Below are 230,686 nucleotides of genomic sequence, written 5' to 3' on the forward strand. Positions count from 1 at the left end.
TTGGGGAACCTGTACAAACTATTTTTCAACTTCTTTCTTTTCTTGACCTTCGTCCTTCTTTGAACTATAGAATGTAAAACCTATTCCGCCTAAAACTATAAGCACCAATACAATGGAACTTGCTAGCGTAATCTGGCTTCCTATCCTTACCACTTCAGGTTCAAACTTGAATTCTATGGTGTGCTCCCCACTTGGAACCTCTATGGCCCTTAGGGTATAATTTACCTTAATATGGTCTTTTAACTTTCCATTTATATAAGCGTTCCATCCGTTTTGGTAATACATTTCGGAAAAAACAGCAAGGCCATCATTAGAATTTTTAGACTTATAAGTTAAGTGATTAGGAGCGTAATCCGTTAAAACTATAGCAGCTGTAGAATCTACCTTAAATTCAAAATTGTTCAAATTTTTAACCTTGGCCACGTTTATGACAGCTTCGGTTCGCGTATCCAATTTATCCAAAGCCTGAATTTCTTCATCTGCAGAATTCACTTTTACTACATGGTTTACAAACCAAGCATTGCCATTGGCATTAGGGTTTACAGCGGGGTAACTTTTACCTTCTTCATCCTGCTGAATTACATACTTTACGTTTAACATGTTCAATACGCCCATGTTGCCTTTATACACGTAAAAGCTGAAAAGGTCTTCCAGTCCGGCTGGTTTTGCCGCATGATACCCACCAATAGATTGATGATAGTAAGATGTACGGGCACCGTTAATACCTTCATTGGGATCATACACCCTATAGATACTCTTATCCTTACTTATTTCCTTGTCCAAAGCAGTTTCAGGAAACGGCTGTGTCATTTTCCTTTTAGAAACAAAATTCTCGGAGTCAACATAGCGTAAACCAACACCAACCAAATCAAAAATAATCAATGCCCCAATTGCAACTATGGCTATGTTCTCTTTAAGTTTTCCTTTAATATAGAACCAAAGTGCCAAGGCCGCCAAAAGGACAAATATCATAGACCGTAAAAGGTCTGAGTTATATACGGCTTTCCGGTCTGCTTGAATCAAAGAAACCAGTTCATCCCCATAATTTCGTTTTAGAAAATCATCACTAGGGCCTTCAAAATCGAAACCAGCTTTAAAGATGAACAATGCAACACTTAAACCCAATACCGTAAAAAATGATATCTTAAGTGCATTCAGCTTTTCGGAAACATCAACCGTAGATTTAAAAAGTTCGCGCAATGCCAGAATAGCTAACACTGGAGCACACAACTCCAAAATGACCTGTATAGAAGAGACTGCCCTAAACTTATCATATAACGGAAAATAATCAATCATGAAGTCCGTCAAAAAGCTAAAATTCTTTCCCCAAGACAGAAACAGAGACATTAGCACGCCTCCAAGAAGCCACCATTTGGCTTTTCCCTTCACTAAAATAAGCCCTAAGATAAACAGGAAAAAGATAATGGCACCAATATAAGCAGGACCTGACGTTCCGGGCTGATCGGCCCAATATAAGGGCAAACCACTAGAAAAATTCAATGCTTGGCTACGAGACACACCTTGATCTATTAAGAAATCATAACTTTTGGAGTTTTCCCCCAGGTTCTCGTTATTTGACCCCCCAAACAAGCGGGGTACAAAAAGGTTCAATGATTCCGTAATACCGTAGCTCCATTGGGTAATATATGACTTCTCCAGCCCTCCCGTATTTTCTTTTGTTGAGCCGTCTGGATTAATGGTTAATTCAGATTTACCACGGGTACTCCAATCCGCATATTCCTTTGTAGCCATTAAACTGGTTGCATTAGCGGCAATACCCAATGTAACCGCAACCAGGAGTAGGCCTACAGAACTAAAATAATGTTTTAGCTTTTCTGTTCGTATGGCATCTACCAAGTAAACTACACCTAAAATTAAAACCAAAAGCATGAAATAATAGGTCATCTGATAATGATTGGCCCTTATCTCCAATGCCATTGAAATTGCAGTTAAAATAAATCCCCAGAGATATTTTTTACGGAACACCAATACAATACCTCCCAAAAGCATGGGCAGATACCCTAAGGCATGGGCTTTTGCATTATGCCCAACACCAAGAATAATGATGAGATAGGTTGAAAAACCAAAGGCCAAGGCACCAACTATGGCCAATCTATAATCTACTTTCAGGCAACAAAGCAAGATATAGAAGCCAATAAAATATAAAAACAAATAATCTGCGGGTCTAGGTAAAAACCGGATTAGATTATCTAATTTCTTAACGTAATCGTGAGGATAATACGCGCCTAACTGATAAGTGGGCATGCCTCCAAAGGCACTATTTGTCCAATAGGGCTCTTCCCCAGTTTTCTTTCTAAAATCGTTCTGCTCCTTGGCCATACCCGTAAACTGAACAATATCTGACTGTTCTATTACCTTGCCTTGAAGCACGGGATGAAAATAGGCCAAAGCGGCAATCACAAAAAAAATAGTAACAAAAAAATGTACGAAGAAGGCCTTCAATCCTTTTTGCATAATGGGATTTATCGGTTGTTTCGGCTAAAATAATGAAGTTATCTCTACTTTCGAATTTGTTTTGAACTTAACTTAAAGGATAGTCGTAAGTTTTAAAAACATAAACGCCGATTGCAAAGCTTTTATAAGTTCAAAAAGTATTCGATTTTAAAGTATAAAAAAAACTAGTGTAGTACAAAGAAGTTTACTCTACTTCCTCAAAATCAATATAATCACCCACCTGATTGTTTGAAGTATTCTTTCTTGATGGTTTCTTATCAATTATAACATCTCCTACCCGTTCCTTTTGATTTTGGCCATTTGTTTGCTGTGCAAATTCACCAAACTTTTCATTAAAATGTTCTTGGGTTTTTCGAGCGGCATACCCGAATATTTTGGGGGCAAACATCTTCACTAAGATCTTAAAAAGATAATAGACCAATAAAATTATTAAGATTGTCTTTAAAAATGCCATACTTTTTTCAAAATGATTATATCAAAAATACGATTCTAACGTTGTAATAACTGTGTAGAAGTGCTAAAATATTATTAAAGTAGTTTTTATGAATCCATATTTCGGATTCCAACACAGAGATAAACCACTGAAAACAAAGGCTTACAAGACGTTTTTGTTTTAAAAATGGTTCTATGCATACGATAGATTTTAGATTTTTCACACAAGAAAGAACAAGCCTGAATTAATTAATCAAGCGGCCCAAAATGAAAAAGTTTCTATTAACTCTCCTTTTTACGCTACCTATGGTAGCCACAGCACAATATACAGATGTAATTAATTCTAACCGCCCAGGTATGTCCGTTAGTGCATACGCAGTTGGTAGAAATGTGTTGCAGTTGGAGGCCGGTATTCTTTACGAACAGCGAGACCATACTCTTTTGGACACAAAAAGTAATATTTGGGGTTCTGATATTTCACTACGGTACGGTCTGTTGTTTGAGCAATTAGAAATAAATTATGAAGGCACGTATGTAAACCAGAACATTACTTATAACAGTTTAAACGTTTCTGAGAATTTAACCGATTTTTCAAGAAATCGGGTTGGTCTTAAGTACTTGATTTATGACCGATATAAAAACCCGGAACGCAATAAACCCAATTTATATAGTTGGAAAGCCAATTATGGTTTTAAATTTAAAAACTTAATTCCCTCTGTTTCCCTCTATGGTGGCGCCACTTTTAATCTAGGCGATAATCCTTTCTACGTTGGTGACCCAACTGTATCTTACCGCGGAATGATTGCAACCCAAAGTAGATTAACTCCTCGATTTGTACTTATAACCAACATTGCATACGATAGAATTACCACGGATTATCCTGAATTAAGTTACCTAGTTTCCATAAGCCATGCTTTTCGCAATCCCAAATGGAGTGCCTTTATAGAGAACCAAGGTATACAGAGCGATCGTTATTCAGATGCCCTTATACGTGGTGGTGTTGCCCACTTACTTACGGATGACCTACAGGTTGATTTTAATTTGGGTGCCAGCTTTAAAAACACACCATCCAGAATATTTATGACCGTTGGCGGGTCTTACCGGTTTGATTTTCACAAAGACAAGCTCATATCAATTGATGAGCAAAGTGCCGGTGAAAATGGCGGCCCTATTAAAAAGAACGCCATGAAGAAGAAGGAAAAAGAGGATCGTAAAAAAAATAAGAAAAGCGGTGGCGCCGAGGATATCGATTTAGGTCCATCTAAGAAACAACTCAAAAAGCTTAAAAAGGAAGAGCGAAAGAAACGCAAAAACAAAGACCGTGATAACGGAGCTATAGATTTTTAAGCCAAGACAACTCATTCATTATTCATAAAATTAAGTTTCATAATTTTATTCTAACCCTATTTATCCCTAATATTGACCTTACAAAAAGAATTGTATGGTCACCCTTAAAGAAGCGATTTCAAAAGCAGAGCTAAAAGAGTTCGTGAAATTTCCATTTTCGCTTTATAAAGGCTCCTCTTATTGGGTACCACCTTTGATTGCCGATGAGATGGCTACTTTTGACAAGGATCAAAACCCAGCTTTTCAAAATGCGAGTTGTTGGTTCTATCTGGCCTATAAAAACAATACGCTTGTAGGAAGGGTCGTAGCTATAATCAACCACCTGGAAGTGAATGATCAAAACGTAAAAAAAATGCGTTTTGGCTGGTTTGATTTTATTGATGACCCAGAAGTTTCGGAAACCCTTCTAAATAAAGTTGCAGAAATTGGAAAAGCGCATAATCTAGAGTTTATGGAAGGTCCTGTTGGCTTTTCTAACTTAGATAAGGTTGGCGTGCTTACGGATGGTTACGATCAACCGGGAAGCATGGTGACCTGGTATAACCACGCCTATTATATTAATCATTACGAACGTTTGGGTTTTGCTAAGGAAAAAGGGTATGTTGAAAACAAGTTCCCAGCCAGTAACGCAGATCCGGCTTTATTTACAAAATTGAACGAACTGGTAAAAAGACGTTACGGCTTACGTGAAATAAACTTTAAAAAAACTAGCGAAGTATTACCATTGGTGGATCAAATGTTTGACCTGTTCAACCAAACCTATTCCAAATTATCCTCATTTGTTCCTATAACCGATGTTCAAAAGGAATATTTCAAGAAAAAATACATAACCTTTATAGACCCGGAGTATATTAAGTTTATTGTAGACAAGAATGACAGCCTAATTGCGTTTGCAATTGTTATGCCCTCGTTCTCCCATGCATTACAAAAAGCTAAGGGAAAATTGTTTCCTTTTGGTTTTTTACACCTTCTTCGTGCGAAAAAATACAATAAAGATGCCGTTTTTTATTTGATAGGTATTCACCCGGATTATCAAAATAAAGGAGTCACGGCCATCATTTTTAATGAATACTACAAAACATTCAACAAGCGAGGTATTCAAATGTGCTATAGAACCCCGGAACTAGAAGATAATATTGCCATCCGCCAAATGTGGAAGCATTTTTCCCCAAAAATTTATAAGCGGCGTGCCACCTACAAAAAGAGTCTATAGCCGCAAAGGGCTACTTCCCTACTCTTCATTCGCTCACTCTAAAAAATAATCGAACTCCCTATAAAAAACAAGAATGCCCCATTTAAAATGAGGCATTTGTTTCATAAAGATTATTTAAGCCGATATTACTCGCCCATAGCCGCAGCAACCGCAGCGGACAATCTTTTATAAGTACCATTCTCCAAACGGTCTCTAATAGCAGAGAATGCATCTAATGTCTCTTCTATATCCTGCATAGTGTGCGTAGCGGTAGGAATCATACGTAAAAGTATCAACCCCTTTGGTATCACTGGATACACTACAATTGAACAGAAGATACCATAATTCTCACGTAAATCCTTTACAAGGGCCATGGCTTCTGGAATACTACCGTTCAAGTACACTGGAGTTACACAAGTATTGGTACTTCCAATATCAAAACCTCTACTCTTAAGTCCGTTTTGAAGTGCGTTTACGTTCTCCCATAACTTGGCCTTAAGCTCTGGCATAGTACGCAACATATCCAATCTTTTTAAGGCACCTTTCACATAAATCATAGGTAATGACTTAGCGAACATTTGTGACCTTAAATTATATTTTAAGTAGTCTATAATCTCTTTATCTGCAGCTAAAAACGCTCCAATACCGGCCATAGACTTTGCAAAGGTTGCAAAATATACATCTATATCCTTTTGTACGCCCTGTTCTTGTCCTGCACCTGCACCAGTGGCACCCAAGGTTCCAAAACCATGTGCATCATCTACAAATAAACGGAACGTATATTTTTCTTTAAGGGCAACTATTTCTTTTAGTTTTCCTTGCTCACCACGCATTCCGAAAACACCTTCGGAAATAACCAATATTCCTCCACCGGTCTGTTCGGCCATTTTTGTGGCGCGCTCTAAGTTTTTCTCTAAACTATCTATATCATTATGCTTAAACGTAAAACGTTTTCCCATATGTAGCCTAACACCATCAATAATACAAGCATGGGCATCTACATCATAAACAATAATATCGTCCTTTGATACAAGGGCATCAATAGCAGAAACCATTCCCTGATAACCAAAGTTCAGCAAATAAGCAGATTCCTTATCAACAAATTCGGCTAATTCTTTTTCTAATTGCTCATGAAAATCAGTATGGCCGCTCATCATTCTTGCTCCCATAGGGTAAGCCGATCCATATTCTGCAGCGGCTTCACCATCTACCTTCTTAACTTCAGGTAGGTTAGCAAGACCCAGATAATCGTTAATACTCCAGGTAATTACCTCTTTTCCCTGAAACTTCATTCGGTTAGAAATTGGCCCTTCCAACTTAGGAAAAACGAAATATCCCTCCGCCTGTGAAGCCCATTTTCCTAATGGCCCCTTGTTCTCAATAATTCTATCAAATAAATCTCGCATTTAGGTGTACTTTGGATTTTAGTGCAAAAGTAAGATTTTAAGAGCAACATTCATAAAATATTATTCCTTAACAAAAAAGCAACAACCTTTACGATTATTGCTTTCCCACTTTTACAAACTTGTAATTTATTCTTTTATGTATTGTACCTTTTGAGTTTCGCTTACTTCATTGGTATCAAAAAAGCCTTGATCCTCCATCCATTGATCACTATATACTTTACTCATATATCTTGAACCGTGATCTGGAAAGATAACAACAACATTATCTTTAGGACCAAATTCTCCTTCTTCGTTCAATTGCTTCAATGCCTGCATAACGGCACCACTGGTATATCCTGCAAAAATACCTTCGGTTCTTGCCAATTCACGAGCTGTGTGAGCACTTTCTGAATCCGTAACTTTAATGAACTTGTCTATTACATCAAAATCCGTTGCTCCAGGTATAAGGTTCTTTCCTAACCCTTCAATTCTGTACGGGTAAATTTCGTTGGAGTCAAACTCTCTTGTTTCGTGGTATTTTTTCAACACAGAACCAAAAGCATCAACACCTATTACCTTAACATTGGGGTTTTGTTCTTTTAAGTATTTGGCAGTTCCGGAAATAGTACCTCCAGTACCACTACATGCAACAAAATGTGTGATTTCACCTCCGGTTTGCTCCCATATTTCAGGCCCGGTACTCTCATAATGGGCATGCATGTTGAGCTCATTAAAGTATTGGTTGATATAAATAGAACCGTTAGTTTCTTTATGCAACCGTTTTGCTACTTCATAATAAGAACGTGGATCGTCTGCACTTACGTGAGCTGGGCAGACATATACCGTAGCTCCCATTGTGCGAAGCATATCAATCTTATCTTTTGATGATTTTGAACTAACCGCCAAAATACACTTATAACCTTTTATAATACTCACCATGGCAATACTAAAACCGGTATTACCAGAAGTTGTTTCTATAATGGTACTTCCTTCGGTTAAAATACCTTTACGTTCAGCTTCCTCTATAATGTGCATTGCGATGCGGTCTTTAGAGGAGTGACCTGGGTTAAAGGATTCTACTTTTGCATAAAAGTTGCCGGTAAAGCTTTCGGTTATTCTATTTAGTTGTACTAGCGGTGTGTTTCCTACAAGTTCTAGGATATTATTGTAAGCCTTAATTTTGTTTTCCATAAAGGATGTCTGGTTTTGGGAACTATTGATAAAAAGATAAGTTTCCACAAAATTACTTGGACAAAATTACTATTTTTTTTGAATATGTCATTTTATCATGCAAAATACCTCAAAAAAATGAAGATTTTCATTCATAAACCATGATTTATTAACGTTTCATTAGCATAATTGCCCTAATCTAGTCAATTCTGAAGTGGTCATAAGGTTCCTTTTTATTCCCTAATTCTATTAGATTCAAAAAATTACCATATATACAGTATGCTTATTTAGCCTTCCCTTCTAAATCCAACAGAAAGGCGTACTCTTTTGCTACTTCTTTTAAGGACTCAAAACGGCCCGAAGCACCTCCGTGACCCGTATCCATATTAATGTCCATCATCAATAGGTTATGATTAGATCTCAATTCCCTTAGTTTGGCCACCCACTTTGCAGGTTCAAAATATTGAACTTGAGAATCATGCAGACCTGTAGTAACCAATAAATTAGGATAGTCCTGCGCTGTAACTTGATCATATGGAGAATATGATTTCATATATTCATAATATGCCTTGTCATTCGGGTTTCCCCATTCATCGTACTCGCCCGTGGTTAAAGGAATGGAATCATCTAACATGGTAGTTACAACATCTACAAACGGTACAGCAGCAATAACCCCGTTATATAATTCCGGAGCCATATTAATGATGGCGCCCATAAGAAGGCCTCCCGCAGAACCACCCATAGCATATAGGTGCTCAGATGAAGTATAGCCTTCTTGTACCAAATGCTTGGAACAATCTACAAAATCTGTAAAAGTATTCTTCTTTTTAAGCAGTTTTCCATCTTCGTACCAAGGTCTCCCCAGGTACTCACCTCCTCTTATATGTGCTATGACATAAACAAAACCTCTATCCAAAAGACTTAGTCTTACCGTTGAAAAATAAGGGTCTATCGTATGACCGTATGAACCATAAGCATATTGCAAAACAGGAGTGTTTTCATTGAGCGGCGTGTCTTTATGATAAACAACGGACATAGGGACTTTTACACCGTCCCGGGCCGTGGCCCAAATACGTTTCTCCTTATAGTTGTCCTTATGAAACTTACCGCCCAAAACTTCTTGTTCCTTCTTAACTTCCTTCTCCTTGGTTCGCATATTAAAATCAATGATGGAGCTAGGAGTTGTCATGGAATTATATCCATAACGAAGAATCTCTGTATCAAAATCCGGATTACGGCCTACACCAGCAGTATAGGTTTCGCTTTCAAAAGGAAGGTAATATGAATTAGCACCGTCCCACCTATTAATTTGCACACGATTAAGGCCATTGGTTCTTTCGGAAATAACGTAATAGTCTTTAAAAATATCAATGTCCTCTAAAAGCACATCATCTCGGTGTGGTATAAATTCTTTCCAACTGTCTGAAGAAGTATTGTTCTCATCGGTCTTCATCAATTTAAAATTGGTTGCACCGTCTTTATTGGTCAACACATAGAAATGATCACCGTAATGCGAAATACCATACTCTACTCCCCGCTCCCTTGGAGAAAACATCTTTAATTCCCCGTCGGGATTGTCCGCTCGTAAAAATTGATATTCAGAAGTTAGGGTACTGTAAGAACCAATGATGATATATTTTTTTGATTTTGACTTGTAGACATACGTTCCAAACGTATCATCCGTTTCATGAAAAACCAACTGATCATCCTCTGCAGATGTACCAAATTTATGCTTTAGAATCTGGTCTGACCGTAAAGTAACTTCATCTTTTTTGGTATAAAAAAGTGTTCTATTGTCATCTGCCCATACTGAGCCTCCTGTAGTATTTTCTATTTTATCCTCATAGATTTCACCCGTTTCCAAGTTTTTGATACTTATAGTGTATTGGCGGCGAGAGACTGTATCCACCCCAAAAGCTGCAAGTTTATTATCAGGGCTAATGGCTATACCACCAATACTGAAGAATTCATGCCCTTTAGCCATTTCATTGCCATTAAACATGATTTCCTCAGGAGCATCAAGAGTTTCTTTTTTACGGGCATAAATGGGATATTCCTTACCAATCTCATATCTAGTAATATACCAATATCCGTTTTGTTTGTAGGGTACCGATGTATCATCTTCTTTAATTCTGGACTTCATCTCATTAAAAAGATCATCCTGAAATTCTTTGGTATGTGCAGTAGAAGCATCATAAAATGCTTTCTCCGCTTCAAGATAAGAGATAACCTCCGGGTTTTCCTTATCGTTCAACCAATAGTAATTATCTACCCTAACATCACCATGCTTTTCTAAATTATGTGGAACCTTCTTTGCTATTGGTGCTTTTACTTCACTCATATGTATTTCTTGACTTTGTGCTAAAGGCACAAATGTAAGGCATAAGACAAGAACGATTTTCTTTTTTTTACATAGCTTCATTAGTAATGGGTTTTCTTACACAATTTAGTAATTTTGTAACCTAATTCAATTTTAAAAATTAAACTTATGTTTGGAGACATGATGGGTATGATGGGGAAACTAAAAGAGACCCAACAAAAGGTAGAGGCCACAAAAAAACGGATGGATACGGTAACCCTTGAAGAAGCTTCTTCCGAAGACCTACTAAAGGTGACCATAACCGCGAACAGAGAAATTAAAAAAATTCAAATTGATGATAGTTTGTTGGAGGACAAAGAGCAATTAGAAGATTTTCTGATTCTTACCCTTAACAAAGCTATTGCAAAAGCAACACAGGTAAACGAGACAGAACTTGCTGCTGTAGCTAAAGAAGGTATGCCCAATATTCCAGGTATGGATTCGTTATTTAAATAATGGCAAGCTATTTGCTTTTATTTTAAAAAATATTGCTCATGAAGTTTTTGCTTTTTCTTTTGCTACCTCTTTTTCTAGTTGGACAGAATGATACTTCCAACACTGTTGATTGGTTGAAAGACTATGACACAGCCATAAAAGTGTCAAAAAAAGAAAACAAAAATGTTTTAGTGTATTTTACCGGAAGTGATTGGTGCCCGCCTTGCAAAATGCTTAAACGCGACTTGTTTGATACAAATGAATTCTCTGAATTATCTAGCAATTATGTGCTATTGTATATAGATATCCCCAGAAATAGGGATTTGTTAAGTGAAAAGCAATGGAACCACAATCAAGAACTTTTTAAAAAGCTAAACAAAAAAGGGGTATTTCCCATGCTTGCCGTAGTAAATGAAAAAGGAAAAATGCTTGATGAATATTCCGGTTATGGTATGACAGGAGAAATTAAATATCACATAGACTTCTTGAAAAAAAACAAATAAAAAAGCCCCATATATGGGGCTTTTAATTTTTAGGGAATTATAGTTTAGTTATTTATCAACCTAAACTCCGTTCTTCTGTTTACGGAATGCTCTCTTGCTGTACAAGAAACTCCATCTTTACATTTGTTCTTAAGTTTAGTCTCACCATATCCGTTAGCTACCAAAAGACTAGAATTAATGCCTTTAGAAATTAAGTATTGAGCTACGGACTTTGCTCTACGTTCCGATAAATCTTGGTTAGAAGAAGCACTACCTTGAGCATCTGTATGAGAAGCCAACTCTACCTTAACTCCAGGGTTTTGAGCCAATACAGGCAGTAATCTTGTATCTATAATGGATTTAGCCTGAGGGGTTAAAGTAGCGCTACCCGAGTTCCAGTTTATAGGAAGTGCCTGATAGGTAACCAACTCACATTTAACCTCTTTCCAAGTGGTAAGCCCACCTTTTTCCTTCAACACCTCTTTTGTATAGGATTTTGTTACCGGTGGTACCATTTCCTCAACAGTATAAGCATCTTTATCCAAGACTGTTCTTGTAATTTCATCATAAACGGCGGGAACAACTTCCTCAACAACTTTAGCCGGAGAAATAAGTACTCTTTTCGTATAAGTAGCACTCTTTTCTGGAATAGCCGTTTTACTAGTACTTGCATCACTGGCAAGCGTTGAAGTCTCTATAGTCTGGAATTCTGCAGGATACCCTTTGTAGCACCAGTATCTACAATCATCCGGGTTTCCAGAATCACAGTCCGGAGCAGATGCTCCCAATTCCCATTGGGCATAGGCAGGTTTCACCTCTATGGTCTGCGAAGCACTTCCAAAACTAGCTGGGATAACATTTAAGGAGTTACCACCTTCTTTAGAAACGTAGGTCACTTTCTCGGTACCCCACTCTTCAGGAATAATTCGTAATTTCTTACTCTCTTCTTTAACTAGGACACGCTCTGTAACGGTTTTATACGTAGCAGGGACAGTTTTTAGAACCTTGTAACCCGGTTTTACGGTAATAGTTACGGTTTCGTTTACATAAACGTCAGGAGTAGTACATCGTACATAACATTTTCCTGGTTCAGGGTTTTCGGGCAGGTCTTGCGCCATACCACATGTAGCCGTAAGCACGGCAATTGAAAAAAGAATTTTCTTCATAATACGGTTAATGTTTAATGTGTTTATTATAGTTGCTTTAAAGTTAAACTTTTAATGTTTTTTTAACAAGCCCTTTCCTGTTAAACATTAAAATGATCGATGAACTACATCATTTTAACCAAAAAACGCACTAAATAACAGCACTAGCATAGAATAGCTCAATTAAAAAAATGATTAAGATTAGACAGTTATTTTTCTATGGAAGAAAGGCTTTCGAGCTTTAAAAATGATGTAACATTTAAATACAACTACACATATAACTGTTCCTGTTATTTTGTATCTTTTACCTAAAAATTACAAAGTGATAGAAATAGTTGCCCTACCAAATTCCGATTTTCAGTTTCACGTCAAATCCAAAAGTGGTTCCATTTTACTCACTAGCAAGGACTTTGATGACAAAACAGCACTAGAAGATACGCTGTCCCGTCTTAACAATCTTGAAATTGCACGTGGCAATTTTGAACGAAAGACTAATCATCAAGGAAAATTTCTATTCAATTTTAAAGATGAAAACGGCAATCTACTTGGTTCAAGCCAGCTATATGACTCCGAAGCAGGAATGGAGAACGGTATAAAAAATTTACGTAACCGCTTAAACGAATTAAGGGAGTTATAAATTTTTCAAAATATTCAAGAAAGCATTGTGCATTGTATCTGTATAATCTAAATGGGTAACTATCCTGAGCTTTCCTTGCCCCATATCAATTATGGACACATCTTTTTCTTTTAGTTTTTCAACAAAAGTATCTCCCGTCATAAACTTTTCATCAATTTCAAAGATGATGATATTAGTCTCAATGGGCTCTACTTGTTTTATATAGGTTAGCTTACTCAACACCTCCCCTATTTCACGCGCTTTTTGATGATCTTCTAACAAACGTTCTATGTGATTGTCCAATGCATAAATTCCCGCAGCCGCCAGAAAACCTGCCTGACGCATGCCTCCTCCAAAGATCTTGCGTACGCGTAGCGCTTGTTGCATTTGTTCTTTACTACCCACGAGAACGGAACCTACGGGGCATCCCAAACCTTTACTTAGGCAAACACTAATAGTATCGAACAAGGTCCCGTACGCTAAGGCGTTTTCCTTTTTTTCTACCAAAGCGTTCCACAAACGTGCACCATCAAGATGATAAGCCAGTTGGTTGGTATTACAAACCTCTTTTATTTTCTTTAACTCCTCAATATCCCAACAAGCACCACCGCCTTTATTGGTTGTATTTTCAACACACACCAAAGAAGTTAACGGACTATGGTAAAAATCCGGTGGGTTTATGGCTCCTTCTACCTGTTTTGCCGTAATCATTCCTCTATCTCCATCTATCAATTTACACGAAACCCCACTGTTAAAACTGACGCCACCGCCTTCATAATTGTAAATATGGGCATATTTATCGCATATTAACTGGTCTCCAGGTTGTGTATGAAGCTTTATTCCTGTCTGATTTGCCATGGTGCCGGAAGGAAAAAAAAGAGCGGCTTCTTTGCCGAACATTCCCGCTACTTTTTCTTCAAGGGCGTTTACCGTTGGGTCTGTTTTAAACACGTCATCTCCCACTTTGGCGCTCATCATAGCATCTAACATTCCTTGGGTGGGCTTGGTTACGGTATCACTAATAAGATTAATATGCATGTAAAATATCTATTGTTAAATTCTAATATTCAGGTTTTTTGAGAAGCGTTAATATCTTTAAGAATAATCTACAATATCTAAGTAAATACCGCAAAAAACACACTTATTTACTCATGTTTAAAATCAAAACACCAAACATTCGCGCCATTTATTACATAAATGATAAAATTACGTTTCGATTATTGTAGTATTCTTTCCACAAAAAAGGATGAAAATAAATAACTTAAGTACAAACAAATATACTATGGTAAACTTAGAAAATCAGATTTTTTCATCCTACCAAAGAAACCCTAATTTATTTGACGAAATCTTTGATGAAAAAGGACACGTTAAGGACGTATATTCTAAACTTTTTAACCTCTATGGAGAGCATTCCATTAACGACTATGTTAATCTAAATGAGAAGGCCAAATCGTCTTTTTTTAACCAAGGAATTACTTTTCAGGTATATGATAAAAAGAAAACTCAGGAAAAAATTTTTCCATTTGATCTTTTCCCAAGAATTATTCCTCCCGAAGAATGGAAAGTAATAGAATCCGGCTCCATACAGAGAAGTAGGGCCTTAAACCTTTTCTTATGGGATATTTACCATGACAAAAAAATTATAAGACAGGGAATCATACCCATGGAACTTATAAGTTCCTCAGCCAACTATCTGGACCAAATGAATCACCTTGATCCTCCCGGTGGCATTTATAACCATATTTCCGGTACCGATGTTATCAAGCATACGGATGGACAGTATTATGTGCTGGAAGACAATATAAGGTGTCCGAGTGGTGTGAGTTATGTAATCTGCAATCGTACCGCTCTTAAAAGGGCTCTTTTTGGAGTGTTCAATCACTATAAAACTTACTCGGTAACCAACTATGCCGAAAATCTATTGGACTTACTTGAGACCGTAAAACCCAAAGGTGTAGACATACCAAATGTAGTTGTTATTACTCCTGGCATGTTCAATTCTGCTTTTTACGAACATTCCTATTTAGCAAAAACAATGGGTGTTGAACTGGTTGAAGGCCGTGACCTTTTTGTTGAAAATGACTTTGTTTACATGAAAACCATTCAAGGTCCACAAAAAGTAGATGTGATATATAGAAGAATCGATGATGCTTTTATTGACCCGTTAGAGTTTAGACCTGATTCATCCTTGGGTGTCCCGGGACTTTTTGCTGCCTACAAAAAAGGCAATGTTACCTTGGCCAACGCTCCAGGAACCGGAGTAGCAGATGATAAAGCGGTTTACACCTATATGCCGGAAATAATTAAATATTACCTTAACGAAGAACCTATACTCAATAATGTACACACCTATCATTGTAGCAGACCCAAAGAACTAAAGTATGTTCTGAACAACATAGAGAACTTGGTTATAAAACCTGTTGACGAAGCGGGTGGATACGGTATATCTATAGGTAACCGATTAAGTAAAAAGGAGGTTGAAGTAGTAAAGGCTCAGATACTGTTGAATCCTAGAAAATATGTGGCTCAACCGATAATGTCTCTTTCGGTACACCCAACTTATATTGATAAAAGCGAATCTTTTGAACAGCGTCATGTAGACCTTAGAACATTTACCGTATTGGGGAAAGATAAGGATTTTGTCTTAAAAGGAGGTTTAACCCGTGTAGCTCTAAAAAGAGGCAATCTGATCGTGAATTCCTCTCAAGGAGGGGGCTCAAAAGACACTTGGGTATTAAAAACTTAATACGCCCATCTCTAAAATCCAATATTCATTTTTTTTACGGAACACTAATATTTAAAAAATGCCTATGCTTGCACGAGTAGCCAATAATCTTTTTTGGATGGGACGTTATATTGAACGTTCGGAACACATTGCCCGATACCTTAGGGTAAATTATTTTTCGTCACTCGATGCTCCTAACCAACTATCACAATCCAGACAATTTGTACTGCGCTCTATGCTAACCATGATCGGAGACCCTGTAGCTAACGAGTCTCAAACCCTTAACGAAGAAGAAGTGCTCTATAAAATTGGTTTGGATCCGGATTACACTTCGTCTATACTAAATAACGTGAGAAGTTCAAGGGAAAATGCCAATAGTGCCCGGGATTTAATATCGACTGAATTGTACGAATCCATTAACAAATTCTACCACTTTATCTCTAACTATGATGCCCAAGCTTATAGCAAGAACGGGCTCCACGATTTTACCCTCACCGTAACCGAGATGTCCGCTATCTTAAGGGGCAAAGTGCGAAGTACGCTCATGCATGATGAAATTTATGCTATTATAATGATGGGGGCCAACATTGAAAGGGCAACCCAGATTATACGTATAATAAACGCCAAACATAATGACGCTCTTAAAGCTCAGGGCAGTTATGGCGATAAATTCAAGAACAGCTTTGAATGGACTACCCTATTAAAGTGTACGGAATCTTATGATATGATGCGCAGGTTTTATAAAAAAACACCAAACAGTATATCTACCTTGGAGTTTCTAATCCTTAACCCAGATTGTCCAAGGTCTATAATGAACAGCCTAAACCAAGTCTGCAAGCACATAAAAATACTAGATTCCAATAAGAAACCTTGCCAAAATTCAACCGCCTTTTTAGTGGGGAAAATAAGGGCGGAATATGAGTTTAAGTGTATTGTTCAGATTGAAAATGACATTCAATCTATAATAGACAGTACTTTAAATAGTCTTTATGAAATTAGTCAGAAAATGGAAGAAGAATTTTTTAGTTACTAAAAAAGCAGACACAATCCGTTTAAAATAAAACATATCCAGAACCAACTTATCCAACTATACCATGCCTTTAGAATACTCTATTATCTACAAAGCAAAAAACACCTATGAAGAAGCGGTGCATGAAGCATATTGGCAATTTTTGATAATCCCCCAGGAAAATGAGTCTCAACAATTTATTGGAGTGGACTTTGCAAACACCATTCAGGCCCACAATGAATACTCCATAAACGGTTATGGCTTTAAGACCATACGGGTACACCCCAAACAAATATTTAATGACATTGGTTTTGAAGCTAACTTTAAATTAATAAAGAAGGAAATCAACCCTTTTGATTTTGAACCGGAACAAGACATAGAAAGGTCCTATAAAAAAATTCAAGAACTAGATTTTAAAGTAGACCATGAGGCCTTTTTAAAAACAACTCATTTTACGAGTATTCCGGAGCAGAAGACACCCCTTTTTCAGTGGAATACAAGTGAATCCATTTTTGATAATATACTTAGGCTTAACGAATATACCTATAGCTATATTCGTTTTAATGCAGATGCCACAGATGTCCACACTACACTTGCCGAAGTTCTAAAAATCCGTCAGGGCGTTTGTCAGGATTTTACACATTTATTCTGTGCATTGGCACGCATGCACGGCATTCCGGCTCGCTATGTTTCAGGATATCTACACCAAGGAAATGGCTATTTTGGAGATTCCCAGATGCATGCTTGGGCAGAAGTCTTCGTACCTTATGTAGGCTGGCTCGGATTTGACCCTACAAACAATATACTGGCCGGCACCAATCATATAAAAGTTGTCCATGGCAAGGATTATAAGGACTGCTCACCTTTAAAAGGCGTGGTATATACCGCAGGAAAGAATGAAACCGTTCATTCCGTACAAGTTACCAGTCAAAATCAGCAATAGCTCTTTTCAACTTATAAAAACCTAAAAGACATATCCATAAGAATAGCTTATTCCTAAACATAAACAATCAACTATTTACTGCAGAATAGATAAAAAAGAGTAGTATTTTTGTTTATAAAACAGAATACAATGACAATTACTACAGACCTATTTAAAGGTCTACAGGATCGCCTTGGTGCGTTAAGGAGGTATCTTTGACGTTGATGCTAAGCTTATAGAAATAGAGAACGAACAGGAGAAAACTTTGGCTCCTGACTTTTGGGACAACCCACAAGAGGCTCAAGCCCACATGAAATTCATACAGTCCAAAAAACAGTGGGTAGACGATTATAATGTTGCCAAAACACTAGTGGACGACTTGGAAATCTTATTGGAATTCCAACAAGAGGGAGAAGATAACGAAGCAGAAGTAACGGCTCAGTACCATAAGGCATTAAGCAAATTGGAGAATCTGGAGTTCAAGAACATGCTTTCCGAAGAAGGAGACGAACTCCCCGCTGTACTGCAAATTACAGCAGGTGCAGGAGGTACGGAAAGTTGTGATTGGGCATCTATGCTTATGCGTATGTATATGATGTGGGCCGAGAAAAACAAGTACAAGGTAAAGGAGCTCAACTATCAAGAAGGAGATGTTGCCGGTATAAAAACCGTAACGTTGGAGATAGATGGCGATTTTGCATTTGGTTGGTTAAAAGGTGAAAATGGTGTTCACAGGTTGGTGCGTATTTCACCGTTTGACAGTAATGCCAAACGCCACACTTCATTTGCATCTGTATATGTATACCCTCTTGTAGATGACAGTATTGAGATTGATGTAAACCCTGCGGATATTACCATTACAACAGCACGGTCCAGTGGAGCGGGTGGTCAGAACGTAAACAAGGTAGAGACGAAGGTACAATTGGTGCATCACCCCACAGGCATCCAAATTTCTTGTTCGGATTCTAGGAGTCAGCATGACAATAGGGCTACGGCAATGAAAATGTTGAAATCCCAACTGTACGAAATTGAGCTTCGGAAGAAAATGGAGGCCCGTCAAGAAATAGAATCCTCTAAAATGAAGATTGAATGGGGTTCTCAAATTCGAAACTATGTTATGCACCCGTACAAATTGATTAAAGATGTACGAACGGCAGAAGAAACAGGAAATATAGATGCCGTTATGGATGGCGATATAGATATGTTTTTAAAAGCCTATCTAATGATGATGGGGCAGAAAGATGAAGATTAGACTTACTGCATAAATTAAAATTTAAAATCAAATAACAAATGATCAAGATATACCACAACCCAAGATGCCAAAAATCCCGAGAAGGATTGAAAGTGTTGGAAAATTCAGGTAAGGAATTTGAAGTTATAAAATATCTAGAAGAAATTCCAACTAAGGAGGAGCTACGTAAGGTCATAGACTGTTTAGGAATAACTCCAGAAATGCTTGTTCGTAAAAACGAGCAAATTTGGAAGGATAACTTTAGAGGTAAGTTGCTTTCAAGCGAAGAAGTTTTGGACGCTATGATTCAGCACCCTAAATTAATTGAACGACCAATTGTAGTAAATGGTGGAAAAGCCGTTATTGGCAGGCCCGTTAATTTAATTGACGATATTATTTAAATTAAGGGTGTTTCTTAACATCCATGTAAAAAGTAAGCATTTCGCTGATTTTCAACGGATTGCTTACTTTTGTTTTATTAAGTTTCCGTCTTCAATAATTTGGTACATTTGTTGCTGTTTCGTTTTAACAAAGCTTTAACCATAATGGGTTAAACCAATCGTAAAAAATACAATCATATAAACTGATATCGTCATGAAAAACAATATCCCATACGTTATTTTATTTTTTGTTCTATTGCTCTCAAGTCCAGAATTAGTGGCCCAATACGGCTACGGTGGCGGAGGTTATGGTTATGGTGGTGGCGGCTATGGTGGGTACGGAAGACAACGTAGTGCCATTCCGCAAGTTCAGGAAACCCCAAAAGAACCAGAACCAAAGACCGCTGAGCAAATTGTGAATGATGAGATGCCCAATATTGCAGCTGTATTGGAACTTAACGAGTTTGAGTCCGCTGTAATGAGTTCTGTGTTAAAAAAGTATCTGCAAAAGCGAATTGAAATGCAGATTTTACAACTTACACCCGAGCAAATGCGCGAGGGAATGGAAAAGATTACAAAGGCACAGGACGAAGAGTTAAAAGCTGGGCTCCCTATTGAAAAGTACGATGCTTTTGTAGAAATGCAGAAGAAAGGGATGCAGAAGACCAAGAAAGAAAAGAAGCGAGAGAAAAAACGAAAGAAGAAAAAATCCAAAGACTGACATGAATAAAACGTTCTTGATTGCCCTGTTACTGTTATCGCTAAACACATTTGCACAACGGCCGCAGCGGCCCCAAAGTCAAGAACAACAACCTATTAAAATTACCGGCACCGTTCTGGATAAGGACAACGGCCTCCCTCTTGAATATGCCACTTTAGTACTTCATAGTGTAAAAGACCCAAAAAAAGTAACCGGTGGAATTACTGATTTAGACGGTAAATTTGAAGTTGAGACCCTACCCGGCAAATACAATATTAGTGTAGAGTACATCTCCTATAAAACCTATAAACTAGCGGAACAGGAACTCACACAATCCACAGATTTAGGCACTATAAAACTCGCACTTGATGTTGCCCAACTAGAAGGTGTAGAAGTTGTTGGTGAGAAAACCACGGTAGAAGTTCGTCTTGACAAAAAAATCTATAACATAGGTAAAGACCTTACCACTAGCGGTGCAACCATAAGCGACGCCCTTAACAATGTACCTTCCGTAAATGTAGATGTAGAAGGGGCTATTAGCTTGCGAGGCAACGAAAATGTTAGAATTCTAATAAACGGAAAACCTTCCGCCTTAGCGGGTTTTGGGTCTACGGATGCCCTAAGGGAATTGCCGGCAGATGCCATTGAAAAGGTTGAGGTAATTACAAGTCCCTCCGCTAGATATGATGCAGAAGGTACGGCAGGTATTTTAAACATTGTTTTGAAGCGAGAAAAAACACTAGGATTTAACGGTTCCGTAAATGTAAATATAGGGTACCCTTCACAAAGTAGTATGTCCATAAATGCTAATTTAAGGACGGATAAATTTAACGTATTTAATACGTTGGGCTATAGATACAATGAATCTCCTGGTCATGCTTTTTATGAAAATTCATACAACAATGGCCAATATGATCAAATTAATGAAAACCGAGATTATACCCGATCGGGCAAGGGTTTCAATAATAATTTTGGCGTTGAATATTTCTTTAACGAAAAGTCATCGCTTACGGGAAGTTTCTTTATGCGTTTTCAAGATGGAGACGATTTAACCGAAAACTATAGCGATTATTTTGAGAATGGACTTTTAACAAGACAGAGCTTTAGGGAAGAAATTGAACTTGAAGACGAAGAAAATTATCAGTTCTCATTAAATTATGTAAATAATATTGATGATGACGGTCAAAAGCTTACCGCAGATTTACAGTATTCCAATGGTGATGAAGTAGAGAATTCTACAATTGATGACAACAATACTTTTCCCAACACCAGTCTTAACACACTTGAAAGCGTCTATCAAAACGAAATTGACGACGAATATTTGGTTCAGGCCGATTATGTACTACCCATGGGAGATGCACAGTTTGAAGTAGGTTACAGAGGTACTTTTGAAAGAGAAATTACAGATTACAAACTAGACTCTTTAGATAGGTCTACCAATCAATTTGTAACCAATGAAGATTTAACCAACAAATTCAATTACCAAGAAAACGTAAATGCCCTGTATACCCAATACGGTAATAAGTTCGGGAAGTTTTCTTTCTTGGCAGGTTTGCGTTTAGAAAACACGCAATTAAAGGGAGAAGTAACTTCGGACTTTGACACATCTGCCATAGAAGATGCCTTAGGCGAGGATATAGATTTAAATTTTGACAAAAACTATCTAGGCCTCTTCCCTACTCTTAACCTTATATTTGAAATTGGTGAGATGGAAAATGTCTCTTTGGGTTATAACAGAAGAATCAATAGGCCCAGAGGGCGTTTTATAAATCCATTTCCTTCTAGATCTAGTAGAGCCAATATTTTTCAAGGAAATCCAGATTTAGACCCAGCCTATTCAAATTCGTTTGATTTAGGTTATTTAAAACGTTGGGACAAGCTTACGCTTACTTCATCTGTATATTACAAACGTGAGACCAATTCATTTGAATACATACAAGAAGCCACAGGACAAACCACAACGGACAGTGTGCGAATCATTAGATCTTTACCCATAAACTTATCTTCTAACGAAAGAATAGGTGCCGAAGCCGGTGTGTTGTACAATCCAAAAAAATGGTTGCGCTTAAACGGTAGTGTCAACTTCTTTCAGTTCTCCAGTGAAGGCGAACATAATGGAACGGATTATGGAACGGATAATACCAGTTGGTTCGCCCGCTTTAGCTCTAAAGTAAGTCTCCCTAAGAAAATAGAATGGCAGACGAATGCTTTTTATATGGGGCCCCGCCAAAATGCACAGACTGAAACAAAGAGTATGCTATCTATAAACTTAGCTTTCAGCAAAGACATTATGAAAGATAAAGGCACGGTATCACTAAACGTAAGTGACCTTTTGAATTCAAGAAAAAGACAATCGTATACCGTTTCCGATGATTTTACCTCTAGAAGCGAGTTTCAGTTTAGACCTAGGTCGATTAACCTCTCCTTTAGGTATAGAATCAACCAGTCTAAAGAACGAGATCGCAAAAATGGCAGAGGCGGAAATGAGAATGGTGGTGGAGAAGATGAAATGGAAGGTTAAAAGAACAGTCTCAATAAAAAATCCCTGCTAATTTAATAGATTAGCAGGGATTTTTTTATTCGATTAGGTGCACAAAAAAGCAGGAAAACGATAATTCGTCTTCCTGCTTTTATATGGTTACCAGCGTTAAACGCTACGTTTTGCTTTCTTTTTATCTCTCCACTCTTTATAGAGTTCCAAGATATTTCCTCCCAACCAATAAGGTACAACAAAGGTCAACAAGAAAATCATTAACCAAAACCCAATGGTCAAAATGGTTAAAAATGCTAAAAATCCAAGGTACTGATCAAATTCCATCTTCTAAATTTTGCTATACAAAGATACTTTAGAAAGAATGAAAATTGCAAATCGAAATCAAAAAAAATAGCATAACTTAAAAAACCTAAAATTTTAAAGTCCCAAAGAGGATATAAAATGGTGAAATAGTACCTTTGTTAACTAACGTAATACTACCATAATGAGCTTTAGAATCGAAAAAGATACCATGGGCCAAGTAGAGGTGCCCAGTGATAAATATTGGGGTGCCCAAACTGAGCGTTCTAGAAATAATTTTAAGATAGGCCCAACGGCATCTATGCCTTTAGATGTGGTCTACGGATTTGCTTATTTAAAAAAAGCTGCCGCTTATGCCAATCATGAACTTGGTGTTCTTGCCGTAGAGAAAAGAGATCTCATCGCCCAAGTTTGTGACGAAATTTTAGAAGGCAAACATGATGACCAATTTCCATTGGTTATTTGGCAAACAGGATCGGGTACACAGAGTAACATGAACGTTAACGAGGTTATCGCCAATCGTGCCCATGAAATTGCCGGAAAGAAGATTGGAGAGGGCGAGAAAACCATTCAGCCTAATGATGACGTAAACAAATCGCAATCTTCCAACGATACCTTTCCTACAGGTATGCATATTGCAGCCTATAAAAAGATAGTTCAGAATACAATTCCGAGTGTTACCCAATTACGGGACACCTTGTATAAAAAATCCAAGGATTTTGCCCAAGTAGTAAAAATTGGTAGAACGCATTTAATGGATGCTACCCCCCTAACCTTGGGGCAAGAGTTTTCAGGTTATGTATCGCAGTTGGATCATGGCTTAAAAGCACTTAAGAATACATTGGATCATTTAAGCGAATTGGCTTTAGGTGGAACTGCTGTAGGAACCGGATTGAATACACCAAACGGCTACGATGTAGTGGTGGCCAAGTATATTGCAGAATTTACGGGACTACCTTTCCGTACTGCGGAAAATAAGTTTGAGGCTCTTGCAGCGCACGATGCTATTGTTGAAAGCCATGGCGCTCTTAAGCAACTAGCGGTTTCCCTTAATAAAATAGCCAATGACGTACGTATGATGGCTTCCGGACCAAGATCTGGTATAGGCGAAATTATTATTCCGGCAAATGAGCCAGGTAGTTCAATTATGCCCGGTAAAGTGAACCCAACGCAATGTGAAGCAATGACTATGGTCTGTGCCCAAGTAATGGGTAACGATGTAGCTATTTCTGTTGGCGGGACACAAGGCCACTATGAACTGAATGTTTTTAAACCTATGATGGCCGCTAACATTCTTCAGTCCGCTGAATTGATCGGAGATGCCTGTGTAAGCTTTGACGTGAACTGTGCGGCCGGTATTGAGCCAAACCATGAGGTAATTAAAGAACTCCTGAACAACTCTCTTATGTTGGTTACTGCCCTGAATACAAAAATTGGGTACTACAAAGCCGCAGAAATTGCAAATACGGCTCACAAAAACGGAACAACATTAAAGGAAGAAGCCGTTAATCTAGGTTATGTTTCTGCCGAAGATTATGACAACTGGGTAAAACCGGCAGATATGGTAGGTAGTCTTAAATAGATCAAAAACACAAATAACTGAATAAAAAAGGGGCAATCTAAAAGATTGCCCCTTTCCATTTATATATAATGGATAGTGTGTATACTTATTATTTTAAAGTGAACTTAGAAGTTCCCAATAATTTTAATCTATCGTCATAAACATTCACCATATAGTTTCCATCTTTGAAATCTCCTGCAGGCTTGCTAATATAATCGCAAACATCTAAAGATTTGTTCTCGTAGTAAAAACCTGTTCCTTTGCTATATGTTACTGAAGCCCCAGAATCATTAGTTTTAGAGTAGCTCTCACCCAAAACGTTACCTTGTGGATCAAGAACCTCTATGAAAAACTCTCTGTCTCCAGCCTGAGCAATAACGTTATCGGCAACTGTAAAACAAATTTTAAACTTATCTGTTCTTTTAGCTCTAGAAGTAGATACCAATTTACCGCTGCTTCGCTCTTTAACGGCATCAACACTAAATTTTGATAAGTTAAGCGCAGAACCTTTCTCTACAACATCTGCCAATTGTGTGTTTTGTACAACCAAAGAATCGTTAAAAACGGTTTGTTTCTCTAATTCAGTATAAGTACTGTCTCTTTGCATTGCAATAAAAGTATTCGACTTTGTAAGTGAATCTACTTGCTTAAGCAATTGCTCTCTCTCCTGCTTTAAAACACTTACTTGTCTTCTGTATTTAGAAAGAGAAGAAATATCAGCTTTCATGTTTTTTACAGAATCAATGTATTTTGCAATGTTATCTCTAGCTGAAACCAACTCTTCGTTGGTTGCGTTGCTTTCTAGAATAGCTTTATCGTATTCAGATTTTAAACTGTTTAAATCCTCAACTACCAATTGCTTTTCTTGAGTAAGAGCGGTTTCATTCTTTTTCTTCTCTTGATAAAGGCTAACTGTGTATATGATGGTTCCCAAAAGCACCACACCTAGCAGTCCCGCCAGTACTTTTAATCCATTGTTGTTTTTTGTTTCAGTCATAATGTTAAGGTTTATTACTAGTAAGAATTATTTGTTTGTATCGCTGTATATACGGTAAGATTTTCTTTTTAGATTTTTTGATGTAAAAAAATCGATTATTAAGACAATGAAAACATTATGATATATTAACTTTAAAGTATAGTTCAATTTTTTTAAAATCACATGTCCGTTAAAATTACATCTTTTAAACCCGCGTACGCCCCCGTATTTAAAGAGCTCAACCAGAATTGGATAGAACAATACTTTTCCATAGAACCTTTGGATATTTCTGTATTGGAAAATTGCCAAGAATATATAATAGATAAAGGCGGATACATCTTTTTTGCTCAAAAGGAAGACAATATAATAGGATGTTTTGCTCTTTTAAAAGTAAACAGTACCACATATGAGTTAGGAAAAATGGCTGTTTCAGCAGAATTTAGAGGCCTCAAAGTGGGTCAGAAATTGTTGTCATTTGCTGTAGATTTTGCCAAGGAACAATCTTGGGAAACCCTTATTCTATATTCAAGCACCAAATTAGAGAACGCCTTACATATTTATAAAAAGTTTGGTTTTAGAGAAGTACCTATGGAAGCACATGTAGCATATGTCCGAAGCAATATAAAAATGCAATTAACCTTATAGCACATTACAATGAAAAAATTATTAATCACACTTATGAGCTTTTTCGCCCTCTGTATAGGATGTAAAGAAAGTAAAAAAGAAACTGTAATTAACAAAGAGAATACACTGGAGGTCAACACTTCTGCAAAAGCGTTTTCAACTGATAATACTAAAGCTTCAGAGGTAAGAATAATTCCTATTGAACATGCAACCGCGGTTTTAGAATGGAAGAATATCACCGTTTACGTAGACCCCGTTGGAGGCCCTGATGCTTTTAAAGCTCAAAAATCACCTGATTTAATATTGATTACAGACATACATGGAGACCACTTTAACCTAGAGACCCTTGAAGCCCTGGGAACGGACAAAGCTAAAATAATAGCACCCCAAGCCGTTGCCGATAAGCTTCCTAAAGTTTTTACCCCTCAAATAGACGTTTTAAATAATGGAGAAAGCAAAGAACGTTACGGAATAACGGTTGAAGCTGTACCTATGTACAATTTACGAGAAGAAGCGCTGAAGTTTCATGAAAAAGGCCGTGGCAACGGGTATATCCTAAACTTTGACAATCAACGTGTTTATTTTTCAGGTGATACAGAAGACATTCCAGAAATGAGAAGTTTAAAAAATATAGACAAAGCTTTTATTTGCATGAACCTGCCATACACTATGACTCCTGAAAGTGCCGCCGATGCTGTATTGGAGTTTAAACCAAAAGAGGTCTACCCTTATCATTACAGGGGGAAACCGAGATGTTAGCGATGTTTCCAAATTTAAAAAATTGGTAAACGTCGGTAATGAAAATATTAAAGTAGTTCAACTGGATTGGTATCCTAATGAGGACTACTAGATGTAACGAAAAAAACATAAAAAAAACTCTTGAAATTATTCTTCAAGAGCTTTTTTTTATTGTTAAAATCGAATTTATTATCGAATCAATTTCTTGTATTTTATTCGCTTAGGAATTAAATCTCCACCTAAACGTTTCTTCTTGTTTTCTTCATAATCCGAGAAAGAACCTTCAAAGAAATACACCTGAGAATCGCCTTCAAAAGCCAAAATGTGCGTACAGATACGATCTAAGAACCAACGGTCGTGAGAAATAACAACAGCACAACCCGCAAAGTTTTCAAGACCTTCTTCCAATGCGCGTAAAGTATTTACATCTAAGTCGTTAGTAGGCTCATCTAAAAGCAATACATTACCTTCTTCTTTTAAGGTCATTGCCAAGTGCAAACGGTTACGTTCACCACCGGAAAGCATGTTTACTTTCTTATTCTGCTCGCTTCCCGAAAAGTTGAACCTGCTTAAATACGCCCGAGAATTTACTTGTCTACCACCCATCATAATAAGCTCTTGCTCATCACTAAAGTTTTGCCAAATAGTTTTCTCCGGGTCTATATTGGAATGACTTTGGTCTACATAGGAAATTTTTGCGGTCTCCCCTACTTCAAAATCACCTTTGTCTGGCTGCTCCTCGCCCATGATCATTCTAAAAATAGTGGTCTTACCAGCTCCGTTCGGGCCAATTACACCAACAATACCTGCCTGTGGAAGTTTAAAGTTCAAATCTTCGTAAAGCAATTTATCATCATATGCCTTACTTACTCCTTTCGCCTCCAATACATTTGTTCCTAAACGTGGTCCGTTTGGAATATAAATTTCAAGTTTCTCGTCAAGCTGTTTTTGATCTTGACTCATTAACTTATCGTAATTCTTTAAACGCGCTTTCTGTTTGGTCTGACGCCCTTTAGCACCTTGACGCACCCAGTCCAGCTCGCGCTCCAATGTCTTTTGTCTTTTGGAGGCCGTTTTGCTTTCATCTGCCAATCGTTTCGATTTTTGATCCAACCAGCTAGAGTAGTTTCCTTTCCAAGGAATACCTTCTCCGCGGTCAAGCTCTAAAATCCATCCTGCAACGTTATCCAAGAAATATCTATCGTGCGTTACGGCAATAACGGTTCCTTTGTATTGGGCCAAGTGGTGTTCCAACCAGTGTACAGATTCGGCATCAAGGTGGTTAGTAGGTTCATCCAATAATAATATTTCAGGCTCTTGAAGAAGTAAACGGCAAAGCGCCACTCGTCTTCGCTCACCCCCTGAAAGCACCCCTATCTTTTTATCCGGATCCGGAGTACGGAGCGCATCCATAGCTATTTCTAGTTTTGTATCCAGTTCCCAAGCATTAGATGCATCAATTTTATCTTGAAGCTCAGCTTGCTTATCCATCAACTTCTGCATCTTGTCCGCATCTTCATAAACTTCAGGAAGACCGAACATGTCGTTTATTTTATTGTACTCATCCAGTATAGCAACCGTCTCACTAACACCTTCCTTTACAATCTCAAGAACGGTTTTATTTTCATCCAACTCCGGCTCTTGCTCCAAGTACCCCACTTTATATCCTGGGGAAAAGACAACATCACCTTGAAAATTTTTATCCACACCCGCTATGATTTTAAGCAAGGTAGACTTACCTGATCCGTTAAGACCAAGAATACCAATCTTAGCTCCGTAAAAAAAGCTTAGATATATGTTTTTAAGAACGGCCGTATTTGCGCTCTTATATGTTTTGGTGACTCCGGACATGGAGAAAATCACCTTCTTATCATCAGACATAAAATAATATTAAGTAATTTATAAAAAGGATATTATACTGTTTATTTAAACTCTTCCTTTAAGTGCGTTGAACACCCAAGCAATAGCAAAAAATCCTATTCCCACGGAGGCAAAGCCCCAACCCGCAACTTCATCGTATCTAAAAGCGCCTAAGGCTATTAGGGCCAGACCCACAAAAATCATTATAAAAGTGGCCCATGCCAGTACGGTATTTTTATTCATTCCCATGGTATATTGGTTTCAATTTTGGTAACTTCAAATATCGTAATTTTTATAGTATTCTAAGGCTCTACACCTTCTTTTTGTTGTTCGAAAGGAAAAATAACTCCCGTTTTCTGTCGTACTTGAAACAAAAGATCTGCTAAATCCTTACTATTTTGATGACTCCACAGTTTACTTTCTAGTTCACCGGATGCCAAACAAGCATGAACTTCTTCAATTTCATAGGTATATCCTTTACCGTGGGTTGGTAGGTCATAGTTAGTCAACTCGCTATCTTTTTCTACCGAATAGCCTTGTGCTTCATGCCATCTTGGGTGCAGAAAAATACTGCCTTCACTCCCCGAAATTTCGGCCTCCATCTCAGATTTAGAGTTTAAACCACTATATAAAATAGCCTGTGCCTCCTCATATTCAAAAATCATTGATGTCTGCATTTCTATTCCCGTTTTAAATAAACGAGAAGATGCCTGAATGTTCTTGGGCATTCCCAAAACTAAATAGGACAGAAAAATAGGATAAATACCTATATCCAATAAAGAACCACCAGCTAAATTTGGGTTCAACAACCTATTTTCAGGATCTCTTCCCAAAGCATAAAATGCAAAGTCTGCATGAATGAACCCTACAGAACCAATTTCACCCTGCTCTACCAATTGTTTTGCTTTTTGAATAGATGGATTAAAACGGCTCCAAAGCGCCTCCATTAAGAAGACTTTATTCTTTTTTGCGGATGCAATCATCCTTGATACTTCTTGGGGGTTAACGCCCATTGGTTTTTCACAGAGCACATGCTTGCCATTTTCCATAGCCTTAATACTTAAATCTTCATGCAATGTATGTGGCGTTGCTATATATACAACATCAACTTCAGCAGACTTAAATAAGGCTTCATAACTATCAAAAGTATGGGGCGCCCCATATTCATCTGCAAACTCTTTTGCTTTGTCCATGCTTCTTGAGGCAACACCAGTAAGTCTTCCTCCAGAAACCAAAGCCAAATCTTTAGCAAAACTATGTGCTATGCTTCCCAAGCCTACAATTCCCCAACGTATTTCCTGTGCCATATGATTTTCGTTTTTTTCAAATGTAAACAATTTTACTCCTTATCTTTAAGCATTGAAATGTCAAGGCAAAAAAATGGATTTAAAATTTAACAAGAACGAAGATCACAATAAATTACTCCTAAGCGACCTGAAAAGAAGGTTGGCCCAAGTAAAATTGGGTGGTGGAAAAGCACGTATTCAAAAGCAGCACGACCAAGGCAAAATGACGGCTCGTGAACGCATAGACTATCTATTGGACGATAATACGGATAGTCTTGAAATAGGTGCTTTTGTAGGCGACGGCATGTACGAAGAACATGGTGGATGCCCCTCCGGAGGCGTTGTTATTAAAATTGGATACGTATCCGGCAAACAATGTATTGTGGTGGCCAATGATGCCACGGTAAAAGCCGGGGCTTGGTTCCCCATTACGGGAAAGAAAAATCTACGTGCGCAAGAAATTGCTATGGAGAACCGCTTACCCATCATCTATTTAGTGGATAGTGCCGGTGTTTATCTTCCTTTGCAGGACGAGATTTTTCCGGACAAGGAACATTTTGGGCGCATTTTTAGAAACAATGCCGTAATGAGTAGCATGGGTATCACACAAATTGCGGCCGTCATGGGCAGTTGTGTGGCCGGCGGGGCCTATCTACCTATTATGAGCGACGAAGCTTTAATTGTGGATAAGACGGGAAGTATTTTCTTGGCCGGAAGCTACCTTGTTAAAGCGGCCATTGGTGAGAGTATAGACAACGAAACCCTTGGTGGCGCCACTACGCATTGTGAAGTTAGTGGGGTGACCGATTACAAAGCCAAAGATGATGCCGATGCACTGAATACCATAAAAAATATTATGGATAAAATTGGTGATTTTGATAAGGCTGGCTATAACAGAAAAGAGGCCGCAAAACCCAAAGACGACCCTGATGATATTTTTGGAATTTTACCAAATTCCAGAACGGACCAGTACGATATGGGCGAGATTATAAAACGTCTGGTTGATAATTCTGAGTTTGAAGAATATAAAGAAGGCTATGGAAAAACCATACTTACGGGATATGCGCGTATAGATGGTTGGGCCGTAGGTATAGTGGCCAACCAGCGTAAAGTAGTCAAGACCAAAAAAGGTGAAATGCAGTTTGGAGGGGTTATTTACTCCGATTCTGCGGATAAGGCCACCCGATTTATTGCCAATTGCAACCAAAAGAAAATTCCCCTTGTATTCTTACAGGATGTTACCGGTTTCATGGTAGGCAGCAAAAGCGAACATGGCGGAATTATAAAGGACGGCGCCAAAATGGTGAATGCCGTTAGTAACTCCGTTGTTCCCAAATTCACTATCGTAATAGGTAATAGCTATGGTGCCGGAAACTATGCTATGTGCGGCAAAGCATATGACCCCAGACTCATTGCCGCCTGGCCAAGTGCCGAATTGGCTGTAATGGGCGGGAATTCCGCGGCTAAAGTACTTTTACAGATTGAAAAGGCTTCTCTTAAGAAAAAGGGTGAAACCATTACCGAAAAGAAAGAAGCAGAACTTTTTAATAAAATAAAAAGCAGGTATGATAATCAAGTTTCTCCCTATTACGCCGCTTCACGTCTTTGGACCGATGCCGTAATAAACCCTCTAGATACCCGTAAATGGATTTCTATGGGAATTGAAGCCGCAAACCATGCTCCAATTGAAAAGGATTTTAATTTAGGCGTTATTCAGGTATAATCTGGTTTCTGGATTACTACAGAAGTTATAAGGCAGCCTTTTTCAAGGTTGCCTTTCTTTTTATTTTTCCGCTAGACGTCTCAACAAAAGCGTCTACCGTAAAAATTTCCTTAGGTGTTTCATATTTTTTAAGCGAACTCAGATTCGCTATTTTTTCTTTAAGTGCGGCTATTTCAGGAATTCCTTCTACGAGCAAAACTAATTTCTGACCAAGCTTTTCATTGGGTACGCCGGCCACAAAAAACCGATTTTCCATAACTGCGGCCAGCTTTGCTTCCACCTGTTCGGGAAATAGTTTTACACCTCCTGAATTAATTACATTATCCAAACGCCCCAACCACTTAAAGGTTTTTTCCGAAGTTAAGTGTACCATATCATTAGTATGTATTGTTTCGTTAGCAACCAATGGCGCATCAATTACCAAACACCCCCTATCATCTGTGGCAATCTTCACATTCGCTAAGGTTGTAAACACATCCAAATCTATATCCGTTTCAACTAATGCCGCTAATAATGGCTTCACCGCAATATGCGTTATAGTTTCGGTCATGCCGTATGTTTCGTAGACGTTTGTTCTTAGTGATGCTTTAAGAAACTCCTCCTTCAACTTATAAGAAACTGGAGCACCGCCTACAATAAGTTTTTTTACCCTATCCAACTCATTAAACGAACCCCCAAACTGCAAGGGAACCATAGCAACAAAATCATACGAAGCCGAAGTTTCCAATAAAGGATTTGACGAAGGAGCAACACAATCTATGGAAAGCCCTAAAACCATGGCCCTTACCAACATCATTTTACCCGCTATAAAACTCACCGGAAGACAAAGGAGAGCCGTATCCCCAGGTTTAAGATTGAAGAAATCTCCTGTGGCAATAGCCGAATTTACCATGTGCCGCTTTTGCAGAACAATAGGCTTTGGGACTCCTGTAGAACCCGAAGTGTGTACGGTTACGGTAGATTCATTATTCAACCAGTCTATGAGAAAATCGCCAATTTCCTTTTCAAAGGCTTTCCCCTCCTTAACAAAACTATAGGCTACTTCTTTTAGCTCTTCCTTAGAATACGAAATTCCGTTTAGCCTAAACTGTTCGTGCAGTTTTTTATAGGTCCGTTCGCTCATCGTTCAGGGCTAAAAATGTTTCTTTAGAGGGTACATCTCCCGTTAAACGCTCTTTCCAATCGGACCAATTGTACTTTTTGGCAAAGACAAAAAGTAAAATAGGATAAATAACAAAAACAGGAACCAATACATCCCAACCCAAAACGGGGTCGGAAACGTCACGATATAAGGAATCAACTTGAAAAGCTGTCCAATCCGCTGTTACCAAAAGTGCCGCAGTAAGATTATTAGCGGCGTGAAACCCTAAAGCCAGTTCCAAACCTTCGTCCATCAAGGTTAAAATTCCAAGAAAAAAACCGGTTCCTATATAGAATACCAAAATACCATACCCCATTTTAGCGACCTCTGGATTAAAAATATGCATGATTCCAAAAAGTAGGGAAGTCACCACAAGGGGCACCCAACGGTTCTTTGCCATAATGCCCAAACCTTGCATCATATATCCCCTCATATAATATTCCTCCATGCTAGTCTGTAAGGGAATCATCAAAACAGAAATAATAGCAAGAATTACAAAGGGAACAAGGTTAAAATTGAACTCATAATCTTCAGGTGAAAGAGCAATATCTACAAATGTAAATGCCGATGAAACTAAAGCCCAGATGGCAAACGCAAAAAACACCCTTTTAAAATCAATTTTCTTTCTAGACGTAGTAAGCTGAGTTATTTTTTGTTTATGTACTATGATTGTATAAGCAAACAGCGCTATGAGTCCAATGACAAATGTCAACAACATAAAGAATAACAATGTATTGGAGCCCAAAACATTGGCCATAGCCCCCATGTCTCCAGAACCTAAAACCGAAAGATTATCTGCCTCTACCAAAAGCGCAATAATCAATGGGGTTCCCCCTATAAATTGCCAAACGAAAAATATGGCAACAAGGCCAAGAATATATCTCCAAGGGTCACTTAAACCTTTATAGGCCTGTGCTATATACATAAATCTTCTATTAAGTTATTCTTCCATTTTTTATTACCGTCATAAAACAACTGTCCGTTTAGGATCATAAGCGGTGATTCTAAATTATTGGTATACAAACTACCGGTTCCCAAACCTTGTGGCATGGAGCTTTTTAAGGTATAAGTCCATTGTGCTATGGCATTCAGCCCAATATTACTTTCCAAAGCGCTGGTAATCCACCAGCCAATGTCCATTTTCTCAGCAAGTTCAATCCATTCCTGGCATCCTCTGAACCCTCCTACCAAACTAGGCTTAAGAATTATGTACTGAGGTTGTATGGTTTGTAGTAATTCTTCCTTTTTCGTTACATCAAAAACCCCTATTAATTCCTCATCAAGAGCAATAGGCAAAGGTGTAGTTGCACATAATTCCCTCATGGCTTTATATTGACCTTGTTTTATGGGCTGCTCTATGGAATGTAATTCGTATTCACTCAAATCTTTAAGTCTTTGGAACGCTTTATCTGCTGAAAACGCTCCGTTGGCATCTACGCGCAATTCAATTTGCGAAGCATCATATTTTTCTCTAATCGACTTTAAAAGAGCTATTTCCGCGTCAAAATCTATAGCCCCTATTTTCATTTTAATACATTTGAAGCCTTCTTCTAGTTTCTGAGCTATTTCCTTATGCATAAACGTTTCTTCGCCCATCCAAATCAGACCGTTAATCTCAATAGATTGTTGTTTTTCTATAAAAGCCGATGGATATAAATGAAAAGGATTGGCTGCCCGAAGTGATAAAAATGCCTGCTCCACGCCAAATTGTATGCTAGGAAATTCCATTAACGCCTCCCACAAAGCCTCTTTACCAAGATGAATATTGTCACAGGTCCATTTTAGCTTTTCTTCATACCCGCTCACATCATCAATGCTGAGCCCTCTTAGAATGCCGCATTCCCCAATTCCCTTTTTGCCATTTTCATCTAGGATAAGAAACCAAGTTTCCTTTTGTGTCAATACGCCTCGTGAAGTACCACTAGGGCGCTTAAAATCTAAAATATACTTTCTGTAGATTGCTTGCATAACCAAATTCAAATTTAGCTATATTTTACCTTTTAATCCTTGTAAAAAGGCAAGCATAAACAATAAAGCGGTTTGATAGAGGTAAGACGTTTTAAACAAGGGAGTTGTGGCACTCCAAGCACTCACAATAAAAATCTAAGAAAAGTTTTTTCTAGCAGAAATTAAACCAATAACGTACACCGTCCTCGGCAGTTTTATCAATATTCAAAGTAGTTTGAAGCTGGTTGGCCAAACGGTTCATTAGTCTTATTCCCATTGAAGAATTGGCTCGCTCATCTGTGTCTTCAGGAAGCCCTATTCCATTATCCGAATATTCAAAATATCCTTCTTTCTCTCCAATTTTACGAATATGAATGTAAATCTTTCCATTTTCGTCGTTCTCGGGAAAGGCGTATTTAAAGGAGTTGGAAACAAGTTCGTTGAGCATTAAACCAAACGGAATAGCACGATCAATATCAAGCTCCACACCTTCGGCATCAACAGTTATATTAATATTGTGACCACCTTTTTTATAAACGGATTGGACACTATTGATAAGACTCTCTATATAACTCTGCATTTCAATAACCGAAAGATCTTCGTTCTGATATAATTTTTGGTGAATCAATGCCATTGCCTTAACCCTACTCTTCCCTTCTTCCAAAGCTTCAATTGCCGCTTTGCTTCTGGTATTCTTGGTCTGCAAGCTCAATAAACTGGAAACCATCTGCAGGTTGTTCTTTACCCTATGGTGAATCTCTTTTAAAAGCGAATCTTTTTCTACCAAAGAGTTTTCTATAATATACTTCTGTTCTGCAATGAGCCGTTGGTTTTTTATACTCTTAAGATACGCATATACCAGTCCCGCAAAGCCTACAAGTGTGAACAATAATGAAATAAGAACTAAATTAATGTTTCTGTCCTTTGCCATCATATCACTACGCGACTTTTCCAAAGCTAATTTTTGCTCTGCCAACATGGTTTGTGACACAGCTAAATCCTGCCCCATAACGGTTGCCAATTGTTGCTTTCTTAATTCGGATTGATTATCTAATATAGAGTCTCTTACGCGTATATTCTTTTTAAGGTAAAGTGCTGCATTTTTGTAATCCTCGGTTTTGTCATAGTACAAGGCCAATAATCTATTCTTGCGCAATAAGTTCTCCGTGGTACTGGTCTCTAGATTGTCACTTAAAAAATCAGTAGCCTTTTCGTAATCTTGAAGCTGTAAGTAACATTCACTTATAGCCAGACTATTTTCGGTTATTTCTGAAGAAAGTTCTTTGCTCTTGTATTTTTTAAGGGTATTAATGGCACTTTCTAAATGTGGTATAGCTTCTTTATATTGCTTTAGCTCAACATGGCACTTTCCAATATTACCCTCTATAATACCTTTTAAAAGATTAGCTTGTTCAACTTCTTCCTCTGATTTTTTTCTGGTAATAAGGTTCATAAAAACATCTATGTAACCTTTTGCCTTTTTATAATGACTTAATGCGGTGGGCGCCGATTCATCTAACCTGAGGTAATTTCCTAAATTGTTGTAATATTCTGCTTGGGCATAGAAGTCATTCTCTTCAATGGTCTTCTTAACATTATCAATATAATGCTCCATTGCCTTTCTGTACATTCCTAAATTGGCATAGATATCGTAAAACGCAACGTTCTCGTTAATACCAAGTTCTCTCTGTTCTTTACGGATTTCAATCTGTTCGGTATACATGGTCAACTGGCCATAGTTGTCGTCCATTATATCCAGCAACTTGGATTTTAGATAAATATCCAATTCCTCTTTTTCTCCGTAAAGTTCTTTTGCAATAGCTAAACTCTTATCGTAGTCTCCTAAATCATAATAGATTCTTGCTTGTATAAGTTTAAAGCGGACAATTTCGTCGGTGTCTTCATCCTTAATTGCAGCATTAAGGTATATGGTAACCTCGTCTAACCAATCGTAAGTAGAGGTTTCTTTGTAAAGGTCCGGAGTATTAAAGAAAAAGGTAAGTTTTTCGCTTGCATTCTCAATATCCATGAACTGCTGAAAAGGATTCTTATCAGTAGCTTCTTCTTTCTGGGCCGATCCTACGGAACAGATAAAGAATATTGCGCAAACAAGGATAGTATTTTTAAAGTAAATGTTGTTCATATATCTAAAGGGAACAAAATCAAAAAAAAGATATTCTGTTCTATTTATACTAGGTTCTTACATTAGCTTATGGCCTCTCGTCTTAACAAACACGAAAACAACATTTTAATCCCCCAAAAGACTTTTCTAAGCTAATCTATTTAATTGGTTATTTAGTCCATTTACTTATAAAATTATGAAAAAGGACTGTAAGAAAATAATCTATTCCAATAACAATTGAAAATAAGTACGCTAGACAGATTCAATACAGCTATTCAGAGTTTTTTTCTTAAAGTAAAAATACCATTAACATACAGAGAAGGGGTCATTATTGTTGTGAAACTAGGCGTAGTTGTTGTGAAACCGCGCTCTTGGAACCTTTTTTCAGAGCGCAATTTTATTCAGTATAAAATAGTATGGCTTACGTTTTCTTACAAATATGCCCTAACTAAAAAGGAACCTAATCTTAGCAGATCAGGCTCCTTTACGAGAACACTATATGAAAATGAAAATTTGTAAATTCTTTTTCTTAAATACACTGGCAAAGTATTGCTTTGATTGCGAAAAAGGAAAATAATGTTGTGAAAGCGCCAAAAGTTGTGGTGAACGTCATTTTATAAAAACAAAAAAGAGGGAACATTAAAAATGTCCCCTCTTTTTATAATTCTAATTTTATTTTCTACGAATTCATTGCGGATATAATGAACTCTTTAAAATCTTTTGAAATAGGTATCAAGGTATCCTTAATCATGATATCCTTTGAATTGATTGCATCAATATGATCTACATTTACGATATACGACTTGTGGGCCCTATAAAACTTGTTCTTAGGCAGTTTTTCTAGGTAATCCTTTAAAGGAGAACGCACCAAGAACTTCTTATCTACCGTGTTTACTTCTAAATACACGTTATCTGCTTTGATAAAGCGAATATCGCTAAACTGAATTCTGTAATAGAGATGTTGCTTCTTTACAAAGATTGAATCCTTTAGCACGGTATTGGACATAGGAACGTCTTCTTGGTTCTCCACTACCGCAGCAGATTTATCCGATCTTGTAAAGTTAGAAAGTGCTATTTCTATAGAAGTATATAAATCTTGCTGTTCAAAAGGTTTTACCAAATAACCGTTTGGTTTAACTGTTTTTGCGTTTTCTACCGTAGCCCTATCCGAGTTAGAGGTTACAAAAATGAAAGGGATATCATAGTTTTCGCGAATATGCTTTCCTAAATCGATTCCTGTTTTATCCGAAGCTAAAATTATGTCAATTAAAACAAGATCAACATGTTGTGTTTTTAAAACTTCTTCGGCTTGTTCATAGACAATAACGTTATCTACAATCTCATACCCTATTTCCTCAAGCATAGATTGCATATCATCTGCGATGATAACATTGTCCTCTACGATTAGAATTCTGATTGGTTGTTCCAAAATGGTTATTATTTAGTAGGTTTATATTCTAAATTTACAAAAAAATATTACAACTGATGTAAATCAGTACTGACAAAAAGAAAGTGCTTAGCGCCAATTTCTTTAACTCAGGATCTATTTGATCATTTCTATCTGTAGCATGCACTCTTTTTAAATGCAAGAAAATAGGTATAAAGGCAATTAAAGGTAAAAAAAATAGCCCACCTTTTAAATTCAAAACTGAAAATGCCAGTATACACAAGAAAGCCGTTATCAATAGTGCGTAATGGTAGATTTTACCTTTCTGAAAACCAATGAACACTATAAGTGTATTTTTATTCGCATTCTTGTCCGATTCATAATCCCTTAAATTGTTGAGATTTAAAACCCCTGCACTCAATAGACCAATTGCTATGGCCGGCAATAGAGACATAGCATACAACTGCTTTGTATACAACACCATTGAACCCATAACGGCCAATAATCCAAAGAAAAGAAAAACAAACAAATCTCCCAGACCCCTGTACCCATAGGCAGAAGCACCAACGGTATATTTTATTGCCGCCCAAATACTTGCCGCTCCCAAAATCAAAAACAAAATGGGATATAACATATCTTCAAAGCCAAAGGCAAAATACACAAGGGCAACCACCAAAATAACATCTATAATTATGCTGAAAATTATGCCCTCTTTCAGTTCTTGCCTGGAAATACTCCCGCTTTGGAGTGCCCGCTTAGGGCCTATTCTTTCATCATTATCGGTTCCCTTTACACCATCACCATAATCATTGGCAAAATTGGAGGTTACCTGAAAACCTATTGTAGTTAGCAATGCCAGCACAAAGACTACCGTATCTTCAAAACCATATAAGTTAGCTAATGCCGTGCCTACTACTATACCTGAGACGGATAGTGGTAACGTTCTTAACCTAGCAGCACTTATCCAAGGATTAATGTTTCCCAAAATTATTCTGCGGATTCAATTTGAATTCGTTTTCCTTCTTTGTAAGATGCTACAAAGGCGTCTTGAAACCCTAAATCTACCAATTGTTCACGGAATTTCTGCGCTTCTTCCAAAGTTTCAAAATTACCTAACGAATATGAGTAAAACGGATTGGTCTTAACGAACATGGTATTGGTTAGCGCTTCCGAAGCCAACGTAATATTGTTATCTACAAACGATTTTATCTGTACGGAATATATTTTCTCCTTTTCCAAAAACTCCTTGGCCAAATAGAATTCCCTTACCAAACTTAATTCCTCGTTCTGTTGCTTTAGGTTGTCTATCCTAGATTTAATTGCGTCCAAACTATCTATTGAAACCAGTAAGTTACTAGGACTTTCAAAATTATTGGAAACATTTCTTCCTGCCGTGAAAGAAAAAACAATCAACGCCCCAATAAGGAATAAGCCCGTTAAACCGGCCAGTAGGTTACGCTGCAACTTCTTTTTTCTTATCTCCTTATTTTTAAACTTGATTTGATCTAGAAGACGTTCATTAATTATCTGCGCCTTGTCTATATCTTTGTGCAACTCTAGTAAGTCGCTTTCTTCTATAAATGGCATATAATTATTTTTTCGAGGTTACACTGTTAAAGTTAACCAAAATACCGAAAGATCGATGAAATGCACTCTCGGAATGTTGCGAAATTACCATATTCTGTGGTATAGCGAATTAATAGCGATGTTAAAAACTTACCGTTCATCGATTAATTCATAGTAACGCATCCAAAAGAACCTCATTTTCAATTAGACAGCGTGTATACCATCGTCCTTAATTTCTATTTTTCGTTCCCTATATAATGTTCCAACCCCTTTTTTAAAGGTTTTTTTACTCATTTGAAGTTCCCGCTTAATAAGTTCTGGATCAGATTTATCGTGAAGTGCCAAATATCCACCATGAGCCATTAACTTTTTATAGATAGCTTCTGCTGCAGGTTCCAGAAGTTTTTCCCCAATGGGCTGCAATGAAATATCTAGTTTATTGTCCGGTCTAATATTTTTGATGTAGCCCTTGGTCCTATCTCCTACGGCTACATGCTTATAGATCTCATTGGAGTACACCAGACCTTTATGTTGATCGTTTATAATAACTTCCCAACCTAAATCCGTTAATCTGGTAAAAAGTAAATCTACCTCTTGCCGTTCACGAACGGTAAGTTTGTCATTGCTTAAAAACTTATCAATTTTATTGGACCCCACCAGACGAAAAGAAACTTCGTCCATATAACAGCGTACTACGTACCACTGCCCTTCTTTCATCTTATCCCTCTGCTCACTAAAGGGCACAAGCAAATGTTTTTCAAGGCCCCAATCCATGAAAGCCCCTATCTTGTTTACTTCCGCAACTTGCAGAAATCCAAACTTGTTTCTTATAACACTAGGAGTCAATGTGGTGGCAATAGGTCTTTCTTCATGGTCCAAATAGCAGAATACCTTTATCATATCACCAATGTCTATTGTCTTTGGCACATACTTATTTGGTAAGAGAATTTCCGTACCAGTGGTACTCCCTAAAAAGAGGCCCACACTAGTATCTCTAAGTACCTCTAACTCATTATAATTTCCCAGTTCGATCATGGTGCAAAAGTAACTTTAAAAATTGGGTAAAAAAAAACCGTCCACTTTAAAAGCGGACGGTCAAAAAAATTATGTTTTCTAGGTCTACTAGTAAACAGAAGCTTTGTTAAAGTGCTTACAAAGCATATAATAAATTACTGCTCTGTGCTTGTTTCTGTTTGAAGAACCATACTTTTCTACAACAGACTTTACAGCCTCCATTAATTTAGGGTCATCTGACATACCTAACTTTTTCATTAGATAGTTTTTCTTAACAGTTTCCAATTCTTTTTCATCAGAACCTGAAACCTTAGAAGCATCGATATTATAGATTGCTGGACCAAGGCCCACAGTCACTTTTGTCAGAAGATCCATGTCAGGAGTTTCTCCAAACTTTTCTTTAATGTCTTCTGCGTACTTTACAATCAAATCGTCTCTTTTACTCATAATAGTTAGTGTTGATAAATGTTAACGGTTTATATTAATTACTCCGAAGATATAAAATCAAAATAACCGAGCAAAATTTTGTTGTTCGAAAATCTTGGCGTTTGGACTTCCATAATTTTTGGTTTGTCCGATAGTTCATAAAAATCTTTGAGCCTGTTATTCAGACTAGTTACCTCATTTACCGCTATATATTCAAACCCAAATTGGCGACTTATAAGTTCTGCATTTTTATCATGGGCAGTTTCAAAGAACGTGGCAAAATTTTCGGTTTCTTCTTGACCTGGTAGGATTCTAAAAATGCCCCCTCCGTTATTATTTATAATTATTATCCTAAAATCAGGCCTAAGGTAGCTGTTCCAAAGACCATTGCTATCGTAGAAAAAACTTATATCGCCAGTAACCAATATCGTAGGGGTTTTACTATAATAAGCAGCACCTACAGCAGTAGATGTACTTCCGTCAATACCACTGGTTCCCCGGTTACAAAAAATCTGCAAAGAAGAGTCTAAATTAAAAAGTTGGGCGTAACGTACCGTTGAACTATTTGCCAATTGCACCTGATAATTTGATGGAATTGATTTTAAAATACTATCAAACGCAAACATATCCGAAAACGGAATCTGATCTATGTACTCCTTTCTTTTTGCCTCGTATTGCACCCTCCTCTTATTCCAGTATTCAAAATACACACTACTTTGCGGTTTTACTAAATCTAAAAAAGCCTTAAAAAAGTGATTGCTATTGGTTTTAAAATGATGTGTTAGGGAAAAAAAAGTATTGAACGCTTTAACTTCATCTACATGCCAATGATGCTCCGGTGTGTATTCCCGCAAAAATGCTTTTATCTTTTTGGAAACTACAAGACCACCAAAGGTTAGCAATATTTGTGGTCGTAAATTTTGGAACAATACTTCCTTTTGGTCGCTTTTTTCAATTGGAGCCACTATACTATCTATACTGGCAAAAAAATTAGGATGGTGAAGGTTGGATGTGGTTTCCGTTAAAACTACCACGGATGGGTCTGTTGCCAATACATCTAAAAATGCTTGCTCTACCACATTTGGTGGATTGACACCAACAAGCACCATCTTTTGTTTCGAAGTATTCCACATATCGGCGTAAGCCTTAAAATCGATAGCAGGACTAACATCCATGCCCGTTTCCGAAACAATTTGAGCCACAACGGAAGGTTTTGTAATCGTATCATAAAGAGGCTCTTCAAAAGGCACATTAATATGCACTGGTAATTTTAATTGAAGCGCTACGTTCAATACACTGTTAAGCTCACTATTATTATATTTTAGGATTTCTTGCTGCGCCAAATCATTGTCTTTTCCGGACAACCACTCAGGCATGTATTTCTTGACCCTATGCACCGCATGAGATACGTCTTGTTTTAAATTGGCCGAATAGCCAATGTGTCTGTCAAAAACATTATCCTGTCTAATGGTCTGGCCATCTCCCACATCTATCTTATAGACCGGGCGATCTGCAGATATGACCACCAAAGGTATTCCGCTATAAAATGCCTCGGCAACGGCTGGATAGTAGTTCAACAATGCACTTCCTGAAGTACATACCACGGCAACGGGCTCGTGTAATTGTTGGGCTATTCCCAATGCAAAAAAGGCGGCACTGCGCTCATCTACAATACTGAAACATTTAAAATAAGGGTCTTCACTAAAATCAATGGTCAAAGGGGCATTTCTTGACCCTGGAGAAATTACAATGTTCTTTATCTGTTTCGCCTTGCAGTGTTGAACTACCAATTGAGCGGAGGGTATGCTAGAGTATCTCATGAACTACAAAAATACAACGGTTTATTTCTTAAACCAATCTTGTTTAAATTACACTACACCCTTTATAACTTTAAGCATGGTTTTGCTCTTGGCTACCGTTTCGCCCCATTCTTTTTCCGGGTTTGAATCTTTGGTTATACCTCCGCCAACATATATATTTACTTTATCCTCATTCATTTGCATACAGCGTAGGTTCACAAAGAGTGTGGTGTTTTTGGAAATGGAACGGTACACGTTATTTTCTGTGTTCCTAGGCCGGTTATTTCTGTTCCTTTCCGTCTTAAAATTTAATTCACCCAAAAAACCGGTATAGAATTCACGATCATAGTTTTCCTCGACTATTATAAATGCTTTTGTTTTCTCCTTAGGCATACCACAAACCGCGGGTGTTGGGTGTAGTGCCTTTATAACCTCTCCAAGATTTTCTTGTTTGGTAGTCCCTGATATTTTAGTGCGAAGATGCAATAGTGAACCCGCCCTGACAGACTCTGTTGGCGTTCGTTCCAAGTCAGTCACTTTACCCTCTAATGCACTAAGAATATACTCCGTAACCAGCTGCTGCTCTTCCAATTCTTTATTGCCCCAATTGGGGTTAGCGTTACCAGCATAACTCTGCGTTCCGGCCAATGACATGGTGGTTAATTTTCTATTACGCATAGTTAACAGAATTTCTGGGGTAGCCCCAAGCCACATGCCTACTTTGGGATGATACCATAGATAACAAAATGCTGTTCTATACTGTGTTAAAAGTGACTTGAACAAAGCCAGGGAAGATGTATTTATTTTTTGTTGCAAGCGCCTTGAAAGCACCACCTTATCAAAATCCCCTTGCGCTACTTTAGCTATTCCCTTTTCAACCAAATTCAAATGAAAGGCTCTTTCCTCAGGATTTACTACTACCTCGCTCAAATCTGGATTTAGCATTTCCTCTCCTTCAAAATTGGCAAGGTGTGACACTTCGTCCAATCGCAACAAAATGGTAGGCGAACTGGAATCAAAAGGAGCAAAAACAAAACCTGTTTCCGTATAATCATTTAAATACTGTACGGCGTCATCCTGTTGGAAAATAGCGGTAATTCTCTTTTCGTTAGGTTTACGGTAAGCTACAAATGGTAATTTTTTCGCCAGGTGAGCGTCAATTTTATCAAAAAAATCCAAAGGCATTAATTTTTCTTAGCTAAAGCAATAGTAGTGAGTTTGCAATAGGAAACCAATTTCCCTTCTTCGTTACTTATCTTAATATCCCAAAGCTGTGTAGTTCTTCCTTTGTGTAAAATGGTCGCTTTTGCATAAACATATCCATCTCGCACACTTTTTACGTGGTTTGCCGAAATTTCTATTCCGCGGATAGCAAATTGTTGTGCATCCAAAAAAATATAGGAAGCCATACTCCCAATACTTTCGGCCAAAGCAACCATAGCTCCCCCGTGCAAAACACCATCCGGTTGGTGCACCCGTGAATTTACTGGCATTTTTCCCACTAAAAAATCCTCACCTACATCTACATATTCTATCTGTAAGGTCTCCATAAGTGTATTCTTAGAAGATTCATTACAAACCTTTAGTATTTTTTCTTTGTAGCCGTCCATATCATCTATTTTTGTCAAAATTAAGCATTACCACTACAATAAAAGCCATTACTTTTATAGAGATTTTATTCTATGGATTATTCTGAAAACACGGTGTCCTACACCACCACAAATAGCTACGCTACCCTAAATTCACTAACAGACCAAACCAAAAACGTTTGGATAGTTCTACATGGTATTGGTTATTTAAGTCGATATTTTTTAAGGTATTTTGACGAATTGCCTCCACAAGAGAACTATATAATTGCCCCGCAAGCACCCTCTAAATATTACCTGAATAACAAATTTAGACATGTAGGCGCTAGTTGGCTTACCAAAGAAGATACGGAGCAAGAAACCCAAAATGTACTGACTTATTTAGATGCTGTTTATAGCGCCTTGTCCATTCCCAAAAGTTGCAATTTAATTGTTCTCGGGTATTCACAAGGTGTTTCTATTGCCACACGATGGGTTGCCAGCAGGAAAATTGCATGTAACCATTTGGTCTTATATGCAGGCGGAATTCCCACGGAACTGGAAGCCTCCAATTTTGATTTCCTAATGAAAAACCAAACGAAAGTCACAACCCTGGTCGGTAATGCCGATGAATATTTGACCGAAGAAAAACAAGCATCTGAAACCAAAAAAATAAACCAGCTATTTAAAGGTGAAGCGGAACAAATCTTCTTTGAAGGTGGTCATGAAGTAAAAAAAGAACTCATCCTAAATCTAATACAATGAACACGAATATTACATTAGAAAACCAATTGCTAAGACTCACTCCGTTAAAGCAGACACATCACGAACTACTTTGGCCCGTTGCCCAACAAGTAGATTTATACCAATACGGTTCAAACGATGTTTCCACAGAAGAAAAGTTGAAAGCATATATCAAAACCGCATTTAACGAAGCACAGCAGAAAAAGTCCATTCCTTTTGCTATTTTTAATAAGACCACTAACGAATGCATAGGAAGCACAAGATTTGGGAATATTGACCAAAAGAACAAAGTGCTCCACATAGGGTGGACATGGATTTCGGTGGATGCTCGCGGTACCGGCTTAAATCATCAAATGAAATTTCTAATGCTAAGTCATGCTTTTGAACAGATGGATTTTGAGAAAGTAGAATTCCGGATTGATGAAAGAAATGTTCGTTCTAGAAAGGCCGTAGAAAAGCTGGGAGCCACTCTAGAGGGTATACTTAGAAAGAATGTCATTACCAAAAATGACTTCAGAAGGAGTTCTTGTTGTTACGGAATCCTAAAAGAAGAATGGAACACTATTAAACTAACAAATTTTAAAGAATTCATATGAATCAAGCTATTGCTCAAGTAACTCTTGTTGTAAAAAATTATGATGAAGCCATGGCCTTCTATACACAAAAATTAGGCTTTAAACTTGTAGATGACATTCAATTAGACGCCAACAAGCGATGGGTTACCGTTTCACCTCCAAGCCTTAACGGACTATCCCTTCTACTTGCCGAAGCCGTAAATGATGAGCAAAAAAAAGCCATCGGGAACCAAAGTGGCGGGCGTGTATTTCTATTTCTCCATACGGACGATTTTTGGCGTGATTACCAGCGTATGAAAGAACAGGGTGTTAAGTTTAACGAAGACCCGCGTGAAGAGCCCTACGGCACTGTGGTAGTCTTTAAAGACCTATATGGAAACCTTTGGGACCTTATCGAAAGAAAATAGCCAAGTATCAATAACTGGTTTCATCCAATTGAACTTTACCCCTAAACGTTCTATAAACAAAAAAGGTATAGCCCAAAACCAACGGACCTCCAATGGCCACCATGGTCAACATAATTTTTAACGATTTAGTTGATGCTGCTGCGTTGTAGATGTCTATGCTATGTTCTGGTGCCAAAGTAGAAAACAATAGCGTTGGATAGAGTTCTATCGCCACGAGAATCAACATAAAACTTATGGTTAACGAAGAGAAGAAAAAAGCCAATTTGTAATTGCGCTTATTGGCTAGTCTGGGTACATTTGCTATACTTAAAAACGTAGCTAAGGGAACGATAAAAAGAAACGGATCACTTCTAAAGGCGTCCGATAAATGGGGGATATAAAGTAAGGTGTAAAGCGTTGTTATCGCAAAGCTTACCATAAAGAAAATCATACCCTTCTTTAGAAGAAATGTAAGCTTGGCAAACAACCTTCCTTCTGTTTTTAAAAGTAAATAAATCGCGCCATGGGCCATAAAAAGTGATAGGGTAGTAATTCCCGTTAAAATGGCATACGGATTTAAAAACTCAAAAAAACCTGCCCCCTGATATTGATAATCGGGGCCTATGGCAATTCCCTGAAGAACGTTACCTAAAACCACACCTAATAAAAAAGCCAAAAGAATACTGGAAACACTATAGCCAATATCCCAAGTTTTACGCCACCATTTCATTTCTTCCTTTCCCCTAAATTCAATTGAAATGGCCCTAAAGATGATGCAGACCAAAAACAACATAAATGGAATATATAGAGAAGAAAAAAGCGTAGCGTACATTACCGGAAAACCAGCAAAAAGGGCTCCTCCTCCAATAACCAACCAAACTTCGTTACCATCCCAAACAGGGCCTACGGCATTTAATGCTATTCTTCTACTTTTTTCCTTTTTAAAAAATAAGTGCCATGCCCCGGCACCAAAATCAAACCCATCAAGAATGGCATAACCGGAAAACAATCCACCTACTACCAAAAACCACCATGTGGGATAATCAAGTCCTAGAAAAGTCTCCATGCTATTTTAATTTCCTGTTACTACTTGGGTAATCTCTTTTGTCAACGGACGGTCATCCTCATCACTATCATCATAAGGGCCATGTTTTATCTTTTTGTTCAACAAATACACGAACAATAAAAATAAAAGCGTGTAGACCAACATAAACAGAATTAGGGAAAACAATACCTGATTTGCCGTAACCGCTTGTGAGAAGGCCTCGGACGTACGTAAAAGTCCATATACTACCCAAGGTTGCCTACCCATTTCTGCCGTAAACCACCCTACCTGATTGGCTATTTGGGGCAAAAGAGCCGTAAATACGAATATCCACAGCAACCATCTTTTTTCAAAAAGTTTACCACGCCACCATAAAAAACATGCGTAAAGGGTCACCAAAATAAGAAACATACCTATGCTCACCATAATATGGTAAAATTGAAACACGGCATTAATTTGCGAAGGCCTATCCTCTTCTGCAAAGGCATTTAATCCTGTAACGGGCGCTTTAATGTCATAATCCAGTAAAAAGGATAGTCCTCCGGGAATTTTTAATCCCGTTACTTTCTGTTCTTCTTTATCTACCCATCCAAAGAGATACATATCTGCCGGTGCCGATGCTTCAAAATGACCTTCCATGGTAGCCAATTTTGCCGGTTGATTTACAGCCACACCATCAGCGGAGCTATGCCCGGTAACCAATTGGCCCAACGAAAATATAGTTGCCACCACAAGTGTCATTTTAAACGCTTTTTTGGAGATATGAACAAATCGTCCTTTTAAAATATAATACGCGTGTACGCTGAGAATCAAAAACGTACCGGCCAGAAACGCACCCAGCCACACGTGAAGAATACGGTCTACACTTGATGGGTTAAAAACCATAGCCCAAAAATCCGTTATTTCCGCCCTAGCTTCAAGCCCTTCTCCCACAATATGATATCCCGCAGGAGTCTGTTGCCAACTGTTGGCCACTACAATCCATATAGCCGAGAACATAGACCCCAAGAACACACCAATGGTAGCCACCAAGTGCACCCAAGGTTTTACCCTGTTCCAACCAAAAAGCAGCACGCCCAGAAATCCACTTTCCAACGCAAATGCAAAAATGCCTTCCGCTGCCAAAGCGCTGCCAAAAATATCGCCAACGTACCTAGAGTAAACCGCCCAATTGGTGCCAAATTCAAACTCCATTACAATACCTGTAACCACACCAATACCAAAGGTGAGCGAGAATATTTTAGTCCAAAATTTGGCAAGAGTATGGTATTCTTTGTTTTTAGTCTTGATATACAGACTCTCAAAGACTACCATAATTAAACCTATACCTATACTTAAAGGCGGATAGATATAATGAAAAGCAATTGTAAAAGCGAATTGAATACGGGAAAGAATCTCTACATCCATTGTGTGTAGTTTTACATTGCAAAGATACAACGCAAACTGCTTTTTAGCCAGTAACAAAGGTTACGTTTTCCGATTCTTTTGTGTTAAAATTGCTTTTTGTGTTTTACACTTTTTAAAACCTTCTGTCCGGAGAAAAAGCATCGATTTCCATAGATGTTTTTTTGTCGTCAATAATCTCAGCAACCAATTTGCCGGTTGCCGGCCCTAAGCTCCACCCCATCATGGCATGCCCAGTAGCCAAGGTTAAATTTGAAAGCTTAGATGACCTTCCTATATAAGGGAGTCCGTCTGGAGAAACTGGACGTAATCCCGTTTTTACGTTCGCTATTTCATTGGCATTGATATCTACCGTAGGATAGTATTTTTTAGCTCCATTTGCGATAGCCATTACTCTTTCATTTCTTACCAAATTATTTAATCCAGAGAACTCCATAGTTCCGGCAAAGCGGGTAAAACCATTCATTGGGGTTACCGCCATTTTAGACTCCATGAGAATAGCAGGAATAGTTATTCCCGTAGGCCTGGCAACGTTTATACTGTACCCTTTTCCTCCTTGTAATGGTATATTCAGGTTTAGTTTTTTAGAAACGTTCCCACTCCATGAACCTGCCGCAATTATCACCTCTTCTGGAGTATAGGTTCCTTTAGACGTTATAACTTCATGAACACGGTTGCTCTTTACCTTCATGTCGGTTACCTCCTCGTTTAAACGTACTTTAACACCAACCTTTTTCAGGTAATCTAACATTTTGGGCATGAATTGGGTAGGTGTTGTGTGTCCATCACATTCATAATGAATGGCACCTTGGGCATCAATTGCAACCTCTGGCTCAAGTCTCGCCAATTGCTTTTGGTCTAACTCCTTAACTTCCAACCCTAAAAAACTGGCTTTGTTCGCTACTTCTTTCTCATGAAGGTAAGCCTCCTTAGTTTTATAGAGCATCAATAGTCCTTTTCGTTCTAATTGAAAATCGCCCAAATCACCGGAGCTTTTTATGTCTTCAAACAATTCCCTACTAATAATATTAATATCCTTAATTACAGGAATTGCCCGCGCTACCTTTTCCTTAGTAGACGATTTATGAAAATACCAAGACCATTTGAAGAACTCCATATCCCAACGAGGTTTCATGTAAAACGGACTAGCCGATTTGAACATCATCTTGATGCCCTTAGCAATCATACCAGGTGATGCCAAAGGAATTATGTGACTGGGGGTAATATATCCCGCATTCACGAAGGAAACTCCCGAGGTTATATCTGATTTCTCTATAATAGTAACTTCGTGCCCTTCTTTCTGCAGAAAATAAGCTGTACTAAGCCCAATTATTCCTCCCCCTATTATGATTATTTTTTTACTCACTTCTGCTTCTAATTTATTAAATAACTTGAAACCCGTGTGCGTATGGGTCATCATCGTCTATGGTAATCGTGTTCTGCCCATACACTCTGGCCCACCCTTGAATACTTGGAACAATAGCTTTCCGGTTGCCAAGGACAGTCTCCTGTTCTACCCTTCCTATAAATTGAGAACCTATAAAACTCTCATGGATAAACTCCTCTCCTACCTTTAATTTTCCTTTGGCATACCATTGCGCCATTCTAGCAGAAGTTCCTGTGCCACAGGGAGACCGATCTATTGCTTTATCCCCATAAAAAACAGCGTTTCTTGCCGTAGCAGCAGGAGAAATAACATCGCCTGTCCACAAAACGTGGCTCACTCCATTAATGGTTTCATCATCTGGGTGGACAAAATTGTTTGGGTATTTTGAATTGATTCGTTCCCGAATCTCATGGCTCAACTGAACTAGCTTGCCTGCGGTAAAATCCTGAATGCCCGAAAAATTTTTCTGAGGGTCTATTATAGCATAAAAATTCCCGCCATAGGAGACATCAAAAACCAATTCGCCTAAAACAGAACTCTTAACCGTTAATTCGGTAGTGGCTAAGTAGGATTTAACGTTGGTCAACTTTACCCAGTCTACCTTCTTTCCTGTTTGTTGATAATCTATCATTACAAGACCTGCGGGTGTTTCCATCCGAATTTTCCCAGGGGTCTTGGGTTGAAGCAAGCCCTCTTCAATACCAATAGTAATGGCCCCAATAGTGCCATGACCGCACATGGGCAAACAACCACTCGTTTCTATAAAAAGAATGCCAAAATCATTTTCAGGATTTTCTGGTTGATAAAAGATGCTACCGCTCATCATGTCATGCCCTCGAGGCTCAAACATAAGCCCTTTGCGAATCCAATCATATTCCTTTAAAAAGTGCTGGCGCTTTTCACTCATGGAAACTCCAACGAGCTTAGGTCCGCCCTCTGCAACCACCCTAACGGGATTTCCACAGGTATGAGCATCTATACACCTAAAAATATGTGTTGCCATAACTCAACAATTATTCTCCTGACGTTGTTGACCCTATTCTATTTTCCTATTGGTATGTTCACTATCCACAATTCTCATGATAGAAAGTGGATTGCTATTCTGCAAGGCCTCCGGCAATTCCTCCTGTGGCCAATTCTGAAAAGAGACCGGTCTTACCCAGCGCTTAATGGCAGACACCCCAACCGATGTAAATCGGCTATCGGTGCTTGCAGGAAATGGTCCGCCATGCTGCATGGAAGGACAAACTTCCACACCCGTTGGAACCCCATTGAATATCAGCCTTCCTACCCTACCTTGCAAGGCGTCTACAGCAGCCCTATAAATTTTCAACTCATCAGCGTTACCAAGTACGGTACCGGTTAATTGTCCTTCCAAACAATCCAAGACATGTTTCAACTCCTTGGCATCGGCACATCTCACTACAATAGAAAATGGACCGAATACTTCTTGATGCAACTTAGGGTTCTTTAAAAAGTTGGCCCCATTAACCGTTAGTACCTTTTGTTGCGCATAATTAGGCGCTACTGAGCTTTTATAATCGGCAACAACATCGGCACCTCCTTGAGAGGAAAGCTCCTTTTTCCCTTTTTCATAATTGCTGTGAATGCTTGGGTGCAACATGCAAGTAGGTTCCAATTTTTCAATTTCCTCTCCCAGTGCATTTGTAAAGACATCTAGAGAAGTGCTTTTTATACCAAGGATCAAACCCGGATTGGTGCAAAACTGACCTGCCCCCAACATTACGGAACCGGCATATTGTCTGGCCCAATCCAATCCCTTCTCACGTAATGCGGAAGGAAGAGCCAAAACAGGATTTATACTGCCCATTTCCGCAAAAACGGGAATAGGTTCTTTACGTTCATTCGCTAATTTATAAAGGGCCGTACCTCCTTTTATACTGCCTGTAAAACCCACACCTTTGATTTTTGGATGAAGTACCAACTGCTGACCGACTTCTATACCGCTACTATTTAAGTTGGAAAAAACGCCATCCGGCATATCCGTGCGTTCCGCGGCCTTTATGATGGCGGAAGAAACCAACTCTCCCGTACCTGCGTGCATAGGGTGACTCTTTACGATTACCGGGCAACCGGAAGCCAGTGCACTCGCTGTATCACCACCTGCGGTTGAAAATGCCAGAGGAAAATTACTGGAACCAAAGACCGCTATTGGCCCTATGGGCAGCAGCATTTTACGTAAGTCTATTTTTGGTAACGGTTTCCTTTCCGGTTGGGCCGTGTCTATAGTTGCCTCTACCCAAGAGCCCTCTTTTAACAACTGGGCAAATGCTTTTAATTGCCCCATGGTACGGCCACGTTCGCCAATAGCCCTTCCTTCTGGAAGACCCGATTCTTTGCAATAGGTTTGGATAAGCTCATCTCCCAATGCTTCTATTTCTTCGGCGATAGCCTCCAAAAATTGAGCCTTTTTAACTCCAGAGAAGTTTTTGTAATTCAGAAAGGCTTCATGAGCTTTCTGCACAGCGGCATCAATCTCTTCCTTTGTAGCCTCATAAAAACTCCATTCCGTCTCCAGATTCAATTTAGGGTTAAAGGTCATATATTTGTTACTTTCATTAGCTGAAAGTTGATTTCCTATGTAGTTTTTTCCTGTAATCATTCTTTTGTTTTAAAGGTCTTACCAATCGCCTTGAAACTACTATATTTGAGTTGAAGCACCAAGAATTTTCACTAAAGACTTTGCTAATAAAAATTATCCCAATCCGCTTAAATCTTCGCCAATTATAAAACTTTCACGAACAAATTCTAGACTGTTCAGTGCTAGACCAACTCTTTGTTTACAGCAGTTATGTTTTTATAATCCGGTAAAACCGGTCTGTTTTTCAATCCGGCATCTATGACCTGTAAGACCCTTTCCCGTTCTTTACCTTGCAAAGGAAGTCTAGGCTTTCTAACAGTCTCCGTACCAATGCCTGTAGCAACTTCGGCCAACTTAATATTCTGAACCAATTGTGGGCTTATATCCAGCTCCAATAAAGGTAAGAACCATCTGTAAATTTCAGTTGCTTCTTTAATATAACCAGCTTTTGCCAATTCATAAATAGCAACAGTTTCTGCAGGAAAGGCACATACCAGACCTGCAACCCAACCATCGGCACCTATAAGAAGACTTTCAAGTGCTAGCGGATCTACACCTGTTAGAATACTAAGGTCTTTGCCAAATGCGTTGCGTAATCTTCCAATATTGATGATATCCCTAGTAGACTCTTTTACAGCGGTAATGTTCTTTAATTCCAATAGTTCTTTGAACATGCTTACCGTTACTTCAATCTTATAGTCAACAGGATTGTTGTAAATCATAATAGGAAGCTCTGTACTTCTTGCTATTTCCTTAAAGTATTCTACAGTTTCGTAATCTGTAGATTTATAGCGCATGGGCGGTAAAATCATCAAACCGTTTGCACCACTCTCCTCGGCATCTTTAACGGCCTGCAGTGCTATTGTTGTAGCTTGTTCCGCAATGGTCATAATAACGGGAATCTTGCCTTCTACAATTTGGATTGTTCCTTTGATAAGTACCTTTTTCTCTTCTGCCGTCAGAGTGCTGGCTTCACCAAGCGACCCTCCCAATACTATACCATGTACACCGGCTTCTACCTGAGCCTCTATATTTTTACCGAACATCTTTAAATCAAGCGCGTCATCTTGATTAAACTTTGTGGTAACTGCTGGCATTACACCTTTCCATTCGAATTTCATTTGCCCATATTTAACATTACAACAGCAAAATTAACAGAAGATTACTCGTGTTAATTAGAGCATTTTATCAGAAATTTATATTATATTATCCAATTATATCACTGAGTGCATATATACTGAATTAAATACGCATAATCACTTTTATGAAAGTTCACCCATTTCAAGTGCCAAAACCCCTGCACCAGAATTTAATAGTTCAGGTGGATCGCGAAATGATATTTTACAATAAACTGCACCAACATGCAGAAATTCAGTTTACACTAATTGTAAAAGGAAAAGGAAAACTTATCATAGGAGATAGTGTACATCCCTTTGAAGATGGAAATTTCTTTGCCATAGGTCCCCATACCCCACATTTGTTCAAAAACGATAAAACCGATGAACTGGCGCATAAAATTTCGCTTTTTTTTACTGAAGAGACTTTTGGCACATCGTTTTTTACATTGCCCGATCTGGAAGAATTGCAACCCCTTTTAGGGTTTATAAATGAGGGGTTTAAAGTTACGGGAAGCGTAACTCCTATAGCCACGACCATGAACCTACTTCCCCAGTTGGACAAACTTGATCGTTTTATTGCGTTTTTTGGCTTATTGAAAAACCTTGCTCACGCCGATAAGAAGCCGTTAACCAATTTTATTTCTTCAAAGAAATTGGGAAGTATGCAAGGCCAACGTATGCAAACCATTTTTGACTACGTAGTAACCCATTTTCAAGATGATATTGATTTAAATACTATTTCAACAAAGGTTCACATGACCCAAAATGCCTTTTGCAAATTCTTTAAACAACACACCAATAAAACGTTTTTTCAATTTTTAATAGAGCTACGAATAGAACACGCTTGCCAATTGTTAAACCGGTATGACAGTGAACTTTCTATTTTAGAAATCTCCGAACAATCAGGTTTCACTTCTATTTCCAATTTTAACAGACAGTTTAAAAAATTGAAAAAAGTAATTCCCTCTAGATATGCCAACCATCAAAAGAAGGGTAACTAGAGTAAATACCTTCTAATTCTGAGTAACCCCAAATTTGTAAGTACAATAAGATGTGTACGTTTCACCCGGATTCAAACGGGTACTAGGAAACTCCGGGTGGTTTGGCGAGTCTGGAAAATGTTGTGTTTCTAAACAGAAAGAACCTCTACGCACATAGGCCTTTCCACTTTTACCCGTATCTGAGCCGTCTAAGAAATTACCTCCGTAAAACTGCACCCCAGGTTCGGATGTATACACCTCTAAAGTACGCCCACTAGTAGGCTCCACAACCCTAGCGGCAAAAGTTAAACCCTCACGATTCTTGGGTACTTCATTAAGGACAAAATTATGGTCGTAACCGTTGCCTAATTTTAACTGCTCAAAGTCCTCTTCTATATCTTTACCTATTGCTTTTGGCTTTCTAAAATCAAAAGGAGTTCCTGCAACATCCTGTAATTCGCCTGTTGGGATCAAACCGCTATCTACCGGTGTAAATTTTTCTGCATTCAATAATACCTCGTGGTCATTAACCGTGCCTTCTCCCTCTCCTTTTAAATTAAAGAATGAGTGGTTTGTTAAATTCAAATATGTAGGCTTATCCGTTTTGGCTTCGTAGCTTATTTGTAACGCATTCTCATCCGTTAAAATATAGTTCACTTTAACGTCAAGATTTCCGGGATAACCTTCTTCCATATCCGGAGAAGTACGACTAAAGCTAATGGAATTATCGGTTTGCTCCTCTACCTTCCAAACTACACTTTCAAAAGCTACCAACCCTCCGTGAAGATGATTCTCATTATTGTTAATGGCCAAATCATACGTTGTACCATCTAAAGTAAATTTTCCCTTTGCTATGCGGTTCCCATATCTTCCAATAACAGCACCGTAGTAGTTCTTTTTTGCTCTATAATCCTCCAAGTTATCAAAACCTAAAACCACATCTTTAAACTCACCGTTCTTATCCGGAACATATAACGAAACCAGACGCTGCCCGTAATTTGTAAAAGTTACCTCCATACCGTTGGAATTGGTAAGAACAAAGAATTTTACGGAATCTCCTTCTATTGTTGTGGTAAAATTGTCTGGATTAATATGCTTCTCATATTTGGTAATCGGTGTTTCTGGAACGGATGCGCTCATTTTTTCTTTTTTAGTTTGGTTACAAGAAAGGTTAATAGTACTGGTCAAGCCACAAGCAATTAACAATTTTACGATTTTCATAGGTATAAAGGTGTTGGATTTTTCAATAAAACCAAAAGCAAGTTAACTAAAAAACCAAAGAATCATCAAACATAATTATTGCTTGGTCAAGAGAACTGTTCTAATTGTTTTCGTTAATTTTGGAAACTTTGAAAGCTAACTCACACAATATGAAAAAACTCATTATTCTTGCTATAGGATTGGCTATGGCCTGCAACTCATCACAAACTACAGTTTCCGAGGGAGATAAGAACACTGTTACTGCACCTACCAATACTCCTGAAACCTTTGCGGAGACCATTACTGAAAGTGAATTAAAAGAACATTTGTACACCTATGCCTCCGATGAATTTGAAGGAAGAGAGACCGGAAAACCGGGGCAAAAGAAGGCTGTTGAATATTTAAAGGCCCAATATGAAAAATTAGGGGTTCCTGCTGCAAAGAAGGATGGGGACTATTTTCAAAATGTACCGCTTGAGGTTAGTAAATTACCAGAGGGAACCCTTTCCGTTGATGGTAAGACATATCCTCTGGGAGAAAACTTCCTTACTTTTTCCAAAGCACAAGGCACGTTTGATAACATTATTTATGTGGGATACGGTATTGATGAAGGCAGCTATTCCGACTATAAAAATATTGATGTAAAAGGAAAAGTAGTTTTGGTTAAATCCGGAGAACCCATTGCTACCAATGGAAACTATGTATTATCCGGAACCTCTGAGAAATCTATATGGAGTAACATGTCCGAGTCTCTAGGGAAGCGCTTGGAACTAGCTACATCTAAAGGCGCCAAGGGCATTCTATATTATGATGAAACCAACTTTACCCGTTTTAAAAGTAGGTTTGAATGGATGAAAAGAAACGATAGTGGCAGAATGGAATTGGCCAAAGATGACATCGATGGCTTTTTTAATTTTCTTATTAACGGCAAATTGGCCAAAGCTATTTTTTCCAATATTCAATCTGATAACAAGCCGCAGAAAATAACCAAAAAACTTGTAGTTGATGTTAAAAGTGAAAACAACGGTATTGAGTCCGAAAACGTAGTGGCTGTAATTAAAGGTTCCGAAAAACCGGATGAATACGTAGTCCTTTCATCTCACCTTGATCATATTGGAGTTTCTCCGGAAGGAGAAATAAATAATGGTGCAGATGATGACGGTTCTGGTACGGTTGCCCTTTTAGAAATTGCACAGGCATTTAAAAAGGCTGTAGACGCAGGGCAAGGACCTAAACGTTCTATAGTCTTTCTACATGTAACCGGTGAGGAGAAAGGGTTGTTGGGCTCTCAATATTACGCAGATATTGATCCAATTTTTCCTTTGGAAAATACGGTTGCCAATCTTAATATAGATATGATAGGGCGAATTGACCCAAAACGTACAGGAGAACGTAACTACATTTACCTAATTGGTTCCGATAAGCTCAGTACGGAACTTCATGAGCTATCCGAGGAAGTCAACAGCAAGTACACCAATATTGAATTGGATTATACGTACAATGATGAAAACGACCCCAATCGTTTTTACTATAGAAGTGACCACTATAACTTTGCCAAAAACAACATTCCTATTATTTTCTATTTTAATGGAACGCACGATGATTACCATAGACCAGGAGATACACCGGATAAGATTAATTATGACCTTCTTGAAAACCGTACGCGTCTAGTCTTTTATACCGCTTGGGAAGTAGCCAACCGTAAAGATCGTGTTACGGTAGATAAGGCTTCAAAATAACCCTCTAAAATTTAGAAAAACCTGTCTTTTACGTCAGGTTTTTTTATACCCCTATTTTAGATAATATATAAAACCAAAAAAGCCCTGTCAAAATTGACAGGGCTTTTTGTTTTGGGGTGGAAGACCGGTTTCGAACCGGCGACCTCTTGAACCACAATCAAGCGCTCTAACCAGCTGAGCTACAACCACCATTTGTAAGCGGTGGCAAAGATACTTTTTTTCATGTAATCTTTCAAAATAAAACTTCTGTTATTTTCTTGAAGCATCACGATATCGTATCAAAGCAACTGATAATGAATACTTAAACCTCAACAAAATCTTTAAAAACATCGACAAAATGCAAGGTAATCAGGTCAAAACACACAATTTTTAGCGTTTCACAACAAATATTAGAGATATCTACATCATGTAGATACATTAGATGAATAATTAATTTTAAAATGTTTTTCGTCAAATCCCATTCTTTGACCTCTTCAAGGCTATCCAAATTATGCATTTTGCTTTTTGGTATACTGGTGTTGTCAACATTAAAGGCAAACTCACAACAAGAGACGAAGGATAGCTTGCACACCCTCATTACGGATTTAAGAAAAACACCCAACTTTTCCAATAAGGATACAACTTACATAAATTTACTGAACGACCTGGCGTACGAACTACGGTACTACAATTCGGATAGTCTTTTGCTACTTTCTAATCTTGCCTTGACCTACAGCAGGTCTTCGCACTATAAAAAAGGAGAAAACTATGCTTTGGTAGAAATAGGCAATTACTATTCAGATAAGGGCAACCATTCCAAAAGTATAAGTTACTTTGAAAATGCCTTGGCCATGAGTAAAAGCCGAAAGGATATAGATTTGACCTTAAGGGCCCAAAACAACCTAGCCTCCCAGTTTAGTTATATTGGAAACTATTCCAAATCATTAATTTATTATTTAGAGGGTATAGACATTGCGAATGAGAACGAAAACAAATTTATGCAGTCCGTACTTAATGAGAACGTAGCTAACCTCTATGCTTCGCAAAAAGACTATACCCAGGCTTTGGAGTTCTACAAAAAAGTAAAGAAGATCAACGAAGATATAGGGAATGAAATTTACTCCGCAGAAACCATGAGTAACATTGCCTCTATTTACGCGGATATGGGTGAATTGGAATACGCCATGTTCAACGCTAACGCAAGTATTGCCATTTTTGAAAAAAACAAAAAAATGGAATGGCTTGCCTATGCCTATGCTATAAAGGGCAAAACCTATTTAAAGGACAATAAACACAAATGGGCGTTATATTGGTATAGGCAGAGTGAAATGCTGCATGAAAAAATTCAGGATCCCCGTGGCAAAATAGAATTACTTAACGGCATGTCACAAGCGTACTTAGGCTTAGAAAAGGATGATATGTCCGAGAAGTATGCGCTAGAGGCCTATGACATTTCCAATTCTATTAAAGATATGGAAGGCTCACAACAATGCGCAAAAACACTTTACAAAATAAATAAGAATAAAGAAAACTTTACAGAAGCTCTTAAATACCACGAAATATTCCAATCGTTGTCAGATACGCTGTCCCGAAACGAAAACAAAAAAAGTTTGACCATGCTCAAAACCAAAATGGAGCATGAAAAGCAAAAGGCCGACCTCATTGAGGAAAACGAGAAGCAATTAGATATGCAAAGGGCTTATGTTAATGTAGCCTTAGGCATACTTTTGATTTTTATTATAGTTACGTTATTGGTGGGTAGAAGTGAAAAAATTCAAAAGAATTTGAACCTGGAGCTTCAGAAGAAAACAGAAGACCTTGAACAAAGTAAACTTGAGCTTCATGAGATAAACGGAACCAAGGATAAGTTATTTTCGATTATAGGACATGACCTACGTGGCCCAATTGCCGCTTTCCAAGGATTACTTAAATTGTTTAAAAACGGAGAAATAGAGCAAAATGAGTTTATGAGCTTTATGCCTAAACTTTCACATGATATAGACCACATATCATTTACGCTTAACAATCTCTTAACCTGGGGGCAAACCCAAATGAACGGGGCCGTAACAAGACCCGAGGTAGTTGCTTTGGAAACCGTAGTAAGAGATAATATTGACCTACTATCCGAAATAGCAAAAAATAAATCCATTCGTCTAGTAAACCATTTGGAACCCAAAACGCTAACATGGTCCGATGGTAATCAAATAGACATTGTTATCCGTAACCTTATTAGTAACGCCCTAAAATTTACACCTGAAAACGGCATGGTTACCATTAACGCTATTGAAAAGAAAAATCAATGGCAAGTTTCTATTCGCGATACCGGTATTGGTATGAACAAAGAAACCATAGACAAAATTTTCTCCCACAACTCTACCCTAACCACCTACGGTACCAACAATGAGAAAGGTACAGGTCTGGGACTATCCCTATGTAAAGAAATGATAGAGAAAAACAACGGAACCATATGGGTAGAAAGTTTATTACGCAAGGGAAGTACCTTTCACTTTACCTTACCAAGGGCCAAGAACAAATATCAAAAAACGGCCTAAATTAGGTCATCTATATTCTTTATAGCCACAAAGCGCTCTGTGGTAAAGCCTTCTGCATACTCTACCCCTACCAGCCTTCCTAAATCCCTAGCCCGGTAATTTACACTATCAATAAAGTTCTTACTGCTTATAGGAGTTTCCGGTTCTTTGCTTTTGGGGTCATGAAATTGCGAGGAATATGCTAAAATAGCATCCGTTTTCTTAGTAATGAATTCAGAGACATCCACGACAAAATCCGGTTCTATGTTCTTCCATTGAATATAATGGTATACTACCTTGGGCCTCCATTGCGTTTGATTTGCTCCATCAACATCCAATTTGGTTTCAATTTTTATTAACCCACTTAAAAAACAAGCATCACTTACCAACTTACTTCCCTTTCCATGGTCTATGTGGCGATCATCAATTGCATTGCACAAAACAATATCCGGTTGGTATTTACGCACCATTTTAATGATTTCTAACTGATGTTCCCTATCGTTTACAAAGAAACCATCTGCAAATCCTAAATTTTCTCGCGCTGATACTCCAAGAATTTTGGCAGCCGCAGCGGCCTCGTTATCTCTAATTTTGGCTGAACCCCGTGTACCAAGTTCCCCACGGGTCAAATCTACGATACCTACTTTTTTGCCGTTTGCTATGGCTTTGGAAATGGTAGCTCCGGCGCCAAGTTCTACATCATCTGGGTGAGCGCCAAAAGCTAATATATCTAATTTCATTATGTATTTTTGAAAGTTATGCTATATAGATTAACTAGTCGTTACTTCTTTGGTCAACCTTACTTTTTTCAATGCTTGTTCTATATCGGCAATGAGGTCTTCCGGTTCTTCTATTCCCACCGAAAAGCGAATTAATCCGTCTAAAATACCCTGCTTTGCCCTTTCTTCTGCACTTAAAAGTGCGTGCGATGTCTTGGTTGGCGAAAGTACTGTACTCTCTACCCCAGCCAAACTCATTGATGGTTTTATAAGCTGTAATTCTTTCTGAAATTGGGCGGCATCATAATCTTCATGCAATTCAAAAGACAACATTCCACCAAAACCGTTCATTTGTGCCTTTGCCAATTCATAATCAGGATGGCTCTTTAACCCTGGGTAATATACTTTGGTGACCGCGTTACTACCCTCTAGATATTCCGCCATACGTTGCGCATTCTCGTTTTGTGCCTTAACACGTAACCCCATGGTTTTTAAACTTCTTTCGAGCAACCAGACGGTATAATCACTAAGGCTTCCACCAAAATTCTTGGCTAGACCAAAGATTTTATTGATGTTTTCTTCCGTTGAAGCTACTGCACCTGCCAAAATATCGGAGTGACCTCCCATATATTTGGTTGCACTATGTATAACGATATCAATACCAAAATCTATAGGATTCTGATTAACAGGACTAGCAAATGTATTATCGATCATGGAAACCAATCCGTGCTTTTTGGCCAGCCTCGCAATGGCATCCATATCGGTTATAGTCAATAGCGGATTTGAAGGTGTTTCAATATAAATCACCTTAGTATTGGACCTAATCTTTTGCTCAAAATCCTCTGGGCGCCAACCTTCGGTGAACGAATATTCTATCCCAAATTTTTCAAACTCCTCTACAATAAGGTTATATGTACCTCCGTACAAAACCTGCTGCAGAACAATATGGTCTCCCGCTCTTAAAAAAGCCATTAACGAAGTGGTGATAGCTGCCATTCCGCTTCCAAAAATAAGCCCCGCTTCAGTATGTTCCAGAGCAGCTATTTTTCTACACAAAGCCTCTTGGTTTGGTGTATTAAAGTATCTAGGGTACCGTTTAACATCTACATCCTCAAAAGCATACGAACTGCTCATATAAAGAGGCGAAACTGCACCTTTAAATTGCTCATCCTTTACTTCGCCTACATGGGTACAAATAGTATTTAACCCTATTTTTTTCTGCTCCATAATTTAAAAAGTTTAGAAAGCTAAAGTTACAAAAAGCCTATTAGACACTCACCTTTTTCCAGTTTCCTTTTTTAAACCAGACCATAGAAATCACGGCCAAAAGCACCTCAGCTGCAGTAATAGCAATAAACACGCCCATAGCGCCTAAATTAAAAGTTATGGCAGCCAAGTAAGCAAACGGCAACTGAAACAACCAAAACGCGATAAGATTGATTTTTGTGGGTGTACCCGTATCCCCAGCTCCGTTAAAAGCTTGGGTTACAACCATTCCGTAAGCATAGAAAATATAGCCAATAGCAATAATTTGTAGACACAGCCCACCGTTTTGGATTACAACCTCATTAGTATTGAACCAACCTACAATATCATAGGCGAAGAATAGGTAAATTAAGGATACCAACCCCATAAAATAGGCATTGTACTTCCCCGTTTTCCAAACCGAAGTTTCGGCTCGTTCCGGCTGCTGGGCGCCCAAGTTCTGCCCTACCAAAGTTGCTGCGGCATTGCTCATACCCCAAGAAGGCATTAAAGTAAAAAGCATAACACGGATAGCAATCGTATAACCTGCCAATACCTCACTACCAAACTCGGACATCATGCGCATTAAAAACACCCAACTAGAAGTACCTATTAGAAATTGGGCTATACCTCCTAAGGAAACCTTGACTAAATTGAGCATTACGCTAAAACGGATGACCATATCCTTGAAGCAAATCTTAATACGGCTCCACCCAAAGAACAAAACCGCTAGTTGAAATAAAACGGCCGTTCCGCGACCTATGTTCGTTGCTATAGCAGCACCTGTTACTCCGTACTCCGGAATGGGTCCCCATCCGAAAATAAAAATAGGATCCAGAATAATATTGAGTCCGTTGGAAAGTACCAAGGCCCACATAGCAACGGAAGCGTCTCCCGCTCCCCTAAAAATTGCGTTGATCAGGAACAAAAGCAAAATGGTAATGTTACCGCCAAGTAAAAGTTGGGTATACCTATACCCTTCGGCAATCAAATCAGGTTCCGCTCCCATTAGCGCTAAAATGTCCTTGGCATATAAAAATCCGAACACGCCAACAAGCAAGGAAACCAAGACACCCAAAGCTATTGCCTGTACGGCCGCTTCTTGGGCTCCTTTTATATCCTTTGCCCCTATACGGCGAGCTACAATGGCCGTTGCCGCCATACTGAGCCCTATAGCAACAGCGTAGACTAACGTTACCACAGATTCCGTAAGACCGATAGTAGCAACGGCATTTACACTTACCTGCGATACATAAGCGATATCTACAATAGCAAAAATGGACTCCATCATCATCTCTAAAATCATGGGGATGGAGAGCATAAAAATGGCTTTCCGGATGCTTCCTGAAGTGAATTCTGTTTCTTTACCGGTTACGGCAACTATAAAGTACTGAAACAGTCTTTTAAAAGTGATTCTATTTAAATGTGGCATTTGAAATGAAATTATGTTGATAAAAGGAAGAGCATGTCAAAACCGAACGAAGAAAGTTCGATTAACCTTAGGCATATAACCTGGTGACATCTATACGGAACATAATTTCTATAACTTCATGATGGTTCAAATATCCAATTAATTTTTTAAATAAAAAAGAAAAAAATAAAACCGCCTCAAACATAACAGGCTCATAATGAACTCCTATCACCTTTGAAGCGGTTAATAATTAAGTGTGTCAGAAAGAATTATTTTGTAAAATAATTAAAACATCCCACCTCAACTTTTTACTCTATTTTAATTCCAACTCCTTGATCTCAACATCAGAAGTACCTCTAATCGCCTCATAATCGGCAATTAATTCTTGAAGTTTTTCCGGGTTTTCTTTAGCAAGGTTTTTCGTCTGACTAATATCTTCTTTCACATTATACAATTGGTATTCACTATCATTACCCAATTCTATATTAACCTGCTTATTTATAGCAGCTCCCTTATATGGTGGTATCATAGCCCAATCTCCTTTTCTAAGGGCCGTTCTAGAACCTGCTTCCAATACCAATTCAGTTCTTGCTTCTTTAGTTTCGCCCAAGAATGCACCTAAAAGGTTCTCACTATCCTCTCCTTTTTTATCGCTTCCCACCAATGCCGCAATAGAAGTAAGTAAATCTACTTGACAAACCAAAGCATCTGATTTGGCAGGAGCAATCTTGCCTTTCCAATATGTGATAAATGGAACACGTGTACCCGCCTCGAACAAACTGTATTTACCACCGCGTAAAGCACCTGCCGGTGTATGTTTACCCAATTTTTCTTCGGAATCATCATAGTACCCATCGTTTACTACAGGGCCATTATCACTAGAGAAAACAATAAGTGTATTTTCCAAAAGACCTTGGTTCTCCAAAGTTTTTATGAATTCGCCTACAACCCAATCCGCTTCAAGAATAACATCGCCACGAGGGCCCATTCCGGATTTTCCAACAAAACGTGGGTGAGGTGTACGCGGTACGTGTGGCTGTTGCAAGGCATAATACAAGAAGAAAGGCTCGTCTTTATGAGCGGTTACATATTCCTGTGCTTTTACCAAAAAGTGATCCGCCATTTCCACATCCTTCCATTTAGCGGCCTCGCCACCTTTCATATATCCAATACGCGGAATACCGTTTACAATACTATTGTTATGGCCGTGGTGCCATTTCATAGTTGTCAACTCCGGATTATCCAATCCTGTAGGTTCACCCTCAAAGTTCTTTTTGTAATCAACTTCTATAGGATCGTTAGGATCAAGACCGTCTACATTTCCGTTATCAATATATACGGTTGGTACCCTGTCTTGTGTTGCCGCAAGAATATAAGAGTAATCAAAACCAACTTCGTTAGGCCCTGGAGATACTCTCTCGTTCCAATTTACATTTCCGTTGCCCAAGCCTAAGTGCCACTTTCCTACAATACCCGTATAATAACCTTTTTCCTTAAGCATTTTAGGAACGGTAAGCTGATCCGTACTAATAATTAAAGGAGCTGTTCCCGGAAGTATCTTGGCGTCCTTATTTCTCCAAGGGTATCTACCAGTAAGGATGGCGTAACGACTTGGTGTACACGTAGCCGAAGTAGCATACCCATTAGTAAATTGAACTCCGCCTTCCGCCAGAGCATCAATATTTGGTGTGTTTAATTCCGTTGCACCGTATGAGCTAAGGTCTCCGTACCCCAAATCATCCATATAGATAAAAACAATATTGGGTTGCTTTGGACTTTCATCTGGAACTGCCGCTTTTTCTTCCTTTGATTTACAGCCGGATAATACCAATAATAAGAGGGCTCCTTGTAAAAAATAATTCCTTAAACTTGTCATGAAACTGTTTTGTATTTATAAATTAATTTACTTTCAAATTTATTCCTTTTTGTTTAGACGGAAATAGACTTTTTAGGATCAATGGTTATTTCTATACCACTTATGGTTTTTTCCTTGCCTCCTTCTCCTATTACCAAAGTGTATTTGCCCTGTTCATATACGGAGGGCGTATAACTATTCTCTTTCATACGCATAGCGTGCACCAATTCTTTGGTGTCCTCTTTGATAATTTTTAGTAACTGGTTGGCCGATTCTGTGTTCAACTTAGGAAGGTACCCTATTGGTCTTCGGCCATCATTATCTGTCTGTTGAATTGTTAATGGCCAGCCCGGGTAGGTATTTTTTTCTGAATCGATATCTAAGTTAGCAAGAAAGCGGATTGCTTCCATTTTTATAGTGCGCTTCTTAGTATCAAAAGTAACCAGCCCATAACCTGAAGCCTTTTTCTGTGCTTTTTGGTAACGGTCATACTCTTCTTCAAAATCATCCGTAGGATTTCCTACTGCATAGATATAATTATCGTTTCCAAATCCGTCACGGTAACAGCCTGTATTAGGAAGACCATGTTCCGGTCTACCGGTAAAAGGTACATTAACCGAATCCGGTTGCCCCCATCTTGGATACCCCGTAGATATAGCAGGTGTACAGAACGTCCACCCTGCATCCCTAGGTTCATCTATACTGTATTGTACCATAAAGGGTAAATGTTGGTCGCCATTAATATGAAAGGCACATGCTTTTCTAATAGTCCTTATTACTTCGTCCCTTTTGGTTTTTGGCCAACCACCGGAATCTAGATCTCCGAACAAAAATTCTTTTGTTGGCCCGTGGTGCGTACCCACATTAGAAAACAGGGTTTGACTAAGTAATACTTTCATGTTCGCACCCTTCCAGTCCGCCACCCAATCATTTAAAAAGTCTAGTTGCCTTTGTCCCATAAAATCCAGGTCCTCCGATTCAAGTTCTCCAGGTTTGGCCGGTGCCGTTAAATGATCTATTCTTCCCTCTCCGGACCTAACCATTTCCGGCCCCGATTTAAAAAGCCGATCACTTACAATAGCAAAGCTTACATTACCATAGACCAAGTGCGTGTACCATGTACTAATGTTAGATTTCATAGGCGCTTTATCAAAAGCATCGGGCATGTGACCACATTGGGTTTTGTTAACCACATTTACAAAATTTGGAGTTTGAACTAAACCACCGTGAGCATCGCGAACTTTTTCCCACTCTTCAAAACCAATACCTTCACCACCTTCTCCCCATAGATTACCTTGGTATACATCATGATCATCTGGAGTACAGATACTTGGTCTATTCCTTAATACATCACCAAAAGCCCAACCGAACATATACCACTTACCCAAATAGTTGAGAATGGCCTTATTCTCCGGTTGTCTCTTTATAGGATAACCACCGTTGCCTTCGTACAACTGATCTCCTGAAAAATATAGCATATCAGGGTTTGACCTATCCAAGTTCTCTACTAAAGGGCGGTATGGGAATCCCATAGCATGCTGGCAGGTTAGCCCCCCAAAAGTTAGAGGTCTATCCAAAGGCTCCTTACGAATAACGCCTTCATACACATGGCGTTCTTTATCCAATGTGTAACGCAAACGATACTTTATATCTTCTCTCGCATCCCAATCATCCACAGAAAAAATAGATGTAAAAGTTACCGGGTCTATTTGCCCTTTTGCTTCTTTTATCCATTTTCCGTTTCTCAAAAATTGAAGTTCTATTTTTTGGGAATCCTTTTCGCCAATTGGCGGAAGTTGTGCGGTTAGTTTTAATTTACCCCTAGAAAGGGTGTACATTGCCCATAAAATGGGGCCAAAACTATTTTCCGCCTTATGTTGCACTTTTGAGCCCGATAATTTTACATCGGCCCACCAAAAAGTGCTTTCCTTTTTTTCACTTCCTTTATTCTCTAAAGCCACTAACCCATTAAGGTTACCCTCTAGCGTATGTCTTAACGTTGCTGTCTTCCCATTTGCATCAGTAGCCAGAAGCGTAAGCTCAGTTTCTTTTTCCTTACTCCGTGCTTCTAACTGTAAAGAGAAGTTCTGAAAACCAAATCCCTCCGGTAGCTTTTCCTTCTGCTTATCAATATAAATTTCCCCTTCTAGATTTATCCCTACGGAAATACCTTTTCCAAAATAACAAGCAGCTTTAACACTATCAGGATCCGTATAGTCTTTTATACCAACCGAAAAGCCAACGCCTCCTTTACCCCCCTTATTCTGTAACAAACCTAAATTACCCGAAAGCATGAAATCTCCCTGATTGCCGTTAAGAATATGAGTTAAAATGTGAAGCCTTGATTGCTTTTCCACACCGGAAAACTCCAATCTGTTGTTTTTTATTTCCCAATCTTCCATGGGCACTGCCCAAAAAGAACTCCCTATCCATACCCTTTGGTTCAGCTTTGTAAAATCAGTTTTAAAACTATCATTTGCCGTATCAAAAGCGGTATTCTCCACAAAATCCTTTGCTAAAATAGGGTTAAAAGGACTTGCCAGCATGGGCACGGCAAGTCCTAGGTTCTGTATAAACTTTCTTCTTTTTATGGTCATCTTAATTACCCAATTTAGGGTTAACATTTACCTCAGACTCTGGAATAGGCCAAACATTGTCTACACCCGACCTAAAGTCTTTTGAAGTAACAAACCATCTGGATTGTGGGTCAATTTTCTTTGATGTTGTTGGATACAATGTGGAGTTTGGAAAAGGAGCTCCCCAAAAATCACCGGTTAAAACTTCGTCACCAATGTCCCATCTAAAAATATCCCAAAGACGTTGACCTTCCAATGCCAATTCAATTCTTCTTTCATTTCTTAATATAGGACGAAGCGCCGCCGGATCAGTTTCCGTTATAGGCGGAAGCCCTACGGACGCACGACCACGCACTTGGTTAATAGTTTCATCCAGTAAAGCCTGTGTTATTGGATTACCCGCCTCAAGTTCTGCTTCTAAATAACTCAATAAAACTTCGGCATATCTTATAATCGGGAGATTACCTCCATAATCCGACCTTAGATTTCCACTGAAAGACTCGTCAAAAAACTTACGTAGTCCGTACCCAGTTCTCGTTGCCTGTTTAGAATAGGTTAACTGATCTAAAGATTCAGTATGATCTGGGTGACAGTCATAAATCTTATCCCCAAAAGTAGAGCCGTCCCAAAGTAGGTTATACCTGAACCTTGGATCTCTATTGGCTCCCATATCATCATAGTCAAATCTAGGGTCATCATAGGATAGTGGTGTACCGTCGTCAAAACCATAAGCATCTGCCAGACTCCCTAAAGGGTTGACAATATGCCAACCAGAAGACACAGCAGGATAAGCATGTTGTGGTAATGCATTACCGGCTTGGCCGCCAAAATATTGTGTGCTGAAAATATTTTCACTGCTGCCTTCATTGGCCGGAGTAAAGAGAGAAGCATAGTCTGGATCTATCACATTCTCACCCATATCGATAATTTCTTTGTACACCTTTGATGCTTCCGCAAAGTTCTTTTCCCCTAGGTACATTCTGCCCAAGAAAGCCAAAGCCGCCTGCTTGTTGGCTCTACCTGCCTCCGTACCGGACAATTCTGCATACGATGGTAAATCTGCAGCGGCGGCCTGCAACTCACTAATTACAAAAGAAACCAATTCTGCTTTTGTTGCTTTATCAACATTGTTTGCCTCATCAGGAGTTAATGTGGTAGTAACTAAAGGAGCACTACCCCAGAACTGGGTAATATAGAAATAGGTGGCCGCCCTTAGAAAACGTACCTCGGCACTCATTCTGTCAATTTTGGATTGATCCATATCAACATTACCCACGTTTTCCAAGAAATCGTTACAAATGGCAATTCGCTTATAAGAACCTTTCCAATATCCATTAATAACATTATTGTTGGGTAAAAGCGTGCCGTTCGTCAAACGGTTTTGAGTAGAGTTATCCCCTCTACGGTCATACGCGTTATCCGTTGCGAACTCCATAAAAACAATTCCGCAATAGGTCCACCAATCAGATGGCACTACCTGAGTTCCGTATTCAATGGCACCGCGGTAAGCACCTGTTAAAGCTATAGTTGCATTAGACTCCGATGTCCAAAAATTATCTTTTGCAAAAGCGTTGCTCGGAAATTGTTCCAGTTCTTTGTCGCAACCTGAAAAAAGTACCACTGCCAAGCCCAAAATAATGAACCGAGCAAAAGATGGAATACGACTTATATATGTGTATATAGTATTTGACATTGTTCTAAAATTTTAAGTTTAAACCAAAGGTGTACGTTGTTAAAATAGGGTAATAACCACCTGATGAATTAATTTCAGGATCCCACCCGTCTCTGTAAGATTTGAAAGTGTGCAAGTTTTCTGCACCCAGATATACTCTTAGGTTGTCTATACCCACCAAATCTGTAACCGATGATGAAAAGTTATAGCCCAATTGTACGTTTTTAACCCTTAGGTACCCGGCATCTATCACCCAAAAATCAGAGGTTGTCGTGTTTGGAGTACCGCTATTGGTAACCACCTCTAGCCTAGGATACTCTGGGTAACGTACCGGATTTTCCGGATTGAACCTACCTTCCATTTGCCATCTTTGAATATTACCCAAATTGAAAAATGCATATCCGGCGTAATTGGTCAACTCTCCTTTTACACCACCAACACCTTGTAAGAACAAAGAGAAATCAAAGTTCTTATAGTTTAAATTGATGTTGGCCCCATACGTATACTTTGGTATACGACTACCTAAATATTTACGATCGTAGGTAGGATCAACCTTTCCATCCGGCACACCATCAGGACCACTAATATCCTTATATCTGAAATCACCAGCTTGCGAACCGGGGTTTACAGCAGTTTGATCTGCCCAACTTGAAACTTCGCCGTCATTAAGAAAAACACCGTCCGTCTCATATCCATAATACATTTGCATAGGAAAACCGATAAAAAGGTCCGATCCGTTACCAACGTAACCATTGGGCTGGTCTACATTACCCAAACCTAATGTAACGACCTCATTTTCTATTACCGAGAAGTTTCCGTTAATGGAATAACTAAAATCACCTTTACTTCCCCTATGTCCTATATCAAATTCCCAACCGGTATTCTTAACCGCACCCGTATTGGTTTCACTAATACCAACTCCTAATACCGAGGATACACTGGAAGATGGTTTAAAAAGAACATCTGTTGTATTTCTTCTAAAATAGGTAGCGTTAAAAGTTAGTTTTCCATCAAAAAACCCTGTTTCAAGACCAATATCAGTAGTTTCTGTAGATTCCCATTTAATATTGGCATCACGATACGTAGAATACGCCGCACCAGTTGAAAGTCCGCCACCCAATGAATAATCACGACCAGATGCTAAAACGGTTTGGTACGGATAGTTACCAATATTCTGGTTTCCTAAAATACCCCAAGAAGCTTTAACCTTTAAATTAGAAAGCCAATCTACTTCCTGTAAGAACGATTCCTGAGATGCTCTCCAACCAAACGCCGCTGCCGGGAAAACTGCGTACTTATTACTTTTAGGAAATCTAGAAGACCCGTCATAACGCAATGTGGCCTCAAAAAGATAGCGCTCATCAAAACTATATTTCAAACGGGAAAAGAAAGATTGCAACGCCCATTCAGCATCAAAACCTGCCGTCTGTTGGTTTTCAGCACTTCCTAGGTCCAATACAGTATAGTCATTGCTCGCAAAATCTTGACGGTATCCGTTGAAAAACGAAAACTCTTCGTTCTCAAAAGAATAACCTCCCAAAAAACTAAAATCATGAACGCCTACTTCTTTGGACCACTCTCCCGTAAATTGAAGAGTTTTATAAAGTTCCTTATTGCTATATTGATTTAAATAGGACTGTCCCAGGTTAATTTGATCATTAAGTCGCTGAGATGCGTAGTACGAGCGCTCTTCATGTAAGGTGAAATTATATCCCCCAATGGCCGAAAACACCAAATTGTCATTAGGTTTATAATCAAGCTTTACATTTATTCCCGCTTTAGTACGTGGGTTTTCCAAATAAGAATCAGAAGCTAACCAAGCAACCGGTGTACCTCCACTCTCTGGGCCAATACCAAAATTACCTTGAGAATCCTGACCCAACTCTATTGCAGGATATCTAACTGCATTGGATACAAGTTGCGTAACGAAACTTCCTGCGTTATTGGTGGCATCACTGGCCCTATCACTTTCACCTTGGTATCCGGAACCCTTGTTACCCGTAACTTGTGGTTCTTCCCTCTTCTCTACAGAGCCGTAAAACCTAGTGCTCAAATCAAACTTACTGCCCAACTTGTTCTGAAGGTTCATTCTAAAATTGTACCGGTTAAAGCTATTTTTTGGTACGATACCATCCTGCTCCAAAATACCTGCAGAAACGTAATACTTGTTCTTTTCATCACCTCCATTTAAGGTTAAGGTATGGGACGTCTGAACACCGTTTTTAGAGAAAAGATCCTCCAGAAATTTTGTATTCGGATAATTATCCGGGTCATCCTGAGCTTTATATTTTGCTATGTCTTCCGCAGAAAAGCTGTTGCTGCCAGAAGCTATGTTGTACATTTCTGCATATTCCCAAGAATTAACAAATTCAGGAAGCTCGGTAGCGGCATTAAACCCAACATAGCTGTTGTAATTGATAGAAAATTTATTCTCGCTACCATTTTTAGTGGTAATAAGGATAACCCCATTAGCAGAACGCGCCCCATAAATAGCTGCTGAAGAAGCGTCTTTTAATACCGAAATGGATTTGATATCATCCGGATTAATGTCGTTCATGCTCCCCGCAATACCATCAATCAAGACCAAAGCATCTGGCGTAGCTCCAAAAGAACCAACACCTCTAACACTAATATTTCCTCCACTCTGCCCTGGCCTACCCGAACGTTGCACTACGGTAACCCCTGGCATTTGACCTGTAATGGCTTGCGATACTTGAGTAACCGGTCTATTTTCAATATCCTTGGAGGATACTTGAGAAACCGAACCAATTACATTTACTTTTTTCTGTGTGCCAAAACCTACTACAACAACCTCGTCCAATCCAGCAGCACTTTCTACTAACTGAACGGTTAATGAAGTTTGCCCGTTAACCGGTATCTCTTTAGTTGCAAAACCTATATAGGAAACCACTAAAATAGCATCGTCAGAGCTTAATTCTAGACTAAAATTTCCGTCAAAATCTGTGGTAACACCATTAGTAGTGCCTTTTTCAACCACATTTGCCCCCGCCAAAGGCACACCGGTTTCATCTGTAATTACCCCGGTTATGGTCTGTTGTTCTTCCTTAATTCTATCAGATAATAGTAATGTATTCTCATTTTTTAACGGTTTTTTATTTTTGAGAACAATCTGATTTTTAACTAAAGTATAGGTTACATCTTCTCCAAATAATACGCCTAACACTTCTTTTATAGGGCGCTTATCTATATTGAGCGTCACTCTTTTAGCAACATTGAGCTGTCCTGTTTTGTAAAAGAATCTAAACTCACTTTGCGTTTCTATTTTTTTAAGTACACTTTCAATAGTCTCATTGTTTGCCTCAATAGAAACCTTCTTGTTTTGCGAATAGGAATTCGCATGAAGGTTGAACAAGGCAAAAGCAAACATTAGAATGGAGATTTTCACTGTTCGGTTCTTGTTAAGAATGTTTTTCAATAGAATGAAAAACAATGGTTTTTTTTCCATATTTTTAAAGGATTTTGATTTGTTATTTCTAGGATTAAAATCACTCTTGATCGGGGAACGTGGCAGCGTTTCCCGATTTTTTTTCTTTAAGTTAAGTCATGGTTATACTGGTTTTTTAATTAATATATAATTGTTGGTTATTTCATAATCGAACTCTGCACTTTCCTTAAAAGTATCAAGCAGGTCCTGTATGGTTTCATTTTCAAAATATCCTCTAAAGCGCACCGCTTCTAACTCCGTATATCCGTTTTCTATACGGACTCCATAACGTCTTTCAATTTTTTTAATAATATCCTTAAAGGATTCGTTATTAAAAGTTAGATCTCCGTTTCGCCAGTTTAAATAATCATGTATATCAACTTCACTTATCACCAAAGCGCCTTCTGTCATTGCTGCCTTCTGACCCGGTTTTAGGAAACTTAAGTCCTCGTTCATTGTCTCCTCGCGTTTATCGCTAATGACCACACTACCTTCTGCGAGTACGGCATACGCTTCTTCATTGGCATAACTGCTAACATTAAAATGGGTTCCTAAAACTTGAACATCCATATCTTTAGCCTCTACCACAAATTTGTGTAATGAATCTTTGGCCACTTCAAAATAAGCCTCTCCTTTTAAGAATACCCTTCTATCCTTTCCTTCAACAAAACTTATGGGATATTTTAAAGAGGTATCTGCATTTAGGTGTACCAAGGTGCCGTCCGACAGCTTTAATTCAAATGTTTTTCCTTTTGGGATAATAATCTCATTATACACCAACTCTTGTGTAGGTTTTCCATGATAAACAATTTGGCCTTTATCTTGTGAAGCCAGAACGTTTCCATCTTCATCCGTAATAGCTTCTCCGGCACCTACTATTATTTTTTTGGATTGATTATTACTTGTTTTTAATACAATTGCGTTGTCCTCTATTCGTAATTCAGGAGATTTATCTTCCTGAATTCTCAAAAAATTAAAAACTAACCCTAGTCCTACCACACCAATAAAAATGGCTGCATACTTTAAAACAGAGCGATTAAAATTGATATTTCTTGTTTTTGTAGGTGACTCGGTTTTCTTAGCTATTTTTTTCCATATTTCTTGTTTTACCTGTCCATCAAACTTAAAGTTTGACATTTGCTCATCCTCACCTTGATAGGATTCTAGGAACCGTTCCAAGAGTTCTTTTTCCTCCTGAGAGCAATTGTTATTTACGTATTTGTTGAAAAGCTTTTTTGCCTTTTTTTCGTTCATCTGGGTCGCAATTAAATAACGATACTACTACTAAGTACCCTAATTAATGCGATGGTACACGTTGAAAGTCAATTATTTTTAAAAATTGACAAAATACAAGTGAAAAAATTGAGGTATTCTCACCTTTAAAGTCGATGAATGATTTTTAAAAATGCGGATAACACACTAATATTCAGGAAGGTTGAAAGGATATTAGATTGGTTAATGCAGAAGAATAAGCGATATAATAACGGCCTCTTCTAATTGAAGGTGATTTCTAAGAAAAGCCAGTGCTTTTGAAATTTGATTTTTTACGGCCTGAACGGATATTTGAAGCTCTTCTGCAATTTCTTTGTTGGATTTGTGATGGTACCGGCTCAATACAAAGATATGACGACACCTTTTGGGCAGTTTGGCAACATGATCACGAATTATTTGATTGAGTTCCGAATATTCAAGTTCCCCCGAAACATTCATGGAAACATCTATAATATTCAACCGTGTTAAATCTTCTGTAGAAAGTTTGTTGTTCCTAAAATGATTAAATATCTGAAACTTTACCGCTTGAAACAGATAGGGTTTTAAAGCAGAAATATTGGTCGTCTTTCTTTTGGCCCAAAGAGAAATAAAAACTTCTTGAATGATATCCTCACAAATGGTCCTCTCTTTTATAATATTGAAAGCATATACAAATAACAACTTTGAATATTTCTCATAAACTGCTTTGAAAGAAGCATTATTGTCTTCTTTCATACCGTTCAATAATTCAATATCTTCTGTTATCATCTTCATTCTACAGCAATCAATATGCTAAATCTATAAAAAATAGACCGAAAATTACAATAACAGTAAAAAGAACACGAGATTTTAGGTGATTATCTCAAAATCTAATGGAAATGTAATCCTATTTCACATAGTTGGCCCTATACCTCCAATAACTTATGGCACCAAGAATTACTGCTCCTAAAGCTATATACCAAACGTAATCTGGAGTAATAGCCGCTGCGCCACTTTGTCCGTAACTATGAAGACCTACTAAATAATAATTTACTCCAAAATAAGTCATCATAATACTTCCAAATGCTATAACACTTAGAAAATTGAATGTCCACCTACTCCTTAAACCAGGAACCAAACGCGTGTGAACCACAAAGGCATATACCATAATAGAAATTAGTGCCCAAGTTTCTTTTGGATCCCAACCCCAATATCTACCCCAACTCTCATTGGCCCATTGTCCACCCAAGAAATTACCTATTGTAAGCATCACAAGACCTACGGTCATAGAAAGTTCATTGATTATTGTCAATTCTTTAATGTTCAGGTCCATTACCGCTTTGTTCTTCTTATTGGTACATATCATAAGTAACAAAGAAACCAAACCAAGAATCATAGCCACCGATAATGGACCATAACTGGCAACAATTACAGCTACATGAACCATAAGCCAATAACTATCCAATACGGGTACCAAGGTTGAAATTGCAGGATCTACCCAATTTAAATGTGCAATAGCAAGTAACATACTTGTAACAAAAGCCGATGCAGCAATGGTCATATCACTCTTTCTGGCAAACAGAAGCCCCATTCCCATGGTTGCCCATGATACATAAAGAATACTTTCGTACGCATTTGTCCAAGGCGCATGGCCGGATATATACCATCGCAATACAAGGCCTGCCGTATGCCATAGGAACAATATAAAAATAGTGCCTTTTAAAGCGTAAACCCCTATACGCCATATAGAACGGTCTTTAAAAATCTGAAACACCAAAACAAAGAACATAATTACACCTACTAAAGCGTAAAGACGATATAGGGAATTGAAAATATCCAGTTTATTATAAATTACCTCCGTATTGATTTTAGATTCCGACGGAAGCACCTCCTTACCATGGTTCTTTTGATTTTGCTTAAAGGCATCCAAAAGCTTATCGGCATTGGTATAATCTCCCGTTTCTTTTGCCTTGCGCAATGTCATGAGGTAGTAAGGCAGCGAATTTTTTATAAAATTGGCATAGAGCGAATCCGAAACCTGATACTGCCCTCCCCTATATTCTATCGCCGAAATCCATTTGTTATTCTCATCGTTCAACAAAGGAAAAATCTTTATGATACGACCACTCAAGGCCTGATCTAAAAGGCTTAACCGAACATTGGCATCCTTAATATCGGTATCAAATTTATTCGGGATATTTGTTGATGTGGCTTTTGCCAAAAAGGGCTCTAGCTTATAATTTCCCTCTTTATCAAAAAAGTCCGTTGCCTTTACAAATTCTTGGCCTTCGGGAATACCTATTACATGACGGATACTATCGTTCTTCCCTTTTTTATCAACGGCCAAAAACTGTGCATTGTACCATGCCGCCGGACTCAACATCATAGATAAGAACACCTGATCGGCATTCATGTCTTTATACACATCCTTTAAACTTAGCTTTCTTAGTAATTCCGAAGAAAACGTGTTTATAGGCTTCATACGACCTCCTTCGTCTTGAATCACAAGTTTTCCAAACTTCTCCGCATGCTCTTCAGAAACAATCGTAGTCTGTAAAAGCGAATCAATTTGAGATTGTGTTGGCGCCATACTAACCCCATGGTCATGGCCATCATCTGCGGTGTGTTCTTGGGCATTGGCACTCAACAACATACCCAAAACAAGAACCGTTGTAAGTTTTGCTTTTTTATTCTTTAATTTTTCCAATGACACGGCCAAATCCTTAAACCGGGTCTTTCCAAAGAACATAATCCCCATTAACCCAATATAAAGCAAGAAATACCCCAAATAGGTAATACCTGTGCCCCATTGATCATGGTTTACCGATAAAATAGTTCCTTTTTCATCCGGGTGAAAACTAGATTGGAAGAACCGGTATCCTTTGTGATCCAAAATATTGTTCATGAAAATCTTATAGTCAAAAGGACGCTCATCTTCAACTGTAACCTTACTCATAAAGGATTTGTACCCTTGCTCGGTTCCCGGATACTTTTCTGCAATAAAATCGTTTAGTTTAATGCTGAACGGAAGTTCATATACTTTGGAGCCATAACTCAAACTAAAATCCAATCCACCTACATTTATTTTATCCGAAAAATTAGAAACCCCTTTACCACCCAGTAATTTTTGCTGTACTGTTTCGCCGTTTACGGTAATGTCTACAATCATAGCATCCATAGTAGCATCCGTTATTTCGTTTTTCGGAACTTTTACTATGCCGTACGAGCCTTTAACTATTGGCTCCGGTATAACAAATTGCATACCTGCGGTTGCATACAAAGAGCGTAACTGTAATTCCTGTATACTATCCTTTACCAACTGTCCTTGAAATTGGTCCGCCATACGCATAAAACTACCTTCAAAAGGCGATTCTATTTCGTAAGCACCATCCTTTTCTAAAATATTAATTGCTCCCTCCGTTCTCTTATTCAAAGAGAAAAGTACGTTGTGTATGCTAGAAACTTGGCCACTTTCCAAAAAGTGCTCATGGCGCTGGCCATCTCCAGCTTCAACAATCTTTAAGTATTCCTTACCATTTTCATCCGGAATCATTCCTTCTTTGGCACCATCTATAAAACCGGCATAGGAAATAGTAAACGGCTGTCCGTTAAAATCTGACTTCCAAGGTAAATTAGACTTGATATCTTGGGCAGTTACGATTAAATCTTCCTGTAAAGTTTTTCTTTTAGCCTCGCCATTAATCTCTCCATCTACGTAAGCTGTCAAGTACGTTTTATCTGAGTAGAACACTTTTTCTGATTGCCCCTCCCTAATGGGCATCATACCCTCATAACTGATATATCTCGTAACGAACGCTCCGATTATGATAAAAATCCATGAAAGGTGAAGCGTTAAAACTGCCCATTTTTCCCATCGTAGAAGACGGTACCTAAACATGTTACCAATAAAATTGATGACAAAAAACACCATAATAGCCTCAAACCACCAAGTATTATAAATCCAGATTCTTGCGGTCTCGGTACTGTACTTACTTTCAATAAAAGTACCTAGCCCCATGGCCACTGCAAACACTATAAAAAGAACGGACATTAAACGTGTGGAGAAAAAGAATTTTTTGAGCATGTTCATGAGCAGCAGCTAAAATGGTTTTCAGCATGCAAAAATACGCCCTTTTTATTATTTAGAGGAAGATAGACGGACCTAAAGTCTTATCAAAACTGTTAATTATAAGTGAAAATTTTAAGAAATTTGATTTAGGAAATCACTCTTTTTCATAAAGCATAAAAGGCTAACCTATTAATTGCAAATAACACAGAAATCTCAGATTTGTATACACACCCTCAACCGTAAAAAAACAACTTCTCGTTTCTTCACTTTTCTACAATCCAAAGTAAACAATACATAAATATATGCTTATTTTCGCTGCATGATCAAGGTTAGTATTTTAGGAACCGGAAATGTTGCCACCCACCTTTTCAGGGCTTTTTCCAACTCTGCAGAGATTGAAATTGTTCAGGTAATAGGTAGAAACAAAGAGGCGCTTCAAGCCTTTGGAACGGAGGAAAAAACCACAACGGATTTCTCTAGATTAAAATTTTCAGACATATATATTGTTGCTTTAAGTGATTCCTACATAAACACTGTTTCACAAGAAATTACAATTAACAACAGTTTAATTGTTCATACCTCTGGAAATACTCCAATGAGTGCGCTCTCAACGCACCAAAGACGAGGCGTGTTTTATCCATTACAGACTTTTAGCAAATCTAATGAGCTGGATTTTAAAAATGTTCCCGTCTGCCTGGAAGCGAACGAAGAAGCCGATTTGGCCTTGTTAAAAAAACTCGCCCATCTGGTTTCGGAAAATGTTTATGAGATAAGTACGGAACAACGCAAAAGCCTTCACCTTGCGGCTGTATTCACAAATAACTTTACAAACTACATGTACCATGTTGGCTCTGAAATCTGCAAAGAGAATAATGTGCCTTTTGAAATATTGAGTCCGCTTATTCAAGAAACAGCGGAAAAAATAAAAAACCTATCTCCTTTTGATGCCCAAACGGGCCCAGCTAGAAGAGGAGACCACAATACCATATCAAATCACTTAGAACAATTAAATAATACCGAGTACAAAGCGGTCTATGAACTGCTCAGCAAATCAATAGAAAAAACATATGGAAAAGAGCTATAAAGAATACCTTAAGAACATAGATACTTTTATTTTTGACGTAGACGGAGTTTTTACGGACAGCACCCTAATCATTACTACCGAAGGAGAAATGCTCCGCAGAATGAGCGTTAAAGACGGTTATGCGGTTAAGACCGCCCTTCAGAAAGGGTATAAAATCTGTATTATCTCAGGAGGAACCAACGAAGGAGTCCGTAAACGATTAAAAGAACTTGGAGTTACGGACATTTATTTAGGCGCGCACCATAAAATGGATGTCCTGGAAGAGTATATGGACAAGCATGGTATTGACCCAAGCACAATGCTTTATATGGGTGATGATATTCCGGATATTCCACCAATGGAAACCGTTGCCCTACCCACTTGCCCTCAGAACGCGGTACCGGAAGTAAAGGCAAGATCTATGTATGTTTCCCACAAAAACGGAGGCGAAGGCTGCGTAAGGGATGTTATAGAGCAAGTCTTAAAAGTAAAAGGGCATTGGATGACTAATTTTAGCGCGGCAAACGATTAATTATGCTCAACCTGAACCACCACACCATCATACTTGCCAGTGGCTCCCCAAGAAGACATCAGTTTTTAAAAGAAATGGGGATTCCGTTTGAGGTCCGATTGAAATCAGTAGATGAAATTTACCCTCCCGAATTAAAAGGAAGCGAGATTAGCGATTATTTGGCAAAATTGAAAGCAGAATGCTTTTGACGGGGCTTTGAAAAAAGAAGAGATTCTGATTACCTCGGACACCGTAGTCTGGCACAATGGTATTTCATTAGCCAAAGCAGCAGATGCCGAAGAAGCCTACGAAATGATAAAAGCGCTATCCGGAGATTGGCACGAGGTCATAACATCGGTTTGTTTTACTACACCCAACAGTCAAAAAGTAGTTAATGAAATTACCCGGGTCAAATTTCGGAATTTATCCGACGAAGAAATCCGTTATTATATTAACACTTACAAACCCTATGACAAAGCCGGTGCATATGGTATTCAAGAATGGATAGGCCTTACCGCAATTGAAGAGATTAAAGGGTCTTACCCTAATGTTGTGGGACTCCCCACCCAGTTGGTATACAAAACGTTAAGCACTATGGTTAAATAGTTCTTTTTGATTAATTTTAATAAAAATTCATCTCATGACAACCGGAACAAGACAAAACCTATCGCTTATAGTCATTGCTGCGCTCTTATCTTTTACCCAATCCTGTAAAGAGGTTGAAAAAGAGACAAATAAAGAGGTAGCCCTAAATACTGAAAAGCCCGTAGAAACATCAAAAAAGGAGCTTTCCAGTGAATTTAAGGAGTATTGGTATGGCGGAGAGGCGGAAATAACATCCTACAAATTAGAACAGGCCCGCTATGGTGAAATCCGAGACGGCGAAGCGGTTTTAATTTATGTAACAGAACCTTTTTTAAAGAAGAAACAAGTAAAAGCGGATGGACATAATCCTGATAACATCCCCGTATTAAAACTCAATTCCACAAAAAAATACCTTACCGGAATTTATCCTTACGCCATCATGAACAGTACTTTTTATCCCGTTCATGACAATGACCACGCCATTAAGGTCTCCTTCTCTGCACAGGAATGGTGCGGACAGGTTTACGCACAACTTAACAACCGGGATAAATTTGATGTAATATCTCATTCATATTTTGAAAGTGAGGCGGACCAAAATTTACAATTAGAGAAAACAACTCTTGAAAACGAGCTTTGGAACAAAATTCGTATCGCACCAAAATCTTTACCAACAGGCGAATTGGAAATAATTCCCTCAATGGAATTTATTAGACTATCTCACAAAGAGTTAAAAGCATATAAGTCAATTGCAAGTTTAAGTGATGACAATGGTCTTTCAACCTATAAAATAACGTATCCGGAATTAGAAAGAACCTTAGAAATAAATTTCACTACTGCCTTTCCGCATAGTATTGAAAGCTGGACGGATACCTTTGTTAGTGGCTTTGGAAAAAACGCTAAATCCATGACCTCTACCGCTACCAAGATAAAAACTTTAAAGACCCCCTATTGGCAACAAAATGGAAATAAGCATCTATCTTTGCGGGATAGTTTAGGTTTATAAATTTATGCAAGAATTTCTTATTTCCAACAAGCACGAAATCATAGCTACAGCTATTACTTTCTGTATCCTTCTAATTCTAAAATTTATAACGGATAAGACCATTCGTAAAATTGGCAGAATTAGTGATATTGTTGAAGCACGGACCCTTTTAATTACAAAATACGCCTCTTTACTCCTTACATTAATTGGGTTTGGGGTCATTTCCTTTATTTGGGGCGTAAATTTCAAAGAAGTTGGCCTTGTGTTTTCTTCGGTGTTTGCGGTAATTGGGGTTGCCTTATTCGCCAGTTGGTCTATTCTGAGCAATATAACCGCAGGTGTAGTTCTGTTTTTTTCATTTCCGTTTAAAATCGGGGACAAGGTTAAAATTCTAGACAAAGATATAGAGTCCGAAGAACCCTTTTTAATAGAGGACATAAGGGCTTTTCATGTAAGCCTAAGAAAATCCAATGGTGAACTTTTGGTATACCCGAACAATTTGATGATGCAAAAAGCGGTAACGCTTATTTACAATTCAGAAGATACCCCAGACGGTAGTGAAGAAGCTTAATCTTAAACATCCTTAATTTATGGGTAAAACCACAAATTTAATTTTGTTAAAGAAGTTTTAAAAACCCCGCTTGCCCCCTTTAAACTTTCTATCTTTGATTTGGTGCCATCTCTGTAAATTGGTGGCTTCACCAAACAAAAACCAACTTTATGCGATATCTTTTGGCAATCTTTGCCGGAACTTTTCTGTCCTTAAACATTACTTATGCACAGAAACCTGTGCAACCGTCCACTTCCGAGATTTACCATTCCCTTGAAAAATTGAATTTCTTGGGTACCGCATTGTACATTGCCGCACACCCGGATGACGAAAACACAAGGCTTATTTCCTACCTGTCCAACCATACCAAAGCCAGGACCGGTTACCTTTCATTAACTAGGGGCGATGGTGGACAAAACCTAATTGGTCCTGAATTGCGTGAGCTTCTTGGAGTTTTACGTACGCAAGAGCTTCTGGCCGCCAGACGCGTAGATGGTGGAGAACAGTTTTTTTCCAGAGCCAATGATTTTGGATACTCAAAACACCCGGACGAAACCCTTGAAATATGGGATAAAGAAGCAGTGCTAGGAGATGTGGTTTGGACCATTAGAAACTTTAGACCAGAATGTAATCATAAATAGGTTTGACCATAGAAGTCCGGGAACTACTCACGGGCACCATACTTCATCTGCAATGTTGAGTTTTGAAGCTTTTGATTTAGCCAATGACAATTCTGCGTACAGTGAGCAATTGAAACTGACTGAAACTTGGCAGCCAAAAAGGCTTTTTTTCAACACATCATGGTGGTTTTACGGCAGCCAAGAAAAGTTTGATAAAGCCGATAAATCCAAAATGGTGAATTTGGATATTGGAACTTATTACCCAGTACTTGGGAAGTCCAACAACGAAATTGCGGCATTGGCCAGCAGCCAGCATTTGTGCCAAGGATTTGGTCGCCTATCACAACGCGGCTCGGAAAATGAATATGTTGAGTTGCTGAAGGGTACAATGCCCAACAACTCCAATGATATTTTTAAAGGAATAGACACCTCTTGGTCTCGCATAACCGGTGGAAAGGCAGTTGGGGAGATTCTTTATGCAGTTGAAAAGAATTTTGATTTTACCAACCCATCCAAACATTTGCACCAATTATTGGAAGCCTACGAGCTGCTCCAAAAAGTTGAAGACAATTACTGGAGGGAATTAAAGTCACAAGAACTAAAGAACATAATTCTGAACATTAGCGGCCTCTATTTAGAAGCTTCCGCCGAAACCTCATTTACAAACCCTGGCGGCAAAATTAAAATTAACGTAGAGGCCGTGAATAGGAGTTCTTCGGATATTACTCTGAATACTATTTCCATTTCTTCAACAAATAAAACTATTCAACCTTCCATCGCACTAAAAAATAACGAGAAGCAAAATTTTGAAATTGATATAGACGTACCAAGTACTACAAATTACACAAGCCCTTATTGGCTAAACGAAAAGGGTAGTTTAGGCATGTACAAGGTAGATGACCAAAGCCTTATTGGTAAGCCCGAAACACCACGCGCATTTCTGGTAAAATTTGAACTTGAATTTAATGGGAAAAGTATAACAATTGAAAAGCCTGTTATCCATCACTATGCTAAGCCAGATAAAGGCGAACTCTTTCAGCCTTTTGAGATACTCCCCGAAGCAACTGCAAGTTTTAGTGATAAAGTTTTGATTTTTGCCGATGGTGAACCCAAAAAAGTGCCCGTTACGATTAAAGCCCATGCCGATAATATAAAGGGAGAGCTTTTGCTTAACCATTCAAAAGGATGGGGCATAGATGCCGAATCAAAGTCTTTTGAGATTGCAAAAAAGGGAGACCAACAAACCTTGGTTTTCACTTTAACCCCACCTGCAACCGAAGATGAGAGCTATATTTCACCCATCATAAAATTAAACGGCAAGGAGGTTACTAAGGAGCTGGCGATTATAGCTTATGACCATATTCCAACCCAGTCCGTTTTACTGCCATCAGAAGCTAAAGTAGTCCGCCTGAACATTAAAAAATCTGGAGAACACATTGGTTATATTGTTGGTGCCGGTGACGAAGTTCCAGAAAGTTTAAGGCAAATTGGTTACATTGTACACACCATTGACCCAAATACTATAGCTAAGGGAACGTTGGACAAGTATGATGCCGTAGTGGTAGGTATTAGAGCATATAATGTACTTGACCAATTAAAGTTTAAACAACGGTATCTTTTTGATTATGTTGAAAACGGAGGTAATCTTGTGGTGCAATACAATACTGCCGGAAGATGGGGAGACCAATTTGAAAACCTTGCTCCCTACCCTATTACCTTGTCTAGAGACCGGGTAACCGATGAAAACTCAGCTGTTGAAATATTGGCTAAAAAACATGCTTTAATAAATTACCCCAATAAAATTAACAAAGATGATTTTAATGGGTGGGTACAAGAACGCGGATTATACTTCCCAAGCAAGTGGTCCAAGGAATTCACCCCTATTTTATCCATGAGCGATAAAGGGGAGTCTGCAAAAAAGGGAAGTCTTTTAATAGCTCCTTACGGAAAAGGGAATTACATTTATACAGGATTGAGCTTTTTTAGAGAGCTACCTGCAGGCGTACCCGGAGCGTACAAGTTGTTCGCCAACATGCTCTCTGTTGAAAAGAATATACAACCTACCAAATTGAATTAGACCATGTTAGACAAGTTCGATTGGAAAAAAGAATACTCGCTAGTACTGATACTGAATATCGTCTATGTGCTAATATTTAGCTACTTAATGACCGCATTTACCTAATATGGGAACATTAGATTGGATTGTTTTATCAAGTACACTCCTATTCATTGTTGCATACGGTGTTTGGAAAACCAAAGGCAGCAAAAGCGTAGAAGACTATGTTGCTGGAGGAAAAGACGCCAAATGGTGGACCATAGGTCTATCCGTTATGGCAACACAAGCCAGTGCCATAACGTTCCTTTCAACGCCGGGACAAGCCTTTCATGACGGCATGGGCTTTGTCCAATTTTATTTTGGGTTGCCATTGGCCATGATTATTATCTGTTTGGTGTTCATTCCCATTTACCACAGGCTAAAAGTATATACTGCCTATGAATTTCTTGAAAATCGTTTTGATTTAAAAACCAGGTCACTAGCCGCCATACTATTTTTAGTGCAAAGAGGCCTTGCGGCAGGTATAACCATTTTTGCGCCATCGATCATCTTATCGGCAGTACTGGGTTGGGACCTTAGGACTCTTAACATTATTATTGGCGTGTTGGTTATCATCTATACCGTATCCGGAGGAACCAAAGCAGTAAGCGTTACGCAAAAGCAGCAGATGTTCATTATTATGACCGGCATGTTCATCACCTTCTTTTTTATATTGGGGTACCTTCCGGCAGATATCAATTTTGGAAAAGCACTTAAAATAGCCGGGGCCAGCAACAAACTGAATATCATAGACTTTAGCTTTGACACCAAAAGCAGGTATACTTTTTGGAGCGGAATAACGGGAGGACTCTTTTTAGCACTCGCCTATTTTGGTACGGACCAAAGCCAGGTACAACGGTATCTTTCCGGAAAATCACTACGTGAAAGTCAATTAGGATTAGTCTTTAACGGATTACTTAAAATACCAATGCAATTCTTCATCCTATTGGTAGGCGTTATGGTATTTGTGTTTTATCAGTATAATCCATCACCTTTAAACTTTAACCCAGCCGCTACCGAAGCAGTTATGAGCTCCGAATATGCAAAGGACTATTCCATTCTACAAGAGGGGCAGGAACGCCTAGAGGCCGAAAAGAAAATGGCGCAGAATAAATTCTCTGCTGCCTTGGAACTTAAAGAGTATAGCGCTGTTGAAGAGGCCAAGCAGGAAATCATTCGATTAAATGTTAAGGACAGTACCAACCGTGCCGCTGCCAGAGCCCTTATAAAAGAAGCGGATGACGTGGTCGAAACCAATGATAAAGATTATGTCTTTATCCATTTTATACTACATAATCTTCCTAGAGGTTTAATAGGGCTACTTTTGGCAGTTATATTATCTGCAGCTATGTCATCCACGGCTTCGGAACTTAACGCCCTAGGTACTATTACAGCCTTAGATTTGTACAAAAGAAATAAAAAAGACCCCTCTACGGACGAGCACTATGTTAAAGCAACAAAATTTTTCACCCTTATCTGGGGAATTATAGCCATTTTTATAGCCAGTATCGCCAACCTGTTCGACAATCTTATTCAATTAGTAAATATTATTGGTTCTGTGTTTTACGGTAATGTTCTAGGTATATTCCTGTTGGCATTTTTCTTTAAGTTCGTAAAAGGTAATGCTGTATTCTTTGCGGCTGTACTTACTCAGTTAATTGTCTTTGTGCTTTTTTACAATCTCATATTCATTCACCCGACCGGGGAGGAAAAGTTAGGATATCTTTGGCTTAACTTTATAGGCGCGGCCATGGTAATCGCTATGGCAATTGCTTTTGAAGGGTTTGACAGGCTATTGAAGAAACCGCTGGCAAGTAAATAATTTATAGAAGTATTCCTACTTTATTTTTTTACATTTTTTCTTCAGTGCGTATAAAATAAAACCCCGGCCTTCCAATGGGAGGACGGGGTTTTTATATAAGAATACAAAGCTTATTTAGCGCTCCACTCTTTAATAGAGTCGGTATTCATTTTAACGTAATCATCATTACCTGCTTCTTTTGCTTTTTCCAAAGACTTTTTAGCAGTTTTGATAGCTCCTTTTTTATCGCCCGATTTTGCTTGGATAAGGGATTGCTGACGCAATTGCCAAAAAGCGGGCTCTTCAGTCATGGACATAGCCTTGTCCATCCATTCAGATGCTTTTTTAATGTCTTTGTCCTCACTTGAAAAATAAACAGCGGCAGCGTAGTAATCATCTGCTTTTGGAGAACCCGCCATAGTTTTTTCAATATCGGCCATTACTTTTGAATCCGTTGGAACTTCAAAAGGAACAGCAACATAAGTTTTCTCCCACATCATTCCCAAATTGGCAGAATTACTTGTCATATCATCTATTGTAATAGTGAACGCCTCAATATCTACAGGTAACGTATAAACTTCTGCGGATGTCTTGGCTACCACTTTGCTATCGTCCCAATTTTTAGGTGTACCACCTCCATCAATATCCGTATAAAAGAAAACTTCCCAAGAACTTGCTCCTGGCTTCGTAAAAATGGAATATGTACCTGCCTTAACATCTTGACCAGCTATTTTTACGTCATCACTAAAACTTACTTTAGTATACGCATTAGCTCCTGTTCTCCATAATTTGCCGTGCGGAACAAGATCTCCAAAAATAGTTCTCCCACGCATAGATGGCCTAGAATACTCTACGGTAACATCTGTTAAACCTACGGTTTGTTGTAGCTTAGAAGCTGGACTAGGTGCTGGTGTGTTTATTTGGGCCTGCATAGTAACAGAAGCAAATACTACACTTGCTAAAAGGATAATTTTTTTCATTTGAATTGATTTTTTAGTTTCCACAAAACTAAATATAAACCATCTTACATATGTTAATGAAATCCTAAATTAGACCGTTTAAAATACTACGAAAGGCTGTGAAACTACTTTACTCTCAAGAAAAAAAGTTAGATAGTAAACCCCTGATTTTAAAGTGGAAGTATCAATACGTGTCTCACTACTTAAATCTTCCTTAAAATGACTAACACGTTTACCTAACGCATCATAAACAACCTTGGACAATACCCTCTCATTCGAGTTTATCTTATATTCTAAGTGCTCAGCACCAAATTGCTTGTACAATATTAAGTCATCCTTATCGGTAGGTTTCAATTCTTCTGAAGGCAAAGGATTGTCAGAACCCATTTCCTCTTCTTCTTCTTCTTCTTCTTCTTCTTCTGCATCGTCTGCATCGTCTGCATCTTCTGCATCTTCTGCATCTTCTAACTCGTCCGTATCTAGTTCTTTTTCAAGTGTAGAAAAACCAAATAACTTGGGCTTAAACAACAAATTCCAATTATCATTTTCAAAACGCTCGGATGTCATCAAATAAGAATTACTATCCAAAGAGGCAATACTTTCAATTTGTGCATTTTCAATACTCATCGGTAGCCTCTCAACAGAATCTTTAAATACCTCAGAAGAAGTTGCTCCTTCAATTTTAAATATAAATGGAGCTAAAATTGAATTGTAACCTACAATTAGCAATGATTTTGACAACGGATTATATTCCGCTCCCGTGACCAAACCATCTACGAAATAGTCATCCAACCGTTTTGCGACATGCTTTCCAGGCTCCGTAGATAGTTGATAAGCAACCGTACCCTTAGATTGCCATTGCTTGGTAAAAATCAAAAGTTGGTTCTCTACTACAACTAAAGCTTCGGCATCCCAGTCACTATTTCCACTATTTTCAAAATTTTCCTGATCCTCATAAGTGAATTCAATCTTATCTGCGACTACATTTTCAGACTTTAAATAATCGGATTTAGAAATACGATATACTGCTAAATCCCTTCTAACTCCATTATTATTCCCAAAATCCCCTATATAAATAAATGTATCATCTTGAGCAATATCTTCCCAATCGTTATTTTCAACATTTGTAATGCTTACGGTACGACTCACCTGAAAAGAAAGCGTATCTATCTCGTAAAGTTCAGGAAGATTACCAGAATCGTTATGAGTTATAAGTCTACCGTCAAAAAAAAGCAATCCTGAACTTTCGGATACCTCTGTAGGCAATTCACCTACTTCTCTTTGGGAATTTTGGGCCGATAGAAATAAACCGGAGAACAGTAAAAGAAAAAACAGCAGTAAGTTTTTCATAGCATAGATACGCCTGTAATGTACAAAATAGATGCTACACTAAAGAACTCTTTAAACTTTCAAAAGAAAATGAAACCCCTAAATAAATTACCAATAGAGACAATTTGTTTATCAATAAAATAAAAATGTTAAACAAAATGTAATTACATTTGTTTTATGAAGTTATACCAGCTACGTTCCAAACAGTCATTTCCCATAAGCGTAAAAGAAGCGTGGGACTTTCTATCAGACCCAGGCAATCTTAAGGTTATTACCCCGCCACATATGGGTTTTGAAATACTCTCAGGTAACGACCGCGCCATGTTTCCGGGACAAATTATTCAATACACCGTTTCCCCTTTTCCTGGATACAAGACTAAATGGGTTACTGAAATCACCCATGTAAAGGAGGGCGAGTACTTTGTAGATCAACAGAGATTTGGTCCTTATGCACTTTGGCATCACAAACATTTCATTAAACCTATTGACGGTGGAGTAGAAATGGAAGATGTAATAGATTATAAAATTCCTTTTGGAATTCTTGGACAAATGGCCCATCCTCATTTGGTTAAAAAACAGTTGAAACAAATTTTTGCTTTCAGGGAGCAAAAATTGATAGAACTATTTGGAAGCCTTAAAAACACTACAAAAGAGCTGCAGTTTAAAACCATTTAAGATTTTTTCCATGAAAAAAAATATACTTTTAATTGGAGGTTCATACGGTATTGGTCTTCAAATAGTAAAGCAACTCGCTGATGAGTATACGGTATATGTTGCCTCTAGAACATCTGACGGACTGAACGGAACTGGTGCCATCCATATTCCTTTTGACGCGAACACTGATGTCTTAGACACTACAATTCTTTCCAAGGAACTGCATGGTTTTGCCTACTGCCCAGGCTCCATCAACTTAAAGCCTTTTAAAATGCTTTCTCTGGAAACTTTTGAAACAGATATGCAGCTGAATTTCTTTAATATGGTTAAAGTAGTTAAAGATATTTTACCTTTAATGGTCTCTGGAGGAGCAATAATTCTGTTCAGCACGGTTGCGGTTGGCTCCGGAATGCCCTATCACACGAGTGTTTCCGCAGCTAAAGGTGCAATTGAAGGTTTTGCTAAATCTATGGCGGCAGAATATGCCCCAAATATTAGGGTAAATGTAATTGCACCATCTTTAGTAAATACGCCTTTAGCTAAACGCTTACTGAGTAACGACAAAAAAATAGAAATGATGTCCCAAAGACATCCTTTAAAACGTATTGGTGAGGTTAGTGATATTGCAAATGCGACGGTATTCTTGTTAAGTGAAAAAAGTTCATGGATTACCGGTCAAGTAATAGGTGTTGACGGAGGAGTGTCAACTTTAAATTTAAGTTAGTTTATGGCAGATAAAATATCGATTTTTTGGTTTAGAAGAGATTTACGTCTAGACGATAATATTGGGTTCCTAGAAGCCCTAAAGGGCAATTATAACGTGTTGCCCATTTTTATTTTTGATTCTGAGATTCTTGAAAACCTTCCAAAAGATGATGCCAGAGTTACTTTTATCTACGAGAACTTGCAGAGAATGCGAGATACGCTTCAAAGTGAAAACCATAGTTCTATAGCAATCTACCACGGTAAGCCTATGGCTATATTCAAGGATTTGCTTAGTCAATATGAAATAAATGCAGTCTACACAAATCATGATTACGAGCCTTATGCCAAAAAAAGAGATGAGAGCATAAAAGAGCTACTCCAAGCGAACGACGTTACTTTTCACACCTTTAAAGATCAGGTTGTTTTTGAAAAGGATGATATTCTTAAAAGTGACGGTGACCCATACATTGTATATACCCCTTACAAAAACAAATGGAAAGAACATTTTAACCCGGACGAACATTTAACCATTCATTACACAAAACAATACCGAGACAACCTTATTCAGAATACGAGACTACCAAATCTCTCTTTAACGGATATGGGTTTTAAAACTTCCTCCTTAAAAGTTCCGGAATATATGGTTACACCAACCCTAATTGATAATTATGAAGATACCAGGAATTACCCAGCCATAGAAAACGGTACATCATTGTTAGGACCACATCTACGGTTCGGAACGGTATCCATCCGAAAAATGATGAAAAAGGCGATTGCCGAAAAAAATGAAGTTTTTTGGAGCGAACTTATTTGGCGTGAGTTTTTTATGCAAATTCTATGGCACTACCCTAGAACCGTAAATGAAGCGTTCAAAAAGAATTATGACCGAATAAGTTGGAGAAATAATGAAGATGAATTTGAAAAATGGAAGGAAGGGAATACCGGATATAAATTGGTTGATGCAGGAATGCGGGAATTAAATGCAACTGGATATATGCATAACCGAGTACGAATGCTCGTCGCCAGCTTTCTTTGCAAACACTTACTTATAGATTGGCGTTGGGGCGAAGCGTATTTTGCCGAAAAGTTGTTGGATTATGAAATGAGCAGCAATGTGGGCAATTGGCAATGGGCAGCGGGAAGTGGTGTTGATGCCGCTCCTTATTTTCGCATTTTTAACCCAATGACTCAGGTTGAAAAGTTTGATAAGGATAAAAAATATATTTCAAAGTGGGTTCCCGAGCACCATACGGAAGACTACGCGCAAAAAATGGTAGATCATAAAGAAGCTCGGGAACGGTGTTTAAAAACGTATAAGGAAGCACTTAACTAAAGCGAAACCTAACGGGAAAGCTGTCTTTCTAATTGACGTTTTTCTTGCATACGATATTTAAGGATGTTCACGTAACGCAGTGCCTCTCCGTTATTATAGTCCGTATAAGATTTAGAGGCCCATTCCATCGCCTTTTCTAAATCACCGTTAATTTCATTTATGATTGCCATATTATAACAAGCCCTACCGGCTATTTTTTCGTCCGGATTATTCACTTCCTTTTCCCAAAGAACGGCCGCTCCATCCCAATCACCTGTCTGGGCACGTCTTTTTGCAATTACAAAATTCTCAGTACCTTTTACAAAGTAATCTCTGGAAACCCTTTTTCTTAAAGGTCTTACATCATAACCATAAGAATTACCGATGTTACTACTACGTTGAATAACAGCTTCTTTTCTTCCAATTACCGCCTCAACCGCTTTCATAGGATTAACACCAGACCCAATAGATGTGATACGATCATTAAAAGTATACTCATCCAATATTAATTTGTTCTGTGGGTCATACACTCGCCATCCATTTTTAATAGCCGTATTAAGTGTAACCTTATGACCCGGCAGCGAAGCTTTTATGCCTAAATCATTTGGTATGGTTACCGTGGTAAGTTCATAATCTACTCGCGTATCCGTATCGTAGAACTCTAATGAAAATAGTACATCTACATCATTAGCATCGCAAATTTCTTGAACCGACTGCCAATCCAAAGCTGCAGGAAAAATGCCTAGCCCTTTTCGTTGAATATCCGTATCATTAATAATAGTAATGGTTTCAAAACGAGTATTGCGTGTAAGCTCATCATAAAGTCCCGTTACAGCAGACTCTGCTCCTTCCCTGTCCAAATTGAGTCCTTCTAAAGAAAGAATCTTATCTATTTTATCTACCACTTTGTTTTCTTCGGAGGGAATACTCCTGTTGATTAGACCAACCCGTGCTGCATTTGAAGGTAAGCTTATACGTGCTGGCTCAGTAGCACCCATTGTTAATTTGTTAGTTGACACGCAACTGGATAATAGCAGTAATATAGCTCCGGCGGAAAGTAGTTGGTTAAGATTTTTCATGGGACAAAAGTTAAATCGTTATCTCTTTTCAAAAAATTAAAAAGTTTAAGTAGGTTCGATATAAACTAAAACGTGCCTTAATTATTGCTTTTAGCCCAGCTATGATCAATAAACTCGACCAACTACATCTTTTTTATCGGTGAATTATAAGAATCACGTTTAAGAGTCTTCACTTAAACCTTCTAAATTATGTATAGACCAGTTACTGGCTCCCATTATTGAAATGCTTTTGTATCTTACACACCCAAAATACAGCGCTAAGCTGTTTTTATATGAATCCCTTACTATTCCAAACCACATGAAAAAAATCTTTTTAGCTCTTATTTGCATTGCCGGCACCACTCTATTGGCTCAAGCACAAACTTTTGATTTTAAAATTGATCATTTTGCGCTAGTCGTTGAAGATTCTGATATTAGTGCAGATTTCTACGCAAACATTCTAAAATTAGAAGAAACGCCACATCCTGATTTAAAACCTGGTTTCAGGTGGTTCACTGTAAGTGGAAATTCTCAGATTCACCTAATCGAAAAGGAATTTGCGCCCTTTGAAAAGAATAAATCCATGCATCTATGTCTTTCCACGCAAGATTTAGATGGAATGATAGCCCATCTTGAAAAAAACAATATCAAATATTGGGATTGGCCCGGTAAAGAAAATGCAGTCACTTTACGTACAGACGGTGTACGCCAAATTTATATTCAGGACCCGGATAAGTATTGGATAGAAATCAATACTGCAAAACATTAAAACGAGAAAGAGGCCTTATGGGCCTCTTCTCTATTTTAGTATATTTTCAACTTTTACTTAATTGAATATCCAGGAGCCAAGACAGCTTTACCTTCTTCCGGGTGACGTTTAAGATATGCGGCCACAAACGGACATAAAGGAGCCATTTTCATACCACCCTCCTCTATAAATTTCAATACTTTTGAGACCAAAGCACTTCCCACACCTTGCCCACCTAAAGACGAAGGCACTTCTGTATGTGTTAAGTACATGATGTTCTGTTTGGAAATCATATATTCCATAAAGGCTATCTCCCCATCAACATCCATCTCAAACCTACCTTTCTCTCCCTTCTTATTTACAAGTGGAATTTTTGAAAAGTCTCTTTTTTCCATAAGAAAGACGCTAGGGGTTCACTAATTTAAACTCTGGTAATTTTAGCACCAATAGCACGTAAACGTGTATCAATATCTTCATACCCACGATCTATCTGTTCAATATTATGAATAGTAGATGTTCCTTTTGCGGATAGGGCTGCTATCAGCAAAGAAACTCCTGCCCTAATATCAGGAGATACCATGGTGGTTGCCTTTAATGTAGATTTAAAGTCGTGCCCAATTACGGTAGCACGGTGTGGGTCACAAAGAATAATCTTAGCACCCATATCAATCAATTTATCCACGAAGAACAAACGGCTTTCAAACATCTTTTGATGAATAAGCACCTCTCCTTTTGCCTGTGTGGCAACTACCAGAATAATACTCAATAAATCCGGTGTTAGACCTGGCCATGGCGCATCTGCAATTGTAAGGATAGAACCATCTATAAAGTTCTGTATCTCGTACCCGTTGGTATGCTTAGGTATGAATATATCGTCGTCCTTTTTTTCAACCGTAATACCCAGTTTTCTAAAAACCGTAGGTATTTGTCCTAAATCGTCCCAACTTACATTTTTGATTGTAAGCTCGCTTTTTGTCATTGCCGCCAATCCGATCCAGCTTCCTATTTCGATCATATCTGGAAGCATTCTATGTTCCGTTCCTCCTAAGGAATCTACGCCTTCAATTTCCAGTAGGTTTGACCCCACACCGGAAATCTTGGCCCCCATCCGGTTCAGCATTTTACACAACTGCTGCAAGTAAGGCTCACAGGCCGCATTATAAATTGTTGTTTTTCCTTCGGCAAGAACAGCTGCCATGAGAATGTTAGCAGTACCTGTTACGGATGCTTCATCCAGCAACATATAGGTGCCTTTAAGTTTTTTGGCCTCAACACCGTAGAAATATTCTTCTTTGTTGTACCTAAACTTGGCGCCCAGTTTTATAAATCCTTCAAAGTGCGTATCCAAACGTCTACGACCAATTTTATCACCGCCTGGCTTAGGAATGTATCCTTTTCCAAAACGTGCCAACAAAGGACCAACTAGCATAATAGACCCTCTAAGACCGCGACCATCTTCTTTAAATTGGTCAGACTGTAGGTAGTCTAGATTTATATCATCTGCTTTAAAGCTATACGATCCTTTTGCTTTTTTCTGGATTTTTACACCCAAATCTTCAAGCAACGCAATCAGCTTATTTACGTCTACAATGTTAGGAATGTTGTTTATGGTAACCGTTTCATCAGTAAGTAGTACGGCACAAAGAATCTGTAAGGCTTCATTTTTAGCGCCTTGTGGCGTAATTTCACCAGAGAGCTGGTGACCGCCTTCAATTTTAAAGGTACCCATGTAAGATTGAGGAGTATTAATATCGCTTTTTACCGCGATTGTTATTGTTTCGTTGGTTGTTTTTCTTTCCTGAATTATTGTTCCTTGGAGTTTTAGCTACACGATTTTTCAAAAACTGTCCGCTATCCGTAAGGTTTTCTCCACTAAGGTCTATTTGTCCGTCACTGAGTTCAAGTAAATGATTAAAAATTGCTTTATCATCAACCGTATCCTTGTTCCAGTTCAGGTAACATTTTTTCATGTGATTGGCAATGGCATATTCCAACCCATCACGCATATCTCCTTTTTCCCATTTTACGGCAACATCTATCATTCTCTTGATATTGTTTCCGTAAAAACGGTATTTTGGAAAATTCTGAGGATACTCCAAAGGCTCAGGGCGCTTTCTAAGTACCTCTTTACTCGTAATAGGAAAAGGCGATTTTACATCCAATTTAAAATCGGACATAATAAACAACTGATCCCATAATTTATGCTGAAAATCAGGCACATCTCTTAAGTGCGGCTGAATATTACCCATAACACTAATAATAGCTTGGGCCACTTTGTTTCTCTCTTCTTCGTCTTCTATAGAAATGGCATGATCTACCATTTTCTGAAAATGACGCCCGTATTCGGGAATGATCAATTTTGACCTTTCCGTGTTATATTCTAGGTTTTCTACTAAATTCAAATTGAAAATTTTTGCTTAAAAAAATTAAGGAAGTGTTCTTATAACGTCTGCAAATTAAGAAAATTATGGTTCAAATACTATTTAAAGGGATATAACCCCTTCAACCTTGCCCACTTCTTTGTATTTCTCTATTACCGCATCCGGGTTTTTCATGTTTACCGTTATGGAAACACTGGTATACTTTCCGTTTTTAGATTCCTTTAATTCTATTACAGCTCCTGTATTATCAAAAATTTTATGAATTTGATCTACTTTTTCAGGAATGGATTGTACTATAAATTTATATAAGTAATTAGAAGGCCAAGTTGTACTCTCTCCTAGTTGCTCTCGTAAGCGCTTATAGAACGCTTCTGGATTTTCTTTGTCCATATAACCATTTTTTACAAAGATAACGGTTCAACCTCAATTTTAATATCATAATGGAATGATTACTTTTGCATGAACAACAATTATCTATTGGATCTTAAAAAAGTAGTTATTACAGGTGGCCCAAGTACGGGCAAAACATCGGTTATAGAGAATCTTGAAAAGAAAGGTTTTCCGTGTGTTCATGAACTCATCCGAAGTATGACTTCGTCTGAAAAAAATGAAGACAAAACCACTAATTTTGAAGTTAACCCCATAGTTTCAGTAAAAGACCCTAAAAAGTTTAACCAAAACCTTTTAGACGGAAGAATAAAGCAATACACTGATGCGGATTCCATAGATGGAGAGGTGGTGTTTTTTGACCGTGGAATTCCAGATGTTCACGCCTACATGAACTGTTTTGGGCAAGAGTATAGCACAGAATTTGAAAAACCTTGTTACACCTACAAATACGATCAGATTTTATTGATGCCGCCTTGGAAGGAAATACATGTGGTGGATAACGAACGTTTTGAATCCTTTGAGGAAGCAGAACGCATTTATGAACATCTCAAAACCACATACGAGCATGTTGGTTACCCTATAACATTAGTACCTATAGGTACAATTGAGAAACGCACCCAATTTATTTTAGAACTGCTAAATCTAAAGTAATGCACAAAGACCCGATATCCATTTTACGGCAATATTGGGGCTTTAATAGTTTTAAAGGTTCCCAGAAAAAAATCATAGATGCCATTATAGACAAACAGGATGTATTGGCCCTACTACCTACCGGTGGAGGAAAATCTGTTTGTTTTCAGGTTCCCGCCATGGCCCAAGAAGGTCTCTGTATTGTAGTTTCGCCTTTAATAGCATTAATTCAAGATCAGGTAGAAAGCCTTAAGAGAAAAGGCATAAAAGCCATTGCCCTAACTGGAGGAATTCCCTTTAATGAGCTTTTGGACCTGTTGGACAATTGCCTATACGGCGGATACAAATTTATCTATCTATCTCCCGAGCGTTTGCAACAAGAGTTGGTTCAAGAGAAAATACGCCAAATGAACGTAAACCTCGTAGCCATAGACGAGGCCCACTGTATTTCTCAATGGGGACACGATTTTAGGCCTGCGTATCTTGAATGCGCCCAACTACGAAAACTGTTGCCACAGACTCCGGTAATAGCACTGACCGCAACCGCTACAGACCGCGTTGCCAATGATATAATAGAAAGTCTCCGCCTTACCGCTCCTACCGTGGTAAAGGATTCTTTTGCCAGAAGCAATATTGCTTTTAAGATTTTATGGGAGCAGGACAAACATTACAGATTGGCACAGTTATGTTCTCAAATAGAGAAAAGCGGAATTGTTTACGTGGGCACCCGAAGAGGCACCGTAGAGCTTTCACAATTTTTAAATTCCAAAGGGTGTAGTGCTACTTTTTTTCATGGGGGAATTCCCAAAAAAGAAAAAGAGAAAAAGTTAAATCTATGGCTAACCAACAAAATACGGATTATGGTAGCCACTAACGCTTTTGGAATGGGAGTTGACAAACCTGATGTTTCCTTGGTAGTCCACTACCAAATACCGGATTGTCTTGAAAACTACTACCAAGAAGCGGGCAGAGCGGGACGTGACGGGCAACCAGCAGAGGCCGTTCTTATTACCAACCCTAATGACGAAGAACAGCTAAAGAATCAGTTTTTAAGTGTGCTTCCGGACACCGCTTTTCTAAAAAAAATCTACAACAAACTCAATAATTTCTTCAGAATAGGATATGGCGAAGGAAGTCATGAAACGTTTCAATTCAATTTTAATGAATTTGTTAGAATCTATAGTTTAAATTCATTTCTAGCCTATAACGGATTAAAAATATTAGACCGAAACTCGGTAATTTCCCTATCGGAATCCTTTTCAAAAAAAACACTGGTTCAGTTTATATCGGACAAGGACACTATTTTTGACTACTTGGATATGCATAAAGGCTCCGCCAATATTATCCAAACCATTTTAAGGACTTACGGTGGTATTTTTGACTTTGAGACCAAAATAGACCCAAGTTTGGTGGCTAAAAAAACAAATACTTCGGAACAACATATTTTTAAAGTTCTGGAACAAATGAAGAAAGACGACATCATAACGTTTGAAGCCCACCAGAGCGATCTGGAAATTACCTTTCTTGTACCTCGCGAAGATGACCTTACTATAAATGTCTTTGCAAAAAAAGTAAAGGAGCAGAACCAAGTGAAAACCGAAAAGGTTTTCCAAATGATAGATTACGTTAAGAATACTGCTATATGTAGGAGCAAGCAGATTTTAGAATACTTTGGAGAAAAAGACACAGCAGACTGCGGTAAGTGCGATGTCTGCTTGTCAAAGGGAATTATACAAAAACCAACTTTTGACCAAGTATCAAAAGAAATTAGCTCGTTGCTATTAGAATCACCATACACTTCAAGAGCAATCATACGTGCCATGACCTATAAAGAACCCATTGTTTTAAGGGCACTACAGCTTATGCTAGAAGATGGGGATATTACAATCAATACCAAAAACGAGTATACACTAAAATAGGTTTTACTTCATTCGAAATAAAAATAGAGAACACAATGAGAGATTTACGCATCGTTTTTATGGGAACCCCAGAGTTCGCCACTACCATTTTAGCCTCACTTGTAGAAAACAACTATAACGTGGTAGGTGTAATAACGGCACCGGACAGACCTGCCGGAAGGGGGCGAAACCTGCAACAATCGCACGTAAAAAAGTACGCTCTAGAAAACAATCTAAAAGTACTCCAGCCTACCAATCTTAAAAATGAAGATTTCTTAAGCGAATTAAAGGCGTTAAATGCCAATCTTCAGGTTGTGGTTGCTTTTCGTATGTTACCCAAAGCCGTATGGGCCATGCCGGAATACGGTACTTTTAACCTGCATGCATCACTTTTGCCGGATTATAGAGGGGCTGCGCCTATAAACTGGGCCATAATGAACGGAGAAAAAGAAACAGGGGTTACCACTTTCTTTATAGACGATAAAATAGATACCGGAGAAATTATCTTGCAAGACCGTACGGATATTGACGAAAATATGTCTGCCGGGGAATTACATGACAAATTGATGGTCATGGGAGCCAACCTTGTTCTAAGGACGGCAGAATCCATTGCCAATGGCCCGGTGACCACTATAGCTCAACCCACTACAAAAGAATTAAAAGAAGCTTTTAAGATACATAAGGATACGTGCGAAATTAATTGGAAGGCTCCTATAAATGATATATATAACCATATAAGAGGATTAAGCCCTTACCCCGGTGCTTGGACCAACTTGATAAATGGGAAAGAAAAGATCTTTGTAAAAATCTATGCCACTGCGAAGGAAAAAACTGACCATCAATTACAAGTAGGAGAAATAGAGGCTACTAAAAAGGAACTCAAAATTGCAGTAGACGGAGGCTATATTAACCTATTGGAAATGCAATTACCAGGTAAGAGAAAAATGAAAGTAACCGATGTTCTAAATGGCCTAAACTTGCAAAAAAATGCTAAAATGGCGTAAAGCCCTAGTATCATTGGGCTGCGAGAAGCGTAAAAAAAGCCCTACTTTATCAACAAACGCCTATAGTTATTAACAAAAACGCCGATTTCCCCCCAATTTACTTGCGTTGGAAGCAAATCCGTATAAATTTGTTTAACATTAAAATACGTTTAACAACAATTAATTAATTAAATTATGAACAAAACAGAATTGATCGATGCAATGGCAGCAGACGCCGGCATCACAAAAGCCGCAGCAAAAAAAGCATTGGAATCTTTCCTAGGAAATGTTGAAGGTTCTCTTAAAGGAGGTAACCGAGTTTCTTTAGTTGGTTTTGGATCTTGGTCAGTATCAAAAAGAAATGCAAGAGAAGGAAGAAACCCATCTACGGGTAAAACCATCAAAATTGCAGCTAAGAACGTTGTTAAGTTCAAAGCAGGATCTGACTTGGCTAACTCAGTAAACTAAGACTTACGAGCCATATTATAAGAAAAGCGTCTACAGTGTAGACGCTTTTTTTTTATTCGTATTTGCTTTTTATAAGAAATGTCTTATTTTAGTTATAACTAGTTCATATAATTATGGTAGATCTGAAACCAAACAAAGGCAAGCTCCTAATTGCCGAACCGACCTTAACCGGAGACGTGTCCTTTAATCGTTCAGTAGTTCTTTTAGCGGAGCATAACGAAGAGGGATCCGTTGGTTTTATCTTAAACAAACCTTTAGAGTACACCATTAGCGAGCTTATAACCGAAATAGAAATTCCGTTTCAAGTATATAACGGTGGCCCTGTTGAACAGGACAATCTCTATTTTATTCATAAAGTCCCGGATTTAATAGCCAATAGCATTGAGATTTCCGATGGTATTTATTGGGGAGGAGATTTTGAGAATACCATTGGCCTAATCAACGAGAAAATTATATCGGAAAATGATATCCGGTTTTTCCTTGGTTACTCAGGTTGGTCTTCATTCCAATTGGACAAAGAGCTACTTTCCAAATCCTGGATTGTTGTAGAAAATGACTATGAAAGCTCCCTGATTCATAAATCTTCCGAAGCATTTTGGAAAGAGAAAATGGTAGAACTGGGCGGTGATTATCTTCTTTGGTCCAATTCTCCTGAAAACCCAAGCTTAAATTAAAGCTGCACCTTAGTCTTAAGAAAGACGTGCCGTTGCATTTAACTTGCCCAAAAGTTCCTTTGCTACTGCATTCCCAAATTCTTTTTTCCTGTACTTGCTAACCGGCTGTACACCCACAATGCTGTTTGTAATGAACAATTCATCCGCCTTTTGCAGTTCAAAAGGAGATATGGAGGCTTCTTGAAATTCGTAACCCTCAATTTTGCTCAAAATATCGATTAGTTTCTTTCTAACAATACCATTAAGGCAACCATCTTTTAACGGAGGAGTTTTTATTACCCCGTTCTTTACAAGAAAAATATTGCCATTTAAAGCTTCTACTACTTGTTTTAAACCGTTCAATAGAAGACAATTTTGGTAATCGTTTTCCTTGGCAAAAACGCTGCCTACCACATTTATAATCTTATTGTTCGTTTTTAAGGTAGATAACATGTCTGCATTTACATAGAAGTCCTTAAAAAGTTCCACCTCATAAGAATCCTCACTTAACACGTAAAAAGGGCTTTTTAGTGGCAAAGCTTCTATACAATAGCTGATTTCATTTGTTTCTGGTAGATATAGACCTCCCTTTTCCCTAAAAATAGTGAGTCTAACCCTAGATTGGCCTCCTAAATCATTTGCCTCTACTATCTCACCTATTTTAGACTCCAAGAACTCCATAGTGAACTCCATTGGTATTTCCATACGGAGAATACGCATAGAAGCCATTACCCTAAGGTAATGATCTTCCCAGAAAAAGAGTTTTCCGTTAACCATTCTCATGGTTTCAAAAAGGGAGTCACCATAACGTAACCCTCTGTTCTGGTGATCTAAAAATTGTATATTTCCCTCTAGTAGATTTCCGTTGTAGCTAACCATAAAAAAGTCCCGATAATTTATCGGGACCAAATATAAGATGATATTAGAAGAATACGGTTACTTAGAGCCTAAAACCTGTTTAAGATCCGTTACTTGATTGGTCCAAAGCATTTTGGCCTCATCTACTTCATCTTCCTCTGCAAAATCGGTTATAAATAGTGATACATCTTTGGTAATTTCATCAACAATTATTTTCAATTCAAAATATGAATCGTCTTCATTGTCTACCCAGGCGAATTTTACAAATTCATCACTTTTTCGCTTTAATAATTTTGCTTCCTCTTCGGCACCGTCCCATATAAAACTGAACATTTCACCTCTGGAGTTTACATTATCGGCAAACCATTCGGAAAGTCCTGACGGGGTTGACAAGTACGTATATAGCAACTGTGGCGAAGATTGTATTACAAATTCTAGTTCAAATTTTATTTTATCGTCCATTCTTAAGTGTTTACGATGGGCAATATATAGATTTCCTTATGATAAAAAAATAAAAGAGATAGAATAATTTTAGCAAAGTATTGCCCAAGAACAAGAAATAAACTTTATATTTGCAGCCGTTTAGAAATAACAATACGGCGAGGTAGCTCAGTTGGTTAGAGCGTCGGATTCATAACCCGGAGGTCGGGGGATCGTGCCCCCCTCTCGCTACAAAGATTAAAATGCTGTAAACTAACGGATTGGGAACTACAATCCGTTTTTTTTATGCCTTGTATTTCTTTTTTATTACGTTCCGTAAACGAAAACGTAAACACTTTTAAAATGAAATTGAACTACACCGAACCTAAAATCTATACAGGTGGTGTTGATATCACACAGTGGTCGGCCCTTTCAAAAAACCAACGCGATGATGCCCTTTCTAAAGCTTGGTTCGTATATTTCTCTTTCAGGGACCCTGATACCGGAAAATTAAAAAAGCAACCCTTTATTAAGGCCGGAGCCAATCGCTTTAAAGGTAGAACCAAACGATTACAGTTCCTAAAAGTGCTACAGCGAAACCTCCTTCTATTGTTAGAAGCCGGGTTTGACCCTTACAAAGACAATTCAGAGCTGGAAGCAAAATTTAGAGGAAAATCAATAAAAAGAGAACACTCTATAAGTAAGGCTGGAGGGAATATTGAGGCAGACAAAGGGACTGCCGCAAAAGCAATACATAAAAGTATCACCACCGAAACCGCCAAACCCGAAATAGGGCCCATTCCCGAAATAGAAAACGATCCTTTAAAAAAACACAAAGTATCGGTTGCCGAAGCCTTGGAACTGGGGCTAAACATCAAAAAGAGCACCCTAAACGATAATTCGTTCAAGAAACAAAAAAGCCGAATCACGAAGTTTCAAAGGTGGCTTACGGAAAATGATGTGGATGTCTCCGATATTAGGAATATTGATAAGAAGATCGTAGTACGCCACCTGAACGATGTATTGCGTACCTCCAGTCCTAGAAACAGAAACAATACTAGAACAGCCCTCAGTGCTCTATTTGGCACCTTGGAAAACAACGAATTGATAGATGACAACTTTATACGTAAGATAAACATTCTGAAATCCGTTCCGAAGAGAAACAAAACCTATACACCGAAACAGCTGGCGGAAATTGACGCCCATCTTATGAAGAATGACCTTTTGATGCGTATGTTCGTTCAAATGGTAAGCTACAACATGTTAAGGCCCATAGAAATATGTCGACTAAAAGTGGGCGACATTGACATAAACGACAAGAAAATATATGTCAAGGCCAAGAACAAACCTGTTAAGATAAAAATCATTCCGGATATAATGCTTGGGCAATTACCGGACCTTTCTCAAATGGACACTGAACATGCCCTGTTCACTCCACAAGGCTTTGGTGGAGAGTGGAACCTTGCCGATAATGATAAACGGAACTACTTTTCCAAACGTTTTAAAAAAGTGAAGGACCATTTTAAGTTGGGTAATGAATATGGGCTGTACAGCTTTAGACATACTTATATTACCATGCTCTACCGCGAAATGATAAAGACGGGAACGCCAGAAGAGGTTAAAAGTAAATTAATGCTCATAACCGGCCATGCCACTCTTGACGCACTTGAAAAGTATCTTAGGGATATAGATGCAGAACTACCACAGGATTACTCAAATCTATTGAACCAATCCATCAACAAGACAGATAAATGAGCTATTTTGGGCTATTAAAGGACTTGCACCTGAACTCGTTGACAATGGACGAGCTCACTCGCCTGCAGGTCACAAGGGGAATACTCCAAGAGGTAATTAAGGTATCGCTCTCACTTGATGGAAAGCCTAATGCCATCACCAGTAAGAACAGTGAAACCCTTTATGTACCAAATGTAGAAATGACCAAGGAATTTTATGATTTTATCCTAGAGGTTTATGAGGATGTAATCGAAAATTCATTGATAGGGTTTTTCCACGCCTATGAAGAGGATATACTAGGACTGGACGAAATTGATAAGAGAAAGATTGCACTTGATTATTATAAAGAGGTTGCCCGACTTACGATAAAGGATAAATTTGATATATTAACTATTCGTAAATCCGCAACTGGACATCGACTCATAAACAGAGCAAAGAAATTGGAGCTTTTTAGTATGAGACAAGAAGTATTGCAAGAAAACCTTGCCGTTCAAAACCCGATGCCACTCACCTACTTCCTTATGGGCGATGCAGCCTATTTTGATGAACGGCTTATTACCAAGCTCCCCGTTCTGAACGAAGTACTGAAGTTTGAAGCCTCGTTAAGAATTCTACTGACCCTTAATGAGCAGTTCAATTTTGAAGAAGATGATTCCGGTTCAACTTCCAATAGCAAAAACTTGGTTGTAACACAGCCGATACAAAAGAAGAAAAAAGCACCTTTGTTATCGGATGCCGAAGCCACTAACTTTTTGATAGATACCGTCTTTTCAAAACAATTGAAAAAGGACAGTAAATTCTAAGTGGGTGTGCTTTTAGGTGTACACCAGATGTTGCGCCCTACTTGCAACACCCTATTCCTGACCACTTCTTGCACCGCACAAAAACCGGAAATCACCATATAAATAACCTTTGACCCTAACGAAGGGTTTACAAAAAGTTACTACACCCTACTAACTGCATAGCAGCACCACATAGAAATAAATTATCGAACAGATTGTCCTTGGACGAACGCACTTACTATTAAACGTTTGTAAATGTATATTATACGTATAATAATTACTTATTTTCCTACATACATTGACAATATCCAAGATTTGAGTAAATTACCGTTAAAAGAGATGTATAGCAACTAGTTGCTTTATACAATTGTTACCACACATTTAAGAAATGAAGAAGAAACAAAGAAAAATATTTTACCCTACCATCTTCATTTTGGGTTTATTCTTAATGGTTTGGCAGATAACCATATATCGAAATACAATAATTGATTTAACGATTTTATTTGGGATTATTTTTGTTGTTGGGATAGCAACATTTTTAGTTGACTTTAAAAATTACGGCAAAACATATAAGTACAGCGGAATTGGACTTTACTTTTATTCCTCTATGCATTATATATGTGGATTTGGATTTATCGCTTGCTCTATTTTTACGTTAACGAATTACTATTTAGCGGACAGAACACCTATAACAGAAACGTTTGAAATTGTTGAACGGACTTGGTTACCTGGGAGTAAATACCATAGAGATGAAAAGCAACCTGCGTTCAAAATAAACTATGATGGAAAATTAAAGCAATTGGTTTTTCCTCATAAATATTATGAAAACATGGCGCTTTATAAAAACGTGGAATTGGAAGTTAGAAAAGGGTATTTTGGGTTTGATATTTTGGAGAATAAAAAACTGAGCTATTGATGTAGAAAAAACGTGTGGTAACACAACCTATAAACAATACGGGCTTAGGTCTTAATCGCTGGGTTTGTGTATTTTTATGAAGTCCGCAAAATCTTTGGGATTTTGCTCTGGAAAGGAAAAAGTAAATCAAAACCAAAAGATTTCGCTATCTGAGTGGCGGAAAGCAAACGCTAGTTTGCTCCCGTACTGTTCATAGCTAAACCGTTCTCTGCAAGCTAAAAAAACTCGAAGACAATTAATGGAATACATAATAATCGGAATACTTTTAGTCGGGATTATCCTTTATCTGAACTATAAAAAGAAACTTAGATTAAAAAGAGAAGAGGAAGAAAGACAGCGTATTGCAGAAGAAAAAAAACGCATTGAAGAACTCGCATTATTACACGATAAACAACGAAAAGAATTAAGTCCTTTTTTAGCCAAAATAGTTGAGTTTAATGTATTGTTTGAGAAGTTTAAATCTCAACCAAAATACATATCGAACTTCGAAATATTTAATTTTAAGAAAGAGACTGCACATTATTATAATTCAATCAAGTCTAAGGAATATAAACACTTACCTAATTTTGAAACCTCAATAAAAAAGATAAACTCTTTCAAATACACTTTTGAAAGTATTGACACTATCTTAACTTCTCGCAATGAAAATTTTATTGAATCTGAATTAAAAAATACAGATAGCTTATTAAGTGATGTTGAAGGTAAATCGCTCGATACTCAGCAACGTAAAGCAGTAATCATAGATGAAGATAACCAGTTAGTAATTGCAGGGGCAGGTTCAGGAAAAACTACAACAATTGCAGGTAAAGTAAAGTATTTAACAACTATTCAAAATATAAATCCTCAATCTATTTTATTAATCTCATTTACTCGTAAGGCAGCAGACGAAATGCGAGATAGGATTTTTAATAAAATGAATATTGACATACCGGTTAAAACCTTTAATAAGTTAGGTTTAGATATAATAGCACAGGTAAATAACTTAAAGCCTTCAATATATGATGCAAATGGTAAATCACATTTAGAACGTATATCTTCTTTTATTGACCACGCTAAAGAAAGTGAAGAGTATTATAATTTACTAATTGATTTTATTTCTTACTATCTAAAGCCTTACAAAGATATAGCAGAATTTGAGACGGATGCAGAACATAACAACTATTTAAACGAGCAAAAATTAGAAGGCTATAAAATGGTTGAAAAAAGACGTAGCAATGGTCAAATTATAAGATACAGAGAACGCTTAAAGAGTCAAGAAGAAGTTTTTATAGCTAACTTTTTATTTAGAAATGGCATTAATTACGAGTATGAAGAAAAATACCAATACAAAACAGCAAGTAAGCAATTTGGTCAATACAAACCAGATTTTTATTTACCTGATTATAATGTTTATATAGAGCATTTTGGTGTTGATGAAAATTGGAACGTACCTGATTGGTTTAATGGTAAAGATGGTAAGTCTGCAAAAGAGGTTTATAATGAGGGTATTGAATGGAAGCGTCAAGAACATAACAATAATTCAACAATATTAGTAGAGTCTTATTCTTGGCAACAAAGAAAAGGGATTCTATTATCAGAACTAAAAAAGAACTTAGAAGATGTTGGAGTAGTTTTTAATCCTATATCAAACGATAAACTATGGCTTTATTTAAAAGAAAATGCCTCTAAAGATATTAGCGACTTCACTCAATTATTAGATACATTTTTAGTTTTATTAAAATCAAATAATGAAGATATATCAAATCTTCAAAAGAGGGCATTAAAAGAAGATAATGACCGTGCTATTAAGTTTTTAGAATTATTTGACCCAATATATCATTCGTATCAAGAATACCTTTCAGAAGAAGAGGAAATTGATTTTAGCGATATGATAAATAACGCTACAGATATAATACAGGACAATTTATATCAATCACCATATGACTATATTATTATTGATGAATACCAAGACATATCTAAAGCAAGGTTTCAATTAATAAAATCATTATTAGACCAAAAACCAAGCACAAAACTTTTTTGTGTTGGAGATGATTGGCAGTCTATATATCGTTTTGCAGGTAGTGATATTGGCTTATTTACAAACTTTGAAAAACATTTCAAATCCTCTACAGTCAAAGATTATAATAGAGTAACTCAAACGTCATTTATTGAATATACTTATAGATTTGATAATCAACTTATCGACCTATCAAGTAATTTTATTCTAAAGAATCCTAATCAAATATCTAAAAAACTAAAAAGTCATCATAAGTCAGAAAAAGTACCGTATTCTATATTTAAACATTCAGACCCAGATAGAAAGAGTAAAAATCTGCATTTAGCTTTAAGAGGTGCTTTGGTTGATATAGCTAAAAAAAGTGACAATGAAGATGTTTCGGTTTTACTCTTAGGTCGCTATGATTTTGAAAGAAAAAATTTCATCAATGGTAGTTTTCTTATCGAGAGATACAATAAAATTAGTAATCAATACGAGTATATCTGTAATGAGTTTCCAAATCTAAAAATAAGATTCTTAACAGCTCATAGGTCGAAAGGTCTTGAGAATGATTATGTAATTATTACCAATTGTAGTTCCGGTACTTATGGTTTTCCTTCCGAAATATCAGATGACCCATTATTAATTTTTTTATTATCTAAAGCTGACCAATTCCCTAATGGAGAGGAAAGAAGATTGTTTTATGTAGCAATGACAAGAGCTAAGAAGCACGTTTCTTTTTTAGTTAATAATGATTATACATCAAAGTTTATTGATGAAATTGAAGCAAATGAAAAAATAACAGCAGTTCAATGCGATTGGTGTGATAACGGTAAATTAATTGAAAGAAATGGTAAATTCGGTTATTTCTATGCTTGTAATAACAGTCATTATTGCAATTACACAAGAAAAATAACAGCCAATGATTTTGAAGTTTTAGCAGATGAATATTATAAGAAAGAAGAATTTACATTAGCTATTGAATATTTTGAAAAGTACTTATCATTAGAAGAAGGTAATTCAAATTCTTACTATTGTTTAGGTCGTTCTTATGAACAAAAATCAGACTTAAAAAACGCATTAATAAATTACGAAAAAGCTATTTCCAAAGACAGTTCAAACGCATACGCTTATTATTGGTGTGGTAGTGTACAGTTTGATTTAGAAGATTACAATAAAGCTGTAGAAAGTTGGTTGGTATTTAATAAATTAAAACCAAATAGTAATTCAGTAAATTATTGGTTATCCCAAGCCTATTTTAAATCAAGACACTTTTACAAAGCACTTCATCATATTAATTTAGAGTTAAAGGAAAACTCTACCAATACAGATGCTCAAACATTAAAAAAGCAATATACAATAGCATTAGAAAAACGCTACACAACCAAAGAAACAAGTATTAAGTCGAGTGATTTAGATACTATTAAAGGGTACTTACAATTAGCAGTAGATTTTAATGTGAATGTAAAATTCAATTATCATAAATCACAACAATTTGAAGGAGGAGTTCAAAGTCTTAGAACAATCAAACCAAAAGGGTTTAAGGTAATGGGGCAATATAATTCAGTATGCGTTTTCGGTTATTGTTATATGCGTGAAGAAGAAAGAACCTTTAAATTAGAACGTATTTCAGATTTAAAAATAAACCCAAATAAAATAGAATACTGGTCTGAATAAAGCCAGCAGAGAACAATGTATATAAAAAATATGCGAATTAGTACTAAAATCAAGGCTTATGGCTCATATCAAGCTTTGTGCTTAACCGAAAGTTTTGTGCTTCGAAAACGCCTACTTTTTATATACCAACCGTTGTAAACAATTATGAAAAATCTACTCATCATATTATTTGGCGCATTTCTTTTGTCAAGCTGTAATGAAGAAAAAGTGGCGGAAAATAAAATCTTCAACCCTTTCCAAATTAATGAGAATGTACAAAGTCAAATTTTTGAACTTGACACAATCCAATTAAAAGAAATTACTGGTAAATATGGCACTAAAATATATTTTGACCGCAATTCTTTTAATGTAAAAGGCTCCGATAAAATTACAATGGAATTAAAAGAATTCTATAATATTCAAGATTTGATTGAAAACAACATAAGAACTTTAACAAAAGATAATGAACTGCTTGAATCATCAGGAGTAATCTTTTTAAATTTCAAAAGTAATGGAGAGGATATTGAACTCGCAGGTAATTCAACAATTGGAGTTAGATTTCCAATAGAACTATCAAAACGGGACCAATTGTTCAGCGGAACTATTGACACAACGAGTCAAATATCTTGGACGCAGACAGAAAGTTATTTTACAGTAATGCGATATGATAAAACATATGCTATTGACATTCAATTTGAAATAACTTTAGATTCTTTACCATATTATCGAGAATTATGGAGGAAACAAGATAGTATTTATGAATTAACCGCCAACCCGACTGAAAAAATAGAATCTAAAGTTGGGACTGCACTTACTTTCAATAAACTTGGATGGATAAATATCGATAGAATTGTTGAACAAACTGAAAAACGCCACTTTTCAATAAACAATGAAAAAGAAGTAGATGGAATAGTTATTTACATTGTTTATGAAAATCTAAATTCTTTTACCAGTTATTATCCAGAAGACACCAAAAACATACTGCTTATGGACATTCCAATTGTGGAAAATACTTCGCTAATCGCAGTTGGATTAAAAGACAAGAATCTATTTGCATACAAGGTACCTATTAAAGACAAAAAAGCATTTAATTTATCTTTAAAACCTATTATGCAGACTGAATTAGAAGAGCTGTTCGAAAAATAACTGTTTACGACAAAACCTAAACGTAATGCGGACTTTAGGGCAAAACCGAAAGGTCTGTGTATATTTATGAAGTCGCTAAATCTTATGGATTTAGCTTTGGACAAGAAAAAATAAAACTAAACAATAAGCTTTAGCTGCGTCGGCAGACGGAAACGAAAAGTTTCCTTGCCTCCGCACTACGCTTAGGTACTGTGTTAAAAAACAAGTTTTTTCTTTGATATTTTAGGAAACAGGTTGAGTAATCAATTTGTTATCCCGCGCAGTAAGGGCTTTATGCTTTTGCTGCTTTTTTGTTTCAAAATCGGCATCATAAACCTCTTCATTTTTCCAAAGCGTGTACATCAATATCAGTAATTTTCTTTGAACCGCTATTAAGGCTACTAATGGCTTTGCTTTCTTTGGTTTAAGTCTATTGTAGAATTGTTTTAATGTTGGGTTACAGCGCACACAGGTCATCGATGGCATATGTAAAGCTGCCCGTATATGACTGTTTCCTTTTTTGCTGATCCTGGTCTTTCCCTTGAAGTTACCGGATTCACGCAATACAACGTCGTAACCTGCATAGCTCGTCAGTTGTTTTGCGTTCACTATTGATTCAAACCCTAAGGTCTCTCCAATAACCGTAGCCGCAGAAATATAGGAAATACCGGGAATACTTGTCATAAAACCGATCTTCCTTTTCAACACCTCGTTCTTGGAGGTAAGTTCTTGCATTTCCTGTTCTATTAGTTCTATCTGACCGTTGAAAAGCTTCAGTCTGTTCTTATGCCTTTTCAAGGCTTTGGAATTGCTATAAACACTCGATTCGATGGCCCCCTGGCGATTGTTCTCTATCGTCCTGTCCTTTAACAAAGAACTTCGTTCCCTGCTCAACGCTTTTAACTGCTGTAGTTCTTTACTGGGCGGTCTCCAAAGACGAATGGATCTCTCAAGACCGAGCATACTTAGCATTCTACTATCCAAGGCATCGGTCTTCGACCGTTGGTCCAAACTCTGGGCATAACGCTTTACGCGACCGGATTGCATTACACAAACAGCGTAACCCTGTTTATGCAAATAATGAGCAATACCCTGATGGTAAACCCCTGTAGCTTCCATGACAACCAACAACTCAACAGTATTGTCAATTGATTTGCCCAACCATTTTGAAAGCTCCTTGTAACCGGAGACATCATTGGAAACATCTGGGTGGGACTTAAATTCCTTGACCAGCCTTTCACTTAGGAAACCTAATGACAATGATAAATTCAACTTGGAAACATCGATACCTAAACTTTGTTTTAAACGCTTTTCCATATCCTATTTCTTTAAGGCCAGAATTCTCTTTTGCATCCTTGCTCGCATTTGATTCGATCTCTGAACTTTTAGGATCTAGGTACTGTCCGGATTCAAAGAAAATTATAGAAGGGCGGAAAACCTATGAAACGATATCATCTGAATGTATCTAGCCGAGACCTCGCTGTCCCTCCTATTTAAGCCTGTTGTTAAGTAACCAAGCTAATGTTTTAAAATATTAGCTTGAAAAGTGTGTAAACCTAAGCGACGATATCCATATTCAGTATCTAGCCGAACCACGTAATCACACTTTCGTTTAAGCTAATGCATTATTTTAAATATCTTATCTTCAACTATAGAAACAAACATACGAGCCGAACCGTTGTAAACAATTTAAACCTACACAATGAGAAAAATTTTAACTCTGATATTTTTAATCACTTTAAGTTCGAGTGTATTTGGACAAGTCAATAATGAAACTGAACTGACTGGAAAATGGAAAGTTGAAAAAATACTGGAAAAACCAACTAATCCGCAATTCAAACCTCTGATTGATGGATTTGAAAAAGCAACTTTTTATTTTAAATCGAATAAGGATTTTGAGTTAACAACAACTAATAATTCGGAATTATTTAACATGATGATGACAGAAGTTTTAAACGGAACTAAATGGAAGTTTGTTAAGGAAAAGCAGTTAGTAAAAATCGGAAATCAAGAAGATGGATTTACCGCAATGGGAATTTTAGTTAAAAAAGAAAATGAAAAATTATATTTTCATTTAAATGAAAGTGGACTGACTTTCTTAATGAAAAAGAATGAATAAAAACTGTTTAGAACAATATACAACCGCAATTACGGCGAATTCGACTACTTCCGAATTCACTTGGAATTGCTAAAGTCTGTGCTAAACCGAAAATTAACACGCATAAACTCGTAACTGACGGTTATACGATCTTTTATGTGCAAGCTGAAAAACCAAAATTGTGAAAACTGAAATTAATACTATTTGGATTGACCTAAATGAAGAACTTTATAAGTTTATTTTGGAGAAAATAAAAGATGAACAAACGTCAAAAGATATTCATCAAGAGGTTTTTTTGAAAATTCAAACTAAAATTCATCAATTAAAACATACTTCTAAACTTACTTCTTGGGTATACCAAATCACCAGGAATACAATTATTGACTACTTTAGAAAAGTAAACCATAATAACATATCAATCAGTGATGTAGAAATTCCAGAATTGGAGGTTAATAGTTTTGATTACAACAACTTAACTCAATGTATTAATCAAAAAATAGAAAGTCTTTCATCTCATCATAAAGAAGCAATTATTTTAACCGCATTTAAAAACTACTCTCAAAAAGAACTTGCAGAACACTTAAAAATCTCATATTCCGGCACAAAATCAAGAGTTCAAAAAGCTAAAAAGATTTTAAAAGAAAACATTTTAGATTGCCCAAATGTAGAATCGGATAGTACAGGTAAATTAATAGATTTTGAAAATAATTAAAATTTAGTACGTCTTTTTATAACTAATAGCGTCCATCATATATAACATATAAAAAAATGAAAATGGACAGTTCAAAAAAAGTTATTAATGTACAAATTCTCAACGCTTTTGCAGAAAATGGCAAAGGCGGTAATCCAGCTGGTGTAGTTTTAAATGCAGATGACTTATCTGATAGAAATAAACTTGAGATTTCTAAAAAAGTAGGTTTATCAGAAACTGCTTTTGTTTCAAAATCTATGACGGATGATTTTAAGCTGGATTTCTTCACTCCAACTAAACAAATAGCGCATTGCGGGCATGCTACTGTAGCAACATTTTCTTATTTAAAACAAATAGGCGCCTTAAAAAATGATAATTCTTCAAAAGAAACTATTGATGGAAGTAGAAAAATAGAACTAATTGGTGATTTAGCATTCATGGAACAATTGGCTCCAAAATATACAGATGTAAGTAACAAAGAAAGTGTGGTTTTAAAATCATTAGGATTAAAGAAAGCGGACTTGATTCCAAATGCACCAATTCAATTAGTAAATACAGGGAATTCATTTATACTTGTTCCTGTTAAAAGCAATAAAACTTTAAAGAATATAATTCCTGATTTTAATTTGATCAGTGAAGTAAGCGATGCGTGCGATTTAATCGGTTACTATGTATTCTCTACCGATATAGAATCTGACGCTACTTCGAGAATGTTTGGTCCTCGCTATGGAATATTAGAGGAGTCAGGAACAGGAATGGCAGCTGGACCACTTGCCTGTTATTTATTTGACATTTTAAAAATTAAGAAAAACTCTTTTCACATTCAACAAGGAAAATATATGAAAGAACCTTCACCTAGTTTAATCATTGTTAACTTACGAATCGTAAATCAAGAAATTAAAGATTTGATGGCTGGGGGAAAAGGAATACTTAATAGACAATTAGAGATTGTAATTGACAATTAAAAGCCAGTTGACAAAACCATATATAATTTATTGCTAGTTCTAGCCTACTTACGAAAATCCTCGCGGATTTTCAGTTTGGTTTGTATTTGCTAAAATAGGTGCTTAAAACACGCAAGAAACTATATACAAAACCTTTACCAAACATTTGTTGAAATAGAATTAATAAAATTACATTAGAATAAATAGATGAATGTAATCAATTAGAAACCCAATATTAATAACAGTTTTGGATGATTTATTTTCAGGAACAACCCAATCAAAACCTTAAGGATTATGTAAGATGTTATTGGAAAATTGAAAACAAAAATAAAGATTTCCAATACTACACAATATTCCCTGATGGATTTTTCGATTTATTAATTTGTTACCATAATAACAATTTAGAAGACGTGTTTTTATCTGGTCTATGGAACCAAAAAACAAGTGTATTTATCGCGCCCGAAACCACAATATATGGTGTGCAGTTTAGGTTGCTTGCTATCGAGAATATAATTCGTGAAAATATTAGCGAAATACTCAATAATATAATAAGCATAGAAAAATCCTACACCCATCTTAATGAGCTTAGTATAAAAAGAGACTCTAATGTTTTTGAACACTTTAACCAATACTTACTATCATGTATTGAAAAACAAAGTTGTATTGACCCAAGAAAAGAACATCTTTTAAAAGCGATTAACCAAACAAAAGGTAACAATACCGTTCAGTACTATTCGGAAAAAGCTAATTGGTCTGACCGACAAATAAATCGCTATTTTCAATCCACTTTTGGTCTTTCATTAAAAGCTTATTGCAATATTAGAAAAGGAGCTTCCAACTTTAGTCAGATTAAAAAAGGAGAATTATATGCTCAAGAAGGTTATTTTGATCAACCCCATTTTATAAAAGGAATAAAGAAAATAACTGGATTTACACCAAAAGTATTATTAAAAAATGAAAACGACCGATTTTTACAATTTTCGATTATCAAAAATGAATAGATTACACTTCTAATAAAAATCTAATTCATTATGATATTACAAATAATCAAGTTGAAATCGAATTTACCGGAAGTTGAGTTATCAAAAAGAGCAAACGAAAGAGCATCAAGTTTTAGAACCATTCCCGGGCTTTTACAAAAATATTACGTAAAAACTGGTAAAGAAGGAGAATATGGCGGAGTTTACATCTGGGATTCTATGGCATCTCTACAAAGTTACCAAAAGTCTGATTTAGCACAGAGCATCCCAGCCGCCTATGAAATTAAAGAAGCACCGAGTGTTGAGATTATGAATATTCTTTTCCAATTAAACAATTAACTCTAGACTTTCTCCAACAGTTTATACGTGTTGATATTTAGAAACTTGCAAAGAATCTATGTCTAGACGACTTACACACAAATTAATAAAATGAAAAAAACAATTTACCTCATACTGTTTATTATTGGGACTGCTAATCTATTAAGTTGCCAAGAAAAACCATTAAGTCCTAAAAACAATCCTGCGAATATAAATTTACTTAAATCGGAAACTTCGAAAATGTCTTGGTTTATCATTAAGGATTCAATCGAAATTAAAATAGGGGACATACATACTAAAATCAGTAAGGATAAAGATAGAATTTCTATAATAACAACCGTAATGATGCAACAATCTGCAAGTACATGGATTGATAGTACAATTGTTAGCACGAAAAACTTTGCGCCTATTTACCACTCTTCGTTTAACCAACAAAGAGACATGGTTTTAAAATTTGACGAAAAATTAACGGGTTATTATTTAGATAAAATAACGAATACTAGAACTAAGATATCTGAAAAAGCTGACAAGCCCTTCTTTGACAGTAATTTTTATCCTCAACTTATAAGGTTACTTCCTTTAAAAAATGGTTATTCTAACTCTATTTCTATATTTGATTATAATCCTAAATCAAAAATTGGAGTCATTACAGCAACAATCTTGAATACCGAAATGTCAGATATAAAACACCATGGAGAGTTAAAACAAATATGGAGGGTTGAAACTACAGATGAGATTTCAAAAAAATCTGCTGTAAATACTTATTATATTGATATATCAACAAGAAAAATTTTAAAGCAAGAAATTGAAATTAGTGGTAGAAAAATGATTATGAAATTGGTTGAATAGAAAAACTTATGTACAATAAAGTATTATAAATGATAGTGGTTTTGGTACTTCATCGAAATCGCTTTTTTATATTTAGGATATGTCTAAAATCAAAAAAAACTAGTACTTATAAATTCGCTACTATTCTTATACGAACAGCTGTGCTTGCTAAAAAAATCATAGCTAAATCAAAAAATATGATAGAACCCTATGTTGTAAATGTGGACCAAGAAATTCTTGATGATTTAAACTTAAGAATTAAGAATAGTCGTTGGCCTGATGAAATTAATGATTCTGATTGGAATTATGGCGCCAATTTATCTTATATGAAAGAATTAAGTAGTTATTGGCTTAATGATTTTAGTTGGAGAAAGATTGAAAGTGAAATCAATTCATTCCCTAATTTTATGGCAGATATTGATGGTCATCAAATTCACTTTCTACATATTAGAGGTAAAAGTAAAAAATCTATACCATTAATTATAACACATGGATGGCCTGGATCATTTATAGAGATGTTAAAGCTCATACCACTATTAACCAATGATGAACAATTTTCTTTTGATTTAGTAATCCCTTCTGTTATTGGATTTGGATTTTCCAGCAAATGTGTAGAAAAAGGATGTGATAATGCTTATGTGGCTGATCTATGGCATAAATTGATGCTAGAGCTTGGTTATAAAAAATATGGTGCACAAGGAGGGGATATAGGTTCAGGAATTAGTACTAGACTAGGTATGAAATACCCTGAGCATATAATAGGGATACATCTTAACTATGTCTCTGATTCTTTTGAACCCTATCTTAAAGAAAAAGAAATTTCTGAAGATGTTATTAAATACAATCAAAGACTTGAAGAATGGTCGGCAAAAGAAGCAGGATATGCTTATATACAAAGCACAAAACCAATAACATTGGCCTATGGATTAAATGATTCTCCTATTGGATTATGCGCGTGGATAGTAGAAAAATTTAATAGTTGGAGTGATAATGAGGGTAACCTTGAAAACATATTTACAAAAGATGAAATATTAGCTAATATTACTCTCTATTGGGTAACACAATCCATTCATTCATCGGTAAGAATTTATAACGAAAACAGCAAAAACCCAATGAAGTTTGGCGTAAATGATTTCGTAAAACCTCCTGTTGCTTATGCTAATTTCCCTAAAGAATTATCAAAGCCTCCTAGGGCATACATGTCAAAAGGGTATAACGTAACACAATGGACAAACATGTCTAAAGGAGGGCATTTTGCAGCTATGGAAAAGCCATCATTATTGGCAGAAGATATTATAAAATTTTACAAAACTATTGATTCGTAGACTACTAAGAACAAACGAACAACAATGTATAAAAAAATATATAGGATTTTAGTATCTCAAAGGTCTGTAGTTATTGGCAAAGTCAACAATACAAAACATATCGTTTATCACCGGGGAGGTGCTTTCATACGAAGAAGAAACAGTAGAAGCTGGTACATTTATGGCCTATACTATTCAATACACCGGTAGAACTTCTAATTCTAGAGGTTACAACGCAGACGAAAAGGAGGTCTGGTTATATGCCCCTGCTGTATAAAATTTTGTCAAGCTCACTCAAGACCAAGGAGATTTCCATTATGTTGAAGAATTGATCGAATATTCAAAACCGTAAAATATTAATAGCTTAAAGCAGAATTTCTTTCGCCCACTTACAAGAAACAGAGGTGTACACTGCGATATGATCATCAAGCATAAAAAAATGGACGAGCTTAGAAAGTTTATAGATAATATTTCCCCCATGAACGATGCCGATTGGAAGTTTTTTACATCAAAACTTAAAGAAGTAAAGCTTGAAAAGAACACCGTCATCTTGCAAATGGGCAAAATTGAAAATCATATTTCCTTTATTGCTAAGGGAATGGTGAGATTCTATATACCGAGAGAGGAGTCCGACTTAACATTTGGATTTTTATTCGAAAAAGAGTTTGTAACAGGGTACGATTCTTTTTTGTCGCGACAGCCTTCAAAATATCAGATTGAAACCTTAGCGGAGAGTGTGCTTTGGAGAATTTCAAAAAACGATTTCGATGAAGTCTATGAAAGAACCGCAAATGGAAACATTATTGGTCGTAAAATGGCCGAGAATATGTTTTTTATAAAGTCAAAAAGAGAAATTTCTTTATTGAACCAAACAGCGGAAGAACGCTATTTGAACCTATTCACTGACCGCCCAAAACTATTGCAACAAATTCCATTAAAATATATAGCTTCCTATATGTCCTATTTGGACAAATTATCCAACGGAAAGGTTAAAATTGTTCAATGTATTTTGCTATCGTTTTCACAATAAGAATATGTACACCCTACTCCTTAAGAAAGTACTGGAAGACTTGAAAATATACTATATGTAATGAAGTGCTTCCAACTATTTATTCGAAAGAAGAAAAGGTGGGGAATACGTGGTCCAGAATATACTGAAAATTGTAAAAGATATAGCTATTAAAGCAAAAGTAACACAAACTGTTATACCACATGTTTTGCGTCATAGTTTTGCCACCCATCTTCTGGAGTCAGGTACCGATTTAAGACAGATTCAAGTGCTACTAGGCCATGTTCCATTAAAACAACAGAAATCTGCACTTATGCAGTTACAAACACTTTTTAAATAGTTAAAAATCATTTAGATTAGTAGGTACAAAGCTGAGAAACAAACTCTGAAATTTAAAATTGATGAAATAATGAATAGAAAGGAAATAGCAAAGCAATATATTACTCATCTTGAAAATGGAAATATTGAACAAGTAGTTGCATTATTCAATAAAAATGGAATGGTTGATTCACCACTATACGGAATAAAAAAAGCGAATGAATTTTATCGTGAATTAAATAGTGATACATCAAATTCTGAACTTCGCTTACAAGGAATTTTTGAAGAAAGTGACTCAAACAATTTAGCTCTTTATTTTACTTATAAATGGACTTTAAAAAATAATCAAAAAGTGGAATTTGACGTAGTTGACATTATTGAATTCGATAATCAAAATAAGATTAGTAAACTGAAAATTATATATGATACTGTTACCGCCAGAAAACTAGTGGAACAGCTATAAAAGAACCTGCATACAATACTCTAAAAATAATTGAGGCTTAGTGCTTAATCAAAGGTCGTTGCGTGTTTGCTACTTTGGGTTTTTATTCGGAAAGTACTCGCACACAAACCCTCAACTATTCTTGTACGAAACTGCTAATAACAAAATAAATGAAGAATCTTATGAAAATAAAAAATTCAATTTTACTGTTGTTGATTTTTGTATCTACATCCGTATTTTCTCAGGATTCCGATTACAGTGTATCCTCATATCTTACCGAAGGAACAAAAGCTCCAAACACACATTATATTGGAGAAGCTTGGTTGAATGCTATTATTCACGATGACGCGGAATTGGGTTATAATATTACAAAAGCAACGTTTAAAGCTAACTCAACATTGGACTGGCATAAACATGCAACAGCACAAGTATTGATAATTATAGATGGAGAGGCCTATTACCAGGAGAGGGGGAATGTGCCTGTAACTTTGAAAAAAGGCGATATAATTAAATGTGAGAAAGATATTGAACATTGGCATTCCTCCACGAAGCTTAGTAATGTAACATATCTAGCTTTATATGGTAGCGGGCAGCCAACCACGTGGACAGAAGTGATTACACAAGAGTATTATGATGAAATAGCCAAAAAGCTAAAAAACAACTAATAAGAATAAGCGCTTATATATCAAGACAATCTATGGAAAATACTTGTACTTGGAGGAACGTTAAAATTACTTTGTTCGGTACTATTCATAGCTGTATCATTTAAGGAAATTAAAGTAAAAAAAGAGCCATAATTAACACAAGTAATTGATGAAAAAATTAATATGTACTACTATAATCTTATTCTCAATTCTAACTGTACAAGCGCAAACTACGCTTCCCAAAGTAATACATGGTAAGCTTGAACGTATTGAGAATTATGAGTCAAAGTTTATAACGTCCAGAAATGTTGATGTATGGTTACCTGAAGGTTATTCTCCATTAAAAAAATATCCTGTATTATACATGCACGATGGACAAATGTTATTTGACCCTGAAAGCTCGTGGAACAAACAAGCTTGGAACGTAGATGATGTGGCTTCCAAATTATTTCAATCCAATAAAATTAAAAAATTTATAGTTGTTGGTATTTGGAATGGAGGAGAAACAAGACACTCTGATTACTTCCCACAAAAACCGTTTGAATCTTTGTTAGATAGGCAGAAGGACACGGTTAATACCCAACTTAAAAGCTCTCACGTTCCTATAGATGAAATGTTCAGTCCTCAATCTAATAACTACCTTAAGTTTATTATAGAAGAACTAAAACCATATATAGATAAAACCTACTCTGTTTACCCTGACAAAGAAAACACTTTTGTGATGGGCAGCAGTATGGGAGGATTAATCTCTATGTACGCTATTTGTGAATATCCCAACGTATTTGGAGGAGCCGCATGTTTATCAACACATTGGCCCGGTACTTTTACGCTTGAAAACAACCCGGTACCAGATGCATTTTTGAGATATCTAGATAAAAACCTTCCCAATCCAAAAAATCATAAATTTTACTTTGACTGTGGTGATGAAACTTTGGATAAGCTGTATCCGGAAATTCAAAAAAAAGTAGACCAGTTGATGGTCGAAAAAGGTTATAATGAAACTAATTGGTTCACTAAATTTTTTTCAGGGGAAAACCATAGTGAAAACGCTTGGAGTAAACGGCTCAATTTTCCTCTCGAATTTTTGTTTGAAAAGTAGTTCTTACCAGAATAAATGGTAACCATGCTATTTTAAAGTTACGGTTTAAGTTTTCATGGTTTTTAAGGGTGAGGTCATAATATTCTTGTTCTTATTAAAAAAGGCAACAATTTCTTGTTGCCTTTAACATCACATAACTCAACTTTACAAACTACTGTTATCCAGTTTCTTTATAATTACCTATTGAAGGTTTAGTTTTAAATCTACCTTCAAAAAATCATTTAATAATTGATTTATTACTCAACCTCTATAATCATCGCTGTTTTTCCTGAAACTTGCAGATGGTCTACGGCATTGTAAAGTTTTCCTGTTAAAATGTCCTTTCCGGAAAGCTTTCCTTTAAGTACTTCTTTATACTCTTGTATATCTACATTGATGGGGTCTTTATCTTTATTCAATATCACCATAACCATGTCATCCTTTGTATACCTAAAGAAAACATAGGTGTTATTGACCGGGGCAAAATGAACGAGCTTACCGTTATGAATTGCCTTATTATCTTTTCGCCATTTAAAAAGTTGAGTGAGATAATTCTTCGTTTCCACCTGTGACTCTGTAAGACCTTCTCCAGAAAAGGCATTTACCTTATCTTTTTTCCATCCGCCAGGATAATCCGTACGGATAACTCCATGATCTTCTGTGCCATTGTTCCCCATTAATATTTCTGTTCCGTAATATACTTGTGGTATTCCACGAACAGTAGCTATATAGGTAAGCGCCAGCTTAACCAAATCTTCATCTTCATTCAATTGTGTATAAATACGGCTCATGTCATGATTATCAGGAAATACCACCAAGTTGTTAGGATCCGGGTACAAATAATCTTGACCTAATTCCTCGTAAACAGCATTCCATGAATTTGGGTCATTTAGTGAAGTGGTAAGTGCGTGTTGTACCGGGAAGTCCATAACACTTTTTAATTCTGATGTATAGCCATTGGCATTCTCTTTTCCCTTTTGCCAGTACGAAACAATCGTTGGACGTAATACCCACTCTTCTCCTACTATATTAAAATCAGGGTACTCGGTCATTACTGCTGCTGTCCAGTCTCGCATAAAATACATATCAGGATAAGGGTATGTATCCATACGGATGCCAGAAATACCTGAATACTCTATCCACCAAAGAGTATTTTGAATCAAATATGTGGCCATAGATTCATTACGCTGGTTTAAGTCTGGCATTGTTGGAACAAACCAGCCATCAAAAAATTCCTTCGTATCTTTTTTTGTTGCATATGGGTCCAGTACCACAGTTTTTTTATGGTTGGTTTGGGTATAAGTATCCCATTGATTTATCCAATCATCAGATGGCAAATCCTTCATCCACCAATGTTCTAGTCCACAATGGTTGGCAATCATATCCATAATTACCTTCATTCCCATTTCAGAAGCTTTATCACACATTGCCTTAAAGGATTCATTACTTCCGTAACGTGGGTCTACTTTATAAAAATCGGTGATTGCATAACCGTGATAGCTATAACTAGGCATGTTATTTTCTAGAATTGGGTTCGTCCAAATGGCGGTAAATCCCATATCCTTAATGTCTCCCAAATGATTTACAATTCCGGCTACATCACCCCCATGCCTTCCATCCTTATCATTTCGGTTAGGTTTTTCTACCATTCCTTTAACAGCATCGTTACTTGGGTCACCATTTACAAAACGGTCCGGTGTAATCAAATAGATGGCGTCCGAAGTATTGAAGCCTTCTATATTTCTACGGTTGTTTTCCCGCTCTTTTATTTCATAAGATTGTACAAAAATTGATGCTCCGTTTTTCTGGAAGTTTAACTGCAAATTCCCTGGCTTCGCAGTATTCCCGATATGTAACTTCAAAAATAAATAGTTTGGATTGGCTCCCTTTTTAGTGCTCAGCAATTGCACATTTTCATAAGGTTTTAAGGTTACATCATGAGATGCAATATCATTACCATGAACCAACAATTCTATAGTATTATACTCCATCCCTACCCACCAGTTGGGCGGTTCTAATCTATCTATTGAATTTTGGGCTGTTAGTTGAGTAAAAGAAAATACCAAAGCCAACATTAAGGTTGTTGCAATTTTCATCTTATTTAGTTTTAATTTCAGTTGAGAAAACTAAACTATAGAGAATTGGCTTCTATATCGACTTATATTATAACTTGGTCTATATATATTGTAAAATGATACTTATTCTAAGATTAAGGACTAGTCCGCTTTCAGATCATTGAAATATTCTCTAGGCGATTTGTCGGTAACTTTTTTAAATGACCGGTTAAAGGATGATTTGGAATTGAAACCAACGGCCAAGGCAATAGCCAAGAAGGTCTGGTTCTTATATTTTTCGTCTTGGGCGCGCTCTATAAAATCTTGAATTCTGTAATAATTTACAAAATCCCTGAAATTTTTGGAATATCCCGCATTAATAGTTTTGGATAAGGTATGTACATTGGTATCCATTTTTTCGGCCAATTCCGGCAAACTTAATTCTGGATTTAAATATACCTGTTCTTGAATCATTTTTAAATGCAATGCCTGCTTAAGTTCCTTCAACTCGCTTGTATTGATTTGCGTACGATTTTCTTCCGGTGCTGACTCTTCTACTTCTACAACGGCCATTCTAAAAATTTCCGGTTGCTTTATAGCAAAATACCCCAATAAATAAACCACCACCGAAAAAACGGCCCATAATATATCTATCAATAAATTTGCTGTATAGTTTATGGGATAATTACTATAGGTACTATAGATATCAACTAGAACAATTACCGTCCATAATACTAAACACATCCCAAGCACCAACATAATCACATTCAAATATTTTATATTCTGATCCGTAGAATAATTGACTTCAATATTTCTAAAGTACATTTTAATTTTCCCTTTAATCCTAAACCAATACCATATATTAAACACTAATGCCAGCAGTACGATCACTTCGTAAAATGCGTATGGTGGAGATTCTAAAGATTGAAATAAATTTTGCTCAATAAAGGTATGTGTGGGATTAAAAGAAAAAGTGATGTATAAAGCAATCTGTACTAAAAAGGGTATAAAATGGGGCCAATAGGCCAAAAAGGACTTTTTACTATGTTGCAATAACCTTTCAATATATATAAGAAAAATGGGGCCGTATAAGAAAAACACCAAATCAGTCAATAGCGATAGTCTTGGATAATCTGTATAGATTACACGATCATATATTACTACTCTAGAAATTAATGTGAACGATATGATAAAAATGAGAACACTTAATGCCTGATTGGCCCACTTGTTATTGTTCCTACCGGAATTAATAATGAATATTAGAAAAAACCCTTGTAAAGCTGTAAGGATTAAAAGTAAGGTATAAGGGTTAAATATACCATAAGACTGATCTTCCCAATATGTTATTCTGTTTTTTATGGGCTGGTTCAGACTAATTTCTTTACTACTCAATATACGATTGGGTATAGGCCTGCCATAGCTATTACCCTCAACCGTTAACCAATTACCGCGAGTAAACTTATATTCCAACGGCGCTGTATAAACAGGAACCTCTATTTGAAAGTTTCCGTTGGCAAGCTGTTTCATTTTGTAACGTTGATCTCCTGGTACCCAACCATTAAAATTACCACATATATATATTGAGGAATTTGGAGGAGTGTTTCGAGGTATTTCCGTTATAAGAATCGTTACTTTTTGAGGTTTGGTTAGTTCGTTAAAAGTGTCGGACCAACCCGCCACTTGTAAGACTAACGTTTCTTCTGTTGCATTGTTAAAAGAGTGTTTTCTTACCGTTAGCGGTGTTCCATCTTTTTTGATCTCTACAGTAGCCCAACTACCTCTAGTAATTTTATAGGATATCCAAGACCCATTAAAAAACTTATTTCTTAACTCATATGTTCCATCAGTTTTTCTTGTAAACTTGTAATTTACATCTGCAGGGTTCCAATTATTAAATGTTCCCGTTAAATACAGTATGTCTGATGGTTTGGTGTCTTTTGGCACATAATCTATCACAAAATTTGTTTGAGCGACCAAACTGCCTATGTTCAGATAAATTATGGCTATCCAAAAAAATTTGAAATAATTAGCCGTTAAAAAAATTTGTCCGAAAATTTTATTGAAAATCATTTAACCCAAAACTTTTAATAAATGTAAATGAACCGAGATTACCGTTCGTCCATATAAGTAGGTCAAAGCCATTAAGAACCTACTGCTCAAATATAGTATTTGGCTTGAAATAATATAGAAATAACGAATGACAATTGACAACCATAAATTTAATTTTTAAGATGGGGTAAACTAAAAAAATAAAGGTCGCCAAATGACAACCTTTATTAACTAATAAACTAACTAAACTAACTTCCTAATTCATATTAATAGTATACGTATTGGTCATAATATCTAAGTTGATTGTATAACTGCCTGCAGTTGATATCATAATATTATCTCCATCTTGACGTAATGAATTATCAGTTCCGGTATTACCTAAGTTTACATCCCACGTATCGTTAAACCTAAATTTCATTTCACCCGGCAACAAATCAGTAGTTATTGTCCATACATTATTGGTCATATCGTAAACCATATCCGTATCGGGGTCGTCCCATCCGTTAGGGGTTGCAGAACCTATAATTGCCCAAGTACCAAGACTAAAAGTTTTATTGACAACGTCCAAATCTATCTGATAACTACCGGCGGTTACAGGAATATTCCCACCTCCATCTTCTAACGAACCTTCAGCGCCAGCATCTCCAAGATTTACGTCCCAACCATTGTTGGCCCTGAACTTTAATTCTCCATCAGTAAGGTTCGCAGTAATTGTCCAAACATTTCTATCAAAATCATAAGACATGTCAGAATCTGGGTCATCCCAACCATTTGGCGTGGCAGAACCAATTATTGCCCAAGTATTTGCTGAAAACGTATTATTAACTAAGTCTACATTGATTTCATAATCTTGAGGACCTGATAAAACAATATTATTTCCAGGAGAAACAAGTACACCCGAACTACCGTCACCCTCATCACCATATATTCCATTGTCCCAGTTAGCTGCATCCGTAAGTTTAAATTCGTTACTTGCATCTGTAAATCTCACATGCCCCCTAAAGGTACCTGCTAGGTTTGGTAATTCTACCGCATTAAGCATTGGCGCAGAAACTGGATCCCAACCTTGATAACCCCCAGGCACATATAACGCTTCGGGAAAAGCTAATTGTTCAACTTGCGTAGCGGCCCAGATTGCATACCCATTTGCAGGTGCTTTTAATGTTACCGTTCCATTAGCATCTGATTGCTCAAAAATCAGGTATTCTTCTGTGTAATCTTTGATGTTGGCATTGGCCCAATGGGTTTGAACCTCCCTTGTTACCTCTTCCCCACTCAGATTAATGTAGAGTACCAAACCTGACTTCTCTGCATCACCACCCCTAATCGCTACAAATTCCTCATTAGAAACATGGTTTACAGTCCAATCTCCCGCAGCTAGTTCTGAGCGAATCTTAATTAACTGATTGATTTTAGTTTTTTGTTTCTCTCCACTAGCCTCATAATGTGAGTAAAAAACACATGGATATCCGGGAGCACTCATGATGTAAGCATATGCATGCGTTTCAAACTCATCAGGAAACTCATTACTACCGTCCCTGGCTTCTGTATCATGATTACCTACAAAAGTTACTGCCTTGTCCGGTACTGTAGAAATTAAACTTGGTTTAACCAACTCGTTTAAATTACCGTTCAAGAAAGCATTTCGCATATTAAAAAAGTTGGGGAAATCAAAAGCATTGGCGCCGGATGCTTCTATCCAAGGGCGTACAACGCCTTCTACATTTCCATCAAAATTCTCGCCTATACTATACCCACCTACGGTGGCTATCCAGTCTTTAACAACATCAGGAGAAAAGCCCTTTACAAAATCGAATCTCCAGCCATCAATTTTCAACGTGTTCATATAGTAATTAGCAACGGACTCCTCCGAATTCCATAACCAATCTTGCACATACTCATTATTTAAATCCAAATCCGGGAAACCGCCAAAACGACCTTCGTCTTCCAAATTTTCTGCATTAGGCAAATAGTTTAACCAAGTTCTATTGAACAAACCTGATGCAGGCTCAAACAATGTATAAGTTTCAATTTGCCTAAACTCATTGTATTCCAACTGACCGCCCGAGTTATGGTTTAAAACAATATCCGCAATTACGGCAATGTCATTCTCGTGAGCAGTACCGATCATTTTTTCCAACTCTTCACGGTTACCAAAACGAGTCTCAACAGTACCATGTTGCTGAAAATCACCAAAGTCAAAGTAATCTGCGGGGTCGTACCCCATGGAAAAGCCACCACTCTGGCCTTTAGAAATAGGCGGTATCCAGATAGCATCAATACCATTTGCCGCCCAGCCATTCAACTTAGATTCAACATTGTCCCACCATATTCCTCCTTCGGTTACGTCCCAATAGAAGGCCTGCATCATAACGCCATTACCCGGCACTAATGCTTCCGTTCTTCCGACTGCCGAACCAGAAGGTAAATCCTCGGCATCGTTGGCATCTTTTACCTTTAGCTCTGAAAAATCATCATTGGTACAGGCTGCGAACAATATAGTTAGCGCAGCTAGACTTATTTTTATATAGTTTTTGATTTTCATAATTTTTAATTTATTCGATGGTGTAGGTTGGGTTATCGGCATCTGCCAAGAAAAGTTTGATGGTGTAAGTACCTGCACTTACCGGAATATTAGCGCCATCTGATTCTAAGGTACCGTCATTACCATCATCGCCATAATTTAAATCCCATGCATCATTAGTTCTGAACTTAATTTCACCATCTAATACTGTCACGTTTTCTAGAATCCATACCCCTTCATTGGCATAATCTGGTGTGAAACGCATATTGGGGCCATCCCACCCATTTGGTGCGGCATCACCTACCAAGCCCCAAATATCCGTAGGCTCTATGGTATAAAGATTATTAGTAAAGTCTGCAGAAACCAGATAGTTACCAGCCTCTACAAGAATGTTATCGCCATTTTCTTCTAGGGTACCATCAGCTCCGGAATCCCCAAAGTTTACGGCCCAATCATTGTTCTGCCTAAACTTCATTTCACCATCGGTTAGAGTTACTACCGCTCTCCATTGGTCAGTAGTAGAGTCATAAGTTAGTTCTGTATCCGGACCATCCCATCCAGTTGGCGTAGCATCACCCACCAATCCCCATGTAAACGGTTCAATGGCATAGCTAAAATCATTTAAGCTAAACATGACTTTATAAGTACCTGAGGTAACCTGAATATTATCACCATCTAGGTCTAGGGTACCGTCTGCCCCGGTATCTCCATAATTAACCGTCCAATCGTTGTCTCTTCTAATTTTTAGCTCGCCGTCCGTTAAGGTAACATATGCAACAAATTCATTTGCAATAGCCGTTGCATATACCGGCACATCTGGACCATCCCATCCGTTTGGCGTGGCCGAACCTATCAGTCCCCAAGGGGAACTTAGATCAAATGAGGTAGCATAACCTGTAATGGTCAATGCCCGCTCAGCCGAGGAAGCTACCACCTCCTTACCCAATAAAGCTTCTACCCAAATTTTAACTTCATTTTCCAAGCCTGCCAAAGCACCAGCATCCGAAATGGCTTCATTCAGTTCTTCCGCAAAGAAATTTTTGCTGAGTACATTGCCAACATTTATGCGCGCAGGCATTGCTTCCGTGTCCGTATCTACACCTAGAACTACGTTATAGGTAGGTACCGCTCCTGAGAAACCAAAATCAGGTGCCGACCAATTGAGGCTCAGTACAGTTTCACCCGTCATATCTCTCGTTAGATTAAGAGCGTCCGTGGAAGACAAAGTTAATTGGGTGCTAGCAGCATCACTTACTCTAATATTTTCGTCATCATCGCTACAACCTGTCACTAAAAGTGCCATTGCTACGATGGATGTGTATATAAATACCAAATTTCTGTTCATCGTTTTAGTTTTTAGTTAGTATAGCCTGGGTTTTGTTCCAATAGCGGGTTTGCCTGTAAGGCTTCCAATGGAAACGGAAATAGATTGTAATGGTCCGGAATTGATGTTCCGTCTACCACATTACCTTTCCACGGCCAATTGTAAGTTCCTCCCGTAAAGCGATCAAAACGTATTAAATCCTGTCTTCTATGACCCTCATAATACAACTCTCGCGCACGCTCGTCTATCAAAAATTGCTCGGTAAGGTCTGCTTCGGTAATGTTACCGCTAGTATCCCCATATGCTCTTTCTCGCAGGGCATTGATATAATCAACCGCCTGAGCAGCAGAACCGCCGCCTCCCCTAAATTGGGCTTCGGCGTACATTAAATAGGCATCTGCCAAACGGAATAAAGGAATGTCCGTATCGGAAAAATTACTTTGACCCGAACTACCGTCCGAGTATTGATTTTGAAACTTGGTAGTTGGGTAACCACTTTCCCAAGTACGATAATCATCCATCTCATAACTGTGGCCTTCCGTCCAGAAGATAGCCCTGCTATCCCCAGTTGTTTCCAAATCACCGAACAAACCGTAAATAGCTGGAGTACAACGGTGCCCGAACCAACTTTCAGAATTTCCAAATTCTGCAATTGGCATGGTCGTATCGCCTAAACTACCATTAGTAAGATAGGTTGCCGTACCAAAGGATTGTACGGAATTTCTATCTCCAATAATTGGGAAAATAATTTCTGGAGATGTAAAATTATCTCCTTGAAAGATGGATTGGTAATCGTCATCTAACGTAAACGACGACTCTAAAATTACCTTCTCACTATAGATCAAAGCATCTGAATACCTATCTGTGCCTGTGTATATTTGGGCATTCAAATAGATTTTAGACAACAACATGTGTACCGCTGCTTTGTTTGCCCTACCATATTCATTGCTCGCAGGAATGATTTCTTCTACTGCCAATAGTTCACTCTCCACAAACTCGAAAACTTCCGGTCGAGTACTCTTTGCTCTACTCACACCCGTTACACCGTCTGCTTCCGTGACCAATACAACACCTCCAAAAGTATCCATTAGGTAGTAGTAGAACAAGGCACGTAAAAAACGAGCTTCAGCCACATATACATCTGCATTTGGCTCATCGGTTTTCTGCACATCTATAATAAAGTTGTTTATCTGTGCAATGTTGAAATAACTTCTATTATATAGATAGCCAAAGAATTTGTTGGTAGGTACCCAGTTGGTTGCTGTAGTCAATGGGTCTAGCCCGCCATCTCCCCATCGGTTTTTGGCTATATCGGTAGTGAGTTCTTGCATATTCCAGATTGCCCTGAAGAATACGGTTTCCCCTGGGTCATCTCCAGCGATATCCGCTTGTTGGTTACTACTACCCGGTATACCAATACCGTGCAGGGCCAAGCCTCCATATAGTTTGCCCAGAATTCCTAATGTGGCATTGGGGTCCGAATCCAATAGGTTACCCAAACTCTGCTCTACTCTTGGTTCTGTATTTAAATCGTCTGTACAGCCCACTAAAACCGTAGCTGTAAATAGTCCGAATATTATCTTTTTAATCATCTGTAGTTAGTTTTTAGAAGTCAAGATTCAATCCTAATGTGTAGGTACGTGGACGTGCATAGGGCGAAGTCTCAATACCATCAAAATTCTCAGGGTCTAAACCATCATAATCCGTGATAACAAATACGTTGTTGGCCGAACCATAGAACCTTAGGCTCAATTTCTTATCTTCAAATGGTTTAAGGCTATAACCTATGGTTATGTTATCCAATCTTAAAAATGAAGCATCCGATAAGTAAAAGTCCGACAATGCTTGTGTATCCGAAGGGATTTCTGGAAACCCGTTGTATTGCACACCATCAAACAAATCCAAAGTGTTGTTGATAAAGCCAGAATCTGTTTGTGGAATAGCTGCCTGTGCAAATCCTCTATTCAATAGGTTGGCGTTATATACGTTACCCCCAAGTTGTCCTCTTAAATTTGCTGTTAAATCTAAGTTCCTATATTGCACAAAGGTTCCAAAACCATATGTCCATTTGGGTTCAAAAGGAATAAATCTTCTATCGGCATCAGAGATAACTCCATCACCATTCTGATCTACAAAAGCATCCTCAATAACTTTTCCATTAGCATCATAAACCTGCTCATATAACCAAAACGTACGATTACGCTCACCAACCGCAGTTTGCCCAATGTTTATACCGGTACCACGACCAATACCTCCGCCGCTAGAAAACTGGGTAATATTATCTAGATCAGTAATATAGGTTTCATTAAAAGCTGCATTCGCATTGAATTCCAACGAAAAATTATCTGTCTGAATAGGCCTGAACTGTAACGCAGCTTCAAAACCTTTACTCTCAGTTTCCCCCACGTTACTCACAAATCTGTTTCTTAAGGCACCTTCGGACTGTGGCACCTCTGCTAACAAGTCAGTTGTATTCCGGATATAACCATCCACACTACCACTCAAAAAATTAGAGAAGAAATCAAAGTCAATACCAATGTTATAAGTGGAGGTTTTTTCCCAAGTTAAATCTGGGTTAAAGGCGTTAGCCCTATAGGTGGTAACCACCTCATTCCCGAAAATATAACTTACGGTTGGATCGCCATCATCGTACAAAGCGGTATACGGAAAGTAGCCCACCGGACCTGTAATGTCTTGTTGCCCTGTGAGTCCCCAACCAATCCTTAATTTCAATTGGTCTATCCAATTAGCTTCCTCTAAAAAATTCTCTTCATCTAATTTCCAAGCTAAAGCGGCGGCTGGAAAATAGCCCCATCTATCGTCTTCAGAAAATAAAGAAGAAGCATCTGCCCTCACAGAAGCCGTAAACAAGAAATTATTGTAAAGAGTTAAATTTGCCCTGGCAAAGAACGATTGCAAATTCAATTCTGTGTAATATTTAAACGGTTGTTGTGGCTCACGAAAACCATTTTCTGTAGTTGTCGGAAAAGTAGTTCCCTGATTCGTAAAGTTTTGGTAAGCGTAGCCCGCTTGCACATCCAATTTATTCAATGCCCCACTAAAATCCTTGGCATAGGATAAATACACATCCAATAAATGGTCTCTCTTTATTTGTTTTTCGCTGAAACTCTCACTAAAGTTGTTGAAAATTGGTAGACCATTAAATACCGTATATGCCCCAACAGCACTTGGCAAGAAATATTCGTTTATGGTAGATTCCGAGTAATCAATACCCGTATTTACCACGGCCGTTAAATCTTCCAAACCGTGTATCTTATATCTAAACTCAGCGCTACCAATAAAGCGGTCCGCATCTTCATTACGCTCTCTTTGTTTTAACAAGGCCAATGGGTTTGCCGGACCAACAATACCTTGATCATCGGTCAACTGGTAATAACCACCAAAAATTCCTCCCTGCGGGTCATAAATGGGTAATGTAGGGTTGGAAGCCAACGCACTGCCTATGGCTCCCGAATCCGGTTGGTCTTTTTCAGTAGCAATACCCTTTGCGTTAATAGTAACTTTTAAATGTTCATTAAAAAACTCAGGAGCAATATTTAAAGAAGCCGTATACCTGTCCAATTGGGATTCTTTTAAAATACCTGCAATTTCAGAATGTCCAAAAGAAGCTCTTATTGGGATTTTGTTAAATAAATTCCCTCTGGCCGTTAGGTTATTATTAATGGTGTAAGAGGTTCTGTAAATCTCTTCCTGCCAATTGGTATTATAAACAGTACCGTTTAACCCTAAAAATCCTGCACTATCCGGATAAGTTCCCTGAATAAAATCTACGAACCCCGCAGAATCAAAAATATCTATTTGATTGCTCAATGTCCCCACCTGTACATTAGAGGAGAAATTAAATTGAGGTGCTCCCTTAGTACCGGACTTTGTAGTGATTATAATAACCCCATTAGAAGCTCTAGACCCATAAATAGCGGTAGAAGAAGCATCTTTTAATACTGAGAAAGATTCAATATCATTAGGGTTTATCAATGTTAAAGGATTTGCTTGCCCTGCAGGATTCTGATTTGATAATGGTACTCCATCAATCACTATCAATGGACTGTTATTAGCATTCAAGGAAGAACCACCGCGAATTCTTATGTTAATTTCCGCATCTGGATCGCCACCATTATTTACCACACGTACACCAGCAGATTTACCGGTAATCATTTGGTCTGCAGTAGTAATGGCACCCTTGTTCAAGTCATCGGCAGTTAATAATTGTACTGCACCGGTGGCATCTTTTTTGGTGGTGGTACCATAACCAATAATTACGACTTCATCAAGTTGTGATATATCGCTCTCCATGGCCACATTCACCACTTCAGAAGTAACGATTACCTCCTTATTCTTTAGACCTATGTACGAAAACACCAATACATCTCCTTCATTGGCCTGTATGGAAAAGTTTCCGTCAAAATCTGTGGTAACACCATTAGTAGTTCCCTTTAAAACAATTGAAGCGCCAGGCAAGGGTAATCCCAAATCATCTATGACCGTACCGGTCACGTTTAGCTGCGCCAATGCAAAAAATGGTGCACAAAGTAGCACCAAGAAAAACATTGTAATTTTCTTTCGCATAAGTGAGTTAAGTTTAAGTTAGTTGTCAAGAGTTGAGAACTCTTTAATTTGCCTTATAAAACTACTTTTAGATAGTCTCTATTTCGCTTCATTTTATAAAATGACCTAAATTGAGATTTGAAACCTTGTAATCAAAAAGATTTTCTGGACAACTAAATAAACCTTAAACAACTTACATTCAGAATATTGCATCAAGGTTCAAGAATTTTTGATGAAACAAACCCATGTCTTAAAAGGATGTGACAAAAACTGAGAACAGCACTAAAAGAGAAAAATGAATTGAGGATTTACTTAATCTATTATCAATAAATTTTATAATCGATAATAATACCCCATGTAAATAATGAATATTAAAAGGTAATTTCCCTATCCGGTATCTCACCTTTTGTAATTAGAATTTAAAAAAGCCTCTGCTATTGGAAATGTTAAGGCTGTAATATCTGACCTCGAGTAGTTTTAAATTGAGTTTAAATTAGTCTCAACTTTTTTTGAGAAATACCTATGTCTTCAATAATTCAAAAAAATGTTCAAAAGCACAATTTTAAAGAAGGGGATATAAATAAGTCGTACGAAATTGATGTATCAATGGTAATAGATTTTAATCAACTTCATAAAATTATTAGCTCTTAAACGGGAAAGGCAAAAAAATTAGCCGCTCAATTGAGAGCGGCTAAATTCATATGCGGTTATCTAGTACAATTTGCACCCCACACCTCTCCATCTTTGGTATAGGCTATAGTAAGATTGCCTTCGTCTATTTGTATTCCTCCATCACTACTGATCAGGATATTATCGTTCTTATCAATTTTTATGCCTTTTAGAGTTGGAATCCCATCTGAAAAATCAAAATTATATGAATCTCCAACTTTTACCAACGTTACACGCCCATCATCCGTAGAAATGCTTGTGTTTCCAGAAGTCTCGGAATAACTGATTGAACCTTTATAAGTTCCCACAAAGAAATCATCATCGGCAGGGTCATTGTCTTTGCTACAAGAAACAATAAGGGCCGTAACGAAGAATAAAACAGCTATTTTTTTTATGTGCTTTTTCATAATTACATTTTTTAAAATTCATTGACGACCGAAATTAAACGTGATATTAATTATTCCAAACTCTGTTAAGGAATATTTGTGAGAGAAAAAGGTTTAGGGTTAAAAATCTAATCTTATAAGACTAAAACTAGAGAACTCTAAAAATTCTAAAACAAAAAATGGATCAAAATTATTGATTCTGAATTTAGTTGAATGCCACATCAGATTACCTTAATGTCATACAGTTAATCATACCTTGATTACGGTCAACTACTCTGCTAGGTACGAGCTATTTTTGGTGTGAACCAAAATTTAATATATCATGTCTTTAATCACAATTATCTTAAATATAATATTACCACCATTGGCCGTATTTCTCAAACATGGTCTAGGCTCTACTTTTTTGATAAGCCTCTTGCTTACTATGTTGGCTTGGTTACCAGGTGTAATCCATGCCTTTATCGTAAACAATGATTAATGGCGCGCATCCTACAAACCTAATTTAATAACTACCGAACAACAGCTTGGTATATATTAATAGGTTGGATCTCTTACAACTAATAGAATTAATCTTTTAAGGTTATTAAAATTAGTTATTGCAATAATAGATGTTATCTAAAAAATGAAACTTTACCATTATTAACCCAAATAAAATAAGATTATCATGGAAACAAAATATGAAAAGTTAGTTGATCAATTAGAAGAGATACTGGAGAAAAATAGAGATGCCGAAAAAGGCTATAAGAAAGCTGCAGAAAATGCAGATAGCCCAAATCTAAAGGCTTATTTTGACAACAAATCACGCGAGCGTGCTCAATTCAACAATGCTTTAAGAACGGAAATGATAGCCAGTTATGATTCTATTGACGACAATAGTAGTTTTACAGGTAGTATCCATAGAGCTTGGATGGATATCAAAGCCCTCTTTTCAGCAGATAACGATGAGTCTATGTTGGAAGAAGCTATTAGAGGAGACAAAGCGGCCATAGAAGAATATGATGAAGTTCTGGATGATGCAACGCTACCCGCATCAATAGCTGCCCTTATACGTGATCAGAAATTAAAGATTAGAACAGATTTGAATAAGATTAAGTCTCTTGAAGATTTAGCTTAAGATTACTACGTACTAAATGATTGGGAGCTACTATACAGTAGCTCCTTTTTTTTGTCTATATAGATATTAAGTGGTGCTAAACCTTTTTCGTGACAAACTACTCTGCCCTACCCTTAAATTTTTTCGGTAATATGCTGTAACCATTAGACGCAGTACACAAGCTCATGTCAAAATTATATGTAAAAAAGAAGCCCGTCTTTATTCCGATAATGAGCTAACCTTCACAGGAAACTCCGTTTCGCCTCCATATAACTTTATCTCTTGTATATCGGCTGGCATATAGAAACCTGCTAATTCTAATTCTTCCTTTACATTCCGCACCACATTACCCTTAGTAATCAGGGCCATCCTTCTGAAATCTTTAGTATCTACCCAAAAAAACACCTTTAGGTTTACTGTGCTAGTGGCTAGTTCGTCCTCAATCACAAAATTTTCGTGTTCCTTATCCTCTATAACATTGGGCTCCTTTCTTAAAGCTTTTAAAACAGTCTCCTTTGCCCCTTCAATATTATCCTCATAGGCAATACCAATATTGAAGTCCCATCTAAAAAAGCCGTCCTCGGTATAATTCGTGACCGGCTTAGTCAAAACATCACTATTAGGAATGTAAACGTCCTTCCCGTCAAAAGTCTTTAATTTCGTATATCTAAACTCTAAAGCTTTTACCTTTCCAAAGTTATCATCTATTTGCACGGTATCGTCTACATCAAATGGTCTGCTGAAGGCCATTATGATTCCGGCGATAAAATTTTGACCAATATCTTTAAAGGCAAAACCCAGCACCACGGCACTTGCACCCGCCGCCGTTAATATTCCAGTTGCTATTGCACCTAGACCCGAAGCTTCCAATGCAAGCATTATGGCTACAATAACTAAGATGTATTTGATAGCTTGCCCCAGAAATTTACTCATTAAGGGATCATCTGTCCGGATGGCCAATCTTCTTTTTACAAAACCTCCTATCCATGAACCTATTAATAAACCAAGTATTATGATAAGGACACCTACGCCTATCCCGGGTAACCGCTCTATAAAATTATTATAGAACAAGGTTATTGATTCTGATATAGTAGTAGCGCTTTCCTTCATAACACTTGGCTAGATTTAATAATAGTACAAATTCTGATGACCACTTATTTACTAGCGGACCAATTCATAATTTCATGCTGTATGGTTTCCGGGGTTTGCTGTCTTTTTTTCGCTAGACTATTGATTAAGACCCCTATGTTATCCTTTTCATTGTGGTCATCCACGCCATCCAATTCAGGAAAATTGGCCAAATATTCATCCCTTACCGCCAACCATTGTTTTCTTAGATGCTCTTCGTCTACCGATATTGAAACACCACCGTTATCAACAGGTTTTCCAACTTCTTCGGAAGTATTTCCCTGTCTTTCATATTCATTACCAAGCCCTCGGTTTTGTTGAACTTCGTTATTTAATCCTTCTTTACTAGATTTAATTATTGTACTCATATCAAACATTTTAATTATTGAATGTTGAAGTTACCTACCTGAATCCCAATACAGTTGCTCTAACTCATATTTAATTGACCGGATAAAATCTAAAAGAGAGTTCAATTTATAGTGGGCAAATTCCCATAGTAATTACATAAAAATTAGAGCCAAAAACACTTTAATATGGAATATATCCGTAATTTTGGATTAATTCCATATTTTATAATAGTTGTCTTAAATCAATTAGCCTAACAAGTTAAAGTGTAATGGAGCAGAAGATAAATCTGATAAAAAAATCCGAGAGAAATTTTAGGGTCGAAAGACCTGTACAAACTGGTTTTTCCAGCCCGGCAACACATTATAACGAACCTAGAATAGACTTGAACGAGATATTGGTCACGAACCCATCCGCAACGTTTTTTATTAGGGTTGCCGACAACCATTTCCAGGAATTCAATATTGTTGAGAATGATGTGCTTATAGTTGATAAATCCATGACTCCAAAGAGCAATCAGCTCGTGTTGGCTACTATGGATGATACCTTTAATGTAGTGTGCATGGATAAAAATCTTGACTTAGAGCTGAATATATGGGGAGTTATAACTTTTATAATTAAATCCGTTTTATGATTGCGTTGGTAGATTGCAATAGTTTTTATGCATCCTGTGAGCAAGTTTTCCGCCCAGACCTTAAAAATAAACCTGTGGTTGTTCTCAGCAACAATGATGGTTGCATTATCGCCGCAAATAAAGAGGCTAAGGCGTTAACTGAAATTCCTATGTTTCAACCTGTTTTTAAAATAAGAAAGTTGCTGGATCAGCATGACGTCACCTATTTTTCGTCTAACTATACGCTTTATAGTGATATGTCCCGAAGAGTTATGGATACCCTAAAATTGTTTTCGCCACAGGTAGAAGAATATAGTATTGACGAAAGCTTTATAGATTTGACACATTACCAAAAGGAAAACCTTCAAGAATTGGCCCATCATATTAAAAATACAATTGAAAAAAATACGGGAATACCAGTTGGTGTAGGAATTGCAACAACTAAATCCTTATCCAAACTCGCCAACAAATTAGCAAAAAAAATACCTTCAAATAATAATGTTTACATTGTTGATTCCGAAGAAAAAAGAAAATATCTGTTACAAAGTCTTAGGGTAAAGGATATTTGGGGAATAGGTAAAAAACATGCCATACGGCTTGAATCCAAGAATATTAAAACTGCCCTAGATTTTGCAAATATGCAGGTTGCGTGGGTTAGGAAAGAGATGACGGTAATTGGTGAACGCCTTTGGAGAGAATTGAACAATATGCCCTGTTTGCAGTTGACATCATTTCCCAATGAGAAAAAAGGAATTGGTACTGCAAAATCATTCGGTTTTAAACTAACGGATTTAGGATTAATAGAAGAAGCTTGTAGCTCATATGTAGCTGAAGTTGCCGACCTTCTGCGACAGCAGCACAGTGCTGCCTCAAAAATGGAAGTATTCTTACAGACCAATCAACATAGTGCCATAGACAAGCAGTACTATAATAAAATAGTTATTACACTAGACACCCCTACGGATAGTACGGCCAAGCTAACCAATGAAGCCCTTAAAGCCCTACGGAAGATTTATAAACCCGGTTATCGTTACAAGAAAGTAGGTGTCAACCTAACTCAATTGGTGCATAAAAATACTATCCAAACTAATCTGTTCAATAGCCCTCACAAAACTGAAAGTCCTGCAATAACGCATGTAATGGATTATCTTAACAGCAAGTACGGTAAGAATAAAATTAAACTTGCTACGGTGGGCAACCGCGACAAGGAGTGGGCGCTTATAAAAGAACACCGCAGTCCCAGATACACCACTCAATGGAATGAGCTCTTAACCATTGGCAATTGCTCAACGAAACAAATCGTACAATAGCAGAAAACCATAAACCAATTCTGTACACCCAAAATGTTTTGATTAAATTCACTCTTGGCATTAAATCTGGGTAATTAAACAAAGATAAGAAATCCGCAAAGCCCAAAGTTAGTTCTATAGATGCGTATTACTTTCGTAAATTTTAGTTGTTTCCCGTGTTTGGATGGTCCCTGTATTGTCTCCCGAAATTTGTGACAACCAAAAATCGACCAAGATTTCACTTGTAGCGCTACATGCCTGCAGCCCATAGGAATAAGGTCTTACCCCTAATGTGTGCGTAAAGGCAATATTGTTTATGTGATAGTTTGGATTTCCATTACCATCAATAATCCGGTATGCTGTATCTATGTCTATACCCCCGGTATACATGTAAGAGCAGCCATTTTCTGAGAATATTTTTTCCTTAGAAACGTATTCCTCCACTTCTTCTCTGCCCTTTTCAGATGAAAACTTGGCCCTAGCTTCCCGAACACTTTTTCCGGAAACGAGTGACGGAAAGGGATAGTCCGTCAACTCTATAGTACCATCCCCTCCACATTCAATAAACATCTTGTAAGCTATACTTCTAGTTTCTCCTTCCAAGTCTTTTACTTCAACATGAGTTGTCCCAGAGTTGGAATCGGAATTCAGTATTTTCACCTTCCCACTAATTAAATCTATACGACCCGCATCATAGAGTGCCAAAAGAATATTGGCGGATGAAAGGGGCATTGCAGCAATGACGTTCATTAAAAAAGGCTTTACCTTTTTTCTAAAAAAGAAATGATCTTCGGCAGGCAGTAGTTCTGAATGAAAATTGAGTCCATACATTAAATCATCAAGTGTTTCTTTCCAATGTACGGGTTTATTGTTTTCCACAGAATCTTTGGCAGCTACCATTTCCTGTTTCATTCCATTAAAGGAATTGGTGTATTCATGTTTTTTGGACATGACCTCAACAAAGTTAGCAAACCCGAAATCGGGAGAGTCCAATCTATGGGCAACCTCTTCTAAGCGATCTTTAAAAAGTGCTTCTTTTAATGCAGGTTTACAAACCTCATTAAAATAAGTTTCCAATCTTAAGAAACCCAAATCATCAACTAAGGACAAAATCTCTTCCCTGCTGGTATGCCTGTAAATTTCCCGAATGCTTTTACGCTGTTCATATTGCAGGTGGGGCAACCATCCTTCGGCGGAATGCAGTACAATTTTAAAATCGGGAGCGTCCTTATGTGGTTTAAAAATCAGTTGACCAGCTTCTTTAACAAACTCTCCATGACGATGCGCAAGAGAAGTAACCACATCAAAAGCACTCAGCGAAGCTCCTAAAATACCAATCGTAAAATTGTACAGGTGGCCTTGTTGAGGTAAAATCTTATGTATGGGCCATGGACTGGAAAAATAGCCTGCTCCACTCTTTTCCTCATTCTTCCACTCATGGCCTGTAGCTATAACAATCTTGTCCAAGACATGCGTATGGTGGTCTTGATCTACCACTCGAACTTCATCAGATCCAGGTAGAATATCTATAATTTTGTTTTCGGCAAATTCGGTAATGGAAACGCCCTTTGCCTTTAATTTATTTATCAATAGGATGTACTGCGACCGAAAATATTGTCCTAGCGCCAAACGACTATATACTTCAGAATCGTTGATAGGAAACTCTGTAATGTTCAAAGATTGTAAAACCGACTTATCCTGCTTACGTAACCAATCTACCAAAGTATCTATAAGCTCAGGAATTTCTTCGGAAGATATATTGGATAGATTATAAACATCCGTAGTTTCTGGAGTATACGGCATACCCATGCCCATGTTTTTACCACTTTCAAAAATAATAATACTACCTATCTCTTGTTTGAGGATGTTTACACGGTCGTTTATATGTTTCAATAGATATATGGCCATTGGGCCAGAACCAATTATGGCCAATCTTTTTTTAGGTGTTTTTTGCATTTCCATATACATCACATTTTAATCCTGTTATTTTATAACAAACAAGGTGTTAAGCAATATTAAATGTAGTTTTTGTATTTATCCGAAAGTGATGCAAAGCGATAATTTGATACTCCTAATACATAGTATCAAATCTTTCTTTTAGATTGAATAGAGTATAATTTCTACCTAGGTCTAAAATAAAAATTCCATTAACCTGGATTATTTTTCTTGAAATAGGATATAACACTAGGGCCTGTAATTCCATGAATTAAAATACTGAACAGTACTACATAAGACACAAATGCATAAACTTCGTTAGTAGCAATAAAATTCCCTTCATGTAACGCAAATGCCAAATAGAAAAAAGAGCCTACCCCCTTAATTCCAAAGGATGAAACGGCCCATTTTTTAGGCTCCGTAAAGGGAGTTCCCATTAAAGCTATTCTACCGGTGAGAGGTCTAATGACAATAATAGTAACCAAAGCGATTACTATTCCTTGCCAAGTGGCAAAATTTAAAATTCCCGATGCTATAAAACCTCCAAAAAGAATAGTCCATACCATTATTAGAAACTCCTCTATCTTTTCGTTGAACAATAAAATCTCCTGTTTATCTTCATCGGAATTTATATTGTCCGTTTGCTCAGTTTGCTTCAGTTTTTTGTGAAAGTGATATTGTGCGAACAAGCCGGCAAAGAACGTGCTAAGGAATCCATAAGTACTCAATAGCTCTGCAAGGCTAAAAGAAAAAAATGCGAGACCTATTCCAACAAATCCGGAAAGAACCTTGTTTTTATGTATGGACTTTAGGTTACGAATCAAATAACTAAAGACAAAACCCAATAAGCTTCCAATGAGTACCCCTCCAAGAATCTTGAACACCATGTAATAACCAAACCAATAGGTGAGATCTATATTTTGAAATGAAGTGCTTTGAGACCATAAAATTGCCAAAAACACGAACGGAAACGCCATACCATCGTTCAAACCAGCTTCAGAAGTAAGTAAATAGCGCATTCCCGTATTTTTCTTATCATACATTTCGTCCTTTTTTAACTGGAGCTCCGCTGCCAATACAGGGTCCGTAGGTGCACAGACGGCAGCAATTAATAGCGAGGATGCTCCATCAAATCCTAAAAAATAATGACAGATAAGAAACAAAAACGAGATGTATAACGGCATGGTAATCAGTATGAGCCGCAATGTATTTTTCCAATGCCTAGGACTATATCTCATTCCTAGTTTTAAACCCGCCCCCATAAGGCTAATAATTACTATTATTTCCGTAATTATTGTTACCTGTTTATTGCCCCATATGGGTTCAGGCCAATTTACCGGTACCCCTAGGTAATAGGTTAGAAAACCAATAAGTAGCAATGGTACGGTAAAAGAAACTTTTATACGAGATAGTACTAATGGCAAAAAGGCCATTAGTACTATAACGAAGCTGAATACTAGGAGAATGTAATAATAGTCTTTAATAACTTTAATTTTAAGTACTATGAAACAAATAAGACCTTAATGAGTCTCCCCTTTTCCTAAAATGATCAGACCACAATATTAATTAATGCGGGGCCACTAATTGCATTTCTTTTTAATGAATCAAGCGTTCTTTCAAGAGACGACACAAGAGATTCAAACGACGCGGTTTTTCTTAGATATCTATTGGCTCCACATTCAAAAAGCTCTTCAATACGGTCTATATCAAATTCGGTTGAATATAAGACTATGGGAACATTCTGAAACAATGGATTCTTACGGATTTTAATTAGACAGTCGCTACCATCCATCATAGGCATGTAAAGGTCCAAAAAAATAACATCAGGTAAAGCAGTGCCGGTCTCAAGTTCCTTTAGTAATTCTAATGCATTGTTAAAAGTGCGTAAGGAAATTGGCGCGTCAATTTCAGCCAAGGCATCACTAAATATTTCTTGATCAGTGGCATCATCGTCCGCCAAGAATACGGACCATTTTTTGTCGGTAGTGATATTTGAGGTAATCATTGAGTAAATCTTTTATGTTAACGAATGCCCTAACGGGTTTTATAAAATAACCACCACTACAGATGCGGTAGTTTAAGAGAGTTAACAAACGAAGATATAATCAACAGGCGATGAAAATGGAACCAATAAAAATTTTAATTAATCGATTTGAAATACTAGCATAAGAATATCTATACCCGGAACCGGACTAAATGATAAACCGAATCAAACCGATAATAGGTTCTTAAAGACCAATTAATCAATACAGGCTACACTGAGTTGAAGTTATTATAAGACAAAATTAAAGTTAAGGTAATATATGCCTTAACTTATCTAGGTATCATTGCAGGTGTTAGACCACACCTATGAAAATCTCAGATGCCAATTTGTTTTTGCTCACTCTCAAAGACAACGAGGTTGCTTTTAAGCAACTCTATGACCGGCTCTGGAAAGGCCTTTATCTATTCTCTCTAAAGCTGTTACAGAATGAAACGGAAGCCAAAGATGTAGTTCAAGATGTTTTCTGTAATCTCTGGACCAAAAGGAAGGAACTAGAAATCAAAAATGTAAAATCCTATTTATTTTCTGCTACTAAATACAAGTGTTTGGAATACATCAGGAAAAACAAAAATTATACTGATTTACTAACTCAGGTAAATCTTGTCCATATAGAAAACAACACAGAGAGAGAATTGGACTTTAAAGAAACCAAATCCAAAATTGAAAATTGCATTGATACTCTGCCATTAAAGACCAAGCAAATTTTCACTATGAGCAGATATGATGATCTGTCTAACAAAGAAATTGCTCATGAATTGAATATTTCTATAAAAACGGTTGAATACCATATAACCCAATCAATCAAACAGTTAACACCTGTTATTGCTTCCTGAAATTATTTTTTTCAAAAAAAACACCTTTTTCTTTAGGGTTACCCCTCTTTTTTCACTCTTACTTATAGAGCACCATAGTAATGACGGAAAAAGAACTTCAAAATTTAATTGATAAGTACATTTCAGGTAACTGTTCCCAAGAGGAAAAGGAGCTTTTGGATAAAGTTCTTGATAGTTATACTAATACGGACGATACAATGCAGATGCAAGACGAAGAGTCCCGTATTCAATCCGAAATATATTCTAACATTATCAAAAAGGGAATAACCCCTACCCAAAACCAATCCCCCAACACTTATAAATGGTTGAAAATTGCAGCCGCAATGATTCTGCTTTTATTTAGTTTAAGTGCTGCTTTTTATACCATCAATCCGTTTGAAAAAGAAGATGTAGTTGCACAAGAATTTATAACTAAATCTACTAAATGGGGGCAGCGTTCCACCTTAACACTACAAGATGGAACAAAAATTACCTTAAACGCTGGCAGTAGTGTTGAGTTTCCCGAAAGTTTCAATAACCTTTCCAAAAGAGAGATAAAACTCAACGGTGAAGCGTTTTTTGAAGTAGCAAAAAATCCCTCCAAACCGTTTATTATACATACCGAAAACGTAACAACCCAAGTATTGGGAACCTCGTTCAATGTAAACGCTTACGATTTTAGTGAAAATATATCTGTTACGGTCAGGACAGGAAAAGTACGCGTACAATCAGAAAATAAGGATGGTGATATTAATACGGTATATCTAACGCCAAATCAGATGGCAGAGTACAGTAAAAAGGGGGATGAACTTATCACCTCTACCGTTGCCAATGAGAACTATCTAGATTGGAAAAATGGAATTATCAGATTTAACGACATCACTTTCCTAGAAGCCTCAAAAATGCTAACCAGATGGTATGGTATTGAAGTAGACTTCCAGTCTCCATCTCTTAAAAACTGCCATGTTACAGCTCGTTACGAAAAAGCAAAACTTCACGTAGTCTTAGAGAGTATAAAATTTGCCACCAAAGGTATGGACTACGAGTATTTAGAAAATAACACCATTTTATTTAAAGGATCATGCAACCATTAAAACCCTTAACGACCATGTAAGATAGACTCAAAACAAAAAAGCAGCCTGTGACACTTTGGCGAGGATCAACAGACTGCATAGCATTTAACGATTAAATAGATAACCATTAAACATTCTGTGAAGTTATGAATTCACTAAGTATTAAACAATTTATTGCGTTGACAATGAAAATTACCGTTCTACTTGTGATTGTTGCGCTAATGAACCCTCTTTTTGCATCGACGGTTGAAGCACAACGATTAGACCAAGTTTCTGTAGAACTATCCCTAAAGAATGCCTCTATTGAAGAGGTCATCTCAACTATTGAGGAACAAACTGCATTTAACTTTGTTTATGGGCGTTCCATTACCAATTTAAAAAATAGGTACAACTTTAATTACAGAGGAGTCTCGTTAAAATCAGTTTTGGAAATCCTGGCCAAAGACGCAGGTCTTGCATTTAGGCGAATAGATGAGAATATTTCCATAGATAGACGAAAGCAAACCGAAAAGAAAGTTGTTGACCTAATTTTTCAACAAGTTGAAGGAAGGGTTCTAGACGAAACCGGCCAACCCTTACCCGGAGCCTCTATTGTAGAAAAAGGAACTACTAATGGTACAGCTACGGATTTTGATGGCAATTACAGTATTAATGTGGGACCGGATGCGGTACTGGTTGTATCCTATATTGGTTACGACACAGAATATATTCCCGTAGGAAACGAGACACAGATAGACATTAAATTATCCATGGCTTCCTCTGCCTTACAAGAAGTTGTGCTTATTGGCTATGGCCAACAGGCCAGGGCCAAAGTTGTTGGGTCAGTTTCAGAAATAAAAAACAGCGAACTTGAAAATGTTACAGCTGCTACGGTTGACCAGCAACTGGCAGGTAAAATTTCCGGGGTAATTATTAACCAATCTAACGGACAACCGGGTACAGATTCGCAAATTATTATTAGAGGTACAGGAACGCTAACTGCAGGTACCAACCCTTTAATCGTAGTTGATGGTTTTCCGCTTACGGAAGGCAGTTCACTAAGTTCTGTAAACCCTAACGATATTGCGGAAATCAATATTTTAAAAGATGCCGCTTCTGCATCTATCTATGGTTCAAGAGCAGCGAATGGAGTAATATTGATTACTACCAAATCCGGTACCCGTAATCAAAAAACAACGGTAACACTAGAAACTTATGGCGGCGTGCAACAGCAAAGTTCCGGAGTGGAATTGGTAGATGGTTATGAATTTGCTCAATTCCTAACGGAAGCTAGAAACTGGGGCTATGTTTCCAAAGACCCAGCTAATAGAAGCGAAACGGATCCAAATTCGGTAAGGGTCACAAAACTAATTGATGGAAAACAGATTGACGGCCGTGAACTTTTCTTGCCGGAATTGACTCCCTACTTAAATGGTGAGCCCGGTCTTGTTAATACTGACTGGATCAATGAGGGCTTTAGAAATGCCGCTTTATCAAATTATGCACTTTCTGTTTCGGGAGGAAATGAAAAAACAACGTACTATACATCTTTAGGATATTATGATCAAGAAGGTGTTGTTGTTGGTACGGATTTTAAACGCTACTCAGGATCTATAAACCTTCAGAGCCAAATTTCGGAAAAGGTGAAATTTGGCATTAACTTAAAGCCTACGTATTCCATTGAAAATTCGGTTGACCAAGGTAGCCGTAGTAATGGTGTACTTGGGCTCTCTGTCCTTAATTTCCCATTCTATAGTCCATACAATTCAGATGGAAGCATTAATATCAGTGATCAACTTGTACACGAACAGCATGAAGTTGAAGGCGTTCGTATTAACGGTACGCCGGTTGAAAACCTAATTGCCACAGCCAATTTAATTACGGACGTTAAAAAACGTTTTAGGATTTTTGGTAATGCCTTTATAGATGCAGAAATTCTAGAGGGACTAACCTATAAATTCTCATTAGGCGGAGATTATGATTCCTATGTACGGGATTACTACTACCCTATTGGTGTGGGATCATACCGAACTCCAGCCCCAAGAGCAGATGCCAATGGAGAACAACGCAAACAGAACAAAATCAACTATTTGCTAGAGAATACCTTAACGTATGACAAGAGTTTTGGGAAACATCACCTTAACCTTTTAGGTGGTTATACTTTTCAAAAGGAAAATACGGATTATACAAGGGTAATAGGTACCGGATATGCAGATGATAACATTCAGAATATTGCGGGTGCTAGTGCTTTTACGGCATCGGCGGATGTAGGTATATGGACGTTAGAGTCTTACCTGGCTCGTTTGCAATATGATTTTGATTCTAAATATTTAATATCGGCAGCCATTCGTCGCGACGGTTCTTCAAGATTCGGAATCAACAATAGATGGGGTAACTTTCCATCCGTTGCAGCCGGTTGGGTATTTACCAGAGAAGACTTTTTTCCTCAAAATGATGTAGTAAGTTTTGGTAAGATATCCGCCAGTTGGGGGCAAACAGGAAACAACCAGATTGGCACCTATGCTTCTAAAGCATTGGTAACGGATTCCAACTACGTATTTGATGGTGGCATTGCACCAGGATATATTACCACATCTGCCCCTAATCCAGATTTGGGATGGGAAGTAGCTTCTTCCTTTAACATTGGCCTAGACCTTGGTTTGTTCAACAATAAATTGAACTTTAATATGGCCTATTACAAGACCAACACCAAAGATTTGCTATTGGATGTTCCTGTTCCACAGCAAACTGGTTATGATAATGTATTGGCCAATATTGGAGAGATGGAAAACCAAGGCTGGGAGTTTCAGATATCAGGGAACAATTTTAAAGTAGGAGAATTGGGTATTGGATTTAACGCCAACCTAACCTCCTATGAAAACAAAGTTATTGCTCTTGGACCAGGTCAAGATAAAATTGCTACAGGTAGGGACCAACTTTTTACAACCCAGATTGGTAGACCTATAGCCGAAATCTATGGCTACACCTTAGATGGTGTATTCAAGACACAAGAAGAAATTGATTCTACACCACATTTGGACGGTACGCTTACGGGCGATTTAAAAGTAGTTGACATTAATAATGACGGTGTTATAGATGATGAGGACAAGAGTTCCAAAGGCACTTATGCTCCGGATTTTACTTATGGCTTTGGTGTAAACTTGGATTATAAGGGTTTTACTTTAAGCGCCAATTTTGCAGGTGTTGAAGGAAGAACATTATTGGATGGAGACTTAAGCTCTATAACTGAATCCGGAGAAGGTTTTGGGGTTCCTACCAAATATTATTTTGATAATAGGTATCACCCTGTCAACAATCCTGACGGATTTTTGGGACAACCCAACTTTGGTAATTTTTCCAACTCAAGAAAAATTCTGCGTAGCTCTGTTACCGTAGAAGAGAACAATGGGGATTATTTCAGGTTTAGAGACTTACGAATAGGTTATAACTTTCAAGAAAACCTTTTGGAGAGAATTAAACTTTCCGGCTTGCAGGTTTATTTTTCTGGAAACAACCTGTTCACCTCAACCAAGTGGAGAGGCTGGAACCCTGATGGAACTTCTAGTGACATACTCACGTCCGGCTACAATTCCGGTGGCAACTACCCTATTTCCAAGACCTATACAATCGGTTTAAAAATCTCATACTAAAAAGCTATTCAAATGAAAAAGTATATATCCTTAACTCTTGCCGTTCTTGCACTGGGACTGGTAAGCTGCGAAAAAGAATTAATACAGAACCCGACCACCACCAAGGTTGCCAATAACTTTTACGCCAATGAGGCTGAAATGGAAGAAGCCGTAAATGCGGTGTTCGCTACATTGCAATTTACAGGAGTTTATGACACGGCAATGCCCGCTGTGGGAGAACTGCCCGGTGAAGATGCCTATGATGAAACTCCTGCCAATGATGGTGGCAATTATGGAATGTTGGACGATTTTATAGTAATTCCACAAAGCAGCCTTATTGCTAACGTTTGGGAGGATACCTACAAAGGCATCCAAAGAGCCAATATTGTGCTCAGTAGAATTCAAGAAGTAGAGTTTGAAGACGCAGAGTTAAAACAGGCACGTACCGGAGAAATGCTGTTTATTAGAGCTTTGCTTTATTTTAATTTGGTGAGAACTTTTGGAGACGTTCCCCTTATTATAGACGAAGTTGGTAATCCACAGGAATATTTTGGCCAGTCTAGAACACCTGTTGCGGAAGTCTACACCCAGATTATTTCAGATTTGGAAGCTGCGGAAGATGCTCTCCCCTCTCGCAATGACAGCAACAGAGGACGCGTTGTAAAGACGGCAGCACAGACCCTTTTGGGTAAAGTACACCTTACCCTAGGAGATTACTCTGCCGCAAAGGAAAGTTTGTTAAAAGTGGTGAACTCTAACGCTCATGATTTAATTGCGGTAGATGAAGTTTTTTCAGTTGATAACGAACTTAATGAAGAACTCATATTTGTGGTGCAGTACGCTTCAGGAATAAACTCTAATGGCGAAGGTTCTGATGCTTATAGAATGTTCAACCCAACCGGAAGACAGGATGGCGGTATGGCCGGTACCAAAGGGCATGGCGTACTTAAACCTGATTTCTTCGCATTGTACGATGATGCAGATACCCGAAAAGGAGTGTTTGTAGGACAATTGGAATCCGGTTTAGCTTATAATAATAAAATTGCCGTTCCCACAACCGTGATTGGCGACTCCCCTAGTGACTGGGTAGTATTGCGTTACGCCGATGTGCTTCTTATGTTGGCCGAGATAGAAAACGAATTGGGCAACACTGTGGAAGCTGCCACTTATTTGAATGAAATTCGTAACAGAGCTGATCTTGGGGATTATAACGGTGGTACGGATAAGGCCTCATTATTTGCTGAAATTGATTTACAAAGACGTTTAGAGTTGGTTTGGGAAGGTCACCGTTGGTTCGATTTATTACGCCAAGGTCGTGCACAGTCCGTTTTGGGCATCACGGATGCCAACAAATTACTACTACCGCTGCCCGCAAGTCAAATAGCCGCGGACCCGGCATTAGTTCAAAATCCAGGTTACTAAGAATAGAATATGAAGAAACAGATAAAATACACCGTTAAAGGGTTTTTGTTTTTGATATTTGGAATGCAAATGGTTGTGGGACAGGAGTCCCACAACGCATCCAAAAGCAAAGCCACGCAAATTTTACATCAGCTTAAAAATCCGTCTGCGGAATATATCGTTGCCATTTCCCACAGAGGAGATTGGCGCTATGCACCTGAAAATTCATTAATGGCCGTTCAAAGGTGTATTGACTTGGGTATTGATGTAATTGAATTGGATTTTAGGCTTACTAAAGATGGTCATCTAGTGGCTATGCATGACACTACGGTGGATAGAACAACTGACGGAAGTGGAAAAGTAAATGAGTTGACCTTGGCGGAGATAAAACAATTTCGCCTTAAAAATGCTGCTGGAGTTAGGCATTCCAACCAACAGGTGCCCACACTAGAGGAGGTCATGAACTTGGTAAAAGGTAAGGTCATGGTAAACTTGGACAAGACCGAAAGTAAATGGGTAAGGGAGTCGTATGAAGTTTTAAAGAAGACCGGAACCGTAGACCATGCTATTTTTAAAGGTAATGATGACGTTAAGGTGATGCGCCAAAAATACGGTTCCCTTATGGATAGCATTATATACATGCCCAAACTTTGGTACAAGAATCCAAAAGTAAAAGAGCTATACCAAGGATATGAAAAAGACATTAATCCGTTCTACTACGAAACTATCTTTGATACCGAACAAGCCCAACCGCTTTTAATAGCCAAATCACAAATGAAAACTAATGGAGATGGTTTTTTAGCAATTGCTCTCTGGGATGAATTATGTGCCGGTAGAACAGAATGAAATGGCTCTATTGCAAGGTCCTGACAAAGCTTGGGGCTGGTTATTGGAACAAGGTGCCAACGCAATCATGACGGATAGACCTGAAGAATTGCTTCGCTATCTTGAAAGCAAAGGTTTAAGAACCATGAAAACCGTGAATTAAAATTGATAAAATGAATCTAAAAATAAACCTGAGCACTATTGTTTTTGCTTTTTTGTGCTTCAACCAAGGTTTCTGTCAAACAACAAAGGCAGATAGTATTTTACATGATTTTAATGAACGACCCGAAAAGATTCTAGTGGCGGCCCATAGGGCCGCTCACCAGAATTATCCGGAAAACTCAATTGCTGCCATCCGTGAAAGCATCCGTTTGGGAGTAGAAATTGTTGAATTGGACATCAGGGTTACCAAAGATGATAAATTAGTGGTAATGCACGACCGTACCGTAGACCGAACCACCAATGGTACTGGTAAAGTTGAGATGCTCAGTTATGAGCAAATACAGCAACTTCATCTTAAACATAATAACCACCCGACCGAAGAACAGGTTCCTACTTTTGAAGAAGTGCTTTTAGAAACAAAAGGGAAAATTTTAATTGATGTGGACTTTAAAGCTGCTCCTAAACATATTGACAAAGCCCTTGCGCTAATCAAAAAACATAATATGGAAGAGCAAATTATCTTCTTTTTGTACAATCATAAGCTATCTCCAAAACTTCATGAGAAAAGTCCGGACATTAAAATTATGCCTAGGGCCCATAGCCAGGATGAAGTAGAAGAAATTCTAAAGTGGGATTACATTAAAGTCATCCACGTTGATGAAAGTTATTATGATGATGCACTTATGAAGCATATTTTAGATGCTAACGTTCGAGTATGGATGAATGCTTTGGGCAAATATGACAGCATGGAAAAAACCGAGAAGAATTCCGGTTTTAAAGCCTTATTAAAGCAAAAAAACATTAATATCATTCAAACAGACCTTCCAGAGGAATTAAATGAATTTCTTTTAATCGAAAAGTAACCTATTCCATAATGCCGCATCAGATGAAACTAAAACCATTTACCCTCATTTTAAGCCTTCTAACTTTGTTAATCGTAAATATTGGTTACGCCCAAGTCAACGAAGACCTTAATACCCATGGCCACAGCCATTACAAATCTTTTTCTAAGATAGCTGCTCATAAATTAATATTTCCCTCTGAAGTTCCTGATCGTATTATTGTTAATCTAACTGCGGACCCGGCCCATAGTTTTGCCGTAAACTGGCGCACCCAGCAATCCGTAGATTCCGCTTTTGTAGAAGTTGCCCTAGAATCCCATGGGCCGGAATTACGACTATCCGGTAATTCTAGGAGAATATTGGCCAAAACACAACTGTTCGAGAACGAAAATATACGGGACGAAGAACCCAAAGTGCTTGCTGCTTACCATTCGGCTTTGGTAGACAGTCTAGAACCTGGTAAAATTTATGTATACCGTGTTGGATATGGAACACCGAACGCGAATACTTGGAGCGAATGGTTTCAAATAGAAATGCCCGATGCAGATATAAATACCCCTTTCAGCTTTGTATATTTTGGAGATGCGCAGAACGATGTAAAATCCATGTGGTCTCGAGTCATTCGCAAATCCTACAAAATGGTGCCGAATGTGGATTTTATGCTGCATGCCGGTGATTTGATTAATCAAAGTGAATCCAATGAGGAATGGGGTGAATGGTTTTACGCAGGCAGCTACATTCACGCTACAGTACCAAGCGTAATGACGCCCGGTAATCATGAGTATAAGGATGGGGAGCTTTCCAAACTGTGGAAACCCCAGTTCAACCTGCCGCAAAACGGTCCTCAATTGGAGGATATGGAAACCTATTACACACTGGACTACCAAAATATGAAGTTGATTTCCTTTGATGCGGAACAGTTTGATGAGCACCCTAAATCTCGTAAAAAAGTATTGGAATGGCTTGAAAAAACCCTATCCACAAATACCCGTAAATGGATAACGCTTTTTATGCACTACCCTATTTATTCTACCGCTAAGGGGCGTGATAACAAAGTATTACGGGAAGCGTTAAAACCCTTAATTGACAAGTACAAGGTGGATTTGGTATTGCAAGGCCATGACCACACCTATGCCCGTGGAAACGACCTAAACAAAGACCTAGGCAAAACCATTATTTCAGATGTTGGGACTATCTATGCCGTATCCGTTAGTGGTCCTAAAATGTATGAATCCCAAGATCAGGAATGGATGGCCCGCCGTGGTGAATTCACTCAATTGTTCCAGATTATTACGGTTTCTAAAAACACCATAAAATACCAAGCCTTTACACCTTTAGGAGGATTGTACGATAGTTTTGAATTACAAAAAGATGATACCGGAGCAAAAAAACTCATCAATCAAGAAGTAGAACTTCCTTTACGGTTGAAAAAGGATCTGATTGGGGAGTAAATCTTATAGTGGTCTTATACCCTTACATCACCGTAATAATAAGTAAAATTCCGTAGTAATGTATATGTGAATCCTCATCTTCATTATGCAATGGAACATGCTTTTGTATAATATATGGAGTTATCGTCTTTTTGGTTTTTTCACATATATGCTGTAATCCTATTCATAAAAAACAACAAAGAGCCTTACCTACCCTAATTTCACTTGCACATTCGAATTTATGACACTCCTTTATCCTTATCATTATTGCACCTTAATTGCATTATAATCGCAATTCAGTTGCATTAATGGTTTTTATTATTAATTTTGCCGACGTAACGGCTGTGTCACACAGCCATTGAACATAAGAGAATCCAATAGTAAAGTTTCCATTGGACAATATGTTAATGAGCGTTTATAGTGAACAACAAAAGTTTACAAGCTACAGTCAATTGCAGGCAATAGCTTTATTAAAGGTTAGATTCATAATATTTTTAGTTCAGTAGTTTTTCTAATGAAGAATGGTCGTTTAAGAAATAGTATAACGTTTCTCCTCCTTGCCCTGTTCATTACTACAAAAATGGCAGGCCTTCACGTATTTTCACATACAGATGAAGATAAACATGGTGTGGAATGCTCTATTTGTCTCCATGTAAACACCATTAATTTAACTCCTGCTATTACTCCTGAATCTCCGAATTCGGCAATTGAGAATACAATATACTTACTTCAAGAAACGGCAAACGAAATTTATAGCTTTGTCGGTTCGAGTTTAATTGCCACGGACCAGCTTTTTTCACGGCCCCCACCATTTATAATCTAAGCACTCCTATACGCTGTAATTACTGGTTAGTTTCATAGACAAAAGTTTAATTGTTTTTTACTCTAGAACTATGGTCGTGATTCCATGTACCAAGTAACTGACTACTTACCTCAACAGCTCTAAGTATAGGCTCACCTAGCCCCTTTCCTGGGACAACAGATTATTATCTTTTAGTACTCCATTATGTTTCATAAAATACTAGGTATATGGCTATTCTTTAGTCTATGCGCCACAGCGTTCGCACAAGAAACTTTTCAAATTAAAGGAAATGTATTGCACGCAAAAGACTTATCGCCGGCACAGGGTGCCACTATTGTTGGCAAAAAATTGTATGCCGTTTCAACGGAAAATGGCGCGTTTATCCTAAACAATGTGGCTAAGGGCTCGTACTCCTTTACAATATCTCATATTGGTTGCGAACCTATAACCATTAGTGTTGATGTTAATCAAAATACGGAAGAACTAACCGTATTCTTGCATGAGTCCGCTACCGAATTAGACGAAGTAAAAGTCAATGGAAAAACCAAAAAAAGAGAAGCTTTAGAAGTTCCCATAGTCACTAGGTCGGTATCCAAGGAATTTCTTGATCAGAACAGGGAAAACACGCTAATGCAGACCTTGAGCAAAATTGCTGGGGTCAGCACTATAAACATTGGTTCGGGACAATCCAAACCCGTGATTCGCGGACTGGGTTTTAACCGCGTTGCCGTGGTACAGAACGGCATAAAGCACGAAGCACAGCAATGGGGCAATGATCACGGCCTGGAAATTGACCAACACGGTATCGAAAACATACAGATTATCAAAGGTCCGGCTTCTTTATTATACGGGTCTGATGCCATTGCAGGTGTTGTAGATATACAGCCAAACCAAACACCGTTACCCAATTCTTTTGATGGCGAAGTGAATATTTTGGGCGAAAGCAACAATGATCTGCTGGGCATTTCTGCAGGTGTTACGGCTAGAAAAGACAAATGGTTTTATCGCGGGCGCCTAACTTATAGGGATTATGGCGACTATAAGGTACCGGCTGATCAGATCAATTATGAGAATTACATATTTGAATTGCATGAAAATAATTTAAGGAATACGGCCGGAAACGAAGCGGATGCAAGTCTAGGAATCGGTTTTGTTTCTAATGGCCTAAAATCTGAAACCGTATTTAGTAATGTGAACGCCAAAAACGGATTCTTTGCAAATGCACATGGTTTAGAAGTTAGAACTTCCAGTATAGATTATGACAGCTCTAGCAGAGATATAGACCTTCCCTATCACAAGGTCAATCACTTTAAAATTACGAACAATACTTCAATACGGGTTGGGGAGCATCAGCTACACCTAGACCTTGGTTATCAGAACAATAACCGGGAAGAACATTCTGAGCCTGTTCCTCATGGCTATATGCCAACACCTCCAGAAACCAAAGAAAGATTATTTATTAAAAATACCTACTCGTTAAATTTTCGGGATGCCTTTCAACCCACTGATCAACATGACATGGTGGTAGGTTTAAATACGGAGTACCAGAACAACAATATAGGCGGATGGGGATTTTTAATTCCCGAATACAACCGTTTTACCGCTGGTCTTTTTGCATACGATCAATTTGAGGTCAATTCTAATTTTCATGTTCTAGCAGGCCTACGTTATGATGTTGGCCGTGTAGATACCAAAGCGTATTATGATTGGTTCCCTTCCACCGTAAATAACGAAGATGGCTCTACATCATACATTTTCCTGCAACGGTCAAAAGACAAAACACTGGATTTTGGTAGCCTAAGTGCTTCTTTAGGGCTCAGCTACATCAATAATAAAACCAGTTACAAAATAAACGTTGGCCGAAGCTTTAGAATGCCATTGGCCAATGAATTGGCATCGGACGGTGTTAACTATCACATGTACCGTTATGAAAAAGGGAATATTAGTTTGAACCCGGAAATATCGTATCAGCTAGATTTGGCCGTAGACCATACAGAGAAATCATTTACCGTAGGTGTGAGTCCGTTTGTAAACCTATTTCAAAATTACATTTACCTCAACCCAACATCAAGCTATTACGAAACCATACAGATTTATGAGTATACGCAAGCCAAGGTCTTTAGAATTGGTGGCGAGTTTAACGCAAGCACTGCCATTACTAAAAACCTACAGGTAGATGCCTCTGTAGAATACGTGTATTCCAGGCAGACCAGTGGCGCAAAGGAAGGATTTACACTGCCGTTTTCCCCTCCATTATCCGGCTTGCTCTCCGCTAGATATGAATTCAACAAGCTACTATTATTTAAGAAGCCGCAATTGATCGCCGATTTTAGAATTACAGCGGCCCAAGAAGAAATTGTACCTCCGGAAGAAAAGACGGACGGCTATCAAGTGTTGAACATGTCTTTTTTAACGCAAGTAGATGTTTTTAAGAACGATTTGCCACTGGAAATGCGTGTAAAACTGAACAACGTATTCGATACTAAATATTTTAATCACACCAGTTTCTACAGACTCATAGATGTGCCAGAAGCCGGTAGAAACATCTCATTATCCCTAACAATACCTTTTCAAAATCAGTAATCAGTAATCAGTAATCAGTAATCAGTAATCAGTAATCAGTAATCAGTAATCAAATTAAAAATTAAAACCCATGAAAACAACTAGTATGAAACCAAATTTAAAATTTTTAGCAATCGTTGCTTCCGCCGGACTCTTTTTACAATCCTGTAGTAGTGATGATGATGGGGCTATTGAAATGAATGCTCCTATCATTACCAGTTTTGAGTACGGAGAAGGTCACCATGACGAGGGTGAAGACCACGACCATCAATCAGAAGAAGCATATGCTTTTAAAGGTTCTGACCTTCATCTAGCGGCAGAAATCAGTGCAGAAGCTACCGTAAGCAGTATAACACTTTCAATTCATTCAGATGACGTAACTGCCGAAGAAGGAGAAGTAGACTGGGAATTTGAAAAGGTATTTACGGATGCTAAATACTTAGTAATTAATCCAGAATTTCATGAGCATATAGATATCCCTGCAGATATTCCTTCAGGTGAATACCATATTGAACTTTTGGTAACCGATGAACTAGGGAACAGCACAGAGGTAGAAGGTCACCTTGAAATTATGGACATTATTATTTTAAGCGATTTTTCCATTGATGAAACCGTTGCCAGAGGCGAAGATTTTCATGCCGAATTTATGATCAGTGCCGTAAACGGTATACATGGTATTACCGTTGATATTCACGCACACGGACTAACGCTTGCCGAAGGCGAAGAAGAGTGGCATTTTGAATCTGAGTACACAGAAGGATACCACGAACTGACCGATGCCGAGTTCCACAAACATATTGATGTGCCGGCTACTGCTCCTGCAGGTGAGTACCACATGGTTTTTACTGTGGAAGATGAAGATGACAATACTAAAGAATATGACACACATTTAACTGTTACCGAGTAACTAAATCCAATAACACCGCATAGTACTTAGAAGTGCTATGCGGTTTTAAATCGCATAAAATGAAGTTCTCATTAAAATATTTCTATTTAGCATCCTTTATTTTGTTAACCGCTGCATGCTCTAACGATAACAGTGATGACATAGATGAAGAAAAGCCTACTATCAGCGTTAATTATACAGAAGGTTTTCCACAAGGTTGCACATTGTTGACCAGAGGAGAAACCTATAATTTTAGGGCCATGGTGACCGATAATAGTGAACTGGCCGCTTACAGTATTGATATCCACCATAATTTTGACCATCATACCCATGACGACCAAGTAGCGAAATGTGAATTAGGCGAAGTTCAATCCCCTGTAAATCCCTTAATTTTTGTTGAAAACTATACGATTGAAGGCTCCCTGACCAGTTACGAAATAAATATTGCCGTAACCATACCAAACGATGTTGATACCGGCGATTACCACTGTGCCTATTCGGTTACAGATGCAACCGGCTGGCAAAGCCGAACTTCCATAGATATAAAAATCGTGGAGTAAAAAACACCCATAAGCTTAAACAAACCTTTTACCATATGGAAGCGATAATTACGATTGTTGGTTTTTTAGGCGCGGTAAAAAACTTCATTGTTAAATCATATTCTACACATGAAAGAAAATTTTTATTTAAAGCTTTGACCAAAATACAACTAAAACATAATTCCGTGGGTTGGACCGGTATGCAGCATTCTGCCGATTATGTAGAACTGGCCATGTACGGACCGGGAAGCCAACTGTTGAAACCCTTTATAAAAAATACGGACCTGCACTACCTTATGCTGGAAGCAGCGGAGGTTGAAAATACGTTTTAATGATTTTTACCCTCATACAGAATAGAAACACTAAATGACCGCATTTTACCTTATTAGTATGATAGTTTCAGGAATAAGTGTATCAACTAAGTTTAGTGATTGCTTTAATCATCAAAAGGACTGACCACATTTAACAAAGTAGGTTCTGCAACTTGGGTATAAATCATTGTTGTCTTAATTGAATTGTGACCGAGTAGCTTTTGTATCACCCTTATATCAGTTCCTTTTTCCAAAAGGTGCGTAGCATAACTGTGTCTTAAGGTATGTGCTGTAATCCGTTTATTGATTTTTGCTCTTTTCGCCGCCGCCTTAAGTAATTTATTAAAGCTTGAACTAGAGTACTTCCCCCCTTTTTGACCTTCGAACAAAAAGAGCTTTGGTGAAAATTCTTTGTAATACATACGAAGCATAATTAGAATTTTTTCGGATAAGGGAATTATGCGGTCTTTGTTGCCTTTTGCAGATTTAACATGTATAACCATCCTAGATGAGTTTATGTCCATGATTTTTAAGTCTATTAGTTCGCCAACCCTCAAACCCGCACTATAGGTAAGGGCAATCATGCTTTTATGTTTAACGTTTTTGGCACATTGAATGATTTTTAGAATTTCCGTTTTTGAAATTATCACAGGAAGTTTTTCAGGCTTCCTACTGGGAAATAAAAATTCTAGATTAATATTTTGCCTGAACATCTCCTTATAGTAGAGCTTCAAAGCCATTGCAATCTGTTTCTGATAGGAGTAAGAAACTTTTTTGGTATGCACCATGTGGTAAAAATACCTTTGCAGCTCCGTTTCGCTCACTCGGTTTAAGGTTTTTTGGAAAAAATGCTCGGCCATCTTTACAATTGAAGAATAACTGTCAATCGTATTTTTACTATACCGTTTAACCTCCAATATTTTCACAAAATCAGGAATGGACATATTATGTCTAATATACTAATTAATTCTAAAAAAGTATTAAATTTAAACCTAATACGATGGTTATGTGGAATTTGCCGCATATCCACTAGTTGGCACCAATTTGACCACAGAAATATGAAATGGACTTTTACAGCAATTTTTACAATCTTAATCTTGACCGATTTAATTGCGAGTCCTCAAGTTCCTGATTACATAATTTACAAGAACGACACAATTCCGACATACAACTTATTGGTCGAACAATATCTACAAACTCGGAAAGATGATAATGGACGATTATTTGATTTGAGTTTCAGAAACTCAATAGATGGTCAGTTAGGAACTTCTATGAACTGTTGGAGAGGTTATCAAGCCATTTACAAAATAGAAAATGACAGTTTATTTGTAAGTGCAATCATTGATTGCCACTCTCTGGAAAACAAAAATCAAAAACCAACTAACTATATCAAAAAAATATTTGGAGATAAAGTCAAATCCAACAAAGTTTTTATAAACTGGTATAGCGGAAATATTAGTTTTCCAGAAAAATCTAAAGAAAACAAAATCATACGTTGGGATGGAGTATTCGAAAGAGTTTTTCTCTATGAGACAGCAATAAAAATAGAAAATGGAAAAATAATTGAAGTTAGTAACGAAGTAAATTACGTAGATTCAGAAAACGGAATAGATAGAATGGACAGAGATTCTATCAGCAACATTTTATTTGACCATATTAAGAATTATAAATGGACAAAATTGGACAAATTTGATTGTGGAGAAAAATATACAGTCGTGATTGGGAAAAATGGAAAAATAACTGATGTGATAATGACAGATTATCAAACCGAGGAACAGATTGAACAATATTGGGACACTAAAAGAGAGTACATTTTTTGTGTAAAATCTGTTAAAAAAGCACTATCAGAATTGCAATTTGACATTATAAAACGGAAAGGAAAACCAACAGAGGAAAAAGTATTTATAGAGATTTGGTTTAATGAAGATGGAACAATGGAAAACTGGACGGATTAAAAAAACTGGTGCCAACAACGTATATAAAAAATAGCGGTTTAAGTGCTTAAAGCAAAGATAATTAATATAACAAAGGTCTGTTATAATCCGAAAAGTTAGTGCTAAAAATCCGCTACTTTTCATATACAAGACCGTTAGCTGCAAGTTTGACCAAAACCTATGAATGAAATTCCAGATGAATTAAAAGACTTTTACGACTCAATTGAAAATTTGAATTCATTGAGTATATGGAACATTCATCGAGAACTGAAAGTAACTGCAAAAATCAAAGGTGATTGGGAAAAGAAAATTATTGTAGAAAGAAAATCACTAAACTACAATCTAAATAAAGGCGAGTTAGTTACAAACGTTCAAGTCACAGATTCGCAAGGTCAAATAACAGCAATTGGTTTAGAAAAAGAGGACATTGAATATATTAAACAGCGATTAGAATTTACGCAAAATACTTGGCTAAAATCAAGATATTCTCAATTGCTCTGGCAAGAAATTAAGCATCATAAATATGCTGAAATAGCTATTGATAATTATGTTGCTACAATCAATAGAATTAAATCGGAGGAAGCTCGCGAGTTGCCCATAATTCTTTCGGCAATTTTACATATATCAAAGAAAACAAAGAAGAAAACAGAAGTCGCCAAAGAAGTCGCAATTACGCTTGTTAATGACTTACCAAATTGGTTTAAACCAAATATTTTAAATTCTATTCTAGAAAATAATATCCTTACTAAACAGGAACTAAATGATATTGCTTTAAAATTACCAAGTTGGATTGAAGAAGAAAATCCTGTATCATATTTTTCAAATAAGCAAAAATTAGAAACTGGTATACGACTTTATAATTTACTAGAACTTCCGTTAAATGAACTGTATGAGTTATTAGCCAAAAACGAAGACTTAATTCTAGAACAGCATCAAGAGGATACAGACTTTGTAAAGTATACCACAATTGGAACAAAGGCAAAATATTTAAGACTTGCAGGTAAGCTGGAAGAAGCAGAAGAAAATCTTAAAGAGTATAATCGTCTTAAGCAGACGGTAAAACTCGGAAAAGTAAGTTGGCAACTTGGAGAAAAGGAAACAGAAATGTTTAATAGTTATCTCGATATGAAATCAAAAGTCATATTGGATATGCCAACAGAGGGAATACTTGCTTTCTTCTCAATTAATGAAGACATTCTAGTTGACCCAATTGAAAATCTAGAAAATGCCAAGAAAAGTATTAAAAACTCAATTCATAATTTATTTAGCACAAGTGTTTTTGATATAAACAGCAACTTCAAGAATTTAAAGGATTCAGAAAAAATTGATAAAGAAGTCATCCAGAGTTATACAATTTCCCACGGAGTTAAATGTTTCAGTCTCTTCCTAAAAGTTTTTGTAGACGGAATTTTAACAGGTAAACTCAATTATTACAAAATCTATGACTTTTTTGAATCTCAAACTTGGTATGGTACTAAATTCAAACGAGGAATGACCGACAATGAAATTGACCAAAACTCGAACTGGTTAACAATGCTTGCACCAGGAATCCATAATCTTTTTTCTCAATTTGAACTCTCGGTTTTAATGAATACTAATAAAATCAACAACTTCATTTTAGCAATGGATTCTTTGACTTTAAAATTCGAAGGTGCATTAAGAGACTTTATCAGATTGTCTAGAGGTAATACATCTACCTCTAAAAATGGAGAATTAAAAGAACAATTACTTGAGGAATTATTAGAAAACCAAACAACAAAAAAGTACTTTACAGAAAAGGACATTGAATTGTTTAAGTATACATTCACTAGAAAAGGAAAAAACTTGAGGAATAATATAGCTCATTCATTTTTAGAATTTTCTGATTACAATTTACAGGCTGTGTCTTTAGTTTTTTTCTGTATTTTGAGACTTGGAAAATATACGTTTAACGAAAAAACCAGCAGCTAACAATGGCTATAAGTAATTGCTTGTTCTCGCCTACTTCTGAAAATCCTCGCGGATTTTCAGTTTGGTGTGTACTTGCAAAGTTTAGTGCTAAACCACGCAACTACTCATAGGTACTGTGTTAAAAAACAAGTTTTTTCTTTGATATTTTAGGAAACAGGTTGAGTAATCAATTTGTTATCCCGCGCAGTAAGGGCTTTATGCTTTTGCTGCTTTTTTGTTTCAAAATCGGCATCATAAACCTCTTCATTTTTCCAAAGCGTGTACATCAATATCAGTAATTTTCTTTGAACCGCTATTAAGGCTACTAATGGCTTTGCTTTCTTTGGTTTAAGTCTATTGTAGAATTGTTTTAATGTTGGGTTACAGCGCACACAGGTCATCGATGGCATATGTAAAGCTGCCCGTATATGACTGTTTCCTTTTTTGCTGATCCTGGTCTTTCCCTTGAAGTTACCGGATTCACGCAATACAACGTCGTAACCTGCATAGCTCGTCAGTTGTTTTGCGTTCACTATTGATTCAAACCCTAAGGTCTCTCCAATAACCGTAGCCGCAGAAATATAGGAAATACCGGGAATACTTGTCATAAAACCGATCTTCCTTTTCAACACCTCGTTCTTGGAGGTAAGTTCTTGCATTTCCTGTTCTATTAGTTCTATCTGACCGTTGAAAAGCTTCAGTCTGTTCTTATGCCTTTTCAAGGCTTTGGAATTGCTATAAACACTCGATTCGATGGCCCCCTGGCGATTGTTCTCTATCGTCCTGTCCTTTAACAAAGAACTTCGTTCCCTGCTCAACGCTTTTAACTGCTGTAGTTCTTTACTGGGCGGTCTCCAAAGACGAATGGATCTCTCAAGACCGAGCATACTTAGCATTCTACTATCCAAGGCATCGGTCTTCGACCGTTGGTCCAAACTCTGGGCATAACGCTTTACGCGACCGGATTGCATTACACAAACAGCGTAACCCTGTTTATGCAAATAATGAGCAATACCCTGATGGTAAACCCCTGTAGCTTCCATGACAACCAACAACTCAACAGTATTGTCAATTGATTTGCCCAACCATTTTGAAAGCTCCTTGTAACCGGAGACATCATTGGAAACATCTGGGTGGGACTTAAATTCCTTGACCAGCCTTTCACTTAGGAAACCTAATGACAATGATAAATTCAACTTGGAAACATCGATACCTAAACTTTGTTTTAAACGCTTTTCCATATCCTATTTCTTTAAGGCCAGAATTCTCTTTTGCATCCTTGCTCGCATTTGATTCGATCTCTGAACTTTTAGGATCTAGGTACTGTCCGGATTCAAAGAAAATTATAGAAGGGCGGAAAACCTATGAAACGATATCATCTGAATGTATCTAGCCGAGACCTCGCTGTCCCTCCTATTTAAGCCTGTTGTTAAGTAACCAAGCTAATGTTTTAAAATATTAGCTTGAAAAGTGTGTAAACCTAAGCGACGATATCCATATTCAGTATCTAGCCGAACCACGTAATCACACTTTCGTTTAAGCTAATGCATTATTTTAAATATCTTATCTTCAACTATAGAAACAAACATACGAGCCGAACCGTTGCACCACATTAAAATGAAAATCAACATCATTATAATAATTAGCCTATTATCTATAAAAGGATTTTGCCAAAAAGACACCACTCTTTTTAAAAAGCAAGAACTTATAATCAACAAAAAAAGCGCATTCTTTAAAGGCAAAGAAATATATAATGCAGAAAGAGATTTAAAAGAATTGACTGAACAAGAAAAAACAGATGAATGTATTGTGAATTATGAATTTTATAATAATCCACTTTCATTAGTTGGTACTTATTATAGTTATGAATCTGGAGAAGGAGGAGTTATTGCTTGCGGAGTTCCTAGTAATACTTTAAATGTTCTAACTATAGATTTGGATAACAATAAAGCGATTTCCTTGTCAGATATTTTTTTGGAAGAGAGTATTATTAAAGCACTTAAAGATGATAATTGGGTAAAGAAGAATATGGATGAAAGAAAAATAGATTTTCAATCAATCAATTCTTTTGAAGTTTTTATGGATACCATCAATAGTTTAGGTTATGCGAAATTTAAATCGAATAGTTTTGCTGTTTTAGGTTATAATAAAAAAAATGGATACGTATCGGTTAGACTAGTTGGAGAAGAATATATGGGATTTAATCATAATAAACATTTACAGTTAGGGCTATGGGTAAAACCGAAAGAATCGTACAAGGAATTATTTAAAAATAAAATTCACTTTACAATAGGGGATTACAAAAGCGGATTGAAAAAATAACGTTGCACAACAACGTATAAAATTAATTGCTTGTTTCGAGCCTACTTACGAAAATCCTCGTGGATTTTCTATTAGGTTTGTACTTGGAAAGTTAGATGCTAAACCACGCAACTATTCTTGTACGAGACCGTTGGCATGCATTTGGAAAATAAAAAGGCCTGATAATATTCTATATTTTTATTACAATAACCAAATTTTATGAAACGTCGATCATTTTTTAGAAGAACTACCACAGCCCTAATGGGGCTTGGACTTACAACAACTTCTTTTGCAAAAACAACTCATAAGAAAATAAAGAAACCTGTTAAGGTATGTACTACTATAGACCAGCAAAAAGTGTTCTTTTATGCTGATGTAATTAATGAGGCAATAAAGGTAGTTCATATAGCCGATACGCATTTGTTTAAAGATGATGAAAGAGGAACTCCTTACCAAAAGTATAGTAATCGAATGGCAAAGGCTTATAACCAAACTACACATTTTAAAACCCAAATAGAAACGAATCCGGAGGAAGCTTTTGAACAAACACTAGCATTTGCGAAAGAAGTAAATGCCGATGTTATTATTTTGAACGGAGATATTTTTAGTTTCCCGTCTGAAGCGGCAATAGAGTGGGTTCAATCAAAATTGAAGGATACGGGCATTCCGTACATTTATATAGCAGGGAATCACGATTGGCATTACGAAGGGATGGAAGGCACGTTGGAGTCTCTACGCGATACGTGGATTGAAAAGCGATTACTGCCCTTGTATCAGGGCAATCACTCTTTAATGGCGGCTTATGATATCAAAGGAATCAGATTTTTGGCAATAGATAATTCTACCTACCAAATTAATGAGGAGCAATTAACATTTTTTATGGAACAGGTTGCTAGTGGTCTTCCTTTGGTTTTATTGGTACATATTCCAATGTATGCTCCTGGGAAGAACGTATTATTTGGTTGCGGAAATCCGAATTGGCGAGCTGCCACAGATCGCAATTTTGAAATAGAAAGACGTCCTAAATGGCCAGAAAGTGGACATACTCAAACAACACTTAATTTTCACAAGAAAGTTTTTACTGCTCCAAATCTGTTGGGCATTTTTGCAGGGCATGTCCATCAAAACTCTATTGAAATGATTAAAGGAAAACCTCAAATAGTTACTGATGATAACGCCAGTGGAGGTTATTTGGATATCACCTTTTTACCAATGGACAAACAGGATAAAAAGTTAATTTTATAATTGCTGGTGATGAAATTTAATTTCCTTCACACTTGCTGCAATGAACAAGAAGAAAGGATTTACATTTCCTAACCTCTGGAAAGGCTGTGTGTAGTTAAAATAATTAACATGGAAATACATATGCCAACACTGTATAAAATTAATTGCTAGTGCGAGCCTGCTTACCAAAACCCTCGCGGATTTTCTCTTCTGTTTGTAATTACCATATTAGTTGCTTAAACTCGCAACAAACCATATGCAAACACGTTGTCAAAAATTTGCTATTTCAATAAAAAATCGCCTGTAAAATGCTGCTGTTTCTTTTCAGGTAATGTATGAAAACCAACCGCTTGCATGTCACGAAAGAGTCGCTCCAATTCGTATTTTCTGTAAAAACTTTGACCGCCTACCGTTTCCATGGCCTTATTCACAGTTTCTTTACATGCATTCGCAACCAAAGTTTTTCTAGTTAACATTTCAACACCTATTCTTTCCTCAGATTTAAAATCTAAATCATTGGCTATTTTGAGCATGTCTTTATGTAGCACTTTGGACAATGTGTAGCTATTATAAACTTCCCCAAGTAAAATAGTAGTTTCATGAAGTCTACTCTTTTTCGATTTTTCTAAAGTAATCTTCATCGCTTTTTCTGCAATCCCTACGTAGGGAGCCATTATTAACGGCAACGCAACGGTTAATACCACATTCCAAAACATAGGGAACTCGCCTTTTGCTCTCTTCATCACTATGGAGTCTTCTGAAATAAACACATTATTAAGAATTACTGTCTGCGAACCTGTTCCGCGCATCCCCAATGTGTGCCAGTCATCCAATAGCTGTATTCCTTCAGATTTCATAGATACTGTAAAATGAAGTACTTGCCATCCCTCTTCTGAATCATTATAAGGTATGCTGGTAACCAAGAAATCACCTATTGCAGATTGGCTTGCAAATTGCTTTCTTGCTGAGACCAAATAACCATTATCAACTTTTTTCATGGTTCCATTAGACTCTAGCCAGTCACGTGCACCTGTGCTGACCAGCACTAGGTTTTTATCCACTACTTCTTTTAAGAATTCTTCGCCTATGCCTTCATGTTTATATTTCCAGATATTTGCCGCAAGAAGGTGTTGGTGCATGGACAATGCCAATGCCGTAGAAGGGCAATACTGCGCTATTTTGACCAATATAGCACACATATCAGTAAAGGAAACACCAGCGCCTCCCAATGCTCTTGGTATCATAGCCGTTAAATATCCTTGTTCCTTCAACAATTGATAATTATTGGCTACAAAGGTATCAGCCTGATCGTGAGCAAATCCGTTTGCAGCCAATTGGTCTCCAAGCTGGTCTATTAGATTTAGCCATTGCTTTGAAGTTGTTTCGGTCACCTTACTTTCATGAATATTCATAATACTACTGAATTTTTTTCTGGGAAACCTCTTAAACTGACAGTTGCGCTTTTTGAAATTTTAAAGGGGTAATACCATTCTCGTGCTTGAATACTCTTGCAAAATGGGCAGGACTTTCAAAGCCACTATCAAAAGCCACTTCATATACTTTTAGATTGGTATTCTCCAATAATAGTTTCGCATGAATAAGCCTTTGTTTAGTAAGCCATTTTCCTGGTGACATTCCATAAACGCTATAAAAGTCGCGATTAAAAGTACTTAAACTTCTGTGTGATAGTCTTGCAAAATCAACGAGCGATAAATTATAAACAAAGTTGGCCTCCATTATGTTTTTAATAGATGGTTTAACTTCTTGGGCAATCTGTTTAAAATAGCTGCCTATTTCAGGGTTGGATGGCAGTGACAAAATATTGACCAATAATTCTTGAAATTTTATTTCTATCAGATATTTTGAAGGCTTTTCATCATTGGTAAAGTAATCTAATATTGAGGTAAAATAAGTACTTAAAGTTCTATCCATTTTCACAGGAATTGCACTGTCACTTTGAAGATTACTGTTTAGATTGGCACCAATTTCAGGTTTTTGTGACATAAAATCCTTGACATAAGAATCGGGAATAAAGATTACTATGGCGCAAAAATCAGAGTCAAAATACTTCTCAATTATATTTGCCCCTTTTTTTACAAAAAGTACCTCATTGGCATTAACCATATAACTGTTCTCTAGCGTTCGCCATTTCTTTTTACCTTCTAGCACATAAATAAAATAATTTAAGTGGTTCCAAGCGGTGAATATTGATTTTGTCTCTGCACATCTATATTCCGAAAACATAAGTGACGACACTTCAATTTTCTTGAACGTAGGTGTTCTTTTTGCTATGTCGTAACCATTACCCATTATTTATATATTTTTCTTTTAGAAAAGTACAGCTTTTTAAGAGAATGAAGTCATAATAACCAACTTAGACAATGACCAATAATATTTTAAGTAATAAATCTCTCAATGCCCTATATTCTTATTAAATAAAGATTTAAGTAATCACGTCTGTTTAGTATAAAGCCAAGAACTTATTTCTATTCAATTTTTGAAGGTTTTAATATCAGGTCGTTGTCGGCTGCTAATTTGGCAAATTCCTCTGCACTAAGCGTATTAGATGGTTCTGTTTCAGGCTTTACCCCTACCTTTTTAAAGAAGTCCAACAGACCATGCTTAGCATTTGGTACCGTAGCAAATACCAATTTTAAAGGTTCCTTGCCCGTATTTTGAAAGGAATGCCATTCTCCCGGTGCAGTATACCATACATAGCCCTCTTTAACGATTGTTTCTTTACGCTCATCATTCTCATAACTAATTACTACACCTGTTCCTGAAAGAAAATAAGCAATTTCTTCTGTTTTATTATGCTTGTGTTCTGGTAAAGCCCCACCCACTCCCAACTCGTATTTTGAAAAACCTGAAGAAGCATCTGGGTGACTTTCAGGATCCATATAAATTTGAAGTAATCCTCCGGACCCGAGTTTGTCTTTACGCTCAGGAAATATCCACAGTTGTTGGGCGTCATTTGGCGTAATTATTCTCTTACTCGTGTGCGTATGTGTGGAATTATCATGAGTATGAGCTTCTTCTTTAAGAGAAAGTACTGCCACCGAATCCTCTTTTTTTTCTGGTTTATTTACGTTTTCACCACAACTTTGAGCGACTGTGAACACCATAATTATGGCAGCTAACTTTATAAATTTTAGGTCCTTTTTGTTTTTAAGCATGGTTGAAGAATTTATGATTATTAGTAACTTTATTATACGAATCAAATCTATAGAGAATAAAGGTACTTTAACTGACTGCGGCTTTCAATAAATTGACTAAGCGTGTCAAAACAATAATTTTGAAAAAAATATACCCATTTAAAACTTGCTGAATGTCAGTTACGACTAAAGAATACCAAGCACTATATATACAGTTTTTATAAAAAAACTATTGCCACAATGGCTGTAATAACTAGGCGTTTAGCTGCTTGATTAAAATTTGGGCATATTTAGAATATACGCCAAATCTTTTGGATTTTGCTCTGGACAAGAAAAAATAAATTATATCAAAAAGCTTTAGCTATGTGTGTTTGTGGCGGAAAACAAACGTTAGTTTGCGCCCGTAATGCTCATAGCTAAACCGTTGTAAAACATTTAAAATCTCAACATGAAAAACATAATTTTACTAGTTTTCACAGTACTTATATTGGGATGTAATTCTAAAAAGAAGAGAGAAGAAACTATTTCAACTTCTCACGAAAAAATTGATCTTAGTGATTCACCACTATTCAATACAGAGATTGTTGAACCTACAAAATTGTTTGATAATATTTACTTTGTTGGTTATGGAGGTGTGGGAGCATTTATTGTAAATACTACACAGGGAATAATATTAATAGACGCCATGTGGACTAATAATGATGCAAAGAATGTTATTATTCCTGGCATAGAAAAACTTGGATTAAACCCTAAAGATATTAAGTATCTATTGGTTACTCACGAGCATGCCGATCATTATGGTGGCGCTAATTTTATTGAGAAAACCTATAAATCCAAAATTCTAATGAGCGAAGTTGCCTGGAATGGTCTTCAAGACCCTAATGCACTCGTTTTAGTAGATCCTTTTGGAAATAAATCAAGTGATTTACCACTACCTCAATCCTATCAAAAAGTAGATGACAAAGAAATTATATCTCTTGGGGAAACTAACATAAGAGTATTGTTAACACCAGGCCATACTAAAGGTGCTATTTCATTAGTAATCAATACAACTGATAATAATATAAATCATGCTGTTTCAATTTGGGGAGGAACAGGGTTGCCCAATACTCTAGAAGAAAATAAAAAATATCTGAAATCGCTTAATTATTTTGAATCATTTGCGATTAAGAATGGTGTGGATGCTCAAATTTCAAACCATCCGTTTGTAAATAATTTATTAGATGATATGAAATTACTTAAATCAAGAAAATCAACAGAAAAAAATCCACTAATTTTAACAACAGAAGAGTTCAAAAGAAATATCGATACAACTTTAAGAAAAAGTGTAATTGAGAAAATAAAGAGTTATCAATAACCAAATAACTGAAGTATTATTGAAAAACGTTTTAAAACAATGGCTATAAGTAATTGCTTGTTCTCGCCTACTTTGGCAATTTCTGTGGAATTTCCGTCTTGTTGCGTGATTGCAAAGTTAAGTGCTAACCAACGCAACGAAATCATACACCAGACCATTCAATACAATACTTCTTCAATTTTTCTAGATTAGTTCTGGATACAATTACCTAGCATCTATTACTTATTATTCTAAGAAGTATCCAGCCAAGCAGAAAGTAACTTTTTTTAACCGTTTTGATTTTTATATCAGGAATTCCACATGAATCCAGTTATACTATAAATTTTTAAATTTCAATTATTTAGAATATTTTGTACTTATATCTAAAAAAATTAATAGTTTAGGTTTCTATTAAAGTAAGTTAGTTCCCCTAGTATTTATTGCCAGAAACATTATTCCCCCATTTGTTGTAAATCAACCAATTGAGTAGAATAATAACCAACAATTATATATTATGAGAACAATTAGAAAGATTATGCTTTTTACGCTTACTTTATTTTTCACTCCGTTAATCTTTAACGCACAAGAAATTTCGGCTACTATGGATTTCGAGAATGCCGAAGTAAATGTAGCAATCGTATCTAATTACGTAAATGCACTTCAAAACGAAGATGTGCAAACTATGGTAGCGCAATTAGCAGATGATGCAAAGATTTATGGTCTAACCGGAGGTCCTTCAAACGTAATAAACCCCACGCAGTTATCCGAATATTACAAGGAAAGCTTCGCAACCACTAAACATAAGATTGACGAAAACACGTCCTATGCCCCCATAAAAGTAACCGGTGGTATAAACGAGGGCGAGTGGGTCATGGTTTGGACTACCGATACCATTAGCTCTAAGAAAACCGGTTAAGAGATTCCGATACCTGCGCAGGTAACCTGTTTTTTAGAAAACGGTAAAATTACGATGATTGCCCATTACTACGATCAGTTGAATGTGATGACCTCTATGGGCTACACACTACAACCCCCTTCAAAAGAGTAACTAAACTTGTCTTATTGATTCTCAAACCCAGAAAAAATTTCTGGGTTTGATTTTAAATTATAATAATCCGCAGAGCTTTTGACAGGTATTATTCAATTCCTTATTAGACCAAAATTATCTACTACTGAACGGAATATTGACTTGGTAGCTTGGAAAAAACTGGCTACGCCACAACCAATAAACAATACGGGTTTTGGTTCTGGCCAGAAAATATAAATCAAAACCGTAAGATTTAGCTATGTACATGGTGGAAAGCAAGCCCCAGTCTGCTCCCATACCATTCATCACTCAAACGTTAGCGGTAATAATAAAAACACAGAATTGATTATGAACATATGAAAATAGTAAAGAAAATAGGAAAATGGCTTTTGGTTTTAGTGGGGGCACTTATTGCGTTTATTTTAGTTGTATTACTTATCATCAGAATCAACAGTTCTGGAGAAGAAGAACCTTTTTTAGATGAAAAGGGCAATGTACTTCCAAATAGTATAGCTACACATGAGGATATGACTATAAATGGAGTGCAACAAAGGGTTACCATTAGAGGGAAAGATAAAAATAACCCCGTATTACTAATAGTTCACGGAGGACCGGGTGCACCAATTTTACCGGTAATTTACAAACTATCAGGAATTGATCTAGAAGATATATTTACGGTTTGCTATTGGGAACAAAGAGGCTCCGGACTAGCTTATAATGATAGCATACCTGACTCGTCCATTACCTTAGACCATATAGTAGATGATGGTTTGGAACTATCAAATCAATTGAAAAAGACTTTTAAAAAAGATAAAATTTACATTGAAGGTTTATCATGGGGAACAGCAGTAGCAGCTTATATGGTTCAAAAACAGCCTGAATTATATCACGCCTATATTGGTAGTGGTCTAATGGCCAACCTATCACTTTCAGAAGAGTTATCCTATGAATTTGCAATGTCTGAATCGCAAAAACATAATGATACCGTTTCAATCAGTCAATTAAAACAAATTGGGAGACCTCCTTACGTTAAAAACTCAAAAAATTCAGTAACCGAAGCCTTTGAAATAGAACGACAAATTGTAATGAAGTATGCGCCAATAAAACTTGATACCGACTTTAATTTTATTAAAAGTATGTTTTTAGATAATGGGTTAACCTTTAAGGAAAAATTTACTGATATGATAAATAGTCCTGAATCCTACTATCCTGCAGCTAAGATTTTACTACCTACTGCAATAGATATGAACTTAATGCGTGATATTCCTGAATTGAAAGTGCCCGTTTATATATTACAAGGAGACAATGACCATTTTACCGAAACGCCTGTAGCAAAAATGTATTTTGATTCAATTATAGCGCCATCTAAAAAATGGTTTTTGTTTGAAAATGGAACGCACGGTGTACAAATTGAATATCCAGAAAAATATCGTTCAATATATATCAATGAAATACTGGAAAAATAATTACTACCCTTAACAATGTATATGAAAAATAGCGCAAGCAACTGACTACGTTTCATGAATAAACCTTTGCAAAGAATAATCAAATAAACCATATGAAAAATCTAGTATTTGTAATCTTCCTTTTCACATCTGCATTGTGTAACGCTCAAAACTACTCGTTTGTTCCAGATAGTTTACGACTAATATCCTATGAGGAATTAATGAAAAATCCACCCTCTAATGTCGGGTTGGTGTATTATGAAAACGGAACACCAACAACATTTAAAGAGGTTATCCCATTAGTAATGCAGAAAAAATTGACACCTCAAATGTTTGTTGACAAGGATGGAAATTATAAGATACTTGTAGTTGTTAAAGCTGAAGTAGAAACAGGAAACATATCCATAGCCTATGAAGGCATTCCTGAGAAGTTGAAGAAATTAGGATATTCGTTTGGTAACTCAAAAAGTGATACCATAGTACTTATTGCACAAGGAGGCCCTTTCCCTAGATTGTTTACCGATGAAGTAAAAGCTATTTTTAAAGAGAAAGGAGAAATTGATGAAACTAAATACTTCATTATAAATACGCATCAAGCCCAGACTATAGAACCTCAAACAATGTTAGAGAAAGAAATTTCATTTGACAAAGCCAAAATGTTGGGAACAAAAACTTCCGCAATGTTACATGAGCTTGTTAGTTATTTTAAGTCTGAAAATAAAAAGGTCTTTATTGTAGGTATATCGTATGGTTGTTTTGCAGGGCAAGACTATATTTCCAAGTTTGGTAATATTGCAGACGGGTATTTACTCATGGTAGGCAGATTAGATATTGCGGAAGAAGTTTGGAGGGCATATTCCGAAGGAATTGACGCCGGTTTTAAAGAAGATGCTATTAGTACAAAGGTGGAGCAAAAAGCTGAGGATTTAATGATGATCAATTCACACAAGGTTGCTGCTGCTTATGGTTATAAGAGATATTCGGAATTGTTGAAGAACACAGACCTATCCAATCTAATTTATTACCATGCCTTAAAGGATGCCAATGTTGGTAAACTAACTGAAGATGAAATTGATTTCCTTAATACCAAAGGTGCTCATGTTGTTGGTTTTGATGATGTACATACAGCGTGGAGAACACATTTGAAGGAAGCTTTGGAATTGCTATTAGCAAAACAACTATAATCAATATCATTTTTTGAAATTATATAAACACTGCATAAATAGTTAGTTGCAGATTTCAAAGTTAAGATGTATTTATAAATCCGTTTTTATATTAATTTGGTTTATTGATAAAAAATATCAGGCTTGTACTTAACCGAAAGGAAAACCTCTTTTTACACGTTACGAGCCATATATTCGTTACCTGCAAGCACAAAAAACAATTATGGAATATTCAGTTAAAGCAAGTTCATCTTCAAAAAAGAGTGCTTCAATTCAAATTAAGCAATCGAAAATTAATTTTGGGATTACACCTGAATTTGCTGATACTATCCCAAATCCAGCAGAACTATTTTTGGGCTCATTTTCTTCCTGTATTCTTAAAAATGTGGAACGCTTTTCTGGTTTCATGAATTTTGAGTATTCCAAAGCTGAAATACTAGTAAAGGCCATTCGATTAGAGAAACCTCCTAGAATTGACAAAATAAACTATGAACTGAAGATTTACAGCACAGACACAAATTTAAATGTTGAATTGCTCAAAAAAAATGTTGAAAAATTTGGCACTATATTTAATACCGTGCAGTTATCCTGTTCTATTGATGGAGATGTAAAATTAATTTATGAATGAAGGATATAAACTTTATTTTTTTAATCCTCACATTAGTAGCCGAAATAATTGGTACAATTGGCGGTTTCGGTTCATCCGTGTTTTTTGTACCGTTGGGTAATTTTTATTTCGATTTTCAATCTGTCTTGGGGCTTACCGCAATATTCCATCTCTCCAGTAATCTGAGTAAAATATTTTTGTTTAAAAAAGGATTAGACAAAAGGTTATTATTATCCATTGGAATACCATCAGTAATTTTTGTAGTAATTGGTGGGTTTCTATCCAAGATATTCAACAATAATTTTTTAGAAATATTCTTAGGCATTTTCTTAATAGGATTTAGCTTGTTATTTCTTATTAAGAGTAAACTAAGCATATCTCCAAATGATAAAAACGCAGTTGTTGGAGGAGCATTATCCGGCTTCTCTGCCGGCTTATTAGGCACAGGAGGAGCTATTAGGGGGTTAACAATGGCCTCTTTCAATTTAGAAAAAAGTGTGTTTATTGCCACTTCTGCATTTATAGATTTTCTGATAGATTTTTCTAGAACATTTGTATATTATAGCAATGGATATATTCATAAGCACGACCTAAAATATGTGCCTTTTTTGTTTGTAATTGGTCTAATAGGCACATTTATAGGAAAAAAGATTTTAGCCTATATTCCCCAGAGCAAATTCCGTAGGCTGTCTTTATCTTTAATACTTATTGTTGGAATTATTACTATGACCAAACTGCTTTTTTAACTAAAAAAAAACAGCCACTACCAACGTATATACTAACGTTAGCAACCATACTTAAGCTCCCGGAAGAATATAAAAGGAAAAATTAGCGGATTTTGAGCAAGGCCACAAGTAAAGGCAGTTGACAAAATAGCAATCATTGTACCCCCCTTTAATTATAGCTAATATTTATCATCATTGGCCTATAAAAGAGGATTTCATAATGCGGGCAAAATAGCAACTAACTTTAAGTGCAGTCCGCAAGTTTTGTTAAGGTAGTTGTATTAAACAATATCTCTCAGCAAGAGAACTAAGAAAGACAATCTTGGCATTGACCAATCAACAGAATTTCTGCACTGTTTACTTTGTGATTTGCAACGGTAGGAATAGCCATGTTCAAATTTAAACACTCGGTTTTACCACAATCCTGACATTGAAAATGTGGATGCGTATCTGAATGTGTTAAAGAAGTACACCCTTTGCACTTTGCATACCATTGTAGTCCATCTTTTCCTTTAAATGAGTGCACCAAACCTTCATCTTCCATTCTCTCCAAAGTGCGGTAGACAGTTGTCTTGTTAATCTCTGATTTTAGGCGTTCTATCAAACTAATGGCAGATAAAGCACGCCCTTCTCGCTCAAATATTTCAAGCAAGCTAGTAACAGATTTTGTTCTTCTGGAAATTCCCATGACACAAAATTACTGCAACCAAGTTGTATTAACAAAATTTTCTTTTTATTATTGCAACTTGGTTGCGATAATAAACATTTAGAATGAGGGAAGCCACATTAAAACCGGATAGAATCGGAATACTAGCAAGTTCTTTGTGTATGGTGCATTGCATTGCTACACCATTTATATTTATAGCCCAATCCTGTTCAACAGCTTGCCATGAAGCTACTGCAACCTGGTGGGGTTCATTGGATTTTCTTTTTCTTTCAATTTCACTTTTTGCCATATATCAATCTGCCAAGAACTCTTCAAAAACCTGGATAAAATATGCTATGTGGGTATCTTGGTTTGTTTTACTTGCTGTAATCCTAAACGAAAAAACTCAACTTATTTCTCTTCCGGAAATTGCTATTTATTTCCCCGCTTTCGCACTCATACTATTGCACATATACAACTTAAAATACTGCCGTTGTCAACCGGATAACTGTTGCTCAAGATAAATTACTATGAAAAAATATACCGATGAAGAAATTGGAGATAACCATATACTAACAACTATTGAAACTCCTTTACTTTCCAATGCGTTTGACAAAGCGGACGAAGAAAAAATTGAAAATATCCAGGTCTACTTTTCAAAAATAATGGAAGAGTTAGGACTAGACCTAAAAGACGAAAGTCTATCCGGAACACCCTATCGCTTTGCAAAAATGTATGTAAAAGAATTGTTCTATGGCCTAAATCCTAAGAATAAGCCTAAATTATCTACATTTCCCAATAAATACGGGTACAGAAAAATGCTTATTGAGCATGATATTACTATTGATTCCTCTTGCGAACACCATTTTTTACCTATAACGGGACACGCACATATTGGGTACATCCCTAATGAGAAAGTTATTGGTCTATCCAAGATAAATAGATTGGTTGACTACTACTCCCATCGTCCGCAGGTACAAGAACGCTTATGTCTGCAAATTTTAAATGATTTACAAGAAACGTTAAATACGCAAAGTGTTATTGTTGTTCTAAACGCAAAGCATCTATGTGTATCATCTAGAGGCATAAAAGACAAAGACAGCTCTACCACTACTATAGAATATGGTGGTGATTTTATGGATATAGCATGCCGAAATGAGTTTTTTCAGAATCTCAGTAAAAAATAAACGGATAACAAGAGGTATCCCATAATTATTAGAAAAATGACTGGTTTAACCGCTTTAGAAAAGCGGTTAAACCAATTTAGTTGGTCAAATGATACCTCGTTCTTAGTGCATCCCTTCTAATTTCGGATTATAGGTAAGTGGCTTTTCTCGTTACGCAAATAAACGTCTCTTTATTCTAGTAATCTCTCCCCCTAAAGAACCTACCCTCCACACTTTGCATTCCGTGCCAAACCAAATGCACATCAATAGTAATAGTATCTGCTTCAAAACTATCATATTCATGTCCAAATGATTAATAGATTTGTAAGACACTGATATCTAAACTTATACACGTGTATTCAATACGGACATACACTCCTAATCACAAAAGAATTCAGTTTTAAAATTGTTAGCTAACTCTTTCTATTTAAACCTAAAAAACCATTATGAAAACTAAACAACTTACATTCCTTATTACTTTCTTATTCGCCTTCATAAGTCAAGCGCAGCACGAAGTGAAATTCCCTGTTGAAGTGGGCATGAAACCGGAAAGCATTACCAAGGGCTTTAACGACAACTATTATGTGACTATAATGAATGGAAAAGAACCTGGAGATGGCGAATTGGTGGAGATTTCAAAAACCGGTGTTAAGGTGTTTGCCAAAGGTTTTGATGAACCCAAAGGCATAGTCTACTTAAACGGGAATCTGTATTTCTCGGATGTTACCCGAATTTGGAAAGTTGATAAAGAAGGGAATGCCAGCATTTTTGTGGATAAAACCAACTTTCCCGAAACGGTTCTTTATCTCAATGATGTTTCGTTAGACGGTAAGGATAGCGGAATTTTCGTAGCCGATATGGGTGCCACACAATACATGCGTGATCCCGATAATAACTTATGGCCGTTAGATAGTGAAGAAGCCAAGAAAGTTCCTGAGTTGGGGCGTATCTATCATGTAGACTTAGAAGGGCACATTACCATAAAACAAGATACTTCCCCACTTATGTTGAACCCCAATGGCGTTGGTGTTGACAACGATGGAAATATTATGGTAGGTGCCTTTTTCAAGGGGAATTTTCTAGTTACCGAAAATGGTGTTCTTCGTCCTCTGAAAGGGCAATTTAGAGGGGCCGATGCCGTAGAACAGGATAGTAAGGGTAACTACTATATAAGTAGTTGGGTAGCTGGAAAAGTTTGGAAAATAAATCCTGAAACCGAGGCGTCTACCGTGCTTATTGAAGGTTTAGAATCTGCCGCCGATTTTTATCTTGAGGAGGATAAAGGAAGGTTGTTAGTTCCTGATATGATGGCTGGTAAAATATATGCTGTCCCACTTAAAAACTAGAGCAAGAAAACTTCTTCAATACATTTTGGTGGTTATAGTGTCCATTAACTGGGCTACACGCCACATTTACATATAGATTCCAACTCATCCAAATTCGTAAAATTTTCATTAGAAATGATTGAATTTGGATGAGTTAAATCTCTACCTAGTAACTTACCTTAGACTTATTATCTAACTTCTGCTCTATTAATGGGTATAAATCATAGGTAGGATAAATTTCTGACCTGAAAGCTTTCCAAGCAGTTTTTTCTATGGCCAAATTCACTTCCCTAAGTTTGGAAGCTGGTAATTCCAATACAATCATTTGACCTATACCCATAACTACATACCAGTTGACCACGGACACTCCTTCCGGAGGAAAGTTTTTATAAAATCCCTGATTGCTCCTAACCTTCTCTATCTCTTCCAAGTTCATAGACTGATCATGCTTCAAGAAAATAGTCAATAAGAGTTTCTCGGTTTCTTGGCTTTCTCCACTTTCATTAGTCGAAGATTGAGCGTTGGATAAAGTACTGAAGCACAGTACTACTAACGCAGTTAAAAGGGCATTTTTCATGAGTTGTACATTTAAATATTTGTAATTAAAAGTTCTTCTGTTTAACAGTTTCCAAAATTGCTTTTTTGGCTAATTTTGGTTTTTTATCCCGAGTATATAAAAGCGGATAGTTGGTTCTATTAGGAATGGGATATCCATTTTTCCAAGACAAACCATCGTGTACGCCCCAAAAAGTAACCCTGTCAATTTTGTCATGGTTGCTCAGGAAAATCTCAAATAGCTCCTTGTACCGTTCTGCCAATTCCACAGAAACGGATTCCGGTAGTTCTTCTTTATAGGGGTCTAGGAAAGTTTCAAACTCTTCCAATTGATATTGGGGTTCCATCATACTCGTTCCTATTATCTGTCCTTCTTTGGTCAAAGAAAGCACATCTACATCCAACTCGGTAATCATTACTTTTACACCTAGCGCAGCATAGGCATCTATGGCTTGTTGAATATATTCGTTCTTAGGAAAATTGAGTCCCCAATGGCCCTGAATCCCAATTCCGTCTATACGGATTCCTTCTTTCTGTAACATCTTTACCATACGTACGATGCCGTCTCTTTTTTCAGGTCGCCATGCATTAAAGTCATTGTAGTAAAGCTCGGTATCAGGTGCGTATTCGCTGGCGTACTTAAAAGCCAATTTCACCATTTCATCACCATCTCCAATATGTTGTATCCAATTTGTAGGCCTATAAGACCCATCATTATCAACCACTTCGTTTAGCACATCCCATGCATGTACTTTTCCGGCATATCTTCCGGCTACCGCCTCTATATGCTTTCGCAGTTGCTCCTTTTGTTCTTGGGGTGAATTAGGTTCTCCTTTTTCATTGGTAAAAAACCAATCCGGAGTTTGATTGTGCCAGATTAAGGTATGCCCCACAACAAACATTTCTTGTTCTTGGCCAAAAGCCACAAACTCATCTGCCTCTTTAAAATCATACACATTGCGGGCCGGACTTACGGATTCCGCTTTCATACAATTCTCGGGTGTAATTGTATTAAACTGTTGTTTTACTATGTGTAACGAGGTCGTATCTTCTCCAGAAACTACCGCACCATTTATAGCAGAACCCATTTTAAAATAGTCTTTAAAGGCCAATTTCAAGGCGATTTCTTCCTTCTCCTCTACGGTTGCGTCCAATAAAGCGTTTTCGCTATTTTCTTTTTCTTTACAACCTATGAACGTAAACAATAAAAGACCTACTATCTGAATTATCCCTACCTTAATAAGATTCATTTTAACTATCAACTTTTTATTCATATCCATCTTTTCGCCTATTGTAATCCCTCTAAAAATCCATCATAGGCCTGTTTTTTATTGTAATTCTCATCGAAGAGTAAAGGCCATTCCGGTACACCAAAAAAATCGATCAACCAAGATTCATTATCACGAAGACCCCATACCGTGATGCCAAATTTATTCTCAAGAGGTACGGTGTTGTATATTTTTACAACTTCTTTGAATTTAGCCTTTTGCTGTGCCGCCTTTTCTATGGATAAAGAAGATACATTTTTGTCGTTTTCAGGATTCGTACGAATGTCCAACTCCGAAAAATGTAATTTTAAACCTCTTGAAACGGTGGCATCTACAACCGCTTGTATATCTTCAGTTGAAGGATAATCTATTGAGATATGCATTTGTGCTCCAACACCATCCACTAGTTCACTCAAATCATCTATCAAATTGAATATAGCCGCTCTTTTGCCAGAACTGGCAGCAATATTAAAATCGTTATAAAACAAAATCGCATCCGGATCTGCATTTCTAGCAAATTGAAAGCACTTCTTTACATAGTCATCTCCCATTCTTTGCCTAAAAATAGAGTTTCGTAAAGGGTTGCCCGCACTTTCGTCCACAGCCTCATTAACAACATCCCAAGACCTTACCTTACCCTTGTACCTGGTCATGGTAGTGGTTATATACTCTTCTACCATCTTCTCGAATTCAGCATCGGTACCCGAAAAATTCTCTACCCAATCCGGCGTGGCATCATGCCAAATTAGGGCATGGCCGTGAACGAACATGTCATTTGCATAAGCAAAATCAACAATAGCATCCGCAGCACTAAAATCGTAGCTGTTTGGAGAAGGATGCATGATATTCATCTTCATCTCGTATTCAGATGTTAAACTATTGAATTCCTTTTTTAATACTTGTGTATGGTTGCCTCCTTCGTTAATTCTGTACGATTGTGTTATTACTCCAACGGCAAATGTATCCGTCTCTTCTTTTAATCCATTCTGAGAGAGTTCTTCACACACATTAGTATTACATACACCATACCGTTGGTCTACTTTTATTTTCTTAGTTGTTGTTGATGTACCAGCCGCATTGGTTACCTCAAGTGTAATTGTATATTCGCCGGTTTTTTCATAACGTACCTCCTCAAGGCCTTCCATATCAAGAACCTTATCGTCGCCCGTTCCAAAATCCCATACAGCTGAAAAGTCGGAATCCGATTCCGTCGTATTCTCCAATAAAATAGAATACGGGTCCTCTTCCGAAATAGTATACTCAAAGGAAGCTTCCACTTTGGTTACCTTAGTATTATCATCTTCGTCATTTTTAATTTCCTCACTATCCGAAGAACAGCTTAACCAAAATGTAGCCAAAAACAAGACCAAGTACCTTGATGCTTTCTTTACTACAGAATCTGTTTTTACCATTGCATATATAAGTTGGTTTGTACCTATGCTCCGAAGGTAAATGTTACTCCTCCCCCATTCTATAATAAATTGTGCATTGTATAGCACCTATGTGGCATACGCAGTTTTCACCCATGTTTATTCAGCTTATTAAGAAATTCAAAACTTTACATACATGTATATAAAGAGATAGACTAAACTTACTCTAACAAATCACACATCTTTCTAGGTTTTAAAAGCACTGTTCCATTTGCAACACCAGTGGCAATTATGGCTTCATAGCTTATAGTCTAAAACAAGCTACTCCTTTAAATTTACTACCATAAAAATTAAAGGATGACTTACCATTTCCGTTTACATGGGTTTACCAATAAAATTGCATTGCTGCTTTTCTTACTAGGAATACATTCTGCTTTCTCGCAGGATTCCATTCCATCGCAATCAGATAGATTACAACAGTATTTAGGGTTTTGGGTCAGTTCAATTGACCACAAAACGGATAGTGTAGCCACTACGCCTCTAATAAAAATGAACAACTATCCTAAAATAGACAATACAGCAATGTCCGTTGATGTATTTCAAAGCGATGGAAAAATCTACAACCATACCTTAACAGAGCTTATTGGGTATGATACAAAGACCGATTCTATTTTTGCATTGGGCAAAAGCGCTCAAGGCGATATGTTTCTAGGGAAAGGTGGATTTACCAGCGATACAGATTGGATAATGAAAGACCGGGACTTTACCGGGAAAGAAACCATGACGGTTACTTTTGATTTTAAAGATCAGACCGATGTGTATTTAAAGGGAACAAACCCAAAGAACGAAATTCTTTGGCAAACCCGCTACATCAAGAAAAATATAAAAGATAAGAACATAGGTATTCAACTGGTTTCGGTACATAAAGAAATGCAGAAAAACCCTCAGCAGACCTTGAAGTATCTAGATAGAATGGGCTATAGCTATATTGAAACCTTTGTTTATAAAGACCGCTCCTTTTATGGTCTATCTCCTCTAAATTTTAAAAAATTAGTAGAAGAGAACAACCTGAAATTTACAGGATCTATGACGTTTTACGACCTTCCTTCCAATGATGACCGAGCTTGGAAAAAAGCCATGGATTGGTGGAAAAAATGTATAGAAGACCATAAGCAAGCTGGCGTAGAATACCTCACAATATCCAACAATCAAATTAAAGAAATCACCTCCCTTGCCCAACTCAAAAAGTATGCTAAGTATTACAATGCTATTGGAAAGCTATGTAAAGAAAGGGGGATTGCATTCGCTTATCACAACCATTCTGATGAATTCAAGAAACTAGAAAATCAGGTTATCTATAATTATCTCCTAGAAAACACCAATCCAGAGTATGTTAGTTTCCAAGCCGACCTATATTGGATGCATTTTTCCAATGTTGACCCCATTGACTATTTCAAAAAATACGGGAACCGGTTTATAAGCTGGCATGTAAAAGATTACGAAGAACTCGGCCAAAGCGGGAAAATGGATTTTGAGGCATATTTCAAATACGCTAAAACAACTGGTCTCAAATATGTTGTGGCAGAAGTAGAAGCTTTTAACTACCCGGTTTGGTACAGCATCAATTCCGCATGGAACTATTTATATTTCAACATTTTATAACAACACGCTCTCAACACTTAAACTTTATGAAAACCAGAATTTTACAATTAACATGTTTTATCATTATAACTTTCAACCATATGGCCTTTGCCCAAGACCAATTTAAGGTGTTGTTATTCACCGTACAAGACACTTGGCATTACGAGTGCATTCCAACCGCAGTAGATGCTTTTCATAAAATGGCTGCTGAACATCAGTTTAAATTTGATTGGACGCTAAGTCCTGAAGGTCTTGCTGAAAAATTACCTTCCTATGATGTGGTTGTCTTCCTAAATGCCGATGCCGATATCTTAAACAATGACCAATTTGAAGTCCTAAAGACACACATTCACAACGGGAAAGGTTTTGTGGGAGTCCACTCAACATCCGATAGTGAGATAAGAAATCCGTGGTTCGATAATCTGGTAGGCGGAGTTTTTAAAGACCATCCACAATTTCAGGCCGCCGTACTCACCAATCACGATGTCAATTTTCCTTCTAACCTACACCTGCCGGAAAAATGGTTGTGGAGTGAAGAATGGTACAATTTTAAACTCTTAAAATCCGAAAATATAAAAGTACTTCTATCGGTAGATGAAAACACCTACGATTATCAAAAGGGATATGACGAAACACCACTGGAAGGTATGGGCGAAAACCATCCTGTAGCATGGTACCAGTTTTACGAAGGAGGCCGTTCATTCTACACCACACTCGGTCATAAACCGGAAGCTTTTCAAGACCAAACCTATATAAATCACTTATTTGGTGGTATTTATTGGGCTGCAAATGGCAAAATAAAAGAATAAGGCGGTCATAGATGCACCGCTAAAAAATTTTGCTTTCACGCTCTTAATTACTCTGTTGGATATTCATTCCGTTAACTAAACGGTAGACTCATCTTTTCTAAATTAGAGTCTACCGTTATTTATCGTTTGCTGAAACCTTATCTAAGCTATAGAAAATTACCTCTCTCATTTCCTTTATACCTAACTATCTTATCCACTAAGTATAATCCACTTCAAGTGCTAACAAGAGTGTTTTTTTCCATTACTTTGCAAAATGGATAATTTCGAAGATTTCAAAATAAAAAAGCAGTTACAAAAGGCCATTGTAGACTTGGGGTTTGAAACACCAACACCCATTCAACAAGAATCATACTCCCCTATTCTTGGTGGCTCTGATTTTGTAGGAATCGCCCAGACCGGAACCGGAAAAACAATTGCGTTTCTGTTGCCTATTTTACAAAACTTGAAGTATTCGGACCAGTTGCATCCTAGAGTGCTAATTCTAGCTCCTACCAGAGAATTGGTAATTCAGATAGTTGAACAGATTGAAAAACTAACACCCTACCTAAGCGTAAGAACTTTAGGTGTATACGGTGGTTCTAATAATATAAACCGACAAAAAAGAGCCGTTGCTGAAGGTCAGGATATTATAGTAGGTACCCCAAGAAGAACTTATGATTTGGTCCTTTCTAACGTATTACGACTAAAATCAATTAAAAAATTAGTGATTGATGAAGTTGATGTTATGCTGGATTTTGGATACAAAACACAGCTAAGAAACATCTTTGAATACCTGCCCACAAAACGTCAGAACATTCTTTTCTCCGCTACTATGACCACGTATGTGGATCAATTGATGAACGATTTTTTAATCAACCCAATTAAGAAAACCATATCCATTAGCGGTACGCCATTGGAAAGTATTAGCCAAGAAGCATATGCAGTACCCAACTTTTACACCAAGGTAAATTTATTGAACCACTTATTGGCGGACAAAGACGAGTACCATAAAGTATTGATTTTTGTTGCCAGTAAAACCAGTGCCGATCGTCTTGCTGAAACATTGGATTTTGAATCTGAAATTTCAGTAATACACTCCAGCAAAGAACAAAACCATAGGACTAAATCCATAGAAAAATTTGAGAGCGGCAAAAGCAGGATTCTTATTGCTACCGATGTTATTGCCCGTGGTATAGATATTGAAAAAATTAGTACCGTAATTAGTTTTGACACCCCTTTTTATCCAGAAAATTATATTCACCGTATTGGTAGGACAGGTAGAGCCGGAGAACAAGGAAGGTCTATTCTTTTCTATAGCGAAAAAGAAGCCGAACTAAAGGACGCCATTGAAACGCTTATGAACTATACCATTCCGTTTAATGACTTTCCTGAGGAAGTAGAAATAAGTTCTGAACTCACCCCTGAAGAAACGGATAAACCCTTTGACCCCAACAAAGAACTAGAAGAAGACTCCGAGGTTAAAAGAGGCGCTTCCTTCCATAAAAAATCTTCTAAAAACAGTAAAGTTAAATCCGAAGTAAAAAGCTACGAGAGAAAACTAAAAAGGAAGTATAAAAAGCCACAAAAACGAGGGGATAAAATTCAAAACAAGAAAAGTAAACGAAAGAAAAGATAATATTTTTTTGAGTCTGGGACTTGGCTGGGTTTAGCCCCTGTGTACATGTACTTAAAAACCGTAAGCCCACCAAACTTCCTATTCCTAATCGGTTTTGGCCTGTAGGACATTGCTGAAAGAAGGCTGCGTTTCCGTAATACTCCCCGCCCCTTTTTTATTCACTTTAAAAATAACGTCCTTTTCCGTGGTGAATAATAAAACTGAAAAAAAATGGGATTTCAGGTTAGATTTTAAGATAAGAAATGCCTCGTCCAGTGTTAGCTCTTCTTCCGTATCCTCTGTCTCTTTTGACCTGTAGCTAAATTTCAACAAGACTTTAAAACCATCTTTGGCATAGATAGGTCTCAAAAAAATATTCTTAAGATTTGGTTTACCTATGGTCTTTGCCATGGTCAACTTAGCAAAACTCCCCTCTTGGGCACTTTCTTTTATTTGATTCCAAAAAAGAAGAAACTCATCCTGATAAGTCATACATAGAGATTTTGAGGTAGCTTTTTGCATTTCAAAACTACTACTATTTATTTGATACGGTAAACTAAAACTAGAGACCTAAAGTTTCATGCTAGCCTTTCTTTCCATAAATTTACAATACAGTTACTAAAGCAATGGGAAAACAATTAGACTCTATCACTCCTGAACTAAAAGAGTTCATTGAAAAACAAAAAATCTTTTTTGTTGGTACCGCTGCCGATAGCGGAAATGTAAATGTGTCCCCAAAAGGTACAGATTCGTTTAGGGTCATAGATAAAAACAAGATTGTTTGGTTGAACTTAACGGGCAGTGGAAATGAAACGGCCGCCCATCTACTAAAGAACCGTCGCATGACCATTATGTTCTGTGCTTTTGAAGGAAAACCTTTAATCTTACGCCTATACGGAACGGCCAAAATCTATCATAAGCGAGATACTGATTATCATAAGTATATAGAGCTTTTTCCAAAGAATATAGGAGCTAGACAAATTATTGAGATGCATGTAGAACTTGTACAGACCTCTTGCGGTTTTGCCGTACCATTTATGGAATTTAAAGAAGAACGTACTACTCTAAATGATTGGGCCTCAAAACAAGGGGAAGACAAAATTAAGACCTATTGGAAGAACAAAAACACCACCAGCATTGACGGCTTTGAGACAAATATTCTAGAGCCTTAACCCAAAATAGCTTATTCCCTATCCTATCTCACTAAACGCCCCGTTATATTACCCGCCAATATATTGTTTACTTCGCTTACCGTAGCAAGGTTAACATCTCCTTCGTAAGTGTGTTTTAGGGCACAGGCAGCGCTTCCAAACTCCATGGCCTTATAATCATCAAATTTTTGTAAACCATATATCAATCCGGCAGCAAAAGCATCTCCTGTACCTATTCTGTCCACCACATGGGTAATGTCCAAATCTTCTGTTTCCCGGAACTCAACACGGTTCCACATTCTAGCCCGGATTTTATGCCAAGAAGAATTTAATGAGGTCCGTATTTTATCGAACACTTTTTCAATCGTGGGGAAAGTTTCCATCAGTTTTTTGCTAGCTTCAATGAAATCATCGTTACTATATCCAAACTGTGTACCTAATACCTCGTTTATTTCATTAACACCACCAATAAAAATTGTAGAATAATGTAGCAGTTCAGTTAAGGCTTCTTTGGGGTCTTGTCCATACTTCCATAAATCACTACGGTAAGTAGGATCGGCAGATACGGCCATTCCTTTATTTCTTGCCAATTTCAAGCCCTCTTTAAGCGTATCAAAGGCTCCTTGAGATAATGCTGGTGTTATTCCGGTCCAGTGCATCCACTCCCCTTTTTCCAAGGCTTTTTCCCAATTTACCTTTGCCGGTACAATTTCGGAAAATGCGGAGTGAGAACGATTATAAGAAATCATACTAGGCCTAATTACGGCTCCAACCTCAAGAAAATATACTCCCAAAGGGCGTTTTGAAAGAACTATAGAAGAAGTATCCATACCAAATTGGCGAATATACGCCAGTGCGGTTTCTCCAATGGAATCTTCGGATACCACACTAATATGCTTTACCTCTCCACCAAAATTGGAAATGGAAATGCCAACATTTAGCTCGGTTCCTCCAAAATAAAACTCAACAATATTAGACTGTATAAATTTTTTGTTTCCCCGCGGAGAAATACGCATCAACACCTCCCCAAATGTTATAATCTGTCCCATACCCTAAATTTTGGGACTAAATTACCCAATGTGAAGGAAATAATAAGGGCCGATTACAAAAGATTTTCTGGCAAGGCCTCATAGGTATGCAAGAATCCAAAAGACCAATTTATCATCTAATAACAAGAAACCTATTAATTACTCAGTTTCCCCTCCTATACCAATATTTTTGAACGTCTGTATAATAAGCTGCATTTCGTTTTCATGTAGGTGATTGTCCGAAATGGCCATATCCTCAAGAATTTGAGCCAAAATTTTCTTTTTAGGATATGACATGTTATGCAACGCCACTAATGCCTCATCTGTACTGGTTTCTTTGGCTTCATTAACCAAATTAGGGCTCATTCCTATTCCTTCCTGAAGTTCTTTCATTTCTGCCAGCTCGCTAGGATGAACCTTGCCATCTGCTAAAATAACCTCATTGCTCATTACAAAAATGGCTTTCTTTTCCGTTTCAGTAAATTGTACGTTATGTATTGTTCCATTTTCCATAGTTGTGTGTAGTTTCAATTGTTCATAGATTTGAAGATATAGGCCATAAGGGTCTTTTCCGTAGTGTGCTTAAACCCATCTGAAATTGCGGTCATCTCCAGAATAGTTTCAAGATTACTTTTCTTTTCCTGAGACATTTGTTTCAGAATTAAGATGGCCTGCTCACTTTCAATATTTCGGGCTTGCATAATAAAATTACTGTCAAAATCAATTTGTTCCATTAATTGCGTTACCGCGTTGATTTCTCCAGTGTGTACTTGTCCATCTGCTAAGATTACAGAATTTACAACATGTACCATAGCCAGTTTCTCTGCCAAGGTAAAGGCTTTTGTTTCTTGTTGCATTAATTGTTAATGGTTTGTGTTAGTAGACGTAATATAATGAATTATCCGAAAGTGCTACTCCATGTGTTTTAAAAATTCGATGCGAAAAACACACAAGTTTTAGGATTTGACATAATCACCTTCAACCTATCACTAGCAAATGCATATTTTGATTCTAACGTTTTAAAAACAAATTCACATCTAATTAAACTCTACCAAGTAAATTTTAAACAAGATCATTCAAAAGGAAACTAGAACAAAACCATATTTAGTTGAACTATAAAACGTTGCTATTAAACAGTTACCAAAATGGATAAAATTATTTATTTACTATTTATATTATTGTAAGATATTCATTACTTTTATTGAGACGAAATCAATCTACTAAATGATAGAACCTAATATCTCAGGTATTGACCAAGAACAAAATAAATCCAAAAACAAATTCTCAATAATAGGCATAGGGGCCAGTGCTGGTGGATTAGAAGCATTAAAGTCTTTTTTTGACAACCTTCCTTTAAAATTTGCCCATAGCTTTGTAGTTGTTCAGCATTTAAGTCCCGATTACAAAAGTTTAATGGGAGAGCTTTTGGCTAAGAACACAGACATGCCCATTATTGAGGTTACTGAGAAAACCAAAATAAAGTCAGGGACTATCTACCTTTTGACACCTAAAAAAAACATCTTTATTAAAGATGGTTATTTAATTTTAGAAGACAAGCCAACCACTAGGACCTTAAATCTACCTATAGATTTATTCTTTAAATCTTTAGCGCGTGAAATGACCAATAATGCTATTGCTATCATTCTAAGCGGCACAGGTAGCGATGGTACTTCTGGCGCAAGAGATATTAAGGAATACGGCGGAATGGTAATGGTGCAATCACCAGATCAAGCAGAGTTTGAAAGTATGCCTCAAAATGCAATCAACACTAACTTGGTTGACTTTGTCCTGCCTACCGAGCAAATGGGTGAAGAACTTCAGAGATTTCTTCAACACCCAGCCGTTTATGGTTCCTTGGAGGAACATATTCTAAACGATGAGGAAACACTGGTTAAAATTCTGAGCTTTTTAAACAGTCAGACTAAATTAGACTTTGAATACTACAAAAGACCTACCCTAGTACGTATGATTGCCCGAAGGATAGGGATAAACCGTTTAGAAACCCTTCCAGAGTATAAAGAATATTTATTTGAAAGACCAGAAGAAGCGCATTTTCTGGTAAGGGAGTTTTTAGTTGGGGTCACCAGTTTTTTTAGAGACGAAGCTGTTTGGAATGTTCTTGCCTCCGAAATCATACCAAAAATAGTAGCTAACAAAAAAAAGGGAGATACCATTAAATGCTGGTGTGTTGGGGTTAGCAGCGGTGAAGAAGCCTATTCTTTGGCTATTATTATTAATGAACTCCTGATAAAGTACAATAAAAAAAATGTAGTTAAAATTTTTGCTACCGATATAGAAAAAAATCATCTGAACGACGCTGCGAAAGGCATGTACAATGAAAGTACTATTGCCAATATTTCCGAAAGACGGCTAACGATGAATTTCACCAAAAAAGGAGATTATTACCGTGTTAACGAGAACATTAGGCGTATGGTCATATTTAGCAAACATAATGTGCTCAAAGACCCTCCTTTTAATAAAATGGATATTTCTCTGTGCAGAAATATGCTTATTTACCTTCAACCTGCAGCACAAAACAGAGTTCTTGATGTTTTGCACTACTCACTTAATTTAAATGGAACCTTAGTTCTAGGTAGTAGCGAATCTCTAGGAAGGCAGAAAAACTCATTTGCTGAAATACATCGGAAACAAAAAATTTACAGTAACATAAGACCTGCAAAAATACTTGGTCTACAACCTTACGGCCCAAACAAAACCCAAAAAAATCCGTTTGGTCTAAAAACCATGAGTTACGAGCGAAATACAAGGCAGCTTATGGTAGAAGCCTTAAGTGATAATTTAGACCTTGCCGCTATTCTAATAGACGGTAATTTTAATATCGTTGATGCTTTTGGAGACCTCAATAATTATATAAGCTTACCGAACAAGGGGTTTAGCATGAACCTATTAAAAATGGTTCCTGAGAACGTGGCAACAGTTTTGAGCTACTCTTTAAGAAAAGTTGCAGGAACCAACCAAAATTTAAAGCACGAGAACCTTAATTTCTCAACTGAAAAAAAGCCCACCATTGTTAACATGCATGTGGCATCCTTTAACAACCCCCTAAGTAGCAATCCTCCGAATTTTTTAATCATCATCAAACCTTCGGACATACAAAAAATAACAAGCCCTACTCATAACGAGAACGAAAGCACAAATAATAGTTCAAGGGAAATAGAATTAGAATCCGAACTAAAAGAAACAAGGGAAAGTCTTAAAAACATGATTGAAGAGGTAGAGACTAGCAATGAAGAGTTGCAGGCTACCAATGAAGAGCTCTTGGCTTCTAATGAGGAATTACAAAGTACCAATGAAGAACTACAAAGTGTAAATGAAGAATTACATACAGTAAATACGGAACTTCAGGAAAAATTAGAAGAGCTAGCTCTATTAAATTCAGATTTGGACAATCTTTTTCAAAGCACGGACATAGGAACCATTTTTCTGGACAATCAACTGAGAATAAGAAAGTTTACCCCTAGCGTTGCCAAGCATTTCAACCTAATGGAAAGTGATGTTAATCGCCCTCTAGAACACTTTGCCAGTACATTTCATAAGTCCAATTATAAAAACTTCATTTCAGACATTAAAGCTGTAGTCGTAAATGGAGTTTCACAGCAAAACGAGGTGAAAGATGCAAAAGGGCGTTGGTTCTTGCAAAAAATAGTCCCTTTTCGTGATTCCATCGGAAATATTGAGGGGGCAACCCTTAGTTACGTAGACATTAACGAACTTAAATCTGCGGAACAAAAACTTAAAAATCAATTGCTTGCATTTGAACAAACATCAGACAGTTTTTGGGATTATAACTTAATAAACAATACCTATTACGTTAGCCACTCAATCCGCCATATTCTAGGTTACGAGGCAGATGAAGTTGAAGAAACTCCTGAGTTCTGGAACCAACTGGCCCATCCGGAAGATCTAGAAACCCAAGATAATACCATGCAAAAACATTTGCAAACCAACGGTAAATACCCATATGCAGTAGAAATAAGATACAAACATAAAGCTGGTCATTATGTAACCTTGTTCTTAAGAGGCAAAATAGTTGAATGGACGGAAGATCACAAACCCAAGAGAATGCTGGGTACTACAACCGATGTTTCTATGATTAAAAGAATGCCTCAATTAGAGCAGGAACTGCTTGATAAAAATATGGTGTTTGAACAGGTTCTTGAAATAACCATGGCCGGTTTTTGGGATTGGAATATACAAGAAAATACAGAGTATTTGAGTCCTACTTTTAAACGAATGTTCGGGTATGAAGATGACGAAATGGAAAATACACCTGAAGCATGGCAAAATATCATGCACCCAGAAGATCTTCCAGGCGTGCTAGAAACGTTTGATGCCCATGTTAAAAGTAAAGGAGAAGTACCCTATGATAATGAAGTACGCTATTTTCATAAAAACGGAAGCATTGTATGGGTTTGGTGCAAAGGTCAGGTAATAGAATGGGGTGAAAAGGGGGAACCCATAAGAATGGTTGGTAGTCATATAAACATTACTAACTTAAAACGCCTATCTCAAAGCAACAAAGAGCTAGAACGTTTTGCTTATGTAGCAAGTCATGACTTGCAAGAACCCTTACGTACCATACGGGATTTTGTAACGCTTTTTAAAGAAGAATATATAACTTTATTAGACGATAAGGCCAATACGTATTTGGCCTTCATAGAAGAAGCCTCGTCAAGAATGGGCGAATTGGTAAGGGTTATACTTGCCTATTCAAAAATAGGGAGCAATACCAGGCCAGAACCTGTAGACCTAGAAACCTTAGTAGGGAACGTAATGAAAGACCTTCGTATGCGTATTAAAAATACAGGTGCAAAAATCAAGGTTAAAGACCTCCCCGAAATATCAGGACATAAATTAGAACTTCACTCCCTTTTTCTTAACCTTATTGGTAACTCAATAAAATTTACTGATAAAAACCGAAATCCGATAATTGAGATAGGAACCTTGCCCTCAGAAAAAGGACATCATATTTACGTAAAGGATAACGGTATTGGAATGGAAGCAAAGAATCAACAACAGATTTTTGAAGTATTCAAAAGATTACATAACCAAGAAGATTACGAGGGAACCGGTATTGGCCTTGCCCATTGCAAAAAAATTGTGGAACTACATAACGGTAAAATTTGGGTGGAGTCCAAAATTGGAAAAGGAAGCACCTTTCACTTTAATCTAAATTAATAACTTGTCTAGACTATGATAAAATCTATTGTACTTGTAGATGATAACAATGCTACGAACTTTATTCATGAGACCTATTTAAGGCGCGTAAATTGTGCCGAAAGAGTCTACTCTTTCACCATGGGCAAAAAAGCTCTTGAACATCTTATGAATTCAAAAGTTTTTCCCGAACTCATATTTGTGGATATTAATATGCCCACTATGGATGCTTGGGAGTTCATGGAATTATACAAGGAATTGGATGTAGCGCTTAAAATCAACACAAGGGTTATTCTCTTGACCACCTCCATAATCCCATCTGATAAAGAAAAAATGGAGATGTACCCAGAAATTGATGCTATGATGTACAAGCCATTAAACGAATTAGCTATTAAACAGATTATGGTTGAACATTTTAACCTTACTCTTTAGCTGTAATAACACGTTGCGGAATTAACTTGCTGTTTCCGCAGGCTTCATTTCGGCTTCTATTTTCAAAGCTAAGTTCAACATTTTACCGCTTAGCGTAAACAACCATCGTAATTGACCAAGTATTAAATGTGCCTCTTGCAAATTACGCTCCTCCCCCACTTTTACGGCATTTTCAAAATCCCATGCTATTGTCTTAAACTTAGAACGGTTACTTTTAAAAGATTTCTCGTGATGTTTCAACGAAAAATCATCTTCTATTTTCATATGGGTCAAAGTATCTGTGGTACGACCCAAATTTTCCATTATATGCGCTACCGCAGACCTAAAACCTTCTGATGCTTCCGTAGTACGATGATTCTGTATATATGAACTTAAGGAAGCCAAGGAAGACAAAAAAGAGTGACTCAGAGTTACCAGTTCATAAACCTCATTTACTTTTTTTTGTTTTGATTTGGGTTCTTGAACCATTTGTTGAAAAGCGGCACTTAGATTAGAAGTCTCTTCAAAAGCTTTTTTCCGGCTTATTCTCAGTGCGGTAGGCTCCTTTTCCTTGTGGTCATAAATAAGGGCTATTTCATTTAGAAAGTTTTTATTGGCCGTCAGACAGGTTCTTAAGTTGTCGTTAATATTTGAAAAACTCCATGAAGGCCAAAGTATCAAAGTGGCAAAAAATGAAAGTAACGCTCCTAAAACCGTATCCAAAATCCGAAACTGAATGACCGTAACAATGTCCGGCAATAAAATTCCATAAATAAAAATTACGCTCAGAGTAACAAAAGTAGCTGCCGTCTTATAGTTTCTCTGCAGCATAGAAAAGGCCATGACCAACGAGGTCAGCCCTAGAATCCCAAAAACATAAGTATTCTGCTCCAAAGCAACAATTACAAAAGCAATGGTAGCACCAATTAAAGTACCTATAATCCTATCTTTTGAGCGGGTCTTGGTTAGCCCGTAACTAGGCCGTAGTATAATAATGATGGTCAATAAAATCCAATAGGGTTTTTGAAAGTCAAAGATGGTTCCTATGCTGTACCCAACCATTACCGTAACGGCCAAACGCAATGCATGTCTAAAAATGGCCGATTTAAAGTTAAAGTTTCGAACCAACATTTTAAGGTCGTAATCTTGAAAGGTCATAAACTTGCGTACGTAACTCTCATCTATAAATTGCAACTCCTCTGTTTTGGCCTCATTGCGCAACCAATTGATTTTTCCAAGCAACTCTACCTGCTTCTCTTGATACTCGTAAAGATTCTGAAGCATTAAATACGGGCTAAGATTTTCCTTTTTAGGAAAACTTTTAAGTTGATTTATATTAGCCAAAATCCTATCTAAATACGGCTGTAGTTCTACTGGTGGCGGCAATTTTTTTCCGTGCCTTCCGGCAAAAGCAATACGTTCTAACTGTTCCGCTATCTTAAAAATAAGCTCTTGAAAACCGCTTTTGTATTGGCTGTACGTTTTAAAGACCACATCCATTTGGCTATAGTTAATGGGGTTGGCAATTGCCGCTTCCAGCATTTCCACCAATCGGGCCAGAACCAGTAGTTGTTTTCCGTGGTAAACGGAATACCGAGATCTTTTTCGGTTAAGAACTAACATCTCCCTTAAGGTTTCATGCTTTTCTATAAGCTGCTCCTGTAGTTTGTTCAGTTCGGACAATAATTTTTTCCGGTCAGAATCCGGTTCTACCAACTTTCCCCTAACTCGCAAAAATTTGGCTGTCAGCAGATAGGTTTCCCTAAATATTTCCTCAATTTCACCTTTAGGGTTTATATAATGCCAAACCATAACCACCAACAAGTACCACAAACTACCTATACCTACAAAAAAGGCATATTCATAGGTGTTAAGCACCTGAGGTTCATGGGCAAAACTAAGAACCAAAGCCAATAGACCGGAAAAGCTGACTAAAGTAGCCCTAAAACCAAAAATAGATATATAGGCAAGCAGGAAAGAAAGCACTCCTAGAACTGGAATCAAAATATAGGCCGGCAAATTCAAATACCCCCCAATAAAACTAATGATGACCACCAATACCGTAGCGCTAAGTATACCTGTAATTTTTTGCTTAAAGCTTCCATTAGTATTACTAGGTGCACTCCATAAAGCTCCAAAACAAACGGCAAGACCTATTTCTAGTTGATTAAAGTAAAGTCCCAACAAAATAGGGAAACTAACCGTAACGCCCACCAAGACCGCTTTTGAAAAATCAGTGCTTTTCAAAAAATGAAAAAGTTCCCTTAAACTATTTCCCATGTTTCCATACATTTATCTAAAACCATGCTTTACGGTTCAAAGATAGAAGATAACTTTGGCGTACTTGAATATGCAGGGCAATCTTTATTCAAAGCGACTTCCTTACTACGGATAGAAAGTGTAGAAAGATGCAATTTGTTTGGGCATTTTCCTTTTTTTAATGCACTTCCTGATATAACTTTAGCTTTAAATTTGCCGCATGAAGAATACCATTTCTATTAGAGTTGCCGATTTTCTTAAAAACTACCCGCCTTTTAACGAGGTAGCCATTAAGGAACTAGAAAGTCTATCTGAAGAAATAAGTATTGTCTACAAGATAAAAGGTGAAGTAATCTTTGCCATAAACGAAGAGGCCCACCCCTATTTTTATGTAGTTCATAAAGGTGCCGTAGTACTTACCAAAGAACCCAATGACGAAGTTGTAGATTTGTGCGATGAAGGTGATATTTTTGGTTTACGCCCCCTTATTGCCAACGAAAACTACAAAATTGGAGCCAAAGCATATGAAGAGACCATCTTATATGCAATACCAATAGCGGAGTTTAAACCCATCATTAAAGATTACAAGGAAGTAGGTAATTTTTTAATTGAAAGCTTTGCCTCCAATACGCGCAATCCTTATTCAAAAAGTTACAGGGGCAAGCTTTACGAAGGCACTCCCCAAGCCAGTGAAAATGGCGTAGGAGACAAAGAATTGCTTGATTTGCAAGGCGTACCCTATTCAAAAAAGCTAATAACCTGTTCAGAGAATACCACCATAAAGACCATAGCGGTTAAAATGACCGAAAAAAAGGTGGGCTCCGTATTAGTAGTAAAGGACAAACTTCCCGTGGGCATCATAACGGACAAGGATTTAAGGAATAAAATCGCCACTGGTCTTTTTCCAATAACTACAAGGGCCAAAAATATCATGAGCTCACCGGTAATTACGTATCCAAAAAAAATGACCGTTACCCAAGCACAGATGGCCATGATGAAAAGTGACATCAGCCATTTATGTCTTACGATGGACGGAACCCCAAATACAGAGGCCGTTGGTATCATTAGTAAACATGATATTATGTTTGAGCTGGGCAACAACCCTGCCGTGCTTTTAAAAGCAATAAAAAGAGCAAACGGATTTAAAAAATTAAAGGCGGTACGCAGAAGAATCATGAATCTACTGCAAGGGTACCTAGATCAAAATATACCCCTCACCTTAACTTCCAAGATTATTTCGGAGCTAAACGATGCCTGCATCAAGCAAATTATAAAAATAGCCCTGGATAAGATGGACTCCCCTCCACCGGTTAAGTTTGCATGGTTGGCCATGGGTAGCCAAGGCCGAAGCGAACAATTGTTACACACCGATCAGGACAACGCACTGGTCTTTGAAAATGTACCCGAAGACCAACTCACAGAAACAAGAGACTATTTCTTGGCACTGGCAAGAATCGTTACCAAGGGCCTTTTTGATATTGGATACGAATATTGTCCGGCGGAGATGATGGCTTCCAACCCCGAATGGTGCTCAAGCTTGCAGGAATGGAAAGAACGTACACTCCATTGGATTACCAATCCCGGGCCGGACCAAGTACTCTTATCCTCCATATTTTTTGATTACAACCTCTCTTATGGCGATTCTAATTTGGTAAACGAGCTAAGCGCCCATCTTTTTGAAACTACGGAACAATACCCCAATTTCTTTTTGCATTTGGCAAGCGGTGCACTCCAAAGTCCGTCTCCCAGTGGTTTTTTCAGAAGCTTTTTGGTGGAAGAAGATGGTGAATACAAAGATTTTTTTGATTTAAAGCGAAGGGCCTTAATGCCTTTGATTGATGGAGCAAGGGTCTTAGTGCTCTCTCACCAAGTAAAGTCCATCAACAATACTGCAGAACGTTTTGAAAAGCTTGCGGAACTGGAACCCAACAACCAAGAACTATTTTTGGCTTGCTCCTACGCTACCAAGGCTCTATTAAAGTTCAGGACAAAACACGGTCTTTTGCATAATGATTCCGGGCGTTTTATTGCTTTGAACAAACTTACGAAGGAAGAAAAAATAAAACTGAAGCGTAGTTTTAAGACCATAAAAGATTTACAGGAACTTCTTAAAATTCGTTTTAAGGTCACAAACCTATTAGGCTAATGGATTTCTTCAAAAAGCGAAAACAGAACTATCCGGACTTTTGGATGGACTATGAGGCCAAGTTTGAAAAGAAAGTGGATTATACCCTGTCCGAAATACGTTTTGTGGTGTTTGACACGGAAACTACCGGCTTTGACTATGATACGGACCGCATTCTATCAATAGGAGCACTATCTTTAAAGAATAATAGTATAGCTGTTAACGATAGTTTTGAAGTGTTTCTCTACCAGCATTTTTACCATGCCAAAAACATAGAGATACACGGAATTTTACAAGAGGAAAGACAAGAGCGCATAACGGAATTGGAAGCCCTGATTCTATTTTTGGAATATATTGGAAATTCGGTTTTGGTGGCGCATCACGCAGGCTTTGACAGAAATATGATTAATCATGCCCTGAACCGTCATGGTATGCCGGATTTGAAAAATAAATTTCTGGATACATCGGTATTGTACAAGCGTACATTAATCAAATCTCCTTTGCTTCCCGTTAAGCCACAATACTCATTAGACGAACTCGCAGAGAAATTCGATATATCAAAAAAAGACCGGCATACTGCTTTAGGCGATGCCTACATTACGGCAATCGCTTTCATTAAAATTGTTCAGAAACTAAAAACCAAGAAGAACTTTTCCGCAAAAAAATTACTTAAATAGTAAATTCATCTCTTTAAGTAATCTAACACATTACCCTCTATACGGTTCTGTATATCAGTTATATCCGCCTTAACAAATTCTTCTCCAGTAATATTCTCGTAAAGTTCTATATATCGGTCAGAAACAGACTCAATATACGCGTCTGTCATTTCGGGTAAAGACTGCCCTTCTAAACCTTGAAAATTATTCTGAATCAACCACTGACGCACAAATTCTTTGGACAACTGCTTTTGATGTTCACCCTTTTCCTGCAACTCTTTGTATGTATCCGCATAAAAATAACGCGAGGAATCAGGGGTGTGAATCTCGTCTATCAAAACAATTTTACCGTCTTTGGTCTTCCCAAATTCATATTTAGTATCCACAAGAATAAGCCCTCTTTCTGCAGCAATTTGAGTACCTCTTTCAAAAAGGGCCCGTGTATATTTCTCAAGAACCTCATAGTCCTCTTTGGAGACAATACCTCTTTTAAGAATATCCTCTTTAGAAATATCTTCATCATGATCACCCATTTCGGCTTTGGTGGCCGGCGTAATAATAGGCTCCGGAAATTTATCGTTTTCCTTCATACCTTCCGGCATTTCTACACCGCACAACACACGTTTGCCCAATTTGTACTCCCGGGCCGCATGACCGGACTGATACCCCCTTATCACCATTTCTACCTTGAAAGGCTCACAAGCATGCCCTACCGCAACATTTGGGTCCGGAGTTGCCATTAACCAATTAGGAACAATATCCTTGGTAGCATCCATCATTTTAGTAGCAATCTGGTTCAAAATCTGTCCTTTATACGGAATACCCTTGGGCATAACCACATCAAAAGCAGATAAACGGTCTGTAGCTACCATAACCAAAATTCCATTTTCTAACTCGTATACTTCACGCACCTTTCCTTTATAAACACTTTTCTGGCCGGGAAATTCAAAATTGGTATCTGTAATGGTACTGCTCATTGGGTATTGGTAATTTTCTGTTGTAAAAAGTATTTATTAATTCTGGTGCTCAATATTCTTGTAGGCGTCAATAACCTTTTTCACAAGTCTATGGCGTATAACATCTTTATCGTCTAGATAAACAATTTCTATACCTTCAGTATTCTTTAGGATCAAAAGGGCTTCTTTTAAACCCGAAATAACCCTTCTTGGCAAATCTATCTGCCCGGGGTCTCCCGTAATCAAAAATTTAGCGTTCTTACCCATTCTGGTAAGGAACATTTTCATTTGGGCATGGGTGGTGTTCTGAGCCTCATCCAGAATTACAAAAGCATTATCCAGCGTACGTCCACGCATAAAGGCCAAGGGCGCAATTTGAATGATATCACTCTCTATTAAGTGGGCCAATTTCTCCGATGGAATCATATCTCTTAGTCCATCATACAATGGCTGCATGTAGGGGTCTAACTTTTCCTTTAAATCTCCTGGCAAAAACCCTAAATTCTCGCCAGCTTCCACGGCAGGTCTTGTTAAGATAATACGCTTTACCTGTTTCTCTTTCAATGCCTTAACAGCAAGAGCAACCCCGGTATAGGTTTTACCCGTACCAGCGGGGCCAATAGCAAAGACCATATCATTTTTCTTGGCGGCATCTACCAGTTTACGTTGGTTAACGGTCTGTGGTTTTATCAACCTGCCATTAACACCGTGCACCAAAGTTTCCCCACTATTTTCAGGAGACTCATAGTCCGAAGAGGTATTGCTCGTAAGCACTCTTTCTATGATGTTTTCATCTAGCTTGTTGTACTTTCCAAAATGTACGGTAAGCATATCAAAACGGCGCTCAAATTCCTCTAAGAGTTCTTCATCGCCATAGACTTTGATTTTACTTCCACGCGCCACTATTTTCAACTTTGGAAAATACTTTTTAAGCAGGTCTATATTTTCGTTCTGTTGCCCAAAAAATTCCCTCGGGCTTATCTCGGTAAGTTCTAATATGAGTTCGTTCAAAAAGTAGAGGTGTTAAAATGAAAGCCTGTGAACATAATATTTCGCTTGGCTGTTTTTTTGTTATAATTTTGTTTAACAAACTTAACGAAAATTTCAGTTTGCCTAACTAAAACATATCAACATTACTGTATGATAGCGAACTTAAATAATCTAATTCATTTATTTTCTAACAGCATCCTGCACACCTTTCTTCACAGGTTTAGCGTGGTCATTACGGTTTCACGCCCCATTATCCCATTGCCTCAAGTTATTCCAACTCCTATTTTTCCTGATGTAAATGAAAATTATTTATGAATCCGATTATAACGCTAACCACAGATTTTGGTCTTAAGGACTATTTTGTAGGTACCCTAAAGGGAACCATTTACAAAGAACTTAGCGATGTCCGAATTGTTGATATATCGCACAACATTAGCCCTTTCAACATTCAAGAATGCGCTTATATTTTAGAGAATTCGTACAAACATTTTCCTGAAGGAACCATACATATTGTGGGTGTAGATTCCGAACCCACTCCGGAGAATCAACATATAGCCGTTCTGGTGAACGGACATTATTTCATTAGCGCCAATAACGGGGTAATTGGTTTGATTACAAGCGAAATACAGCCCGAAAAAGTGGTAGAATTAAATATTCCCAACCCCAGCCACGGTTCTTTTCCCGTCTTGGACGTTTTTGTTCAGGTAGCCTGCCATATTGCACGTGGAGGCACATTGGAAGTAGTAGGGAAGCCTTTTGACCAACTGAAAGACCTTCGTGAATTTTCGCCCACGGTTACGGACAATGGTAACAAAATAATAGGCAGTGTTATTTATATTGACGCTTATGGAAACGTGGTGACCAATATTAGCCGGAACTTCTTCGAAGCGTACCGCAAGGGGCGGGATTTTGAAATTACCGCTCGTACTACAAAATTCACCAAACTCCATAACAAATATAGCGACATTATTAATTTCGACTTGGATAAAAGTCAACGTAAGGGAGCGGGAGACCGTTTGGCCTTATTCAACAGCGCTAACTACATTCAACTGGCTATTTACAAAAGCGATTCCAATACCGTTGGTGGCGCCTCCACCCTCTTGGGCTTGGATTTTAGGGATACCGTCACCATTACTTTTTCATAGCAATTGTAAAAAACAAGCCCTGTTGTGGCCAACAATTACCGTTTAATTTGAAATTGTTTATAAATTTGATGTTATGCTTTTTAACATAAGCTGAAAAAACAACCTCAAACTTAACTCTATAGTGTTCTTAAAAAAAGGAGCATTTATAATTTGAAGTCACATATGCTTGCCATTTTTAAACGCGAAATACAATCGTTCTTTACCTCTCCCATTGGGTATTTGGTCATTGGGCTTTTCCTTACCCTTAACGGATTATTTCTTTGGATTTTTAAAGGGCCATTTAATATTTTTGATTGCGGATTTGCAGATTTAAGCAACTTCTTTCTTTTGGCGCCTTGGGTCTTCCTTTTTCTGATTCCGGCCATTACCATGAAGAGTTTTTCCGAGGAGAAAAAACTGGGCACCTTAGAACTGCTTTTTATTAAACCTCTTTCTATCTGGCAGACCGTTTTAGGAAAGTTTTTTGGAACCCTTACTTTAGGGATTATAGCACTTGTGCCCACATTGCTGTATGTGCTCACGATATCCCAACTGGGTACTACCGTAGGAAATCTAGATATGGGGCTAGTGATAGGCTCCTATTTTGGCACGCTGTTTTTAATGAGCTGCTATACCGCTATAGGGCTGTTTACCTCTACGTTGTCCGAAAATCAAATTGTTGCTTTTATCATGGGATTGATACTCTGCTTTCTATTTTATTACGGATTTGAAGGTCTATCAACCATTTTTGGAAGCGGAGATACCTCGGTTGCTATAGCAAGTCTGGGTATGAAGCACCATTTTGAAAGTGTAGCAAGAGGAGTTTTGGATACTCGTGATCTAGTCTATTTTATTACGCTAACGCTTTTCTTTCTTTTTCTAACCGTTCTTCAACTTAAAAACACCAATCGGTAATGAAAAAATCCCTTACCCCTATAGCTGTAGCACTTGTTGCATTAGTTGTGATCAATGCCGCCGCCAGTTTCTTATATACTCGTTTTGATTTAACCGAAGACAGGAGGTATACACTATCCGAAGAAGCAATTCATACCGTGGAGGCTTTTGAACGCCCGGTGATCATAGATGTACTTTTAGACGGAAACCTCCCCCCTGAATTTGTTAAACTAAAAACGGAGACGCGTCAGTTACTTGAAGAATTCGAGTCCAAAAACAACAACATAAAGTTCAGTTTTGTAAACCCGCTTGAAGATGCCGCACAGATTGATGGCACTATAACCGATTTACAGTCTCTGGGATTGACGCCCGCCCAGATTACAGTAGAAGAAAATGGCAAGACCTCCCAAGAAATAGTTTTCCCTTGGGCCATGGTCAACTACAACAACAAAACGGTAAAAGTTCCATTATTGAAAAACAAACTAGGAGCTACTACGGAAGAACGTGTGAACAATTCTGTACAACATTTGGAATACGTCTTTGCCGATGCTTTTTCCAAAATAAACATTACGGAAAAGAAACAGATTGCCGTAATAAAAGGAAACGGAGAGCTAGATGACATTTATCTAGCCGATTTCCTGACATCTATTAAAGATTACTATAACATTGGGGCCATAACGTTAGATTCCGTGGCTACCAACCCTCAAAAAACCCTAGACCAGCTTAAAAGCTACGACCTGGCCCTGATCGCCAAACCAACAGAAGCTTTTACCGATGCCGAAAAATATGTATTGGACCAATATATAGTGAATGGCGGAAAATCCATTTGGCTCATAGACCAAGTGAATATGGAGCTAGATAGTCTTTTCAACGAAAGTGGCTCTGCCATGGCTTTGCCAAGTGATTTAAACTTGAACGACTTTTTCTTTAAATACGGGGTGCGTATCAATCCCAATTTGGTGAACGACATGTATTTTACTCAAATTGTACTTGCCTCCGGAGAAGGAAACTCTTCCGAATACAATCCTGTACCCTGGTTTTACAATCCTATGGTTTTCTCTAAAAATGACCATCCCATAAATAATAATCTAGAGGCACTACGGTTTCAATTTGCCAATTCTATAGATACGCTGGTCAACAGTAATAAAAAGACCGTACTCTTAAGCAGTTCTCCCCTGTCCAAACTAGATGGCACACCCAAACAAATTAATTTGGATGTAATAAATATGTCACCAAAAAAAGAACTCTATAACAAAGGAAACAACCCTATGGCTGTTCTTATTTCGGGGGAATTCACATCGGCATTTAGCAATAGGGTCAAGCCCTTATCGTTAAACGGCACTTTGGAGAAAGGAAAAGAAAACCAAATGTTGGTAGTATCGGATGGAGATATTATCCGTAATCAAATACGAAATAATAGGCCTTTGGAATTGGGTTATGATAAGTGGACGAACAACTATTATGGTAACAAAGAATTTTTAATAAACGCCCTGAATTACCTTTTAGACGAAAAAGGACTTATAAACATTCGAAATAAAAAAGTTGCCGTACCCTTTTTGGACGCACAAAAGATGACAGACCAAAAAACCAAATGGCAGCTAATAAATATTGGCCTTCCCGTAGGGTTGACACTTCTTTTTGGAGCTTTTTTCAACTATTTTAGAAGACGTAAATACGGGGCCTAGATGTTAATAAGTTTGTTTCGCTAAAAAATGCATTTCAAATATCTTTGTTTCATTCAGGTTTTAGAAGACTTGGTTTAAATTCGAGACATTTTAGACACTATATCCCACAAATTGAAATAACGATTCTCCTATGAAATTCATAGTATCCAGTACGTATCTCTTAAAGCAGTTACAAGTTTTAGGTGGTGTTATCAACAATAGCAACACACTACCTATTCTAGACAATTTTTTATTCGACCTAGACAACAACAAATTAACGGTCTCAGCTTCTGACCTTGAAACTACAATGAGCTCCGTACTAGATGTAGATTCGGATAACCAAGGTACCATTGCCGTTCCGGCAAGGCTTTTATTGGAAACCTTAAAGACTTTTCCTGAGCAACCATTAACCTTTGTTGTAGAAGATAACAACACGGTAGAAATTAGCTCTAACCACGGTAAGTACGCTTTGGCGTATGCAGATGGGGCAGAATTCCCTAAAGCGGTGGAACTGGCCAACCCAAGCTCTACTACGTTACTTGGTGACATTTTAGCTACCGCAATAGACAAAACCATATTTGCGGCCGGTAACGATGATCTTAGGCCTGTGATGAGCGGTGTGTTCTTTCAGTTCTCTCCTGAGAATTTAACTTTTGTTGCTACGGATGCGCATAAACTGGTGAAATACCAACGTACGGATGTTACAGCTTCACAAGTTGCCGAATTTATTATGCCTAAAAAACCTTTGACTCTTTTAAAGGGAATTCTAGCAGGTAGTGAATCTGACGTAGTAATCGAGTATAATGACAGTAATGCCAAATTCAGTTTTGAAAACACGGAGCTTATCTGTCGTTTGATAGATGGAAAATACCCTAACTATGAAGCGGTAATCCCTAAAGAGAACCCTAATGTGCTTTCTATTGCAAGAAACCAATTCTTAAGCTCCGTAAAAAGGGTTGCTATTTTCTCCAATAAAACTACGCACCAGATACGTTTAAAAATTGCCGGTGCGGAACTTAATATTTCTGCGGAAGATATTGATTACAGTAACAAGGCCGAGGAACGCTTGACTTGTTCTTACCAAGGTGATGATATGCAAATTGGTTTTAACTCCCGTTTCTTGACCGAAATGCTGAACAACCTAAACTCCGACGATGTATCATTGGAAATGAGCTTACCGAACAGAGCAGGTATTCTTACTCCTATTGACGGACTTGATGAAGGCGAACACGTAACCATGCTTGTAATGCCGGTTATGCTGAACAGCTAAACGATATACACTAAAATATAAAAGCCCCAAGAATTTCTTCTTGGGGCTTTTTAATTATATAGGTTTTCAGCTTCTATGAAATAAACGGAATGGTCATAAATGTATTCGGTTTTTCACCATTACTGGCCCTTACCGCATTTACTATAGGCATAATAAAAGCTACAATTCCAATAAAAATCAAACTTAAGATACCAAGACCCAAAAGTAATATGGCAGGGATGCTTAAAATGGTAATTAGCAGTACGCTCAATTGAAAATTCACAATAGCTTTACCATGCTCATCCATATCCGTTACGGAATCTTTGGTCGTTAGCCACAGAATTAGCGGCACTACCAATCCGCCAAAACCTGTAATATAGGTTAAGAACTGCGATAAATGTGCAATTACCAATAATTGATTATTCTGTTCAAGTGTTTTTTGTTGATTGATGATTTCCATTTTTTGATTGTTTTAGGGGTTCTATAGATAAGACGAACAAAAACACAAAATGTTACAAACTACCCGAACTCGCAAACGAAAAATCCCGTAAGAGCGGTATCTTACGGGATTTTGAATGACTTTTTTGTACGCAATTAAAGCTTTCTCTCCAACTTGATCAGCTTTTCCCTGCTTTTGTTTATGCTCATTTTTAATTTGCTCAGCTTCTTTTCAATTTTGGCAACATCATTAGGAGAAAGTTTTCCTTTGATTTTGTCCACTTCCATTTTGTCGCTTATCTTAGAAACCTTCTTCTCATCCTTTTCCAATCCCTTTTTTAAGGAGTTGATTTGGCCGGTCAGTTTTTCGTATTTCTTATTGGCCTTTTCAGATTTCTTTTGCGCTTTTTTTGCTGCTTTTGCTTCTTTTTCAGCAGCTTTCGCCTCTTTTTCGGCCGCTTCTATCTGCTTTCTAATTTCCTTGGCCTCACGTTCCGCTTGCTCAACCTGAGAAATAGAATCCATCTGAACCTCTCCTTCTTCCTGCGCGAATGAAAAAGTTGTAACCCCAAAAAGAATCACCGCAAATGTTACTAATCGCATCTTCATAATTATATAATTTAAATAGTTAATGGAGGACGAAGGTACTTATTTTCCGTTACTCAAAAACATTCGGCCCATAAATTTTTGATGTGCCGCAAAGAATTTCCATCTACTTGTTTTTGCCTATTTTTGCAAAAACTTTTTAATGATTCCTAACGATAATATTATAGCATTGGCCACCCCTTCAGGAGCTGGTGCAATTGCGGTAATCCGTATTTCCGGGGCAACCGCAATAGATACGGCGGCTGCTTTTTTTAAATCTGCCTATGGTAAGGATTTAAGAAAAAAGAAAAGCCATACCATTAGTTTAGGACAGATTATAGAAGACGATAAAATACTGGACGAAGTTCTGGTCTCTGTGTTTAAAGGCCCTAATTCCTACACTGGGGAGAATGTAGTTGAAATATCCTGTCATGGCTCATCGTACATTCAGCAACAAATCATACAATTGTTCCTAAGAAATGGCTGTAGGACAGCGGATGCAGGAGAATTTACCCTGAGAGCGTTCCTTAACGGCAAGATGGATTTAAGTCAGGCCGAAGCTGTAGCGGACCTGATTGCCAGTGATAATGCCGCGAGCCACCAAATTGCGATACAGCAGATGCGAGGTGGTTTTAGTAACGAAATTAAAAGCCTGCGTGCCGAGCTTTTGAACTTTGCATCGCTTATAGAATTGGAACTGGATTTTTCAGAGGAAGACGTTGAATTTGCGGACCGCACCCAGTTTAACGACCTTCTTGCCCGTATCCAAAAAGTTCTGAAAAACCTGATAGATTCTTTTGCGGTAGGAAACGTGATTAAAAACGGTATTCCCGTTGCTATTGTTGGGGAACCTAATGTTGGAAAATCCACCTTGCTCAATGCTTTTCTTAACGAAGAACGTGCGTTGGTTTCCGATATAGCTGGAACCACCCGTGATACCATTGAAGACGAAATTGCGATTGGCGGAATCGGTTTTCGATTTATAGATACGGCCGGCATCCGAGAAACCCAAGATGTGGTGGAAGGCATGGGCATTAAACGGACTTTTGAAAAGATTGAACAGGCCCAAGTAATTTTACTTTTGGTAGATGGTTCTAAAATTCTAGCCGATGAAGAAAAACTGAAAAACATCACCATCGACTTTGAAAAAATAAAAAACCAAAATCCGCTAAAACCACTTCTCTTATTGGTCAATAAAGCCGATACACTTTCCGAGAGCGATAAACAAACAATAGCCCAGCACTTAGATTCTGTTAATTACTTATCCGCCAAAACAGGTGAAGGTGTTGAAGGTTTAAAAAACCGACTGTTGGAATTTGTAAATACCGGAGCATTGCGCAACAATGAAACCATAGTGACCAACACGCGCCACTACAATTCGCTGCTTAAAGCGTTGGAAGAAATTGAAAAAGTACAATTTGGCATGGAGGAAGAACTTTCTAGCGACCTAATGGCCATTGATGTACGTGAGGCTCTTTATCATTTAGGAGAAATCACGGGGCAGGTAACTAATGATGAGCTGTTGGGTAACATCTTTGCTAACTTTTGTATCGGGAAGTAAATTCTAATTTCATTTACCTGTACTCCATCAACTATATTAATTATAAAAATGGAGTGTCACTAAAATGAGATTGGCTCGTAATAACCTTAGCCCTCAACTCCTGAGCTATAGCTGGACATCTTTTATAGCCCGGACTCGGAATTTCCGATGTGTTCCTGAGCTGTTATAGTGATATGAGGCATTACCATCGCTGAATTTTACGAGACGCGCTTGATGCTTATCAAAAGGCGTAGCGCTCCAATACAACTCAGCTACGAATTTACCCTTGTTGTCTGCTCCCTGCCCAATAGTTTTATAAAGGAGACGTAATTCATCTAGCTCGGGTAACCGCCAGCCATCACCTAATTGTTCGTGAATATTCATGGCATCTTTCCATGCCATTGGACCTTTATCTTCCAAATATGCTATTTTTCCAGTGTTACTGGATGGGTCAATCGCAAAAATTACACCCTCATTATGCATATCCCCAACACTTAGTTTTAACGTGGCCCCTGCGCGATTCTCCTTTTTATCTATAGTTCCCGCACCAGCGTCAGAAACTACTTTTACCTCCTTATTTTTAACAAGTGAAGAAGGTTCTTTTTCGGAATCTCTTATTTCTAAGTTAGTAGCTGTGCGATTCTCTTGGTTACTTTCAGGAGAGACACTGGCATCAGAAACTTCTTTTACTTGCTCAACTTCCGATAGTGTATAGGATTGTTTTTCAGAACCTCCAACAAACAGGTACGTTAATACTCCAAAAACAACCACAGCTGCAATTAAAAACTCAGAACGGATTTTTTTCTTTTTGTTTGCACCTATGTTCTTTATAGTTTTTTGAAAGAATTGATTAATTGCCGCAATACTTTTGATAGCAAAGCCCTTTACCGCAAAGAAATAACTTTTAGTTACGCTCTTTAGGACTGCAAACTTTTTATACAGTTTCTTATCCCATTCCGCCTCAAGTGAGCTTTTTACTATTGCATCCCATTTCTTCTCCCCTATAGCCAACCAAACCTTTAACTTTTCATTGCTCGTTCTCTCTTCTTGAATATTTTGAGGCTCAACCTTCAACTTTTTATTGAAAAAATGAATAGACTTTGCGAAGAGTACAGTAGCTGCTTTTTTAAGGGCTACAAACTTTTCATGTAGTTTCTTGTCCCACTCCAACTCTCGCAAGGTTTTAACTATTGTATCCCATTTTTTGTCCTCTACAGCCAACTGGGTTTCGGGCTCTTCATTGAGACGAGTTTCTTCTCTAACTACCTCTACAACTTCAACCTTGTTCTTGCTATCAAACCGGTAATTATATTTTGCCAGATCTGATTTTCTTGTAACAGTTTGGTCTACCAGGACCGTTTCCTCTTGTTTTTTTGGTTGTTGTATCTCTTTTAGAGGCGCTATTACTTCACGCTCCCTTTTCTCTACAACCGCTACTTGAGTTTTTAACTCTTTAGTAACAAACCTTTCCTCTTTAACTACACTTAAGGCCGGGGCCTCTTTCTCATTATTAAAGCGATAGTTATATTTTGCAAGTCCACTTCCTATTAAAACTCTTTTTGGAGCATTTACTGCTTCTTCATGTCTTTTTTTCCGTGCAGCCTCTTTTAGAGTATTTAATACTTGCTCTCGTCTTTTTGCTTCTATTTCTATTCGAGCCTTTTCTAATTCACTTTCCTGAATTTCTTCTTGAACTATTTTTTTGGCCTGAATCTCTTTTTCAATTCTACTCTGGTTTTTCGCTTTCTTCCTTAACCATTTCTCTTTTCTAAGCTGTTCTTTTACTTCAGCTTCCTCATGAAGTCTATTCTCGCTTTCTACTTTTCTTTTAGCTTCAACCTCTTTTGTAAAAGCGCTCTCTATATTGGCTTTATTGTCATCAACTATTTCCTCACCAAAATCAATTGCCATCTGACCTTCTCCTCCCAAATTCAGCATGCCCTGTTGGTCTGTACTTACAGTAGCAATACTTTTTTTAATGGATGAGCTAAGCAAGCCCATAAGGAAATAGACAACCTGCGTAAAAACCTTATCCGTTGGGTTCCATTCCCCTATTGAAATAACATCTTTGCGAAAGATCTGTACTTCTCTAAAATTAAAATTGTAATGACCAAAAGTAAATTCGTTCTTCCACGAACAATCATCTAGAAGTATGGGGATTAGTTTGGCCTCACCCTTTTTATATCGGTCTATAATAGTTCTAAATTCATCGTTTTCAACAAATTCAGAATTCATAAACGCATTACTCAAAAGAAGCAGAAATACATCCGTATGGTTCAATCGCTCTACATCTATAGGTTCCCATTGCTGCTTATCATCAATGTCATCATTACTCCATATAGCGGTGTGGTAGTCTTTTTCTATAGATTGTAAATGGCGTAAAAGATTCTCTAGCTCCCCTTTATCTTGGCCAGTACAAATTGCAAAGATATTTTTTGTCAAATTCATTTTAAAAAGGAGTGATTGTAAGTAAAATCTTTATAATAAATTAAGTTTAAATCTACTTCTAGCTTTAATTTGAGAAATTACGTATTTAGCGGCTAAAATTAGGGATAAATATTGTCTAAACCGTACTATCAATAAATTATTTCGGTTTTGAAAAATTACGTAAAGTATCACATAACCAACCCTTTTCCGGAAATTTTAAAATTATCCAGGGCAATTAAGAGCTAACGCTTGAATTAGAAAATGACAGAAAGTTAAAAAGCTGAACAATCAAATGATTCTTCAGCTTTAAAAGACTTAAGTATGGGGCATTTAAAATATATAACCACCTACTTGTTTAATTCAAACTAGTTCCAATTTTCATTAACTACCTTTTCTATTTCAGGGTATTGAGAATCGTCTTCTTTTACCTCTTTTCTTAAAGTTTTGAGTCGGTCTTTTAAATCAGAAATAATAGAAGCATACTTTTCATCATCATATCTATTATCCATTTCTTCCGGGTCATTTTTAAGATCATAGAATTCCCAGGCTACAGGAGTAACAAAATCGGACATAGATTCAGGGTTATGAGCCCATTCCTGCTTGTTTGTATTCCTTTGCATATAATCTCTACCGTAATAAAAGATAAGTTTATAGTCTTTGGTGCGTATTCCAAAGTGCGCAGGATTATTATGCTTATGGGCCATGTGCATCCAATATCTATAATAGGTGTCTTGCTTCCACCCTTCTGGTTCTTTACCTGTTTCAAGAATAGATTTAAAACTGGACCCTTGCATATAATCAGGAACTTTACCTCCGGCCATTTCAATCATAGTAGGCGCAAAATCGGTATTATTGACCATAGCATCCGTACGAGATCCCGCCTTTATTGTTTTAGGGTAACGAACCAAGAATGGCATACGTTGAGACTCTTCATACATCCACCTTTTATCAATATAATCATGTTCGCCAAGCATAAAACCTTGATCGCCCGTATAAATAATAATGGTGTTATCCATAATTCCTTCTGCCTCTAGGTAATCAAAAATTCGTTTTACATTATCATCCACACCTTTTACGCATCGTAAGTAACGTTTTAAATACTCTTGGTATGCTAATTTCTTATACTCCGGATCAGGAATACTGGGGTCTATCTTCATATGCATTCCCATATTTCTAATGACATTTCTATGTCCTATAGAGGAGCCAATAGTATCTGTAAGGGAATTGTTCTCCCCTCTTGTAGCTATAGATCCGTTGTTACCATTATACCACATACTGGATGGTTCCGGAATTTCCACATCTTCCAAATACTCCTCATATCTAGGCGCATATTTAAAAAAATCATGGGGAGCTTTAAAATGATGCATTAAAAAGAATGGCTTGGATTTGTCCCTTTTGTTTTTTAACCATTCCAAGGAGATGTCTGTAATAACATCTGATGAATGTCCTTCATAGGTTGTGGCATTCACCTCTCTTACCAAATCCTCTTCAAAACGAATTTCTTTCTTTTCTCCGCCTTCCCTGCTATAAAGTGTTGGGTTATGGTAATCTCCTTGACCCGGTAATACATTATAGTAATCAAAAGCTTCTGGGGCATGTTTTAAATGCCATTTTCCTATCATTGCGGTTTCATAGCCCTGTTTTTTAATCTCTATAGGCAGGTATTGGTTTTCCGGACTTAATTTACCACTTAAGTCCACTACCCCATTTACTTGCCCAAACTGACCGGTAAGAATACTAGCCCTAGAGGGCGTACAAATTGAATTGGTACAAAAGGCATTTTCCAATAATACCCCTTCTTTTGCCAAGCGATCAATTGTTGGAGTTGGATTTAAACGTGCCAGTCTTTTACCATATGCCCCAATTGCCTGGGAAGTATGGTCATCGGACATTATGTAAAGTATGTTTGGCCGTTCTACTTTTCCTTTCTTTTTGGTTTGACAATAGGAAAGTGTTACGGTAAAAAACAGGAAATAAATTAGTGGATTTTTAAATGCTTTGTGTTTCAAGGTTCTCGGTTTTGGTTAAATATGTAATTTACTAAAAACTACCAAAACTTAAATAAAAAAGTAGCCCTTATACAACAAGAAAAACATCTCTATCTTAGAAAACTAATTCATTCATTTGTACCATAAAAAATGTCCCCACAAAATAACAATGTGGAGACATCTATACCTTATAATTAGTTTGGTTTAACCTCCAAAACAAGTTCCCGCCGTTGGTAGCTGACTCTCTACCAATGAACTACCATACCAAAATGAGTTGCACTCCGTAACATTGTCCGTAGCCCATCCAGATAAGTTTTGACTAAATAATAAAGCGTCGTTAAACATATTCTTCATATTGGTCACTTTACTCACATCCCATTCAGATATATCTTGATTAAAAACATCCGCGACAAAAAACATCCTGTGCATGTCTGTTACATTACTAACGTTCCATTCTCCTATAGGACTGTTAAAAACATCAGCGCCATAGAACATATTCTGCATTAGGGTAACTTTGCCCACATCCCAAGTAGAAATGTTTTGGTCGAATTCTTTCGCATGGAAGAACATATATGTCATACTGGTCACGTTACTTACATCCCATGTAGAAATGTCTTGATTAAAATTATTTGCTTCGTAAAACATGTAGCCCATATCCGTAACATGGCTTACATCCCAATCCTTAAGTTCGCTATTAAAATACGTAGCGTTGGCGAACATAGCATACATATCCGTAACTCTGGATAAATCCGGCACATCAGTAGCATTGAATATTAAGTTCTCAGAATTATTGAATGCACGGTTCATACTCTCCCATTTAATTGCCCCCCAATTTTCCACGGTTCGTAATTTTTTGGCGTTCAATTTCCAGTCACTATGCTGATAAATTGCAGGGAAATCTCCTGTTATTTGTATTGTATATACTCCCGGTATGGCATATTCATGTCGAGCATTCTCAATCAATCCTGTTTCTATTGTTCCATCGCCCCAATTAACCGTATAATTATAGGGTGTACTCACGTCTGGATTAGTTCTAATCAAGATATCATCAGTTTCATATGTGGTTTCCCAAGTAGTTATAAAGGCATTTTCATCGTAAGGGTCATCTTGAGGACCTTCTATTATCTCTTCCTCCTCTTCTACAACCTCCTCTTCTTCCTCTGAATTCTCTTCTTCTGTATTTTCTTCATTTGTTGGGTTTTCAGAAATAGTTTCTTCGTCTATAACCTGCATGTCTTCAGTAACACTGTCCGAGCTACAAGAAATGGCAAAAATGAGTACGAATAGGCCAAGTATAATTCTTTTAAAAACGTTTAGATGGGACATATTATAATTGAGTTTAAATTATTTCTAAATCGAAAAAACTAAATAACGAGCTCAAAGTTGACCTTATTGTCTATCATACCTGTTATTCGTTTTACTACATATGTATGCCACTCGTGTCAGGTATGAAATATATAATGTATCTGATTAAGTTGTTTTACACGAAGTAAATCATGTTTTAAAGCTGATTAAAATCATGTTTTAAGAGTTACATAAATCCCAATTTTGTTGGCTATTGCCAAAAAGCAAATTCGTTCTACACACTTAAATCACCACAAAAAATATTCTATGACATACGCACATTCTTTTCACATTCCGGTTATGGGTATAGGTTTTACTATTGATTCTCCATTAAAAGTTTCACAATACGGGATTGACTCGGTCATATCGCTGGTAGATGATATTCTTTTGGAAAAACTACGAAAAATGTACTCAGGAAAGCATAATCTACCCTACACGGAAATCACGGACAAACAGGAAGATTTTAGGGCAAAACGAATTAGTTCATATTTAGATATGATCCACGACTTGGCCCAAGAAAAGTTCGAGAACTTTAAAAACTCAACTACCGAAACAGCTGATAGCATCCGGTCTTATTTCAACACCCTACCGGACAGTTCATCTTTTAAAAATGAATTTTTACGGCTTTCTGAACACACTTTTAGTTTTTCCGAAATTAAAGAATGGGTAAAACAGCATATGCCCATAGGAAGTATTGATGTAAATATCATGACGAAGGTGGATAAGGACAACTACGTTAAAAAACAAAAGCTCACCTCAGAATTTAACGATGCCCATGCTGCGCTACGCGGATATGCTCAGAGCAAACTGAATTCTTCCGTCATCCTTTCCGCAGGTATGAACCCAAGACTGTACGGCTATCTGGAACAGTTTGAAGATTTTTATCCGGACAGCAACGGTGACATTAAAAAGAAAATTGTTCTCAAAGTAAGTGATTATCGCTCGGCACTGATTCAGGGGAAATTCTTGGCTAAAAAAGGCATCTGGGTTTCGGAATACCGTATAGAATCCGGTCTCAACTGCGGGGGACATGCCTTTGCTACGGATGGTTATTTAATGGGGCCTATTCTAAACCAGTTTAAGGAAAACAGACAAGAATTAACAAATACGGTCTTTGATCTCTTGACTAGCTCACTGCAATTGAAAGGGCGTTCCGTTCCTAACGAACCCCTATCCTTAAAAATTACGGCACAGGGAGGCGTTGGCACAGCAGAGGAACACCAATTTCTGCTGAACGAATATCAAGTGGACTCCGTAGGTTGGGGTTCCGCTTTTCTTTTGGTACCGGAAGCGACAACGGTAGACCAAGACACTTTAAACCAATTGGCAAATGCCAAGGAAAAAGACCTGTACTTAAGTAATATTTCGCCATTGGGAATTCCCTTTCACAGTTTAAAAGGAAATACAAAAGATGTGGAAAAAGCGGCACGTATTGCCGATGGAAGACCGGGAAGCCCCTGCCCCAAAAAGTTTGTGGCGCTGAACAAGGATTTTAACGAAAAGGGACTTTGTACGGCATCCCGCCAATACCAAAACCACAAACTAAAAGAACTTAAAAATAAAAACTTATCACAAGCTGAATACGATTACCATTTTCATAAGATTACGGAGAAATCCTGTACCTGCGTAGGCCTGGGAACATCGGCTCTGCTTGCCTATAATCTGGACACAAAAATTGAAGGCGAGGGTGTTTCCGTTTGTCCAGGGCCCAATATGGCATACTTTTCAAAAGTATCTACGCTAAAAGAAATGATAGATCATATTTATGGCAGGGCAAATATAATGTCGCACCCCAATCGCCCACACATGTTCATTAAGGAGCTGCATATTTACCTGGAATATTACAAGGAGCAGATTTTGGAATATAAAATGATACCTACCACCAAAGGCAAAAAGCAACTATTGTCCTTTAGCAACAATCTGATGGAAGGCATTACATATTATGTACAGCTGTTTAAAGCTGAAAAAGACCAAACAGCCTCCTATAACAACCGTACACTACAACAATTAAAAGAGTCACGGACTACCCTATTATTACTAACTCAAGAAATTGAAACACCTAAAGCGAATGTAACTTTTTAACACTAGTTCTGCGGAAACAGTTTTACAGGGTTCTATAAGAATCCAAAATAGAGAAGCCTTACCTTGAATGGTAGGGCTTCTCTATTATTCTATATTTTATAATTAAGACAACGCTTGGAAGTTGATGTAAAACTGGTTTGTGGGGAAATAGTTTGATTCGTTTTTATCCTTAATCATAATCCTTATTATTGGCTTTGATATTTGTAACTACATCCTTCAATACATGAGTTTCTTAAAAGGTTACTTTTCTGCTCTCCTTTATTTTTTCAGTCTAAAAATACTGGAAACACTTTTTTGTTCATCCCCATAGAAAGTTACGTCTATGGTAATGTCCCATTCCGTTTCGGATATTTTCTTTCCACTTATAGTTCCCTTTGGCGGAACGTCTTTCTCTCCATTATCGGAAAAATCACAAAAACAACTTTCGGAATACACTGCATTTATATCTTGCAGTTCATCATCCGAAAAACTGAATTCTATGGTTGATGGGTCAATCTGGAATCGAATATATTCTGAATATTCGTCATCCGCAGTATTTACATCATCCGCAGCGTTATACTCATATGAAAATACCACATCAACACCCTCAGTTATGCTGGAGAATCTCATGTAAATTCCTTCTCTAGTCTCTATATTTAATTGAGCGTTTTCTTCAAAACTGTAGGCAAATGTTTCGTCCGTTTTCTTTGAACAAGACATTATGGACATACACAAAACCAATAGTGCAATAATCTTTTTCATAGTAATCAGAAGTTATGTTTTAAATTCTTTAAAATGGATGCTAAAGTTTCAGTTGAGTATAGTACTAAAACATTATGTTTTTCAATATTACGAAGCTGAAGCTTTTTGCTTAATTATATTTTTTTCTAAAGTTGAATGCATAAATCAGTAGTTACCTTCTAAATATACACGTCCTACTGGGTTTTACTTTAAAGTCATTATTATGTTTGGGTTATGTTACCTGATGGGTTTTTTTTCATTCATTTCATTACACATTAAATTAAAGAACTCTTGTATCCTTTTTAGAGCAAACTCCGTAAAACTTTTACTAATACTTATACCTGATTCATTCTCTTCAGTTATTTCATAATAATCTAATTCACCATATTTATCACAAACTTTAAAAATAGCTTTATTTTCATTTGAAAACATACCATCTGAATGTGCTAAAACATTCCTTATTTTATTAAAATCAATAATATTATTCCATATTTCTGTTTCAAAACATTCAGATATACCACAAACTTTTTTCAGATAGGTAGAGCTCCGATAAATCCCATTACCGCTAATATCTTTGACTGATAAGCTATACTGATTTAAGTTTGCAAGATTTTTGCAAATTTGCTCTAAAGATTTTTCTGTGAGAAAGTAAACACTTAAAAAAATAGATTTCCATAATATGGTAGGGAACACTGCTTCATATTGCATTGTTTTTCCAAACCTATCATCTATCATTTCAATCTCTTTTGAATCTTCAAAGGACTTTAATTTAGAAGTTAAAAAAGCATTAGTTTCTGAAATTAGTTCTTCAAAATGAAACAACTCATCAAATAGGCCATGATTGAAAAAGTAATGATAAGTGTATTCGTAATCTATAATCTTTTGTATTTCTGGGTCTCTTTGAGTTTTAGTCATTTTTTAAAGCTTGTAGTTAAAAATTCCACTAAGTAAAATTAGGAGGCAAAGAATCTTATCACTCCCTATGTTTCCCATCTAAATAAAATCCTGATTTATAAACTTCTATACCAGAACTATTTAGGCTAATCAAAGTTTTACTCCAGTCCAACTTCCACTATCTTCTTCACTATTATTCATATAAAGTCCAGAAGCAAAATTATCGTAAAAATTTCCACTAAATTCTCCAATTATTTCTGATGTCTGAATAGTTGCATTTAAAACTCCATTTTCAGAAATAGTTCCTATTATTTGGTACGAATTTGAGGATTGAATAGAAGTAAATGTACCAATGACCGTTTTGTTCATATCAATTCGCATTGACCAATTACCATTATCTACATTACTTGCATATTGTCCGCTCCAAACTCCTTCATGCACAAATACTTCTTTACCTTCATCACGTGAACATGAATTTAAAAGACCAAAACATAAAAGTAAATACATGAAAAATTTAGCTTTCATAGTGATTTTATATTATTAATTTTTTTTTGATTTTCAGCATTTGATTGGTTTAACCATTAACTATTATAGATCCCCACTAGTAATTAATTTTTACGGTGTTGATAATAGCATTTTTCACTATTATTTCATTCAGTCTCTGCGTATCGGTTTTTTCATTTTTCCACTTCGTTCAGTCACATTACACCAACATAAACATAAGTACACAAATACACGTAAATCTATTTTACGGGTAATTTACTCAAATCTAAAATACAGTCAATATCTGTAAGAAAAAATTTAAAAAAATATAATGTAGTACATCAAACCCCTACAGCCAGTGCCATTCATCTCATCCCTGTTTTTTACTGTGTGTAAGCCCTAAGTCAATTCTTTCAACATTTGTTTAAACAACAATTTACCACCACCCTTAATCTGTTAAAAATCAAACTACAAGAACCGTATACCCAGTTTACCCGTACATTTTTAAACCCCGAAATCTATTTCTTATGAACAAAGTGAAAATGTACCTGTTATTTTTTTGCATTGGTTTCAGCGTTATGAGCTGTACTAGTGACAACTTAAATTTAATTCCTAATGACGATTCCGAAGAACAGGAATCCGAAACTCCGCAAGAAGAGAATTCCGATGAGGAAACAACCGAGGAAACTTCTGAAGACGAAACCCAAAATTCGGTTGATGTAGCCACAGAATTGGTGGCCAATGACCTAGAACCACACCCCATGCAAGATGTGGCCAAACCCGGGTATCTTGAAACTATCGTAGACCCTTCTTTTGGAACAGTTATCCGAAGAATTTCCAATGGTGGCAACGGTACCGTCACAAAACCTATGTACAGCACGGTACAAGCTTGGAACGCAGATGAAACCCGAATGATACTGTATGACCAGACCAATGGAGTGCATCAATTACTGGACGGTAAAACCTATGCTTTTATCAGGAATTTGGACGATGTTCGCCCTGACGATATTGAGCAATTATTCTGGGATTTTAATGAAGCCGATATTCTCTACTACTTGGATAAGTCCACGGATGATTTTATTAAATATACCGTTTCTTCCGGTAATAAAGAGGTTTTGGCCAACTTAAAACAACTAACGGGTTGCAATGGAAGCATTAGCATGGGCAACGATGTGCAAATGATGTCTTGGGACTCTGATGTTATCGGCTTTAGATGTGATAACAACAAAACGTATTCCTACAAAATATCCACTCAGCAATTGACAACTTTTGATATTGATGACGTTAATTATGCTGCCGTTATGCCTGCCCCTAGTGGTAATTTATTTTACCACAATGTATCATCCTATGATGCCAACGGTAACTTTGTGGCCAGACTCAACAAACAAAAACCGGAACATTCCAGTTTAGGCAAAATGGCCAATGGAACGGATATAGATTATTCCGTAAGTTTTGGCGAAGGCCCACGTGGCGGATGCTTAGGAAATATCATAGCTTTTGATTTGAATACGGGTAATTGCTTACCAGTAATATCCGAAGATTTGGGATATGACTATCCAAAGAGCGGTACGCATATTTCTGCGGTGGCACATAAAAACCCGGGATGGATAGCCGCCTCTATGATCGGTTTTGAAGAAGACGGTCAAAAATTATTGGACCAAGAATTGGTTATCGCAAGGGTTGAACCGGGCAATATAGAGGTATACCGTATTGGGCACCACCGTGCAGATGAAGATGAATTTGATTATTGGGGAGAGCCCCATGCCGTAATTAGCCCTACCGGAACCCGAGTACTTTTTGGGTCCGATTGGAGCGGTAGTGAAGATGGCAAATCCGTAGAATCCTATGTGGTTGAATTACCTACTTATCAACCCTAAAATCCCCTGCAGCTAATACAGAATAAAATATAAACAACTAAAAACGGGCCCTTACTTAAAGGGTCCGTTTTGGTTTGTACAAACACCATTTACACAGAATATCCGGTAAACGGAACAGAATACGGTTCCTTTCATACAAAACCACATCGTTATTCTTCATTACTCCCTATTTTAGTTACTGTCACACAGCCATATTGTTTTAAACTACCGTTAAACCAATTGTTAATGGCTTAACACCTGCATCCCCCTTCTTACGATTACAGAAGAACCCACTAAAAGACCGCTATGAAAGCAAAAATTAGTCTACCAATGGTTACCGTATTGTTTTTTTTGACCATCTACTTTATAGATGAAGATGCCAGGTACAATGAAAGAACGGACCTTAATAGAGCGGCTTTAAGTTTTACGACATGTACCCCTGCAAAATTTATGCTGGATGGTGTGGACACCACAAAGCAGATTTCACCATTGTTCAATAACTTGGGGAATCTTCATTTTTCGATATCAACACAAAATAAGCGGGCACAACAGTTCTTTGACCAAGGCATAAAATTATCCTATGCCTTTAACCATGCTGAAGCCCATCGTTCATTCTTGGAAGCCGCCAGACTGGATTCTAAATCGGCTATGGCTTATTGGGGCCAAGCCTACGCCCTAGGCCCAAATATTAACGACCCCTTACCGGACGAACAACGAAAAAATAAAATTAACGAAGCGCTGGTCATGGCTCATAAGCTGGCACCAACCGCAACCGCAAAAGAACAGGCTTTGATAAAAGCGCTTACCGCCAGATACAGTACGGACCTAGATGCGGACCCAGACCTTCTAGACCTTGCCTATTTTAAAACAATGGAAGAAGTTGTTAAACGGTATCCGAACGACGCCAATATCCTTATCCTATTTGCTCAGTCCGCAATGAACACGTCACGATGGAACTATTGGGACAAGAGCGGCAACCCAGGCCCAAATATAGAAGCGGCAAAAGTAGCCTTGGAAAAAGCTATGGAACTTGAGCCTGAAAACCCCGGTGGACACCATTATTACATTCATATGGTAGAGTTACCTCATCCTGATATGGGTGTAAAAAGTGCCGACAAATTGGCTTCCCTAATGCCCGGCGCAGGCCATATTGTGCATATGCCCAGCCATATTTATATTCGGGTAGGAAGATATCTAGATGCCGTAAAAACTAATCAAACCGCTATTGTTGCAGATGAGGATTATATTTCCCAATGCTTTTCGCAGGGGCTTTACCCACTAGCCTATTATCCGCATAACATTCACTTTTTATGGTCGTCCGCAAGTCTTTTAGGTGCTAGCGAAATTGCTGTGGATGCCGCTAAAAAAACAGCTGAAAAGGTTCCTACAGGCGAACTTAAGGAACTACCGTTTCTGCAAGATTTTGCGGCTACGCCCCTATTGGCCTATACCCGATTTGGTAAATGGAACCAAATTTTGACCATCCCGGCCCCTGATCCGGAAATTAAGCACCTTAACCTTATTAGACATTACGCCCGCGGTATCGCTTTTATTAGAAAGGGCAACATTATAAAAGCCCAAGAAGAATTAGAGAAGCTCAAATCCATAAAAGAAGACCCTGAATTGGAAAACCTTGTGGCCACAGCAAATAATGCATCCGTCCATTCGGCCAATATAGCTTATGAAGTGGTATCCGGTGAATTGGAAGCCCTAAAGGGGAATTATGCCCAAGCCATATCACATTTGGAAAAAGCGGTAATCTTAGAAGATGGACTCACCTATACGGAACCCGCTGCCTGGCATATCCCTACCCGACAAAATTTAGGCGCAGTGTTATTGAAAGCGAAACAATATGAGAAAGCCGAAAAAATATACAAGGAAGATTTAAATATCCTAAGACAGAACGGATGGTCCTTAATGGGGCTCTATCATGCATTACAATTCCAAAACAAATCAGAAGAAGCTAACAGCATTAAAGCCGAATTTGACAAAGCTTGGGCGCATGCCGATATAGAAATTGAAACTTCCGTCTTATAATCCCAAAAATATAATGAACCTACTCAAGAAACTAAAACACCCGCTTTCTACTATTCTGTTTTTTACTGTTTCTACGGGTATATTGTTGTATGTTCTAGTTTCTTTGAACACTAAATTACCGATTTACAATGCAACGGATTTTAATGCGAAATTAGTTGACGTTTCCATGCATGGGAGTTTGGAAAAACACTCGATAGCCAATTTTAACTTGGTTAACCAGAACAATGAAAAAATTACCCAGGAGAACTACCGCAATAAAATTTATATTGCCGATTTCTTCTTTACTCGTTGTCCAACGATTTGCCCTATTATGGCCAACAATATGAAGAAATTACAGGACGAATTTCTGAACGAAGAAGATATCATGCTCCTTTCCATATCCGTTACGCCTGAGATGGACAGCGTGCCTGTTTTAAAGGAATACAGTAAGAGACACGGAGCCATAGCTGCTAAATGGAATATTACCACAGGAGATAAAAAACATATTTACAACCTAGCGAGAAAAAATTATTTTGCCGTTGTTGACCAAGGTGATGGCGGTTTTCAAGATTTTATACATACTCCTAATTTTACACTCATCGATAAAAAAAAGAGAATCAGAGGTGTTTACGATGGCACGGACAACAAACAATTGGCTCGCCTCATTGCCGATATTAAGACTTTACAAAATGAGAGTCCGTAGTAGTTTAACTATTTGTAATCCTTAAAACTATAGTATTATATCAACTCCACCCCATTATCACGGTACGTACGCAGCAACTCTGCTTCGGGTTCAAGTTCCGTAACCAAGGCGTCTAAAGTGTTGATATCGCATATTTTATAGCGGTTTACCGTATTCAGTTTTTTACTTATGGTTAGGGCCACTAATCTTTTTGAGGCGTTGATCATGGCTTTTTTCATCTGAGCAATTTCCCAATCTGCTTCCGTAATTCCTTTATTGGAGTCAAGGTAGCCCGTACCTAAGAAACAAAGGTCTACGGTAATGTCCGCCAAACTATTAATGGAAAGACCACCGGTTACCAACTGAGATTCTTTTGATAACTTGCCCCCAATTAAATTTACCTCATGGTGATGAGACATATTGTTCAACAGTTCTATCGCCATTGGCAAACTAGGAGTAAAGAACGTAAGATCCATTTTTCGCGGAATAAGTTTGGCCAATTCAAGATTGGTAGAACCCCCGCTTATTAAAATTACATCTCCATCTTTTAGAAGCGATACTCCCTTTTGAGCAATCTTCACTTTACTATCTTGCTCAAATATTTCCCTAGAACGGTCTGTATATATGGTAAAGCCGTTGGATATGGCTCCGCCATGAACTTTCCGGAGTTTGCCGGAATCGTCCAATTCCTTTACATCTCTTCTCACGGTATCCATAGATACATTTAAAATTCCCGCAAGATCGGTCAGAAGTACTCGGTTATGCAATTGCACTTCTTCTAATATCACCTGATGTCTATCGCTTTTTCTCAAATTTCTTTGCTTTAATTCCCACAATAATATCAAATTAAGAATAAAATCACATCAAATGCAATAAAACATTGCAAACAATACTTAAAATTTAAGATTATCGGATAAAACTTCTTTTTTTGCTGTTTTTATGCAATAATTAATTGCAATTATTGAAATATTCTGCTAGGTTTGTTCAAACAACAAGCTAAAGACTCTATTATGAAAAAAACGTATCATGTGCTCTTTGCGCTACTGCTAGCTTTCTTCTCGCTCAGTTCATTTGCGCAATCAACAACAATTTCGGGAACAGTCCTTGCCGAAGATGGCTTTCCGCTTCCCGGTGCCAGCATTCTAGTAAAGGGAACAACCACGGGAAGTTCTTCCGATTTTGACGGAAACTTCAGCCTTCAGGTAACTGATGCCGCCAACCAAGTATTGGCCATTAGCTATATTGGCTACAAAACACAAGAGGTTGTCCTGACAGGCAATGACCAAGTAGTTAACGTAACCCTTACCGAAGACTCCAATGCGTTGGACGAGGTTATTCTAGTAGGTTCTTCCATTACCCAATCCAGAAAAAAATTAGGTAATGCCATTACCACGGTAAAGTCTGTTGAGCTGGTAAAAGCGGCACCCGCAAATATTACTTCTTCCTTGCAGGGAAAAGTTCCAGGTGCCCAGATTACACAAAATTCCGGTGATCCTGCCGGAGGGTTTTCCATTCGTTTAAGAGGACCAAGCACCATAAAAGGGTCTTCCGAGCCCCTTTATGTTGTAGATGGGGTTATTACCAGTAACCTTACTACTAATGTTACCAACTTAAATGTTGATAGTGGAGATGCTTCCCCAGGTCAAAATAGAATGGTAGACATTAACCCAAATGATATAGAAAACGTGAATATCCTAAACGGCGCGGCGGCCGCTGCAATTTACGGATCTAGGGCATCTAATGGTGTAGTTGTGATAACCACCAAAAAAGGTGGTGTTTACGAAGACGGACCCGAATTTTCCTTTAAGTCTACTTTTAACGTGAATACGGTACGAAAAAAACTGGACCTGAACCTAAGAGGTGAAGAGTTTGAAACCGTACCCAATAGCGCCCTTTCTGGTAGATTATGGCCTATTTTTGGTTTTGACCCGAATGATGGTAATGCTTTAACCACTTACAGGAACTTATCTACAAATAAGTTTGAAACTACTCGTTACGATTATCAAGACGAAATTTTCCAGACCGGATTTGGAAGTGACAACTATTTCTCAGCTAAAGGTGGTAACGAGAAAATGGGATATATGGCCTCTGTGGGATACCTAAGCAATCAAGGTATAATAAAAAACACTCAATTTGACCGTTTTTCCGCTAGGATAAACTTCAACCATAAAATAGCGGATTGGATTTCGTATGATCTTGGTCTTTATTACGCAAACAGTAAATCTGATGAAAAGCCGGATGGCAATGTATTTTGGAGTCCTATCAACTCCATGAACATTACCAATAACACTTTTGATATTACCCAAAGGGATGCGAACGGTAATCTAATGGCCGTAGAGAACACTCGTGTAAATCCGCTTACCATCATTGAGTCTTTTGATATTACCCAAGAAGTAAACCACTTCATTCCCAACCTACATTTAAAAATCAATCCTATTGAAAACCTTACGATAGACCAGATTATAGGTGTTGATACGTACAACCAAAAAGGGCATATAGACATTCCTATTTATCCGTACGCCAACGTTAACCCTGCTTATTTTGACGATGGTTATTTAGGCGATGCCGAAGCCAAGGTATTTAACTGGAACTACGATATTAACGCTAATTACAATATTGACATTACGGAAAAATTGAACTCCGTTACCACGGCCGGTTACAGCTTCCAATCCAGTGAATTATCTTTTGAAGGTACACAAGGAAGAGGTTTGGATGCAAACAATGAACCTACCATTCCCCTGTACACTCAACCTATTGACACCAATCTTGATATCTACGGATTCTTTCTTCAGGAAACCTTGTCATGGGACAATAAACTATTCTTGACCTTAGCGGGAAGAATAGATGGCGCCACTAACTTTGATGTGGACGAAAGGTCTAATTTTTACCCAAAAATTTCTGGGTCCTACGTATTGTCCAATGAACCTTTTTGGAATACCGACGGTTTTCTTAATTCCGCAAGACTAAGAGCTTCGTACGGTGAGGCCGGTAACTTAACAGCAATTAGCCCTTATGAAAGATTCGGAAGCTATAGCTCCAATGATTTCTTGGGGTCCTCTACCCTGCAACAAAACAATAGATTGGGCAACGAAGGTTTAAAACCAGAGCGCACCAAAGAGTTTGAAATAGGTACGGACCTAAGTTTTTTCAACAATAGAGCCTCTTTATTGTTCACTTACTACCGTCAGAATATAGAAGACTTAATCGTTGGCCGGGTATTGGCCCCTTCAGTAGGCGGTTCTTCAAGAACAGAGAATGTTGGAACCATGCGTAACAACGGTATTGAGTTCTACGCACGGGTTACCCCGGTAAAAACAGATGACCTTACATGGGACCTAAATTTCAATTTCAGTAGTAACAAAAACAAGGTTTTACAGACTATTGGTGGCGATATTACCATTGCCAGTGTAACCGGTGCTCCCCCTGTTGTAAAAGAAGGCGAAGCTTTAGGTGTTTTCTACGGCACCTATTATGCCAAAGATAACAACGGACAATTGTTATTGACCGGTGCCTCTACAGATGGAAGCCCTGAAGGTGTTCCACAACCGGAAAGAGGTGATCTAGCCACGGGAACACCCATGCGTGATGCCAATGGCCAACCTACGGGAGATGTACTAAGAAAGGTTATTGGAGACCCTAACCCAGACTATATTCTTGGTGTTGGTACGGACCTGGCTTACAAAAACTTCTCTTTTAGTATGCTTTGGGAAGCCGTACAAGGTTTTGATGTATTTGATGCCGATAAAAGAACAAGACAAGGTGTTGGTTTGGGACGTTTGGCGGAACAGGAACTTAGTGGCGAGTTGCCAAGAGGTTACATTGCCGGTGTATACCCCATTGAAGAATTTAGAATGGAAGACGGTTCTTTTGTAAAACTCCGCGAAGTTTCCTTAGGTTACGAATTTCCTGAACTTTTCAATTCCACACTAGAGAACGTAAAGCTCTCTTTGATCGGGCGTAACTTGGTATCTTTTGACAATTTCTTCAGTTATGATCCTGAGACCAATGCTGGTGGTCAATCTAACTTACTGCGTTCTGTAAACTTCGGTAATGTTCCTATTCCCATGACCATCTCATTATCCCTAAGTGCTAACTTCTAAAAAAACTGATATGAAAAATATACTAAACCTTATGGCTATCGCCTTGATGATCGTTGTATCATCTTGTGATACCGAATATTTAGACCCCAACTCCACGCTTGAACCGGATGTAGTAAACAACGTGGATAATTTGGTAAAGTTGATAAACGGAGTTCAACAAAGATGGAGTACGGACCGTGCGGGCATTATTTACAATTACACCCATATTTCAGGTCTTAATACAGATGAGTTAAGACTCTTGAACCCCGGAAACCTTGGTGAAAACGAAATTTTGCTTGGTGGTGATGACGTAAACGGAGGAAACGAGGTTTTAATCAACATGTGGACGAATGCAATGTTAACCCGAAAAGAGGCGACTACTGTGATAGATGCTGCCGATGATGTTAGTGAGAGCGCCTCTGCTTCGGGTTCTTTAAAGGCTTACGGGCTTTTCTATAGAGCTATGGCCCATGGAACCCTAATCCAATTTTTTGAAAGCATTCCCCTAGAAGTTATAGAGAACGCCCCTTTTGAAGACCGCACTACGGTTCTACAAAGTGCCATTGCAGATTTAAACGAGGCAAAAGGCTATATAGATGCTGGATTAGATGCTACTGTAACTTCGGATGTATTTAGTTCTGTAGACCTTAAAAATTCAGTAAACGCTATGCTGGCAAGGTTTAACCTAATGGCGGGTAATTATGACGCCGCAATAACAGCGGCCAATGCGGTAGACCTATCGGTTAAATCTACTTGGGTATACGATGCTTCCATTCCCAATCCGTTGGCATTCTGGTTCGGGTCACAAAATGTTACACAAGCCAAGGACCTAACATTTGGATTACCATCGGAACTTTTACCGGATGAAAATGATGCGCGTATTCCTTTCTACATCACTGCAGAGGATTTAGAAGCCGAAACCCCAAATTACCAAGTTGTTGGTTTCTGGAGTGATAACCTTGATGAAATACCTGTGTATTTACCAGGTGAAATTCTATTGATCAAAGCAGAAGCCTATGCTCGGAACAATGAACTTGCCAATGCGGTAACCGAATTAAACGCAGTTCTGACCAAAACAGAAACAACGGATATTTATGGTCTAGGTGCGAACCTTCCTGCATACGCGGGGCCTGTTGCTCAAGATGACATTTTAGATGAAATCTACAAAAACAGAAGGGTGGAACTTTACCTGACAGGTTTATCTCTTGAAGACAACAGAAGATTCCAAAGACCTGGCCCAGCTGACGCCAATGCAGAAAGAAACCGTAATTATTATCCTTACCCTAATGCAGAAAGGGACAATAATACAAACACTCCTGCCAACCCAGCACTATAAACCATCAACAGCTTCTTAAATAACTGGGGCAGCGTAAAATACTGCCCCATTTTTTAAGCTTTTAAAACCCAAACTAATACAGAAGCAACCGCTACGCTTCTACTTCCTTAATCCTAAAGTCCACACTTTTTGAGCCCAACGCTAATCCTAATAATTATTGCCATTTACTTCTATGCATTAATGGCCATATCTTATTTCACTTCAAAGAACGCAAGTGATGAGACTTATTTTACCGGTGATAGGAAATCGCCTTGGTATTTGGTAGCATTTGGTATGGTAGGTGCCGGACTATCTGGGGTTACATTTGTTTCCCTACCCGGAATGGTGGGCAACAACAACTTTCACTTTTACCAATTTATACTGGGTAATGTAGTAGGTTATCTCTTTATTACTTTTGTATTGACCCCGCTCTACTACCGTCTAAAACTTGTTTCCATTTACTCATACCTTAAAGACAGGTTTGGAAACAAAACTTACAAAACTGGATCTCTATTTTTTCTGGTATCCCAATCTTTTGGTGCCGCTCTACGATTATTACTTGCAGCCAAGATTCTTCAATTTGCCGTTTTTGACCATTTTGGAATTCCGTTCTTTTTAACGGTTATCCTCATATTAGTATTAGTATGGCTTTACACAAATAAATCTGGGATAAAGACCATTGTGTGGACGGACACCATGCAAACCGTTTTTCTAATTCTAGGTGCTGTAATCACCATTTACACCATAACCTCTTCTCTAAACCTTAGTATACCAGAAGCTATTGAAAGTGTTAGCAACCACCGTTATTTCAAAATTTTTGAATGGGACGCTAGCTCTGGAAACAACTTTTACAAACAATTTATAGCCGGTATTTTGGTGGCAATAGCTATGATCGGTCTAGACCAAAATATGATGCAAAAGACCTTAACGTGCAAGAACGTTTGGGACGCTCAAAAAAACACGCTTACCTACAGTCTAATTTTAGCCATAACCCAATTCCTGTTTATGGGGTTGGGCATCTTAATGTACATCTATGCACAAGATGCGGGCGTAATCCTAGAAATGGGAGATAATGGACAACTAATTGATACGGATACCCTCTTCCCTAATTTAGCCTTGAATCATCTAGGGATTCTAGCCGGCATCTTTTTTATATTGGGTATTATAGCCGCCTCTTTTTCTAGTGTAGACTCTGCCTTAACGGCACTTACCACCTCTTTTACTTACGATTTCCTTGATATAGAACACAAATCCAGCACTGCAAAAAAGCAACTGAAAAACTTGGTGTTAATCGGTTTTTCATGTGTCATTTTTGTTATAATTATTGTATTTGCAAGTAGTGAAGGGGATGTGATTTCTCTAATTTTTAAAGTTGCAGGCTACACGTACGGACCACTTTTAGGCCTGTACCTGTTTGGCATGTTCTCCAAAATTTCAGTAAAGGACAAATGGGTGCCCGTAGTTTGCGTTTTTGCCCCTATTGCAACCTACTTTTTGGGAGTCTATTTTAAAACTGAATTTCAATTTGATTTTGGATTTATAAACATAGCCGTAAACGCCGCTATAACTATTGTAGGACTACTATTAATTCACAAAAACATAAAAGAAAATGAGTAAACCCATAACTGAACAACCCTCAAAATATGACAATCTTGAAAAGATGGAGGTTTTGGAGCTGCTCAGTGCAATAAATGCAGAAGACAAAACCGTTCCCTTGGCTATTGAAAAGGCTCTTCCGCAAATTCGCGATTTTGTGACCGTCGTGGTGGAAAAAATGCAACTTGGGGGAAGGCTTTTTTATATTGGCGCCGGAACAAGCGGAAGATTGGGTGTATTGGATGCTTCCGAGTGTCCTCCTACTTTTGGAGTATCGGACAACCATATTATCGGTCTTATTGCTGGAGGCGACGTAGCCCTAAGAAAGGCCGTAGAAAATGCCGAGGACAACACCCAACAAGCTTGGAAAGACCTTGAAGGTTTTCATTTAACGAATAACGATGTTCTTCTAGGTATAGCTGCATCCGGCTCTACCCCCTATGTAATTGGGGGTATAAAAGATGCCAAGGAAAACGGAGTACTAACAGGTGGTATTTCTTGTAATGAAAATTCATCATTGTCCCACGAAGCGGACTTCCCCATTGAATTAATCGTAGGTCCCGAGTTTGTAACGGGCAGCACACGAATGAAGGCGGGTACGGCCCAGAAATTAGTATTAAATATGATTTCTACCTCGGTAATGATTCAGCTGGGAAAAATCAAGGGAAACAAAATGGTAGACATGCAACTCTCCAATAAAAAGCTGGTTGAGCGCGGTACAAAAATGATTGTGGAGGAACTTAACATTGATACCGATTTAGCCCGACTATTATTAAAAAAACATAAAAGCGTTAGAAAAATAATTGACCTATATAAAGACCGTCTAAATACAAATAGTTTAGACTAAAGCCTTTTTGCCCCAAAAGTAGTTTAGTTGTTAAGCGGAAATGCCAGATGCCTCGATTGGTATTTTCAACTACGTAGACTGGCCGGTAAACATTTGTTTATCGGCCTATCTTTTATTCAATCATAAAGAATTTCTTTTCTGCAAACATTATATACCATCTCTAAAAACCCATCAACCAAATTTTCAATAGTTTTGCGCTCCAAAGAAAATGATTATGACGGTTCAGGACCTTGTTGGGGAGTACAACATTATGGGTAGCAACCAAGATGAAGAATCTAATAGCTACAAAGGAAAACTGGTTTTATCCTTGGATGAGAACTCAAGAATAATTGCACATTGGACTATTGGAACTGACCAACACCAATCCGGTACGGGATTTTTTAAGAACAATATTCTAGTTATCAACTTTAGATATTCCGGCGAAGACCAAAGTATTTATAAAGGTGTTGCCGTATACCAATGTATCAGTAAAGATATTTTAGATGGGTTTTGGTCAGAAAAACATGGAAATCCTCTTTATTTGGGAGAAGAGCGTTGTTTTAGAATTAAAACAAACAATGCACCGTTAAATTAAGATTACATAGAGAACATAATATGACAAGCTATAAATCCTACCACCGCCAAAATAATTCCAACTAAAAAAACGTGAAAAGAAGTTCTTAATAATTTGAACTTT

At 37.4% G+C, this 230,686-nt stretch carries 193 protein-coding genes, 2 tRNA genes and 4 pseudogenes (1 of these 199 running past the window's edge); 108 read left to right on the forward strand and 91 right to left on the reverse strand.

The window, feature by feature from the left end; all coding sequences use genetic code 11:
* Nucleotides 1–18: 18 nt before the first annotated feature.
* Together SJY45_RS04450 and SJY45_RS04455 are read right to left on the reverse strand one after the other, a co-directional pair.
* Nucleotides 19–2,475: a YfhO family protein gene (locus tag SJY45_RS04450; RefSeq protein WP_400073420.1), complete on the reverse strand. Its 2,457-nt coding sequence runs from the start codon at nt 2,473–2,475 to the stop codon at nt 19–21.
* A 184-nt stretch (nt 2,476–2,659) separates the two neighbouring features.
* Nucleotides 2,660–2,929: a DUF4834 family protein gene (locus SJY45_RS04455; protein ID WP_215440572.1), complete on the reverse strand. Its 270-nt coding sequence runs from the start codon at nt 2,927–2,929 to the stop codon at nt 2,660–2,662.
* Nucleotides 2,930–3,174: 245 nt separating this feature from the next.
* Here SJY45_RS04455 and SJY45_RS04460 point away from each other — a divergent pair, with 245 nt between their 5' ends.
* The gene (locus SJY45_RS04460) at nt 3,175–4,254 is read left to right on the forward strand and encodes a transporter (protein WP_400073421.1); all 1,080 of its coding nucleotides are present in this window, start codon (nt 3,175–3,177) and stop codon (nt 4,252–4,254) included.
* A gap of 94 nt (nt 4,255–4,348) precedes the next feature.
* Nucleotides 4,349–5,467, forward strand: coding sequence for a GTP cyclohydrolase (locus tag SJY45_RS04465; RefSeq protein WP_400073422.1), 1,119 nt, complete (start codon nt 4,349–4,351; stop codon nt 5,465–5,467).
* 125 nt (nt 5,468–5,592) lie between these two features.
* Here SJY45_RS04465 and SJY45_RS04470 read toward each other — a convergent pair whose 3' ends face one another.
* The 3 genes from SJY45_RS04470 to SJY45_RS04480 form a co-directional block, all read right to left on the reverse strand.
* A complete protein-coding gene (locus tag SJY45_RS04470) occupies nt 5,593–6,852 on the reverse strand; it encodes an aminotransferase class I/II-fold pyridoxal phosphate-dependent enzyme (RefSeq protein WP_215440575.1) in 1,260 nt (419 codons plus the stop codon).
* Between the two features lie 126 nt (nt 6,853–6,978).
* Nucleotides 6,979–8,022 carry a PLP-dependent cysteine synthase family protein gene (locus tag SJY45_RS04475; RefSeq protein WP_215912264.1) on the reverse strand — a complete coding sequence of 348 codons (1,044 nt, stop codon included), beginning with the start codon at nt 8,020–8,022 and terminating at the stop codon, nt 6,979–6,981.
* Between the two features lie 262 nt (nt 8,023–8,284).
* A complete protein-coding gene (locus SJY45_RS04480) occupies nt 8,285–10,342 on the reverse strand; it encodes a S9 family peptidase (protein WP_400073423.1) in 2,058 nt (685 codons plus the stop codon).
* 147 nt (nt 10,343–10,489) lie between these two features.
* Here SJY45_RS04480 and SJY45_RS04485 point away from each other — a divergent pair, with 147 nt between their 5' ends.
* Nucleotides 10,490–10,816 (forward strand): YbaB/EbfC family nucleoid-associated protein, encoded by a 327-nt coding sequence (locus SJY45_RS04485; protein WP_289039467.1) that lies wholly within the window; start codon nt 10,490–10,492, stop codon nt 10,814–10,816.
* Nucleotides 10,817–10,854: 38 nt separating this feature from the next.
* Complete coding sequence (locus tag SJY45_RS04490; RefSeq protein WP_400073424.1) at nt 10,855–11,298, forward strand: thioredoxin family protein; 444 nt, start codon at nt 10,855–10,857, stop codon at nt 11,296–11,298.
* Nucleotides 11,299–11,342: 44 nt separating this feature from the next.
* On the opposite strand, the gene SJY45_RS04495 is transcribed toward SJY45_RS04490, so the two are convergent.
* The gene (locus tag SJY45_RS04495) at nt 11,343–12,443 is read right to left on the reverse strand and encodes an OmpA family protein (protein ID WP_400073425.1); all 1,101 of its coding nucleotides are present in this window, start codon (nt 12,441–12,443) and stop codon (nt 11,343–11,345) included.
* Nucleotides 12,444–12,744: 301 nt separating this feature from the next.
* Here SJY45_RS04495 and SJY45_RS04500 point away from each other — a divergent pair, with 301 nt between their 5' ends.
* Nucleotides 12,745–13,059 carry a YegP family protein gene (locus SJY45_RS04500; protein WP_215440581.1) on the forward strand — a complete coding sequence of 105 codons (315 nt, stop codon included), beginning with the start codon at nt 12,745–12,747 and terminating at the stop codon, nt 13,057–13,059.
* On the opposite strand, the gene SJY45_RS04505 is transcribed toward SJY45_RS04500, so the two are convergent.
* Nucleotides 13,054–14,076 carry a threonine aldolase family protein gene (locus tag SJY45_RS04505; RefSeq protein WP_400073426.1) on the reverse strand — a complete coding sequence of 341 codons (1,023 nt, stop codon included), beginning with the start codon at nt 14,074–14,076 and terminating at the stop codon, nt 13,054–13,056. The two genes, SJY45_RS04500 and SJY45_RS04505, sit on opposite strands and share 6 nt — an antisense overlap.
* Before the next feature lie 244 nt (nt 14,077–14,320).
* Between SJY45_RS04505 and SJY45_RS04510 the strand changes: the two genes are divergently transcribed.
* The 7 genes from SJY45_RS04510 to SJY45_RS04540 all read left to right on the forward strand — a co-directional run bounded on the left by SJY45_RS04510 (nt 14,321) and on the right by SJY45_RS04540 (nt 22,526).
* Nucleotides 14,321–15,784: a circularly permuted type 2 ATP-grasp protein gene (locus SJY45_RS04510; protein WP_400073427.1), complete on the forward strand. Its 1,464-nt coding sequence runs from the start codon at nt 14,321–14,323 to the stop codon at nt 15,782–15,784.
* Nucleotides 15,785–15,848: 64 nt separating this feature from the next.
* On the forward strand, nt 15,849–16,796 hold the full coding sequence (locus SJY45_RS04515) for an alpha-E domain-containing protein (protein ID WP_215440586.1): 948 nt from the start codon (nt 15,849–15,851) through the stop codon (nt 16,794–16,796).
* A 61-nt stretch (nt 16,797–16,857) separates the two neighbouring features.
* Nucleotides 16,858–17,715 (forward strand): transglutaminase family protein, encoded by an 858-nt coding sequence (locus tag SJY45_RS04520; RefSeq protein WP_400073428.1) that lies wholly within the window; start codon nt 16,858–16,860, stop codon nt 17,713–17,715.
* 129 nt (nt 17,716–17,844) lie between these two features.
* Nucleotides 17,845–18,946, forward strand: a protein-coding gene (gene prfB, locus SJY45_RS04525) for a peptide chain release factor 2 (protein WP_400073429.1) whose coding sequence is annotated in 2 segments (ribosomal slippage) — nt 17,845–17,910 and nt 17,912–18,946 — 1,101 coding nt in all. Because the reading frame shifts where the segments join, the coding sequence is not laid out codon by codon here.
* 38 nt (nt 18,947–18,984) lie between these two features.
* A complete protein-coding gene (gene arsC, locus SJY45_RS04530) occupies nt 18,985–19,326 on the forward strand; it encodes an arsenate reductase (glutaredoxin) (protein WP_215440590.1) in 342 nt (113 codons plus the stop codon).
* A 193-nt stretch (nt 19,327–19,519) separates the two neighbouring features.
* Nucleotides 19,520–20,026, forward strand: coding sequence for a hypothetical protein (locus tag SJY45_RS04535; RefSeq protein ID WP_215440592.1), 507 nt, complete (start codon nt 19,520–19,522; stop codon nt 20,024–20,026).
* Between the two features lies 1 nt (nt 20,027).
* Entirely contained in the window at nt 20,028–22,526 is a 2,499-nt protein-coding gene (locus SJY45_RS04540; protein ID WP_400073430.1) for a TonB-dependent receptor domain-containing protein, read from the forward strand.
* Between the two features lie 126 nt (nt 22,527–22,652).
* On the opposite strand, the gene SJY45_RS04545 is transcribed toward SJY45_RS04540, so the two are convergent.
* Nucleotides 22,653–22,823, reverse strand: coding sequence for a hypothetical protein (locus tag SJY45_RS04545; RefSeq protein ID WP_162857241.1), 171 nt, complete (start codon nt 22,821–22,823; stop codon nt 22,653–22,655).
* A 160-nt stretch (nt 22,824–22,983) separates the two neighbouring features.
* On the opposite strand from SJY45_RS04545, the gene fumC reads away from it, so the two are divergent.
* Nucleotides 22,984–24,381, forward strand: a complete 1,398-nt coding sequence (gene fumC, locus SJY45_RS04550; RefSeq protein ID WP_289039485.1) for a class II fumarate hydratase — start codon at nt 22,984–22,986, stop codon at nt 24,379–24,381.
* Between the two features lie 88 nt (nt 24,382–24,469).
* Here fumC and SJY45_RS04555 read toward each other — a convergent pair whose 3' ends face one another.
* The gene (locus SJY45_RS04555; protein WP_215440597.1) at nt 24,470–25,357 is read right to left on the reverse strand and encodes a hypothetical protein; all 888 of its coding nucleotides are present in this window, start codon (nt 25,355–25,357) and stop codon (nt 24,470–24,472) included.
* Between the two features lie 162 nt (nt 25,358–25,519).
* Between SJY45_RS04555 and SJY45_RS04560 the strand changes: the two genes are divergently transcribed.
* Both SJY45_RS04560 and SJY45_RS04565 read left to right on the forward strand, forming a co-directional pair.
* A complete protein-coding gene (locus tag SJY45_RS04560; RefSeq protein WP_400073431.1) occupies nt 25,520–25,981 on the forward strand; it encodes a GNAT family N-acetyltransferase in 462 nt (153 codons plus the stop codon).
* 9 nt (nt 25,982–25,990) lie between these two features.
* Nucleotides 25,991–26,810 (forward strand): annotated as a pseudogene (locus SJY45_RS04565) (MBL fold metallo-hydrolase).
* Nucleotides 26,811–26,887: 77 nt separating this feature from the next.
* Here SJY45_RS04565 and ettA read toward each other — a convergent pair.
* Genes ettA through SJY45_RS04580 form a run of 3 tightly spaced genes read right to left on the reverse strand, consistent with a single transcriptional unit; the run spans nt 26,888 to nt 29,865 of the window.
* Nucleotides 26,888–28,579 (reverse strand): energy-dependent translational throttle protein EttA, encoded by a 1,692-nt coding sequence (ettA, locus tag SJY45_RS04570; RefSeq protein WP_400073432.1) that lies wholly within the window; start codon nt 28,577–28,579, stop codon nt 26,888–26,890.
* A 45-nt stretch (nt 28,580–28,624) separates the two neighbouring features.
* Entirely contained in the window at nt 28,625–28,807 is a 183-nt protein-coding gene (locus SJY45_RS04575) for a CAL67264 family membrane protein (protein ID WP_013995358.1), read from the reverse strand.
* A gap of 53 nt (nt 28,808–28,860) precedes the next feature.
* Nucleotides 28,861–29,865, reverse strand: coding sequence for a Gfo/Idh/MocA family protein (locus SJY45_RS04580; protein ID WP_400073433.1), 1,005 nt, complete (start codon nt 29,863–29,865; stop codon nt 28,861–28,863).
* A 73-nt stretch (nt 29,866–29,938) separates the two neighbouring features.
* Here SJY45_RS04580 and SJY45_RS04585 point away from each other — a divergent pair, with 73 nt between their 5' ends.
* Complete coding sequence (locus SJY45_RS04585) at nt 29,939–31,567, forward strand: acyl-CoA carboxylase subunit beta (RefSeq protein WP_400073434.1); 1,629 nt, start codon at nt 29,939–29,941, stop codon at nt 31,565–31,567.
* Between the two features lie 25 nt (nt 31,568–31,592).
* Here the strand turns inward: SJY45_RS04585 and SJY45_RS04590 are convergent, their stop codons facing one another.
* The 12 genes from SJY45_RS04590 to SJY45_RS04645 form a co-directional block, all read right to left on the reverse strand.
* A complete protein-coding gene (locus SJY45_RS04590) occupies nt 31,593–32,690 on the reverse strand; it encodes an AMP-binding protein (RefSeq protein WP_400073435.1) in 1,098 nt (365 codons plus the stop codon).
* A complete protein-coding gene (locus tag SJY45_RS04595; RefSeq protein ID WP_215440607.1) occupies nt 32,671–33,633 on the reverse strand; it encodes a CPBP family intramembrane glutamic endopeptidase in 963 nt (320 codons plus the stop codon). The genes SJY45_RS04590 and SJY45_RS04595 overlap by 20 nt, the downstream gene beginning before the upstream one ends.
* Nucleotides 33,624–34,676, reverse strand: coding sequence for an o-succinylbenzoate synthase (gene menC / locus SJY45_RS04600; protein WP_400073436.1), 1,053 nt, complete (start codon nt 34,674–34,676; stop codon nt 33,624–33,626). The genes SJY45_RS04595 and menC overlap by 10 nt, the downstream gene beginning before the upstream one ends.
* A 151-nt stretch (nt 34,677–34,827) precedes the next feature.
* A complete protein-coding gene (locus tag SJY45_RS04605; RefSeq protein WP_400073437.1) occupies nt 34,828–36,798 on the reverse strand; it encodes a sensor histidine kinase in 1,971 nt (656 codons plus the stop codon).
* Nucleotides 36,799–37,456: 658 nt separating this feature from the next.
* Entirely contained in the window at nt 37,457–38,206 is a 750-nt protein-coding gene (locus SJY45_RS04610; RefSeq protein WP_215440610.1) for a LytTR family DNA-binding domain-containing protein, read from the reverse strand.
* A gap of 34 nt (nt 38,207–38,240) precedes the next feature.
* A complete protein-coding gene (menA, locus tag SJY45_RS04615; protein ID WP_215440611.1) occupies nt 38,241–39,149 on the reverse strand; it encodes a 1,4-dihydroxy-2-naphthoate octaprenyltransferase in 909 nt (302 codons plus the stop codon).
* Nucleotides 39,150–39,151: 2 nt separating this feature from the next.
* On the reverse strand, nt 39,152–39,751 hold the full coding sequence (locus tag SJY45_RS04620) for an SPOR domain-containing protein (RefSeq protein WP_400073438.1): 600 nt from the start codon (nt 39,749–39,751) through the stop codon (nt 39,152–39,154).
* 183 nt (nt 39,752–39,934) lie between these two features.
* Nucleotides 39,935–40,765 (reverse strand): S1 RNA-binding domain-containing protein, encoded by an 831-nt coding sequence (locus SJY45_RS04625; protein ID WP_215440614.1) that lies wholly within the window; start codon nt 40,763–40,765, stop codon nt 39,935–39,937.
* 87 nt (nt 40,766–40,852) lie between these two features.
* Complete coding sequence (locus SJY45_RS04630) at nt 40,853–41,191, reverse strand: DUF2853 family protein (protein WP_215440616.1); 339 nt, start codon at nt 41,189–41,191, stop codon at nt 40,853–40,855.
* Nucleotides 41,192–41,229: 38 nt separating this feature from the next.
* Nucleotides 41,230–42,990 (reverse strand): 2-succinyl-5-enolpyruvyl-6-hydroxy-3-cyclohexene-1-carboxylic-acid synthase, encoded by a 1,761-nt coding sequence (gene menD / locus SJY45_RS04635; protein ID WP_400073439.1) that lies wholly within the window; start codon nt 42,988–42,990, stop codon nt 41,230–41,232.
* Between the two features lie 48 nt (nt 42,991–43,038).
* On the reverse strand, nt 43,039–44,154 hold the full coding sequence (locus SJY45_RS04640) for a chorismate-binding protein (protein ID WP_400073440.1): 1,116 nt from the start codon (nt 44,152–44,154) through the stop codon (nt 43,039–43,041).
* Nucleotides 44,154–44,579, reverse strand: a complete 426-nt coding sequence (locus tag SJY45_RS04645) for a PaaI family thioesterase (protein WP_215912244.1) — start codon at nt 44,577–44,579, stop codon at nt 44,154–44,156. Before SJY45_RS04645 ends, SJY45_RS04640 begins: the two co-directional genes overlap by 1 nt.
* A 72-nt stretch (nt 44,580–44,651) precedes the next feature.
* Here SJY45_RS04645 and SJY45_RS04650 point away from each other — a divergent pair, with 72 nt between their 5' ends.
* From SJY45_RS04650 to SJY45_RS04660, 3 genes are read left to right on the forward strand one after another with little or no spacing between them, the layout of a single operon-like run.
* Nucleotides 44,652–45,299 carry an alpha/beta hydrolase gene (locus SJY45_RS04650; protein ID WP_400073441.1) on the forward strand — a complete coding sequence of 216 codons (648 nt, stop codon included), beginning with the start codon at nt 44,652–44,654 and terminating at the stop codon, nt 45,297–45,299.
* Nucleotides 45,296–45,874 carry a GNAT family N-acetyltransferase gene (locus SJY45_RS04655; protein WP_400073442.1) on the forward strand — a complete coding sequence of 193 codons (579 nt, stop codon included), beginning with the start codon at nt 45,296–45,298 and terminating at the stop codon, nt 45,872–45,874. The genes SJY45_RS04650 and SJY45_RS04655 overlap by 4 nt, the downstream gene beginning before the upstream one ends.
* The gene (locus SJY45_RS04660) at nt 45,871–46,260 is read left to right on the forward strand and encodes a VOC family protein (RefSeq protein WP_400073443.1); all 390 of its coding nucleotides are present in this window, start codon (nt 45,871–45,873) and stop codon (nt 46,258–46,260) included. The genes SJY45_RS04655 and SJY45_RS04660 overlap by 4 nt, the downstream gene beginning before the upstream one ends.
* A gap of 7 nt (nt 46,261–46,267) precedes the next feature.
* Here the strand turns inward: SJY45_RS04660 and cydB are convergent, their stop codons facing one another.
* From cydB to SJY45_RS04690, 6 genes are all read right to left on the reverse strand, one after another.
* Nucleotides 46,268–47,305 carry a cytochrome d ubiquinol oxidase subunit II gene (gene cydB / locus SJY45_RS04665; protein WP_215440629.1) on the reverse strand — a complete coding sequence of 346 codons (1,038 nt, stop codon included), beginning with the start codon at nt 47,303–47,305 and terminating at the stop codon, nt 46,268–46,270.
* A 6-nt stretch (nt 47,306–47,311) separates the two neighbouring features.
* Nucleotides 47,312–48,691, reverse strand: a complete 1,380-nt coding sequence (locus SJY45_RS04670) for a cytochrome ubiquinol oxidase subunit I (RefSeq protein ID WP_400073444.1) — start codon at nt 48,689–48,691, stop codon at nt 47,312–47,314.
* A gap of 112 nt (nt 48,692–48,803) precedes the next feature.
* A complete protein-coding gene (locus SJY45_RS04675) occupies nt 48,804–50,054 on the reverse strand; it encodes an NAD(P)/FAD-dependent oxidoreductase (RefSeq protein ID WP_400073445.1) in 1,251 nt (416 codons plus the stop codon).
* 16 nt (nt 50,055–50,070) lie between these two features.
* Nucleotides 50,071–51,078, reverse strand: coding sequence for a 4-hydroxyproline epimerase (locus SJY45_RS04680; RefSeq protein ID WP_400073446.1), 1,008 nt, complete (start codon nt 51,076–51,078; stop codon nt 50,071–50,073).
* A gap of 33 nt (nt 51,079–51,111) precedes the next feature.
* Nucleotides 51,112–52,698 carry an aldehyde dehydrogenase (NADP(+)) gene (locus SJY45_RS04685; protein WP_400073447.1) on the reverse strand — a complete coding sequence of 529 codons (1,587 nt, stop codon included), beginning with the start codon at nt 52,696–52,698 and terminating at the stop codon, nt 51,112–51,114.
* A 161-nt stretch (nt 52,699–52,859) separates the two neighbouring features.
* Nucleotides 52,860–53,798, reverse strand: a complete 939-nt coding sequence (locus SJY45_RS04690) for a dihydrodipicolinate synthase family protein (protein WP_400073448.1) — start codon at nt 53,796–53,798, stop codon at nt 52,860–52,862.
* 143 nt (nt 53,799–53,941) lie between these two features.
* On the opposite strand from SJY45_RS04690, the gene SJY45_RS04695 reads away from it, so the two are divergent.
* Nucleotides 53,942–54,796 carry an AraC family transcriptional regulator gene (locus SJY45_RS04695; protein WP_400073449.1) on the forward strand — a complete coding sequence of 285 codons (855 nt, stop codon included), beginning with the start codon at nt 53,942–53,944 and terminating at the stop codon, nt 54,794–54,796.
* 12 nt (nt 54,797–54,808) lie between these two features.
* Here SJY45_RS04695 and SJY45_RS04700 read toward each other — a convergent pair whose 3' ends face one another.
* Nucleotides 54,809–55,996 (reverse strand): aldose epimerase family protein, encoded by a 1,188-nt coding sequence (locus SJY45_RS04700; protein ID WP_400073450.1) that lies wholly within the window; start codon nt 55,994–55,996, stop codon nt 54,809–54,811.
* Between the two features lie 149 nt (nt 55,997–56,145).
* On the opposite strand from SJY45_RS04700, the gene SJY45_RS04705 reads away from it, so the two are divergent.
* A complete protein-coding gene (locus tag SJY45_RS04705) occupies nt 56,146–57,714 on the forward strand; it encodes a M28 family peptidase (RefSeq protein ID WP_400073451.1) in 1,569 nt (522 codons plus the stop codon).
* A 112-nt stretch (nt 57,715–57,826) separates the two neighbouring features.
* Here the strand turns inward: SJY45_RS04705 and SJY45_RS04710 are convergent.
* Nucleotides 57,827–57,903 (reverse strand) — tRNA-His (locus SJY45_RS04710).
* A 308-nt stretch (nt 57,904–58,211) separates the two neighbouring features.
* Here SJY45_RS04710 and SJY45_RS04715 point away from each other — a divergent pair.
* Nucleotides 58,212–60,245 carry an ATP-binding protein gene (locus tag SJY45_RS04715; protein WP_400073452.1) on the forward strand — a complete coding sequence of 678 codons (2,034 nt, stop codon included), beginning with the start codon at nt 58,212–58,214 and terminating at the stop codon, nt 60,243–60,245.
* Here the strand turns inward: SJY45_RS04715 and bshB1 are convergent.
* The 10 genes from bshB1 to ccsA form a co-directional block, all read right to left on the reverse strand.
* Nucleotides 60,242–60,964, reverse strand: a complete 723-nt coding sequence (bshB1, locus tag SJY45_RS04720; protein WP_400073453.1) for a bacillithiol biosynthesis deacetylase BshB1 — start codon at nt 60,962–60,964, stop codon at nt 60,242–60,244. The two genes, SJY45_RS04715 and bshB1, sit on opposite strands and share 4 nt — an antisense overlap.
* Before the next feature lie 30 nt (nt 60,965–60,994).
* Nucleotides 60,995–62,170 carry a trans-sulfuration enzyme family protein gene (locus SJY45_RS04725; protein ID WP_400073454.1) on the reverse strand — a complete coding sequence of 392 codons (1,176 nt, stop codon included), beginning with the start codon at nt 62,168–62,170 and terminating at the stop codon, nt 60,995–60,997.
* Nucleotides 62,171–62,210: 40 nt separating this feature from the next.
* Complete coding sequence (locus SJY45_RS04730; RefSeq protein WP_400073455.1) at nt 62,211–63,620, reverse strand: MATE family efflux transporter; 1,410 nt, start codon at nt 63,618–63,620, stop codon at nt 62,211–62,213.
* Nucleotides 63,621–63,912: 292 nt separating this feature from the next.
* Nucleotides 63,913–65,475: an arylsulfatase gene (locus SJY45_RS04735; RefSeq protein WP_215912227.1), complete on the reverse strand. Its 1,563-nt coding sequence runs from the start codon at nt 65,473–65,475 to the stop codon at nt 63,913–63,915.
* A 53-nt stretch (nt 65,476–65,528) separates the two neighbouring features.
* Nucleotides 65,529–68,051, reverse strand: coding sequence for an alkaline phosphatase D family protein (locus SJY45_RS04740; RefSeq protein ID WP_400073456.1), 2,523 nt, complete (start codon nt 68,049–68,051; stop codon nt 65,529–65,531).
* Nucleotide 68,052: 1 nt separating this feature from the next.
* Nucleotides 68,053–69,723, reverse strand: coding sequence for a RagB/SusD family nutrient uptake outer membrane protein (locus SJY45_RS04745; protein ID WP_400073457.1), 1,671 nt, complete (start codon nt 69,721–69,723; stop codon nt 68,053–68,055).
* A 4-nt stretch (nt 69,724–69,727) separates the two neighbouring features.
* The gene (locus tag SJY45_RS04750; protein WP_400073458.1) at nt 69,728–73,168 is read right to left on the reverse strand and encodes a SusC/RagA family TonB-linked outer membrane protein; all 3,441 of its coding nucleotides are present in this window, start codon (nt 73,166–73,168) and stop codon (nt 69,728–69,730) included.
* A gap of 102 nt (nt 73,169–73,270) precedes the next feature.
* Nucleotides 73,271–74,401, reverse strand: a complete 1,131-nt coding sequence (locus tag SJY45_RS04755; protein WP_400073459.1) for a FecR family protein — start codon at nt 74,399–74,401, stop codon at nt 73,271–73,273.
* 201 nt (nt 74,402–74,602) lie between these two features.
* Nucleotides 74,603–75,172 carry an RNA polymerase sigma-70 factor gene (locus SJY45_RS04760; protein WP_400073460.1) on the reverse strand — a complete coding sequence of 190 codons (570 nt, stop codon included), beginning with the start codon at nt 75,170–75,172 and terminating at the stop codon, nt 74,603–74,605.
* Nucleotides 75,173–75,284: 112 nt separating this feature from the next.
* Nucleotides 75,285–78,467: a cytochrome c biogenesis protein CcsA gene (ccsA, locus tag SJY45_RS04765; protein ID WP_400073461.1), complete on the reverse strand. Its 3,183-nt coding sequence runs from the start codon at nt 78,465–78,467 to the stop codon at nt 75,285–75,287.
* A 298-nt stretch (nt 78,468–78,765) separates the two neighbouring features.
* Between ccsA and SJY45_RS04770 the strand changes: the two genes are divergently transcribed.
* The 7 genes and pseudogenes from SJY45_RS04770 (at nt 78,766) to SJY45_RS04800 (ending at nt 86,674) form a co-directional block, all read left to right on the forward strand.
* Nucleotides 78,766–79,530 carry a Rossmann-like and DUF2520 domain-containing protein gene (locus SJY45_RS04770; RefSeq protein ID WP_400073462.1) on the forward strand — a complete coding sequence of 255 codons (765 nt, stop codon included), beginning with the start codon at nt 78,766–78,768 and terminating at the stop codon, nt 79,528–79,530.
* Nucleotides 79,514–80,041 carry an HAD family hydrolase gene (locus SJY45_RS04775; RefSeq protein ID WP_289064053.1) on the forward strand — a complete coding sequence of 176 codons (528 nt, stop codon included), beginning with the start codon at nt 79,514–79,516 and terminating at the stop codon, nt 80,039–80,041. The genes SJY45_RS04770 and SJY45_RS04775 overlap by 17 nt, the downstream gene beginning before the upstream one ends.
* Before the next feature lie 2 nt (nt 80,042–80,043).
* Nucleotides 80,044–80,626 (forward strand): annotated as a pseudogene (locus SJY45_RS04780) (Maf-like protein).
* Nucleotides 80,627–80,660: 34 nt separating this feature from the next.
* Nucleotides 80,661–81,608, forward strand: coding sequence for a septum formation inhibitor Maf (locus tag SJY45_RS04785; protein ID WP_400073463.1), 948 nt, complete (start codon nt 80,661–80,663; stop codon nt 81,606–81,608).
* A gap of 4 nt (nt 81,609–81,612) precedes the next feature.
* Entirely contained in the window at nt 81,613–82,158 is a 546-nt protein-coding gene (locus tag SJY45_RS04790; protein WP_215440664.1) for a mechanosensitive ion channel family protein, read from the forward strand.
* 149 nt (nt 82,159–82,307) lie between these two features.
* Nucleotides 82,308–84,834, forward strand: a pseudogene (locus tag SJY45_RS04795) (PIG-L family deacetylase).
* 106 nt (nt 84,835–84,940) lie between these two features.
* Nucleotides 84,941–86,674: a sodium:solute symporter gene (locus tag SJY45_RS04800; protein ID WP_215912216.1), complete on the forward strand. Its 1,734-nt coding sequence runs from the start codon at nt 84,941–84,943 to the stop codon at nt 86,672–86,674.
* A gap of 110 nt (nt 86,675–86,784) precedes the next feature.
* Here the strand turns inward: SJY45_RS04800 and SJY45_RS04805 are convergent, their stop codons facing one another.
* Together SJY45_RS04805 and SJY45_RS04810 are read right to left on the reverse strand one after the other, a co-directional pair.
* Nucleotides 86,785–87,633, reverse strand: coding sequence for a DUF2911 domain-containing protein (locus tag SJY45_RS04805; RefSeq protein WP_215440667.1), 849 nt, complete (start codon nt 87,631–87,633; stop codon nt 86,785–86,787).
* 78 nt (nt 87,634–87,711) lie between these two features.
* The gene (locus SJY45_RS04810) at nt 87,712–88,962 is read right to left on the reverse strand and encodes a T9SS type A sorting domain-containing protein (protein ID WP_400073464.1); all 1,251 of its coding nucleotides are present in this window, start codon (nt 88,960–88,962) and stop codon (nt 87,712–87,714) included.
* A 156-nt stretch (nt 88,963–89,118) separates the two neighbouring features.
* Between SJY45_RS04810 and SJY45_RS04815 the strand changes: the two genes are divergently transcribed.
* The 3 genes from SJY45_RS04815 to SJY45_RS04825 are packed head-to-tail and all read left to right on the forward strand — an operon-like array spanning nt 89,119 to nt 91,633.
* Nucleotides 89,119–89,616, forward strand: a complete 498-nt coding sequence (locus SJY45_RS04815) for a cell division inhibitor (RefSeq protein WP_400073465.1) — start codon at nt 89,119–89,121, stop codon at nt 89,614–89,616.
* Nucleotides 89,617–89,626: 10 nt separating this feature from the next.
* Nucleotides 89,627–90,319, forward strand: coding sequence for an SDR family NAD(P)-dependent oxidoreductase (locus SJY45_RS04820; protein WP_400073466.1), 693 nt, complete (start codon nt 89,627–89,629; stop codon nt 90,317–90,319).
* Nucleotides 90,320–90,322: 3 nt separating this feature from the next.
* A complete protein-coding gene (locus tag SJY45_RS04825) occupies nt 90,323–91,633 on the forward strand; it encodes a cryptochrome/photolyase family protein (RefSeq protein WP_400073467.1) in 1,311 nt (436 codons plus the stop codon).
* Nucleotides 91,634–91,641: 8 nt separating this feature from the next.
* On the opposite strand, the gene SJY45_RS04830 is transcribed toward SJY45_RS04825, so the two are convergent.
* Nucleotides 91,642–92,691 (reverse strand): DUF6340 family protein, encoded by a 1,050-nt coding sequence (locus tag SJY45_RS04830; RefSeq protein ID WP_400073468.1) that lies wholly within the window; start codon nt 92,689–92,691, stop codon nt 91,642–91,644.
* Nucleotides 92,692–92,989: 298 nt separating this feature from the next.
* On the opposite strand from SJY45_RS04830, the gene SJY45_RS04835 reads away from it, so the two are divergent.
* Nucleotides 92,990–93,439: a VOC family protein gene (locus SJY45_RS04835; RefSeq protein ID WP_400073469.1), complete on the forward strand. Its 450-nt coding sequence runs from the start codon at nt 92,990–92,992 to the stop codon at nt 93,437–93,439.
* Between the two features lie 53 nt (nt 93,440–93,492).
* Here the strand turns inward: SJY45_RS04835 and SJY45_RS04840 are convergent, their stop codons facing one another.
* The 4 genes from SJY45_RS04840 to SJY45_RS04855 form a co-directional block, all read right to left on the reverse strand.
* Complete coding sequence (locus tag SJY45_RS04840) at nt 93,493–93,813, reverse strand: GNAT family N-acetyltransferase (protein WP_400073470.1); 321 nt, start codon at nt 93,811–93,813, stop codon at nt 93,493–93,495.
* Nucleotides 93,814–93,839: 26 nt separating this feature from the next.
* Nucleotides 93,840–95,147 (reverse strand): UDP-N-acetylglucosamine 1-carboxyvinyltransferase, encoded by a 1,308-nt coding sequence (murA, locus tag SJY45_RS04845; protein WP_215440678.1) that lies wholly within the window; start codon nt 95,145–95,147, stop codon nt 93,840–93,842.
* 16 nt (nt 95,148–95,163) lie between these two features.
* Nucleotides 95,164–95,820, reverse strand: coding sequence for a DUF4290 domain-containing protein (locus SJY45_RS04850; protein ID WP_289039583.1), 657 nt, complete (start codon nt 95,818–95,820; stop codon nt 95,164–95,166).
* Between the two features lie 81 nt (nt 95,821–95,901).
* Nucleotides 95,902–96,189: a DUF493 family protein gene (locus SJY45_RS04855; RefSeq protein ID WP_215912210.1), complete on the reverse strand. Its 288-nt coding sequence runs from the start codon at nt 96,187–96,189 to the stop codon at nt 95,902–95,904.
* A 69-nt stretch (nt 96,190–96,258) separates the two neighbouring features.
* On the opposite strand from SJY45_RS04855, the gene SJY45_RS04860 reads away from it, so the two are divergent.
* The 5 genes from SJY45_RS04860 to SJY45_RS04880 all read left to right on the forward strand — a co-directional run bounded on the left by SJY45_RS04860 (nt 96,259) and on the right by SJY45_RS04880 (nt 100,842).
* Complete coding sequence (locus SJY45_RS04860) at nt 96,259–96,840, forward strand: AAA family ATPase (RefSeq protein ID WP_400073471.1); 582 nt, start codon at nt 96,259–96,261, stop codon at nt 96,838–96,840.
* The gene (locus SJY45_RS04865; protein WP_400073472.1) at nt 96,840–98,738 is read left to right on the forward strand and encodes an ATP-dependent DNA helicase RecQ; all 1,899 of its coding nucleotides are present in this window, start codon (nt 96,840–96,842) and stop codon (nt 98,736–98,738) included. Before SJY45_RS04860 ends, SJY45_RS04865 begins: the two co-directional genes overlap by 1 nt.
* A 35-nt stretch (nt 98,739–98,773) precedes the next feature.
* A complete protein-coding gene (gene fmt, locus SJY45_RS04870) occupies nt 98,774–99,721 on the forward strand; it encodes a methionyl-tRNA formyltransferase (RefSeq protein WP_400073473.1) in 948 nt (315 codons plus the stop codon).
* A 174-nt stretch (nt 99,722–99,895) separates the two neighbouring features.
* Nucleotides 99,896–100,168, forward strand: coding sequence for an HU family DNA-binding protein (locus SJY45_RS04875; protein WP_038233355.1), 273 nt, complete (start codon nt 99,896–99,898; stop codon nt 100,166–100,168).
* Nucleotides 100,169–100,281: 113 nt separating this feature from the next.
* On the forward strand, nt 100,282–100,842 hold the full coding sequence (locus SJY45_RS04880) for a YqgE/AlgH family protein (protein ID WP_215440689.1): 561 nt from the start codon (nt 100,282–100,284) through the stop codon (nt 100,840–100,842).
* Between the two features lie 15 nt (nt 100,843–100,857).
* Here SJY45_RS04880 and SJY45_RS04885 read toward each other — a convergent pair whose 3' ends face one another.
* Together SJY45_RS04885 and SJY45_RS04890 are read right to left on the reverse strand one after the other, a co-directional pair.
* Entirely contained in the window at nt 100,858–101,700 is an 843-nt protein-coding gene (locus SJY45_RS04885) for an aminotransferase class IV (RefSeq protein ID WP_400073474.1), read from the reverse strand.
* Between the two features lie 57 nt (nt 101,701–101,757).
* Nucleotides 101,758–102,141 carry an START-like domain-containing protein gene (locus tag SJY45_RS04890; protein WP_215440691.1) on the reverse strand — a complete coding sequence of 128 codons (384 nt, stop codon included), beginning with the start codon at nt 102,139–102,141 and terminating at the stop codon, nt 101,758–101,760.
* 136 nt (nt 102,142–102,277) lie between these two features.
* Here SJY45_RS04890 and SJY45_RS04895 point away from each other — a divergent pair.
* From SJY45_RS04895 to SJY45_RS04920, 6 genes are all read left to right on the forward strand, one after another.
* Nucleotides 102,278–102,351 (forward strand) — tRNA-Met (locus SJY45_RS04895).
* A gap of 111 nt (nt 102,352–102,462) precedes the next feature.
* A complete protein-coding gene (locus SJY45_RS04900) occupies nt 102,463–103,854 on the forward strand; it encodes a tyrosine-type recombinase/integrase (RefSeq protein WP_400073475.1) in 1,392 nt (463 codons plus the stop codon).
* Nucleotides 103,855–103,898: 44 nt separating this feature from the next.
* Entirely contained in the window at nt 103,899–104,636 is a 738-nt protein-coding gene (locus SJY45_RS04905; RefSeq protein WP_400073476.1) for a hypothetical protein, read from the forward strand.
* Nucleotides 104,637–105,003: 367 nt separating this feature from the next.
* The gene (locus SJY45_RS04910) at nt 105,004–105,531 is read left to right on the forward strand and encodes a hypothetical protein (protein WP_138660168.1); all 528 of its coding nucleotides are present in this window, start codon (nt 105,004–105,006) and stop codon (nt 105,529–105,531) included.
* A gap of 238 nt (nt 105,532–105,769) precedes the next feature.
* On the forward strand, nt 105,770–109,183 hold the full coding sequence (locus SJY45_RS04915; RefSeq protein ID WP_400073477.1) for a UvrD-helicase domain-containing protein: 3,414 nt from the start codon (nt 105,770–105,772) through the stop codon (nt 109,181–109,183).
* A gap of 144 nt (nt 109,184–109,327) precedes the next feature.
* A complete protein-coding gene (locus tag SJY45_RS04920) occupies nt 109,328–110,308 on the forward strand; it encodes a hypothetical protein (protein WP_400073478.1) in 981 nt (326 codons plus the stop codon).
* A gap of 222 nt (nt 110,309–110,530) precedes the next feature.
* Here the strand turns inward: SJY45_RS04920 and SJY45_RS04925 are convergent, their stop codons facing one another.
* Nucleotides 110,531–111,604: an IS110 family transposase gene (locus SJY45_RS04925; protein ID WP_400073479.1), complete on the reverse strand. Its 1,074-nt coding sequence runs from the start codon at nt 111,602–111,604 to the stop codon at nt 110,531–110,533.
* A gap of 385 nt (nt 111,605–111,989) precedes the next feature.
* Between SJY45_RS04925 and SJY45_RS04930 the strand changes: the two genes are divergently transcribed.
* From SJY45_RS04930 to SJY45_RS04990, 13 genes are all read left to right on the forward strand, one after another.
* Nucleotides 111,990–112,406: a hypothetical protein gene (locus SJY45_RS04930; RefSeq protein ID WP_400073480.1), complete on the forward strand. Its 417-nt coding sequence runs from the start codon at nt 111,990–111,992 to the stop codon at nt 112,404–112,406.
* Between the two features lie 160 nt (nt 112,407–112,566).
* Nucleotides 112,567–113,097, forward strand: a complete 531-nt coding sequence (locus tag SJY45_RS04935; RefSeq protein ID WP_400073481.1) for a sigma-70 family RNA polymerase sigma factor — start codon at nt 112,567–112,569, stop codon at nt 113,095–113,097.
* Nucleotides 113,098–113,153: 56 nt separating this feature from the next.
* Complete coding sequence (locus SJY45_RS04940) at nt 113,154–114,041, forward strand: PhzF family phenazine biosynthesis protein (protein WP_400073482.1); 888 nt, start codon at nt 113,154–113,156, stop codon at nt 114,039–114,041.
* 230 nt (nt 114,042–114,271) lie between these two features.
* Nucleotides 114,272–115,021 carry a DUF6597 domain-containing transcriptional factor gene (locus SJY45_RS04945; RefSeq protein ID WP_400073483.1) on the forward strand — a complete coding sequence of 250 codons (750 nt, stop codon included), beginning with the start codon at nt 114,272–114,274 and terminating at the stop codon, nt 115,019–115,021.
* A gap of 30 nt (nt 115,022–115,051) precedes the next feature.
* Entirely contained in the window at nt 115,052–115,339 is a 288-nt protein-coding gene (locus SJY45_RS04950) for a YdhR family protein (protein WP_400073484.1), read from the forward strand.
* A 90-nt stretch (nt 115,340–115,429) separates the two neighbouring features.
* Nucleotides 115,430–116,167, forward strand: coding sequence for a hypothetical protein (locus tag SJY45_RS04955; RefSeq protein WP_400073485.1), 738 nt, complete (start codon nt 115,430–115,432; stop codon nt 116,165–116,167).
* Between the two features lie 176 nt (nt 116,168–116,343).
* Nucleotides 116,344–117,471, forward strand: a complete 1,128-nt coding sequence (locus tag SJY45_RS04960) for an epoxide hydrolase family protein (RefSeq protein WP_400073486.1) — start codon at nt 116,344–116,346, stop codon at nt 117,469–117,471.
* 73 nt (nt 117,472–117,544) lie between these two features.
* Nucleotides 117,545–117,727 carry a hypothetical protein gene (locus SJY45_RS04965; RefSeq protein ID WP_252735651.1) on the forward strand — a complete coding sequence of 61 codons (183 nt, stop codon included), beginning with the start codon at nt 117,545–117,547 and terminating at the stop codon, nt 117,725–117,727.
* A gap of 162 nt (nt 117,728–117,889) precedes the next feature.
* The gene (locus SJY45_RS04970) at nt 117,890–118,480 is read left to right on the forward strand and encodes a Crp/Fnr family transcriptional regulator (protein WP_400073487.1); all 591 of its coding nucleotides are present in this window, start codon (nt 117,890–117,892) and stop codon (nt 118,478–118,480) included.
* 109 nt (nt 118,481–118,589) lie between these two features.
* Nucleotides 118,590–118,799 (forward strand): tyrosine-type recombinase/integrase, encoded by a 210-nt coding sequence (locus tag SJY45_RS04975; protein WP_400073488.1) that lies wholly within the window; start codon nt 118,590–118,592, stop codon nt 118,797–118,799.
* 69 nt (nt 118,800–118,868) lie between these two features.
* Nucleotides 118,869–119,240: a nuclear transport factor 2 family protein gene (locus tag SJY45_RS04980; RefSeq protein ID WP_400073489.1), complete on the forward strand. Its 372-nt coding sequence runs from the start codon at nt 118,869–118,871 to the stop codon at nt 119,238–119,240.
* Between the two features lie 167 nt (nt 119,241–119,407).
* Nucleotides 119,408–119,884, forward strand: a complete 477-nt coding sequence (locus SJY45_RS04985) for a cupin domain-containing protein (protein WP_400074295.1) — start codon at nt 119,408–119,410, stop codon at nt 119,882–119,884.
* Between the two features lie 148 nt (nt 119,885–120,032).
* On the forward strand, nt 120,033–120,962 hold the full coding sequence (locus tag SJY45_RS04990; protein ID WP_400073490.1) for an alpha/beta hydrolase: 930 nt from the start codon (nt 120,033–120,035) through the stop codon (nt 120,960–120,962).
* Between the two features lie 236 nt (nt 120,963–121,198).
* Here SJY45_RS04990 and SJY45_RS04995 read toward each other — a convergent pair whose 3' ends face one another.
* The 7 genes from SJY45_RS04995 to SJY45_RS05025 form a co-directional block, all read right to left on the reverse strand.
* A complete protein-coding gene (locus tag SJY45_RS04995; RefSeq protein ID WP_400073491.1) occupies nt 121,199–123,037 on the reverse strand; it encodes a glycoside hydrolase family 13 protein in 1,839 nt (612 codons plus the stop codon).
* Nucleotides 123,038–123,157: 120 nt separating this feature from the next.
* On the reverse strand, nt 123,158–124,951 hold the full coding sequence (locus tag SJY45_RS05000) for a helix-turn-helix domain-containing protein (protein WP_400073492.1): 1,794 nt from the start codon (nt 124,949–124,951) through the stop codon (nt 123,158–123,160).
* Between the two features lie 349 nt (nt 124,952–125,300).
* On the reverse strand, nt 125,301–127,589 hold the full coding sequence (locus SJY45_RS05005) for an alpha-amylase domain-containing protein (protein WP_400073493.1): 2,289 nt from the start codon (nt 127,587–127,589) through the stop codon (nt 125,301–125,303).
* 10 nt (nt 127,590–127,599) lie between these two features.
* The gene (locus tag SJY45_RS05010; RefSeq protein WP_400073494.1) at nt 127,600–128,913 is read right to left on the reverse strand and encodes a SusF/SusE family outer membrane protein; all 1,314 of its coding nucleotides are present in this window, start codon (nt 128,911–128,913) and stop codon (nt 127,600–127,602) included.
* 11 nt (nt 128,914–128,924) lie between these two features.
* Nucleotides 128,925–130,484, reverse strand: a complete 1,560-nt coding sequence (locus SJY45_RS05015) for a RagB/SusD family nutrient uptake outer membrane protein (RefSeq protein WP_400073495.1) — start codon at nt 130,482–130,484, stop codon at nt 128,925–128,927.
* Between the two features lie 13 nt (nt 130,485–130,497).
* On the reverse strand, nt 130,498–133,479 hold the full coding sequence (locus SJY45_RS05020; RefSeq protein ID WP_400073496.1) for a SusC/RagA family TonB-linked outer membrane protein: 2,982 nt from the start codon (nt 133,477–133,479) through the stop codon (nt 130,498–130,500).
* Nucleotides 133,480–134,165: 686 nt separating this feature from the next.
* Complete coding sequence (locus SJY45_RS05025; RefSeq protein WP_400073497.1) at nt 134,166–134,534, reverse strand: hypothetical protein; 369 nt, start codon at nt 134,532–134,534, stop codon at nt 134,166–134,168.
* Between the two features lie 301 nt (nt 134,535–134,835).
* On the opposite strand from SJY45_RS05025, the gene SJY45_RS05030 reads away from it, so the two are divergent.
* Together SJY45_RS05030 and SJY45_RS05035 are read left to right on the forward strand one after the other, a co-directional pair.
* On the forward strand, nt 134,836–134,991 hold the full coding sequence (locus tag SJY45_RS05030; protein ID WP_215442039.1) for a YqaE/Pmp3 family membrane protein: 156 nt from the start codon (nt 134,836–134,838) through the stop codon (nt 134,989–134,991).
* 186 nt (nt 134,992–135,177) lie between these two features.
* A complete protein-coding gene (locus tag SJY45_RS05035; protein ID WP_215912158.1) occupies nt 135,178–135,627 on the forward strand; it encodes a PA2169 family four-helix-bundle protein in 450 nt (149 codons plus the stop codon).
* A gap of 198 nt (nt 135,628–135,825) precedes the next feature.
* Here SJY45_RS05035 and SJY45_RS05040 read toward each other — a convergent pair whose 3' ends face one another.
* Both SJY45_RS05040 and SJY45_RS05045 read right to left on the reverse strand, forming a co-directional pair.
* On the reverse strand, nt 135,826–136,716 hold the full coding sequence (locus SJY45_RS05040) for a mechanosensitive ion channel family protein (RefSeq protein WP_400073498.1): 891 nt from the start codon (nt 136,714–136,716) through the stop codon (nt 135,826–135,828).
* A 44-nt stretch (nt 136,717–136,760) separates the two neighbouring features.
* Nucleotides 136,761–137,102, reverse strand: coding sequence for a hypothetical protein (locus SJY45_RS05045; protein WP_289064160.1), 342 nt, complete (start codon nt 137,100–137,102; stop codon nt 136,761–136,763).
* A 248-nt stretch (nt 137,103–137,350) separates the two neighbouring features.
* Between SJY45_RS05045 and SJY45_RS05050 the strand changes: the two genes are divergently transcribed.
* Both SJY45_RS05050 and SJY45_RS05055 read left to right on the forward strand, forming a co-directional pair.
* Nucleotides 137,351–137,713: a S24 family peptidase gene (locus SJY45_RS05050; protein WP_289064158.1), complete on the forward strand. Its 363-nt coding sequence runs from the start codon at nt 137,351–137,353 to the stop codon at nt 137,711–137,713.
* Nucleotides 137,710–139,002 carry a Y-family DNA polymerase gene (locus SJY45_RS05055; protein WP_400073499.1) on the forward strand — a complete coding sequence of 431 codons (1,293 nt, stop codon included), beginning with the start codon at nt 137,710–137,712 and terminating at the stop codon, nt 139,000–139,002. Before SJY45_RS05050 ends, SJY45_RS05055 begins: the two co-directional genes overlap by 4 nt.
* Before the next feature lie 114 nt (nt 139,003–139,116).
* Here the strand turns inward: SJY45_RS05055 and SJY45_RS05060 are convergent, their stop codons facing one another.
* The 3 genes from SJY45_RS05060 to SJY45_RS05070 all read right to left on the reverse strand — a co-directional run bounded on the left by SJY45_RS05060 (nt 139,117) and on the right by SJY45_RS05070 (nt 142,921).
* On the reverse strand, nt 139,117–140,943 hold the full coding sequence (locus tag SJY45_RS05060) for an FAD/NAD(P)-binding protein (protein WP_400073500.1): 1,827 nt from the start codon (nt 140,941–140,943) through the stop codon (nt 139,117–139,119).
* A 185-nt stretch (nt 140,944–141,128) separates the two neighbouring features.
* Entirely contained in the window at nt 141,129–142,349 is a 1,221-nt protein-coding gene (locus SJY45_RS05065; RefSeq protein WP_400073501.1) for a cation:proton antiporter, read from the reverse strand.
* Nucleotides 142,350–142,465: 116 nt separating this feature from the next.
* A complete protein-coding gene (locus SJY45_RS05070) occupies nt 142,466–142,921 on the reverse strand; it encodes a response regulator (protein WP_400073502.1) in 456 nt (151 codons plus the stop codon).
* A 344-nt stretch (nt 142,922–143,265) separates the two neighbouring features.
* On the opposite strand from SJY45_RS05070, the gene SJY45_RS05075 reads away from it, so the two are divergent.
* The 12 genes and pseudogenes from SJY45_RS05075 to SJY45_RS05130 all read left to right on the forward strand — a co-directional run.
* Nucleotides 143,266–143,793: an RNA polymerase sigma-70 factor gene (locus SJY45_RS05075; protein ID WP_400073503.1), complete on the forward strand. Its 528-nt coding sequence runs from the start codon at nt 143,266–143,268 to the stop codon at nt 143,791–143,793.
* 80 nt (nt 143,794–143,873) lie between these two features.
* On the forward strand, nt 143,874–144,866 hold the full coding sequence (locus SJY45_RS05080; protein ID WP_400073504.1) for a FecR family protein: 993 nt from the start codon (nt 143,874–143,876) through the stop codon (nt 144,864–144,866).
* A gap of 125 nt (nt 144,867–144,991) precedes the next feature.
* Nucleotides 144,992–148,474 (forward strand): SusC/RagA family TonB-linked outer membrane protein, encoded by a 3,483-nt coding sequence (locus SJY45_RS05085; protein ID WP_400073505.1) that lies wholly within the window; start codon nt 144,992–144,994, stop codon nt 148,472–148,474.
* A 12-nt stretch (nt 148,475–148,486) separates the two neighbouring features.
* A complete protein-coding gene (locus SJY45_RS05090; RefSeq protein WP_400073506.1) occupies nt 148,487–149,875 on the forward strand; it encodes a RagB/SusD family nutrient uptake outer membrane protein in 1,389 nt (462 codons plus the stop codon).
* 9 nt (nt 149,876–149,884) lie between these two features.
* Nucleotides 149,885–150,700 carry a glycerophosphodiester phosphodiesterase family protein gene (locus SJY45_RS05095; RefSeq protein ID WP_400073507.1) on the forward strand — a complete coding sequence of 272 codons (816 nt, stop codon included), beginning with the start codon at nt 149,885–149,887 and terminating at the stop codon, nt 150,698–150,700.
* Nucleotide 150,701: 1 nt separating this feature from the next.
* Complete coding sequence (locus tag SJY45_RS05100; RefSeq protein WP_400073508.1) at nt 150,702–150,842, forward strand: hypothetical protein; 141 nt, start codon at nt 150,702–150,704, stop codon at nt 150,840–150,842.
* Nucleotides 150,843–150,852: 10 nt separating this feature from the next.
* The gene (locus SJY45_RS05105) at nt 150,853–151,704 is read left to right on the forward strand and encodes a glycerophosphodiester phosphodiesterase family protein (RefSeq protein ID WP_400073509.1); all 852 of its coding nucleotides are present in this window, start codon (nt 150,853–150,855) and stop codon (nt 151,702–151,704) included.
* A gap of 23 nt (nt 151,705–151,727) precedes the next feature.
* Nucleotides 151,728–153,134, forward strand: a complete 1,407-nt coding sequence (locus tag SJY45_RS05110) for a metallophosphoesterase (protein WP_400073510.1) — start codon at nt 151,728–151,730, stop codon at nt 153,132–153,134.
* Nucleotides 153,135–154,119: 985 nt separating this feature from the next.
* Nucleotides 154,120–156,498 (forward strand): TonB-dependent receptor domain-containing protein, encoded by a 2,379-nt coding sequence (locus SJY45_RS05115; protein ID WP_400073511.1) that lies wholly within the window; start codon nt 154,120–154,122, stop codon nt 156,496–156,498.
* A gap of 70 nt (nt 156,499–156,568) precedes the next feature.
* A complete protein-coding gene (locus SJY45_RS05120) occupies nt 156,569–157,384 on the forward strand; it encodes a DUF4625 domain-containing protein (RefSeq protein WP_400073512.1) in 816 nt (271 codons plus the stop codon).
* A gap of 59 nt (nt 157,385–157,443) precedes the next feature.
* On the forward strand, nt 157,444–157,923 hold the full coding sequence (locus tag SJY45_RS05125; protein ID WP_400073513.1) for a DUF4625 domain-containing protein: 480 nt from the start codon (nt 157,444–157,446) through the stop codon (nt 157,921–157,923).
* Between the two features lie 143 nt (nt 157,924–158,066).
* Nucleotides 158,067–158,234: pseudogene (locus SJY45_RS05130) on the forward strand (alkaline phosphatase); the annotation flags it as partial.
* Nucleotides 158,235–158,338: 104 nt separating this feature from the next.
* On the opposite strand, the gene xerA reads toward SJY45_RS05130, so the two are convergent.
* Nucleotides 158,339–159,157 (reverse strand): site-specific tyrosine recombinase/integron integrase, encoded by an 819-nt coding sequence (gene xerA, locus SJY45_RS05135; protein ID WP_400073514.1) that lies wholly within the window; start codon nt 159,155–159,157, stop codon nt 158,339–158,341.
* Between the two features lie 114 nt (nt 159,158–159,271).
* Here xerA and SJY45_RS05140 point away from each other — a divergent pair, with 114 nt between their 5' ends.
* A complete protein-coding gene (locus tag SJY45_RS05140; RefSeq protein WP_400073515.1) occupies nt 159,272–160,168 on the forward strand; it encodes a hypothetical protein in 897 nt (298 codons plus the stop codon).
* 159 nt (nt 160,169–160,327) lie between these two features.
* Nucleotides 160,328–162,097 carry a DUF4209 domain-containing protein gene (locus tag SJY45_RS05145; RefSeq protein WP_400073516.1) on the forward strand — a complete coding sequence of 590 codons (1,770 nt, stop codon included), beginning with the start codon at nt 160,328–160,330 and terminating at the stop codon, nt 162,095–162,097.
* A 146-nt stretch (nt 162,098–162,243) separates the two neighbouring features.
* On the opposite strand, the gene SJY45_RS05150 is transcribed toward SJY45_RS05145, so the two are convergent.
* The gene (locus tag SJY45_RS05150; protein WP_400073479.1) at nt 162,244–163,317 is read right to left on the reverse strand and encodes an IS110 family transposase; all 1,074 of its coding nucleotides are present in this window, start codon (nt 163,315–163,317) and stop codon (nt 162,244–162,246) included.
* Nucleotides 163,318–163,693: 376 nt separating this feature from the next.
* Here SJY45_RS05150 and SJY45_RS05155 point away from each other — a divergent pair, with 376 nt between their 5' ends.
* Nucleotides 163,694–164,398: a hypothetical protein gene (locus SJY45_RS05155; RefSeq protein ID WP_400073517.1), complete on the forward strand. Its 705-nt coding sequence runs from the start codon at nt 163,694–163,696 to the stop codon at nt 164,396–164,398.
* A 198-nt stretch (nt 164,399–164,596) separates the two neighbouring features.
* Nucleotides 164,597–165,622 carry a metallophosphoesterase family protein gene (locus SJY45_RS05160; protein ID WP_400073518.1) on the forward strand — a complete coding sequence of 342 codons (1,026 nt, stop codon included), beginning with the start codon at nt 164,597–164,599 and terminating at the stop codon, nt 165,620–165,622.
* A 260-nt stretch (nt 165,623–165,882) separates the two neighbouring features.
* On the opposite strand, the gene SJY45_RS05165 is transcribed toward SJY45_RS05160, so the two are convergent.
* The 3 genes from SJY45_RS05165 to SJY45_RS05175 all read right to left on the reverse strand — a co-directional run bounded on the left by SJY45_RS05165 (nt 165,883) and on the right by SJY45_RS05175 (nt 168,777).
* Nucleotides 165,883–167,013, reverse strand: a complete 1,131-nt coding sequence (locus SJY45_RS05165; protein WP_400073519.1) for an acyl-CoA dehydrogenase family protein — start codon at nt 167,011–167,013, stop codon at nt 165,883–165,885.
* A gap of 31 nt (nt 167,014–167,044) precedes the next feature.
* Nucleotides 167,045–167,911 carry an AraC family transcriptional regulator gene (locus SJY45_RS05170; protein ID WP_215912576.1) on the reverse strand — a complete coding sequence of 289 codons (867 nt, stop codon included), beginning with the start codon at nt 167,909–167,911 and terminating at the stop codon, nt 167,045–167,047.
* A gap of 176 nt (nt 167,912–168,087) precedes the next feature.
* A complete protein-coding gene (locus SJY45_RS05175) occupies nt 168,088–168,777 on the reverse strand; it encodes a cupin domain-containing protein (RefSeq protein ID WP_215440159.1) in 690 nt (229 codons plus the stop codon).
* Between the two features lie 427 nt (nt 168,778–169,204).
* On the opposite strand from SJY45_RS05175, the gene SJY45_RS05180 reads away from it, so the two are divergent.
* The 6 genes from SJY45_RS05180 to SJY45_RS05205 all read left to right on the forward strand — a co-directional run bounded on the left by SJY45_RS05180 (nt 169,205) and on the right by SJY45_RS05205 (nt 175,080).
* The gene (locus tag SJY45_RS05180) at nt 169,205–170,113 is read left to right on the forward strand and encodes an MBL fold metallo-hydrolase (protein ID WP_215440157.1); all 909 of its coding nucleotides are present in this window, start codon (nt 169,205–169,207) and stop codon (nt 170,111–170,113) included.
* A 493-nt stretch (nt 170,114–170,606) separates the two neighbouring features.
* Nucleotides 170,607–171,008, forward strand: a complete 402-nt coding sequence (locus SJY45_RS05185) for a hypothetical protein (protein ID WP_400073520.1) — start codon at nt 170,607–170,609, stop codon at nt 171,006–171,008.
* Nucleotides 171,009–171,475: 467 nt separating this feature from the next.
* Nucleotides 171,476–172,585, forward strand: a complete 1,110-nt coding sequence (locus tag SJY45_RS05190) for an alpha/beta fold hydrolase (RefSeq protein ID WP_400073521.1) — start codon at nt 171,476–171,478, stop codon at nt 172,583–172,585.
* Nucleotides 172,586–172,677: 92 nt separating this feature from the next.
* On the forward strand, nt 172,678–173,748 hold the full coding sequence (locus tag SJY45_RS05195; RefSeq protein ID WP_400073522.1) for a hypothetical protein: 1,071 nt from the start codon (nt 172,678–172,680) through the stop codon (nt 173,746–173,748).
* 202 nt (nt 173,749–173,950) lie between these two features.
* On the forward strand, nt 173,951–174,355 hold the full coding sequence (locus SJY45_RS05200) for an OsmC family protein (RefSeq protein ID WP_400073523.1): 405 nt from the start codon (nt 173,951–173,953) through the stop codon (nt 174,353–174,355).
* Nucleotides 174,352–175,080: a sulfite exporter TauE/SafE family protein gene (locus tag SJY45_RS05205; RefSeq protein ID WP_400073524.1), complete on the forward strand. Its 729-nt coding sequence runs from the start codon at nt 174,352–174,354 to the stop codon at nt 175,078–175,080. The genes SJY45_RS05200 and SJY45_RS05205 overlap by 4 nt, the downstream gene beginning before the upstream one ends.
* A 286-nt stretch (nt 175,081–175,366) precedes the next feature.
* Here SJY45_RS05205 and SJY45_RS05210 read toward each other — a convergent pair whose 3' ends face one another.
* Nucleotides 175,367–175,747: a Fur family transcriptional regulator gene (locus SJY45_RS05210; RefSeq protein WP_400073525.1), complete on the reverse strand. Its 381-nt coding sequence runs from the start codon at nt 175,745–175,747 to the stop codon at nt 175,367–175,369.
* A gap of 28 nt (nt 175,748–175,775) precedes the next feature.
* Nucleotides 175,776–176,015 (reverse strand): hypothetical protein, encoded by a 240-nt coding sequence (locus tag SJY45_RS05215; protein ID WP_400074377.1) that lies wholly within the window; start codon nt 176,013–176,015, stop codon nt 175,776–175,778.
* On the opposite strand from SJY45_RS05215, the gene SJY45_RS05220 reads away from it, so the two are divergent.
* The 3 genes from SJY45_RS05220 (at nt 175,915) to SJY45_RS05230 (ending at nt 178,217) form a co-directional block, all read left to right on the forward strand.
* Complete coding sequence (locus SJY45_RS05220; protein WP_400074297.1) at nt 175,915–176,229, forward strand: MerC family mercury resistance protein; 315 nt, start codon at nt 175,915–175,917, stop codon at nt 176,227–176,229. The genes SJY45_RS05215 and SJY45_RS05220 overlap by 101 nt on opposite strands.
* Before the next feature lie 6 nt (nt 176,230–176,235).
* Nucleotides 176,236–176,892, forward strand: coding sequence for a GTP cyclohydrolase I FolE (gene folE / locus SJY45_RS05225; RefSeq protein WP_400073526.1), 657 nt, complete (start codon nt 176,236–176,238; stop codon nt 176,890–176,892).
* A gap of 425 nt (nt 176,893–177,317) precedes the next feature.
* A complete protein-coding gene (locus SJY45_RS05230; protein WP_400073527.1) occupies nt 177,318–178,217 on the forward strand; it encodes an SMP-30/gluconolactonase/LRE family protein in 900 nt (299 codons plus the stop codon).
* A 145-nt stretch (nt 178,218–178,362) separates the two neighbouring features.
* Here SJY45_RS05230 and SJY45_RS05235 read toward each other — a convergent pair whose 3' ends face one another.
* From SJY45_RS05235 to SJY45_RS05245, 3 genes are read right to left on the reverse strand one after another with little or no spacing between them, the layout of a single operon-like run.
* The gene (locus tag SJY45_RS05235) at nt 178,363–178,773 is read right to left on the reverse strand and encodes a hypothetical protein (RefSeq protein ID WP_400073528.1); all 411 of its coding nucleotides are present in this window, start codon (nt 178,771–178,773) and stop codon (nt 178,363–178,365) included.
* A gap of 25 nt (nt 178,774–178,798) precedes the next feature.
* Entirely contained in the window at nt 178,799–180,001 is a 1,203-nt protein-coding gene (locus SJY45_RS05240) for an endo-1,4-beta-xylanase (protein WP_400073529.1), read from the reverse strand.
* A gap of 38 nt (nt 180,002–180,039) precedes the next feature.
* Nucleotides 180,040–181,431: an endo-1,4-beta-xylanase gene (locus tag SJY45_RS05245; RefSeq protein WP_400073530.1), complete on the reverse strand. Its 1,392-nt coding sequence runs from the start codon at nt 181,429–181,431 to the stop codon at nt 180,040–180,042.
* A 315-nt stretch (nt 181,432–181,746) separates the two neighbouring features.
* Between SJY45_RS05245 and SJY45_RS05250 the strand changes: the two genes are divergently transcribed.
* The 3 genes from SJY45_RS05250 to SJY45_RS05260 all read left to right on the forward strand — a co-directional run bounded on the left by SJY45_RS05250 (nt 181,747) and on the right by SJY45_RS05260 (nt 185,454).
* Nucleotides 181,747–183,051, forward strand: coding sequence for a sugar phosphate isomerase/epimerase family protein (locus tag SJY45_RS05250; RefSeq protein WP_400073531.1), 1,305 nt, complete (start codon nt 181,747–181,749; stop codon nt 183,049–183,051).
* 26 nt (nt 183,052–183,077) lie between these two features.
* A complete protein-coding gene (locus tag SJY45_RS05255; protein ID WP_400073532.1) occupies nt 183,078–183,839 on the forward strand; it encodes a ThuA domain-containing protein in 762 nt (253 codons plus the stop codon).
* 253 nt (nt 183,840–184,092) lie between these two features.
* Nucleotides 184,093–185,454, forward strand: coding sequence for a DEAD/DEAH box helicase (locus SJY45_RS05260; protein WP_400073533.1), 1,362 nt, complete (start codon nt 184,093–184,095; stop codon nt 185,452–185,454).
* 84 nt (nt 185,455–185,538) lie between these two features.
* On the opposite strand, the gene SJY45_RS05265 is transcribed toward SJY45_RS05260, so the two are convergent.
* Entirely contained in the window at nt 185,539–185,925 is a 387-nt protein-coding gene (locus SJY45_RS05265) for a hypothetical protein (RefSeq protein ID WP_400073534.1), read from the reverse strand.
* Nucleotides 185,926–186,059: 134 nt separating this feature from the next.
* On the opposite strand from SJY45_RS05265, the gene SJY45_RS05270 reads away from it, so the two are divergent.
* Entirely contained in the window at nt 186,060–186,605 is a 546-nt protein-coding gene (locus tag SJY45_RS05270; protein WP_400073535.1) for a pyridoxamine 5'-phosphate oxidase family protein, read from the forward strand.
* A 23-nt stretch (nt 186,606–186,628) separates the two neighbouring features.
* Here SJY45_RS05270 and SJY45_RS05275 read toward each other — a convergent pair whose 3' ends face one another.
* The 3 genes from SJY45_RS05275 to SJY45_RS05285 all read right to left on the reverse strand — a co-directional run bounded on the left by SJY45_RS05275 (nt 186,629) and on the right by SJY45_RS05285 (nt 188,469).
* The gene (locus SJY45_RS05275; protein WP_215440121.1) at nt 186,629–187,633 is read right to left on the reverse strand and encodes a sugar kinase; all 1,005 of its coding nucleotides are present in this window, start codon (nt 187,631–187,633) and stop codon (nt 186,629–186,631) included.
* Between the two features lie 138 nt (nt 187,634–187,771).
* On the reverse strand, nt 187,772–188,143 hold the full coding sequence (locus SJY45_RS05280) for a TerB family tellurite resistance protein (protein WP_400073536.1): 372 nt from the start codon (nt 188,141–188,143) through the stop codon (nt 187,772–187,774).
* A complete protein-coding gene (locus SJY45_RS05285; RefSeq protein WP_215914366.1) occupies nt 188,140–188,469 on the reverse strand; it encodes a TerB family tellurite resistance protein in 330 nt (109 codons plus the stop codon). The genes SJY45_RS05280 and SJY45_RS05285 overlap by 4 nt, the downstream gene beginning before the upstream one ends.
* Before the next feature lie 367 nt (nt 188,470–188,836).
* Between SJY45_RS05285 and SJY45_RS05290 the strand changes: the two genes are divergently transcribed.
* Both SJY45_RS05290 and SJY45_RS05295 read left to right on the forward strand, forming a co-directional pair.
* Complete coding sequence (locus SJY45_RS05290; RefSeq protein WP_400073537.1) at nt 188,837–192,811, forward strand: chemotaxis protein CheB; 3,975 nt, start codon at nt 188,837–188,839, stop codon at nt 192,809–192,811.
* A gap of 15 nt (nt 192,812–192,826) precedes the next feature.
* The gene (locus tag SJY45_RS05295; RefSeq protein ID WP_215914364.1) at nt 192,827–193,222 is read left to right on the forward strand and encodes a response regulator; all 396 of its coding nucleotides are present in this window, start codon (nt 192,827–192,829) and stop codon (nt 193,220–193,222) included.
* 21 nt (nt 193,223–193,243) lie between these two features.
* Here SJY45_RS05295 and SJY45_RS05300 read toward each other — a convergent pair whose 3' ends face one another.
* Nucleotides 193,244–195,481, reverse strand: a complete 2,238-nt coding sequence (locus SJY45_RS05300) for an FUSC family membrane protein (protein ID WP_400073538.1) — start codon at nt 195,479–195,481, stop codon at nt 193,244–193,246.
* A 199-nt stretch (nt 195,482–195,680) separates the two neighbouring features.
* Between SJY45_RS05300 and SJY45_RS05305 the strand changes: the two genes are divergently transcribed.
* Nucleotides 195,681–197,606, forward strand: coding sequence for a DUF294 nucleotidyltransferase-like domain-containing protein (locus tag SJY45_RS05305; protein WP_400073539.1), 1,926 nt, complete (start codon nt 195,681–195,683; stop codon nt 197,604–197,606).
* Nucleotides 197,606–198,262 (forward strand): PolC-type DNA polymerase III, encoded by a 657-nt coding sequence (locus SJY45_RS05310; protein ID WP_400073540.1) that lies wholly within the window; start codon nt 197,606–197,608, stop codon nt 198,260–198,262. The genes SJY45_RS05305 and SJY45_RS05310 overlap by 1 nt, the downstream gene beginning before the upstream one ends.
* Before the next feature lie 5 nt (nt 198,263–198,267).
* Here SJY45_RS05310 and SJY45_RS05315 read toward each other — a convergent pair whose 3' ends face one another.
* Both SJY45_RS05315 and SJY45_RS05320 read right to left on the reverse strand, forming a co-directional pair.
* A complete protein-coding gene (locus SJY45_RS05315; RefSeq protein ID WP_400073541.1) occupies nt 198,268–199,218 on the reverse strand; it encodes a phosphoribosylaminoimidazolesuccinocarboxamide synthase in 951 nt (316 codons plus the stop codon).
* A 36-nt stretch (nt 199,219–199,254) separates the two neighbouring features.
* Nucleotides 199,255–200,208, reverse strand: coding sequence for a PhoH family protein (locus SJY45_RS05320; RefSeq protein ID WP_215440104.1), 954 nt, complete (start codon nt 200,206–200,208; stop codon nt 199,255–199,257).
* A 290-nt stretch (nt 200,209–200,498) separates the two neighbouring features.
* Here SJY45_RS05320 and SJY45_RS05325 point away from each other — a divergent pair, with 290 nt between their 5' ends.
* From SJY45_RS05325 to dnaN, 4 genes are all read left to right on the forward strand, one after another.
* Nucleotides 200,499–201,332, forward strand: coding sequence for an S-adenosyl-l-methionine hydroxide adenosyltransferase family protein (locus tag SJY45_RS05325; RefSeq protein ID WP_400073542.1), 834 nt, complete (start codon nt 200,499–200,501; stop codon nt 201,330–201,332).
* A gap of 162 nt (nt 201,333–201,494) precedes the next feature.
* The gene (gldF, locus tag SJY45_RS05330) at nt 201,495–202,226 is read left to right on the forward strand and encodes a gliding motility-associated ABC transporter permease subunit GldF (protein WP_400073543.1); all 732 of its coding nucleotides are present in this window, start codon (nt 201,495–201,497) and stop codon (nt 202,224–202,226) included.
* Nucleotides 202,226–203,890, forward strand: a complete 1,665-nt coding sequence (gene gldG / locus SJY45_RS05335; RefSeq protein ID WP_400073544.1) for a gliding motility-associated ABC transporter substrate-binding protein GldG — start codon at nt 202,226–202,228, stop codon at nt 203,888–203,890. Before gldF ends, gldG begins: the two co-directional genes overlap by 1 nt.
* Before the next feature lie 130 nt (nt 203,891–204,020).
* The gene (dnaN, locus tag SJY45_RS05340; RefSeq protein WP_215440097.1) at nt 204,021–205,139 is read left to right on the forward strand and encodes a DNA polymerase III subunit beta; all 1,119 of its coding nucleotides are present in this window, start codon (nt 204,021–204,023) and stop codon (nt 205,137–205,139) included.
* 73 nt (nt 205,140–205,212) lie between these two features.
* On the opposite strand, the gene SJY45_RS05345 is transcribed toward dnaN, so the two are convergent.
* On the reverse strand, nt 205,213–205,578 hold the full coding sequence (locus tag SJY45_RS05345; RefSeq protein ID WP_400073545.1) for a DUF4870 domain-containing protein: 366 nt from the start codon (nt 205,576–205,578) through the stop codon (nt 205,213–205,215).
* Between the two features lie 134 nt (nt 205,579–205,712).
* On the reverse strand, nt 205,713–206,165 hold the full coding sequence (locus tag SJY45_RS05350) for a hypothetical protein (RefSeq protein ID WP_400073546.1): 453 nt from the start codon (nt 206,163–206,165) through the stop codon (nt 205,713–205,715).
* A gap of 139 nt (nt 206,166–206,304) precedes the next feature.
* Between SJY45_RS05350 and mnmE the strand changes: the two genes are divergently transcribed.
* Entirely contained in the window at nt 206,305–207,702 is a 1,398-nt protein-coding gene (gene mnmE / locus SJY45_RS05355) for a tRNA uridine-5-carboxymethylaminomethyl(34) synthesis GTPase MnmE (protein WP_400073547.1), read from the forward strand.
* A gap of 105 nt (nt 207,703–207,807) precedes the next feature.
* On the opposite strand, the gene SJY45_RS05360 is transcribed toward mnmE, so the two are convergent.
* From SJY45_RS05360 to SJY45_RS05370, 3 genes are all read right to left on the reverse strand, one after another.
* The gene (locus tag SJY45_RS05360; protein ID WP_400073548.1) at nt 207,808–210,129 is read right to left on the reverse strand and encodes a TIR domain-containing protein; all 2,322 of its coding nucleotides are present in this window, start codon (nt 210,127–210,129) and stop codon (nt 207,808–207,810) included.
* A gap of 344 nt (nt 210,130–210,473) precedes the next feature.
* Complete coding sequence (locus tag SJY45_RS05365) at nt 210,474–212,000, reverse strand: sulfatase (RefSeq protein ID WP_400074299.1); 1,527 nt, start codon at nt 211,998–212,000, stop codon at nt 210,474–210,476.
* 300 nt (nt 212,001–212,300) lie between these two features.
* Nucleotides 212,301–213,422 carry a BspA family leucine-rich repeat surface protein gene (locus tag SJY45_RS05370; RefSeq protein ID WP_400073549.1) on the reverse strand — a complete coding sequence of 374 codons (1,122 nt, stop codon included), beginning with the start codon at nt 213,420–213,422 and terminating at the stop codon, nt 212,301–212,303.
* Between the two features lie 285 nt (nt 213,423–213,707).
* Between SJY45_RS05370 and SJY45_RS05375 the strand changes: the two genes are divergently transcribed.
* The gene (locus SJY45_RS05375) at nt 213,708–215,522 is read left to right on the forward strand and encodes a hypothetical protein (protein WP_400073550.1); all 1,815 of its coding nucleotides are present in this window, start codon (nt 213,708–213,710) and stop codon (nt 215,520–215,522) included.
* Between the two features lie 258 nt (nt 215,523–215,780).
* Here the strand turns inward: SJY45_RS05375 and SJY45_RS05380 are convergent, their stop codons facing one another.
* The 3 genes from SJY45_RS05380 to SJY45_RS05390 form a co-directional block, all read right to left on the reverse strand.
* On the reverse strand, nt 215,781–216,263 hold the full coding sequence (locus SJY45_RS05380) for a hypothetical protein (protein ID WP_400073551.1): 483 nt from the start codon (nt 216,261–216,263) through the stop codon (nt 215,781–215,783).
* Nucleotides 216,264–216,479: 216 nt separating this feature from the next.
* A complete protein-coding gene (locus SJY45_RS05385) occupies nt 216,480–217,157 on the reverse strand; it encodes a hypothetical protein (protein WP_400073552.1) in 678 nt (225 codons plus the stop codon).
* A 129-nt stretch (nt 217,158–217,286) separates the two neighbouring features.
* Nucleotides 217,287–217,661 carry a hypothetical protein gene (locus tag SJY45_RS05390; RefSeq protein WP_400073553.1) on the reverse strand — a complete coding sequence of 125 codons (375 nt, stop codon included), beginning with the start codon at nt 217,659–217,661 and terminating at the stop codon, nt 217,287–217,289.
* 536 nt (nt 217,662–218,197) lie between these two features.
* Between SJY45_RS05390 and SJY45_RS05395 the strand changes: the two genes are divergently transcribed.
* The 3 genes from SJY45_RS05395 (at nt 218,198) to SJY45_RS05405 (ending at nt 222,194) form a co-directional block, all read left to right on the forward strand.
* Nucleotides 218,198–219,496 carry a hypothetical protein gene (locus SJY45_RS05395; protein ID WP_400073554.1) on the forward strand — a complete coding sequence of 433 codons (1,299 nt, stop codon included), beginning with the start codon at nt 218,198–218,200 and terminating at the stop codon, nt 219,494–219,496.
* 285 nt (nt 219,497–219,781) lie between these two features.
* Nucleotides 219,782–221,512 (forward strand): tetratricopeptide repeat protein, encoded by a 1,731-nt coding sequence (locus tag SJY45_RS05400; protein WP_400073555.1) that lies wholly within the window; start codon nt 219,782–219,784, stop codon nt 221,510–221,512.
* A 13-nt stretch (nt 221,513–221,525) separates the two neighbouring features.
* The gene (locus tag SJY45_RS05405; RefSeq protein ID WP_215914342.1) at nt 221,526–222,194 is read left to right on the forward strand and encodes an SCO family protein; all 669 of its coding nucleotides are present in this window, start codon (nt 221,526–221,528) and stop codon (nt 222,192–222,194) included.
* A 35-nt stretch (nt 222,195–222,229) separates the two neighbouring features.
* On the opposite strand, the gene SJY45_RS05410 is transcribed toward SJY45_RS05405, so the two are convergent.
* Nucleotides 222,230–222,985 carry a DeoR/GlpR family DNA-binding transcription regulator gene (locus tag SJY45_RS05410; protein WP_215440073.1) on the reverse strand — a complete coding sequence of 252 codons (756 nt, stop codon included), beginning with the start codon at nt 222,983–222,985 and terminating at the stop codon, nt 222,230–222,232.
* Nucleotides 222,986–223,183: 198 nt separating this feature from the next.
* Between SJY45_RS05410 and SJY45_RS05415 the strand changes: the two genes are divergently transcribed.
* The 5 genes from SJY45_RS05415 to SJY45_RS05435 all read left to right on the forward strand — a co-directional run bounded on the left by SJY45_RS05415 (nt 223,184) and on the right by SJY45_RS05435 (nt 230,584).
* On the forward strand, nt 223,184–226,273 hold the full coding sequence (locus tag SJY45_RS05415; protein ID WP_400073556.1) for a SusC/RagA family TonB-linked outer membrane protein: 3,090 nt from the start codon (nt 223,184–223,186) through the stop codon (nt 226,271–226,273).
* Nucleotides 226,274–226,283: 10 nt separating this feature from the next.
* The gene (locus SJY45_RS05420; protein WP_400073557.1) at nt 226,284–227,588 is read left to right on the forward strand and encodes a RagB/SusD family nutrient uptake outer membrane protein; all 1,305 of its coding nucleotides are present in this window, start codon (nt 226,284–226,286) and stop codon (nt 227,586–227,588) included.
* A 129-nt stretch (nt 227,589–227,717) separates the two neighbouring features.
* Complete coding sequence (locus tag SJY45_RS05425) at nt 227,718–229,184, forward strand: sodium:solute symporter (RefSeq protein ID WP_400073558.1); 1,467 nt, start codon at nt 227,718–227,720, stop codon at nt 229,182–229,184.
* Nucleotides 229,177–230,010 (forward strand): N-acetylmuramic acid 6-phosphate etherase, encoded by an 834-nt coding sequence (gene murQ / locus SJY45_RS05430; RefSeq protein ID WP_400073559.1) that lies wholly within the window; start codon nt 229,177–229,179, stop codon nt 230,008–230,010. Before SJY45_RS05425 ends, murQ begins: the two co-directional genes overlap by 8 nt.
* Before the next feature lie 214 nt (nt 230,011–230,224).
* Nucleotides 230,225–230,584, forward strand: a complete 360-nt coding sequence (locus SJY45_RS05435) for a hypothetical protein (RefSeq protein ID WP_400073560.1) — start codon at nt 230,225–230,227, stop codon at nt 230,582–230,584.
* A gap of 2 nt (nt 230,585–230,586) precedes the next feature.
* On the opposite strand, the gene SJY45_RS05440 is transcribed toward SJY45_RS05435, so the two are convergent.
* Nucleotides 230,587–230,686, reverse strand: partial view of a Pycsar system effector family protein gene (locus tag SJY45_RS05440; RefSeq protein ID WP_215914335.1) — the 3' portion only. The gene runs 521 nt beyond the window's last position; 100 of the gene's 621 nt are visible here — the last part of the coding sequence; its start codon lies beyond the right edge, outside the window; the stop codon is at nt 230,587–230,589.

Origin of the sequence: Zobellia russellii (genome assembly GCF_044597075.1) — a bacterium.
Lineage (GTDB): Bacteria > Bacteroidota > Bacteroidia > Flavobacteriales > Flavobacteriaceae > Zobellia > Zobellia russellii.

Bases quoted from the DNA above. Each gene is read 5' to 3' on its own strand.
- SJY45_RS04450 (WP_400073420.1), bottom strand. From the start codon at position 2,475: ATGCAAAAAGGATTGAAGGCCTTCTTCGTACATTTTTTTGTTACTATT.
- SJY45_RS04455 (WP_215440572.1), bottom strand. From the start codon at position 2,929: ATGGCATTTTTAAAGACAATCTTAATAATTTTATTGGTCTATTATCTT.
- SJY45_RS04460 (WP_400073421.1), top strand. From the start codon at position 3,175: ATGAAAAAGTTTCTATTAACTCTCCTTTTTACGCTACCTATGGTAGCC.
- SJY45_RS04465 (WP_400073422.1), top strand. From the start codon at position 4,349: ATGGTCACCCTTAAAGAAGCGATTTCAAAAGCAGAGCTAAAAGAGTTC.
- SJY45_RS04470 (WP_215440575.1), bottom strand. From the start codon at position 6,852: ATGCGAGATTTATTTGATAGAATTATTGAGAACAAGGGGCCATTAGGA.
- SJY45_RS04475 (WP_215912264.1), bottom strand. From the start codon at position 8,022: ATGGAAAACAAAATTAAGGCTTACAATAATATCCTAGAACTTGTAGGA.
- SJY45_RS04480 (WP_400073423.1), bottom strand. From the start codon at position 10,342: ATGAGTGAAGTAAAAGCACCAATAGCAAAGAAGGTTCCACATAATTTA.
- SJY45_RS04485 (WP_289039467.1), top strand. From the start codon at position 10,490: ATGTTTGGAGACATGATGGGTATGATGGGGAAACTAAAAGAGACCCAA.
- SJY45_RS04490 (WP_400073424.1), top strand. From the start codon at position 10,855: ATGAAGTTTTTGCTTTTTCTTTTGCTACCTCTTTTTCTAGTTGGACAG.
- SJY45_RS04495 (WP_400073425.1), bottom strand. From the start codon at position 12,443: ATGAAGAAAATTCTTTTTTCAATTGCCGTGCTTACGGCTACATGTGGT.
- SJY45_RS04505 (WP_400073426.1), bottom strand. From the start codon at position 14,076: ATGCATATTAATCTTATTAGTGATACCGTAACCAAGCCCACCCAAGGA.
- SJY45_RS04510 (WP_400073427.1), top strand. From the start codon at position 14,321: ATGGTAAACTTAGAAAATCAGATTTTTTCATCCTACCAAAGAAACCCT.
- SJY45_RS04515 (WP_215440586.1), top strand. From the start codon at position 15,849: ATGCTTGCACGAGTAGCCAATAATCTTTTTTGGATGGGACGTTATATT.
- SJY45_RS04520 (WP_400073428.1), top strand. From the start codon at position 16,858: ATGCCTTTAGAATACTCTATTATCTACAAAGCAAAAAACACCTATGAA.
- arsC (WP_215440590.1), top strand. From the start codon at position 18,985: ATGATCAAGATATACCACAACCCAAGATGCCAAAAATCCCGAGAAGGA.
- SJY45_RS04535 (WP_215440592.1), top strand. From the start codon at position 19,520: ATGAAAAACAATATCCCATACGTTATTTTATTTTTTGTTCTATTGCTC.
- SJY45_RS04540 (WP_400073430.1), top strand. From the start codon at position 20,028: ATGAATAAAACGTTCTTGATTGCCCTGTTACTGTTATCGCTAAACACA.
- SJY45_RS04545 (WP_162857241.1), bottom strand. From the start codon at position 22,823: ATGGAATTTGATCAGTACCTTGGATTTTTAGCATTTTTAACCATTTTG.
- fumC (WP_289039485.1), top strand. From the start codon at position 22,984: ATGAGCTTTAGAATCGAAAAAGATACCATGGGCCAAGTAGAGGTGCCC.
- SJY45_RS04555 (WP_215440597.1), bottom strand. From the start codon at position 25,357: ATGACTGAAACAAAAAACAACAATGGATTAAAAGTACTGGCGGGACTG.
- SJY45_RS04560 (WP_400073431.1), top strand. From the start codon at position 25,520: ATGTCCGTTAAAATTACATCTTTTAAACCCGCGTACGCCCCCGTATTT.
- ettA (WP_400073432.1), bottom strand. From the start codon at position 28,579: ATGTCTGATGATAAGAAGGTGATTTTCTCCATGTCCGGAGTCACCAAA.
- SJY45_RS04575 (WP_013995358.1), bottom strand. From the start codon at position 28,807: ATGGGAATGAATAAAAATACCGTACTGGCATGGGCCACTTTTATAATG.
- SJY45_RS04580 (WP_400073433.1), bottom strand. From the start codon at position 29,865: ATGGCACAGGAAATACGTTGGGGAATTGTAGGCTTGGGAAGCATAGCA.
- SJY45_RS04585 (WP_400073434.1), top strand. From the start codon at position 29,939: ATGGATTTAAAATTTAACAAGAACGAAGATCACAATAAATTACTCCTA.
- SJY45_RS04590 (WP_400073435.1), bottom strand. From the start codon at position 32,690: ATGAGCGAACGGACCTATAAAAAACTGCACGAACAGTTTAGGCTAAAC.
- SJY45_RS04595 (WP_215440607.1), bottom strand. From the start codon at position 33,633: ATGTATATAGCACAGGCCTATAAAGGTTTAAGTGACCCTTGGAGATAT.
- menC (WP_400073436.1), bottom strand. From the start codon at position 34,676: ATGCAAGCAATCTACAGAAAGTATATTTTAGATTTTAAGCGCCCTAGT.
- SJY45_RS04605 (WP_400073437.1), bottom strand. From the start codon at position 36,798: ATGAACAACATTTACTTTAAAAATACTATCCTTGTTTGCGCAATATTC.
- SJY45_RS04620 (WP_400073438.1), bottom strand. From the start codon at position 39,751: ATGCCATTTATAGAAGAAAGCGACTTACTAGAGTTGCACAAAGATATA.
- SJY45_RS04625 (WP_215440614.1), bottom strand. From the start codon at position 40,765: ATGATCGAACTGGGAAATTATAATGAGTTAGAGGTACTTAGAGATACT.
- SJY45_RS04630 (WP_215440616.1), bottom strand. From the start codon at position 41,191: ATGAGTAAAAGAGACGATTTGATTGTAAAGTACGCAGAAGACATTAAA.
- menD (WP_400073439.1), bottom strand. From the start codon at position 42,990: ATGAGATACTCTAGCATACCCTCCGCTCAATTGGTAGTTCAACACTGC.
- SJY45_RS04640 (WP_400073440.1), bottom strand. From the start codon at position 44,154: ATGCCTTTGGATTTTTTTGATAAAATTGACGCTCACCTGGCGAAAAAA.
- SJY45_RS04645 (WP_215912244.1), bottom strand. From the start codon at position 44,579: ATGGACGGCTACAAAGAAAAAATACTAAAGGTTTGTAATGAATCTTCT.
- SJY45_RS04650 (WP_400073441.1), top strand. From the start codon at position 44,652: ATGGATTATTCTGAAAACACGGTGTCCTACACCACCACAAATAGCTAC.
- SJY45_RS04655 (WP_400073442.1), top strand. From the start codon at position 45,296: ATGAACACGAATATTACATTAGAAAACCAATTGCTAAGACTCACTCCG.
- SJY45_RS04660 (WP_400073443.1), top strand. From the start codon at position 45,871: ATGAATCAAGCTATTGCTCAAGTAACTCTTGTTGTAAAAAATTATGAT.
- cydB (WP_215440629.1), bottom strand. From the start codon at position 47,305: ATGGAGACTTTTCTAGGACTTGATTATCCCACATGGTGGTTTTTGGTA.
- SJY45_RS04670 (WP_400073444.1), bottom strand. From the start codon at position 48,691: ATGGATGTAGAGATTCTTTCCCGTATTCAATTCGCTTTTACAATTGCT.
- SJY45_RS04680 (WP_400073446.1), bottom strand. From the start codon at position 51,078: ATGGCAACACATATTTTTAGGTGTATAGATGCTCATACCTGTGGAAAT.
- SJY45_RS04685 (WP_400073447.1), bottom strand. From the start codon at position 52,698: ATGATTACAGGAAAAAACTACATAGGAAATCAACTTTCAGCTAATGAA.
- SJY45_RS04690 (WP_400073448.1), bottom strand. From the start codon at position 53,798: ATGAAATTCGAATGGAAAGGTGTAATGCCAGCAGTTACCACAAAGTTT.
- SJY45_RS04695 (WP_400073449.1), top strand. From the start codon at position 53,942: ATGAAAGTTCACCCATTTCAAGTGCCAAAACCCCTGCACCAGAATTTA.
- SJY45_RS04700 (WP_400073450.1), bottom strand. From the start codon at position 55,996: ATGAAAATCGTAAAATTGTTAATTGCTTGTGGCTTGACCAGTACTATT.
- SJY45_RS04705 (WP_400073451.1), top strand. From the start codon at position 56,146: ATGAAAAAACTCATTATTCTTGCTATAGGATTGGCTATGGCCTGCAAC.
- bshB1 (WP_400073453.1), bottom strand. From the start codon at position 60,964: ATGAAATTAGATATATTAGCTTTTGGCGCTCACCCAGATGATGTAGAA.
- SJY45_RS04725 (WP_400073454.1), bottom strand. From the start codon at position 62,170: ATGGAGCAGAAAAAAATAGGGTTAAATACTATTTGTACCCATGTAGGC.
- SJY45_RS04730 (WP_400073455.1), bottom strand. From the start codon at position 63,620: ATGCCACATTTAAATAGAATCACTTTTAAAAGACTGTTTCAGTACTTT.
- SJY45_RS04735 (WP_215912227.1), bottom strand. From the start codon at position 65,475: ATGACAAGTTTAAGGAATTATTTTTTACAAGGAGCCCTCTTATTATTG.
- SJY45_RS04740 (WP_400073456.1), bottom strand. From the start codon at position 68,051: ATGACCATAAAAAGAAGAAAGTTTATACAGAACCTAGGACTTGCCGTG.
- SJY45_RS04745 (WP_400073457.1), bottom strand. From the start codon at position 69,723: ATGTCAAATACTATATACACATATATAAGTCGTATTCCATCTTTTGCT.
- SJY45_RS04750 (WP_400073458.1), bottom strand. From the start codon at position 73,168: ATGGAAAAAAAACCATTGTTTTTCATTCTATTGAAAAACATTCTTAAC.
- SJY45_RS04755 (WP_400073459.1), bottom strand. From the start codon at position 74,401: ATGAACGAAAAAAAGGCAAAAAAGCTTTTCAACAAATACGTAAATAAC.
- SJY45_RS04760 (WP_400073460.1), bottom strand. From the start codon at position 75,172: ATGAAGATGATAACAGAAGATATTGAATTATTGAACGGTATGAAAGAA.
- ccsA (WP_400073461.1), bottom strand. From the start codon at position 78,467: ATGAACATGCTCAAAAAATTCTTTTTCTCCACACGTTTAATGTCCGTT.
- SJY45_RS04770 (WP_400073462.1), top strand. From the start codon at position 78,766: ATGATCAAGGTTAGTATTTTAGGAACCGGAAATGTTGCCACCCACCTT.
- SJY45_RS04775 (WP_289064053.1), top strand. From the start codon at position 79,514: ATGGAAAAGAGCTATAAAGAATACCTTAAGAACATAGATACTTTTATT.
- SJY45_RS04785 (WP_400073463.1), top strand. From the start codon at position 80,661: ATGACAACCGGAACAAGACAAAACCTATCGCTTATAGTCATTGCTGCG.
- SJY45_RS04790 (WP_215440664.1), top strand. From the start codon at position 81,613: ATGCAAGAATTTCTTATTTCCAACAAGCACGAAATCATAGCTACAGCT.
- SJY45_RS04800 (WP_215912216.1), top strand. From the start codon at position 84,941: ATGGGAACATTAGATTGGATTGTTTTATCAAGTACACTCCTATTCATT.
- SJY45_RS04805 (WP_215440667.1), bottom strand. From the start codon at position 87,633: ATGAAAAAAATTATCCTTTTAGCAAGTGTAGTATTTGCTTCTGTTACT.
- SJY45_RS04810 (WP_400073464.1), bottom strand. From the start codon at position 88,962: ATGAAAAACTTACTGCTGTTTTTTCTTTTACTGTTCTCCGGTTTATTT.
- SJY45_RS04815 (WP_400073465.1), top strand. From the start codon at position 89,119: ATGAAGTTATACCAGCTACGTTCCAAACAGTCATTTCCCATAAGCGTA.
- SJY45_RS04820 (WP_400073466.1), top strand. From the start codon at position 89,627: ATGAAAAAAAATATACTTTTAATTGGAGGTTCATACGGTATTGGTCTT.
- SJY45_RS04825 (WP_400073467.1), top strand. From the start codon at position 90,323: ATGGCAGATAAAATATCGATTTTTTGGTTTAGAAGAGATTTACGTCTA.
- SJY45_RS04830 (WP_400073468.1), bottom strand. From the start codon at position 92,691: ATGAAAAATCTTAACCAACTACTTTCCGCCGGAGCTATATTACTGCTA.
- SJY45_RS04835 (WP_400073469.1), top strand. From the start codon at position 92,990: ATGAAAAAAATCTTTTTAGCTCTTATTTGCATTGCCGGCACCACTCTA.
- SJY45_RS04840 (WP_400073470.1), bottom strand. From the start codon at position 93,813: ATGGAAAAAAGAGACTTTTCAAAAATTCCACTTGTAAATAAGAAGGGA.
- murA (WP_215440678.1), bottom strand. From the start codon at position 95,147: ATGGGTACCTTTAAAATTGAAGGCGGTCACCAGCTCTCTGGTGAAATT.
- SJY45_RS04855 (WP_215912210.1), bottom strand. From the start codon at position 96,189: ATGGACAAAGAAAATCCAGAAGCGTTCTATAAGCGCTTACGAGAGCAA.
- SJY45_RS04860 (WP_400073471.1), top strand. From the start codon at position 96,259: ATGAACAACAATTATCTATTGGATCTTAAAAAAGTAGTTATTACAGGT.
- SJY45_RS04865 (WP_400073472.1), top strand. From the start codon at position 96,840: ATGCACAAAGACCCGATATCCATTTTACGGCAATATTGGGGCTTTAAT.
- fmt (WP_400073473.1), top strand. From the start codon at position 98,774: ATGAGAGATTTACGCATCGTTTTTATGGGAACCCCAGAGTTCGCCACT.
- SJY45_RS04875 (WP_038233355.1), top strand. From the start codon at position 99,896: ATGAACAAAACAGAATTGATCGATGCAATGGCAGCAGACGCCGGCATC.
- SJY45_RS04880 (WP_215440689.1), top strand. From the start codon at position 100,282: ATGGTAGATCTGAAACCAAACAAAGGCAAGCTCCTAATTGCCGAACCG.
- SJY45_RS04885 (WP_400073474.1), bottom strand. From the start codon at position 101,700: ATGGTTAGCTACAACGGAAATCTACTAGAGGGAAATATACAATTTTTA.
- SJY45_RS04890 (WP_215440691.1), bottom strand. From the start codon at position 102,141: ATGGACGATAAAATAAAATTTGAACTAGAATTTGTAATACAATCTTCG.
- SJY45_RS04900 (WP_400073475.1), top strand. From the start codon at position 102,463: ATGAAATTGAACTACACCGAACCTAAAATCTATACAGGTGGTGTTGAT.
- SJY45_RS04905 (WP_400073476.1), top strand. From the start codon at position 103,899: ATGGACGAGCTCACTCGCCTGCAGGTCACAAGGGGAATACTCCAAGAG.
- SJY45_RS04910 (WP_138660168.1), top strand. From the start codon at position 105,004: ATGAAGAAGAAACAAAGAAAAATATTTTACCCTACCATCTTCATTTTG.
- SJY45_RS04915 (WP_400073477.1), top strand. From the start codon at position 105,770: ATGGAATACATAATAATCGGAATACTTTTAGTCGGGATTATCCTTTAT.
- SJY45_RS04920 (WP_400073478.1), top strand. From the start codon at position 109,328: ATGAAAAATCTACTCATCATATTATTTGGCGCATTTCTTTTGTCAAGC.
- SJY45_RS04925 (WP_400073479.1), bottom strand. From the start codon at position 111,604: ATGGAAAAGCGTTTAAAACAAAGTTTAGGTATCGATGTTTCCAAGTTG.
- SJY45_RS04930 (WP_400073480.1), top strand. From the start codon at position 111,990: ATGAGAAAAATTTTAACTCTGATATTTTTAATCACTTTAAGTTCGAGT.
- SJY45_RS04940 (WP_400073482.1), top strand. From the start codon at position 113,154: ATGAAAATGGACAGTTCAAAAAAAGTTATTAATGTACAAATTCTCAAC.
- SJY45_RS04945 (WP_400073483.1), top strand. From the start codon at position 114,272: ATGATTTATTTTCAGGAACAACCCAATCAAAACCTTAAGGATTATGTA.
- SJY45_RS04950 (WP_400073484.1), top strand. From the start codon at position 115,052: ATGATATTACAAATAATCAAGTTGAAATCGAATTTACCGGAAGTTGAG.
- SJY45_RS04955 (WP_400073485.1), top strand. From the start codon at position 115,430: ATGAAAAAAACAATTTACCTCATACTGTTTATTATTGGGACTGCTAAT.
- SJY45_RS04960 (WP_400073486.1), top strand. From the start codon at position 116,344: ATGATAGAACCCTATGTTGTAAATGTGGACCAAGAAATTCTTGATGAT.
- SJY45_RS04970 (WP_400073487.1), top strand. From the start codon at position 117,890: ATGGACGAGCTTAGAAAGTTTATAGATAATATTTCCCCCATGAACGAT.
- SJY45_RS04980 (WP_400073489.1), top strand. From the start codon at position 118,869: ATGAATAGAAAGGAAATAGCAAAGCAATATATTACTCATCTTGAAAAT.
- SJY45_RS04990 (WP_400073490.1), top strand. From the start codon at position 120,033: ATGAAAAAATTAATATGTACTACTATAATCTTATTCTCAATTCTAACT.
- SJY45_RS04995 (WP_400073491.1), bottom strand. From the start codon at position 123,037: ATGAAAATTGCAACAACCTTAATGTTGGCTTTGGTATTTTCTTTTACT.
- SJY45_RS05005 (WP_400073493.1), bottom strand. From the start codon at position 127,589: ATGAAAATCAAAAACTATATAAAAATAAGTCTAGCTGCGCTAACTATA.
- SJY45_RS05010 (WP_400073494.1), bottom strand. From the start codon at position 128,913: ATGAACAGAAATTTGGTATTTATATACACATCCATCGTAGCAATGGCA.
- SJY45_RS05015 (WP_400073495.1), bottom strand. From the start codon at position 130,484: ATGATTAAAAAGATAATATTCGGACTATTTACAGCTACGGTTTTAGTG.
- SJY45_RS05020 (WP_400073496.1), bottom strand. From the start codon at position 133,479: ATGCGAAAGAAAATTACAATGTTTTTCTTGGTGCTACTTTGTGCACCA.
- SJY45_RS05025 (WP_400073497.1), bottom strand. From the start codon at position 134,534: ATGAAAAAGCACATAAAAAAAATAGCTGTTTTATTCTTCGTTACGGCC.
- SJY45_RS05030 (WP_215442039.1), top strand. From the start codon at position 134,836: ATGTCTTTAATCACAATTATCTTAAATATAATATTACCACCATTGGCC.
- SJY45_RS05035 (WP_215912158.1), top strand. From the start codon at position 135,178: ATGGAAACAAAATATGAAAAGTTAGTTGATCAATTAGAAGAGATACTG.
- SJY45_RS05040 (WP_400073498.1), bottom strand. From the start codon at position 136,716: ATGAAGGAAAGCGCTACTACTATATCAGAATCAATAACCTTGTTCTAT.
- SJY45_RS05045 (WP_289064160.1), bottom strand. From the start codon at position 137,102: ATGAGTACAATAATTAAATCTAGTAAAGAAGGATTAAATAACGAAGTT.
- SJY45_RS05050 (WP_289064158.1), top strand. From the start codon at position 137,351: ATGGAGCAGAAGATAAATCTGATAAAAAAATCCGAGAGAAATTTTAGG.
- SJY45_RS05055 (WP_400073499.1), top strand. From the start codon at position 137,710: ATGATTGCGTTGGTAGATTGCAATAGTTTTTATGCATCCTGTGAGCAA.
- SJY45_RS05060 (WP_400073500.1), bottom strand. From the start codon at position 140,943: ATGGAAATGCAAAAAACACCTAAAAAAAGATTGGCCATAATTGGTTCT.
- SJY45_RS05065 (WP_400073501.1), bottom strand. From the start codon at position 142,349: ATGGCCTTTTTGCCATTAGTACTATCTCGTATAAAAGTTTCTTTTACC.
- SJY45_RS05070 (WP_400073502.1), bottom strand. From the start codon at position 142,921: ATGATTACCTCAAATATCACTACCGACAAAAAATGGTCCGTATTCTTG.
- SJY45_RS05075 (WP_400073503.1), top strand. From the start codon at position 143,266: ATGAAAATCTCAGATGCCAATTTGTTTTTGCTCACTCTCAAAGACAAC.
- SJY45_RS05080 (WP_400073504.1), top strand. From the start codon at position 143,874: ATGACGGAAAAAGAACTTCAAAATTTAATTGATAAGTACATTTCAGGT.
- SJY45_RS05085 (WP_400073505.1), top strand. From the start codon at position 144,992: ATGAATTCACTAAGTATTAAACAATTTATTGCGTTGACAATGAAAATT.
- SJY45_RS05090 (WP_400073506.1), top strand. From the start codon at position 148,487: ATGAAAAAGTATATATCCTTAACTCTTGCCGTTCTTGCACTGGGACTG.
- SJY45_RS05095 (WP_400073507.1), top strand. From the start codon at position 149,885: ATGAAGAAACAGATAAAATACACCGTTAAAGGGTTTTTGTTTTTGATA.
- SJY45_RS05100 (WP_400073508.1), top strand. From the start codon at position 150,702: ATGGCTCTATTGCAAGGTCCTGACAAAGCTTGGGGCTGGTTATTGGAA.
- SJY45_RS05105 (WP_400073509.1), top strand. From the start codon at position 150,853: ATGAATCTAAAAATAAACCTGAGCACTATTGTTTTTGCTTTTTTGTGC.
- SJY45_RS05110 (WP_400073510.1), top strand. From the start codon at position 151,728: ATGAAACTAAAACCATTTACCCTCATTTTAAGCCTTCTAACTTTGTTA.
- SJY45_RS05115 (WP_400073511.1), top strand. From the start codon at position 154,120: ATGTTTCATAAAATACTAGGTATATGGCTATTCTTTAGTCTATGCGCC.
- SJY45_RS05120 (WP_400073512.1), top strand. From the start codon at position 156,569: ATGAAAACAACTAGTATGAAACCAAATTTAAAATTTTTAGCAATCGTT.
- SJY45_RS05125 (WP_400073513.1), top strand. From the start codon at position 157,444: ATGAAGTTCTCATTAAAATATTTCTATTTAGCATCCTTTATTTTGTTA.
- xerA (WP_400073514.1), bottom strand. From the start codon at position 159,157: ATGTCCATTCCTGATTTTGTGAAAATATTGGAGGTTAAACGGTATAGT.
- SJY45_RS05140 (WP_400073515.1), top strand. From the start codon at position 159,272: ATGAAATGGACTTTTACAGCAATTTTTACAATCTTAATCTTGACCGAT.
- SJY45_RS05145 (WP_400073516.1), top strand. From the start codon at position 160,328: ATGAATGAAATTCCAGATGAATTAAAAGACTTTTACGACTCAATTGAA.
- SJY45_RS05150 (WP_400073479.1), bottom strand. From the start codon at position 163,317: ATGGAAAAGCGTTTAAAACAAAGTTTAGGTATCGATGTTTCCAAGTTG.
- SJY45_RS05155 (WP_400073517.1), top strand. From the start codon at position 163,694: ATGAAAATCAACATCATTATAATAATTAGCCTATTATCTATAAAAGGA.
- SJY45_RS05160 (WP_400073518.1), top strand. From the start codon at position 164,597: ATGAAACGTCGATCATTTTTTAGAAGAACTACCACAGCCCTAATGGGG.
- SJY45_RS05165 (WP_400073519.1), bottom strand. From the start codon at position 167,013: ATGAATATTCATGAAAGTAAGGTGACCGAAACAACTTCAAAGCAATGG.
- SJY45_RS05170 (WP_215912576.1), bottom strand. From the start codon at position 167,911: ATGGGTAATGGTTACGACATAGCAAAAAGAACACCTACGTTCAAGAAA.
- SJY45_RS05175 (WP_215440159.1), bottom strand. From the start codon at position 168,777: ATGCTTAAAAACAAAAAGGACCTAAAATTTATAAAGTTAGCTGCCATA.
- SJY45_RS05180 (WP_215440157.1), top strand. From the start codon at position 169,205: ATGAAAAACATAATTTTACTAGTTTTCACAGTACTTATATTGGGATGT.
- SJY45_RS05185 (WP_400073520.1), top strand. From the start codon at position 170,607: ATGAGAACAATTAGAAAGATTATGCTTTTTACGCTTACTTTATTTTTC.
- SJY45_RS05190 (WP_400073521.1), top strand. From the start codon at position 171,476: ATGAAAATAGTAAAGAAAATAGGAAAATGGCTTTTGGTTTTAGTGGGG.
- SJY45_RS05195 (WP_400073522.1), top strand. From the start codon at position 172,678: ATGAAAAATCTAGTATTTGTAATCTTCCTTTTCACATCTGCATTGTGT.
- SJY45_RS05200 (WP_400073523.1), top strand. From the start codon at position 173,951: ATGGAATATTCAGTTAAAGCAAGTTCATCTTCAAAAAAGAGTGCTTCA.
- SJY45_RS05205 (WP_400073524.1), top strand. From the start codon at position 174,352: ATGAAGGATATAAACTTTATTTTTTTAATCCTCACATTAGTAGCCGAA.
- SJY45_RS05210 (WP_400073525.1), bottom strand. From the start codon at position 175,747: ATGGGAATTTCCAGAAGAACAAAATCTGTTACTAGCTTGCTTGAAATA.
- SJY45_RS05215 (WP_400074377.1), bottom strand. From the start codon at position 176,015: ATGGCAAAAAGTGAAATTGAAAGAAAAAGAAAATCCAATGAACCCCAC.
- folE (WP_400073526.1), top strand. From the start codon at position 176,236: ATGAAAAAATATACCGATGAAGAAATTGGAGATAACCATATACTAACA.
- SJY45_RS05230 (WP_400073527.1), top strand. From the start codon at position 177,318: ATGAAAACTAAACAACTTACATTCCTTATTACTTTCTTATTCGCCTTC.
- SJY45_RS05235 (WP_400073528.1), bottom strand. From the start codon at position 178,773: ATGAAAAATGCCCTTTTAACTGCGTTAGTAGTACTGTGCTTCAGTACT.
- SJY45_RS05240 (WP_400073529.1), bottom strand. From the start codon at position 180,001: ATGAATCTTATTAAGGTAGGGATAATTCAGATAGTAGGTCTTTTATTG.
- SJY45_RS05245 (WP_400073530.1), bottom strand. From the start codon at position 181,431: ATGGTAAAAACAGATTCTGTAGTAAAGAAAGCATCAAGGTACTTGGTC.
- SJY45_RS05250 (WP_400073531.1), top strand. From the start codon at position 181,747: ATGACTTACCATTTCCGTTTACATGGGTTTACCAATAAAATTGCATTG.
- SJY45_RS05255 (WP_400073532.1), top strand. From the start codon at position 183,078: ATGAAAACCAGAATTTTACAATTAACATGTTTTATCATTATAACTTTC.
- SJY45_RS05260 (WP_400073533.1), top strand. From the start codon at position 184,093: ATGGATAATTTCGAAGATTTCAAAATAAAAAAGCAGTTACAAAAGGCC.
- SJY45_RS05265 (WP_400073534.1), bottom strand. From the start codon at position 185,925: ATGACTTATCAGGATGAGTTTCTTCTTTTTTGGAATCAAATAAAAGAA.
- SJY45_RS05270 (WP_400073535.1), top strand. From the start codon at position 186,060: ATGGGAAAACAATTAGACTCTATCACTCCTGAACTAAAAGAGTTCATT.
- SJY45_RS05275 (WP_215440121.1), bottom strand. From the start codon at position 187,633: ATGGGACAGATTATAACATTTGGGGAGGTGTTGATGCGTATTTCTCCG.
- SJY45_RS05285 (WP_215914366.1), bottom strand. From the start codon at position 188,469: ATGCAACAAGAAACAAAAGCCTTTACCTTGGCAGAGAAACTGGCTATG.
- SJY45_RS05290 (WP_400073537.1), top strand. From the start codon at position 188,837: ATGATAGAACCTAATATCTCAGGTATTGACCAAGAACAAAATAAATCC.
- SJY45_RS05295 (WP_215914364.1), top strand. From the start codon at position 192,827: ATGATAAAATCTATTGTACTTGTAGATGATAACAATGCTACGAACTTT.
- SJY45_RS05300 (WP_400073538.1), bottom strand. From the start codon at position 195,481: ATGGGAAATAGTTTAAGGGAACTTTTTCATTTTTTGAAAAGCACTGAT.
- SJY45_RS05305 (WP_400073539.1), top strand. From the start codon at position 195,681: ATGAAGAATACCATTTCTATTAGAGTTGCCGATTTTCTTAAAAACTAC.
- SJY45_RS05310 (WP_400073540.1), top strand. From the start codon at position 197,606: ATGGATTTCTTCAAAAAGCGAAAACAGAACTATCCGGACTTTTGGATG.
- SJY45_RS05315 (WP_400073541.1), bottom strand. From the start codon at position 199,218: ATGAGCAGTACCATTACAGATACCAATTTTGAATTTCCCGGCCAGAAA.
- SJY45_RS05325 (WP_400073542.1), top strand. From the start codon at position 200,499: ATGAATCCGATTATAACGCTAACCACAGATTTTGGTCTTAAGGACTAT.
- gldF (WP_400073543.1), top strand. From the start codon at position 201,495: ATGCTTGCCATTTTTAAACGCGAAATACAATCGTTCTTTACCTCTCCC.
- gldG (WP_400073544.1), top strand. From the start codon at position 202,226: ATGAAAAAATCCCTTACCCCTATAGCTGTAGCACTTGTTGCATTAGTT.
- dnaN (WP_215440097.1), top strand. From the start codon at position 204,021: ATGAAATTCATAGTATCCAGTACGTATCTCTTAAAGCAGTTACAAGTT.
- SJY45_RS05345 (WP_400073545.1), bottom strand. From the start codon at position 205,578: ATGGAAATCATCAATCAACAAAAAACACTTGAACAGAATAATCAATTA.
- SJY45_RS05350 (WP_400073546.1), bottom strand. From the start codon at position 206,165: ATGAAGATGCGATTAGTAACATTTGCGGTGATTCTTTTTGGGGTTACA.
- mnmE (WP_400073547.1), top strand. From the start codon at position 206,305: ATGATTCCTAACGATAATATTATAGCATTGGCCACCCCTTCAGGAGCT.
- SJY45_RS05360 (WP_400073548.1), bottom strand. From the start codon at position 210,129: ATGAATTTGACAAAAAATATCTTTGCAATTTGTACTGGCCAAGATAAA.
- SJY45_RS05365 (WP_400074299.1), bottom strand. From the start codon at position 212,000: ATGTCCGATGACCATACTTCCCAGGCAATTGGGGCATATGGTAAAAGA.
- SJY45_RS05370 (WP_400073549.1), bottom strand. From the start codon at position 213,422: ATGTCCCATCTAAACGTTTTTAAAAGAATTATACTTGGCCTATTCGTA.
- SJY45_RS05375 (WP_400073550.1), top strand. From the start codon at position 213,708: ATGACATACGCACATTCTTTTCACATTCCGGTTATGGGTATAGGTTTT.
- SJY45_RS05380 (WP_400073551.1), bottom strand. From the start codon at position 216,263: ATGAAAAAGATTATTGCACTATTGGTTTTGTGTATGTCCATAATGTCT.
- SJY45_RS05385 (WP_400073552.1), bottom strand. From the start codon at position 217,157: ATGACTAAAACTCAAAGAGACCCAGAAATACAAAAGATTATAGATTAC.
- SJY45_RS05390 (WP_400073553.1), bottom strand. From the start codon at position 217,661: ATGAAAGCTAAATTTTTCATGTATTTACTTTTATGTTTTGGTCTTTTA.
- SJY45_RS05395 (WP_400073554.1), top strand. From the start codon at position 218,198: ATGAGCTGTACTAGTGACAACTTAAATTTAATTCCTAATGACGATTCC.
- SJY45_RS05400 (WP_400073555.1), top strand. From the start codon at position 219,782: ATGAAAGCAAAAATTAGTCTACCAATGGTTACCGTATTGTTTTTTTTG.
- SJY45_RS05405 (WP_215914342.1), top strand. From the start codon at position 221,526: ATGAACCTACTCAAGAAACTAAAACACCCGCTTTCTACTATTCTGTTT.
- SJY45_RS05415 (WP_400073556.1), top strand. From the start codon at position 223,184: ATGAAAAAAACGTATCATGTGCTCTTTGCGCTACTGCTAGCTTTCTTC.
- SJY45_RS05420 (WP_400073557.1), top strand. From the start codon at position 226,284: ATGAAAAATATACTAAACCTTATGGCTATCGCCTTGATGATCGTTGTA.
- murQ (WP_400073559.1), top strand. From the start codon at position 229,177: ATGAGTAAACCCATAACTGAACAACCCTCAAAATATGACAATCTTGAA.
- SJY45_RS05435 (WP_400073560.1), top strand. From the start codon at position 230,225: ATGACGGTTCAGGACCTTGTTGGGGAGTACAACATTATGGGTAGCAAC.